Consider the following 226,418-nt stretch of genomic DNA (forward strand, 5'->3'; position numbering starts at 1 on the left):
CGCCTGCATCACCGCCACGAACGGGCTGACGTCCAGCACCGCCCCCAGCACCAGGGCCGTCAGCACCACGAAGAAGGCGACCTTGAGCGCCCGCGAGAGCCGGTACCTCGTCCAGTCGTCGAAGCGCCGGTGCGTCCAGCGCTCGAAGCCGCCGAACACCCGGTGGCTCCAGAAGCGGTGGTAGGCCGACCAGTGCTCGCTGACCAGGAAGTGGAGTTGCCGCGCGACCTCCACGCCGAGCAGCCAGAAGATCCACGGGTACTCGTACGCGATCCTCCGGGCCGCCTCGTCGAACTCGACGACGCCCTGCCAGTCGGCCATCACCTTCCACGTGAGGATGAGGTAGGCGACCACCAGGGCGATGAGGAATTTGCTCCGGTCCCAGAACTGCATCTTCTTTCTGGTGACGGATTCGGGGTCGGAGGGCCCGCTGCCGGGGGCACGCAGCCCTTCATGATGATTGGTCGTGGTCAATGGTGCTCCCTCATCCAGGCAGCCGGAGCAGCTTGAACGTACTCTCGATCTTGTCGAACTCGGCGGCGCGCTTGCGGAAACAGATCGATTGGCAGCCGATGAGCATGACGGAGACCGTGGCGCCCTTCTCGTCGAGGATGGCGGTCTGGTCGAACGTCTGGACGTCCTCGCCGATCTGGTATTCGAAGCGGACCCGGACCCCCCTGGCGCCGTTGTCCATCGTCATCACCTCGTCGTTGAGGAGGACGAAGTTCTTGAACATCGACGGCTGGCCCGTCGCCATGGCCTGCTGCGCGTAGAGCTCGCGCATCTGCGAAGTCACCGGCAGCACGAAGTCACGCAGCCGGTTCAGCGAGATCGCGTCCCGCTGCTCCTCCGTGAGCTGGTGCACGGTGGCGTAGACGAACGGCTCCGTCGAGCCGAGCAGATGGTTGACCGACGGCTCCGGGGACTGGTCGAAGGCCGTCGACCACACCCGCTGGGCCCGGAGGGCGGCCGCCGCCGAGTTCGGGTGGTCTCCGGACAGGTACAGCTCAATGGGATCGGCGCTGAGCTGCGTGAACGAGGACGGCACCTTGAAGTAGGTCGTGCCCGCCTTGTCGCGTACGTAATGGAATTCGGGCTGTCCGACGCACGCGGACAGCATCAGGATCGCGACCGTGACCGCGATCAAACCCCGTGCCTTTTTCACCAGGGCTTACCTCCGCTTTACGGACCAACGGAGTTGTTGTGCCCGCTTTCCGACACAATGAGCGCGCAGTGGAGGGAAAAATCTTGACCAAATCTTGGCCGTGCCTTGGCTTTACTTGTTACAGATCAATTAAGGCTCTGTGCATGACCCGTCGCAGTGCGTGGCGGGTCACCTCGGGGAGGGGTTCATGTGGCTACAACGTTCATGCAACCAGCCATTGGTTCATCTGGGGAAGTAGCTAAAGATATGAGGATCCCTTCCGACCGCCCCGGGAGCGCACAATGTCAGAACCCGCAATGGAGACCGTCGACTCCTTCGGCATGACGGCGGAACGTCAGTTCGCCGAGGTCTGGTCGAGGACGGTCCTGTCGGTGCGGGAGCGCCGCCTGCTCCTTCTCGGGCTGCTCGTCGGCCAGGGGCTGCACGAGCAGACGGACGTCCAGCTCGACACCGCGCTGCGCTCGGGCGAGCTCACCGAGACCGAGCTGCGCGAGGTGGTCGTCTTCCTCACCTTCTACGCGGGCTGGGCCCGGGGCAGCAAGCTGAACGACCAGGTCGAGGCGCTGATCGAGCGGGTCAGGCAGGCTCGATCCGGTAGATCGGACCACGCAGGCTGAGCGCGTACAGCTCGCCGTCGTGCCCCTGGCCGAACGACGAGAGCTGCTCGACCTTCCCCACCTCGACGCCGTCCCGGGGGCCATCGGCCGGCGCGGCCTTGATCCAGCCGGCGCAGAAGTCGCCGTACAGGAACCTGCCCCGCAGCCAGGGGATCTTCGCGCCGCGGTAGACGTATCCGGCGATGACGGAGCAGTTTCCGCCCTCCTCCAGGGGATACGTGATCACCGGGTCGACCATGTCGCGGCCCTTCGCGCCCCGGAAGCGGCTCTTGCCCTCGCGGGCGTTCCAGCCGTAGTTCTCGCCGCCCCGCGACCCGGCCGGCTGGTGGTCGACCTCCTCCCAGGCGTTCTGCCCGACGTCGCCGATCCACAGGTCTCCCGTGTCGCGGTCGAAGCCGAACCGCCAGGGATTGCGAAGCCCGTAAGCCCATATTTCGGGCTTTGCGCCTTTCTGGTCGGCGAACGGGTTGTCGTCCGGGATCTTGTACGGCCGGCCGCCGCGCGGGTCGATGCGCAGGATCTTGCCGAGCAGGGTCGTCAGGTCCTGGCCGTTGCCCTGGGGGTCGCCGGCGCTGCCGCCGTCGCCGAGCGCGATGTAGAGGTAGCCGTCGGGGCCGAAGGCGAGCTGGCCGCCGTTGTGGTTGGGGTAGGGCTGGTCCTGGGTGAGCACGTCGCGCCTGGCCGTGGCCCTGGAGCCGTCGAAGGCCCATTCGGTGACGTGGGTGTCGCCCCGCGCGTCGGTCCAGTCGAGGTAGACCCAGCGGCCGGAGGGGTGGAACGCGACGCCGAGCAGGCCCTGCTCGTTGCCGCCGCTCACCTCGCGGGACAGGTCGATCACGACGTCGCCGTCGGAGGTGCGCAGCCTGCCGGTCTGCTCGGCGACGTAGAGGCGGTCGTCGCCCTTGCGCACCGCGAACGCCACCGGCTGCTCCAGCTTGGCGATCTGCTTGAAGCGCAACTTCCCGGGCTTCGCGGGCTCCGTGGGCTCCGTGGCAGTGGGCTCCGGCGTCGGGGCGGCGCTCTCCACGGGGTCGCGCGGGGCCGGCGCCCGCTCCTGCGCGCACGCGGTGAGGGTCACGAGGACGAAGGCTGACAAGACCGCCACGAGTCGCACGAGGCCCATCCTCGCACGGCGTTAGGGTTCAGGTATGCCTACCGCATTGATCACCGGCGCGACCTCCGGCCTCGGCGCCGCCTTCGCCCGGCGCCTGGCCGCCGACGGCTTCTCGCTCGTCCTGGTGTCCCGCGACGAGCAGCGGCTCTCCGAGAGCGCCGACCAGCTCAAGCTCAGGTACGGCGTCGCCGCCGAGGTGCTGGCCGCCGACCTGGCCACCGAGGAGGGGCTGGCCAGGGTGGAGTCCAGGGTCGCCGGCGGCGTCGACCTGCTGGTCAACAACGCCGGGTTCGGCCACCCGGGCCGGTTCCTGGAGGTGCCGGTCGAGGACGAGGTCCGCATGCTCAAGGTGCACTGCGAGGCCGTTCTGAGGCTGACGTTGGCCGCGCTGCCCGGCATGCGGGAGCGCGACCGGGGCGCGATCGTGAACGTGGCCTCGGTGGCGGCGTTCTTCCCGCGGGGCACGTACAGCGCGTCCAAGGCGTGGGTGGTGAACTTCAGCGAGTCCGCCGCGAGCGACGTCGGCAACCCGCGCATCAAGATCATGGCGCTCTGCCCCGGTTTCGTGCGGACCGAGTTCCACGAGCGGGCCTCGATGGACGTCTCGGGGATCCCCGGGTTCCTGTGGCTGAAGGCCGACGACGTGGTGCGCGAGACCATGCGCGACCTGGCGCTGGGCAAGCGGGTGAGCGTGCCCGACCTGCGCTACAAGGCCATCGTCGCGATCGGCAGGCTCGTGCCGCGCGGCCTGCAGGCCCGCGTCTCGTCGAGCATCGGCCGCTGATCCCGTACCACGAGGGCCACACGAGGGCCAATGGAACGGGCCCCCGCCGCGGGAGGGGGTCGCGGTGGGGGCCCGAGCGGCCGTGAGCGGTGCTCACGGCCGGGAATGCAGGAGTCGGCTAGCGGTTGGCCTCGTGGCCGATCGACAGGCCGCTCTCGGGGTCGAAGAAGTGCAGGTTGTGCGTGTCGACGACCAGGTCGATGTTCTGGCCGGGACGGGCGTGGCTGCGGGCGTTGACGCGGGCGGTCCACAGGGACTTGTCGCCCGTCAGCGGCAGCGCGGCCTCTTCGTCGTCACCCGCGTCGGCGGCGGCGACGGTGTCCTTGTGCTCGACCGGCGGGGCATCGATCAGGAACAGGACGTTGATCTCGGAGCCCAGCTCCTCGGTGACCTCCGCCTTGACCGGCAGCGTGGCCCAGCCGTTGGCGTGGTTGCCGGCCGAGGCCGCGTCCTCGAAGTCGGAGGGGCGGATGCCGAGGATGATCTTCTTGCCGATGTACTGGTCGAGGCCCGGCTTGTCGGTGAAGGTCGAGTCGGGGATCGGCAGCTTGATGTCGGCGAAGGTGACGGCGGCGCCGCCGTCGCGGACGAGCTCGGCGGTGACGAAGTTCATCGAGGGCGAGCCCATGAAGCCGGCGACGAACAGGTTGACCGGCTTGTCGAACAGGTTCTGCGGGGTGTCGACCTGCTGGAGCAGGCCGTCGCGCAGGACGCAGACGCGGTCGCCGAGGGTCATGGCCTCGACCTGGTCGTGGGTGACGTACACCGTGGTGACGCCGAGGCGCTCGTGCATCTGGTTGAGCGAGGCGCGCATGGAGACGCGGAGCTTGGCGTCCAGGTTGGACAGCGGCTCGTCCATGAGGAAGGCCTGCGGCTCACGCACGATGGCGCGGCCCATGGCGACACGCTGGCGCTGACCACCGGAGAGGGCGGCCGGCTTGCGCTTGAGGTACGTCTCGAGGCCGAGCATCTTGGCGGCCTCGTTGACCCGCTTCTGGATCTCCGGCTTGGGCATCTTGCGGAGCTTGAGGCCGAAGGCGAGGTTCTCCTCGACCGTCATGTGGGGGTAGAGCGCGTAGTTCTGGAAGACCATCGCGATGTCGCGGTCCTTGGGCGGCAGGTGGTTGACCACCTTCTCACCGATGGCGATCTCGCCGCCGCTGATGTCCTCGAGGCCCGCGATCATCCGGAGCGCGGTCGACTTACCGCAACCGGATGGGCCTACCAGTACCATGAACTCGCCGTCCTTGATCTCAAGGTTGAGCCCGTTCACGGCCTTCACGCCACCGGCGTAGACCTTGTCGACGTTCGTCAGAACGATGGATGCCATGACATTCCTTCGCGCTCCAGGGCGGTGGCCCGGACGTTGTTACCGTGACCCACTCACGTGGATACGTTTTCAAGCATCTCACCCGAAACGGACATCGGTGTCAAGGGTTACCGTGTGACCAGCCGTTGTGGGAACGCGAGTCTTCCCGTTTTCCGGAAACCATGATGGAATCGTTTCCATGGAGAAGCGGGCGACGATCAAGGACGTGGCCGAGGCGGCCGGCGTGGGCGTCGCGACAGTGTCCAGGGTACTGTCGGGCGGCTCGGCCAGCGCGGCCACCAGAGAGCGCGTCCTGGCCGTCGCCGCCCAGCTCGACTACCGGCCCAGCGCCCTGGGCCGCAACCTGCGCCAACGCCGCACGGGCGGCATGGGCCTGCTCGTCCCCGACCTGACCGACACGTTCTACGGCCAGCTTTGCGAAGGCGTGCTCGCCTGCGCCCGCTCGGCCGGCGAGCCCGTCGTGATCGGCTCCACGGGCGGCGACCCCGAGCAGGAGGCCGACCTGATCGGCATGCTCCTGGAGCAGAGCGTGGACCGCCTGATCGCCGTGCCGTCGGGCGACGCCGACACCTGGTCCCCGGTGCTCCGCGCGGGCATGACGGTGGTCTTCGCCGACCGCCTCCCGCTCCAGTCGTCCCCCGAGGACGTGCGGGCGGCCGCCGTGGCCGACCTCATGGCCCTGGACGGCCTGTCCGCCGCCGCCCCTGCCCGCCCGCTGGACGTGCCCGCCGTGGTGGCCGACGACCGCGCCGGCATCCGCACGGCCGTACGCTACCTGCGCGGTCTGGGCCACAAGCGCATCGCCTTCCTCGGCGGCCCCGGCCAGGAACACCGGGTCAACGCCTTCAGGGAGGCCGTGGGGGCGCCGGTGGACGAGGAGCTCGTCGTGTCCGGCACCGGCAGCCGCGACTCCGCCTACGCCGCCGCCTCGGGCCTCTTCCAGAGCCGCCCCGACCTGTCGGCCGTGGTCGCCGGGGGCAACGTGCTGGGCGAGGCGGCGGTGCTCGCGGCCAGGGAGCTGGACCTGCGGGTGCCCAGGGACGTGTCACTGGTGATGTACGACGACGTGCCCTGGGCCGAACTGTGCGCCCCGCCCCTGACGGTGATCGCCCAGCCGGGCCGGGACATGGGCTACCGGGCGGCCGAACTCGTGCTCCGGGCGGGCGGCAGGAGGCCGCGCAGCGTGGTCCTGCCGACGGAGCTCATCATCCGGGGCAGCTGCGGCCCCCACCGCTAGCCGGCTCCTCCCCCTGTGTAGCGGCGGGGCAGGATCATGATCGGGTTGTCGTCGAGGATCACGTCCGGCGGGCCGAACCGCGCCGCGACCTGCCTGATCTCCGGCTCGTCGAGCATCAGCAGGCGCCCGTTCTCGATGAAGAGCTCCCCGTCCACCAGTACGGTGGGCCGGTCGACCTGGCAGTCGCAGTGCGCGAAACCCGGGCCGGTCGTGACCGGCTGCCCGTCGGTGAGGCCGTCGATGCCGCAGTAGAAGGCCCCGGCGTGCTTCTCGCGCTCGAACTGGTTGCCCCCGGCCACCCGCACCTTCGGGTTGAGCCCGATCAGGCCGTGGCGCATGTAGAAGCCGCCGGGCGCGTAACGCCGCAGCTGCTCGGCCGCGGCCCCGCCCTCGATCTTGCGTACGAGGTTGCCCTCCAGGGTGATGCGCAGAGACTCCTCCGGCACGCCGGTGACCGTACTGTCCTCGACCATGAGGACGCCCTCGGTGTCGGCCGGCCAGAAGTTGGCGCCCCCGTACGGGAAGGGCCGCCAGTCCCCCGGCCGCATCGCGCCGGGGTCCGGGTCGAACGTCAGCCCCGAGAACGTCACGTCCGTCCCCCGCGCGGACGTCACCCGGATCGAGCGGGCGCCCGACATCTGCCGCAGCGTCCGGCTCAGCAGCGCGTAGAAGACCTCGGCGGGCAGCCGCCCCCCGGTGAGAAGCGCCCCCGCGGTGGCCGTCATGTGCAGGGACAGGAAGCGGGAGGAGCGTGACTTGATCTGGTCGAAGAAGAGCGGCGCCGTGTGCACCTCGCCCCACCAGGTGCCGCTGATCACCAGGTCGGCCTCGCGGAAGGCGGCCGTCTCGATGTGCAGCGACGCCTCCCTGTCCCACCCGCCGGGGCTGAACGGCGGCACCGACAGGATGCGCACGTCGGCGTCCCGGTAGGCCGCTGCCGCCGCGATGGCCTGGACGACGACCGGGTCGACGGTGTGCTCCATGAGCAGCAGCACGCGCTCGCCCGCCTTGAGCCCGGTGTACTCCAGCAGGTTCCGGACGCCGGGCATCAGCTCCACGATCGAGTACGGCCCCACGGCCGGTTCGGTGGCATAGCTGAATGGTGAACCGGCGTACGGATTGATCGTCATCGCGTGCTCCCTGCGGGGACGTTCAGGCCAATGCCTGGACCCCTACCCGTCACGGAGAGGAATCACACGATTACGGAACCCAGCGGCGGAACCCGCCCTCGGCGTTGATCACCTGCCCGGTGATCCAGGCGGCCTCGTCCGAGGCCAGCCAGCGCACCACCCGGGCCACCTCCTCCGGCCGCCCCCAGCGCCCGGCCGGGAGCGAGCGGCCGACCCGCCGCGCGAGCTCGGGACCGGCCCAGCCCGTGTCGACCGGGCCCGGGTTGACGGTGTTGACGGTGATGCCCCGGTCCGCGAGCGCGTCGGCCAGGCTGAGCGTCATCTGCTGGATCGCGCCCTTGCTGATCGCGTACGGCAGCTCGTCCGGCATCGGGGCCAGATGCTGGCCCGAGGTGAACAGGATCACCCTGCCGCCGGCGCGCCGGTCGTCGTGCTGGGCCGCGAACGCCTGCGTCAGCAGCGCGCTGGCCCGGGCGTTCACCGCCCACGACAGGTCCAGCTCGGCGGCCGTCAGCTCCGCCAGCGACTGCCGGTTGCTGCGGGCGTGGTTGGCCACGAGCACGTCCACGTGCCCGAACCTGCCGACCGCCTGCTCCATCACCCACGCCGGCGCCGCGGGGTCCGCGAAATCGGCCTCCACGTGGTGCAGCCGGTCGCCGACGCCGCCCAGCGACTCCAGCACGCCGTCCATGCCCGCCGGATCGCTGCCCCACGGCTGCTCGGCGTCGTGCGGGGTCCACGACTGCACCAGCACCTTCGCGCCGGTCGCCAGCAGCTCCCGCGCGATGGCGTAGCCGATCCCGATCCGCCTGCTCACGCCGGTCACCACGGCGACCCTCGTCTCGGACGTCATCCGATCATCCTCGCCGACCGCTCGCGGCGCGTCGAAGGGTTTTCTCTCTGGACTGCCCTCAGAGCAGCTTCTCGATGGCGGACGTGACCGCGGGGTCGTCCGGGGTGGTGCGGGGGCGGAAGCGGGCCACGACACTGCCCTCCCGGTCCACCAGGAACTTCTCGAAGTTCCACTGCACGTCGCCCGCCTCGCCCTGCTCGTCGGCGGTCCGCGTCAGCTCCTCGTAGAGCGGGTGCCGGCCGGGGCCGTTGACGTCGGCCTTCTCCAGGAGCGGGAAGTCCACCCCGTACGTCGCCGAGCAGAACGCCTGGATCTCCTCGGCCGTGCCCGGCTCCTGGCCGGCGAACTGGTTGCAGGGCATGCCGACCACCGTGAAGCCGCGCGGGCCGTACTGCTCCTGGAGCTTGACCAGGGCGCCGTACTGCGGGGTGAGGCCGCAACGCGAGGCCACGTTGACGACGAGGACGGCCTTGCCCGCCGCCAGCTCTCCGAAGGTGGTGGGGGTGTCGTCGAGGGTGCGGAGCCGGATGTCAGTGAGGGTCATGTTCCGAACCCTACGCCTCCGGAACGCGATTCGGCCTCGGGCCCTCCCCGGCGCGGGCCTGCTAAGATCGCGGCGGCGCGAGAGGCGCCTGATCGCTCCGGGACGAAGGGGGTTGATGAATATGGCTGCCAGCAGCCGTCGTCAGCGTGCCCTTTCCCGGTCCGCGCGAGCCTAGAGCGCGGACCGGTCGTATCAAACGACCTGGAGTCACAAGTGTCTTCTTTCTTCTCGATGTCCGGCGCCGACCTGACCACCGACCGCCTCGTCCTGCGTCCCTGGACCGCCGGCGAGGTCGACGCCGTCCTGCACGGCACCCGGCCCGCGCACTGGGCCGCGGACTTCCCCGCCGAGGGCGACCACGTCATCGCCGGCCTGTTCGCCGAGCATCCGGCGTGGCTGGGCGAGTACGGCCACCGCCAGATCATCGAGCGCGACAGCGGTCTCGTGGTCGGCTCGATCGGCCTGTTCTGGCCGCCCGCCGACGGCACCCTGGAGCTCGGGTACGGGATCGTGGCCTCCCGCCGGGGCCGCGGCTACGCTCCCGAGGCGACGCGTGCGCTGACGGAGTTCGCCCTCAGGGCGCCGGGCGTGCACACGGTGTGCGCCGGCGTGGAGCTGTCGAACCCGGCTTCGATCAGGGTCCTGGAGAAAGCCGGCTTCCGGCGGTCGCACGCGGACGCCGAGGCGAACACGGCCCGGTACGTGACCACGTCACCGGACCGGCGGTAACGACCCGACGGGATCGGCGGCGGCAAGCCGCCGATCCCCCCGGTCGCTCACGAGTGATAGGTGAGCCTGTCCTCCGGGCGGATGAGCCCTGGGAGGTCGATCCGGACGTACTGCGGGAAACGCGCGAGCACTCCTTGCGACAATTGCGTGTCGACTTCTCTCAGGAAATTGCGGGCGGAATTGTCGTCGTCGTCCTGGAACAGGTCGGTGAACCAATTCTCGTCGGTAACCGCGTGATCGAAGCGGGCCTTGGCGGGTGCGATGATGTCATCGGCGCACGTGCGGGCGAGCGTGCTGAGCGAATTGTGCGCGTCGACCAGCGGGCCGAGGGCCTCGTAAATCTGCTTCAGCGCCCCCTGCGCCTTCTCCGCCGCGGCGCCGCCCCACTTGTAACTGACGGAATCCGCGTACGACCGCAGCTTGCCCTTCAATCCGTCCAGGTCGTCGGCGATCGCCTTCGTCACCGTGGAAAAATTGCGCATCCCGTTCTCGTCGCCGGTCATCAGCAGCGCCCTGATCTCCTCCTTGCTGAGGCCGTCGTAGTCGTGGCTGCCCTCGATGCCCTCCCAGTCGGCCGCGAAGCCTCCAGACGGGTAGTAACGGCTGAGCGCGTAGCCCTTCTCCACGTCGCTCCAGCTGCTTCTCGGCGTCGGGGCGTGGGGGCTCACTCCGGTGGTGGGGCTGTGGCCTCGGTTCCAGAACGACTGCCGCGTCAGCCAGCCGTGGTTCTCGGCGATGTCGTAGTTCTGACCGGCGGTGGCGACGCCGCAGGCGGCCGCCAGACACTCGACCACCGCGTCGCTGGCGACACAGAACAGGTCATCCGAGAATCTACGGAAAAGCACAGAAACGTCATTGGCCCGGCCCCAGTCGCCGGCGTTGAAACCCGGTTCACGCCACCAATAGGGGATGTCGACGTCGTTGAGGTCGACCACGATCCTTATGCCGGTCTCCCGCAACGCCGCGCGGTCCACCTCGAAACCGTCTCTGACCATGCCACCGAGTCCGGGCCATTCTTCCACCGGTCTGGGAAGAATGCCGCCGGTCACTCCATCGGTCTCGGGATCGGTTCTCAGGGCCACGCGACATCACCTTCGTTGATTTACTCGACCTGCGGCGGGCGACGCCGTCCAACGCTAGCCAACTCGATGAGAACTCCCGGCTGCGTGCGACCGAACTGACGATGAACGCTGAATGGGAAATGGGGCCTATCAGGTCCCTGCCGCGCGAGTCGCGGGTGTAGCGAGCGGCTCCTGCCAGGGAAGGCCGTTACCCGCAGGTCACGCCCGGCCAAACCCCATAGTTGGTCGCGGTTTGCGGCAAGGTCCGTTCAGCCGGACGGCGGGGCGGGCAAGGCCGGCCCTGCGAGAGGGACTTTTATCCGCAACGCTCGCGCAAACACCTCTCCAGCGCGTGTCGAGATGTACGACCCGCGGTGACCGAACGTAATAGGAATCGTGCTAGAGGACACGTCGCGGCGCCCTTCGGGCCGCCCAGCGGGATCGGGCGGTGCCGGATTCCCGGAGGGCCGCGCGGACCCTCCGCGTCCGAGCCACGGACGCGGATCGGCAGGGGCGCCCGATGCAAAGTGCGCCTGTCCGCACGCGACCCGACAGCAAGGATCGAATTGGACAGCAAACGCGCGCTCGTCACCGTCACCGCCTTCACCGCGTTCACCGCGATCGGGGCGCCCGCGGCCTGGGCCGAGCGCCCGCCCGTGGTGCGCTTCGGGACGTGGACGACGAAGGCACAGCCCAAGGTGGCGGTGGCGACGCCCAACAGGAACAAGAGGATCGCGCTGGGCCAGGTGGTCCAGCGGTCGTGGAACCTGCAGGAGTTCCGCTGCCTGGACAATCTCTGGACCAGGGAGAGCAACTGGAACCATCACGCACTCAACCGCTCGTCCGGCGCGTACGGCATCCCGCAGGCCCTGCCCGCGGGCAAGATGCGCGGCGCCGGCCGCGACTGGAAGTCCAACCCGGAGACGCAGATCCGGTGGGGACTGTCCTACATCAAGGGGAGGTACGGCAGGCCGTGCGGCGCCTGGGGACATTGGAGATCGCACAACTGGTACTAGCCGAAGGCGGGCGAGGGCACCCGGGGCTCACCGGGTGCCCTCCCTGCGCGCCACGTGCACCTCGATGGCCTGGATGAGCAGCTCCAGCCCGAACTCGAACTCCGCCTCGTGATCGCACTCGTCCAGCAGCGGCGCCAGTGAGTGGACCTCGGGGAACAGCGCTGGATCGACGCCCTCGGCCTTGACCAGCCGGTTGTGCACGGGCGCGAACGTGGGCGTCACCCCCACCTCCCGCAGCAGCGAGCCCACGATGTACGCGATGAACATCCGCAGCATCCTGACCGCGTCCGCCCCGTCGAACCCGGCACCGCGCAGCGTGGCCAGCGCCCGCTCGACCGGCAGCAGCCCGGCCGTGGAGTGGAGCTGGCGGCTGACGACCACCATGGTCGAGCGCGGGTGGTCGTGAGCGATCTGGCGGAACGCCCGAGCCTGCATGCGCACCCGCTCGGTCCAGTGCGCGCCAGGGTCGTCGGTGAACTCGATCTCGCTCAGCACCGCCTCGGCCACCCCGTTGAGCAGGGCGTCCTTGTTGGGCACGTGGTTGTAGAGGGACATCACACCGACGCCGAGCTCGGCCGCGATGCGCCGCATGGAGACCGCGTCGGCGCCCTCGCGCTCGATGAGGTCGATGGCCGTGGCGACGATGCGGCCTCGCGACAGGGGCTCCGTAGGCATACCTCATTCTATTGACGTACGTACGGTGTACGTGGAACTCTCGGAAGGCGGACGTACGTACGGTGTACGTAACCCCCCCGGGAGGTTCCATGTCGACCCACGATCTCTACACCATCCCCGCCGAGCTCTCCACGTGGAACGTCGAGATGGCCGGGGCGAGCCGATTCACCTGGGAGTACGACGACGGCCGGGACCGCATGCTGGCCCTGTACCAGAAGGGCAAGGACAAGCAGTGGGACTCGACCAAGCGCATCGACTGGGACCTCGAGGTCGATCCGTACGACGTCCTGGGCATCCCCGACCAGACCATCGCGATCCACGGCACCCCGCTCTGGGAGCGGATGAGCGAGCGGACCCGTAACGAGGTGCGGCGGCACGGCGCGGCGTGGCAGTTCTCCCAGTTCCTGCACGGCGAGCAGGGCGCGATGATCTGCTCGGCCAAGATCGTGGAGTCGGTCCCCGACCTCGACTCGAAGTTCTACGCGGCCACCCAGACGATGGACGAGGCGCGCCACGCCGAGACGTACGCGCGCTTCCTCCAGGAGAAGGTCGGCCTGGCGTACCCGATCAACGAGCACCTCAAGGCCCTGCTCGACAGCACGCTGAGCGACTCCCGCTGGGACATGCCCTATCTCGGCATGCAGGTGCTCATCGAGGGGCTGGCGCTGGCGGCGTTCGGGGTGATGCGCGACATCACGACCAAGCCGCTGCCCAAGCAGATCCTCGCGTACGTGATGCAGGACGAGGCCAGGCACGTGGCCTTCGGCCGGATGGCGCTGCGCGACTACTACCGGAACCTGTCGGAGACCGAGCTGCGCGAGCGCGAGGACTTCGTCATCGAGGGCTGCTACCTCATGCGCGACCGGCTGCGCGGCCGGGAGACCTGGGAGAACCTGGGCCTGTCGAAGGCCGAGGTCGACGAGGCCATGGAGGCCACCGACCACTCCGAGTACCTGCGGCTGTTCAGGTCGCTGCTGTTCAGCCGGATCGTGCCGTGCGTCAAGGACATCGGGCTGTGGAGCCCGCGGCTGCGGCAGGCGTACGCGGACATGGGCGTGCTGGAGATGGCGGGCCAGTCGCTGGACGCCCTGATGCGCCAGGACGAGGACATCGCCGAAAAGCTCGACGCGGAGCGGTTCGCCCAGGAGGAGGCCGAGCGGCACGCCGAGGTGGCGGAGACCGTCGAGCTCGGCAGGTCCTAGAAGCTCGGCAGGTCCTAGAAGCTCGGCAGGTCCTAGAGTCGCGTCGCGTCGGGTGCGGGCGGGCTCTGCGGCAGGCGCAGGATCATCCGGGCGCCGGGGCCGTCCCCGATCTCCAGCGTCCCGCCGTGGGCCTTGGCGATGTCGCGGGCGATCGGCAGCCCCAGACCGGTGCCCCCGGTGTCCCGGGACCGCGTGTGGTCGAGGCGGGTGAACCGCTCGAACACCCGGTCGCGCATCTCCGGCGGGATCCCCGGCCCGTCGTCCAGCACCTCCACCACGGCCTGGTCCGCCCACCCCCGCACGGAGATCCACACCCGGGAGTCCCCGTAGCGGTCGGCGTTGGACAGCAGGTTCGTCAGCAGCCGGGCCAGCCGGAGCCGGTTGCCGCGGACGTAGAGCCCCGGCTCCACGTCCATCGTCAGCGGCAGCCGGCAGGACTGGCGCGAGACCTCCTCCTCGACCAGCTTGCCCAGCTCGATCCGCTCCTGCTCGGGCTGCACCCCCGCGTCCAGCCGGGCCATCAGGAGCAGGTCGTGGACGATGTCCGACAGCCGCTCGGCGTCCTTGATCGCCGCCCGCCACTCGCTCTCGTTCGGGTCCGCGAGCCCCGCCTCCAGCCGTACCAGGAGCCCGGTGATCGGCGTCCGCAGCTCGTGGGAGGCGTCGGAGACGAAGCGCCGGTGCCGGGCCACGGCGTCCTCCAGCCGCTCCAGGGTCGCGTTGACCGTGGCGGCCAGCTCGGCGACCTCGTCCTGCGTGTCGGGCACGTCGACGCGCCGGCTCAGGTCGTGGGCGCTGATGCGGGCCAGCCCCGACCTGATCCGCTCCACGGGGGCCAGCACCCGGCCGACCCCGTACCAGGCGCCCCATCCCATCAGCGCCACCAGCACCGCCCCGAAGGCGGCCAGCACCAGGGGCAGGAACGGCGAGCTCAGCAGGAACGGCTCCCGCAGGGCCGCGTAGGCGACGACGGACCCGTACGCGCTGGCGGGGTTGCTCGTCCCCACGACGACCATGCACCTGCCGGGACACACCCGGGTCTGGACCCGCGAGTCGCCCCCCTCGGGCCAGGCCCGGGTGAGCGCCGGCTGGCCGGCGAGTCCGGCGCTGGCGGCCAGCACGTGGCCGTCGGTGTTCACGATCTGGAGGAGATAGACGCCCTTCAGCGGCGGGATGGGGCCGCTGAACCGGTGCTCGGTGATGCTCGTGGACAGGTGCCGGCTGGCGTCGTCAGCCGTCTGGACGAGGTCCGCCCGCGCCCGCACGGGATAGGTCAGGGAGATCGCCAGAACTCCCAGAAGGACGACGGCCCCGAAGACCACCACCGTCGCGATGGTCATCCGGGCCCTGATCGAGCGGCCGAACACCATGGCCGTACTCTGTCACGGAGAGTACAAATCCCAGGTAAAACGGCATATTTGCTCAGCCGTGGAAACGGCGGTGCAGCTCGTGGACCTCCTCGGCCAGCTCCGGCACCGGACCCTCGACCACCACCCCGGGCGCGACCTCGTTGATCGGGAGCGTGCGTACGGGCGGCTGCGGGACGCCGAGCTCCGACAGCCACGCGGCGAGCTGCTCCGACGACGACACGTACACGATGCGGCCCAGCCCGACCCACGCGTGGGCGGCGGCGCACATCGGGCAGTGCTCGCCGGAGGTGTAGACGGTGGCGGCCGCCCGCTCCTCGGGCGTCAGGTGCGCCGCCGACCAGCGGGCCAGCGCGAACTCCGGGTGCTGGGTGTTGTCGCCGGCGGCCACCCGGTTGTGGTCCTCGGCCAGCACGGTCCCGTCGCCGGAGACCAGCACCGACCCGAACGGCTCGTCGCCCACCTCCAGCGCCCGCGCGGCCAGCTCGACGCAGCGGCGCAGGTGCGGCATCTCCGATTCAGCGATCATGAGTCCCTCATCCTAGACGGCCGCCGAGCAGGGGGAAGAACATACCCCAACAGATCAGAACAAAAGTAACGGTCCGCCGAATGTGCAAGATCTTTCACTGTTTCCGCACGTCACGTACAAGAACCGCACTCTTCGGGCTACTGAAAATCGGTTGAACCCTCGTATTAGCCTAGAAGGGATGCCTCCCGATACGCACATACCTCAACGTCCCCTGCTCTCCTCCAACTCCCTGTGGCGGATGAAGTCCTACCTCCGCCCCTACGTCGTCAGATTGGTGTTCATCTGGCTGGCGGCGATCGTCGGCATCGCGGCCGGCATCGCGCTCCCGCTCATCAGCGAGAAGGTCATCGACGGTCCCGTGGCCCACGGGGACTCCGGCGCGCTGCTCCCCCTCGGGCTGCTCGCGATCGGCGTCGGCGTCGTCGAGGCGCTGCTGATCCTGCTGCGGCGGTGGGCCCAGGTGAAACCGGTGCTCGGCCTGGAGACCGCGATCCGCGACGACCTCTACGAGCACCTGCAGCGGCTGCCCATGGGCTTCCACGGCGACTGGCAGTCCGGCCAGCTGTTATCCCGGGCCACGACCGACCTGTCGACCATCCGGCGCTTCCTCGGCTTCGGCATGCTCTTCCTGGTCATGAACATCCTGCAGCTGATCACCGTGACCGTGCTGCTGCTGAACAAGTACTGGCCGCTCGGGCTGCTGGTGCTGGCCTCGGCCGTGCCGATCGTGTGGCTGTCGCTGCGGTTCGAGAAGCGCTACATCAAGACCTCCCGCCAGGTGCAGGACGAGCAGGGCGACCTCGCCACGCTCGTCGAGGAGTCCGCCCTCGGCATCCGCACGATCAAGGCCTTCGGCCGCCGCCACTACGTCTTCGACCGCTACGACGAGGGCGCGCTCAAGGTCTACGGCACCTCCATGGACAAGGCCCGGCTGCTGGCCAAGTTCTTCGCCTTCCTCGAGATCATCCCCAACATCACGCTGGCCCTGGTGCTGCTGCTGGGCGCGCTGGCCGTCGGCACGGGCGCGCTGACGCTGGGCGCGCTGGTCGCGTTCACCACGCTGATGCTCCAGCTCGTCTGGCCGATCGCGAGCCTGGGCTACATCCTCGCCATGGCCCAGGAGGCCATGACCTCCGCCGACCGCGTCATGGAGGTCATGGACACCGTGCCCGCCATCGAGGGCGGCACGCGGACCATCGACACGCCCCGCGGCCACCTGCGCTTCGAGGGCGTCGGGTTCCGCTTCCACGACTCCGAGGAGCCGGTGCTGCACGACGTCTGGCTGGACGTGCGCCCCGGCGAGACGGTGGCCGTCGTGGGCGCGACCGGCTCCGGCAAGACCACGCTGACCGCCCTGGTGCCGCGGCTGATCGACCCCACCGAGGGCCGCGTCACCATCGACGGGTACGACGTGCGCGACCTGGAGCTGACCAGCCTGCGCTCGGTGGTGGCCACGGCGTTCGAGGAGCCGACGCTGTTCTCGATGAGCGTGCGGGAGAACCTCACGCTCGGCCGGCTCGACGCCACCGAGGAGGAGCTGGCCGAGGCCATCCGGACCGCGCAGGCCATGTTCGTGTACGACCTGCCGTGGGGCCTGGACACCCGCATCGGCGAGCAGGGCCTGTCCCTGTCCGGCGGCCAGCGGCAGCGCCTGGCCCTGGCGCGGGCCGTGCTGAGCAAGCCGCGCATCCTCGTGCTCGACGACACCCTGTCCGCGCTCGACGTGGAGACCGAGGCGCTCGTGGAGGAGGCGCTGCGGCACGTGCTGCGTGACGCGACCGGCATCGTGGTCGCCCACCGCGCCTCGACCGTGCTGCTGGCCGACAAGGTGGCGCTGCTGCGGGGCGGCACGATCACGCACGTCGGGCAGCACCACGAGCTGCTGGCCGACGTGCCCGAATACCGCGAGCTGCTGGCCCAGGACGCCGACTTCGACGACGCCGCGGAAGGAGCCCTGCGATGACCACGACCACCACGACGTCCTGGCGGGGCGTGGCCTCCGAGGACCAGGACGAGCTGCCGGAGAAGGTCTCCGTCCTGCTCCGGGATCGCTCCCGGCGGCTGCTCGGCGCCCTGCTGAAGCCGTACCGGAAGAAGATCGGGCTGCTCGTCGCGATCATCGTCGTCTCCAACGCGGCCGGGCTCTCCATCCCCTTCCTGGTCTCCATCGGGATCGACGAGGGCATCCCGCCGATCACGCGCGGGGACGGCGCCGCCGTCCTGCTGACCGTGGTCGGGGTGATCCTGGCCGCGGCGATCACGCAGGCGCTCACGCGCCGCGCGTTCCTGATCCTGTCCGGCCGGATCGGCCAGGGCACCCTCCTCGAACTGCGCAGGCGGGTGTTCGACCACTTCCAGCGCCTGTCGCTGAGCTTCCACGAGCAGTACACCTCGGGGCGGGTCATCTCCCGGCTGACCTCGGACATCGAGGCCATCGCCGAGCTGCTCCAGTCGGGGTTCGACGCGCTGGTCAAGGCCGTGCTGACCATGGCGGGCACGGCCGTGCTGCTGCTGGTGCTGGACCTGCACCTGGGCCTGCTGGCGCTCGTCCCGCTGCCGTTCCTGCTGCTGTTCACGCGGTGGTTCCGGCGGCAGTCGGCGATCGTCTACCGCCGTACGCGGGAGACGGTGGCGCTGGTGATCGTGCACTTCGTGGAGTCGATGACCGGCATCCGCGCGGTGCAGGCCTTCCGCAGGGAGCCGCGCAACCAGGAGATCTTCGAGCAGCTCAACGACGACTACCGGGGCGCGAACGCGCGCAGCATGCAGCTCGGCGCGACGTTCATGACCGGGATCAAGCTGATCGGCAACCTGACGATCGGCGGCGTGCTGCTGTACGGCGGCTGGCTGGCGGTGGAGGGCGAGGTCAAGGTCGGCGTGCTGGCCGCCTTCCTGCTCTACCTGCGCCAGTTCTACGAGCCGATGCAGGAGGTCAGCCAGTTCTACAACACCCTGCAGTCGGCCGGCGCGGCACTGGAGAAGCTGTCGGGCGTGCTGGAGGAGGAGCCCTCCGTGCCCGAGCCGCGCGAGCCGGCCAGGCTGCCGGACGGCAGGGCGCGCGGCAAGGTGCGCTTCGAGGGCGTCAGGTTCGCCTACGTCGAGGAGATGCCGATCCTGCCCCGGCTCGACCTGACGGTTCCGGCCGGGCAGACCGTGGCGCTGGTCGGGGCGACGGGCGCGGGCAAGACGACGCTGGCCAAGCTGATCTCCCGCTTCTACGACCCCACCGACGGCCGCGTGCTGCTCGACGGCGTCGACCTGCGCACGCTGGACGAGCCGGCACTGCGCCAGGCCGTGGTCATGGTGACGCAGGAGAACTTCCTGTTCAGCGGTACGGTCGCCGACAACATCAGGTTCGGCCGGCCCGACGCCACCGACCGGGAGGTGCGCGAGGCGGCCAAGGCCATCGGGGCGCACGAGTTCGTCTCGAGCCTCCCCGACGGCTACGACACCGAGGTGGGCAAGCGCGGCGGCCGGATGTCGGCCGGGCAGCGCCAGCTCGTCGCCTTCGCCAGGGCGTTCCTGGCCGATCCCGCCGTGCTGATCCTCGACGAGGCCACCTCCAGCCTCGACGTGCCGAGCGAGCGGCTGGTGCAGCGCGCGCTGCGCACGATCCTGGCCGACCGGACGGCGCTGATCATCGCCCACCGGCTCTCGACGGTGGAGATCGCCGACCGGGTGCTGGTGATGGACCGCGGCGAGATCGTCGAGGACGGTCCGCCGGACCGGCTCATCGCGGCCTCGGGCCGGTACGCCGGGCTGCACCAGGCGTGGCTGGAGAGCCTCAGCTAGCTCCCTAGTGGTGGTGTGCCAGGGCCACGGCGTTCGCGTACAGCTCGTACCCGACGAACAGCGCCAGCGGCACGCCGAGAGCGATCAGCAGCCTGCCGGGCAGGTGGGTCCGCGGCGCGGACACCCTGCCCGGCTCCGGCGTCGCCGCGGCGAGGACCGGCTCGGGCTCCGGATCGGGGGCCGGCACGAGTTCGGGATGCCGCGCCAGATATCCCCTCGGGAACGAGGTCACGTGGTACGCGCCGCAGTGCGGGCAGCAGGTGCCCGACCAGGGCGGCGGCACGGTCACTCCCGCGCTGAGCCAGAGATCCACCTCGTTGCCGTGCACGTCTGTGAGATGCCTGACGACGAAGTTCTCTTCCCAGACGTGTAAGCAGCGGAGGCATTCGAAAGGCCACGTCTCGCGGGTGTCGAATCCTTCGGTCACAGGGACCACCCCCCGGGCTTTTGATCGCCGTCGCCCCTGAGTGTCCGCTTGACTTCGCGCTTCCGCAAGACGGGCCTTGTGCCACTTAAAGCTACGAAATGCTCACCATGTGTCAGGTTAGTCGTTCATGGCGTGGTCGGGGTTGTCCCCTGCCTGAGACGACGCGTTCGGCGGCATCGAGATAATGCGGGCTCGGGACCGGGCTGAGCAGCGGAGTCGCGTCCGGCACGGGGGGCTCCGCGGGCGGGATCAGCTCCGGATGTCGGGACAGGTAGCCGTCGGGGAAGGTCGTGGCCTGCTGACAGCCGCACCTCGGGCACATGACGGCCCCCGGTGACGGCGGCAGCACGGGGAGCCCGGCGCGCAGCCAGATCTCCCGCTCGTTTCCGTGACGGTCGTCGATGCGCCTGACGAGGTACTCCTCTTCCCAGACGTGCCAGCAACGGCGGCACTCGAAAGGCACGATCCTGTGTACTTCTTCCAACGAGGTCACCCCCTCACCTCCGAGTGTGTGCCTCCTTCTCCGGATCTGGCAACCGCGCTTACCGAATCGCCAGAACAAAGGTGATGGCGCCGGCCACCACGCACATGGTGCCGAGCCAGGCGAACAGGACGTCGAGCCCCGGGCTCAGCGGCTTGCCGCCGTGCAGGGCCTCCTGCACGCGGCGGAACCGCGCCCCGGTCCTGATCAGCAGCACGGCGCCGCAGAGCGCGGCCAGCGCGAACACCACCATCGCGAGGACCGGCAGGCCGTGCCTGAGCGACAGCCCAGCCGCGCCGAGCCCTCCGGCGGCCAGCGCCACGGCCGTGCGCACCCAGGCCAGCCGGGTGCGCTCGCTCTGCAGGCCCGCGTCCCAGATCTCCCTCTCCGGGGTCACCTCGTCCGGCCCCGGGCTCAGGCCGCCAGGATGATCAGCACGAGGGCGATCACCGCCACGGCCGCCACGCCGTACCCGAAGACCGCCGCGAGCGCGGGCGGCGGCAGCGGCGCCTGCTGGCGCAGGGCGCGCTGGATGTTGCGCCAGCGCGGATACGCCATCCCCGCCGCGAGCGCGGACAGCGTCACCAGCACCACGGCCAGCGCGGTACGGATCCACGGCACGAACACGTGCTCAGGCACCGCCGCCATCGCCACCCCACCCGCGCTGAGCGCCAGCGCCGTGCTCAGCCAGGTGAGGAAGGTTCGTTCATTGGCCAAGGTGAAACGCGGGTCGGGTTCCATGGGAAAAACGGTAATTCGTCCCCATTTCCCCTAGAGAAGTTGGGATTCAGCCAGTACAGGCCTTGGCCACCTTCTCGGCGTAGGCCGCGCTCTCGGTGAGGACCTTCTGGCTGGCGTCCACGGCGTCGTTGACGGTGGTGACGTTGATGCCGCTCAGCGTCTTGGCCAGGTCGTCGGAGGCTTCCTTGATCGTGGTGTTGGCGGCCTTGTCGGCCACGTCGTTGAGCTTGGTCGCGGCGTCGTCGAGGGCCTTGTCCATGGCCTTGGGATCGTCGGCGAGCGTCTTGAGCTGGGCACCCAGGTCGGCGACGATCTTCGGGGCTTCGAGGCACGCTTGAGCCTTGTCGATGGTGCTGTTGACCTCACCGCATCCCGCGGCGAAGACACAGACGGCGAAGGCGGCCAGGGGCACGAATCGGCTCTTGAGGAGTCGCATGCTTCGACCCTACCCAACGTATTCCAAAGGTTTCCTTGACATCTCCGGCGACGGCCGCCCAAGATTCCAAGCATGTCTTTGGAATCCTCGCGGCGGCGGCTCAGCGAGCCGGCCGCGATGCGGGCCTTCGCGCACCCGGTGCGGCTGGCGCTGCACGAGCTGCTGCTGAGGGCGGGCGCGACGACCGCCGCCGACGCCGCGCGGGAGGTGGGCATCAGCCAGGCGCTGGCCTCGTACCATCTGCGACAGCTGGCCAAGTACGGCTTCGTGGAGCAGGCGGCGGCGCGCGACGAGCGCGAGCGGCCGTGGAAGGCGACCGAGGCCGTCCAGGAGTGGGACGACGAGGCGGCCGGGCCGGAGCAGGCGGCCGCCCGGAGCCTGCTGGAGCAGGTGATCGCCGAGCGCGCGCTGTCCCGCCTGGCCGAGTGGCAGCAGCACCGCGAGGACGAGCCCAAGGCGTGGCGGGGGGTGGGGGGCGTGGGGAACCTGTACCTCTACGCCACGGCGGAGGAGGTGACGGCGCTGGGCACGGCGGTGGCGAAGCTGCTCGGACCGCTGATGGCCCGCGTCGACGACCCCACCGCCCGCCCCGCCGGCGCCCGGCCCGTGCTGGTGACGCAACTGGTCGTCCCGTTGCCACCCACGGGCTCCGGTGACTGACCCCCGGCCTGCTGATGGGGTCGACGCGTTAGGCGACGGGATCCGCGCGTTGCTGGGCGGTAACCGGGACTACCGGCGCCTGCTCCTGGCCGGGCTGATCTCGCAGACCGGCGACTGGGTGATCAGCACCGGGCTGGCGTTCCACGTCTACCGCCTCACCGGCTCCACGCTGTCCACCGCGATCATGCTGCTGGTCTCGCGGCTGCCCGACGTCCTGCTCGGGTCCGTGGCCGGGGTGCTGGCCGACCGGTGGGATCGCCGCCGGGTGCTGGTCACCACGGACATGCTGCTCGCGCTCGGCCTGCTGCCGCTGCTGGCCGTACGCGGGCCGGACCAGGTGTGGATCGTGTACGCCGTAGCGCTCTGGACCGGCGTTCTGAGCACCGTGCTCGCTCCCGCGCAGAAGGCCCTCGTGCCGCAGATCGTGGCGGAGTCACAGCTCGTACGGGCCAACGCCCTGCAGGGCCAGACCGGCCAGGTCGCCCGCCTGCTGGGCGCGATGCTGGGCGGGCTCGCCGTCGGCGCCGGAGGGCTCGCCGCGGTCATGCTGATCGACGTGGCCAGTTTCCTGGCCTCCGCCGCCCTGCAGGCCACCCTCCGGCCGCCCGGACGCCCGGCGAGGACGGCGACGATGGGCGGGCAGTGGGTCGCCGGGCTCCGCCTGGCCGTGGGGGACGCGGACGTCCGCCTGCTGGTGGCGTACATGATGATCACGGGGCTGGGCGAGGGGATCTTCGCCACGCTCGCCGCGCCCTTCGTGAGCGACGTGCTCGGCGGCGCGGGCGACGCCTTCGGGCTGTTCCTGTCGGTGCAGGCGGTCGGCGGGATCCTGGGCGGAATCGTCGTGGCGCTCCGTCCGGGGCGCGCCGCCCCGCGCGTGTTGCTGGGCGGGGCGACGGTCGTCTTCGGGCTGGTGGACCTGGCGCTGTTCACCTACCCGCTGGCCACGCCCGCGCTGTGGCCGGCGCTGGTGCTGATCGGGCTGGCGGGGGTGCCCGCGGCGGCGGCGACGGCGGGGCTCACCACGCTGGCCCAGAGGGCCGTCGGCGACGACCGGCGGGGAGGCGTGTTCGGCGTCCTGGGCAGCGCCCACGCGGCCACCGCGCTGGGCGGCATGGCGCTGGCGGGGGTGCTCGGCGGGGCGGCCGGGATCGTACCCGCGCTGTGCGTGCACGCGGCCGGGCTGATCGTCGCCGGGGTCATGGTTCTGACCTGCGCTCATGCGTGATTCGATATCGAATTCTTCGTGATATCGCTATTAGACATGTGGTGATCGCATCTGCTTTGCTCCTTGCCCATTGACGGACGACCGTAAGGACAAACCATGCGAAACCGCCGCTTCACGGCAGTTGCCACGTTGACCATCTCCTTCCTGGCGGGCGGCGCCCTCCCGGCGGGCGCGGCCTCGGCCACGAGCTCCGTGCAGGCGCTCTCGGGCGAGGCCCAGGCACGCAAGGAGCTGCGGGCGCTGGAGGCGTCGTTCAAGGGGCGCATCGGCGCGTACGCCATCGACACCGCCACCGGCAGAACGATCGGCTACCGGTCGAACGAGCGGTTCCCGCTGCTGTCCACGTTCAAGGCGATGGCCTGCGCGGCCGTGCTGCACAAGGCGCGCACCTCCGACCCCGGGCTGATGGAGAAGGTCGTGCGCTGGACCGCCGACGACCTCAAGCCGAACTCCCCCACCACCGAGAAGCATGTGGAGGACGGGCTGACCGTCAACCAGCTGTGCGAGGCGACCATCACCCTGAGCGACAACACCGCGGGCAACATGGTGCTCAAGCAGATCGGCGGGCCGGCCGGGCTGACGCGGTACTTCCGCACGCTCAAGGACCCGATCTCCCGCCTGGACCGCTGGGAGACCGAGCTGAACGACTGGACGCCCAAGGAGAAGCGCGACACCACGACGCCCGCGTCCATCGCCCGCGACCTGCGCGCGGTCACGACCGGGAACGCGCTCACCGCCAAGGACCGGGAGCAGCTCAACGCCTGGATGATCGCGACCAAGACGGGCGACGCCCGAATCCGCGCCGGCCTGCCGAAGACCTGGACGATCGGGGACAAGACCGGCACGAACGGGGCTTTCGGCGGGGGGAACGATATCGCGGTCATCTGGCCCAAGAAGGGCGTGTCTCCCATCATCATGGCCATCTACACCAACCGCGCCGCGGGCGAATCCGGCGACGACACGGCCATCGCCCGCACGGCCACCATCCTGGCCCGCGGGCTGGGCAAGCTCTGACTCGATTCCCCATTCACACCCGCGCGCAACCCGAAAACAATTCTTTCAAATTCGAGAGGATAATTCCGGACTTAAGGTGCTACCTGCCCGCTGACCAGGGGAATCTTCATTCGATTCCGCTTGTGATCCCCGATTGAAGGGGTATCCTCTTGGCAAAGACAGCGGGACCGGAGATCCCTAACATCCCCGGTCCCTTACCCCCAAGGTAAGGGAGATCAACATGAGCTTCAAGGAACTCTGCTGCAACCTCGGCACCGAGTTGGACAACGAGTTCATCCGGCTCCGGGCGGACCAGGCGGAGCTCGGGCAGCAGCTCACCGAGCGGATCAACGGCGTGGCCAACCACGTCAAGACCCTCGACGCCAAGGTCACCTCTCTGGACGCCAAGGTCACCGTCCTCGACGAGCGGGTCACGGCACTCGACGCCAAGATCGACACGAAGTTCGAGGAGATCGACGCCAGGTTCGAGACCATGGACGCCAGGTTCGAGACCATGGACGGCAAGATCAACAATCTGCAGGGTAACCAGAACGAGATGATGAACATCCTCATCGACATCCAGCGCAAGGTCAGCGCCAACTAGCGCCTGACCGACCGTGAAAGGGCGGACTCGTGGAACACACGAGTCCGCCCTTCGCGTTCGCTAGAGCTTGTCGTAGCAAGGTCCGTCGAACGTGTACCCCTGCGCCGTCGGCCCCGTGAAGAAGTCCTTGACGATCGTCACGCCCGTCGGCGCCTGCTCGTCGACCTTGTTGATCAGCGTCTGCCTGAACACCGCGGTGTTCGCCGCGTCCGCGTAGTTGCCCGCCTCCGGCGGCAGCATGCCCTCGTAGTCCACCGTCCTCAGCGTCTTGACGGCCGCCAGCAGCCCCTTGCGGCTCACGTCCCCGGCGGCCACCATCGCGTCCAGGGCCGCCTTCATCGGGTACGCCCAGGCCCATCCCGAGGTGTACCCGTCGTTGGGCGTCACGCCGGGCAGCGCGTCGCGCATCGCTCGGTGGCCCGGGGTGTCGGCGCCCCACGGCTTGCCCGGCGCCGACTGCTCGTACAGGGCCTTGAGGGCGGGGGCGGCGGGGGACTTGAGCAGGGCCGGGTTCCAGGTGGGGCCGGTGCCGATGAAGCGGCCCTTGTAGCCGGCCGCGGCCGCCTGGCCGATGATGGTGGCGGCGTCGGCCGGGCCGGTGGTGAGGATGACCAGGTCGGGCCTGTTCTTGGTGATCTCGGTGATGGCCCGGCCCTGCTCGGTGGCGCCCGAGGGGGTCTCGACGCTGGTGAACTTCAGGCCGTTGCGCTCGGCGGCGATCTTGGCGCCGGCGGCGGCGTCCGCGCCGTAGTCGCCCGCCAGGTGGACGGCCATGACCGACTTCGGCTTGTACGCGTCCATCGCGTAGTCCACCGAGTTCATGGCCTCGACGCAGTAGTTCGAGCCGCTCTCGATCATGACGTCCTCGAACTCCCAGGCCGAGGTCCACGAGGCGGGGGCGGCGACGATGCTGCCGGCCTTGAGGTCGCCGATGATGGCGGCGGTCGTGGGCGAGCCGAGCGTCTGGGCCAGCGCGAGCACGTGGTCCTTGATCTCGTTGTAGACCTGGCGGTGCACCTCCGGGTTGTACTTGTTGTCCCGTACGTACGTGGTGACGTCGACCTCGTACTTGCCGCCGATGCCGCCCGCCTTGTTGACGCGGGCCCAGAACGCCTTCTGGGCGTCGGTGATCGGCACGGCCAGCGCGGCGAAGGGCCCGGAGGTCAGGTCGGAGATCGTGCCGAGGTAGATGCAGCCCTTCTTGGTGTCGACCGCGGTGGGACAGGGTGCGGTGGTGACACCTGGAGCCTGGGCGCCGCCCTTGCTGCCCTCGTCGTCCCCCCGGAAGACGCCGCACGCGGACAGAAGGGCCACTATGGCGATAAATCCCGCTGCATAGCGACTCTTCATGAGAAATCACCTTCTAGTAGGAGAAAGGCCAGGACTTCCAGTAGTTGCGGACCCGAATCCACAGGCCGAACAGGCCCCGCGGCTCGAAGATCAGGAACACCACGATGAGCAGCCCGTACAGCACGGTCTCGACCTGGAACACGTTCGGCGTCCGCGTGGTGTCCGCGCTCACGAACGGCACCAGCGCCGGCAGCGACCTGGTCAGCGGCTGCAGCAGCGAGATGAACAGCGCCCCCGCGATCGACCCCGACACGGTGGCCACGCCGCCGATCAGTACCATCGCGATGAACTGCACCGACAGCAGCAGGCTGAACGACCCGGGCTCGACGTAGCCGGAGATCGTGTAGAGCAGACCCCCGGCGCAGCCCGCGTAGAACGACGAGACGCCGAACGCCAGGACCTTGTAGCGGGTGAGCGGCACCCCGATGACCTCGGCCGCGATGTCCCGGTCCCGGATGGCGGCGAAGGCGCGGCCGACGCGCGAGCGGGCCAGGTTGCGGGCCGCCAGGGCGAAGACGACGAGCAGCGCCAGCATGAGCACGTACAGGGACTGCTCCTTGGTGCCGAGCGGCCCGTCCTGGTCGAGGCGCACGCCGAAGAGCTGCGGGACCGCCGCCTCGCGCCCGACCCCGGGCCCGCCGGTGAGGTCCTGCCACTCCTTGAAGACGTGCTCGCCGAGGAAGACCAGCCCGAGCGTGACCACGGCCAGATAGAGGCCGCGCAGGCGGGTGGCCAGGGGCGCGACCAGCACCCCGGCCACCGCGGCGGCGAGTCCGGCCGCGGGCAGCCAGATCCAGATCTCCGCGAGGCCGAAGCCGATGCGCTCGCCGTCCACGGGCCCGGACAGGGCGGCGGCGGTGTAGGCGCCGATGGCGACGAAGAACGCGTGGCCGAGCGAGACCTGCCCGGCGTAGCCGGTGACGATGTTGAGGCCGATGGCGCCGATCGCCAGCGCGTACGCGCCCGCCAGCACCTCCAGCGACCGGTCCTGCAGCAGCACCGCCAGCCCGAACGCCAGCAGCACCAGCAGCCCCGTCCACACCCGCTTCGCCGGGGTGTCGAGCAGCGCCATGTCCTGGGCGTAGGAGGTGTAGAGCAGCGGCCGCCCGCGCATCCGGCGAGACCGTCCGGTCGGTATGTCAGGGGCGGCGGAGCGCGTGCCGGTCATACCCGCTCGACCTCCCGGGTCCCGAACAAGCCGTACGGCCTGACCAGCAGGACGATCAACATCACGATGTACGGCGAGACGACCGCCACGTTCTGCCCCAGCCAGGGCGCGAACTCCCCCTGGTACGACTGGAACAGCGACTCCACGACCCCCACCACCAGCCCGCCGACGACCGCGCCGCCGAGCGAGTCGAGCCCGCCCACGATGATCGCCGGCAGCGCCTTCAACGCGACCACCCAGGTCAGCTGTTCGATCCCCTGCCCGGTCCCGACGAACATGCCGGCCACCGCCGCCAGGAACCCGGCCAGCGCCCACGACAGCGCGAACACGGCGCCCACGGAGATCCCCTGCGCCAGGGCGGTCTCCTGGTCGAACGCCGCCGCCCGCATCGCCAGCCCGTACCTGGTGTAGCGGAAGAACGCGAACAGCAGCGCCACCAGCACCGCCGTGACCAGGAGCATGGCCAGCCAGCGCCGCTGCACGACCAGCGGCCCGAGCGACACCTGCGTGAACCCCCACGGGTCCCCGACCTGCCGCACGTCCCGGCCGATGAAGCCGTTCACCACCACCCGCACGACCACGTCGACGCCGAGCGTGATGATCGCCACGACGAACACCGGCCGCCCCACCATGGGCCTGATCGCGACCCGCTCGATGCCGAGCGCCACCAGGGCGATGAGCAGGGCCGACAGCAGGACGGCGGCGTAGAAGCCGGTCACCTCGGCCAGGTAGCTCACCGCGACGGCCCCGGCCAGCATCAGCGCGGGTTGCGCGAAGCTGATCACCCGCGTGGCCTTGTAGATGATCACGAACCCGAGCGCGAGCAGCGCGTACACCGAGCCGTTCCCCAGGCCCCTGATCACGGTCTCGAGCAGCCCCTTCACCGGGCGTACATCCCTTCCACCAGGTCCTCGAAGAGCTCGGCGACGGCGGCGCGCCTGACCTTCTGGGTGGCGGTCAGCTCGCCGTCCTCGTGGTCGAGCTCCTTGGGCAGGAACGCGAACCGCCGCACCTGCTCGACCGGGGCGAAGCGGGCGTTCACCTCGTCCACGATCCCCCGGACCAGCTCCCGCGTCTCCGGCTTCTCCGACAGATCCCGATAGGTCGTGTACGGCAGGCCGCGCCGCCGCGCCCACTCCCCCACCGTGTCCGGCTCGATCCCGATGAGCGCCACCAGGTAGGGCCGCCGGTCCCCGATCACGATCGCCTCCTTCAGGTACGGCGACGCCTTCAGCGCGTTCTCGATCTCGCTGGGCGCGACGTTCTTGCCGCCGGCCGTGATGATGATGTCCTTCATCCTGTCGGTGATCCGCACGTGCGTGCCCTCGACGAACTCGCCCACGTCCCCGGTGTGCAGCCACCCGTCCTCGTCCAGCACGTCGGCCGTGGCCCGCGGGTTGCGCCAGTACCCGGCGAAGTTTCCCGGATGCCGGGTCATGATCTCGCCGGTGGCCTCGTCGATCTTCAGCTCGATGCCGGGGTGCGGCTCGCCGACCGTGCCCAGGCGCACCCTGCCGGGCCGGTTGGCGGTGGCGATGGCGGTGTTCTCGCTCATCCCGTACACCTCGTGCATGGGGATGCCGATCCCCATGTAGAACTTGAGCACGCCGGGCGCGATCGGCGCGGCCCCCGAGGCCGCGTACCTGACCCGCCGCATCCCGAGCCGCTCGCGCAGCGAGCGGTAGCAGAACACCCAGCCCAGTCCGTACGCCAGCCGCGTCCCGAACGTGTGCCGGCCGCCCGTGCGCACCAGCACGTCGCCGATCCGCTCGGCCACCCGCAGCCAGAACCGGGCCACCGCCCGCTTGACCGGCGAGGCCGACTCCAGCCGGATGTCGACCTGCGCCAGGACCTTCTCCCAGATCCGCGGCACCCCGAACAGGATCGTCGGCTGCACCTCCCGCAGGTTGGCCGGCACGGTGTCGATGGACTCGGCGAAGTTCACCTGCACGCCGGCGGCCGAGTTGAACCACACGGTGAACGCCCGCTCGGCCACGTGGCACAGCGGCAGGTACGACAGCACCAGGTCGCGTTCGGAGGGCGGCGGGGAGGTGAAGCCGCCGCCCAGGACGAGCGTGCTGACGGCGAACTCCACGTTCCCGATCGTGAGCATGACGCCCTTGGGCGGGCCCGTGGTGCCCGAGGTGTAGATGAGCGTCATCACGTCGCCGGGCTCGGCCTCGGCCATGCGGCGCGCCACGGCGTCAGGGTGCCCGGCGCGGTGCCCGGCCCCGAGGGCGAGCAGTTCGGGCCAGGACATCAGGACGTCGTCGTCGTAGCGGCCGCGGATGCCGCGCGGTTCCAGGTAGACGATGCGCCGCAGTTCGGGGCACTCGCCGAGGACCTTGAGGGCCTTGTCCACCTGCTCCTGGTCCTCGGCGATGAGGATCTTCGCGCCGGAGTCCGCGAGGAGGTAGGCGACCTCGGCGGGCGGGTTCGTGGGGTAGAGGCCGACGGTGATGCCCCTGACGGCGACCGTGCCGAGGTCGCCGTAGAGCCATTCGGGGCGGTTCTCGGAGTGGATGGCGACGCGGTCGCCGGGCTCGACGCCGAGGGCGAGCAGGGCGTGGGCGACGAGCTCCACCTGCGTCCAGTACGCGGCCCAGGTGACCTCCCGCCAGATGCCCAGGTCCTTGTGCCGCATGGCGACCGCGCCGGGCGTGCCGCGGGCACGGTCGCGCACCCTGGTGACGATGCTCACGCGGCCCCTCCCAGGTATGCCTCGATGACCTTGGGGTCCCGCTGGACCTCGGCGGGGGTGCCGAGGGCGACCGGGCGGCCGAAGTCGAGCACGAGCACCCGGTCGGCCAGGTCCATCACCAGCGCCATGTCGTGGTCCACAAGGACGACCGGGATGCCCAGCTCGTCCCGGATGTCCAGCACGAACCTGGCCATGTCCTCGGTCTCCTCCAGGTTCATGCCGGCCACCGGCTCGTCCAGCAGGAGCAGCCGGGGCTCCATGGCCAGCGCCCGGCCCAGCTCGACCCGCTTCTGGATCCCGTACGGCAGCAGCCGCACGGGGTGGCGCCGCCAGGCCGCGAGTTCGAGGAAGTCGATGATGTCCTCGACCCGGGCGCGGGCGGCCAGCTCCGCGCGCCTGGCCCGCCCGTACCAGAGCAGCGCGGCCAGGGCGCCGTAGCGGAAGTGGTGGTGGCGGCCGAGCATGAGGTTGTCCAGGACGGTCAGGTTGTGGAACAGCTCGACGTTCTGGAACGTCCTGGCCAGGCCCATGGCGGCGATCTCGTGCGGCCGCTTCGGCAGCAGGTCCTCGCCCAGGAACGTGACCCGGCCGCGCTGGGGCCGGTAGACCCCCGAGAGCACGTTGAAGATCGAGGTCTTGCCCGCGCCGTTCGGCCCGATGATCGCCAGCAGCTCCGCCTGCCGGACCTCGAACGAGACGCCGTCGACGGCCTTGACGCCGGCGAAGCTCAGGTGCACGTCCTCGAACGTCAGGAGAGCCATCGTTTCCTCCGCTTGTAGTGCTTGACCTCGCGGAAGGACCTGACGGCCCCCAGGTAGAACTCCTTGATGTCCTCGTCGGCGAGAAGTTCGCCGGACGGCTTGTCCATCACGACCTTGCCGGTCTCCATGACGTAGCCGTGGGAGGCGATGGACAGGGCCATCGTGGCGTTCTGCTCGACCAGCAGGACCGTGGTGCCCTGGCGGTTGATCTCGACGATGAGGTCGCGCACCTGGGCGACCAGCGACGGCGCCAGGCCGAGGCTGGGCTCGTCCAGCAGCAGGTACTTCGGCCCGGCCATGAGGGCGCGGCCGACGGCCAGCAGCTGCTGCTCGCCGCCCGACAGGTAGCCGGACACGCTCCTGCGCCGCTCCCGCAGCACCGGGAACAGGCCGTAGACGCGATCCAGGTGGGACTCGGCCGCCGTGTGGCCGCCGACCTTGAGGTTCTCCTCGACGGTCAGCTCGGCGAGGATGCGGCGGCCCTCCATCACCTGGCTGATCCCGCGTCGCACGATCTGGGCGGGTCTGAGGTGGTGGATGGGCTCGCCCTCCAGCGTCACGCTCCCCTTGGTGATCTTGCCGTCGTGCACGTCGAGGAGCCCGGACACGGCACGGAGCAAGGTCGTCTTGCCCGCGCCGTTCGCGCCGAGCAGCGCCACGATCGCCCCGGGCGGGACGCTGAGGCTCACGCCGCGCAGCACGAGCATCACGTCGTCGTAGACGACTTCGAGGTTGCGCACCTCCAGCACGCCCGGCTCCTCGGGATGGTGTGGCCTATGTCACTCCCCGATGAGCACAATGTCCACGCTTGCCCGGCGGCCGACAAGAGGGGCGGGCGAAATTTGATCGTGCCGGTGGTCCTAGGATTTCTCCTATGGCAATTTGCGAGCATCTTTCCCAGGCGGACGATCCGGCCGCGAAGACGCCGGAGGGCTGCGAGGAGTGCCTCGCCGTCGGGGGCCGCTGGGTGCACCTGCGGCGCTGCCTGGAGTGCGGTCACATCGGGTGCTGCGACTCCTCGCCGGCCAAGCACGCCACCCAGCACTACCACGAGACGGGCCACCCGGTGATCCAGTCCTACGAACGCGGTGAGGACTGGCGCTGGTGCTTCGTCGACAGCGCGATGGGCTGAAGGCCTGGCTCTTCCCGGCTAGCGCTCCAGGATCGCCTCCTCGAAGTCGAGCTGCGCCATCACGTCGCGCATCACCTCGTCGTCGAGGCGGCGTTCGTCGCGCAGCCGTACGAAGACCTGGCGCTCGGCCTGGAGCATGTCGCGGCGCAGGCGGCGGTAGAGGGCGCTGGGGGTCTCCGCGCCACCCTGCCCCGTGCCGCCGCCCAGGCGCTCCCATGCGGTGAGCGAGCGGCGCCAGGACTTCTCCCTGAGCTGGTCGATGACCTGCTTCTGGATCTCGTCGGGCTCGCCCTGCTCGGCGACGAGCCGTTCGAGCTCCGCCACCCCGGCCTCCAGCGCCGCCTGCTGGGCCGCCGCCTCGGCCAGGCGGTCTTCGTACTCCTCCCGCTCGCTCGACACGCGCAGCCGCCTGATCAGCGCCGGGAACGTGGTGCCCTGGATGAGCAGCGTGCCGATCACGGTCGTGAACGTCAGGAACAGCAGCATCGCGCGGTCCCGCGCGGGGATGTCCGGCGGGATGGCGAAGGCCGCCGCCAGCGACACCACGCCGCGCATGCCCGCCCAGCCGAGGATCACCGCCTGCGCCGAGGTGGGCGCGCTGTTCCTGCTCACCAGCTTCGTCAGGTACGTCACCGTGAACACCCACACGAACCTGCTGACGATCGTCACCGCCAGCACGGCGGCGGCGTAGCCCGCGACCGCCCACGGGTCGTAGCCGGAGATCCCCTGGATGACGGTCGTGAGCTGGAGCCCGATCAGGGCGAACACGATCGTCTCCAGCAGGAAGTCGGTGACCCTCCACACCGCGCCCGACACCAGCCGGGTGCCGAATCCCTGCAGGTGCATGCGGTTGCCCAGATAGAGGCCGACGATCACGACCGCGATCACGCCCGAGGCGTGCACGCTCTCCGCCGCCAGGTAGGCGGCGAACGGGATCAGCAGCATCAGCGTGTTCTCGACCAGGGAGTCGCGCGTGTGCCGGAACAGCCAGGCCAGCGCGAACGCCAGCGCCAGCCCGATCACCACGCCGCCCGCCGCGGCGAGCGCGAAGTCGCCGAGGCCCTCCCACATGTCCAGGGTGCCGCCCAGCGCGGCCCCGACGGCGACCCGGTAGAGCGTCAGCGCCGTGGCGTCGTTGAACAGGCTCTCGCCGACCAGGATGGTCAGCGCCCTGCGCGGCAGGCCCAGCCGGCGGCCGACCGCGACGGCGGCCACGGCGTCGGGCGGCGCGATGATCGCGCCCAGCGCGAACGCCAGCGCGAGCGGGAGCTGCGGCAGCAGCAGGTGGACGACCAGCCCGACGGCGGCCGTGGTGAACAGCACGAGCCCGACCGACAGCAGGGCCACGGCCCGTTTGACGTCACGCAGGCGCAGGTAGGAGCTGTCGAAGGCGGCGGAGTAGAGCAGCGGCGGCAGGAACACGTACAGCACGAGCTGCGGCTGCAGCGGCACCGCCGGCACCAGCGGCGACACGAGCAGGCCGGCGGCCACCAGCAGGAGGGGGGCGGGCCAGCCCCTGCGCCGGGCGACGGCCGCGACGCCGATCGCGCCGCCCGCCACCAGCAGCAGTTGCAGGCCCATGGTCGGGTTCACGGGAGGAGCGTACCCGGCTCCCGGACCCGGCGTGTCACCACTCCCTGCGGTCGCTCCGCTCGTGGTAGTCCGGCTGCTCGCCTGGCCTCAGGCGCTCGCCCGTGGAGAACATGGGGTCCACGATGTACGGGCGGGACAGCGGGTCGGGCTGCTGGTGCTCCTGCCGGCCCATGTTCAGCAGCGGGTCCACCGGGTTCGGCGCGGGACTCTGCTGGTAGGCGGCGTAGTCGTCGCGGACGGGCTGCGGGACGGGACGGGGCCGGCCCGCGCCCGGGATGCCGTGCATGGGGGTCCCGAGGCCCGCGGCGGCCGGGGCCTGCTGCGGCGGCGGCGGTTGCTGCTGCTGGTAGGCGTCGGAGTGCCTGGCGTAGGGATCGGACGGGTAGGGGTCGTTCTGGTACAGGTCGGGCCGGTGCTGGGGCGGCTGCTGAGGGGCCTGCTGGTGGGGTGCGGCCGCCTGGGAGGGGAAGCCGAGCGGGTCGGTGCTCAGCGGCGCCGGGCGGCGCTGGTCGCCGGGCATTTGGTAGACGGGCTCGTTGTCGATGTACTGGGGGCCCGTGAAGGGGTCGGGCTGGGCGGCCGGGCCGGCGTACTGGTGCGGCTCGGCGCTGTACTGCGGGCCGCTGAAGGGGTCGCCGGTGTACTGCGGGCCGCTGAGGGGGTCCCCGGTGTACTGGGGCCCGCTGAAGGGGTCGCCCGTGTACTGGGGGCCGCTGAGCGGGTCGCCGGTGTAGCGCTGCTGCGGGGCCGTCGTCTCCACGTACTGGGGGCCGGTGAAGGGGGCCCGCTCGCCGTAGGCGTCCCTGGGAGCCTCGCCGTACGCCGGGGGCATGGTCGGGGGCATGGTGTCCCTGGGGGCCGTGGTCTCGCCGTAGGAGGCCACCAGCTTGTCCTGGTGGGCCGGAGGGGCGCCCCTGGCCACGAGGACGTCGTTGGGCGACAGGGCGGCCGTGGGCCGCTCCTCGGACTGGTGCTGCGCCTGCGGCGGCTGCTGGACGGGCGGGGTCGGCCGCTGGTACTGGCCGGTGCCGGGAATGACCTCCGTGCCGGGGTCGTGCGCGGGCACGGCGGGCTGCTCGCCCGTGGCCTCCGCGAAACCCTCGTCGAGAGTGTCGAGCAGGCGCCCGACGTCCTCCATCGGCATGCGGAAGCTCGCGGTGCACATCTCGCCGCGCCAGAGGCTCAGGACCAAGGTGCCCTCATGCCACGTGACGCGGAGACACCGCTCCTGACCTCGTGCATCGAAGAACACTTCGCCGAACGACGGCAACGGGACAACTTCCGACATGGCAGACATACTGCTTTAACCAGCCTTTTCCCGTCCACTCAACCCCGGAAAACCCTCTTGAACCGGCCTTCCCATCTACACCGGGAACCCCTTTGGTCACTCTGGGTGAAGACCCTCTCCTACCCGTCGGAGTCCCGATCGCCCAGTGTGCCACGGGTGCCGCCACGAGGATCCGGGAACGCCGGGATGCATCTGGCCGATCACAGCGCGTTCGGCACGGCGACCCCGGAATGCGGGTAGCGTTTACTGCCGTGCCGGACTCCCATCTCCCGTCTGCGGACGAACTTCTCAAGGTTGCGGTGAACGCTCTCGGAGGGAGCGAACGGCAGGGCCAGATGACCATGGTCCAGGCCGTGCAGCAGGCCATCGACGGCGAGCAACACCTGGCGGTCCAGGCCGGCACGGGCACCGGGAAGTCGCTGGCGTACCTGGTGCCGTCGATCCGCCACGCGATGGACAGCGACTCGCCCGTCGTGGTCTCCACGGCCACGATCGCGCTGCAGCGCCAGCTCGTCGACCGCGACCTGCCCCGGCTGGCCGAGACGCTGGGCAAGGAGCTGCCGCACGAGCCGACGTTCGCGATCCTGAAGGGCCGCCGCAACTACCTGTGCCGCTACAAGGCGACGGCGGGCTGGCCCGAGGAGGACGAGCAGGACCAGCTCTTCGACCCGCGCGAGGTGAGCGCGACCGGCCGCATGGTCCAGCGCATCCAGGAGTGGGCCGACGAGACCGAGACCGGCGACCGCGACGAGCTCGTGCCCGGGGTGAGCGAGCAGGCGTGGCGGCAGTTCTCCGTGAGCGCGCAGGAGTGCCTCGGGGCCAGCCGCTGCCCGAGCGGGGCCGAGTGCTTCGCCGAGCTGGCCAGGGCGCGGGCCGGCGAGGTGGACGTCGTGGTGACCAACCACGCGCTGCTGGCCATCGACGCCATGGGCGACCTGCCGGTGCTGCCCGAGCACGAGGTCGTGGTCGTGGACGAGGCCCACGAGCTGGTCGACCGGGTGACCTCGGTGGTGACCGGCGAGCTGTCGGAGCTGACCGTGGCGCTGGCGGTGCGCCGGGTGGGCAGGCTGATCGAGCAGGGGATCGCCGACCAGCTCATGGAGGCGGGCGAGGACCTCAAGGCGCTGCTGGCCGCCGCGCCGCCCGGGCGCATCGACGAGCTGCCGCAGGTGCTCGGGCTGACGCTGGCGCTGGTGCGCGACTCGGCCGCGCGGTGCGTCACGGCCATGGGGCCGCGCGGCGCCGACAAGGACGACCCCGACAAGGCGGGGCAGCGCAAGGCCGCGTTCTCGGCGCTGGACGAGGTGCACGACACGGCCGTGCGCATGCTGGAGGCGTACGGTCACGCCTCGGAGTCCGACCGCGCCGAGGTGGTCTGGCTCGACGCGGGCACCGACCGGCGCCCGCCCACGCTGCGGGTCGCGCCGCTGACGGTGAGCGGCATGCTGCGCGACAAGCTGTTCGGCGAGCGCACGGTGATCCTCACCTCCGCCACCCTGGCCCTGGGCGGCACGTTCGACGCGCTGGCCGCGCAGTGGGGGCTCGGCGACGGCAAGGGCTGGCAGGGCATCGACGTCGGCTCGCCGTTCGACCACCCCCGCGCGGGCATCCTGTACGTCGCCAAGCACCTCCCCCAGCCCGGCCGCGACGGGCTGCCGCAGCAGTACCTGGACGAGATCGCCGAGCTGATCGAGGCGGCCGGGGGGCGCACGCTGGGCCTGTTCTCCTCGATGCGCGCCGCCAAGGCCGCCACGGAGGCGCTGCGCGAGCGGCTGGACGTGCCGCTGCTGTGCCAGGGGGACGACTCGACGATGCTGCTGGTCAAGCAGTTCGCCGAGGACGAGCCCACCTGCCTGTTCGGCACGCTGTCGCTGTGGCAGGGCGTGGACGTGCCCGGGCCCTCGCTGCGGCTGGTCATCATCGACCGGGTGCCGTTCCCGCGCCCGGACGACCCGCTGACGTCGGCCCGGCAGCGCCACGTGGCGGCCAGGGGCGGCAACGGCTTCATGGCGGTCGCGGCCAACCACGCCGCCCTCCTGCTCGCCCAGGGCGCCGGCCGCCTCCTGCGCGCCCAGGACGACAAGGGCGTCATCGCCGTCCTGGACCCCCGGCTCGCCACGGCCCGCTACAGCGGCTTCCTCCTGGGCTCCCTCCCCCCGTTCTGGCGCACCACGGACCCCGCCATCCCCCGAGCGGCCCTGAAACGCCTGGCCTCCGAATCCCCCACCTGACCGACCCGGCCCTCTCGAACGCCGCCGCGGCGGGCGGGCATGCGACGGGCCCGGCATCACACCCGACACGCCCCAGCCCACGGCGCACGGCGGCACGGCGCACGGCGGCACGCCTGGCCGACTCGCGGCGCGGCGGCGCGGCGTCCACCATCCGCGCCGAACGCGAGCCCGAGCCACCGGGCGCCGGTCCGGCGAGAAGGCGTGCGGCGGGGCCCGGCGCAACGCGGGCGGCGGGAAAGGAAGGAAGCACGGACCCGGTCCGGCTTTTCACCACCCAGCCGGTCAAGCGTGCGCACCGTAACGGCGCTCAGCCGGTGAAGGGTCAGCGACCGTTTCCTGGAAGGCCACCAGCCGAAGTGCGGCGGGTGGCCTGCCCGTGCTCAGCCGTAAACCTAAAAGGCAGTAAGGTCAGGACGCTTGGGAGAGAGCCCGTCGCCGGAGGAGACGCCACGCAGCCGGCGGGACACCCACGGAACGAGGTGCTCGCGGATCCACTGGGCGTCCTCGCGCCGCCGCGCCCGCGGGTCGACGGTGCGGGACGGCCAGTCCTTGCGCCAGTCCTCGAACGGCACCCCCAGCACGTCCAGCACCCGCGCCGCCACCAGCCGGTGCCCGTCCTCGTTCATGTGCAGCCGGTCCGCGCTCCACGCCCGCCAGTCGCGCAGCCCCTGCATCGACCACTGATCCACCAGCCGGCACCCGTAGAGGTCGGCGATGGAGCGCACGTGCAGGTAGAAGACCGCGAAGCGGCCGCGCAGCCGCCGCATCAGCGGCGTGTCGCGCGGGTCCACCCCCGTGAACAGCAGCACGTCCGAGCCCCCGGAGCGCAGGTCGCGCACGGCGCGGGCGAGCTTCTTGGCCATCACGTCGGGGTCGCTGCCCGGCCTGAGCAGGTCGTTGCCCCCGGCGCAGAGGCTGACCAGGTCGGGGGCCATCTCGACGGCCACCGGCACCTGCTCGGCGACGATCTGGTCGAGCAGCTTCCCGCGCACGGCCAGGTTGGCGTAGCGGAAGCCGGGTTCGTCGGCGGCGAGCCGTTCGGCCACCCGGTCGGCCCAGCCACGGTAGTGACCGTTCTGACCGGGGTCGTTCAGTCCTTCTGTGAAGCTGTCGCCGAGGGCGACGAAGGACTTGTAGTGCCTCATGAGGTGGTGTTCATCTCCGCGATAGCGTGCAGCGCAAGGACGTACGACTGTAGTCCGAAGCCCGCGATGGTGCCCGTCGCCACCCCGGCGACGACGGAGTTGTGGCGAAACTCTTCCCTGGCGGCCGGGTTGGAGATGTGAACCTCGACGAGCGGTGCCGTGCGCATGGCGATCGCGTCGCGCAGGGCGTAGGAGTAGTGGGTGAAGGCGGCCGGGTTGAGCACGACCGGGATGCGGCCGTCGGCGGCCTCGTGGATCCAGCCGATCAGCTCGGCCTCGTCGTTGGTCTGGCGCACCTCGACGTGCTCGCCGAGCTTCCTGCCGGTGTCGCGGCAGAGCGTGGCGAGGTCCTCGAACGTCTCGGCGCCGTAGATGTCGGGCTCGCGGGTGCCGAGCCTGCCCAGGTTGGGCCCGTTGAGGACGAGGATCATGCGGAGATCTCCTTGTAGGCGGCTTCGAGCAGCTCTTCCGAGGGGCCTTCGAGCCGGCCCGGCTCGGCCAGGCCGTCGAGGACGACGAACCGCTGCTTGGCGCCGCGGTTCTTCTTGTCCAGCCGCATGTGGTCGCGCAGGGACTTCCAGGCGTCGGCGCGGTAGGCGGTGGGCAGGCCGACGCTCGTGAGGATGGATCTGGTGCGCTCGACCAGGTCGGCGCGGCCGGCGAGCTTCGACAGCTCGGCGGCGTAGACCATGCCGATGGCGACGGCCTCGCCGTGGCGGATGGCGTAGTGCTCCTCGCGTTCGATGGCGTGGGCGAGGGTGTGGCCGTAGTTGAGGATCTCGCGCAGGCCCGCCTCGCGCAGGTCGGCGCCCACGACGTCGGCCTTGACCTGGATCTTGCGCTCGATCAGCTCGCGGGTGTGGGGGCCGTCGGGCCTCGTGGCGGCCTCCGGGTCGGCCTCGACGAGCCTGAGGATCTCCGGGTCGGCGATGAACCCGCCCTTGATGATCTCGGCCAGCCCGGCCACGTAGTCGCGCTTCGGCATGCTCGCCAGCGTGGACAGCTCGCACAGCACCCCGGCGGGCGGCAGGAACGTGCCCACGAGGTTCTTGCCCTCGGGGGTGTCGATGCCGTTCTTGCCGCCGACGGCCGCGTCGACCATGGCGAGCAGCGTCGTGGGCACGAGCACGACCTGTACGCCGCGCAGCCACGTGCCCGCCACGAACCCCGCCAGGTCGGTCGTCGCGCCCCCGCCCACGCCCACCACGGCGTCGGAGCGGGTCACGCCGGCCCGGCCGAGCGCCGACCAGAGGCCGGCGGCCACCTCGACGGACTTGGCCTGCTCGCCGTCGGGCACGGGCAGCTCGACGACCTCGTAGCCGGCCGCGCGCAGCGCCTCGCCGACCGGGCCGGAGATCTCCGGCAGGGTCTCCGGGTGGATGACGGCGACCGTGCGCACGCCGGGCTTGAGCAGCGTGGTCAGCTCGGCCAGCACGCCGGTGCCGACCACCACGTCGTACGGGCTGTCGCCGCGTACGTGGATCCTCGTGGCACTCATGCGGGAAGCCCCTTGATGATCTCGTCGGCGAGCTCCTCGGGCTCCCGCTTGTCCGTGACCACGGTCGCCACCGCCAGCCGCTCGTAGACCGGCCGCCGCTCCTCCATCAGCTTCTTCAGCTGGCTGCGCGGGTTGAGCACGAGCAGCGGCCGGGCCGAGGCGAGCCCCACCCGCTGGACCGCGTCCGACAGCCCCACCTGCAGGTAGACGACGTGGTGGCCCGCCAGCAGGGCCTGCGTCTCCTCGTTGAGCACGGCGCCGCCGCCCAGCGACAGGATCCCGTCGTGCTCGGCCAGGGCGCGGCGCACGGCCTCGTGCTCCAGCTCGCGGAAGCGGGCCTCGCCGTCCTCGACGAAGATGTCGGAGACGGGCTTGCCGGCGACGGCCTCCACGTCGGCGTCGGTGTCGCGGAACCCGACGCCGAGCCGCTCGGCGAGCAACTGCCCGAGCGTCGTCTTACCGGACCCGGGGGGACCGATCAATACAATCCTGCTCACTTGATCACCATCGAAGACAGGTAGCCGGACAGGTTGCGGGCGACCTCCTCCACGGAGTCGCCACCGAACTTCTCGAGCGCCGCGTCGGCCAGCACCAGCGCGACCATGGCCTCGGCCACGATGCCGGCGGCCGGCACGGCGCACACGTCGGAGCGCTCGTGGTGGGCCTTGGCCGCCTCGCCGGTCTTGACGTCGATCGTGGCCAGCGCCCTGGGGACGGTGGAGATCGGCTTCATGGCGGCGCTGACGCGCAGGATCTCGCCGTTGGTCATGCCGCCCTCGACGCCGCCCGCGCGGTTGGTGATGCGGCGCACGCCGTCTTCCGCGGTGTACTCGATCTCGTCGTGGGCGCGGGAGCCGGGCCTGCGCGCGGTCTCGAAGCCGTCGCCGACCGCCACGCCCTTGATCGCCTGGATGCCCATGAGCGCGCCCGCGAGCCTGGAGTCGAGCCTGCGGTCCCAGTGGGTGTAGCTGCCCAGGCCGGGCGGCAGGCCGTAGGCGAGGACCTCGACGACGCCGCCGAGCGTGTCGCCGTCCTTGTGGGCCTTGTCGATCACGGCGATCATGGCGGCGCTGCCCTCGGCGTCGGAGCAGCGCACCGGGTCCTCGTCGATCCTGGCCAGGTCGCCGGGGCCGGGCAGGGTCTCCGCGGGGCTCTTCGCGCCGCCGATCTCGGTGACGTGGCTGACGATGTCGACGCCCAGCGCCTGCTTGAGGAAGCGCCTGGCGACCTCGCCGAGCGCGACGCGGGCGGCCGTCTCGCGGGCGCTGGCCCGGTCGAGCACCTGCCTGGCGTCGTCGAACCCGTACTTCTGCATGCCCGCCAGGTCGGCGTGGCCCGGACGCGGGCGGGACCGGGGCGCGTTGCGCGCGAGGCCCTCCAGCTCGGCCGGGTCGACCGGGTCGGCCGCCATGACCTTCTCCCACTTGGGCCACTCGGTGTTTCCGATGCGGATCGCGACCGGGCTGCCCATCGTGCGGCCGTGGCGGACGCCGCCCACGATCGTCACCTGGTCCTGCTCGAACTTCATCCGGGCACCCCGGCCATAACCGAGCCTGCGGCGGCGCAGGGCCTCGTCGATGGCGGCCGTGGTCACCTCCACCCCGGCCGGCAGGCCTTCAAGGATGGCGACGAGTTCGGGGCCGTGGGACTCTCCGGCGGTCAACCAGCGCAACATGCGTACAAGTCTTCCATGTGCTGCCTAGTGAGATGTCCCGCGTTCACCAGCCGAGACAGAGTGTCGTGAACGCGCCCAGCAGCATGAACGGCCCGAACGGGAACTGGGTGTCCCTCGTCCCGCGCCCGGACAGCAGGAGCGCCAGGCCGTAGAGGGCGCCGAGCAGCTGGCCGCAGAAGGCCGCGACGATCCACGCCTGCCAGCTCAGCGCCGCGGCGGCCATCCCGATGAGCCCGGCCAGCTTGACGTCCCCCAGGCCCATCGCCTCCGGCCTGATGAACCAGAGCAGCCCGTACACGGCTGTCAGCGCCACCCCTCCGGCCAGCGCCCTGGGCAGCTCTCCCGTCGGCGCCAGGGCCAGGGCCATGATCGGGTACGCCGGGAGCGTGATCGCGTCGGGCAGCAGGCTGGTACGCCAGTCGACGACCGCCAGCGCGGTGCCGATGAGGGCGAAAGGCACGTACGGCAGCCCGAACCGCCAGGCGACCAGCGCGGCCACGGCGGCGGTCACCAGCTCGACGCCCGCCCCCGGTCGCTGGATCACCGCGCCCTGGTCGTAGTGGGCCGGGCCCTCGTCGTAGGAGTCGGCCAGCCCGCGGATGTGGCGTCCGCAGATCAGCCCGGCGAGCGCCATGAGTGCGACCACGAGCCGACCTTAATGCGCCGCCCCCGCCCGCGTGGGGCCGTTCACTCCACCCGATCTCCCCGCCGCAGCGCCCCTCCCGGACGCGCCGTCTCCTGGGAGCTCCAGGACGCGTCATTTCCTGGAGAACCACCGGCGGCGCCGGACCGGCTCCACCTTGGCGACGGTCACGCCGTCGAGCCGATCGACGGTCCCCGACTCGACGGCCGCCAGGGCCTCCAGCACCGCCCCCTCGATCACGAACTGCACCGGTCCCGCCACGTCCACCACGACCGCCGCAGCCTTCTCCTGCACCGCCGCCTGGCACACCTGCAACGCCGTGGCCTGGATCGGCCGGGCGTCGGGCCGCCATCGGGCCAGCGCCTCGCTGCCGGTGAACGCGAGCACCGCCTGCCTGCCGTCCGCCCCGACGAGCTTGGGCAGCGCCATCTCGCTCTCCTTCTCCTGCCGCAGCCCGTGCGCGCCGACCTCGCTCTCGGTCAGCAGCGCCACGACGGGCACCAGCAGCCTGGCGCCGCTGAGGGCGTTCAGCACGTCGGCGGCGTCGGCGGCGCCCTCCTGATAGGAGGCCAGGGCGGCGGCCACGGCGGGCGCGGCGCCGCCGTCGTCATGGGGATCGAGAGGTCGCGGGATGCTCGGCACAACCCCCGAGACTACCCGCGCCCACCCCTGCCCCCGAGCCGCGCCTGTTCCGCGCCGTCCGCGGTGATCCGGTGGTAGCGGCGGCGCGGGCGGCCCGCCACCACCAGCGCCCTCGGCGTGGGCCGGGCGATGGCCCGAGCTCACCGCCCCCCTGGCCGTGACCTCACCCCTCGGGCCCCAGGTCGGAGATGGCCGCCACCGGGCCGCCACCCGAGGGGCCCTGGTGGACGGCCGCCACCGAGACGAACACCGCCGGGTCGCCCGTGACCGAGGCGGCCACCCCGCCCACCGTCGCCTTGATCTGCCGGTGCCAGTGCACGTCCGAGTCGTCCAGCATGATGTTGCGCCGTCCGCGAACCCGGCCGGACGGGTCGGCCTCGCACTTCATGAACACGTTCACCAGCCGCCCCCCGAGGTCCGACGGGTGCGGGCGCTCCGGCAGCGGCAGCCCCGAGTCCCTGATGGCCTCCCAGATGCCGTCGGCGTCCAGGGCGTCCTTCATGACGCTGTGGCCGATGCGGTAGCGGCCGCCGATCCCCCGTACGTTCCCCACCAGCACGATCTGCGCCCGGTCCAGCTCCACCCCGGACGAGCACGAGGCCACGGACGAGTACAGCGACAGGTCCTTGTGGATCTGGTCGGCGCGCGGCATGTCGATCTCGCCGAGGGCGACGGCGACGCCGAGGGCGGTGGTCGAGTTGGACAGGTCCATGGAGGGGCCGGTCTCCTCGATGGCGGTGTCCTGGCCGCGGCTCTTGGCGTCGGTGATGGTGGCCAGGGTGAGCAGAGGCGTCTTGGTCTGTACGTAGTGGACGTCGCGCGGGTCGTCGATGCCGGCGATCTTCATGGCCTCGCGTACGCCTGCCGCGACCTTCTCCACCATGGCGGGCCTGCCGATGTCCTCGGGCAGGATCACCTCGCTCATCGCCACGCCCACCGACAGCCGCGGCTCGTCGGACGGGAGCGCGTCGGCCGTGGTGGCGAAGATGGTGGCGTGCGGGCTGAGCACGCCGTCGGTGCCGCCCGACCACACCAGCGGCACGCTCTCCGGCGACGGATGCCCGTGCTCGGCCAGCACCTCGCGGAAGGCCCGGTCGGCGAGGATGCGCGTGTAGTCGTTCACGCCGCCGTTGCCCTCGGTCTTGCCGACGACGGCGAGCACCCGGCGCGCCTCGATCACCCCGTCGGCGATGAGCCGGGCGAGGCCGGAGGCGTCGGTGACGCTCTCGATCGGCACCTTGCGTACTTCAATCGGGTCCGGCATGTGACGCCCCTTCTCCGTTACCGGTCCTCCCCGCCCTCGCGACGCTATCCGAGCCGGTCAGCGGGGTTCATGGTCAATGTCTGCCCATGAAGGCCGCCGACGATGTCAAGGTGCGCTCAGCGCCACAGGCCGGGGAGGCCGGCGATAGGGTCGCCGGTGTGATTCGCGAAGCACACGTCAACGGGTTCAAGCTCGTGTACCGGGAGGAAGGCGACCCCACCGCTCCCCCGCTCCTGCTGATCCACGGCCGGACCGCCAACCACAACGACTGGAACGGCATCACCCAGCACTTCGCGGCGCGTTACCACGTCATCGCCCTCGACCTGCGCGGGCACGGGGCCAGTGACCACCGGGGCCCGTACGAGCTGCCGGAGATGGCCGGGGACGTCGTCGCGCTGCTCGACCACCTGGGCATCGGGCGCGCCACGCTGGTCGGGCACTCGCTCGGGGGCGTGGTGGCCTACCACGTGGCCATGAACCACCCGGACCGGGTCGAGCGGCTGGTGCTCGAGGACGCGCCACCGCCGCTCCCCTTCAAGAACCGCCCGCCGGTCGTCGAGGACGATTCGACCGGGTTCGACTGGCGCATGATCCACGACACCGAACGGCAGCTGGTCGGCCCCGATCCCGCCTGGCTGGAGGGGCTCGGCAGGATCACGGCGCCGACGCTGGTGCTGAGCGACGGGGAGGGGAGCCCCGTGAACGCCCGGGAGGTGGCGGCGCGGATCCCGGGGGCGCGGCTGGTCACGATCGACGTCGGGCATCTGATCCACACCACGGCCCGCGACCGGTTCCTGCAGGCGGTGGACACCTTCCTGGCCGGCTGACGGGCCGCGCCGCAGCTCATCACGCCGTAACCCTGGTGTCACGTATGCACGGCAGGGTAGGGGCGTGGTTGACATGCACGTACATCAGCGTCTGGGCAGACTGAGGCTGATGGCCCCCACGATCGGCCAGTGCGCGGCCGGAGCCGCGATCGCCTGGCTCGTGGCCAAGGACCTGCTGGGCCACAGCCGCCCGTTCTTCGCGCCCATCGCTGTCGTGGTCTGCATCGGCGTGGCGCTGGGCCAGCGGATGCGGCGGGTGGTGGAGCTGGTCGTCGGGGTCACCCTCGGCGTCGGCGTCGGCGACCTGCTGGTGTCGCGGATCGGCTCGGGCGCCTGGCAGATCGCGCTGGTGGTGGCGCTGGCCATGGCCGTGGCGGTGCTGCTCGACAGCGGCTCGCTGATCGTCCTCCAGGCGGGCTCCTCGGCCGTGCTCGTCGCCACGCTCCTGCCGCCGAGCGGCAGCGGCGGGCTCGACAGGATGGTCGACGCCCTGGTCGGCGGGCTCATGGGGCTCGCGGCCGTGGCTCTGCTGCCCACCAGCCCGGCGGCGCTGGCCAGGAGGCACGCGAAGGGGACGTTCGGCGCGCTGGCCGACGCGTTGCGGCAGATCGCCGAGGCGATCGAGAACCGCGACGCCCGCGTGGCCGCCGACGCGCTGGAGGAGGCGCGTGGCAGCCAGAAGAACGTGGAGGAGTTCAGGCAGGCGCTGGAGACGGGCAAGGAGATCGCCACCATCTCGCCGCTCCACCGCCACCGCCGCCCCTTCCTCGACGGGTACGAGCAGGCGGCCGTGCCGCTCGATCACGCGCTCAGGAACGCCAGAGTGCTGGCCAGGCGGGCCATCGTGGCGCTCGACGGCCCCGGCGCCCTGCCGCCCCGGCTGCCGCACGAGCTGCGCGACCTGGCCGACGCCACGCTCATGCTGCGCGACGACCTCGCCGCCGGACGCCCGCCGGAAAGGGCGGGCCGGGCGATCCTGTCGGTGGCCTCGCGGCAGGGGGCGGAGCGCTGGGGCTTCTCGGCGGACGTGATGACGGCCCAGCTCCGGTCCATCATCGTGGACCTTCTCCAGGCGACCGGGATCGATCGGGACGAGGCGGTCGCGACCCTGCCGCCGCTGGACGTCCACCCCGACGACCGATCGACCAAGTGACTCCCCAGGAAATCCACTCAACGCCCGACGAAAAGGACGTAGCTGGGGCAAATGTGACCTCAATGTCATATAGATCCGCCAAGGTAGAAGGGTGCGAACCAGGCTCAGCGATCATGTGAAGGAACGGCTGGGCACGTTCGGCCTCATGGCACCCTCCATCGCGCAGTGCGCGGTGGGCGCCGCACTGGCCTGGATCATCGCCATGGAGCTGCTCGGCCACCCCCGCCCGTTCTTCGCGCCGATCTCGGTGCTGATCTGCGTGGGCGTCGGGCTGGGGCAGCGGCTGCGCAGGGTGGCCGAGCTGGTGATCGGCGTCAGCCTCGGGGTGGGCATCGGCGACCTGCTGGTGTCCTGGATCGGCTCGGGCGCCTGGCAGCTCGCGCTCGTGGTGGCGCTGGCGATGACCGTCGCGGTGCTGCTGAACAGCGGGGCGCTGTTCGTCGCGCAGGCCGGGTCGTCGGCCGTGCTGGTGGCCACCCTGGTGCCCGGCGACGGGGCCGGCGGGCTGGACCGGATGGCCGACGCGCTCACCGGGGGCATCGTCGGGATCATGGCGGTCGCGCTGCTGCCCGCCAGCCCGTTCACGATTGCGGCCAAGCACCTGTCCGGGGTGCTCGACGCGCTGTCCACGGTGCTGGAACGAGCGGCGGAGGCGATCGAGAAGCGGGACGTGGAGCTGGCGGCGGAGTCGCTGGAGGAGGCGCGGAACACGCAGGAGGCGGTGGAGGAGTTCGAGCAGGCGCTGGAGACCGCCAAGGAGATCACGATGATCTCGCCGCTGCACTGGCACCGCAAGGCCAGGCTGGCGCGCTACGAGACGGCCGCCGTGCCGGTGGATCTGGCGATGCGCAACGCCCGGGTGCTGAGCAGGCGTACCCTCGCCTCGCTCGGGGAGGCCAGCCCGCCGCCCACCGCCCTGGCGGAGGCCCTGCGCGAGGTCTCGGAGGCGGCGCTGCTGCTCCAGCTGGAGCTCGGCGCCGGCCGGGAGCCGACGCTGGCCCGCCAGGCGCTGCTGGCGGTGGCGGCCCGGGAACGGCCCGACGGGCTCGGCTTCTCGGCGCACGTGATCATCGCGCAGCTGCGTTCGGTGGTGGTCGACCTGCTGCAGGCGACCGGGATGGAGCACGAGGCGGCCACCGAGACGCTCACCCCCTTGGACGAGCCCCGCGACGAGGCCGGCCGCCGCTGACCCGAGGCGGGGCGGTCGCCGGCGGCTCAGCGGGGGACGAGGTGGAAGAACGAGCCGTCCATGGGGCCGAGGTCGCGGTGGGAGATCTCGTCCAGCCGGGCCACCGCCTCCTCCGGGAGGTCCAGGTCGAACGCCGCCAGGTTCTCCCGGAGCTGCTCCACCGATCGCGGGCCGATCAGCACCGAGGTCACCCCGGGACGCCGCGCCACCCAGGCCAGAGCCACCGCCGCCGGTGCGGCGCCGAGTTCGGCCGCGACCTTGACGAGCTCGTCGGCGATGTCCAGGTTGCGGTCGTTGAGCAGCGATCGGCCCCAGCGGTTCGCGCCGGGGAGGGAGTGGCCGAGCAACCTGCCCATGCGGCTGTCGGGGTCGGGGGCCTGACCGTGCCGGTAGCGGCCGGTCAGCACGCCGCCGCCGAGCGTCCCGTACACGACGGCGCCGACTCCGTGCCGCTCGCACGCCGGCAGGATCTCCGCCTCGATCACCCGCTGGATGAGCGAGTACTGCGGCTGCAGGCTCACGAACGGCGTGCCGCCCACGCGGGCGGCGGCCCACTGCGACTCGACGAGCTGGGCCGCGGTGAAGTTGGAGCAGCCGAGGTAGCGGACCTTGCCCGCCTTGACGAACCCGTCCAGCGTGGCCATCGTCTCCTCGATCGGCGTCGCCGGGTCCCACTGGTGGCACTGGTAGAGGTCCACGTAGTCGGTGCCGAGGCGGCGCAGGCTGGCGTCGAGGGCTCTGGTGAGGTGGCGCCGCGACAGGCCGCGCCCTTCCGTGCCCACCGGCATGGCGCCCTTGGTGGCCAGCACGACCCACTCGCGCCTGCCCTTCAGGGCACGGCCGACGATCTCCTCCGTCTCGCCCCGGTGGTACAGGTCGGCGGTGTCGATGAAGTTGCCGCCCGCGTCGAGGAACGCGCCGATGATCCGGCCCGCCTCGGCCTCGTCGCTGGCGGCCAGGCCGTGCTCGGTGCCGAAGTTCATGGTGCCCAGGCAGGCCCGGGAGACGCGCAGGCCGGAACGGCCGAGATTCAGGTGGTCCAAGGGATTCCCCCTAGAATCGGAATGATTGTTCCGGATGTTGACCATACGGAACAGCGGTTCCGCTTGTCAATGAGGAAAGGGGCTCCCTGTGATGCGTGCGGACGCGCGGCGCAACCGCGCCCGGGTGCTGGAGGCCGCCGAAGTGGTGCTGGCCAGGGACGGGCTGTCCGCGTCGATGCGCGAGATCGCCTCGCTGGCGGGGGTGGGGGTCGGTACGATCTACCGCCAGTTCCCCGCCAAGGAGGACCTCTACCAGGCGATCGTGGTCGACCGGATGGCGCGGCTGGCCGCGCTGGCCGACGAGCTGGCCACGGCCCCGGACGCCGGGGAGGCGTTCTTCGAGTACTTCACGATGATCGTGGAGGATTCGACCGTCAAGAAAGTGCTCGTGGACGCCCTGGCGGCGGCGGGGATCGACGCCAAGGCCGGGACGCCGGACATCCGGGGGGCCATCGAGACGCTGCTGGTGCGGGCGCAGGGCGCCGGGGCGGTCCGGGGGGACGTGGGCATGGCGGAGCTGCTGGCGCTGCTGAGCGCCACCTGCCTGGCGGCGCAGCACCACGGGTGGGACGAGGACCTGCGGACGAGGACCCTCGCCATCGTCTTCGACGGCCTGCGCCCCTCGCCCGCGACGCCCGCCTGAACGCTGAAGGCGGTCAGGTCGAGAGGTGTTTGAGGCGGGTCACGGCCTCGTCGATGACCTCGTCCTTCTTGCAGAACGCGAACCGGACGAAGTGCCGCCCCCGGTCGGCGTGGTCGTAGAAGACCTGGGTCGGGATGGCCACCACGCCGGCGAGCTCCGGCAGGCGGCGGGTGAGTTCGAGGCCGTCGGTGAAGCCCAGGGGGCGGATGTCCGTCTGGACGAAGTACGTGCCGGAGGGCCGCAGGACGGAGAAGCCCGCGGCCGCGAGGCCCTCCATGAGGCGGTCGCGCTTGTCCTGGAGGCCGGCGCGTAGCGCGGACACCCATTCGAGCTCGTGCCGCAGCCCGTACGCCACCGCCAGCTGCCACGGCGCGCTCGAGGTGAACGTGAGGAACTGCTTGACCGTCTGCACCGCCGTGACCAGGGTGGGAGGGGCGCAGATCCACCCGGTCTTCCAGCCGGTGACCGAGAACGTCTTGCCCGCGGACGAGATCATCACCGTGCGCTCGCGCATGCCGGGCAGCGTGGCCAGCGGGATGTGCTCGACGCCGTCGAACGTCAGGTGCTCGTACACCTCGTCGGTCACCGCGATCAGCCCGCGCTCCTGGCACAGCTCGGCGATCGCTTCGAGCTCGGCGCGGGTGAAGACGGTGCCGGTGGGGTTGTGCGGCGAGTTGACGAGGATGACGCGGGTGCGCGGGGTGACGGCGGCGCGCAGCTCGTCGGGGTCGAACGTGAAGCGACCCTCCACCGGCCGCATCGTGACGGCGACCAGGCGGGCCTGGGCGAGCGCGATCGAGGCCGCGTACGAGTCGTAGTACGGCTCGAAGGCGATCACCTCGTCACCCGGCTCGCAGAGGGCGAGCACGGCCGACGCGATGGCCTCGGTGGCCCCCACCGTGACCAGGATCTCGCCCGCCGGATCGTAGGAGAGGTCGTAGTGGGCGGAGCGGTGTTCGGAGATCGCCCGGCGCAGCTCCAGGATCCCCGGACCCGGCGGGTACTGGTTGGCGCCCGCGGTGATCGCCTGGACCGCGCGGTCGAGCATGGCCGCGGGCCCGTCGGTGTCGGGGAAGCCCTGGCCGAGGTTGATGGAGCCGGTCTCGGCGGCGAGCGCGCTCATCTCCGCGAAAATGGTCGTGCCGAAGGCGCGCATCCTGGCAACAAGTGGTTCGGTCACGGCACTCAGGCTATGCCCGGCGGGAAAGCCGCTCATCATTCCGCCCCCTGATGTCCCCCTGATGTCCCCCCGATGTCGCGGACGGGCGCCCGGCGCGCCTTGTCGGTAGTCTCGTCTCGTGATCATTCGGGTCGTGCTAGCCCTCGCATTGACGACGCCCCCTGTCATGACCCCGCCGGACGCGGGCCCGAGCGCCTGCCCGGTCGCCATGCCGCCCCGTACGACGTGCGGTTTTCTCGAGGTTCCCGAGCGCAGGGACGCGCCGGAGCGGAAGATCAAGGTGGGGTACGCGGTCCACGCCTCCACCGCCAAGGACCGCAGGCCCGACCCCGTGGTGTACATGAGCGGGGGCCCCGGGTCGGCGTCCATGCAGCTGACGGGTTTCCTGAGCCAGATGTTCCCCGATCGCGACGTGGTGACGATCGAGCAGCGCGGCAGCAAGTACTCCGAGCCGGTCCTGGGGTGCCCCGAGACGGCCGAGGCGCTGCTCGGGCAGCTCAGGCGGCCGCCCGCCGACGTGGGCGCAGCGGCCGTCCGCTGCCGTAAGAGGCTCCAGGAGCAGGGCGTCGACCTGCGGGGATACAACACGAAGGAGATCGCGGCCGACGTCGTCGCGTTACGGGAGAAGCTGGGCTACGACTCCTGGAACCTGTTCGGCGTCAGCTACTCCACCAGGGTCATGACGGACGTGGCCGCCGCGGACCCGAAGGGCGTGCGGTCGGTGGTGCTGGACTCGTACCTGCCGGAGAGCGTCAACTGGTACGACGACGCCGACCGTAATCTGGCCGACACGGCGGCGCGGCTGAACATGAAGGACGCGTTCGAGGCCATGACGGCCCGGCTGAACGCCACGCCCGCGCGGGTGACGACGACCGACCCGCTGCTCGGCAAGGCGTTCGAGGCGCGGATCAGCGGTGACGACGTGGCCACGATCATGGCGGAGGCGCTGCACGAGGCGGACTTCGCGGCGGTCGCGCCCACCATGGTCGGCGCGCTCGCGAAGGGCCACGACGAGCTGCTGCGGGCGATGGCCGACGCGGTGGGCGGGGGGCTGGTGTCGCACGAGTTCGGGCTGTATCACGCGGTGCAGTGCCAGGACGAGGTCCCGTTCAACACCTACACCACCAAGTCCCGACTTTTCACCGTAAATGGGGACAAGGCGGTGTGTGATGCTTGGCAGCTCCCCAAGTCCAAGCCCGTCAACGCCACCGCCAAGGCCCCCACGTACGTCCTGGGCGGCCAGTACGACCCCACCACCCCCACCCGCACCACCAGGCCCGCGGCCGAGTCCCTCCCCGACGCCCGCTTCGAGGAGTTCCCCCGCGCCTCCCACGCCGTCTTCCTGACCAGCGCCTGCGCCCGCCGCAAGATCGTCGAATTCCTCGAAGACCCGAAGAACGACACGACCTCCCCCTGCGCCGACGACGACGCCGGGCAGCCGGGCGACCTGCACGTGACCGGCGCCCCGTACCAGATCTCGAAGTCGCCCTGGCTGGCCGCGCCCTTCGCGCTGTTCGCCCTCGTCTCCCTGATCCAGCTGGTCGCGGGCGCGCTGCGGGGCCGGGCGTTGGCGGCGTTCGGCGGGCTGACCGGCGTGGCCTTCGCCGGGCTGGTCGGGCAGTCCGTGTACGCCCTGGTCACCAGGAACGAGACCGCGCTCGCCGTCGGCGTGCCCGGCACGGCCGTCCTCTACACCTGGATCGCCGCCGCCTCGGCCGTCCTGACCGCCGCCGCGCTCCTGCGCGACCGGCGCTGGCCGCAGATCGCGGCGGCCGCCGTCGGCGCCGGATTCCTCGTATGGTGGTTGGCCTGGTTCCTGTGACGCGCATCCGTGAGCTCGACGCCCTCCGCGGTTTCGCGGTGGGCGGGATCATGCTGGTCAACACCTGGCAGCACAACGCCAAGGAAGCGCGCAACGGCGTCGACTGGGTCATCGAAGCGCTGTTCCAGAGCCGGTTCTACCCGATCTTCTCGCTGCTGTTCGGCATCAGCTTCATGCTGTTCCTGCGCGGGAACAGCCGCTGGGCGCTGCTGAGCAGGCTGTTCTGGCTGTTCTGCCTCGGGCTGGTCCAGCACACCTTCTACGAGGGCGAGGTGCTGACCGACTACGCCGTCTACGGCGCGGCGGTGCTGCTGCCGGCCTCGTTCCTGACCGGCGGCCTGCCGGTGCTGCTGCTCGGGCTGGGGGGGCTGGTCTGGGGGCTACAGGTGGGCGGCGGGGCGTTGCTGATCCCCGGCCTGTTCCTGATCGGCATGGGGCTGTGGCGGCTGAGCCCGTCCAGGTCGCTGCTGCTGCCGTCGTTCGCGGTCACCGCGCTGGCCGGCGCGCTGCTGACGGCCGCCTGGGCGAGCCAGGGCGGGTGGATCCTCTACAGCACGGCGGCGCTGGCGGGGGCGGCGGCGTACTCGCTGGGGCTGCTGCTGGCGCTGCGGCCGTGGTTGTCGGCGGTGCTGGAGCCGCTCGGCAGGATGGCGCTGACGAACTACGTCACGGGCACCGTCGTGATCGTCCTGGCCACCCCGCTGCTGAACACCGACCCGACGCGCTGGTCGGTGGTGGCGCTGGCGGCGGTGACCGTGGCGGCGCAGGTGCTGTTCAGCAGGTGGTGGCTGGCCAGGTTCAGGTACGGGCCTCTTGAGTGGATCTGGCGGTGCCTGACCTGGTTTCGAGTGGTGCCCAACCGGTTAGAGTCGGGCCGTGACCGAAATCGCCCTCTGCCAGATCCCGGTGTCTCCTGACCCGGCCACGAACCTGAAACGGGTCCAGGAGGCGCTCGCCCGGGCCGAGGGGGCCGACCTGGCGATCTTCCCCGAGGCCACGCTCACCCGCTACGGCCGGCGCATCACGGACCTGGCCGAGCCGCTGGACGGGCCGTTCGTGTCGGGCCTGGCGGAGACTGCCAGGAGGCACGGGCTGGCCGTGATCGCCGGGGTCTTCGAGCCGGGCGACGACCGCGTGCACAACACGGCCGTGGCCATCGACGCGCAGGGCGCGGTGCAGGCGGCGTACCGGAAGATCCACCTGTTCGACTCGTTCGGCGCGAAGGAGTCCGACCTGGTCGCGCCCGGCGCGGAGCCGACCGTGGTGGAGCTCGCGGGGCTCAAGGTCGGCCTCGTCACCTGCTACGACGTGCGTTTCCCCGAGCTGGCCAGGGCGCTCGTGGACAAGGGCGCCGAGCTGTTCGCGGTGATCGCCGCGTGGGGCTCCGGGCCGCTCAAGGAGGACCACTGGGTCACCCTGGTCAGGGCCCGGGCGCTGGAGAACACGATGTGGACGGCCGCCGTCGGCCAGGCGCCCAACCCGGCCGAGTCGTCCGACGGCTACGGCGTGGGCCGCAGCATGCTGGTCGATCCCCTGGGCGTGATCCGCGCCGACCTGGGCACCGCGCCCGGCGTGCAGACCGTGCGGGTGGATCACGAATGGACAACAGCGGCCAGGGCGACCCTGCCGTGCCTCCAACACCGGGTTCTCTGAGGTTCAACCGATCGTAAAGTAGTACCGTGAGCGGAACGCAGATGCAGAAGGTTGTCCCGCCGCGTCTGCTCGTGCCATACCTGTCGGGCAAACGCACGGTGATCTCGGGTTACGTCTACCGCGTGCAGGACTGCGTCAGGCTGACCACGCCTGAGTCGCTCTACCACGGGCTCGACCTGTCCTTCGACGGGTCGGAGCTGTTCGCCGAGGTGCCCGAGCTCTACGTGATGCGCTGGTACGCGCGCGACGTCGACACGTACGCGGTGCCGTACGGGCCCCACATGGGTGGCGACTGGAGCGACGCGCCGCCGTTCGCCGGCAACGGGTTCACGACCTCGTCGGACCACGTGGTGCCGCAGTTCCACACCGTTCCGATGCCGATCCCGGCGGGGGCGGAGATCGTCCACGTCACCGCCGACGGCGAGCGGCCCTTCGCCGAGTACGACGGCCTGACCTGGCGGCCCGCGGCATGAGCAACGAAGAGATCATGCCGGTGGCGTCCGGCTTCGTGGCACGCTTCGACGGTCGCACGCTGCCCGCCGCCCTGGGTCCCGACAACGACCAGGTGGTGCTGTTCAGCGAGGTCGAGCTGGACGGGTTCGATCCCGCGTCGGGCTACTGGCGCAGGGTGGTGGCCAGGTCGCAGGTGGAGTGGCTCGTGCTGATCCGCACGGTGGGGGCGTTCGGCGGCGAGCCGTGCATCGTGATCGACGAGGACGACGACGGGCTGCACATCGCCTACACGGGGCACAGCGGGATGAAGGCGGAGGCGCTGGGCTACTGGCTGGTCGACCACGGCGCCTACGAGGTCGTGGTGCCCCGCGAGGAGGTCTTCTCCATCCGCGTCGAACGGATTCCGGTCCCGTAGTCAACCTGACGCCGTTCCGGGTGTCTCTATGGCGTGACCGAAACAGCGACCATGGCGCAGCCGTCGTTCGCCGACCTGTTCGCGGCCCAGTACCACTCCCTGGTACGCCTGGCCGGGCTGCTCGGCGCGGACGATCCTGAGGACATCGCCCAGGAGGCGTTCGCCCGGCTGCACACCAGGCGGTTGCGCGACGACGGGGCCGCCGTGGCCTACCTGCGCGCGACCGTCTGCAACCTGACGCGCAACCGCCTGCGCCACCTCAGCCTCGTACGACTGCGCCGCCCCGACCCTCCTGAACCGGAGCGCAGCAGCGAGCACGCCGTGCTCACCTCCGAGGAGCACCGCGAGCTGCTGGCCGCCGTGGACCGGCTGCCGCGCCGCCAGCGCGAGGCCCTCGTCCTGCGCTACTGGCTGGACCTGTCGGAGCGCGAGATCGCCGACGCCATGGGCGTCTCGCCCGGATCGGTCAAGACGCACGCGAGCCGGGGCCTGGCGGCCCTGGGCAAGGCGCTGAAGGAGGAGGACGCGTGAACGACCTGGAAGAGCGCCTTCGAGCCGCGTTCGACGCCCGCGCCCGGGCCTACGAGCCCGACCCGCACGCGTGGGCGCGCATCATGGAGCGCCGGCCGCGGCGCCGACCGGCCCGGTGGCTGCTGGCCGCGCTGCCGGTGGCACTGCTGACGGTGTTCGTTCCTGTGCTGCTCAACGGGGGCCTGGGCAGGAACACCGCGATCGACCCGACCGGGATCTACCAGCACCTCATGAAGGAACGCACGCCTCTCGGCAAGGAGGCGTCCGTCGACAACCCCTCCGAGGGCAAGCCGCTGCGGATCTGGTTCGCCAGAGGGAAGCTGGGCTATCCCGAGGTCTGCTACATCGTCGAGCGGGCCGCCGGCGAGCCGTACGGGGCCTGCGTCGAAGCCGTCGAGTGGCGGAACGCGGACGCCTGGTACGTGGGCAGCACGCTGCGGGACGGCGCGGGGACCGCGATGGACTGGGGGCTGGCCCTCCAGGACGTGGGCGCGGTGGCCGGGGTGACGAAGGGCGGGCAGGAGTTCCAGGGCACGGTGCGGAGCCTGGACGGCGCGCCCTACCGGCTGTGGACCGTGACGTATCCGTCCCAGGAGCCCATGTCCAAGATCCGGATCTCGGACGTCCAGGGCAAGGGGCTCGGGTGGTGGTCCCGCGACGGCCTGTTCCTGCCGGACGGGCAGCCCATGAGCGCGCCCATGGAGCTGTCCCAGGGCATCTCCGTCCAGCCGTACCGGACGAAGGAGGGGACGCGGCTGACCTGGTCGCGGCACGGCGCCGAACTCGCCTCGCAGGTGCCCTCCGCGACGGACCAGGCAGTGACCATCAGCGGACGACGGGACATGATCATCGGCCTCGCCCGCAAGGACGTCGCCAGGATCGAGGTCTCGTTCGGCGGCGGGAGCACGGCGAGCGTCGTGACCAGGCCCGACCCCTGGAACCTGGGCGTCACGCTGTTCGCCGCCATGAGCCCGTCCGACGACCGGGCCGAGGGCCGCCGCGTCACCGCCTACGACGCGTCGGGCAAGCAGGTCTGGAGCCAGGACGAGCCGGCCAGGAAGGAGCCGTCCGAGCCCGACAAGGTCGCCGGCGAGGTGATGAACCTCCCGGGCACCGAAGGCTCCGGCCGCCCGGTGCGCATCTGGTTCACCCGGAGGTCCGACGGCGGGGACGGGTTCTGCTACACCGGCGGGCCCGGCCCGACCGACCAGGGCATGACCGGCTGCTTCATCAGCTTCGCGCAGAACTCCTACCCCTTCCAGCAGGCGACCACCTACCTGCCGGACCCCGGCGCCGACATCTACTTCGGCCCGGCCCTCGCGGACTGGGAGTCGGTCGAAGCGGTGCTCCTCGACGGGCGGCGGGTGCGCGCCTCGTTCCTGCGCGGCAAGGGCGCCCCGTACTCGGTCTGGCACGTCAGCGTCCCGCGCGGCACCGAGGTCGGGGGCTTCGTCGTGAAGGCGAAGGGCAGGCCGGACAAGCAGGTCCCGAACTACAGCAAGAGCTGCGCGAAGCAGGCCGCGAGGTCCGAGGCCTCCCCCCAGACCCTGCCGGCGGGCATCACGGCGCTGCTCGTGCCGGGCTGCGCGGCCTTCTGGGAGAACGGCGAGATAGTGCCGGCGCTGCCGGGGCCGCTGCCCGGCGCGCGGCTGAGCGACCTGCTCGACGCCGCGCGGCCGGTCCAGTGGATCAGCGGCGAAACGGCCTGGTACGGCTACGCGACCGCGGGCACGGCCAAGGTGGAGCTGCGCATGAAGGGCGGCGCCTCCGGGACGGCCGAGGCTGTCCCGGACACATGGGGGCAGAACGTGACGTTGTTCGCGGCCCCGACCCCCAAGGGAGCCCCCAAGAACCGCAGCGACATCGTCGCCCTCACGGGCTACGACGCCGGCGGCAAGGAGCTGTGGCGGTACGAGCTGCCCAAGCGGGGCGCCCCGAAGTTCTAGCCGAGGTTGCGGAAGCGGGCCCGGCGGGCCGCGAAACGGTCCGCCGGGCTCAGCTCCAGCAAGTTGGCGATCTCGTACTCCAGCGCCCGCCCCACCCGCTCGCAGAACTGGCGCGGCTCGTAGGCGGCGTCCGGCACCTCCGGGACGACCCGGTCCACGATGCCGTCGCGGCGCAGGTCGGTGGCGCGGATGCGCTGGGCCTGGGCGATCTCGGGCGCGAAGTCCACCGAACGGTAGAGGATGGCCGAGGCGCCCTCCGGCGGCAGCGGCGACAGCCAGGCGTGCTGGGCGCAGAGCACCCGGTCGGCGGGCAGCAGCGCCAGCGCCGCCCCGCCCGCCCCCTCCCCGAGCAGCAGGCACACGGTCGGCGCGTCGAGCATCACCAGCTCGGCCAGGCAGCGGGCGATCTCGGCGGCCAGCCCGCCCTCCTCGGCCGCCTTGGACAGGTCGGCCCCGGCCGTGTCGATCACCGTGATCAGCGGCAGGCCCAGCTCGGCCGCCAGCCGCATGCCGCGCCGGGCCACCCTGAGCCCGGCCGGGCCGAGGGGCGAGTTGGTCCGCTGGACCCGCCGGTCCTGGCCGAGCACCACCGCCGGCGCCGTGCCGAACCTGGCCAGCGCGAGCAGCAGCCCCGGCTCGTTCTCGCCCTCCCCGCTGCCGCTGAGCGGGGTCACGTCGGTGGCGGCGAGCTTGAGCAGCGTACGCACGCCGGGCCGGTCGTCGCGGCGCGAGCGGGTGATGGCCTCCCACGCCTCCACGGGCCGCAGGTCCTCCTCCGGAGGCGTGCCCGCCGCCACCCGGGACCTGTCGTCGGCGAGCACGCTGAGCGCCCTGATCGCGACCTCCCGCGCCTCCTCGGCCGGGACCACCGCGTCGATCAGGCCCTTGCGGTGGAGGTTCTCGGCGACCTGCACGCCGTCGGGGAACGGGTAGCCGTGCAGCGACTCGAACACCCGCGGCCCCATGAACCCGATCAGCGCCCCCGGCTCGGCCGCCGTGACGTGCCCGAGCGACCCCCACGAGGCGAACACCCCGCCCGTCGTCGGATGCCGCAGGTAGACCAGGTAGGGCAGGCCCTCGCCGCGGTGCAGCTGGATCGCGGTGGTGATCTTCACCATCTGGACGAACGCGAGCGCGCCCTCCTGCATGCGCGTGCCGCCCGACGCGGGCGCGGCCAGCACCGGCAGCCGCTCGCGGGTGGCCCGCTCGACGGCGGCCGTGAACCGCTCGGCCGCCGCCACCCCGATCGAGCCCGCCATGAACGAGAACTCGCAGGCCACCACGGCCACCCTGCGGCCGCCGAGCAGCCCTTCGCCGGTGATGACCGACTCGTCGTAGCCGGACTTGGCGCGGGCCGCGGCCAGCTCGTCGGCATAGGGGGAGCCGGGCTGCGCGGGGTCGGCGGGCGGCGCGTCCCACGACTTCCACGACCCCCGGTCGAGGATCGTTTCGATCAGTGTGCGCGCGTCCGGACGGCTCACTATCGCTCCCTAAATGTCGGCCAGCCTTGCAATGTTGACGCATGAAGCGATCGTCCGGTGCCGCGAAATGCGGATCATCGTTCACGCTCTTCGAGCCAGGCGAGCACGGCGTCGCCGTCCTGGCCGAGGGCGGGCGGCGCGGTGTGCTCGAACCCCTCCAGACCGTCGAAGCGCAGCGGCGGCCCGGGCAGCTCGATCGTGCCCAGCACCGGGTGCTCCACCTCGACGACCAGCCCCTGCGAGCGGGTCTGGTCCCAGGCGTAGACCTCGTCCAGCGTCCTGATCGCGCCCGCGGGCACGCCCTCCTCACCCAGCCTGGCCAGCCAGTGGGCGCGGTCGTGGGCCGCCAGGGCCTTCTCCATGTCCGCGATCAGCTCGTCCCGGTGCGCGAACCTGTCCCTGTTGGTGGCGTATTTCGCGGCGCCGGGGTCGATGCCGAGGAGCGCGGCGACCTTCTTCCACTGGCCGTCGTTGGCCGCGGCGATCTGCAGCATGCCGTCGGCGCAGCGGAAGGCGCCGTAGGGGGCGATGGAGGCGTGGTGGTTGCCGCCGGCCACCGGCACCTTGCCGCCGACCGTCCAGGCGGTGCCGTGGTAGGCGTGCACGCCGGTGATCGCGGCCAGCAGCGAGGTGCGCACGACGCGGCCCTTGCCGGTGCGCTCGCGCTCGTAGAGGGCGCCGGCGACGCCGTACGCGCCGTGGATGCCGGCCAGCAGGTCGGCGATGGAGGCGCCGACGCGGTAGGGCTCGTCGGGCGACGGCCCGGTCAGCGACATCAGGCCGGCCTCGCCCTGGGCAATCTGGTCGTAGCCGGGCCGCCCGCCCTCCGGGCCGTCGTGGCCGAAGCCGGTGATCGACAGGATGACCAGGCGGGGGTTGAGCTCGTGGAGGCGCTCGACGGAGAAGCCCAGGCGGTCGAGCACGCCGGTGCGGAAGTTCTCGATCAGGACGTCGCTCTGGCGGACGAGGCGCTCGATGAGCTGCTTGCCGCCGGCGGACTTGAGGTCGACGGCGATGGACTGCTTGTTGCGGTTGGCTGCCAGGAAATAAGTCGATATTTCGTGATCCGGCCCGACGAACGGCGGTCCCCACCCGCGCGACTCGTCGCCCCCGTCCGGATGCTCCACCTTGATCACCCGAGCGCCCAGGTCACCCAGCATCTGCGCCGCGTGCGGCCCGGCCAGGGCCCTGGACAGATCGAGCACGACGATGTCACCGAGGGGTCCGAGCAAGATCAACCTCCTGCTTGCAATCCGGGGCGAAAGAACATTCTCTCAGTAGCCCACACCCCGTCTTCTACCCTGGGTCCGGTGAACCACCTGGCCGATCGCATCATGACCCTGCGCCCCTCCTGCGGCCCCGTCCGGCTGGTGGCCGTGGACGGGCCGGCGGGGGCGGGCAAGACGACGTACGCGGGGCGGCTGGGGGCGGCGCTCGGGTGCCAGGTGATCCACAGCGACGACTTCCCCGTGCCGTGGGAGGACGGGCCCGGCGGCTGGTTCCACGCGCTGGAGTCGCAGGTGCTGGCCCCGCTCCGGGACGGCCTGCCTGGGGGTTTCCGCAGGTACGACTGGGTGCGCGGCGAGTACGCCGAGCACGTGGCGGTCCCGGTCGCGCCGGCCCTGGTCATCGAGGGCGTCGGCACCGCCCGCGCCTCGATCGCCCGCCTGCTGGCCTTCACCGTCTGGATGGACGCGCCGCGGGCGCTGCGTTTCGCGCGGGTCATGGAGCGGGACGGGGCCGAGCTGGAGCCGCGGTGGCTGGAGTGGTTCGCGGCCGAGGAGAAGTGGTTCGCCGATGACCGGACCCGCGACCGCGCCGACCTGATCGTCGAGACCGGCTAGACCGGCTAGACCGGCTAGACCGGCTGGGGACGGGCGACCTCGCCGAGACCGGCTGATCGGAGACGGGCGACGCCGCCGAGACCGGCTAGAGGTGGCCGATGTCGTTGAACCGGACGAGCCCGGAGTCGTCCCAGACGGAGACGGAGGCGTTCAGCACCGGCGCGAACTTCAGGACCGCGGCCAGGTCCGCGTCCGGGCCGCCCGCGAGGACGTGGCGCAGCCCCAGCACCACCGAGTCGTGGGCGACGATCAGCACCCGCCGCCCGGCAGCGCGTTCGCGCAGGTCGGCGAGCAGGTCACGCAGCCGCACCACGACGTCGGCCAGCGACTCGCCGCCGGGCGGCCGGAAGGCGTAGGCGCCCTCGGCCTCCCGCCGCGCCAGCTCCTCGGGGAAGCGCTCCCTGATCGCGGCAAGGTTGTAATGTGCGAACGCCCCCGCCTCCTGGTCCCTGAGCCGCCTGTCCACGGTGAGCGGGAGCGGGCCGGCGCCCCACGCCCGCAGGGCCACCCGCCACGTGTCGAGCGCCCGGAGGTAGGGCGAGCACCACACCACCTCGGGGACCTCGGCGGCGGGCAGGCCCGCCAGTGACCGCCCGAACGCGGCCGCCTGCGCCCGGCCCAGGTCCGTCAGCGTGACCTCGTCGTCCCCGCGCTCGTAGACCAGGGGCGCCGACCCGGCCTCCCGGTGCGCGAGGTTGGCCTCGCTCTCCCCGTGCCGCACCGCCATGATCCGCGTCGGTCCCATCCCGACATCGTGTCACGGGCCCCTCTGTCCGACTCCGCCCCGGTCCGGGCCGGATCCCGTCGCGCCGCCCACCGGGACGCGGGATCCGGCCGAGGAACTAGTCGGTGAGCACCTTCGCCAGGGCCTCGGCCACGTCGCCGGCCGCCTCCGGGGCGTCCATGAGCATGGCCTGGCGTAGCCACACCACGGTCCTGGCGGCCTCCTCGGCCCCCGGGCACGGCTCGACGCGGGCGCCCTCGGCGGTGAGGGCGGCCATCGTGCCGAGCGGCGGGTAGCCGGCGTCGAGCGGCACCCCCTCCGCGGCCATGGCGGCCAGCACGAAGTCCCGGTCCACCCCGGCGTCCAGGCGCAGCATGAGCAGGTGGCGCGAGTCGCGCGTCGTGCCCTCCGGCCGCGGCACCACGGTCACCTCGGGGACGTGCGCCAGCTCGCGCTCCAGGGCGGCGCAGAAGGCGTTCCTGCGCTCGATCTCCTCGTCGAGGCGGTCCAGCCAGGGCAGCAGGAGCGCCGCCTGGATCTCGGTGAGGCGCAGGTTCCAGCCGACGGACGGGTGGCCGTACCAGCGGCCGCCGGGCGCGCGGCCGACGTTGCAGGCCGACCAGACGCGGTCGTGCACGTCCTGGTCGCGGCAGACGATCAGGCCGCCCTCGCCGGCGGTCATCGCCTTGCTCGCCTGGAAGCTGTAGACCCCCGCGTCGCCCAGACCGCCCACGGGACGGTCCCGGTACGTGGCGCCGTGCGCCTGGGCGGCGTCCTCGACGACCCCGAGGCCGTGCCGGGCGGCCAGGTCGTTGAGCGGGCCCGTGACTCCGCCGCTCCCTCAGAGTCCCCCGAGGGAACCGTCGTCTTCAGGCGATGGGGGAATCGGGAGCGGGAGGGCCGCCAAGGCCCGAGCGTGCCTTGACCTGTCAGGTGCGCGGGTCACAGATGTCCTTCCGGGTTTGTCGGTGCCGGCCGATACCGTGGTGGTCTCGTTACCGAACGCGGGGGTGGGGTGTGCGCAGATCATTCACGTTCCTGCTGCGCCCCACCGCAAAGCAGGCCGCCGCGCTCGCCCAGTGCCTAGAAGATCACCGGGAGCTGTACAACGCCGCTCTCGAACACCGCCGTACGGCCTACCGCAAAGCCGGGGTGACGGTGCGTTACGGCGAGCAGTCGGCCGAGCTGAAGCACATCCGCACCGACGACCCGAACGGTCAGGGCCGATGGTCGTTCTCCTCCCAGCAGGCCACGCTGCGCAGGCTGGACAAGGCGTACCGGGCGTTCTTCGACCGCGTCAAAGCAGGCCGCACGCCAGGATTCCCGCGTTTCAAGGGCCGGGGCCGGTTCGACACGGTCGAGTGGCCCAAGGACGGCGACGGCTGCCGGTGGGACTCCCAACCCGAGCACCCGACAGCGACCTACGTGCGGTTGCAGGGCATCGGGCATGTCCGGGTCTACCAGCACCGCCGGGTGCTGGGCATCGTCAAGACGATCAGCGTCAAGCGGGAAGGCGCCCGCTGGTTCGTCGTGCTGTCGTGCGATGAGGTGCCCGCACACCCCCTTCCCGCCACGGGCGCGGTCGCGGGTGTTGACATGGGTGTCGCCTGGCTGGCCACGACCAGCGACGGTGACCATCTCGACAACCAGCGCCACCTCGCCACCTCCGCGAGCCGCCTGGCAGCGGCCCAGCGGGAGCTCGCCCGTAGGAAACGAGGATCGAAGCGGCGCCGGAAGGCCGTCGCACGGGTGGCGGCCCTGCACGCCAAGGTGCGGCGGCAACGCCTTGATGCGGCGCACAAGGCCGCGCTCGCGCTGGTTGGCGGCTACGACGTGATCGTGCACGAAACGCTGAACGTGGCGGGCATGACCCGGCGTGCCGCGCCGAAACCGGACGGCGAAGGCGGCTACCTGCCTAACAGGCAAGCGGCTAAATCCGGGCTGAACAAGAGCATTCTCGACGCGGGTTGGTCCGCGTTCTTGACGATCCTGTCGCACAAGGCTGAAAGCGCCGGTCGACAGCTGATCGCGGTGAACCCGGCCAACACCTCCCGTACGTGCTCGCGCTGCGGGCACTGCGCGAAGGACAACCGCGTCACCCAAGCCGTCTTCCGATGTACGGCGTGCGGGCACGAGGCGCACGCCGACGTGAACGCGGCGACCAACATCTTGAGGGCAGGGCTTGCCCTTCGCGAGGCTGCGCAAGCGGCTTAGCGAGAAGCCGCTCCCTTCAGGGAGCGGAGGAGTCACGGACGGGAACTTCACCGGCACCGCACCGGCACCGGCACCTCACAAGATACGATTGCGGTCTAGACCGAAAATAGCGAGGGGGAGGCGTGGGTGGGAATCGTCATCGGGGTCGTCGGCCCGCACGACCTGGTCGACGACGTCGCGGCGGTCTGCGAGGAGCAGCCGGGCGTCAGCACGCTGCGCCTCGACTACGACCACGAGTCTCAGGCGCCCGCGATCGTCGAGGCGCACGCCTCCTCCGTGGAGGGGTGGCTGTTCACCGGCATAGTGCCCTACATGCTCTCGCGTGACGCCGACGCGCTCACCCGCCCGGCGGCGTTCGTCGACTACTCGGGCGCGACGCTGCTCAGCGCCCTCGTACGCCTCCAGCACGAGGGCCAGGACATCACCCGGCTGTCGATCGACACGCTGTCGGCCGCCGACGTCCAGGCCACGTTCGCCGAGGCCGGGCTGCCCACCGCCGATCTGCGCACGCTGCCGTACCGGCCGGAGGTGACCTCCAAGAAGGCCGTCGCCTTCCACCGGAAGGGGCCCGCGCACGCGGTGATCACCTGCCTGAGCTCCGTGCACGAGGCCCTGCGCGACGAGCTCCACGTGCTGCGCCTGGTGCCCTCCGTCCATTCGGTACGGGTGGCGCTGCGCCAGCTCATGCTGACCGCCGAGGGGCAGGCGCAGGAGGACGCCCAGATCGCGATCGGGCTCGTCGAGGTGGCCAACGAGGAGGGCCTGCTGCGCGAGGCCACGGCGCTGGGCGGCACCCTGGCGGCCTTCCGCGGCGGCACGCACCTGCTGGTGACGACCCGCGGCCCGCTCCACGACGCCACGGGCGGCTTCACCGGGCTGCCCATGCTGGCGCGTCTGGCCGGCCAGAACGACGTCGTACGCGTCGGCTTCGGCCTGGGCCGCAGCGCGGCGGAGGCCGAGAGCCTGGCCCGCCGCGCCCTGGCCAGGGCCCGCCGGATCGGCGAGGTGGCCGCGGTCCTGTCGCTGCGGGCGGACACGGACATCGTCCTGGAGTCGGTCACCCCGGCGCCCACGGGGGCGCAGAACCTGTCGGTCCTCGCCCGCCGCGTCGGCCTGTCGGTGCCGACGCTGGAGAAGCTCCTGGAGGCGCGGGCGGCGGCGGGGGACGAGCCGCTGACGACCCGCGAGATCGCCGAACGGCTGGCGGTCCAGCAGCGCACGGCCCGGCGGATGCTCCATCGGCTGGAGCTCGCGGGCCTGGCGGAGCGCACCGGCAACCTCACCAGCGGCACCAGCGGCCGCCCCCTGACCCTCTACCGCCTGACCCTCTGACCCCAGCCCCTGGGGCGCCTGCGCGGCGGGCAGGCACCCCGCTCGTCGCCGCCCACCCCACCGCGCCCGCAAGCGCCCCGCGCACCGTCACCCCCGAAGGACCCGCACACCCGCACCTCCCGCACCCCCACCCGGCTGGTGGCCAGCCCGGCGAGGACAACACGCACGACGGCATCTCCCTAGAGCTCGTCCACCTCGGCGTACGCGCGTCCGCCCGACAGCTTCGCGTACCCGGGCCCGCGGTCGAAGAAGCGGTCGCCCGGAGGCCGCAGGCGGGCGCGCAGCTCGGCGGTGCCCTGCTCGTCGATGCGGTCGCCGTCGAGCACCACGCCGTAGTCGCCCAGCGCGCCCGCGATCGACACCTTGCCGTCCCGCACGTCGGCGGCCACCGCCCGGGGGTCGCGGTCGTACGGGGAGCCCCAGCCTCCGCCCCCGGTCGTACGGATCCGGATCAGCTCACCGGCCTGCACCGGATGGTCGTCGACCAGACCCTCCATCTCCTTGCCCGCGATCTCCACCCGGAACGGCCGCCCCGCGAGGCCGCCGTTGACGCCCCAGCAGGACAGGATCGAGCGGTCGGCGATCGACATGTAGGAGGCGTCCCTGAGCATCCTTATGTGCTTGTCGTAGCCCAGCCCGCCCCTGAACATGCCGGGCCCGCCGGAGTCGCAGGCCAGCGCCAGCCGCTCCACCCGGAACGGCCAGCGCGCCTCGGCGAACTCCACCGGGATGTTGCGCGAGTCGGGCACCACGTGGATGGTGTCCTCGCCGTCGGCGTACCAGCGCCCGCCCGAGCCGCCGCCCAGGACCTCGCGCATGAGGTACGGCTGGTCGTCGGCGTCCGTGCCGTACACGCCGGTGTAGCGGATGGTCTCCTGGTCGGCGGGCATGCGGCCGCCCGTGGCCTTGGCCAGCACGCCGGCGAGCACGCCGAGCAGGCGCAGGATGACGAACGTGCGGGCGTTCGTGGGGGCCGGGAAGACCGGGGTGAGCAGGGTGCCCTTCTCCGGGAAGATCATCTTGATGAGGGGCACGACGCCCTCGTTGACGTCCAGCTCGGCCATCCGCTCGGGCGTGTCGGCCAGGTTGCGCAGCACCGGGGCCAGCCACTTCTTCAGGAAGACGCCGTCGGCGTAGTCGCCCGCGTGGTTGATCGGCCCCTTGGCCTGCGGCGACGTGCCGGTGAAGTCGATGGTGAGCGGGGAGTCGGCGGCGTGGTCGACCGTCAGGGTGATCCGCTGGGCGTGCAGGCGGGGCTCGTCCACGCCGTCGTGCTCGGCGTAGTCCTCCCACACGTACGTCCCCTCGGGGATCTTGGACAGCAGCTCCCTGCGGAACGTCTCGGTGGTCTTGGAGATGATCGCGTCGAAGCACTCCTCGACGGCCTGCCTGCCGTACCGGTCGAACAGCTCGCCCAGCCGCCGCGCCCCCATCAGGCAGGCCGAGCACTCGGCGTCGAGGTCGCCGGCCAGCGAGTCGGGCATGCGGGAGTTGCGGGTCATGATGCGCAGCGCGGCCTCGTTCGGCACGCCCTGGTCCCACAGCTTGATCGGCGGCACCATCAGGCCCTCCTCGTACGCCGACCGGGCGTGCGAGGGCATGGAGCCGGGCACGGACCCGCCGATGTCGTCGTGGTGGCCGAACGCCTGCACGAACGCCACGACGGCGCCCTCGTGGAAGACGGGCACGGTCACGCACAGGTCGGGCAGGTGGCCGATGCCGCCCTCGGAGAGGTAGACGTCGTTGTGGAAGTACACGTCGCCGGGCTTCATCGTCTCGACCGGGAAGTCGCGCACCACCGGCTGGACGAGCGCGCTGTAGGAGCGGCCGGTGAGCTTGCGCAGCCGTACGTCGTGGATGCCCGCGCGGAAGTCGTGCGCGTCGCGGATCATCGGCGAGCGGGCCGTACGGGCGATGGCCGTCTCGACCTCCTTCTCGACGGACGCCAGCGTGCCCTCGACGATCTCCACCAAGATCGGATCAGTCACGACGCACCTCCACATTTCCGTACTCGTCCACCTTCGCGGTGAAGCCTGGGTGGATCGGGATCGTCGAGCCGTACTCCTCGATCACGGCCGGGCCGGTGACCGTGGCGCCGGGGCCGAGGGCGGAGCGCTGGTGGATCGCGGTGTCGCGGGTCTCGTCGAAATGCACCGGACGCACCGAGGTGGCGCCCTCGCCGGCCTTGTCCAAGCGGCGGATGGCCGGGCGGGTGATGGGGCCGATGCCGGAGACGCGCAGGTTCACCCATTCGACGCCGTGGCGGGGATCGTCCCGGTAGGCGTACCCGTACAGCTTCTCGTGGGCCGTGTGGAAGCGGTCGACCACCTCGGCCTGCCAGTCCTCGTCGATCTCGCCCGCCGGGGCCGGCACGCGCACCTCGTACGCCTGGCCGTAGTAGCGCAGGTCGGCGCTGCGCTGGTAGACCGGGTCGTCGAAGCCCTCGCGGTCGAGCGCCTCGCCCGCCTGATGCTCCAGGTCGTGGAAGATCTCGACGGCCTTGCCGAGCGAGAGGTCGCGGGTGACGTACGTACGGACGTAGTCGTTCTTGACGTCCACCGTCAGCAGGCCGAACGCCGAGACGTTCCCGGGGTCGCGCGGGACGATCACGGCCGGCAGGCCGAGGATGTCGATCAGCCGGCACGCCAGCAGCGGCCCCGACCCGCCGAACGTCACCAGCGGGAAGTCACGCACGTCCAGCCCGCGCTTGACGGTGAGCTGCCTGATCGCGTTGCTTTGGTTGAACGCGCTGATCTCCAGGATGCCCGTCGCCGTGCGCTCGGGGGTGAGGCCGAGCTTGTCGGCCAGCGCCTCGATGCCGCCGCGCGCCGCGTCGGCGTCCAGCGGGATCTCGCCGCCGAGCAGGTGGGGCGGGATCCGGCCGAGGAACACGTGCGCGTCGGTGACCGTCACCTCCGTCCCGCCCCTGCCGTAGCAGATGGGGCCGGGGTCGGCGCCCGCGGACCGGGGGCCGACCTTGAGCGTGCCCTCGGGCGAGATCCACGCGATCGAGCCGCCGCCCGCGCCGACGGTGATGATGTCGATCATCGGGATCTTGCACGGGTAGCGGCCCACGGAGCCCTCGGTGGTGATCGAGGGCTCGCCGTCGATCACCACGGCCACGTCGGTCGAGGTGCCGCCGCCGTCCAGCGTGATCACCGACGGGTGCCCCGCCGTGGAGGCGATGAGCGCCGCGCCGAGCGCGCCCGCTGCCGGGCCCGACAGGACGGTGGTGATCGGCTGGTTGACGACCTCGCGGGCCGACAGGATGCCGCCGTTGGACTTCATGACGGAGAACGGCTTGCCGAGGCGGTTGGACAGGCTCGCGAGGTAGCCGCGCATGGCGGGCTTGACGGCGGCGTCCACCAGCGTGGTCACCGAGCGCTCGTACTCGCGGTACTCGCGCAGCACGTCGCTCGACAGCGAGATCACCGCCTCCGGGTGCTCGCGCCAGAGCACCTCGCGCATGCGGCGCTCGTGCTCGGGGTTGGCGTAGGAGTGCAGGAAGCAGACGCCGATGGCGTTGATCCCCTTGGCCCGGAACCAGCGGGCCACCTCCACGGCCTGCTCCTCCGAGAACGGCCACACCTCCTGCCCCAGGTGGTCGAGCCGCCCCCCGACGGTCTTCACCAGGTGCACCGGAACGATCCTGGGCGGTTTGACCCAGAAGTAGGAGTTGCCGTAGCCGTCGGGCACGCTCTGCCTGGCGATCTCCAGGACGTACTCGAAGCCCTCGGTCGTGATGAAGCCGAGGTTGGAGATCCGGTCCTCGAGCAGCTGGTTCGTGGCCACCGTGGTGCCGTGGACGATCGACCCGATGTCGAGGGCACCGAGCTTCTCCATGCCCGCGACGAACCCGTCCGCCGGGTTGGCGGGCGTCGAGGGGGTCTTGGTGGTGAGGATCTCGCCGGTCTCCTCGTCCACCGCGACCACGTCGGTGAACGTTCCTCCGGTGTCCACTCCGATACGCACGCTACGCATGGCTCCTCAGCTCGGTGACCACAGTTCCTCCTGCGAACTCCAGAGGAGAAATGTCCCACGAGGTCATGGAACAAGCCAAGCCACTAAGCTGGCCCCCCGTGACTGAACTGTCTGCCTTGTCTGCCGTGCCGTCCGGCGCCCGGGATGCCGTGCTCAAGTTTTACTTCGGTCCCATGGACTGCGGGAAGTCCACGTTGGCGCTGCAGATGAACTACAACCACGGACGCCAGGGCAGGCGCGGGCTGGTGCTGACCAAGCACGACCGCTCCGGCGGCCCCAAGGTCACCAGCCGGATCGGCCTCGGCCTGGAGGCCATCGAGGTGGAGGACTCCCTCGACCTCGTACGGCTGGTCACCTCCCACGACCGTATCGACTACCTCATCTGCGACGAGGCCTGCTTCTACACCGTCCCGCAGATCGAGCAGCTCGCGGACCTGGTGGACGAGCACGGCGTGGACGTCTACGCGTTCGGGCTGGCCTCGGACTTCCGCTCGGTGATGTTCCCGGCGGCGCAGCGGCTGTTCGAGCTGGCGGACGAGGTGTGCCGGCTGCAGGTCGAGGTGCTGTGCTGGTGCGGCCGTCCCGGGCAGCTCAACGCCAGGGTGGTGGGCGGGGTCATGGCGCGTACGGGCGAGCAGGTCGTGATCGGCGACACCGACGCCTCGCCGGTGCGCTACCAGGTGCTCTGCCGCCGCCACCACCGCTCCGGCCGCCTCGGCGAGGGCGCGGACCGGAGCGTCCTCACACCAGGCGGTCCAGCAGGTCTCTGAACAGCCGCCGATCCTCCTCCGGCAGGCCGGCCAGGAACTCCTCCTCCGCCACGCCCACGGCGCGGGTGGCCGCCTCCAGTACCTCGCGCCCGTGGCCGGTCAGCTCCACCATGTTCTTGCGCCGGTCGGCGGGATGCGGCCGGCGCCCGACGAGCTTCTTGCGCTCCAGCCCGTCCAGCAGCGCGACCATCGTCGTCCGGTCGATGCCCAGCCGCTGGGCGGCCTCCAGCTGGGACAGCGGCTCCGGCGTGCGCAGCACCGACAGGACCCCGAACTCCCGCCCGTCGATCTCGTACGGCTCCAGCGCCGGCCCCGTCAGCTCCGTCAGGCGCAGGTTGGCGTGCTTGAGCAGGTAACCGAGGCGACGTCGCGACACGCCTCGATTGTCACACACCCCCTTGACCGGGGCGGCTATCCGGCGGCCAGCTCCTCCAGGCGGTAGGGAAGGTAGGCCGAGTCGTCCACGAGGGCCGAGGCGCCCCGCCACCACCCGAACCACTCCCCGCTGCGCCACATCCAGTCCACGCGCTCGATGGCGGCCACCACGTCGCCGACCGTCTCCCACCGCTCGCCGAGCTGCTCGCGGGTGGCGCCGTGGCGCACCGCCCAGGCCCGCAGCACGCCGCCGGCGGCGGACGGGACCTCGCGGGCGTACGGGTCGGGGTCCTCGCCGGGCAGCCGGTGCGGCCCCAGCCCGGCCGCCACCCCCCAGCTCCACTGTGCCTCGGCGGGCCGGGAGTAACGCAGGGAGTGGAAGTCGAGGTTGGACCCGAGATCGTCGTCGGGCCTGCGGGTGACGACCGCGTCGAGCCGCCCCCCGGCGTCGAAGTGAACGACCAGCCGCTGCCCGGGCCGCACCCCGGGCGGGAGCCGGAAGCGGTCCTCGGCGTGCCAGGAGTTGAGATCGACCTCGGCGACGGGCCGGCCCCACAGCTGGTCCGCGGCGTCGTCGGCGATCCAGGCGGCCAGCATCTCCAGCGCGGTCAGATCGGTCCAGGGCTCGATCGCGACCGCCGTGCGCACCACCTCGTCGGGGGCGGGCAGCTTGCCGCCCCTGGGCCGGCTCCACCACTCCTCGCCCAGCTCGCGGGTGCCCACGAGCAGCGCGGCGATGGCGGCCAGCTCGGCCGAGCGCCGGGTGAGCGAGGCCCCGAGCGCGAGTTCCAGCGTCCGCTCGGTCCGCTCGTCCCCGAGCACCGGGCGCACGTCGGCGATCAAGGTCTCGGCTGTGGGGCGCTCGTCGCCCAGCAGGTTGCGAACGACTCTCCTGGCTTCGGTCCTTGCGTCTTCCGCGTGTGCCTGCCGCATACCAGCCACGCTACGCCTGGAGATCCTTTTCCGCGAGAGCCCTCATGGTCGCCGGGAGGCTCGTCCGAACAGCCAGCCCACCGCGACGCCCGCGAGCGCGATGCCCGCCCCCATCCCGAACGACGCCAGCATCACCCACGGCCGCGTCTGCGTGTGCTGCTTGGGGGGCCGGTCATAGACAGGAGCGGACACCGGGCTCACCGCGCCCGCTTGAGTGCCGGCATCGGCGGGAGTGGCCGCCCCGCGCAGGTGTTCCTCGACGGCCGCGAAGAACTCCCCCGCCGTCCGCCTGGCCACCGACCCCAGCATGCGCTGCCCGACCCCGCCGATCATCCCGCCGATCACCGCGTCGGCGTCGTAGTCGACCCGGGTCCCGTCCTCGACCTCGCTCAGCCGCACCACGACGGTGGCGTCCACCGTGCCGGGCGCCCCCTGCCCGCGCGCCTTGAGCGTGAAGCTCTCGGGCGCCAGCGGGTCGGTGAGCGACACCTCCCCCTGGTAGACGCCCTTGATGGACGCCACGCCCGCGTTCACGGTCATCCGGTACGTGTCCGGCCCGGTCTCCTCAAGGCGCTCGCACCCCGGAATGGTGCTCACCAGCACCGCCGGATCCTGGAGCGCGGCCCACACCCGGTCCCTCTGAACGCCGATCACGGCACTGCCCGCCACCTTCATGCCGCCACTCTAAGCAGCCGGGACCACGCGGATAAGGGCAACACCTGCCAGAGGAAGACAAGACTTGGGGATCATGCCTGGCAAGATGGGGCCCCATGCGCGCGTTGAAGATCATGCCCCGTCCGGCCGCCGTCGCCTGCGTGCTGGCCCTCCTCGCCGCGTGCGCCCCCGCCGAGCCCGCGAGCGTCCGCCGGCCCGGCACCACCACCACCTCCTCCCCGAGCACTCCCGTAAAGCCCAAGGCCACCCGGCACGGCCCGCCGGGCGAGCAGCCGCGCGCGGGCGAGGTGCGCCCGGTCGAGCGCGCCGGCGGCCTGCCGCCCGTGATCAGCTCGATCCCCACCAGGCGCAAGGTGGTCTTCCTGACCATCGACGACGGCTGGGAGCAGGATCCGGGCTTCGTCGAGCAGGTACGCGACCGGCGCATCCCCATCACCGCCTTCGCCATGCGCGACGCCGTGGAGGCCAAGGGCACCCCGGACCCGGCCGGCGGCCCAGGGAAATACGTAGGTGCCGGTAAATGGGGATATTTCCGGCAGCTCCGCAGCGCCGGCGTCGCCATCGAGAACCACACCCTCACCCACCCCAACCTCCGCCTGCTCTCCCAGGACGCCCAGCGCCGCGAGATCTGCGGCTCCTCCCAGGTCATCAGGAAGGAGCTGGGCGCCAGGCCGACGCTGTTCAGGCCGCCGTTCGGCAACTACAACACCGGCACGCTCAGGGCCGCCAAGAGCTGCGGCATCGACGCGGTCCTCCTCTGGACGGCCACCGTCCAGCCGGGCGGCAAGATCGCCTACCAGGTGCCCGACAAGCGCCTGCGCCCGGGCGACATCCTGCTCCTCCACTTCCGCCCCAACCTGGCCAGGGACTTCCGCATCCTGGTCGACAAGATCGAGCGCCGCGGATTCGAGCTGGGCAACCTCCAGGCGTACCTGGCCGCCATGGCTGTCGACCGCTAGGCGTACCTCCGGATCACCCCGGCGGCGGACGCGCCGGGGCCCGCCCGCACGGGATCCTCGATGCGGCAACAACCAACGGGGAGCGGTGTGAGCAAGCTCGCATCGCATTGCTCTACGAGCTGTAGTACTACTTCAAGTAGATAAACTACAAGCTGTAGAGCTCAGGGAGTCGGCGGGGAGATGGACGCACTTGACCTGGCGCGGTGGCAGTTCGGGGTGACCACCGTGTACCACTTTCTGTTCGTGCCCTTGACCATCGGTCTGGGGATCTTCGTGGCGGGCCTGCAGACGGCCTGGCACCGGACAGGGAAAGAGCACTACCTGAAGCTCACGAAGTTCTTCGGGAAGCTGTTCCTGATCAACTTCGCCATGGGCGTGGTCACCGGCATCGTGCAGGAGTTCCAGTTCGGGATGAACTGGAGTGAATACTCCACGTTCGTCGGCGACGTCTTCGGGGCGCCGCTGGCCATGGAGGCGTTGCTGGCCTTCTTCATGGAGTCGACGTTCCTGGGGCTGTGGATCTTCGGATGGGACCGGCTGCCGAAGAAGGCGCACCTGGCGTGCATCTGGGCGGCCGCCATCGGGTCCAACCTGTCGGCGTACTTCATCCTCGCGGCCAACGCCTGGATGAAGCACCCCGTCGGCTACGAGGTCGTGGACGGCAGGGCCAGGATGACCGACCTGTGGGCCGTGCTGACCAACTCGACGGCGGTGGCCCAGGTGCCGCACGTGATCGGGGCGGCGTTCATCGTGGCGGGCGGTTTCGTGCTGGCCGTGAGCGGCTACTGGCTGCTCAGGACGCGCGCCCCGATGTGGCGCAGCGCCGCCCGCGCCGCCCTGGTCATGACGGCCCTCGCGGGCGCCGTCGTCGCGGGCACCGGCGACATGTCGGCCAGGCTGATGTACGAGCAGCAGCCCATGAAGCTGGCCTCCGCCGAGGGCCTGGAGCGCGACACGGCCGGCGCACCGTTCTCCCTGGTCCCCGGCATCGAGATCCCCAAGGTCCTCAGCTTCCTGTCCGCCCACGACCCGAACGCCACCGTCCAGGGCACCGAGGACCTGCAGCGCCGCTTCGAGCAGCAGTTCGGCCCGGGCGACTACCGGCCGGACCAGCAGGTCGTGTTCTGGTCGTTCCGGGTGATGATGGGGTTCGGGATGGCCACGGTGGGCCTGTCGGTGCTGGGTCTGTGGCTGACCCGGCGCAGGCGCGAGTTCCCGAGGTGGCTGTCGCGGGCGATGCTCCTGGCGGTGCCGCTGCCGCTGATCTCGGTGATCGCCGGGTGGCTGCTGAGCGAGATCGGCCGCCAGCCGTGGACGGTCGCGGGCGAGCTGCTCACCGCCTCCAGCGTGTCGCCGGGCGTGAGCCTGGCCGAGGTGGCCACGTCCCTGACGATCTTCACGCTCCTGTACGGCGCGCTCGCCGTGGCCGAGGTCGTCCTGCTGACCAGGCATGTCCGCAAGGGCGTCGAGGAGCAGGCGCCCACCCCCGCCGCCGCCGAGCGGCGCGAGCCGTCGCTGATGTACTGAGGGAGCAGACAATGATCGAGTTGTGGTTCGTCATCATCGCCTTCCTCTGGACGGGCTACTTCGTGCTGGAGGGTTTCGACTTCGGCGTCGGCCTGCTGGCCCCGCTCGTCAGCCGCAACCCCGGCGAGCAGCGGCAGAGCCTGCAGACCATCGGCCCGGTGTGGGACGGCAACGAGGTGTGGCTGATCACCGCCGTCGGCGCCATGTTCGCCGCGTTCCCCGCCTGGTACGCGGGCGTGTTCAGCTCGTTCTACCTGCCGGTGACGCTGGTCCTGGTCGGCCTGATCGTGCGCGGCGTCGGCCTGGAGTGGCGCGGCAAGGTGAACGACCCGCGCTGGTGCGACCTGGGCATCGTGGTGGGCAGCGCGCTCCCGGCGTTCCTGTGGGGGGCGGTCTTCGCCGACCTGCTGTTCGACAGCGTGCCGGCCGCCCTGCTCGGGGGCGCGTTCTCGCTGGCGGTCTGCGCCCTGCACGGCGCCGTCTTCCTGGCGCTCAAGACCACCGGCCCGGTACGCCGCCGCGCCCGCGTCGTGGCGATGGCCGCCAGCGGCGTGGCCGTCCCGGTGGCCGTGGCCGCCCTGTCGGGCCTGGGCACGTTCCCCGCGCTGGCCGCCATGGCGGCGCTGGCGGCGGCCACGGCGCTGATCTGGCGCCGCCGCGAGGGCTGGGCCTTCACGGCCACGGCGGGGGCGATCGTGCTGTCGACCCTGGCGGTCTTCATGGAGCTGCGCCTGCGCCCGTTCCCCGGCCTGACGCTGGCGGAGGCGGCCTCCGGGCCGTACACGCTGACGATGCTGAGCTGGATCGGGCTGATCACGCTCCCGTTCGTGCTGGTCTACCAGGGGTGGACGTACTGGGTGTTCAGGAAGCGCGTGCGGGTGGAGGGCACCGTCCTCACGCACGGCTAAGTGGCGGGGGCGCCGCCGAGGTAGAGGCGGCCGAGGCGGGGGTCGGCGGCCAGCTCGCGGGCGGGGCCGGAGATGTGGACGCGGCCGAGGTCGAGCACGCACCCGACGTCGGCCATCCCCAGCGCCCGGCGCGCGTTCTGCTCCACCAGCAGCACGGCGACGCCCGTGCGGCGCATCAGGTCGATCTGGTCGAAGACCACCTGGGTGTTGCGCGGGTCGAGCCCCATCGACGGCTCGTCCAGCAGCACCACGGACGGCTCCAGCATGAGCGCCCGCGCGAACTCCACCTGCTTCTGCTGCCCGCCCGACAGCAGCCCGGCCATGCTCCCCCACCGCTCGCCCACCACGGGGAACAGCTCCTTGACCGCCTCCATCCGGGCCTGGAGCTTCGCGGGGTCGCGCACGGTGAAGCCCCCGAGCCGCACGTTCTCGGCCACGGTCATCTCGCGGAACACGCTGTGCCCCTGCAGCACGTGGGCGAGCCCGAGCCCGAGCAGGCGCTGCGGCGACAGGCCCGTCACGTCCTGGCCGGCCAGCAGGACCCGCCCCGACCGGGGCGCCAGCAGCCCGCTGGCCACCTTGAGCGCGGTGGACTTGCCCGCGCCGTTCGGCCCCACCAGGCAGACGACCTCGTCGGCGCGCACGGTGACGGTCAGGCCGCGCAGCACCGGCGCCGCCCTGCCGTAGCCGGCCTCGACGTCCTCCAGCGCCAGGATGGTCTCAGACACCGAGGTACGCCTCCAGCACGCGAGGGTCGTCCCGCACCTGGGCGGGCGGGCCGGCCGCGATGGGCGCTCCCCGGTCGAAGACGATCACGTGGTCGCACATGCCCATCACCATGTCCATGTTGTGCTCGACGACGAGGAACGTACGGCCCTCCGCGTTGAGGTCGCGTACGAGCGAGACGATCCGGTCGATCAGCGCCGGGTTGACCCCGCCCGCCGGCTCGTCCAGCAGCACCAGCTCGGGCTCGGCCATGAGGACGGCGGCCAGCTCCAGCAGCTTCTGCTGGCCGTAGGACAGGTCGCGGGCCTCGGCGTCCTCCAGGTGCTCGATGCCCATGCGCCGCAGCCAGTGCCGGGCCCGCTCGACCTCGCCCTGGTCGCGCAGCCCGGCCAGCAGCTCGCGCAGGCGGGTGCGGCGGACGGCGACCAGCATGTTCTCCAGCACGGTCAGGCGCGGGAAGACGCGGCAGAGCTGGAAGGTGCGCCCGATGCCGGCGTGCGCGACGCGGTGCGGGGAGTGGCGGGTGATGTCGCGGTCGCGGTAGAGCACCCGGCCGGAGTCCGGCTTGATCATGCCGGTGACGATGTTGAAGAACGTGGTCTTGCCGGAGCCGTTGGGCCCGATCAGGCCGTTGATCCGGCCTTCCTGCAGCTCGACGCCGGCCCCGTCCACGGCCAGCACCCCGCCGAACGCCTTGGTCAGCCCTTCGGTACGCAGTGACGTCATCGGGCCGCCCCCTGGAGCCGCTGTTCGGCCGTCTCGTCCGGGATGGAGGGCCCGGCGCGCCTCCTGGTGAGCCGGGCGAGGATGCCGTCCGGCATGAACAGCACGACCAGCACGAGCACCAGGCCCGTCGCGGTCAGGTGGATCTGCGTCTCGCCCAGCGCGATCAGGAAGTACTCGCCCGCCGGGGCCACGATGAGCGCCCCGAGCAGCGGCCCGAACAGGTGCCTGACCCCGCCGAGCAGGCTCATCAGCACCATGTACGAGCTGATGAGGATGGAGAAGACGAAGATCGGGTCGAGGCTGCCGAACCAGACCGCGTAGAGCCCTCCGGCCAGCGACACGAACAGGGCCGACAGGGCGAAGGCCGTCACCTTGTACGCCCCCGTCGGCACCCCCAGGGACTCGGCCTTGTCCTCGTCCTCCCTGATCGCCCGCAGGCCGGCGCCGAACCGGGAGCGCGAGACGTACCACCAGGACAGCAGCGCGAGCCCGAGCAGCGCCAGGAACAGGTAGAAGAACACGATGTGCGTCTGCCCCCGGTGCAGGTCGGGGAAGGGCGAGGGGACCTGCAGCCCGGTGGAGCCGCCGGTGAGCGAGCGCCAGCCCTGCACGACGAGGTTCATCATCGACACGAGCGCGATCGACACGATCACGAACGACGCGCCGCGCACCCGCACGGCCGCGACGCCGACGAACACGGCGAACACCGTCACGGCGACGGCCGACACCAGCAGGGCCGCGACCCACGGCACGCCCAGGCGCACGACCAGCAGGCCGGTCCCGTACGCGCCGAGGCCGAAGAACGCCGAGTGGCCGAGGGAGACGTATCCGGTGAAACCGCCCAGCAGGTTCCAGGAGGTGGACATGGCCGCGTACATGACGGTCAGCGCGCCCGCGTACACGAGGTAGTAGTTGGGGACCAGCCACGGGTAGGCCAGCGCCAGGCAGGCGACCAGCAGCGGGATCCCTCTAGAAGCGATGCGCAAGCCGGCCTCCGAAGAACCCCTGGGGGCGCGCGAGCAGCGTCAGGAAGAGGAAGACGTAGAACATCGTCGTGGCCCAGGTGGCGTCCACGGTCACCAGCACGAGGCCCTCGACCACGCCGAGCAGGACGGCCGCCAGCGCCGCGCCGATCACGCTCCCCAGCCCCCCGACCACGATGATGGCCATGAGCTTGCCGATCCACACCCAGTGCGAGGCCGGGAAGAACGGGGTGATGAGCGCGAGCACGGTCCCGCCGACGGCCGCGGTGGCCAGGCCGACGCCGAAGCCGTACCCGGCGACCCGCTCGGTCCGGATGCCGACCAGCCGGGCCGCCTCCCGGTGCTGGATGGTGGCCCGCAGCGCCTGCCCGAACCGGCTCTTGACCAGCACCGCGAAGAGCACCGCGAGGGTGAGCGCCGCGACGAGGAAGGCGATGATCTTGTCGTACGGGAGGTGCACGCCGCCGATCGTCAGCGACTGGGTCGCGTACCCCATGCTGACCGACTTGTAGGACCCGGTGTAGATCGTCCCGAGCAGCCCCTCGATCGCCAGCGCGATCCCGAACGTCAGCAGCACCGACATCATCGCCAGGTTGTCCGGCCCCAGCCGCGCGATGAGCAGCCGCTGCACCGCCACCCCCACCGCGAAGAAGAGCGGCACGGTGACGGGCAGCGCCAGGAACGGGTCCACCCCGAGCGTCGTGTGCACGGTGTAGGTCAGGTAGGCGGCCAGGAACAGGAACGCCGGATGGGCGACCATGACCACCCGCATCACCCCGAAGTACAGCGACAGGCCGGAGGCCAGCAGCGCGTAGAGGCCGCCGGTCAGCACGCCCAGGGCCAGCCCCTGCAGGAGCAGGCTCACCATGGCTTCTTCGGGTAGACGAGGTCGGCCGTCTTGGCCTGCTCGGGGAGCACGATCTCGACCTTTCCGCCGATGTACTGCTGGATCATGTGCGCCTGCTCGGGCCTGCCCTGGTCGTCGAAGGAGAGCTTGCCCACGACCGTGTCGAACGTGCCCTGCCTGATGTGGTCGGCCAGCTTGTCCTGGCACTCCTTGGTGGCGTCGACGCACTTGACGGCGTTCACGGCGGCCTCGACGACCTGGCCGACGGTGAAGCCGTTGGCGGTGTCCTCGTTCGCCTCGCCGTTGAACATCTCCTTGTGGCGTTTGATCATCTCCTGGTTGCCGGTGAAGGTGGCCGTGGCCGACCAGCCGACGGGCGAGATGATGCTCTCGGCCGCCCCCTTCACCGCGGCGGGGAACTCCGGCTCCGTCGGCCCCGTCGAGAACGCCGCCAGCTTGGGCTGCACCTTCAGCTCCTGCAGCGCCCGCACCAGGCCCACGGAGTCCTCGAACTGCGTGCCGCCCACCACGATGTCCGGCTTGGCCGCGGCGATCTTGGCGGCGATGGGCGAGAAGTCGGTGGTCTCGGGCGGGTAGACCTCGTCCACGACCGTCTTGATCCCGGCCGCGGCCAGCTTGTCCCGCAGCCCGTACGCGGTGCCCTGGGCGAACGGGTCGTCCAGGCTCGCGTACGCCGCCGTCTTCGGCCGTTTGTCGGCCGGCAGCTTGATGATGTAGTCGGCCAGGTAGTTGTAGTGGTCGCCGGCGATCGCGGGCGCCGCGTAGAACAGCCGCTTGAAGCCCTGCTCGAAGACCTCCTTGGCGGCCCCGGCCGGCTCCACGAACAGCATGTTGTACGACTCCGCGACCTTCGCCGCGGGGATCACCAGCCGCGACGAGAACGGCCCGAAGACCAGGTTGACCTTGTCCTGGGTGATGAGTGACTCGTAGTCGGAGCTGACCCGGTTGGGGTCGGAGGCGTCGTCGCGGAAGATCAGCTCGACCTTCCTGCCCAGCAGGCCGCCCTTGGCGTTCACCCGGTCGGCCCAGACCTGGTAGCCGTCCTTGATGCCGTTGCCGGGCTCGGCGAAGTCACCCGTGAGCGGCAGGGAGATGCCGATCTTGACCGGGCCCTGCTGTCCCGATGCCGAGGCGGCCCCGGGCTCGTCGGTCTTGGCGCAGGCGGTCAGGGCCAGAGCGCACATCGAAGTGATCGTCAGACTCTTGAGAACTCTTGCCATCGAGGAGACCCCCGTCAGAAGAGAAAGCGCTTACGTAAGCGCTTTCGGTTACGATTACACGGGATCCAGCCCCGGACAAGGGGGGTTCGCAGCGCATGACCGAGCGATCTCATCCACCCCGCCTCGTCGACGTGGCCAAGGCCGCCGGGGTCTCCCTGGCCACGGCCTCCCGGGCCCTGACGGGCAGCACCGGCGTGAGCGCCGAGGTCGCCGCCCACGTCCAGGCGGTCGCGTCCCAGGTGGGCTACGTGCCCAACAGCCACGCGCGAGCCCTGGCCGGCGGGCAGGCGTCCATGGTCGGGCTGATCGTCCACGACGTCGGCGACCCCTACTTCGGCGAGATCGCCAGGGGCGTGCTGCGCGAGACCGAGAGCCGCGGCTACATGGCGCTCATCAGCCAGACCGAGCGCGACCCCCGGGCCGAGCTGGCCAGGCTCCGGGCGCTGCGCGCCCACCGCGTGACCTCGATCGTGCTGGCCGGGTCCGGCTACGTCGAGGCGGCGACCGAGGCCGACATCGCCACCGAGGTGCGCTCGTTCACGGCGGCGGGCGGCCGGGTGGCCGTCATCGGCCGCCACCATCTGCCGGTGGACGCCGTGCTGCCCGACAACGCGGCCGGCGGCTCCACGCTCATGCACCACCTGCTCGACCTGGGCCACCGCCGCCTCGGCGTGCTCGGCGGCCCGGCCAACCTGACCACGGTCGAAGACCGGCTGGCCGGGCTGCGGGCGGCGCTGGCCGCGGCCGGGCTCGACTGGCGCTCGTTCCCCGTCGTGCATGGCGACTTCACCAGGGAGGGCGGCGCGGCCGCCACGGCCCGGCTGATGCGGGCGCACCCCGACCTGACGGCCGTGGTCGCGCTCAACGACCCGATGGCGGTGGGCGCGCTGTCGTGGCTGCTCAACAGCGGGCGCAGGGTCCCCGGGGAGATCTCGGTGGCCGGGTTCGACGACGTGCCGGTGGCGCGCGACGTCTATCCGGCGCTCACCACGATCAGGCTGCCCATGGTCGAGATGGGCAAGCAAGCGCTTGAGCTAGTTCTCAAACCGCCCGCCTCGCGCCCGCGCCGCCGCCGCACCGCGCACGAGCTGGTCGTACGCGCCTCCACGGCCCCACCGCCGCCTTGACGCCGGCTCACCGGACCCCTTGACAGCCTGATCCCCCGGGTTACGATCCGCTCGACGTTGAAAAGAAAGCGCTTTCGGAAGCGCTTACGAGAGCGCACCCGGCGAGAGGATCCCGGATGTCAGCCTTTCGCACCCTCCTCCTGACGGCCGTGCTCGCGCTGGCCGTACCGATCCCCGCGCAAGCCGCCGCGGCCGCGCCTGACTGCGGCCCCGGCCACGCCAGGGTGAAGCACGTCAACGACGGGCGCAACTGGGCGCCCGTGACGCCCGCCAAATGGCAGTTCCCCGGCGACCAGGTGATCCTCGCCGAGGCCGGCGTCGCCCGCCCGGGCCCCCGGCGGCCCTTCGAGTACGCGGTGCTGAAGACGGGCCCCGAGTTCGGCTCGGTGCGGATCGACGCGCAGGTCCGCCTGGACACCCCGACCAGCGTCAGCAACCGCGACGTGATCATCGTGTTCGGCTACCGGTCGGACACGGAGTTCTACTACGTCCACCTCTCGCAGGACAACACCATCTACCCGCACAACGGGATCTTCGTCGTCAACAACGCGGACCGCCTGCGCATCGACGACCAGTGGAACGGCCAGGTGGGCGCGCCGCCCGCGGTCACCGACGCGGAGTGGCACCGCGTCCGCGTCACCCACTGCGCCGAGACCGGCCGCATCGCGGTCTACCTGGACGGCGCCACGACGCCGCTGATCACGGCCACCGACCGCACGTTCGCGTCGGGCCGGGTCGGCTTCGGCTCTTTCGACAACATCGGCAGGATGCGCGACATGACCGTCAAGGGCACCCCGGCCTGCGACAGCGCCGCTCAATAGCCCCCGACTCCCCTGGTGGTGAACAGGTATGCCGAAAACCCTCCGGTGCCTGATCGCCGCGGTGCTGGTGACCGCGTTATGCGCGCCGCCGGCAGCCGCGCAGGCCGACCCGACCCCCGTCGACGACCCCATCCCCGAGAAGCCCACCGCCTCGGGACTGACGCTGACGCTGGAGGAGTTTGCCTCGTTCCCGAAGACGGAGACGACTCCCGAACCAACCGACACCCGCCTGGTCCGCTGGGCCAGGATCAACTACCTGGGCGAGCTCCCCGACGGCTCGCGCCGCCTGTTCGTCAACGACCTCAACGGCAAGCTCTACTTCCTCGACCAGGGCCGGCCGCGCGAATACCTGGACGTCGGCGCCGCCTTCGCGCCCGACTTCGTCTCCGGGCGCGGCCTGGGCAGCGGGTTCGGCTTCGCGGCCTTCCACCCCGAGTTCGCCAGGAACGGCAAGTTCTACACCGTCCACACCGAGTGGGGCGCCGCGCTGACCACGAAGACCCCCGACCTGACGCCGCAGCCCGGCACCAGGTTCCACGGCGTCATCACCGAGTGGACGGCCACCGACCCGAAGGCGAACGTCTTCTCCGGCACCCGCAGGGAGGTGCTGCGGCTCGGCTTCAACGGCCAGATCCACGGCATCCAGCAGATCGACTTCAACCCCACGGCCCGCAGGGGCGACAAGGACTACGGCCTGCTGTACGTCGCCGCCGGTGACGGCGGCCGCGGCTCGTCCAGCGACGACCCGCAGAACCTGGCCATCCCGCAGGGCAAGATCCTCAGGATCGACCCGGCCGGCACGAACGGCGCCAACGGCAGGTACGGCATCCCGGCCGCCAACCCGTTCGCCGGCCAGGCCGGCAAGCTCAGCGAGATCTACGCGTACGGCATGCGCGACCCGCACCGCTTCAGCTGGGACCCGCAGGCCGGCAACCGGCTGTTCCTCGGCCACATCGGCGAGCACGCCATCGAGGCCATCTATGACGTCGGCGCCGGCGACAACCTGGGCTGGAGCGAGCGCGAGGGCTCGTTCGTGTTCAACAAGGCCGACCGCTGCCACCTCTACACGCTGCCGGACGACGACGCCCAGTACGGCTACACCTACCCGGTGGCCGCCTACGACCACGACCCGCCGCCCGGGCACTCCTGCACCTCCGACAGCGGCCACGCCGTCACCGGCGGGTTCGTCTACCGCGGCCAGAAGCTGCCCCTGCTGTACGGCAAGTACCTGTTCGGCGACATCGTGGACGGCCAGGTCTTCTTCACCGTCGCCGCCGAGATGGACGAGCGCAGCGGCCGCCGGGCCACGATCCACAAGCCGCGGCTGGTGGACACGTCCGGCAGGCAGCTGACCATGGCCGACCTGGCCGGCAGCACCCGCGTGGACCTGCGCTTCGGCCGGGACGGCGCCGGCGAGCTCTACGTGATGTCCAAGGCGAACGGGAAGATCTGGAAGATCACCAAGGCCGGCTGGACCCCGCCGGACGTGCTGCCGACCCTGCGCAAGGACCTGGTGGCCGCCTACGACTTCGAGCACCCGCTGCCCGCCGACCCGGCCCAGGAGCAGGACCAGGGCCTGTCCGGCACGAACATCACGCTGGTCAACGGCGGCGCCGCCATGCGCGTGGCCGACCAGGCCTACCGGGGCAGCACGTACGCGCTGCAGACCCGCCAGGTCGACCCGGCCACGGCCGGCAACGACGACTGGAAGGCCGGCGTCTACGGCGCGGACGGCGTGCCGACGCTGCGCGCGTTCAACGGCGTCAAGGGCGCGACCGTCATGGGCTGGTTCAAGATGCTGGGCGACGGGCCGGCGCCCAACTCCAACACCGAGGACCCCGCCGACTTCTTCAACGCGATCGGCCTGGCCGGGGTGCTCAGCGGCAACTCCCAGGGGCACGACGTCCGTGCCCTGCTGGAGCTCATCACCGTGAACGGCGAGCTGCGGGTCGTGGCGCTGGCCCGGCGCGTGGACGGCGGCGCCTCCCAGACGTTCGCCGCGAACAAGCCCTGGCGGGAGGTGCTGCCCCGGGACCAGTGGGTGTTCCTGGCCGCGACGTTCGACTTCGACACGGGAACGATGAAGCTCTACAGGAACGGCCGCCCGCTCGACGGGTTCTACTCGGTCACCGGCGACCCGTGGGGCGTCGAAGGGGACCCCGAGCCGGACGTCACCTCGGCGACGGACCCGAGGGGCATCAAGATCGGCGGGAGCTATCCGCAGAACACCAGGGAGCAGAACCCCTGCGACTGCCGGATGGACGGCCTGATGTTCCTGGACCGGGTCGCGGCCCCTGCCGAGGTCTGGGCCCAGTACGAGCTGCTGAGACTTCGCTAGCCGATGGTCTTCATCTGCTTCGTACGGTGATCGGTGAGGTGGAGGTCGCCGCCGAGCCGCTCCTTCAGCAGGTCGAGCACCTTGCGACTGGACAGCACGGTCCAGAGGTTGCCGACCAGGTGGGGGTTGTACTCGGGGGCGGCGTCCATCCAGGCGTCCTTGCCCGCCTGCGTCTTGAACGTCGTGACGAAGAACTCGCCATCGGGGGTCTTGCAGTAGCCGGTGCGGATCTCGGCGGCGTTGACCTGCATCTTCGGTGTGCAGCCGACTTTGGCCGAGAGCTGCTCGACGGTGAGGGGGGCGGCGTGGCCCTGCTTTCCGGCTGCTGCGACATAGCCGCCTCCGCTCCCTGAGGAGCATCCGGCGACCAGTCCGGCCAGCAGCGCGAAAGCGGCCAGACGTGGAAGTGTCGTCATGTGCGAAGGTACGCGGGCCCACCGGCCCCGGTTCACTCCATACCGATTGGTTACTTCGGTGGCGTCGGCGTCTGGGAGACCCTGTGGTCCATCAGGTGCAGATCGCCGCTCAGCGGCTCCTTCAGCTGCTCCAGCACCTCCAGCGGGCCCAGGACGGTCCACTGCGGGCCGACCAGGTGCGGGTTGTACTCCGGCGCCCGGTCCATCCACTCGTCCTTGAGCTTCTCACTGGCGAACGTGTTGACGAAGAACTGGCCCGCCTTGGTCTTGCAGTAGCCGGTACGGAGGTCGGAGGCCTCGACCTGCATCTTCGGCTTGCAGCCGACCTTGGCGGAGAGTTGCTCGACGGTGAGGATTGCCGCTGGCTTCTGCGTTTCGCCCGCTGCGACGTAGTCGCCCCAGCCCGCTGAGGAGCATCCGGCGACCAGTCCGGCCAGCAGCGCGAAAGCGGCCAGACGTGGAAATGTCGTCATGTGCGGAGGTACGCACCCCCGATCACCCCGGTTCACCCTGAATCAGCCCAAAACCGGAGCGATTCCATCAGCGCAGGATGACGCAGCCCCGATCGCGGAGCCGGCGCAGCACCTCCGGCTCGCCGTCGAGCTTGTTCCACCGCAGGTCGAGCTTCTCCAGCGGGGGCAGGCTCGCGGGCAGCTCGCGCAGCCGGTTGTTGCGCAGGTCGAGGTGCCTGAGCCCGGGCGGCAGGCGGTCCGGCAGCTCGCGGAGCTGGTTGTTGCGCAGGTCGAGCACGCGCAGCTCGCCCAGCTCGGCGACGGAGGCGGGCAGCCGGGTCAGCCGGTTGCCCTGCGCGTGCAGCTCACGCAGGCTGGCCAGGCCGCCGATGGCCTCGGGCAGCGACTCCAGCCGGTTGTTGTAGAGCCGCAGCTCCACCAGCGCGGCCATCCGCCCCAGCGACTCGGGCAGCCGGGTGAGCCGGTTGTCGGTGAGGTTGAGGTAGGCGAGCCGGTCCAGCCGCCCGATCGCCTCCGGCACCTCGGTGAACCGGTTGTCGCTCAGGTAGAGGTAGTCGGTCAGGTCCAGGTCGCCCAGCTCGGGCGGGACGGAGTCGAGCCGGTTGTGCCCGAGGTCCAGCATGCGCAGCCGGGTCAGCCCGCCGATCGCGGCCGGGACCTCGGTGAGCTCGTTCTCGGCGAGGTTGAGGGATTCGAGGCCGGTCAGCTTCCAGAGCGAGCCGGGCACGCCGGTCAGCCCGTTGCCGCCCGCCGCGAGGTGCCGCAGGGCGGGGCTCAGCCGGTCGGGGATCGCGCCGACGCGGTTGCCGTACAGGAAGAGCACCTCCAGGCCCGGCGGGCAGCCGGGGAAGGACGCCAGCTCGTTGCCGTCCAGGTGCAGCGCGCGCAGCGCGGTGAGGCCCGACAGGTCGGGCAGCGAGCGCAGCCGGTTGCCGTCGAGCCTGAGCTCCTCCAGCGCGGTGAGCCCGGCCACCCAGGCGGGCACCTCGGCGATGTCGTTCCAGGCCAGGTCGATCAGGCGGACGTCGGCGGGGACGGCGGGGAATTCGGTCAGACCGGAAGCGGGCGCACGCATGGCGCCGATCATCCCACGGGGCGGGTCATCGTTCGGCGGCGCGCAGGTCGAAGAGTTCGGACGGGGAGATGGGCATGCGGTCGATCTGGATGCCCTCGGCGTCCTCGACCGCCGAGGCGATGACCGCGGAGACGGGGATCACGCCGGCCTCGCCCGCGCCCTTGACGCCGAGCGGGTTGAGCGGCGACGGCGTCTCCAGGTGGGCGGTCTCGACGTGCGGGATCTCCGTGGCGTACGGCATGAGGAAGTCCATGAAGGAGGCGTTGACGAGCTGGCCGTGCGAGTCGTACACCATGCGCTCGTAGAGCGCCCCGCCGATGCCCTGCGCCACTCCGCCGTGGATCTGGCCCTCCACGATCATCGGGTTGATCAGCCGGCCGCAGTCGTGCACGACCGCGTAGCGCACCACCCTGATCTCGGCCGTGTCCGGGTCGGTCTCGACGATCGCCGCGTGCATGCCCGACGCGAACGTGGACCTGATCGGCGAGTAGTAGTCGCGCCCCTCCAGCCCCGGCTCCTCGCCCTCGGCGATCGGCGGCCGGTCGGGCGACGCGGTGCCGGAGAACTGGGTGGCCTTGGCCGTCTCGTCGTCGAAGGCGTACCGCAGCGGGTTGGCCAGCACCGCCACCGTGGACAGCGGGATGGACGCGCTCGGCGTGCCGGCCACGTGCACCATCCCGTCGCTGATCTCCAGGTCGGCCGGGTCGGCCTCCAGCGCGTCGGCGGCGATCCGCAGCGCCTTCTCGCGTACTTTCCTGCAGGCCAGCGCGATGGCGTTGCCGCTGACGACGGCCGCCCGCGAGGCGAACGTGCCCACGGCGTAGCCGAACCTGCGGGTGTCGCCGGTGACCACGCTCACCCGCTCGATGGGCACGCCCAGCTCGGTGGCCGCGATCTGCGCGAAGGCCGTCTCGTGCCCCTGCCCCTGCGAGGTGAGGCCGGTGGACACGTGCACCCGCCCGTCGGAGGTCACCTGCACGTGCCCGCCCTCGTACGGCCCCACGCCGGTGCCCTCGACGTAGCACCCGACGCCGATGCCCCTGCCGGGGCGCGCCTCGAAGGAGTCCCAGCCGATCAGCTCCTTGATCATGCGGAGCATCTCCGGGTAGTCGCCGCTGTCGTAGATCAGCGGCCGGCCGTCCTGGAACGTCATCCCCTGGTCGTACGGGAACTCGTCGGGCCGGATGAAGTTGACCTCCCGCACCTCGGTGCGGTCCTTGCCCAGGTACCGGGCGATCTTGTCCATGGTCCGCTCCATGCAGAACACGCCCTGCGGCCTGCCGGCCCCCCGGTAGGGCGTGACCTGCACGGTGTTGGTGTAGACGGCGGTGAACTCGACCCGGTACGCCCCGATCTTGTACGGCCCCAGGAGCTGCGTGGAGGTGACGATCGGGACGATGATCCCGTAGGGCGTGTAGGCGCCGTGGTCGTGCAGGATCGTCACGTCCAGGCCGAGCACGCGGCCGTCGTCGTCGAAGCCGACCCGTACGTACTGGACCTGGCCGCGCTCGTGGGCCGAGGAGATGAAGTGCTCCCTGCGGTCCTCGGTCCACTTGATCTCGCGCCCGAGCGTCATGGCGGCCCACGGCACCAGCACCTCCTCGGGCCACGGGTGCACGATCTTCACCCCGAAGCCGCCGCCCACGTCCGGCGCGATCACCTCGACCTGCGGCAGCGGCAGCTCCAGGGCGGCGGCGACGGCCATGCGGACGCTGGTGGAGGTCTGGGTGCTGGAGTAGACGCGCAGGTCCCGGCCGTCCCACCGGGCGTACACGCCGCGCCCCTCCAGCGGCATGCTGGCGCTGCGCTCGATGTCGAGCCGGAAGGCCAACGTGTGCGGCGCGGTCTCGATCGCCTCCCGGGCGCCGCGCCCGTCCGTCCCCGCGACCTCCTGGACGAGGTGCGCCCCGACGTTGCCCGGCACGTCCTCGTGGACGAGCTGGGCGCCCTGCGCGGCCTCCTCCAGGCCGACGACCGGCTTGAGGAGCTCGTAGTCGACCTCGATGAGCGCGCACGCGTCCTCGGCGGCGTACCTGTCCGCCGCCACGACCATGACCACCGGCTCGCCGACGTGCCTGACGACGTCCCTGGCCAGCGGGTAGGCGGTGCGCCCGTGGGTGAGCGCCGGGTGCGGGATCAGCAGCGGCAGCGGCCGGCCGACCCGTCCGGGCAGGTCCTCCCAGGTGTAGATGGCGACGAGCCCTTCGACGTCGAGGGCGGGGCCCACGTCGATGTCGCGGATGCGGGCGTGCGCGTGCGGCGAGCGCACGAACGCGGCGGCCAGCGCGTCGGGGCCGAGGTCGTCGAGGTAGCGGCCCCGGCCGGTGAGCAGCCTGGGGTCCTCCCGCCGCGGTACGGGCTCCCCGAACAGCCTCGTCGTCATGCTTCCTCCGCCAGCAGCTCGGCGGCCCGGTGGACGGCCTTGACGATGTTCTGGTAGCCGGTGCACCGGCACAGGTTGCCCGAGATGCCCTCCAGCACCTCGTCGTCCGTGGGGGTGGGGTTGTCCCGCAGCAGGGCGGTCACCGTGCACAGGAACCCCGGCGTGCAGAACCCGCACTGCAGCCCGTGACACTCGGCGAAAGCCTTCTGCACTGCGCTCATGGCCTCACTTCGTGAGGCGGGCTCGGTCGCCCTGGAGCCGTCGCCTTCCCTCGTCGCTCCGGTCGCTGCGCTCCCTGCGCTCCTCAGTCCAGGCGACGGCGCTCCCTCGCCGCCCAGCCCCTCGACGGTGGTGATCTCGGACCCGTCCACGCTGACCGCGAACGTCAGGCACGACCGGATCGGCTCCCCGTCGAGCAGCACGGTGCAGCAGCCGCAGACGCCGTGCTCGCAGCCGACGTGGGTGCCGGTCAGGCCGAGGTCGTGGCGCAGGCAGTCGGACAGCAGGCGTCTGGCGGGCACGCCGACCCGCCTGGCCGTGCCGTTCACGACGAGCGTGATCTCATGCTCCACGGTCCTGCGCCTCCCTGGTCGCGTTCCGCACGGCGCGCTCGGCCAGCACGCCCACGAGGTGGCGGCGGTAGGCGGCCGAGGCGTGGATGTCGCCCTCGGGCTCGACCCGGTCGCGTACGATCCGCGCCGCGTCCGCGGGGCTCTCCGTCACGTCCACGACGACCGGCACGGGGCCGACGCCGATGCAGGCGAGCCTGGCGGCCTCGACCCGGCCGTCCTCGCCGAACGTGACGACGGCGCAGACGCCGGCCAGGGCGTAGTCGCCGTGCCGCCGGGCCACCTCCTCGAAGGCTGCCCCGGTACGCGGCCCCAATGCCGGGAAATATGCCGACACGGCCAGCTCGCCCGGCCGGACCGCCGACTCCATGGGCCCGACGAAGAACTCCTCGGCCCTCACGTCGCGTACTTCCCCCTGCCAGCGGGCCACCCGTACGGAGCCGCCCAGGACGGCCAGCACGGCGGGCAGCTCGGCGGCCGGGTCGGCGTGCACAAGGCTGCCCACCACGGTCCCCCGGTTGCGGATCACCGGATGGGCGACCAGCCGCAGCGCCCGGCTCAGCAGCGGGTGCGCCCCGAACCGCTCCGCCCGCGAGTGCCGCACCGTCGCCCCCACCCGGACGCCGTCCCGCTCCGCCTCCATGGCCGCCAGCCCCTGGACGCGGTTGATGTCGACGAGATGCTCCGGGGCGGCCAGCCGCATGTTGAGCATGGGGATCAGGCTCTGCCCGCCGGCCAGCACCTTCCCGCTCACCTCAGCGAGGGTCCGGAGCGCCTCGTCGAGGTCGCGGGGGGCGTGGTACTCGAACGGAGGCGGTTTCACCCGGCCTCGCTCCGCGCCGGCCGGGCGGGCCGTCCGGCGATGGCCCGCAGCAGGTGGTAGCCGCCCAGCACCACGATGGTGCCGAGCGCGATCCCCTCAAGGGTGAAGTCGCCGCCGATGAAGTGGCTCACAGGTCCGATGGCCAGGATGATGCCCGCGCCGATCGGAACCATGTTGACCGGGTCGGAGAAGTCGACGCGGTTCTCGATCCAGATCTTGGCGCCGAGCAGGCCGATCATCCCGTACAGGATGACGGTGACCCCGCCGAGCACGCCGCCCGGGGTCGCGGCGACCAGCGCGCCGAACTTGGGGCAGAGGCCGAACAGGATCGCGATGATCGCGGCGATGTAGTAGGCGGCGGTCGAGTAGACCTTGGTGGCCGCCATGACGCCGATGTTCTCGGCGTACGTGGTGGTGGGCGAGCCGCCGACCGCGCTGGCGACCATGGTGCCCACCCCGTCGGCCACCACCGCCCGGCCCACGTACGGGTCCACGTCCGTCCCGGTCATCTCGCCGACGGCCTTGACGTGCCCGATGTTCTCGGCGATGAGCGCGATGACGGCCGGCAGCACCAGCAGCACGGCGGAGGTCTTGAAGTCGGGGGCGTGGAAGTCCGGCACCCCGAACCAGGGCGCCGACGCCACGGAGTCGAAGTTCACCCGGTCGTGCGGGAAGGCCGTGGCCACGCAGTACGTCCCCTCGGCCGGGCAGCTCGCGCCCGCCGCGTCCCGCAGGTTGGCGCCGGGCAGCACGGAGGTGATGGGCCCCGCCGCCTTGTCCAGCACCCACGACAGCACGAACCCCGCGATCAGCCCGACCAGCACCCCGATCCGGCCGACGAACCCCTTGAACAGCACGATCACCAGGAACGTGACCAGCATGGTGACGAGCGCGACCCAGTGGTCCTGCGGCCAGTAGACGTCGGCCACCACGTACGCCAGCCCGAACCCGATCAGCATGACGACCGCCCCCGTGACCACGGGCGGGAAGACGCGGTGGATGATCTGCACCCCGAGAAAGTGGATGGCCAGCCCCGCCAGCGCCAGCACGAACCCGGCGACCAGGATCGCGCCGGTCACGATCGCGTCCGCGCCCGCCGTGTCACCGCCGTAGGCGGCCCTGATGGCCAGCACCCCGCCGACGAAGGACGCGCTGGTGCCGAGGTAGCTGGGCACCTTCCCCTTCACGATCAGCAGGAACAGGATCGTCGCGACGCCTGACATCATCACGGCGACGTTCGGGTCCAGCCCCATCACCAGGGGGAAGACGAACGTCGCGCCGAACATCGCGATCACGTGCTGCGCCCCGAAGCCCACCATCCTGGGCCAGCTCAACCGCTCGTCGGGCCTGACCACCTCGCCGGGCGCCAGGTGCTTGCCGTCACCGTGTCTGGTCCATCCCAAAACCATGAGCGCCCCTCTTGTACTGGGCCGGCGACACGTTCCGTTGCGGGCACATTAGGCCCGCCGTAACGCTCTTACACGGGCATGATCTGCCAAATCTACGCGCAGGGCCAGTGAAAACCTCGCGCACACGCGATCAGTTTCGCTGTGAGGTCAGTTCCAGTGGTGCGGGCGGTGATAGACGCACCCGTCGGGCGCGCGGACGACGCTGGGCAGCTGCGACTGGCGGATCACGGCATCGCCCAGCGGGAACCACGCGTCACTGACGCGCTGCAGACTCTCGGAGCGCCTTCGGGGCGGAAACACGGTGATCACCCGCGTCTTGGTCCCAAGCTCGTCATTCAGCCGCCTGATCGCATGAACCGCCGCGCAGAGGTCGGAGTCGGCCGACACGAGCATGACCGCGTCCACCTGGTGTGTCGCGACATCCGCCACCATGGCCGCGCCGAGCGCCACATCGGACTGCTTCTCGGCGTAGGTCCGGCGCGTCGCTCCGCAAGAGTGGCACTGCACCGACTGCTGCTGGTATCTCCCCAGGACGACCTGCACGCCGAGGCTCGCCGTCGCGGCCAGATACGTCTCCTGCCGTGCCACGGCCGGGGGATCGTTGCGGATCGCCGCGGTGAAGTAGCTGACACCCACGAGGCGCTGGTGCGGCCGCAGCAGGCGCGTCGCCATGGCGTGCAGATCGAGCCAGAGGTGCCGCCGTCTCCCGAGCTCCCTCAGACCGTAGTACAGGTTGAACCCGTCGACATAGACACCGACGCGCTCGATTCCGGGATTCGACTTGTCGCTCACCGCTATCACGTCCTAACATGGAGTCACCCGCCCGGGGGTACGTTCCCGGGTATGACGGCCCCCGCAAGGGGGCCGTTTCTTTTTGCCGGCGCGCCCGATGTTAGTAAACCGTGAGTAATTGTGCGGTGACTTTTCGTCAACAGGTTCCCACTACTCCACGTGGATGGAGAACCCCTCCCCGCTGACCACCTGCCCCGAGCGGATCTTGGCGCGCTTGCGCAGCTCCACCTCGCCGTCCACCAGCACCATCCCCTCGGCGATCAGCACCTTGGCCATGCCGCCCGTCTCCGTGATCCCGCAGTACTTCAGCAGGTCGCACAGCGGGATGTACTCGGAGCGCAGTTCGAAATCCACAACCCCCAACCCTAGATGCCGCGCATCCGCAGCACGTGCAGGGCCAGGGTCAGGTTGAGGCGCAGGTGGGGGTCGTCGGTGAAGTTGCCGAGCAGGCGCTCCAGCTTCCCGATCCGGTAGCGGAGGGTGTTGTAGTGGAAGTGGAGGCGCCGCGCCGTCTCGGCCACGTTCAGGTTGGTCTCCAGGAGGACCTGCAGGGTGCGGCGCAGGTCGGCGTTCTCGGCGTCGGCGTCGGCGGCCAGCGGGCCGAGCGTCTCGCGTACGAAGGCGTGCAGCTCGTCCGTGTCGTTGACCAGGGACAGCAGCCGGTAGACGCCGAGCTGGTCGAAGTGGGCGACGGCGCCGGGCCCGTGCAGCTGGCGGCCCACCCGGGCCGCCTTCAGCGCCTGCGAGTACGCCTCCGGCAGCGTCTCCGCCCCCGGGCTCGGCCGGGAGCTGCCGGTCGAGAAGGTGGCGGGCGGCACGTCGGCGAAGGCCGAGGCCGCGTCCTTGGCGACCCGGGTCGCGTCGATCGAGGCGTCCACCACGGCCACCACCTCGTGCGAGAACCCCGCCACCGCCCCGCGCGGGTCGTGCCGGCGCATCGCCGCCGTCCAGCACGCCACCAGCCGGTCCTGCGCGCTGCGCTCGTCGCCGTCCGGGTCCAGCTCGGCCACCAGTACGGTCACCGGCCGCGCCAGGTCCCACCCGAACGCCCGCGCCCTGGCCGTGACCCGCTCCGCCGTGCCCGCCCGGCCGGTGAGCACGTCGCGCAGGAAGTCGGCGCGGTACTTGCTCTCGACGGCGTTGACCGCCTCCTGCCGGGTGACGACCAGCGCGGCCACGGTGGCGGCGCGTTCGAGGATGCCGACGTCGCTGTCGCGGATCGCCCCGGACGGGCTGTAGGCGACGATCCTCCCGTGGTGGTGGCCCCCGGCCAGCACCGGCACCGAGGCGAACGAGCGCGCCCGCCCCGAGGCCGGCGTACGGGGCGGGCCCTCCTGGGCGATCGACTCGCGCAGGACGGCCACGTGCTCGGCGGGCCCCGCGGTGGCCAGCACGCGGCCCGAGCCGTCCACGGCCGCCACCGACACGTCGAGCAGCTGGGCCACCTCCGCGGCCACCTCGTTGAGCCCGCCGCCGGCCAGCACGACCTGCACCAGCGCCCGGTGCGCCTCCTCGGCGCGGGCGAGCACGGCGGCCTGGCGGTTGAGGATGTCGGTCAGCACCTGGTTGAGGATGTCGTCGAACCCGACGTCGTTCGGCAGCAGGATGAGCGGGAAGCCGAGCCGGTCGGCCTGCTCGACCATCTCGTCGGGCAGCTCGTCCACGTACCGGCCGAGCTTGATCGCCAGTGCCGACAGCCCGCGTTCGTCCAGGTCGGCGACCAGCCGGCCGAGCGACTGCGGCGTGTTGCGCAGCGGGTAGCCGGTGGTCAGCAGCAGCTCGTGCGGCTTGACCCAGGCCAGGATGTCGGGGACCTCCATGACGTTCAGCCGCTGCACGATGCGGCCCAGCCCGCTCTCCCCCGCGATCAGCCTGGCCTCGGCGAGGGTGGAGACGCCGAGCACCTCTCCGACGGACACACCGTGAATGATCGTCCCGGTGCTGGCGAGACGGACGGGGGGCTCCATGGGGAGATTGTGACCCCAGAAACCGTCTGTCAGGAAGAGCCAACCTTCCCGCTGACTGTTGGCAAATTTACCCGTACGGAGGGTTCCCCGGCCGTTTTACGGTCAGGTCCAAGGTCGGTTGGGAGGTTCGGTGACCGTAAGCACTCATGCGCGGCGTACCCGCGTCCATGTCACGGGCGCCGCCAGCACGGCGGTACGCCCCGTCCTGGAGTCGCCGCGCCGGCCCGCCCGGGTGCTCGCCGCGTTCCCGGCGGGGGTCTATCTCGAGGTCAGGACCGACCTGGAGCCTTCGGTGATCGCCGTCATCACGGGCGCGGCCACCCGGCTGCCCAACTCCGTGCTGCTGGCCGGCCCGCTGCCGGGCGTCACCGTGGGTGACGAAGCCTCGGTGGGCGACCGCAGCATCGAGCTGGGCCCGCTGAGCCTGGGCGTGCGCCGCTGGTGGGACCCCGCCCCGCCGCTGGGCCGGATCGATCGGGCCCGGCTCGAACAGGCCGCCGCCCGCCTCGGCGATCCGCCGCGACCGGGGCTGGCCGGGAACGGCGCCGTCGAGCTGCTGGCCGGCAGCTGCGCGAAGGGCCGGCTGCTGGGGGCCGTGACGGCGGCCGAGCAGCTCATGGGCCTGGGGCCGGGCCTGACGCCGAGCGGCGACGACGTCCTGGCGGGCCTGCTGGTGACGCTGCGGCACCTGGGCGCGGCGGCCGGGGCGGACCGGGCGGTCTGGCTGGCCGACTGGCTGGCGGCGACCGTGACGTTCGACGCGAGGACGCGTACGACACCCCTTTCGGCCACGCTCCTGCACTGCGCGGCCAGGGGCGAGAGCAGCCCCGAGGTGAGCGCGGTGCTGCGCGGCCTCACGGGCGGGCAGGCCCTCGAACCGGCCCTGCGCCGCCTCCACGGCCTCGGCCACACCTCGGGCTCCGACCTGGCCCAGGGCGTCGCCATCGGCGTGACCGCCGTCCTCGCGCTGAGCGGGCCCCGATGAGCGCCGACACGGTGCTGGTACGGAAGGGCGCGTACGCCGACTCCATCTCCCTGATGCGCATAAGTCGGGCGCTGACCGAAATGTCGGGTGTGGAGGCCGCCATGGTCGCCATGGCCACCGACCTGAACCTCGCCATCCTCCGCGACCTGGGCTTCACCGTCCCGCCGGCCGCCCCCGGCGACCTCGTGATCGCCGTACGCGCCCGCGACCCCGGCGCGGCCGTCGAGGAGGCCGACCGGCAGCTCGCGAGCTTCCGCCGCCCGGAAGAGAGCACGGCCGACCAGCCCCCGCTGACCACCCGCTCGGCCATCGGCACCCCGGCCGACCTGGTGCTGGTCTCCACCCCGGGCGAGCACGCCTTCGCCGAGGCGCTGGACGCCGTCCAGGCCGGGCTCCCCGTCATGATCTTCAGCGACGGCGTCCCCGTGGCCCAGGAACGGCGGCTCAAGGAGCTCGCGGAGGCCGCGGACGTCCTCGTGATGGGCCCCGACTGCGGGACCGCCGTGCTCGGCGGCGTCGGGCTGGGCTTCGCGAACGTCCTCACCCCCGGCCCCGTCGGCGTGGTGGCCGCGTCCGGCACCGGGGCCCAGCAGGTGACGTCCCTGCTCGACTGGGCCGGCACCGGCGTCAGCCACGTGCTCGGCGTGGGCGGCAGGGACCTGTCGGCCGAGGTGGGCGGCCTGTCCACGCTGCGCGCCCTGCGCCTGCTGGACGAGGATCCGGCCACCGAGCTGATCGTGCTGATCTCCAAGCCGCCGTCCCCCGAGGTGGCGCGGACCGTACGGGAGGCCGTGGGCGGCCTGAGCACGCCGGTGGTGCCCGCGCTGCTCCCCGAGTCCGACCTGACGGAGGCGGCCGAGCGGGCCCTGCGCGCGCTCGGCCGGCCGGTGCCCGAGTGGCCCTCCTGGCCCGCGTGGTCGGGCAAGCAGAGCCGGGCCAAGGCCATCAAAGGCGTCTATTCCGGCGGGACGCTCAGCACCGAGGCCGCGCTGGTGGCCGGCAAGGGCGAGTTCGTCGACTACGGGGACGACGCCTACACCAGGGGCCGGGCGCATCCCATGATCGACCCGACCCTGCGCGTCGAGGCGCTGGCCCGCGCCCAGGAGACGGACCTGGTGCTCATGGACGTCGTACTCGGCCACGGCGCCGACCCCGACCCGGCCGCCTCGCTCGCGCACGCCGTCGCCCGCACCCCCGCCACCGTCGTGATCGCGCTCATCGGCACCGAAGGCGACCCCCAGGACCTGCACCGCCAGGCCGCCGCCTTCCGCGAGGCGGGCGCGGCCGTCTTCACCTCCAACGCCCAGGCCGCCCGGCACGCCAGGAGCCTTGTATGAGCCCGCTGTCCGCCCCGTCCCGCGTCGTCACGGTGGGCGCGGGGCTGCTCGACGAGGCGCTCAGGGCGCAGGCCGTCGAGACGACGCCGGTGTCGTGGCGCCCGCCGCTGCCCGGCACCGCCGAGGCCCTGGCCGCGGTGCTCGCCGACCCGCGCCGGCAGGCCGCGAACGAGTTGGCCGTGAGCAGGCTGACCTCCGCCCGCCCGCACCTGGTGGGGGTGCGCCGGGCATCGGAGGTGCTGGCGGCGGGCACGTTCCTGCACGCGGGCCCGCCCATCACGTGGGAGCGCGCCTCGGGCCCGATGCGCGGCGCGCTGATCGGCGCGATGCTGCTGGAGGGCCTGGCGGGCGACGAGCACGAGGCCGGGCGCAGGCTGGCGGCGGGCGAGATCGCGCTGCGGCCGTGCCACGAGCACGCCGCCGTGGGTCCGATGGCGGGCGTGGTGAGCCCGTCCATGTGGCTGTTCGAGGTGCGCGACGACGAGCACGGCGGCACCGCGTACTGCTCGCTGAACGAGGGCCTGGGCAAGGTGCTCCGGTACGGCGCCTACGGGCCCGAGGTGCTGGAGCGGCTGCGCTGGATGGACGCGGTGCTCGGCCCCGCCCTGGCGGCGACGCTGGAGCGCACGGGGCCGATCGACCTGCGCTCGCTGACGGCGCAGGCCCTGCAGATGGGCGACGAGCTGCACAACCGCAACCGCGCCGCCACCTCGCTCCTGCTGCGCGAGCTGGCCCCGGCCGTGGTCGAGGCCGCGCCGGGCGCCGCCGCGGAGGTGCTGCGCTTCATCAACGGCAACGACCACTTCTTCCTGAACGCCGCCATGGCCGCCGCCAAGGTCAGCACCGACGCCGCCCGCGACGTGCCCGGCTCGTCCATGGTCGTCGCCATGGCCAGGAACGGCACCGACTTCGGCGTCCAGCTCTCGGGGCTGGGCGGGCGGTGGTTCACGGGGCCGGCCGGCGTGCCCGACGGGCTCTATCTCGGCTCGTACGGGCCGGACGACGCGAACCCGGACATCGGCGACTCCACGATCACGGAGACCTCGGGGCTGGGCGGGTTCGCGATGGCGGCGGCGCCGGCCATCGTGCGGTTCGTGGGCGGCGAGGTGTCCGACGCGATCCGGGCCACCCGCTCCATGTACGAGATCACGCTCGCCGAGCACCCGGCGTACCAGATTCCGGGGCTCGGCTTCCGCGGCACGCCGGTCGGCATCGATGTAGCTCTCGTCGCGAGAACGGGTCTGCTGCCCGTGGTCAACACCGGCATCGCGGGCCGCGTCGCAGGAACCGGTCAAGTAGGAGCAGGCCTGGTCAAACCACCTGTAGAGGCATTCACTACTGCATTGATCGCATTGGCGGAACAAGCCATCTGAATGGCGACATTTCCGCAGGTCAAAGCTCCCGTAAGGACGCTCCAGCTTCCCTTGCGCATGCCCCGCCGATATCGTAACGAACCACTTTAAATTGCTCGCAGCGCGGGATGGGGGCGGATCATGGCAGCCGACCGCTTGGTCAGCGGCCCCGGCGCGGAGGGAGGCGCCCCGAGCGGCGCCCCGCAGAGCCAGGGCCGCCTGATCGGCCGGCGTTACCGGCTCATGTCACCTGTCGGCAGGGGCGGCATGGGCATGGTGTGGCACGCCCACGACGTCCTGCTCGACCGGGACGTGGCGGTCAAGGAGCTGATCCTCCCGTACGGGCTCGACCACGCGGGCATGCAGGGGGCCCACCGGCGCGTCCTGCGCGAGGCCAGGTCGGCCGCGCGGCTGACGCATCCCGGCATCGTCACCGTTCACGACGTGGTCGAGGAGGACGGCCGCCCGTGGATCGTGATGGAGCTGGTCCGCGCGTGGTCCCTGGAGCAGGCCGTACGCCAGAGCGGGCCGCTGCCGGTGCTGCAGGCGGCCGAGATCGGCATCCGGGTGCTCGACGCGCTCAGGCACGCGCACTCCGCGGGGATCCTGCACCGCGACATCAAGCCCGGCAACGTGCTGCTGACCCAGGACCGGGTGGTGCTGACCGACTTCGGCATCGCGGCCATCGAGGGCGACGTGACGATCACGCAGACCGGCCTGCTCATGGGGTCGCCCGCGTACATCCCGCCGGAGCGCCTGTCCGGGCAGCCGATCACGCAGGCCGCCGACCTGTGGTCGTTCGGCGCGACGCTGTACGCCGCCCTGGAGGGGCGGCCGCCGTACGAGGGGCCCGACCCGGTGGCGGTGCTCGGCGCGGTGCTCACGCAGGAACCGATCGCGCCCCAGCGGGCCGGCTCGCTGATGCCGGTGATCGAGGGCCTGCTGCGCAAGGACCCGGCCCAGCGCCTGACCTCCGACCAGGTCATCGAGATGCTGGAGGCGGTGCTGCGCGCGCACGGCTCCGTCCGGCCGCGCCCGGCCGAGACGCTGCCCCCCGCCGGTCCCGCCCCGGGGGACACGCCGGCCTCCGGGCTGCTGGAGTCCCCGTCGGGGCCCCAGTTGGCGAACATGCCGTCGCGGATCGTGGAGACGCCCTCGGGTCCGATACGCGTGCCGTACGACCCGCTGACCAGCCCGTCCGGCGGTCACGCGATGCCGTACGACGGCCTGACGAGCCCCTCCGGCAGCCACCGGACCGACCAGCTGGTGCCGCCGCCGCCCGAGTTCGGCGGCCCCTCGGGAGCCCAGTCCGCCTTCGGCATGCCCTCGGGCCCGCACCGGGTCCCCAGGGGCGACGACTCCGGCCCGCAGCCGGCGCCGATCCTGCCTCTGACCACGGACAGCCGTACGTCGTCCACCGCCACGCCGTGGCCGCTGGCCTCGGCCGAGGACCTGCGTGAGCAGTCGCGCGACCTGTCCCGCGACCTCGGCCACAACCGCCTGGCCACGCTGCCCAGCGCGGCGCCGCGCACCGGCAAGAGCCGGCGCAGGCCCGAGGACGACGACGGGATATGGGTGCGCCGCGGGCGGCCGACGCCGCTCACGATCATCAGCGCGATCGTGGCCGTGGCCGTCGTCGTGGGCGCCGTCATGCTCCTCATGCCGGGCGGGTCGCCGCCCCAGCAGACGGCCACGCCGCAGACCGCGACGTCCTCGCCCGCCAAGCCCGGCAACACCGAGCCCTCGCCGATACCGTCGGGCTACACCGAGCACGGCACGGCCGGGTTCGCCGCCGCCGTGCCCGCCGGCTGGAAGCCGGGGACGTCGGGCGGGGTGACCACGTTCAGCGGGCCGAAGGACTCCGGCATGCGGATCATGGTGCAGAAGGTGAGCCCGCAGACCGACGGCGGGCTGTCCGAGCTGGGCCGGCAGGAGGCCAAGGGCGGCGTGGAGGGCTACATCCAGGTGCAGCTCCAGGGCGTCGACTACCGCGGCTGGCAGGCAGCCGACTGGGAGTACACCTACACGACGGCCAGCGGCGTCCCCATGCACGCCCTCACCCGGTACGTCACGATCGACGACATCACCGCGTACAAGATCACGTTCGACCTGCCGGAGCTCAAGTGGGACGACCAGGCGGAGACCCGCAAGGTGTTCCTGGACACGTTCCGGCGGGATGGCTGACGTATTGCACCATCCATTCCAAAATGGGTAATGTGCGGGATATGGGGAGGCCGAGGAAGTTCGAGGAGGAACGCGCCATCGAGGCCGCGATGCGCGCGTTCTGGTCCGCGGGCTTCGAGGCCACCTCGACGGCGGACCTGTGCGCGGCCACCGGGCTCGGGCGCAGCAGCATCTACAACACCTTCGCCAGCAAGCACGACCTGTTCGTGAAGGCCCTGAACCGCTACATGGACCAGCGCAACGCCACGCTCGCCGAGACGCTGGACGCCGACCTGCCGCTCAAGGAGAAGATCAGGACCGTCCTGTGGTGGGCCGTCGACCCCGAGCCCGGCGAGCCGCCCGGCTGCCTGGTGGTCAACTCGATGACCGAGCTGGCCCCGCACGACCCCGAGATCGCCGAGCTGCTGCGGCGCGACAACGACAGGCGCCGGCAGATGGTGCGGGCCGCCATCGAGACCGGCCGCTCGCGGGGCGAGATCGCCCCGGACAGGGACCCGCTCGCGCTGGCGCACTTCGTCTTCGCCACCGTCAGCGGCCTGCGCGTGGCCGCGCGGGGCGGGACGGACCGGGACGGGCTCGAGTCCATCGCGGAAACCGCCCTGGGCGTCTTCTGATCTTTTTTACGCCCTCGTTTTGAACCGATCAATCCAAAAGGAGAACCACCATGCCCTTGGCCATCTACATATTGGGGCTTTCGATCTTCGCCCAGGGCACTTCGGAGCTCATGCTGGCCGGGCTGATCCCGGAGATGGCCGCCGACCTGCGCGTGTCCGTGCCCGAGGCGGGGCTGCTGATCTCGGCGTTCGCCATGGGGATGCTGGTGGGCGCGCCGGTGCTGGCCGTCCTCACCCTGCGCTGGCCACGGCGTACGGCGCTGCTGACGTTCATCGCGGTCTTCGCCCTGTCGCACGTCGCGGGGGCGCTGACGTCGAGCTACACCGTGGTGTTCGCCACCCGCGTCGTGGGCGCGTTCGTGTACGCGGGCTTCTGGGCCGTGGCGGCGAGCACGGCGGTCGGCCTGGTGCCCGCGAACGCCCGCGGCAAGGCGATGAGCGTGCTGGCCGGCGGCCTGACGGTCGCCACCATCATCGGGCTGTCCCTGGGCACGGTCATCGGCCAGCACCTCGGCTGGCGGGCCGCGTTCTGGGCGGTCGCGGCGCTGTCGGTGCTGGCCGGGGCGGGCGTGCTCGCCACCATCCCGGGCGGCCGCCCGGAGGCGGGCGCGACCCCGCGCGTCTCCGTCGAGCTGCGCTCCATGGTCAACCCCAGGCTCTGGCTCGCGTACGGCACGACCGCGCTGGCCACGGGAGCCCTGCTGGCCTCCTTCAGCTACCTGAGCGTGCTGCTGGTCGACACCACGGGCCTGGCGCCCGCCTGGGTGCCCGCGGTCCTGGCGCTCTACGGCGTCGGCTCGCTGATCGGGATCACCATCGGCGGCCGGACCGCCGACGCGCGGCCGTTCCCGTCCCTGTACATCGGCGCCGCCGGCCTGATCGTCTGCTCGGCGGCGCTGGCCCTGACCGCCTCCGTCCCCGTGGCGGCCATCACGCTGATCCTGCTGCTCGGCGCGTTCGGCTTCGGCATGAACCCCGCCCTGAACACCCGCGTCTTCTCCCTGGCCAAGGACGCCCCCACCCTGGCGGCCGCGGTGAACGTCTCCTCCTTCAACGTCGGCATCACCGTCGGCCCCTGGCTCGGCGGGCTGGCCATCGGCGCGGGCCTCGGCTACCCGTCCGTCGCCTGGATCGGGGCGGCGATCGGCGTGCTCGCCCTGGCCACCGTGGCCCTGGCGGGCGCCCTGCACCGGTCGCCGGCACCGGAGAGTGAGGTACTTTCTGCCCTATGAAGCTGGCGAGCATCCATATCTACCCCGTCAAGTCCACCGCGGGGCACCAGGTTCACGAGGCCGAGGTGCAGCCGTGGGGGCTCGCCGACGACCGTCGTTACCTGATCACCGACGAGCGCGGCGAGCTCCTGACGGCCCGTCAGGAGCCCCGCCTGCTGGCCTGCGTGGCCCAGGTGGACGGTGGCTCGCTCACGCTGACCGGCCCGCACGCCGCCCCGCTGCGGGTCACGCCGACCGCCGCCATGTCCACGGTCGCCGTGGGGCGCACCCCCGTGGAGCTCACCGACTGCGGCGACGACGCGGCGGACTGGCTGTCCGGGCTGGTGGGCCGGCCCCTCCGGCTCAAGTGGCTCGACGACCCGACCCGCCGGCCGGTCAATCCGGAGTACGGGCGGCCGGACGACCGGGTGAGCCTGGCCGACGGCTATCCGCTGCTGCTCACGTCCAGCGCCTCGCTCGCCCTGCTCAATGACTGGATCGTGGAGACCGCGCTGGAGCGCGGCGAGGAGGCGCCGCAGCCGCTGCCCATGCACCGGTTCCGGCCGAACGTGGTGATCGACGGCGTGGACACGCCGTTCGCCGAGGACGAGTGGAAGCGGGTCCGCATCGGCGCGGTCGACTTCCGGGTGAGCAAGCGGTGCGACCGGTGCGTGCTGACCACGATCGACACGTCCACGTACACCAAGGGCAAGGAGCCCATCAGGACGCTTTCGCGGCATCGCAGGTGGGACGGCAAGGTGTGGTTCGGCATCAATTTGATCCCGGACGTGCCCGGACGCATCGCCCAGGGAGATTCAGTCACCATTCTCTGAAATATCGCCCTTTGGGGTGATGTCAGGGGCTATGGGAGACTTCACGAGTGTCCAGTGCCCCCACGACGCCCACTGTCTCGCCCTCTGACCGGATTCGCGGCGTCCAGCGCCGCACCTTGGCCGTCCTGTCCGCGACGCAGATCGTGAGCGGGGTGGGGGTCGCCGTCGGGCTCGCGCTGAGCTCGGTGGTCGTGGACGAGCTCTCGGGCTCCACGGTGATCAGCGGCTTCGCGGGCACGGCGACCGTGCTCGGCGCGGCGCTGCTGGCCCTGCCCACGGCCAAGGCGTCGGGCAAGGGCGGCCGCCGGGCGGGCCTGTCGCTGGCGTACGCGGCGGCGCTGGCGGGGTGCCTGATCTCGGCGCTCGCGATCAGCCTGCGGACGTGGCCGCTGCTGCTGGCGGGCCTGGTGCTCGTGGGCGGCGGCAGCGCGGGCAGCCTGGCCGCGCGTTACTCGGCCACGGACCTGTCGCCCAAGGGCCGCTCGGCCAGGCACCTGTCACTGGTGGTCTGGGCCTCCACGATCGGCTCCGTGGCCGGCCCGAACCTGGCCAAGCCCGCCGACCAGATCGGCATGCGGCTGGGGCTGGTGGAGAAGGCTGGGCCGTTCGTGTTCGCGGCGCTGGCCTTCGCGGTGGCGATGGCCCTCATCTTCTGCCTGCTGCGCCCCGACCCGCTCACGCTGGCCCGCTCCCTGAACGACGGCCCGGCCACCGCCCGCGGCCCCAAGGGGACGATCCGCACCGCCTGGCAGACCCTGCGCACCACGCCGATGGCCCGCCGCGCCCTCGTCATGATCGCGGTGAGCCACACGGCGATGGTGTCCGTCATGTCCATGACCCCGGTCAAACTCCACCACGACGGCTCGAACCTGGACGTCATCGGCCTCGTGATCAGCCTGCACATCGCGGGCATGTACGTGCTGTCGCCGGTGGTGGGCTGGCTGGCCGACAAGGCGGGCAAGGTGCCGGTGCTCGTGCTCGGCATGGCCCTGCTGCTGAGCGCCGCCACGCTCGCCGGCACGGCCGGGCACGGGGTCTGGCAGGTGACGGCCGCGCTGGTGCTGCTCGGCCTCGGCTGGTCGTGCGGCCTGGTGGCGGGCTCCGCCCTGGTCACGGAGTCCGTACCGCTCGAACGCCGTCCCGCCGTCCAGGGGCTCTCGGACCTGCTGATGAACGTCTGCGGCGCCACGGGCACGATCGTCGCGGGCGCCATCGTGGGGACGCTCGGCTACGGCGTGCTCGGGCTGGTGGTGGGCGTCATGGCGGCGCTCGCGGGCGTCTGGCTGACCCTCGTCTGGCGCGCCGACCGCCCTTGAACCCGGCGACGCCGACCGGGCTTCGGCGTCGCACTCGGCTTCGGGGTCGGACTCGGCTTCGGGGTCGACTCCGACGCCGTACGAGACCGTTACCGCGGGATGGTCGTCACTTCGCGTCGGCGTAGGACGACACCGCCACCGCCTCCATGGGAAAGCGCACCGGCGTCGCCCCGAACAGCAGCCGGGTGGCCTCGACCGCGGCCGACGCCACCGCCGCGATCACCTCCTCCGCCTGCTCCGCCGGGCAGTGCACCATCACCTCGTCGTGCTGGAAGAACACCAGCCGCGCCGGCTCCGGCAGCAGCCCGCGCAGCACCGCCATCAGCGCCAGCGCCCACTCGGCCGCCGTGGCCTGCACCACGAAGTTGCGCGTGAACCGCCCCCGGTCCCGGGCCGCCCGCGCGCCCTCCGGCCCCGACACCAGCTCCTTCCACCGCGGCGAGGGCGGCGGGCTGGTGCGCCCGAGCCAGGAGCGCACGAGCCGCCCCTCCTCCCCCGCCTTGGCCGCGTCCTCCACGAACTGGTACGCCTTGGGGAAGCGCTGCCGCATCACCGCCAGCAGCTTGGGCGCGTCACCGCTGGTGCCGCCGTACATGGCGGACAGCATCGCGATCTTGGCGTGGTCACGCTCGCCGCCGAACGACTGCGCCAGCGCCGAGTACAGGTCGATCTCCCCGGCGGCCCTGGCCAGCCCCACGTCGCCGGCCATCGCCGCCAGCACCCGCGGCTCCAGCTGGGCGGCGTCGGCGACGACCAGCGCCCATCCCTCGTCGGCCACCACCACGCGCCGCATCACCTTGGGGATCTGCAGCGCCCCGCCGCCGCTGGTGGCCCACCGCCCGGACACCACGCCGCCGACCACGTACTCGGGCCGGAACCGCCCGCCCCGCACCCACTGGTCGGCCCACGCCCATCCGTGGAAGCTGTACAGCCGGGCCAGCTCCTTGTAGGCCAGCAGCGGCTTCACGGCGGGGTGGTCGATCTGCTTGAGCTCCCACGACCGGGTGGTCTTCAGCGCCACCCCCGCCCCCTTGAACGCCTTGACGAGCTGCTGCACCGAGTCGGGGTTGACCTGCTGGCCGAGGGCCGCGGTCACCTCGTCGGCCAGCGCCTGCAGCTTGGCCGGGCGCATGCCGTGGACGGGTCGCGGCCCGAGCAGCTCGGTCAGCAGCTCGTCGTGCACATCGCGCCGCCAGGGCATGCCGTCGTACGACATCTCGGCCGCGATGAGCGCGCCCGCCGACTCGGCCGCCACCAGCAGCCGGAACCTGCCCGGCTCGGGCAGCGCCTCGATCCGGCGCAGCTGGTCGGCCAGCACCTCCGCCACGGCCTCGGCCGCGAGCGGCTCGGGCGCGAACAGCGTGCCGGGCGCGCTCGGCTGCTCCTCCGGCACCGGCTGCCCGTGCAACCGGGCGTGGGCGGCCCGGGCCGAGCGGCTCTCGCCGTAGCGGCCCTCGTACGCGAGCAGCAGCCCCTCGGTGAGCGCGATGTCGTGGCAGCGCGAGACCCGCGCGCCCGCGCTCAGCAGGTCGGGATAGACCTCCCGCGCGTCGGCCCACACCCACCGGGGGCGCTCGGCCTCCTCCAGCTCGCGCACGGCCCCCGCCAGGTCGGCGGGACGCCGCGCCGAGCCGCCCACGGGCAGCAGCGCCTCTCCGGCGACCACGACATACACGTGGTCAAGGGTGCCAAACAGCTACGACAAAGCGATGCGCACCTCGTCCTCCAGCGGCGGATCGTCCTCCTGGGCCCGGCATCCGGTGGCGGCGAAGCACCGCACGGTCAGCTCCTCGGGCGTGACCGACAGGTGCAGGAACTGCTTGAAGAACGGCGGCGTGTCCCAGTCGGACAGCTCCGACAGGTAGCGGTGGAACACCTTGTCGACCGGCAGCCTGAACGGCCACGGCCACGCCCCGAGCAGCCGCGCCGCCCACCGCATCCTGCGGGTGATCGTGACCGGGCCCTCGGGGCTCCTGACCGGCTGGTTCTTGATCTGGCCGGACATGATGCACAGGGCCTCGGAGGGCGTCAGGTAGATCCACTTCATCCGCAGGCGGTTCGCGTACAGCTGGCTGTAGAAGGACAGGGAGTCGCCGCGCAGCGGGTAGCACCTGAAGTCGTCCTCGTGGACGCCCTTGACGTCGACCCGCTGGATGGTGTGCGTGGCGTGCATGAAGGCGCCGCCGCCGCCGGACACGATGTACTGGATCACGCGGTCGCCCACTTTGACCGGGTAGCGCTGGTAGTTGTGGACGTCTCCGCCGATGGCGGCGACGTAACGGTTCGCCGGGTCGCGCACGATGTCGTCGATCGTGCCGCCTTCCTCCAGCGGTGAGGGCTTGTAGACGTTCCCGGTGTAGATGGGCTTGCCCGTCACGAGGATCTTCGGCCGCGGATCGCGCGAGACGCGCCGCAGCCACGCGGTCTGTCCCTTGTCGATGACGTTCTTGATGCCGGTGTCGACGCCGACGATCAGCAGGCTGTCGCTCTCGATCACCCAGTACGGCCCCGGCTGCGTGACCTGCTGGGACGGCTTGCCCCTGAGCTCGCGCGCCTGGGCCAGCCGCGCCTCGTCGATGGCCTCCGGCTTGCGCCACAACAGGCCGCGCAGCCAGCGGTCCGGCTTCGGCTTGAGCGCCGGCGCGTCGCAGAAGACCCGCATGAATCCGCCGAGCCCGTCGTACCAGTCGTGGTTGCCGGGGATGGCGTAGATCGGGGCGTCATAGTCCTTGTACGGACGGAAGAACTTGTCCCCGTACTCGTTTCCCGATCCCGTCGGATAGATGACATCACTCGCAATGACGGCGAACGACGTTCCTTCCCCCACTTTCAACATCCCCGGAACAACGGCGTACTGGGACGCGTCTCCCTCCCCTGTATCACCAAGCAGGAGGAAACTGAAATTTCCCCCGACAGGGGGTTTGATACGAAATTCCGGATCAATCCCCCGCGCTTCCTGGGCCGCCACCCACCGCGCCCGAACCTCCCCCGACGGATCCCCGAACAACCCCGCCAGGATGTCGTTACGCGATCTCCACAACGTCGCCAAATTCAGCCAGGAAAACCCGTGATCGTTGGGTCTGAGCTGCGCGAACGCCCCCGTTTGTGTGCAGGCCCATCCTGCTCCCTCCTCTGACACCCTTGAGGAAAGCTGCTTTCCTCGCTCGGCCGCGACTTCCACCATGACCACATACTTACCGCGATCACCCATTCGCGCACCCGGAACTCTCCGTACCGCGAGGAACACAGAAGGTTCGCAATGGTGTACCCTCAACCCCCCAAGCAAGCGGTAGGGACCGTCGAGGGGAGTGCCCATGACCCGTAACGGCCCGGACGACACGACCCGGAGCGGCACTTCTGACGTGGAGGTCATCGAGGGTCTGCTGGCCTACGCGCAGACCCGGTCATCCCGCTGGGGCGGGGCGGCCCTCAAAAGGGTCAGCGAAGCCGTCGCGCGCAGCCGCGCCCTCGACGCCCGCGCTCCCGGCACCCACACGACCCTGCTGGCCCGCAGCCTGCTCGCCAAGGCGAAACTCCTGCTCAAACGGGACCGGGCAGCCGAGGCGCTACCCCTGGCCCAGGAGGCGGTGTCACTCACCCGCCCGACGGGCGGCGCCCCGCTGGCGGTGGCACTCTACTGCCTGGCCACCACCCTGGAGTCCCTCCACCGCTACAGCGAAGCCGCCGCCGCGATCGCGGAAGCCGACCAGATCCTCCCCCCAGACGAACCCTGACCCACCGAGCCGACACCGACAAAGGGCCACCCCTCGGCCGGGCGAATTCGAGGGGTCTTCGCAACGCCGGCCTATGCGGCTGGAGGTGGGATGAGGGTGCCGGGGTTGAGGATTCCGGCGGGGTCGAGCCGGTCCTTGACCGCCTGCAGAATGCTCACCCCCACCGGCCCCACCTCGGCCGCATAAGCCTCCCGATGGTCGCGCCCGACCCCGTGATGGTGGCTGATGGTGCCGCCGGTCGCCACGATGGCCGCGTTCACCGCCTCCTTGGCGCGCTCCCACTGCGCCACCGGATCCCCCTCCTGCGCGACGACGACCGTGAAGTACAGCGAGGCGCCGGTCTCGTACACGTGGGAGATGTGGCACATGACGAGCGGCGAGCCGAGCGCGCCCGCCAGGGCGAGCCGCACCGCGTCGTAGAGCCGCGGCAGGTTCGCCCAGAACCCGGCCGTCTCCAGGGTCTCGACGGTGGCCCCGGCCGCGAGGAGCGAGTCGCGGAGGTACGGCGCGGAGAAGCGCCCGCGCTCCCACGCCTCCCCCGGCTCGGCGCCCAGCGGCTCGCCCCCCATCCGGGTCAGCACGGCCGCGGCCCCGGCCTGCCGGGCCGCCACCGATCCCCCTTCAAGAACTCCCCCCGACTCGTGGCCGGCGATCAGGAGGCAGCCTGAGCCGCCCGATCCGATGGCGTCCGGCTTCGCGAGGCCGATCATGGTCTCGGTCTCGTCCGAGAGCCGGAGCACGGTCGGGAGCTGCCCCTCCTGGGCGAGCGCCCGCACCGCCGCCGTCCCCTCCGCGAACGTCCCGAACCGCCACCCCTCGTACCGCCGCTCGTCAGGAGCCCGCCGGACCCTCAGCCGCAGGGACGTGATGACCCCGAAGGCGCCCTCGGAGCCCAGTACGAGCTGGCGCAGGTCGGGTCCGGCCGCCGACTTGGGGGCGCGGCCGAGGTCCAGGGTGCCGGTGGGGGTGGCCACCGTGAGGCCCACGACCATGTCGTCGAAGCGCCCGTACCCGGCGGAGGCCTGGCCGCTGGAGCGGGCCGCCGCGAAGCCGCCGAGGGTGGCGTACTCGAAGGATTGGGGGAAGTGGCCCAGCGTGAGGCCGTGCGCGGCGAGCAGCCGCTCGGCCTCGGGGGCGCGTACGCCGGGCTCGAAGGAGGCCACGAGGGACTCCGCGTCCACGGAGAGGAGGCGGTCGAGCCGGCCCAGGTCGAGAGCGATCACCCCTGTGAAGCCCGAGCCGGAGGCGGTGAGGCCGCCCACCACGGAGGTGCCGCCGCCGAAGGGGATCACCGCGACGCGTTCGGCGGAGCAGAGCCGCAGCAGCTCGGCCACCTCCTCGTGCGAGCCGGGCAGCACCACCGCGTCGGGCGCGGCCGAGCCGTCCCCCGCGCGCATCCGCAGCAGGTCGGGGGTGGACTTGCCGCGGGTGTGGCGGACGCGGGCCTCGTGCGAGGTCAGCACGTACGCGGAGCCGACCACCTCGGCCAGCAAGCCGAGCAGCGGCTCGGGGAGGGCGACCGGGGGCAGGCGTACGGACTCGAGGCCGACGGCGGGGACGTCCGGAGCGCGCACGCCGAGGAAGTCGCGCAGAAGCACGCGGACCTCGGGGGGCAGCTCGCGGGCGAGGGCCGGGTCGCCCCAGCCGGACCACAGCATCGGTTCTCCAGTCATGTTTTACACTGTGACATATGACGTCGATTCGTCACAACGATGGGGTGCTGGACGCGGCCCGGGACTGCGTGCTGGCCTACGGCGTGCGCAGGACGACGCTCACGGACGTGGCGCGCCGGGCGGGGGTGTCGCGGATGACGATCTACCGCCGCTGGCCCGACGTGCGCACGCTCGTCGCGGACCTGATGACCAGGGAATGGGTGCGGGTGGTCGAGGAGCTCGACCTGGCCGACCCCGTGCGCGCGGTCGTCGAGGGGGTCGGAGGGCTGCGCGCCCACCCGCTGTGGCGGAAGATCGTGGAAGCGGATCCGGAGCTGCTGCTGCCGTACCTGCTCGACCGGCGCGGCGCCAGCCACGAGGCGATACTCGAGGTCCTGGAGCGCGCCGTCGGGGATGCGGCCAGGGCGCGGGCGGTGCTGCTGGTGGCGCAGTCGTTCCTGCTGTCGGCGCCCACGATGCTCGGCCCGGTGACCATGGACGAGCTCGACGGCGAGCTCACCGCCCTGCTGGAGGCCTATCTTGGATAGCTCGCACGGAGGCACCTTGGACGAGAGCTCGCTGAACGCCCGCAGAAGATCCCGTGAGCTGCGCCGGGTCGCGGAGGAACGGCTCGACGTGCTGGTGGTCGGGCTCGGCGCGACCGGCGCCGGCGCCGCGCTGGACGCCGCGTCCCGTGGGCTCAGGGTAGCGGCGATCGACGCGCACGACCTGGCTTTCGGGACGTCCAGGTGGAGCTCCAAGATGATCCACGGCGGCCTGCGCTACCTGGCCAAGGGGCAGGTGGACGTCGCCTACGAGAGCGCGGTCGAGCGCGGCATCCTGCTCCGCACGACGGCTCCGCACCTGGTCGCGGCCCACCCGTACCTGCTGCCGCTGACGAAGGCGGTCTCGCGGCGGCAGGCGGCGCTCGTGATGAGCGGCTACCGGCTCGGCGACGCCCTGCGGGCCGCCGCGCGCACGCCGCGCCGGCTGCTGCCCGGCCCGACGCGGCTGAGCGCGGCCCGCACGCGCACGCTGGCGCCGGTGCTCGACGGCGACGGCCTGCGCGGCGCGCTGCTGTCGTGGGACGGCCGGCTGCTGGACGACGCCCGCCTGGTCGTGGCGATCGCCAGGACCGCCGCCGCGCACGGCGCCCGCGTGCTGACCCGCTGCCGCGCGCTGCGGCTCACGGACGGGCCCACGGGCCGGGGCGCGCTGGTACGCGACGAGCTGACGGGCGAGGAGTTCGACGTCCGCGCCAGAGTCGTGATCAACGCGGCCGGGGTGTGGGCGGGCGGGCTGGATCCCGAGGTGAAGCTGCGTCCCTCGCGCGGCACCCACCTCGTGCTGGCCCAGGGGACGCTGCCCGGGCTCATCGCCGGCATGCACGTGCCCATTCCCGGAGAGACCAACCGATTCGCGCTCGTACTCCCCCAGCGCGACGGCCGCGTGTACGTCGGCCTCACCGACGAACCGGTGGACGGGCCCGTCCCCGACGTTCCTGAAGTGCCCGAGGAGGACGTCAGAACGCTCCTGGAGGTGCTGAACGGGGTTCTTGAGACTCAGGTGACCCGAGAGGCGGTCGCGGGCGCGTACGCGGGCCTCAGGCCCCTTCTGGCGGCCGACGGCCATACGGCCGACATCTCGCGCAGACACGCCGTTCTATCGCATGACGGGATCGTCACGGTCGTCGGCGGCAAGCTCACGACATATCGGCGGATGGCCGAGGACGCGGTGGATGAGGCGGTCTCGTCCGCGAAACTCCCAGCACGCCGGAGCCGTACCAGAAAGATCCCGCTCGTCGGGGCGGGGCCGCGGCCGTCCGGGGTGCCGCCCCGGCTGGCCGAGCGGTACGGCAGCGAGGCCGAGGCCGTGTACAAGCTCGTCAAGGCGCACCCGGAGGAGGTCGGGCTCGGCATCACCGAGGGCGAGCTGCTCTGGTCGGTCCGGCACGAGGGCGCGCTCGACGAGGGCGACCTGCTGGACAGGCGGACCCGGATCGGCCTGGTCAAGCAGGACAGGGACCGCGCACTGCCCGCGACACGGGACGTGTTGCGCCGAACCCCCCGCGACTGACCCCACCAATCCGTTAGGTTAGTCTTACCTAAATTCGGATGGGGAGGGAGAACAGGCGTTGGCGAGGGGCTGCGAGCATCCGACCGGGTGCCATACCGGAGGGATTCCGACGTTGGCCAGTGCCACCGTGGGAGCCCGGCTGTGGCTGCTCGTCGAATACACCGGCGCCTGGCCCTCGCACCTGGAAAGCTTCGAACTTCCTGAAAAAATCTCCGAACTGGTCCGCCGGGCGCTCGATCGCGGTATCAGGCCCCAGCTGATCCGCCGGCCGGGAAAGCGGACCCGCCCTCAGGAGCAGGGGATCCGTGTGCTACTCGCGTACGCGGTAGGAGACCGCCCCTGGCTGGCGAGCGGTGTCGTCGCAGGTCCCGACGATCTTGACCTGGACGCGCTCGTGGCCGGAGTGGTCCCGGAGTCCTGCATACTTGAAGACGAGCCGGTATTTCTGGTCTGCACGCACGCCAAGCGCAATGCGTGCTGCGCCCGCATTGGACTACCCCTCGCTCGCACGCTGGCCGATTCTTTGCCGGACAGAGTGTGGGAAACGTCACACGTTGGCGGCGATCGCTACGCCGCCAACCTGGTGTGCTTGCCACACGGAATTTTCTACGGCAGCATGTCTCAGGCTGCTGCACTGGCAGCGGCTAACGCGTACCGGTCGGGCGAGATCATTCTCGACCGCTACCGGGGACGCGCAGGCATCCCTGAGCCATTGCAAGCCGTGGAGCACTTCGCCCGAGCCCATACGGGAGAGTGTTCCGTCGGCGCGGTGGCCGTGGAATCCTCCAGGTCGGACGGTGACGTCACCGAAGCGCTCGTACGCTGCGGCGACGTCCGGTTCCAGGTTGTGGTTGAGCCATCGGCGTTCACAGCGCCGTGTGGTACGGCTTGCGCCGAGACGATCACCACCTACCGGCTGGTTTCGCTGGACAGGCTCACGCCTGTGCGGTACGCCACGCCCGCTCTCGCCTGAACAGGGAACATCGCGGCCCAACGTTGCGTTGGAACAGTGACGCCATAAGCGTCCAATGCGGCCCAATTACCGAAATACCTCTCACGAAGGTGGTTTTCTCATGTCTCAGGTACGTCGGCAGCTCGCCCGCCCGCGCCCCAGCTGGGGTTGGCAGGATGATGCCGCGTGCCGGGGTGAGGACCTCGTGCTCTTCTTCGGCCCCGACGGGGAGCGGCAGCCCGAGCGTGACGTACGTGAGCGGAAGGCCAAGGCGATCTGCGCCCAGTGCCCTGTCCGCAACGAGTGCCTTGACTACGCGCTGTCCCGTCCCGAGAAGTACGGCACGTGGGGCGGTCTCAACGAAGACGAGCGCGCCTCCGAGCGTCGTCGTCGCATGCGCCGCGCGGCCAGCGCCGGCATCTCCGCCGCCTGACACACCCGGCAGCGTCACCATCATCGCGTGATCAAGCAGTTGTCCCGATGAACCGGAGCCTGGCCCTCCACGCACAGGCTCCGGCGAACCCGGTCGGGACAACTGCCTGATCAGGCAGCACCTCCGAGGGCACCGGCCCGCACGAGCAGCGGCACCACGTGGTCGCGCACGGCAGGCGCCAGACGCGGCACGTACGCGTCCCGCCCGTCCGTCCACCCCAGCGCCGCCAGCTCCGCGGCCGGCCTCGGATCCCCCGAAACCCCGGCGGTGAAGACCGTCATGCGCATGGGCACGCCCTCCAGCGCCGCCACGTCCTCCACGTGGTCGAGCAGGGCCAGGTCGTGCGGCGTCACCCCGAGCTCCTCGGCCAGCTCGCGCGCGAGCGTCTCCTCCGGCTCCTCCCCCGCCTCGGGCTTGCCCCCCGGCAGGTAGAAGACGTCCGGAGCGGCCTGCTTGCTCACGACCAGCAGCCGCCCCCGGTCGACGACCGCCGCGGCGACCACGCGCAACACATCCATGCCGACAGCATCCCACGCGCCACCGACAAACCGGGATCTCCGGAGATTGTCGCACCCCGCCGATAGGGTGCCGGGCATGACTGAATCCCAGCCCTCCCCCGTGACCGCCGACGACCTCGACGAGGCCGTCCGGCTGGCTGTCGCCACCCTCCGCGCGGCCCCCGAGACCGCGTGGGAGCGCAAGGCCGGCACGCTGGAGTGGACGTGCTGGGAGACGGTCGAGCACCTGGCCGACGACCTGTTCGCCTATGCCGCCCAGCTCGGGCTCAGGATGCCGCCGCTGGACACCTACGTCCCGTTCGTCCTGGAAAGCCGCAGGCCGGAAGGCCCCGCCAACACCATCCACGCCGACCCCAAGGCCGGTCCCGTGGGGCTGCTGCAGGTGCTGGAGGCGTGCGGCGCGATGCTGTCCGCCATGGTGCGGACCACGCCGCCGGAGGTCCGCGCCCACCACGGCTTCGGCGCGGCCGATCCCGAGGGCTCGGCGGCGATGGGCATCGTGGAGACGCTCGTCCACACCCACGACCTGGCCGAAGGGCTCGGGCTCGGGTGGGCGCCGCCGGCCGGGATGTGCGCCCGGGTGCTGGCGCGGCTGTTCCCCGACGCGCCGCGCGACACCGATCCGTGGACGACCCTGCTGTGGGTCACCGGGCGCGCCGACCTGCCCGGCCGCGAGCGCCCGGTGAAGTGGCGCTGGTACAGCGCGCCGCGGTCCTAGCGGCGCGCGCTCCTGCAGACGTCAGACCTCAGACGATCAGATCGTCGAATTCGCCGTCCTTGGCCCCCAGGACGAACGCGGTGATCTCCGCCTGGGTGTAGACCAGCGCGGGACCTTCGGGAAAACGTGAGTTACGCATGGCTATCTCCCCCGTGGGCAGGTTCGCGACTTCGACGCAGTTGCCGTTGGGGTTGCTCCGCTTGCTCTTGCGCCAGACGACGGGAAGGCGACCGGCGGGCGTTCCGTTCCGGAACTCATGCATGGGGGCAGCTCCTCGCGATCTTACGGATGCACGTGCATCCGCGTTTGCGAGGAGACAATACGGTAACGCGTCGGTCTCCATATAGCGGACGACCAAAAAACCCGATATGGGGTGGGTCACAGGGTCTCAGCAGCTCATCGGGAAAGCAGGCGTTCCAGGAAGCGCCTGGTCTCCTTGGGCTCCTCGGCCTGGATGCTGAGCCGGTCCATGACTTCCATGTAGTGGTCGGAGTCGGCGGGTTTGTCCAGGTAGAGGGCGCTGGTGAGCTGCTCCATGTAGACGACGTCGGGCAGCTCGGGCTCGGGGAAGCGCAGGATGCTGAACGAGCCCCCGGCCGCCGCGTGCCCGCCGCGGTCGAACGGCATGATCTGCAGGATGACGTTGCGCTCGGCCGTGAGGTCGAGGAGATGGGCGAGCTGCGCGCGCATGATCTCGGAGCTGCCGATCGTACGGCGCACGACGGCCTCGTCGATCACCGCCCAGACCGTCAGCCCGCTCTCCAGCCGCCCCTGCCGCATGGTGCGCACCGCCACGCGCCGGTCGAGCTCCCCCCTCGGGGCCTTCTCGTGGCCCAGCTCGATCACGGCCCTGGCGTAGTCGGGGGTCTGGAGAAGGCCGGGCACGAACTGGTTCTCGTACGTACGGATGCTGGAGGCCGCGCCTTCGAGCCCGATGTAGACCTCGAACCAGGGCGGCAGCACGTCGCCGTACTTGTGCCACCAGCCGGGGGCGTTGGCCTGCTTGGCCAGGGCGAGCAGCGGCTCGCGCTCGGCGGGGTCGGTGACGCCGTACAGGGTCAGCAGGTCGGCCACGTCGCGCTGCTTGAAGCTGACCTGGCCGAGCTCCAGCCGGCTGATCTTGGCGTGAGATGCGCGAATCGAGTACCCGGCGTCCTCGCGCGAGATACCCTTCTCCGTGCGGAGCCTGCGCAGCTGAGTGCCCAGCAGGATCCGCAGCACCGTCGGGCTTCCCGGCGAATGATGAAGAAGCTTCCCTTCCGCGCTCTCTGCGCTCACCCTGCCGCTCCTAGATCATCTGCACGTGCAGATGCGATTCGCATCCGTAAACGACGAAAAGTCTTGCATCGCTTAGCACTCCCCGTAAAGATGGGCATTGGATCACCAGACCGCGCTTCGGGGGCCAGAATGACGACTTTCGACGCTCGGCCGCAAGCCGCCATCGGTTCCCGGCCACCAGGATGGCTTTCCTCCATTCTGGTGGAGGGGCATGCCTGGGAGTGCGATGCGGTGTTCCCCTTCCATCAGCGGGTCGCGCTCGAGCCGGCCTGCGTGGCGACGGCGCGGCGGTTCGTCGATCAGACGCTGGCCACGTGGGGGGTTTCGGGGCCGGCCTTCGAGGCCCAGCTGGTGGTGTCGGAGCTGGTGACCAACGCGATGCGGCACGGCGGCGGGGCCGCGCAGCTCCGGCTGCTGTCGCACGGGGCGGAGCTGGCGTGCGTGGTGACCGACCACAGCCGGACCGTGCCGGTGGCGACGGCCCCCGACGTGTTCTCGGAGTTCGGGCGGGGGTTGCGGCTGATCGACGCCCTCTGCACCGCCTGGGGCTGGCTGTCGCCCGGCGGCTCCCGCAAGCTCGTCTGGGCCGTGCTCGCCGCCTGACACCCAGTTTCCGTACGTCCTCATCGCCGTGCCCGGTCGAGCAGTTCGAGCACGTCGGCGTCGGTGAGCTGGTCGAAGTGCTCGTACCACTGGCCGACCGCCCTGAAGTCGATCGGCGTCCGCAGGACCACCACCTCGTCGGCCTCCTGCCGCAGCGAGCCGACGGTCTCGCGGGCCCCGACCGGCACGGCCAGCGTCACCCTGGCGGGCTTGGCCGCCGCGACCGCCCTGAGCGCGGCCCGCGCGGTGCCGCCGGTGGCCAGGCCGTCGTCCACCACGATGACCTCCCGCCCCTCCAGCGCGGGCAGCGGGCGGTCGCCGCGATAGGCGAGCACCCTGCGCGCCAGCTCGCGCCGCTCCTTGTCCACCACGTCCGCCACCGACTCGGGCGTCATGCCGAGGCGGCGCAGCAGCGTGTGGTCGAACACGGGCTCGCCGCCCTCGGCTATCGCGCCCACCCCCAGCTCCGGGGTGGGCGGATAGCCGATCTTCCTCGTCACGAGGACGTCGAGGGGGGCGCCGAGCCTGCGGGCGATCGGCAGGGCCACCGCCACGCCGCCGCGGGGCAGGGCGAGCACGACGGGGTCGCGCACGTCCTCCAAGCGCTCGGCCAGCAGCTCCCCGGCCTGGGCACGGTCTGCGAAGAGCTCCATGACCAGTGCCCTACCCGCTCAGACGCGCTCCTCGCACCCGCGGCGGCCCGGCCGCTAGGGCCGGCTGCGGCCCGAGCGGCGCATCTCCTTGGTGATGAGCTTCCACTTGTTCTGCTGCTCCTTGCGCAGGCGGGCGTCGGTCCTGGAGGCCATCCAGGCCGCCTCCCGCTGCAGCTTGCGCCAGCTGTCCAGCCGCCGCTCCGGCAGCTCACCGGTCTCCAACGCGGCCAGCACCGCGCAGCCCGGCTCGCCGGAGTGCCCGCAGTCGCCGAAGCGGCACCGGCCGGCCAGCGCCTCGATGTCGGAGAAGACCAGGTCGACGCCGTCGGCGATGTCGTACAGGCCGATCCGCCGGATCCCCGGCGTGTCGATGACCAGCCCGCCCCCGGACAGCGGGATGAGCTCCCTGTGCACGGTGGTGTGCCGGCCCCGCCCGTCGGCGGCGCGCACCTGCTGGGTCTCCATGACGTGCTCCCCGGCCAGCGCGTTGACCAGGGTGGACTTGCCGGCTCCCGACGGGCCGAGGATCACGGCCGTACGGGATCCCTCCAGGTAGCCGGCGACCAGCGAGACCCCGTCGCCGTGCAGGGACGAGACCGCGTGCACGTCCACACCGGGCGCGGCCACCCGGACGTCGTCGAGCAACTGGTCGAGACCGTCCTCGAACAGGTCGGACTTGGTGATGAGCACCACGGGCGCGGCGCCGGACTCCCAGGCCAGCGCGACGAGGCGCTCGATGCGGCCGAGGTCGGCGAAGTCCGTGGAGTGCATGGACGGCTCGGCCACGAAGACGACGTCGACGTTCGCGGCGAGCACCTGGCCCTGGCCGTCGCCGGACAGGCCGCCCACCGAGTCGCGGCTCACGCCGCCCCTGATGAACGCGGTCGTGCGCGGCAGGACCTCGTCGAGCTCGTAGCGGCCCTCCGGGAGCAGCCGGAGCGCGACCCAGTCGCCCACGCACGGCAGCGCGACCGGGTCGGTGGCCGACGCCCGGCGGACGCGGGCGCCGTACTTGACGTGAAGCTGACCCTCCGCCGCGATCACCTCGGCGGCGCCGCGGTCGACGCGGGCCACGCGGGCGGGGACGGTGTCAGCGGGCAGCTCGGCGGCGCGGAGACCGGTCCAGCCGAGCAGGGAAAGATCGTTTGACAACGCAGTGAACCTTTGATCGAGAAGGGAAACCCGGCAGCTCAGCGGAGCCCGGGGAGGTGGACGAAGGGCACACGGAACAGGACGACCCGCATAGTCCTCACCTCCTCGATCAGTTGCCGCAGACTCTACGCACCTCTTCCGCACGGATGCAATCGGATTAAGTATGGCGATCTGTTGAACCCTGCCTGGGCGGCTGGCCGTACCACCTGCCGACGGACCCGAGAAAGGGGAATGATGCACACCAGCACTTATCCCCCGCCCTCGGCCGAGGGAGCCGCCCCCATGGGGAAGCCGCGTTTTCGACACTGGATCCGCCGCGTACGGCCGGATGACGGGGTGCCAAATGACGGGGTTAATGACGAGGCGGCAGTGTCCGCGCTCTACCGGGAGTATCACAGGCCGCTGCTGGCCTTCGTGATCAGGTTGACGGCGGGCGATCGGCAGTGGGCGGAAGACGTGGTGCAGGAGACCATGATCCGGGCTTGGCGCAGTGCGGAGCAGCTGGATCCCGAGTCGGTCTCGCTGATGCCCTGGCTGGCGACGGTCGCCAGACGTATCGTGATCGATGACCGGCGGCGCCGGGACGCCCGCCCTCACGAGTCGGGTGACGGGCCGCTGGAGACGATGCCCGTGCCTGACGAGATGGAGGGCCTGCTGCACCAGGTGGTCGTGTCAGAGGCGCTGAAGGCGTTGTCGCCGGCCCATCGCGAGATCCTCAACGAGACGATCCTGCGAGACCGGTCGGTCAACGACGCCGCCGAGGCGCTGGGCATCCCGGTCGGCACCGTGAAGTCCCGGGTCTACTACGCCGTTCGCGCGCTGCGGATCGCACTTGAGGAGAGGGGGGTGACGGCGTGACTTCGAGAGTCGAGCACACGGACGTGGGCGCGTACGCGCTCGGTCTGCTGGAGGAGGACGACAGGCACGCCTTCGAGGCCCACCTCCTGGGCTGCGCGCCCTGTCGCGCCGAGCTGTCCGATCTGTCCGGCATGGCCAGCGTGCTGAGCGGGATCGGCCCGGTGGAGGACTACGGGGCGCCGTCCCCCGAGCCGGTGATCGACCTGCTCCAGCGCAAGAAGAGGACGGACAGGAAGACCCGGAGAGGGACGTTCGTGATCGGGATGGCGGCGGCGGTCACGCTGGTGGCCGGCGGGCTGACGATCGGCACGCAGCTCTCCGCCGACGACGTCCCCCAGATGGCCCAGGCGCACGGCAGCCACATGGGCCCGGCCGAGCAGTTCTACGCCGACGGCAAGCCCATCGAGGGGACGGGCGTCGACGGGGTCACCGGCGGGCTGGTGGTCGAGTCGAAGGCCTGGGGCACGCACGCCGCGCTCAAGCTGGCCGGGGTGAAGGGGCCGCTCGAATGCGAGCTGGTCTCGGTCGGCAAGTCGGGCGATCGCCGGGTGATGACCGGGTGGTCCGTACCTCCAGCCGGGTACGGAGTGCCGGGTTCGCCCGACCCGCTCTACATGCACGGCGGCAGCGCGACGCCCCTCAAGGACATCGACCATTTCGAGGTGGTCACCTCGGCAGGCAAGAAGCTGCTCAACATCCACGCCTGACCCGACAGGCGCTCCAAGCCCTCCCACCGCTGGTGGGAGGGCTTTTTCAGGTCTTCTGGCTTGTGTGCAGAATTACGCATTCGCGGGTTGAACCTCCTCCGGTGCCGGGCGCGTACTGCCTGCCGTACCAACCGGAATATCCAACCGTTTAAGAGGTTTAGCCATGTTCATCCGAAAGTTCGCGATTCCTGGCACGCTGCTCGCCGCCGCCCTGCTCGCCTCCCCCGCCTCGCCGGCGAACGCCTCCGGCGACGACGTCTATCTCGCCGCCGGCCTGCGCGGCGGCAACGAGGTGGGCGTCAAGGGCGACGCCGACGGGCGTTCGACGGTCGTGATCAGGATCAGCGGGAACGAGGTCACGTTCGCGGCCCGCTGGAACAAGCTCGGCACGCCCACCGCCGGCCACGTCCACCTGGGCGCGAAGGGCGTCAACGGGGACGTCAGGCTCGAGTTCTTCACCAAGCCGCTGCCCGCCGGGGTGCTCGGCGTCACCGGCACCGTCAAGGCCGACAACGAGCTGGTCAAGGCGCTCATCGACAACCCCGGCGGCTTCTACGCCAACCTGCACGACGCCAAGCACCCCAAGGGCGCGGTCCGCGGCCAGTTCCACCGGCTGAACAAGCCGATCGACCTCAACGGCGTGCTGCAGGGCAGCAACCAGGCCACGCTCTCCTCGCGCGCCGACGGGGCGCAGGAGGTGCCGGAGAACGACGGCAAGAAGCGCGGCGACCAGGACGGCCAGGGCGTCTGGTGGCTGCGTCCCAGCGGCTCGTCCATCGCGTACACGGCCTTCTGGTCGGGCCTCGGCGCGGTCACCAACGGCCACCTGCACAGGGGATCAGCAGGCGGGAACGGTCCAGTGGTCGCCGACCTGTTCGCCGGCGCCCTGCCGGAGAACCTCACCGGCGTCGCGGGTGAGGCCCCGGTCGCCGCAGGCGTCGTCAAGCGCATCGCCGCCCACCCCGACCGCTACTACGCGAACCTGCACACCTCCGACTTCGACGGCGGCGCCGTGCGCGGCCAGCTGTCCGACCGGCCCTTCACCCACCCGCGCGCGCTCACCGCCGACGTGCTGCGCGGCGCGCAGATCTACTCCTGCACGGCGCAGCCGAACGGCGGGTACGCCTTCACCCAGCTCGGCGTCTCGGCCAGGCTGCGGCGCGGGATCGACCACTCGTTCGTGACGCCCGCCGCCGGACCGCCGCAGTGGATCGCTCCAGACGGCAGCGCGGTGCGCGGTGCGGTCGTCACCAAGACGCCCAACGGCGACGGCAACATCCCGGAACTCGTGCTGGACGCCACCCAGGCGGGCAAGGACAGCGGGCTGCTCGCGCACGCCACGCAGATCCTGCGCCTGAACACCAGTGGCGGCGTCGCACCGTCCGGCGCCTGCACCCCGGGCTCCGAGGCGCGCGTCCCGTACGGCGCCGACTATCTCTTCCTGGGCTGACCCTTCCTGCTGAGGCCTTCCGGGGACGATTCGGTCCCGTCCCTGGGAGGCCTTCCCCGAGCGGGGCACTCCGGCCCGCCCCGCTCACCCCGCCGCACGGGACATTCGCCGTCCGCGTCGCTCCGTCTTCACGGTGAAAACCGCCATCTTGTACGGCGGAGCACGGGCGGCACCACCCGCCGCACGGGGCTGGTGACCTCCAGGGAGACGCCCGCTGACCCGCACGGGGCCGGCCGCCGTTACGGCGCGACGTCAGGCCGGGGGCGCACGGGGGACCTTGGTGGGAAGCCGTGAATGCGGGGACCGAGAAGCGGGCAGGGACAGCCGGACCTCGGCTGTCCCTTCGGCACGTCACGACGGCAGAGCACGGTGTCGCCGGGCCGACGGCCCCGCAGGCCCTGTGCCGGGCCGGCGACGACCCTCGGAGACGGTGCGCCGGGTCGGCGGCGTCAGCCCGGAGGCCGTGTGCTGGGCCGAGGGCGACCCGTGGAAGCCGCAGGCCCGACCGGCGGTGTCGCCCCCGAGGACGACACCGGGGTGGGCGTGGCCGGTGGGGCGGACGGTGCGGGGTGGTTACAGGCCCGGGGCCGGGAACTGGGCGGTGAGGTCGCTGACCTCGTGGTGTACGCGGGTGATGACGTCCTCCGCGTCCCCCTTGGCCAGGGCCGTGACGACCTCGTCCATCCAGGCGCCGATCTGGCGCATCTCGGCCTCGCCCATGCCCCGGGAGGTGACGGACGGGGTGCCGATGCGGATGCCCGACGGGTCGAACGGCTTGCGGGGGTCGAACGGGACCGTGTTGTAGTTGGTCTCCAGCCCCGCCCGGTCGAGCGCCTGGGCGGCGGGCTTGCCGCCGATGCCCTTGGGCGTGAGGTCGAGCAGGATGAGGTGGTTGTCGGTGCCGCCGGAGACCAGGTCGAACCCGCGGGAGGCGAGCTCGTCGGCCAGGGTCTTGGCGTTGGCGACGACCTGGTGGGCGTAGTCGCGGAACGACGGCTGGGCGGCCTCGTGGAGCGCGACGGCGATGGCGGCGGTGGTGTGGTTGTGGGGGCCGCCCTGCAGGCCGGGGAAGACGGCCTTGTTGAGCGCCGTGGCGTGCTCGTCGGACGTGGCCATCAGCATGGCGCCGCGCGGGCCGCGCAGCGTCTTGTGCGTGGTCGTGGAGATCACGTCGGCGTGGCCCACCGGGGACGGGTGCGCGCCGCCCGCCACCAGGCCCGCGATGTGGGCGATGTCGGCGGCCAGCACGGCCCCGACCTCGCGGGCGATCGAGGCGAAGCCCTCGAAGTCGATGGTGCGCGGGATCGCGGTGCCGCCGCAGAAGATCAGCTTCGGCCGGTGCTCGAGGGCGAGCCGGCGGACCTCGTCGAGGTCGATGCGGCCGGTGTCCTTGCGTACGCCGTAGCGGACCGGGTTGAACCACTTGCCGGTCGCCGAGACGGACCAGCCGTGGGTGAGGTGGCCGCCGAACGGCAGGCCCATGCCCATCACGGTGTCGCCCGGCTGCAGGAACGCCATGTAGATGGCGAGGTTGGCGGGCGAGCCGGAGTAGGGCTGGACGTTGGCGTGGTTGACGCCGAACAGCGACTTGGCCCGCTCGATGGCCACGGTCTCGATCTGGTCGATGACCTGCTGGCCCTCGTAGTAGCGCTTGCCCGCGTAGCCCTCGGAGTATTTGTTGGTGAGGACGGTGCCGGTGGCCTCGAGCACGGCCTTGGACACGTAGTTTTCGGACGCGATGAGCTTGACGGTGTCGGCCTGGCGGCGCTCTTCCGCCTTGATGAGCTCGGCGATCTGCGGGTCGACGCTCGCGAGAGAACTCATGATTCTCCTGTCATCGTTGACAATTGCGAAGACCCAGGCGCACGGCCTCCGCTCCTTTCGCTCCCCGGTGGTCGATCCCACCAAATGCGCCAGTCGCGTCTCCTCCTAGACGATAGCGGATGTCACAGGGCCCATCCGTCGGGTCACGACGAGGTGACGGCCACGTTCCTGATGACGCCGAGCAGCGCCAGATCGACGTCGACCCGCTCGACGTCCTGCGGCACGCCCTCGAAGATCGCGTACATCCGTAATTGCGCGCCCGCGTCGAACGGCGCCACCGGCAGGTCCGTGCACGCGCAGGTCTTGTCCTTCCAGGCGGGGTAGATCGGCCGGCCGACGCCGGGCGGGATGAGGTTCACCCGCGAGACGGTGGTGTCGAGGGCGCCGCCGCCGAGTTTGCCTGCCAGGGGGGCGTTCTCGGTGCCGACGTTCTTGACCGTCCACTGCAGGCGCACCGTGCCGCCCTGGCGGGTCAGGGAGTCGATCTGGACGCTCAGCGTGCTGCCCGCGGCCTGGACGGTGCTGCGGACGGCCGGGGTCCCGCCCTCGTTGCCCGGCGACTCCCAGGGGCGTACCACGGCGAGCGTGACGGCCGCGCCCAGCACGGCGGCGAGCAGGCCCACGGCGATCGGCGTCCACAACCGGCGCTTCGTCGGGGACGGCGCCGTGACCGGCGGCGTCACGGGCGGCGGCGCCGCAGGCGGTGGCGTCACGGGCGGCGTCACAAGCGGCGGCGTCACGAGCGGCGGCGTCACGAGCGGTGTCCAGGTGTCCGAGACCACTCTGGTGGCCGTGTCCACCGCCACCTCGGCGCGGCCGAGCATCCGGTCCATGAGCTGCTGGGCGGTGGGGCGGCGGGCCGGGTCCTTGTCCAGTGCCCGCTCCACCAGCGGCCTGATCCGCTCGTCGAGCCCGTCGAGCACGGGCGCGTGGTTGATCACCCGGTAGACGACCTCCGCGACCCCGCCGGTGCCGAACGGCGGCCGGCCCGTGCCCGCGTAGGCCACCAGCGCGCCCCAGGAGAAGATGTCGCCGGCCGGCGTCGCCGGCTCGCCCTTGGCCTGCTCGGGCGACATGTACGCGGGCGTGCCCATGCTCTGCGCGAGCGTGGGCAGCGCCCCGGCGGTGTCGGCGAGCTGGGCGATGCCGAAGTCGATGACGCGCGGCCCGACGGGGCTGAGCAGCACGTTCGACGGCTTGAGATCGCGGTGCACGACCCCGGCCTGGTGGATGGCGGCCAGCGCGGTGGCCACGCCGACGGCCAGCGCCTCCAGGGTGGCGCCGGTCAGCGGGGCCTGCCTGACCACGGCGGCCAGGTCGGGGCCCTCGACGTATTCGGTGACCAGGTACGCGGTGCCGCCGTCGAACCCGGCGTCCAGCACGGGCGCGGTGCAGAACCTGGCGACCCGCCCGGCGGCCTCGGCTTCCTTGCCGAACCTGCGCCGGAACTCCTCCCGCGCGGCCAGCTCGGGCCGCATCGTCTTGACGGCGACCCACCGCCCCTCGGGGTCCTCGGCCAGGTAGACGACGCCCATGCCGCCTTCGCCCAGCTTGCGCACGAGGGTGTACGGCCCGACTCTCCGCTGCGCCTCCATATCGCGAGGACTCTATTTGGTACGGCTGACTCCCGGCCAGAGCCGGTCCACCTCGGCGTTCAGGATGGCCCCGATGAGCACGGCCAGGGCGGTGATGTAGAGCCACAGGAGCACGGCGATGGGCGCGGCCAGCGACCCGTAGACGGAGACCGGCGAGAACCAGGCGGCCAGCACGGCCCGCAGCACCGCCGCGCACACGATCCACAGGAACAGCGCCAGGATCGCGCCCGGCAGCTCCCGGTACCACTTGGTCCGCACCGGCACGCTGACGTGGTAGAGCACGGTCAGGAACAGGACCGAGCCGATGATCACGACCGGCCAGTAGAGGATGTCGATGAGGACGCCGTACTGGGCGGGCAGGGCGTCCCTGAGCAGGGTCGGCCCGATGACCAGGATCGGCATGACGATGATGCCGATGATCAGGCCGACGACGTAGAGGCCGAACGACATCAGCCTGGTGCGGATGATGCCGCGCTCCTCGCCGAGCCCGTAGGCCACGGAGATGAGGTCGACGTACACGTAAAGGGCTCTGGAGCCGGACCAGAGCGACAGCAGGAAGCCGACCGAGATGATCGACACCTTGCTGGCGTCGTCGCTGAGGACGTCGGTGAGGAGCGGGTTGATCACCTTGTTCACGGCCTCTTCCGTGAACAGCACCCCCGCCTGCTCGATCACCCACGCCTTGACCTGGGCGACCACGCTGGAACCCAGCCAGGTGCCGAGCTTGGCCAGCACGCCGATCAGGCCCAGCACGAACGGCGGGAGCGACAGCAGCGCGAAGAACGCCGCCTCACCCGCCAGGCCGGTGACCCGGTAGGTGACGCCGGCGTTGGTGGCCGCGCGGACGATCGCCCACGACTTCGTGTCGAGCACCCAGCTCAGCCTGGCCCTGGCGTTGGAGACGAGTCCTCTCTTCGGCCGGGGAGGCGCATCGGTGGACGTCATGGCACCCAACGGTATTCGCAGTGACTCTTCGGGACAGCTTACGTCCCGGAGACTGCCCTAGTCGTTGTCGACGATGCGTGCGCCCAGCGGGAGCAGGGAAACGGGGACGAGTTTGAGGTTCGCGACGCCCATCGGGATGCCGATGATCGACAGGAACAGCGGGATCGACGTCACGACGTGCCCGATGGCCAGCCAGACGCCGGCGACCACGCACCAGATGACGTTGCCGATCAAGGAGAAGGCGCCCGCGTCGGGGTCGCGCACCACCGTCCTGCCGAACGGCCACAGCGCGTACGCCGCGATCCGGAAGGACGCGATGCCGAACGGGATCGTGACGATCAGGATGCAGCAGATGATCCCGGCCAGCGCGTAGCCGGCGGCCAGCCAGAGTCCCGCGAAGATCAACCAGATGACGTTCAGAATCGTGCGCATACTCGCAGGATGACACCGGCCGGTCGGCCCGCGTCATCCGGCAAGACCCTGACTTCACCCTGACCTGGGCGCCCGCCCCTTGCCAGGGGGCCCGGCGAATGCCTGCGCGATCTCCATCCAGGCCCGCGCGGGCTCGCCGGCCAGCTCCAGGGCGGTGTCGGACAGGTGGACGCGCTGGGTGACGGCCAGGCAGAAGTCGAGGACGGTGCCGCGGACGAGGCCGTCCGCGCCCTCGGGCCCCGCCGTCCACGTGGTCCCGTCCGGCATGGCCAGCTCGGCGCGTACGGTCTGCTCGGGCACCGGCAGGCCGCGCACGGCGAAGCTGTAGGGCCGGGCGCGGAAGCCCATCATGGCGACGTGGCGCAGCCGGGCCGTCGGCTCCCGGGTGACGCCGAGCGCGTCGGCCACGTCCTGGCCGTGCGCCCACGTCTCCATCAGCCGCGCGGTCACGAAGGAGGCGGCCGACATGGCGGGGCCGAACCACGGCACCCGCTCGCGCGCGTCCAGCGCCGCGAACACCTCCAGGCTGCGCGAGCGGGCCGCGCGGAACCACGCGCGCAGCTCGGCCGGCGGCATCCCGCGCGCCTCGATGGCGAGGTCGTCCACGGACGTGAAGCCCGCCAGCGAGGCCTGGAAGCCGCCGGGGTCGGTGGCCGCGCGCACGGCGGCGTCGTCGAACCAGGCCAGATGGCTCACCTGGTCGCGGATCGCCCAGCCCTCGGCGGGCGTGGGCCGCTCCCAGTCCTCGTCCGTCAGGGGGTCCAGCAGGGCTTCGAGGGACGCGGTCTCGGCACGCAGGTCGTCCAGCAGCTCGGCCATGAGATCCACGCCCGCCAGCCTAACCCGAACAACGTTCTAGGAGAATAATCGTCATGTGATCTGCGAGAGCTGCAAGGACAAACGCCACGAGGACTGCCGCGGCGGCTCCTGGTGCGACTGCCAGCACCTCCAGCAGAAGCCCCACGAGCCCGACCTCAGCTGGAAGAGCCAGGGCTGAGCTAGCTGGACAGTCCCATACTCTGGACCCTGTCTTGGACAAACGGGACGGCCAGAGTATCTTCTAGGTATGCCAGCGGACCCCATGCTCGTCGGTCGACGCCACGTCGACCTCCAGCGTGTCCGCAGTGCCATCTGTTGCGACGCCCGCCTGTAACCCCATCCTTTTCTACCGCTGAGCGCGTCGCACACCTCCTCTCCACCCCTGCCCTCGATGACGAGGCAGGAGGAACCCTGCGCGCGCCCATGAACCGAAGGACGCGCAATGAGCACCCCTGCCAGCCGCACTCCTGCCAGCCGGCACCACAAGCGCCCGCGCGGCGAAGGCCAGTGGGCTCTCGGTTACCGTGAGCCGCTCAACAAGAACGAAGAGAACAAGAAGAACGACGACGGCCTCAACGTCCGCCAGCGCATCATCGACATCTACTCCAAGCGGGGCTTCGACTCGATCGACCCGGCCGACCTGCGTGGCCGCATGCGCTGGTACGGCCTCTACACCCAGCGCAAGCCCGGCATCGACGGCGGCAAGACCGCCGTCCTGGAGCCGGAGGAGCTCGACGACCGCTACTTCATGCTGCGGGTGCGCATCGACGGCGGCCAGCTCGACCTCGCCCAGCTGCGCACGATCGCGGACATCTCCAACGAGTACGGCCGCGGCACCGCCGACCTGACCGACCGCCAGAACATCCAGCTCCACTGGATCGAGATCGAGTCGGTGCCGGACATCTGGGAGCGCCTGGAGGCCGTGGGCCTGTCCACCACCGAGGCGTGCGGCGACACCCCGCGCGTGATCCTGGGCTGTCCGCTGGCCGGGATCGACGCCGACGAGGTGCTCGACGCGACCGAGCAGATCCACGAGCTGCAGGAGCGGATCGTGGGCAACCCGGCTTACTCCAACCTGCCCCGCAAGTTCAAGTCGGCGCTGAGCGGCTGCACCGCCCACTGCACGGTGCACGAGATCAACGACGTGGCGTTCGTCGGCGTGGTCAACGAGCAGGGCGAGATCGGCTACGACCTGTGGGTGGGCGGCGGCCTGTCGACCAACCCGATGCTGGGCAAGCGGATCGGCGTGTTCGTCCGGCCGGAGAAGGTGGGCGACGTCTTCGAGGGCGTGGTCGGGATCTTCCGCGACTACGGCTACCGGCGGCTGCGGCACCGCGCCCGCATCAAGTTCCTGGTCAATGACTGGGGAGTCGAGAAGTTCCGCGAGGTTCTCGAACAGGAATACCTCAAGGAGCCGCTGCCCGACGGCCCCGCCCCCGCGCTGCCGCGCGGCAGCCGCCGCGACCACGTGGGCGTCTTCCCGCAGAAGGACGGCAACTTCTACGTCGGCTTCGCGCCCAAGGTGGGCCGGCTCGACGGCGACAGGCTGCACCTGATCGCCGACATCGCCGAGCGGCACGGCTCCGGCCGGGTCCGCACGACCGTCGAGCAGAAGATGGTCATCCTCGACGTCGCGCCCGACCAGGTCGACTCGATCGTGGCCGAGCTGGAGGCCAACGACCTGCGGGTCCGGCCGTCCACGTTCCGCCGCCAGACCATGGCCTGCACCGGCATCGAGTACTGCAAGCTGGCCATCGTCGAGACCAAGGCCGCGGCCGCCGACCTGATCGACGAGCTGGAGCGGCGGCTGCCGGCGTTCGACGAGCCGCTGACGATCAACGTCAACGGCTGCCCCAACTCCTGCGCCCGCATCCAGGTCGCCGACATCGGCCTGAAGGGCCAGCTCGTGGTGGACGAGAACGGCGACCAGGTCGAGGGCTTCCAGATCCACCTGGGCGGCTCCCTCGGCGTCAACGCCGGCTTCGGGCGCAAGGTCCGCGGCCTCAAGACCACCGCCAAGGCGCTGCCCGACTACGTGGAGCGGGTCGTCAAGCACTACGACGCCCAGAAGAAGGAAGGCGAGTCGTTCGCCGACTGGGTGCAGCGGGCCGACGAGGCGGACCTCAAATGAGCGAGCGAGCGGTCCCGTTCCACTGCCCTTACTGCGGCGACGAGGACCTGGAGCCCTACGAAGGGGACGGCGGCTGGTACTGCCGCGCCTGCGCCCGCGCTTTCAAGCTCAAGTTTCTCGGGATCGGAGTGAAGATATGACGCTCGTGGACATCGAGGTCGGCCTGAAACAGCAGCGCGGCACTCTTGACCTGCAGGACATCGTCGAGTCCGCCGCGACGTTCCTCGAGGGCGCCCCCGCCCGCGAGATCATCCGCTGGGCGGCGGCGACGTTCGGCGACCGGCTGTGCCTGACCTCCTCGATGAGCGACGCCCTCCTGATCGACCTGGTGAGCCGGGTCAAGCCCGGCGTGGACGTGCTGTTCATCGACACCGGCTACCACTTCGCCGAGACGATCGGCACGCGTGACGCGGTGCGCCAGGTCTATGACGTCAACGTGATCGACATCAAGCCGTCGCGGACGGTCGAGGAGCAGGATCGCGACCTCGGCCCGCGCCTGTTCGGCCGCAACCCCGACCTGTGCTGCTTCCTGCGCAAGGTCGAGCCGCTCAACCGGGCGCTGGAGCCGTACCTGGCGTGGATCTCCGGCATCCGCCGCGACGAGTCCCCCAGCCGCGCCGGCTCCAAGGTCGTCGAGTGGGACGCCAAGCGGCAGATGGTCAAGGTCAACCCGATCGCGGCCTGGACCCAGGAGGACGTCGACAACTACATCGCCGACAACGGGGTGCTGATCAACCCGTTGCACTACGACAACTACCCCTCGATCGGCTGCGCGCCGTGCACGCGGCAGGTCGCGGAGGGAGAGGATCCGCGCAGCGGACGCTGGGCGGGCCTGGGGAAGGTCGAATGCGGCATTCACCTGTGATCCCCAGCAGGGGATCCGTCCCGTTGGCAGGCGGGACGGCCCCCGGCCGCGTGCCACTGGTGGCGGTGGCGCACGGGTCGCGAGATCCGCGTGCCGCCGCCACCGTGGCCGCGCTGCTCGACCGGGTACGCCTGGCGCGCCCTGAGGTGCCCGTACGGGTGGCCTACCTCGACCACTGCACCCCGGCACTGGGACAGGCGCTGAGCGGCCTCCAGGAGGCCGTTGTGCTGCCGCTGCTGCTCACCGAGGCCTACCACAGCCGGGTGGACCTGCCAGCGGCGCTGAACGAGGTCCGGGCGCGCGAGCCGCGCCTGCGGGTGCACTACGGCACCACGCTGGGGCCGCACCCGCTGCTGCTGACGGCGCTGGAGCGGCGCCTGGCCGAGGCGGGCGTGCGGGCCGGGGACCCGCGGACCGCGGTCGTGCTGGTGTCGGCGGGTTCGAGCGACGCCAGGGCCAACGCGGTGATCGCGCGGCAGGCGCGGGCGTGGCGGCGTTCCGGCTGGTGGACGGTGTCACCGGCGTACGCCTCGGCCGCCGGTCCGTCGCCCGCCGAGGCCGTGGCCGAGCTCAGGCGGGCGGGCGCGCCGAAGGTCGTCGTCGCGCCGTACCTGCTGGCGCCCGGCTACTTCGCGGACAAGGTGCGGCAGACGAGCCTGGAGGCCGGGGCCGCCGTCGTGTCGGACGTGCTCGGCCCGGCGCCGGAGCTGGTGGACGTGCTCCTGGAACGTTACGAGGCGGCCCGGCGGCAGCCGGTGCCCTCCCTGGTCGGCTGAGCCGGGGTCAGCAGTCCCACCGGTTCCCTGGTCGGCTGAGCCTGAGTCAGTAGCCCCACCGGTTGCCGCGGCCCTCCCCGCGCGTCTGCCGGCCCAGCTCGCGGGCCTGCCTGCCCAGTTCGCGGGTCTCCCGCAGCACCTGCCGGTTCAGCGCCCGCCAGTCCTCGCCGTGCAGCCGCCGCCAGTGCTCCCGCCAGGCCGCGAACCCGCGCTGCACCGGCTGCGCCTGCGAGTCGCCGATGACCTTGACGTCCCCCATCACGGCGTACGCGCGCACGCGCACCACCGGGACGTTCATGCCGGGGGCCGCCTGGATGACGTCCACGCGCTTGTCGCCCATGACGGCCATGCCGTCGAGGTCCACGTTCACGCCGTCGGGGACGATGATCTTGATGTCGCCCATCACGGAGACGGCCATGATGTCCACCATGTCCGTGCGCACCTCGGCCTCGCGGAGGTCGAGCACCACGTCGCCCATGACGGCGACCGCGCCGAGCTCCTGGTCGATCCGCCAGGTCCCGCGCCGCTTGGAGTCGCCCATGACGCCCACGAACCACCGCCGCTTCCTGCCCGCGGGCCCAGGGGCGGCCGGGGCCGGCGCGGGCGTGGCTCCCGCCGGCAGGTCCTGGGTGAGCAGGGCCAGCTCGGCGTGCGTGGTCGCGGAGTAGGCCGCCTCCGTCCGGTCGGTCAGCTCGGCGAGCGTCAGCCTGCCCTCGACCGATGCGACACGGAGCTGCTCGACGACGGCCTCGCGCTCCGCGTCCGAGGCGCGGAGCCCACCGGGATCAGTCATACTCGCAACATATCGCGTCTTGCCGGGAATGGGACTCCTCCCCGAGAAGGAAAACATGTCATCCCTTGTAGGTGTTTGAACCTAGAAGCCGCTTTGGCGCGTACCAAGCGATGACACGGGGCTCTGGCTTGGCCCGGGGCGCGGCCGGACCAGGCTAGGGTCCCTGTCATGCATGAGGAACAGCTCTACCGCGCGGCGTTGAACGGCGAGACCGAGGCCGTGGGCAAACTGCTCGCCGGCGGCGCCGATCCCAACACCCCAGGTGAGGACGGGTTGCCGCTGTGCGCGGCCGCCGCCTGGGACCGCGTGGAGGTGGCCGGCGCGCTCCTGACGGCCGGCGCCGACGTGAACGGCCGGGAGGAGGGCGGCTGGACGGCGCTGCACTGGGCCGCCTCCAACGGCCACGCCGCCACCGCCAAGGCGCTGATCGAGGCCGGCGCGGAGGTCGACGCGGCCAACGAGTCCGGCGACACCCCGCTCACGCTGGCCGCCCGGCGCGGCGCGCTGGGCGTGGTGCAGGTGCTGCTCGAAGCGGGCGCCGACGCCGAGAAGTACGACGGCGACGGCGACACGCCGCTCGAGATCGCCGCCTCCTGGGTGGGCGTGCACCTGGAGAGCGCGCTGCTCGACCAGATCGAGAAGGAGGGCTGGGAGTACGTCGTGGCCCGCCAGTACGCCAAGGACGGCACCGAGCTGGTCACGGTGGCCGGGCGCTCGGCCGACGGCTCGGAGAGCGAGCAGGTGCAGGCCCAGCGCGGCCACGCCGCCGTCGCGACCCTGCTGGAGGACGCGACGGGCACGTACACGCCGGTGGAGCAGCTCGTGGCGCGGGCCGTCGCGCACCGCGACATCGACGAGGACGCCGAGACCTGGTGGATCGTGGCCGACTCGCTGGGCAGGCGGGCGGACGACGAGACGTACGAGGCGCTGGTCCGGCTGTGCGGGAGCGAGGACGCCAGGGAGCGGGAGTTCGGGGTCGACGCGATCGCCCAGTTCGGGTTCGCCGAGGGGGAGAAGCCCTACCTCGACACGACGCTGGCGCTGCTGCAGAAGATGGTCACCACGGAGGGCAACCCGCAGGTCCTGCGGTCGGTCCTGGCCGCGCTCGGGCACCAGGGCGACGCCCGCGCGCTGCCGCACGTGCTGGACATCATCCGGCGTCCCGGGCACAAGCGCACGATGACGGACGCGATCGCGCTGGCCGACGTGCTGCCGCCGGGCCACGAGGAGGGGCTGGCCCTGCTCATCGCGATGACGGAGGACGAGGACACGGAGGTGCGCGACTGGGCCACCGCCGGGCTCGCCGGGCTGTCCGAGGACACGCCCCGCATCCGCGAGGCCCTGGCCGCCCGCCTGGCCGACGCCGACCTCCGCACGGTGGCCGAGGCCACGCGCGGGCTGCTGACGCGGGGCGACGAGCGGGCCTCGCAGGGGGTGGCGCGGGTGCTGGCCGAGAGCGACGACGAGTACGAGCGGGACCTCGTCACCGAGCCCGTCACCGGCTGACCCGCACCCGCCCGCCCGGGCCCAGGAGTGCTCAGTCGCCGTTGAGCACGCGCGTCACCCATTCCAGGGTGCCGGTGCGCAGGGCCTCCTCGGCCAGCCGTTTCCCGGTCGGGGTCGTCAGGGCGTCCAGGGAGCTGTCGATCCAGCCCTGGACGTTCTGGTGTCCCTGCTCCCGGTATTCGACCGCCTGGATGAGGCATTCCAGCTTGTCCGCGTCCCGGGCGCAGACGGCTTCGAGGCTGGCCTTCTCCTCGTACTCCCCCACCGCGTCGCCGACCATGTCCGCCACCTCCGCGGGCAGGCCGCGCATCTGGTCGGCGGTGACGTCCTCGTTGGAGGCCGCCTTGAGGTAGCGCTTGCCGATGTACGGGATGTCGGTGATGCGGGTCTCCTGGGTGTCGTGGAAGAGGCTCATGAACGCGGCCCGTTCCGGATTCGCGCCTTCGAGCCGCGCGATCACGCCGGCTATGACGGCCGCGCGGAACGAGTGCTCGGCGATGCTCTCCGGATCCCGTACGCCCGCCACCAGCCACCCGGTCCGCTTGTAACGCTTGAGCAGTCCGAACTCGTACAGAAGCCCCGCCAGTCCCGTCACGTCGTCCATCACGGGGACCCTCCTCTCCTACGGCAAATGCCGTGGCCGTTTCGCCGGCCACGGCATTTGTCATCGACCGTTCTCCGAAAACGGGAGCCGTTTCAGCTCACCGGTTAATTCCAGGACCCGAAGATATCCCGCCAGTCGTCCCCGTCGGGCCACCAGCTGTCGTTGTCCTGGCCCTTCTCGTCCGGGCCCGACTCCTCACGGCCTGTCCACTGGTCGTCGTCCTTGACCGGCTCCTCCTTGACCGGCTCCTCCTTGACCCGCGGCTTCTGCACCGTCGGCTCCTGGTGGTGCACCGGGCGGTGGCGCTCGACGCGCGGCGTACGGATGCGGATGATCTCGTCGTCGTGGCGGCGGTGGTGGCGGTGGCCCCAGCCACCCCAGCCCCACGGGCCACACCAGGGGCGCCAGCATCCTCCCCATCCGCGACGACCGCAGTGCTTTCCACAGAGCGGCGGCTTCTCGTTCGAGATGACCCCGACGCCCGCCGGGACGGCGGCGCTGCTGGGCACCGCGCTCGCCGCGGCCGCCAGACCCGTGGGAAGGAGCAGGGAGCCGACGATGGCGCCGGCCAGCGTTAGTGTCGCGGCCCGCCCATGGCGTGGCGTCCGCGATTGCCGACTTTCAGTGTTCACGTGCATTCGTTTCCGTTCATGGGTAGATCGGCCCGAAATCCAGCGCCCACTATCTCCGCAGGCACTCAGACAGGGGCAGACGTACCCATGCGAATATTCTCGCCTAACTCCGTAAACCCAAATAACCTGTCAAAACCTGGCGCGGTCTTTAAACGCTGGTTTTGCGGTTACTTAAAGGGCCTCGCGCTATATCCCAGGGCATTTCCCGACCAATTCCCCCAGAATGGACAGCGCGGCCGGTCAGGGGCCGGAGAGGGCCGGGGCCGCGGCCAGGACGTCCCTGGCCAGCGGTAGGTCGCCGGCCAGCTCGGCCGGGAACTCGGCGGGCTCTCCCCTGCCGCCCAGCAGGAAGCAGAACGCGACCACGTCCGCCGTGATGTGGGCGTCCGGCGTGCCCGGCCGGGTGTCCTCCACGCCCAGCGGCACCTGCCACTCCCCCCCGCCCGCGCCCGTCAGCGTGAGGTGGAGGGTGCGGCCGGAGCCGTCCATGCCCGACAGGAGCATCGTCCAGGGCAGCAGGCGCGCGCACAGGTCGGCGGTCGGGTGGATGTGGTCGGCGATGGGGTCGGGCAGGCGCAGCCGGGCGGTCCGGGCGGCGTCGGCCGTGTGGATCCAGGTCTCCAGGCACCGTGCCAGCAGGTGGTCGCGCACCGGGACCTCCATGCCGTCCATGGTGGCCGGGGTCGTGGGCGGCAGGTCGGCCAGGTGGCGGCAGAGCGCGTCGGCCTGGGCCCGCCAGTCCCTTCGCGTCTGCTCGGGGCTGCGGGCGCGCTCGTACGCCTGCACGTCGCTCGTACGCCCCATCGAGTCGGTCGCGCCCATGGGCGGCCCCAGCACGGGGGCGCCGACGGCGGCGGCCAGGAGGCCGTCCTTGGCGGCCAGGTGGGCGACCAGCTCCTGGAGGGTCCAGCCCTCGACGATCACGCGCGACCAGTCGTCGTCCACGGCCGAGGTCAGCAGCGCGTCCATTGCGGCCACCCGGCCCGCGTACGGCTCCGCCCAGGCCGCGGTGGGGGCCGCCGGCCTGCGCCGGGCCCTGGCCCCGGCCAGCAGCTGGGGCCGCAACGAGCGGGCCGGCGCCTCCGGGTCCTCCATCATCGCGTCCAGATAGAGGCGCTCGATGGGGTCCATTACACCTCTTCCTCCGCAAGCGCGTCCGCCAGGCGTCTCAGCGCCAGCCGGATGCGCGATTTGGCCGTGCCCTCGGGCACGCCCAGCTCCTCGCTCACCTGCCGATAGGTCCTGCCGCCGAAATAGGCGAGCTCCACCGCCTCCCGGAGGCCGTCGGGCAGCGAGGTCACCGCCTGCCGCACCCGTTTGGCCTCGTCCGAGGCCAGGACCGTGTCCTCCAGTCTGTCAGGTTCGCGCTCGAACAGCCTGGGTCCGAGGGCCGACACGCGCCGCCGCTCCTCGGCGCGCACGTGGTCGACCGCGCGGCGGTGCGCGATCGTGGCGAGCCAGGCGCGTAAGGTGCCGCGTTCCGGGTCGTAGGCCAGGGGGCGCTCCCAGAAGACCAGGAACACCTCCTGAGTGATGTCCTCGGCGATCACCCGGTCCCTGGTGACCCGCAGCGCGAGCCCGAAGATCAGCGAGGAGAGCCGATCGTAGACCTCGCCCAGCGCGGACTCGTCGCCGCCGACCACCCGCTGGTGCAGCAGGCGGTCGTCGTACGGTGCCTCCACTGGCCCCACACTCCCGTGTAATCCGGACCAAGGCGGCGGGTGCGCCGCGACCCGAGCATGTCATTATTCGCCGGAAAAGTAGAGCCGGATGACCGGAGGCGGGGACTTTGCCGGCTCGCGATAAGGTCGGAGGACCAATACGGAGGGAGCACGTCATGGCCACCACTCGCACCGCCACCACCCAGTGGAGGGGCGCCCTGATCAACGGTTCGGGCACCGTGTCGCTCGACACCTCGGGTGTGGGCACGTTCGAGGTCACCTGGGCGTCCAGGTCCCAGGAGGCCGACGGCAGGACGTCCCCGGAGGAGCTCATCGCCGCCGCCCACTCCTCCTGCTTCTCGATGGCGCTCTCGCACGGACTGGCAGGCGCGGGCACCCCGCCGGAGTCGCTGGAGACCAGCGCCGACGTGACGTTCCAGCCGGGTGAGGGCATCACCGGCATCGTGCTCACGGTGAAGGGCCGCGTTCCCGGCATCTCGGCCGAGCAGTTCGCGGAGGCCGCCGAGACGGCCAAGGCCAACTGCCCGGTCAGCAAGGCCCTGACGGGCACCCTGATCACGCTCGACGCCGAGCTGCTCTGACGGCCGCCCCGACCTGCCCGGCATCGGGGCCGGGCATCCGGAGACCCCGTTACGGAGGGCGATCGGCGCATTGAGAGACCAAGAACGTGTTCGCGTGCGACAATTGGGCCACATGCGCGAGGTCTGGCCGGGCGAACCCTATCCACTCGGCGGCACCTGGGATGGCGTTGGCACCAGCTTTGCGGTGTTCTCCGAGGTCGCCGAGCGGGTCGAGCTGTGCCTTTTTCATGACGACGACACCGAGGAGCGCGTCGACCTGCCCGAGGTCGACGGGTTCGTCTGGCACGGCTACCTGCCGGGCATCCAGCCGGGCCAGCGCTACGGCTACCGCGTCCACGGCCCGCACGACCCGTCGCAGGGCCACCGGTGCAACCCCGCCAAGCTGCTCCTCGACCCCTACGCCAAGGCCATCGACGGCGAGCTGACCTGGAACCAGGCGCTGTTCCCCTACTACTTCACCGACCCCACCCGGCGCAACACCGAGGACAGCGCGCCCTACATGCCGAAGAACGTGGTCGTCAACCCGTTCTTCGAGTGGGGCAACGACCGGCCGCCGCGCATCCCGTACCACCAGACCGTGATCTACGAGGCCCACGTGCGCGGGCTCACCATGCGCCACCCCGACGTGCCGCCCGACCTGCGCGGCACGTACGCGGGCGTGGGGCATCCGGCGATCATCGATCACCTGCTGTCGCTGGGGGTGACGGCGGTCGAGCTGATGCCGGTCCACCACTACATCCCCGAGCACTTCCTGGTCGCCCGCGGGCTGACGAACTACTGGGGCTACAACACCATGGCCTACCTGGCGCCCCACGGCGGCTACTCCAGCGCGGGCACGCGGGGGCAGCAGGTGCTGGAGTTCAAGGCGATGGTGCGGGCGCTGCACGAGGCGGGCATCGAGGTCATCCTCGACGTCGTCTACAACCACACGGCCGAGGGCGACCACATGGGGCCCACGCTGGGGTTCCGGGGGATCGACAACGCCGCCTACTACCGGCTGCACGACGGTGACCGGCGCTACTACCTCGACTACACCGGGTGCGGAAACTCCCTCAACGTACGCTCGCCGCACGCGCTGCAGCTGATCATGGACTCGCTGCGTTACTGGGTCCTCGAGATGCACGTGGACGGGTTCCGGTTCGACCTGGCCTCGGCGCTGGCCAGGGAGCTGCACGACGTCGACCGGCTGAGCGCGTTCTTCGACCTGATCCAGCAGGATCCGGTGATCTCGCAGGTCAAGCTGATCGCCGAGCCGTGGGACGTGGGGCCCGGCGGCTACCAGGTCGGAAATTTCCCGCCTTTGTGGACGGAGTGGAACGGCAAATATCGCGACATCGTGCGCGATTTCTGGAGAGGCACGCATTCCGCGCTCCCCGAGTTCGCCTCCCGCCTGACCGGCTCCGCCGACCTGTACGAGTCCTCCGGCCGCCGCCCGGTCGCCTCGATCAACTTCGTGACCTGCCACGACGGTTTCACCCTCAACGACCTGGTCTCCTACGACCACAAGCACAACGAGGCCAACGGCGAGGACAACCGCGACGGCACCAACGACAACCGCTCCTGGAACTGCGGCGCCGAGGGCCCCGTCGAGGACCCCGGCGTCGTCCGGCTCCGCCACCGCCAGCGCCGCAACTTCCTGGCCACCCTGTTCCTGTCGCAGGGCGTGCCCATGCTCTCCCACGGCGACGAGCTCGGCCGCACCCAGCGCGGCAACAACAACGCCTACTGCCAGGACAACGAGCTGGCCTGGGTCGACTGGTCGTTGCTGCACACCGAGCCGGAGCTGCTGGAGTTCGTCAGGGCGCTGTCGAAGCTGCGCCGCGAGCACCCGGTCTTCCAGCGCCGCCGCTTCTTCCACGGCCGCCATCCCGACGACGGCAAGCGCGACCTGGTCTGGCTCACCCCGGGCGGCACGGAGATGACGGCGGCCGACTGGCACATCGGCTACGCCAAGTCGCTCATGGTCTACCTCAACGGCGAGGCCATCACCGAGCCGGGGCCGCGCGGCGAGCGGATCGTGGACGACTCGTTCCTGCTGCTCATCAACGCCCACCACGAGAACATGTCGTTCACGCTGCCGGGCGAGGAGTGCGGCACCGGATGGGTGCCCGTGCTCGACACCAGCCACGAGACGATGGAAGAGGCGTTCCCGGACGAGGGCTGGCAGGCCGGCGACCTGGTCGCCGTCACGGCCCGTTCCCTCCAGGTCCTGCGCCAGCCGCGCTCGCGGTGAGCAGCATCAGCGCGAACGTCGCCACCCCCGCCAGGCCGTGCAGCGTCACCGCCAGCACCGGGAACCCGCGCCCGCCCGTCTTGTGCCGCCCGGCCCCCAGCCAGCGCGTGGACATCGTGAACCCCAGCAGCGCGGCCACCGCCAGCCCTCCGAACGCGGCCCACGCCAGCGCCCTGCTCCCCGTGACCAGCCCGGCCACCCAGCACACCAGCGCCGACACGGCCAGCGTCGGGTGGGAGAACACCAGCGCGGCCGGGAAGCGGGTGACCTTGGCCCGGCGCAGCCCGTCGCCCGAGAGCCAGAAGTAGAGCAGGTACACCCCGGCCAGCGCGGCGACCGCCCATGCGACAGCGGTGATCAGACCCACAGGGCCTCCCCTCCCCGATCCCCTTCCGCCACGTAAGCACGTGACCGCCTGCGTGTCCTTGGATACACAAAAGTGCTATACGCCCCATATCCCGAAATGCCCGCTCGCGTCTGCTAGCTTTACCTTTCCGGCCGGATTTGATCCCGGCCGGAAGGTGTTTGTATGACCATTTCTCCGGCAACCGTGCGGCCCGTGAGCGCCGCGGACCGCCCCACCGTCGAACGCCTCTGGCTCATGTTCCGCCACGACATGGCGGAGTTCCAGGGCGGGCTGCCCAGCCCTGATGCCACCTATCACAGCGACCGGCTGCGCGCGGCGTTCGAGGACGACGACTGGGCGGCCTACCTGTTCACCAGCGGCGACCGGCCCGTCGGGTTCTCGTTCGTACGCGCGCTGTCCGGCCCGGCGCGCGTGCTGAACAGCTTCTTCGTGGTACGCGGCGCGCGCCGGTCCGGGATCGGGATGGAGGTCGTACGGGAGGTGATCTCCCGGCACCCCGGCCCCTGGAAGATCGCCTTCCAGGACTCGAACGCGGCGGCCGTCGCGTTCTGGCGGCGCGTCGCCACCGAGATCGCCGGTGAGGCGTGGACGGAGGAACGCCTGCCCGTGCCGAACCGGCCCGACGTCCCCCCGGACGTGTGGATCTCCTTCACCACCGCCTGACCAGCCCGGCAACCGGGCGGGGCGCGTGGCGAACGCGTCCCGCCCGCGTGGGCCAACTGTCGGTGGGGTGTGCCAAGGTAGAGGAGTGCGGCGCATCTATCCCGACATACAAGACAATCCGGACATCGTGCAGGCGTACGCCTACCCCGAGGGGCGGCCTTGGCTGCGGCTCAACATGGTGGCCAGCGCCGATGGCGCGGCGTGGCTGAAGGGCCGCTCGGGCGGGCTGTCGAGCGCGGGCGACAAGCGGATCTTCCAGACCCTGCGCGGCCTGGCCGACGTCGTCCTCGCGGGCGCCGCGACCGTGCGCAAGGAGGGGTACGGTCCCGTCCCCCCGCGTGACTCGTGGGACGAGCTCCGCGTGGGCAGGCCGAAGGTGCCGCCCATCGCGGTCATCACCCGCAGCCTGGACTTCGACCTCGACGGCGAGTTGTTCACCGACGCCCCGAGCCGGACGATCGTGATCACCTGCGAGGCCGCCCCGCACGAGCGGCGCAAGGCGGCGGCCAGGCACGCCGACGTCATCGTGGCCGGGGGCGAGAGCGTCGACCTGGCGCCGGCCGTCGCGGAGCTGCACGCGCGCGGGCTGACCAGGATCCTGTGCGAGGGCGGCCCCAGGATCAACGCCCAGCTCTCGGCGCAGGACCTGGTCGACGAGATGTGCCTGTCCATCAGCCCGCTGCTGGTGGGGGGCGGCGCGGCGCGCATACTCAACGGCGAGCCCGCCGAGGTCTCGCTGCGCCTCAGCCAGGTGCTGGAAGAGGAGGGGGTCCTCTTCTGCAAATACGACAGGGAGCAGAGCCATGACCGAGCCGACTGAGCCCACGGAGCCGACTGCGCCCACCGAGCCCACGGAGGCGACTGCGCTCGCGGAGCCCGCCGAAGAGCAGCCGGTGCCCAATCTGCCGGTGCGCCCGCCGGTGCCGCCCATGCTGGCCAAGCCGGTCAAGGCCATGCCCAAGCAGAACGGCTCGCTGTTCTACGAGCCGAAGTGGGACGGCTTCCGGTGCATCGTGTTCCGCGACGGCGACGAGGTCTATCTGGGCAGCCGCAACGAGCGGCCGTTCACGCGCTACTTCCCGGAGCTGGTCGAGGCGGTCAGGGCGGAGCTGCCGGACAGGTGCGTGGTGGACGGCGAGATCGTGCTGCCGAGGGGGTCGCAGCTCGACTTCGACGCGCTGCAGCAGCGCATCCATCCGGCCGCCTCGCGGGTGAAGCTGCTGTCGGAGCAGACGCCGGCCCAGTTCGTCGCGTTCGACCTGCTGGCGCTGGGCGACGAGTCGCTGATGGAGACGCCGTTCTCGGAGCGCCGGGCGCGACTTGAGGGGATATTTCCGGAAAAGGGAGGGTCCATTCGGCTGACGCCGGTCACGACCAGCGACGAGCAGGCGGCCGAGTGGTTCGACACGTTCGAGGGCGCGGGGCTCGACGGCATCATCGTCAAGCCGGGCGACCAGCCGTACATCCCCGACAAGCGCACGATGTTCAAGGTCAAGCACGAGCGCACGGCCGACGTGGTGATCTGCGGCTACCGCGAGCACAAGTCGGGCCCGATCGTGGGGTCGCTGCTGCTCGGCCTCTACGGCCAGGACGGCCGGCTGCACCACGTGGGCGTGGCGGCCTCGTTCCCCATGGCGCGCAGGGCCGAGCTGGTCGAGGAGATCAAGCCGTACCTCGCGGAGCTGAGCGAGCACCCCTGGGGCCACTGGGCCGAGCAGGCGGCGGCCAACCTCGGCCAGCCCGCCGCCGGGCCCGCGACGGGCGGGCAGCGGGTGCCCGGGGCGGTGTCGCGGTGGAACGCCAAGAAGGACCTGTCGTTCATCCCGCTCAGGCCGGAGCTGGTGATCGAGGTGGCCTACGACCAGATGGAGGGCGACCGGTTCCGGCACACGGCGCAGTGGCGGCGGTGGCGGCCCGACCGCACGCCGGAGTCATGCACGTACGAGCAGCTCGAACGTCCCGTCAGTTACAACCTCGACGACATCCTTGCCCGGTAGCCGCGCATCCCGTTATATCTCGACATATGAGTACAGGGGATGAGTTAAAGGCAGCCGTGTCCGCCCGCCGCGACCTCGGGCCGGAGTTCGAGGACGCCCTGGTCGAGTCCTTCCTCGACAAGATGGGGCAAGAGGTCGACCGGCGGGTGGACGAGCGCATCGCCCAGCGGGCGTCGAAGGCGCCCGCACGCGACCGGGCGCCCGACGGGCAGCGGCTCGCCCTGGCGATCGTCTCGGTCTGCCTCGGCACCGTCTCCACCCTCCTGCTGGTCCTGCTGGGGGACAAGGCCGCCTATCTGGTGCCGATCTGGGGCGGGCTGATCATCATCAACGCCATCTTCAACTCGGGGAGGTCGGGCAAGAGCGGCTGACCCGGCAGCCCACGTTCAGGGGACGCCGGCGGGCCCGCGGAAGGCGGCGCTGCCGGAAGGGCGGGCCCTATGCGAGCCAGATGAGCCCGGCGAAACGGCCGCCCGGCTGCTCCCTGCGGTGCGAGTAGAGCTCCGCCGACTCGATCGTGCAGCGGGCGTCATGGCGTACGTCCTGGATCCCGGCGGCACGCAGCTGGGCCTCGATCCCGGCCCGCAGGTCGAGCGCGGGCGTCTGCCACGACGTCGTGGACCACGTCTCGGGGACGCGGGCGGCCACCCGCTCGCGCAGCTCGGCGGGCACCTCGTAGCAGCGGCCGCACGCGCCGGGACCGACCAGCGCGACCATCCGGCCCGGCGCCGCGCCCTTGGCCGCCATGGCCGCCACCAGGGCGGTCGCGATGCCGGCCTCGGTGCCGGGGCGGCCGGAGTGCGCGGCGCCCACCATGCGCGCCACCGGGTCGGCCACCAGCACCGCCGGGCAGTCGGCCCCGAGCGAGGCCAGCGCCAGCCCTGGCTCGGTGGTGAACACGCCGTCGAGCGCCGGCGGATCGTCCCCGAAGGGCTCGCTCACGTACGCGACATCCGCGCTGTGGACCTGGCGCATGAACACGATGCCCCGCACGCCCAGCTCGGCGGCCACCCCCGCCCGGTTGGCCCGCACGGCCTCCGGGTCGTCGCCGACCATCCCGCCGAGGTTGCGCGACCCGTACGGCGGGACGCTGATCCCTCCGTGGCGATCGGTGACGGCGACACGCACTCCAGGGGCCAGCTCCATGGCTCGATCTTAGAGCGCGAGGCTCGTCGGCAGCGGCGCAGGGGATAGCCGCGAGGAGTTCAGCGGCTGAGGCGGTGGACGGTGAGCGGGCCGCCGCCCCAGCGGCCGATCGCCTCGTCGTCGGCGAAGGCCAGCACGCGCATCATGTTGCCGCCGTCGCTGAGGTCCACGGCGCGGCGCAGCCTCCGCCGCAGCGGGCGGGGCAGGGCGGTGGTGCCGGCCTCGACCGTGTCGCCGTAGTGCGGGGCGAAGGCGACGCCCGCGAAGCCGGTACGGCTCAGCAGCCTGCGCACGGTCCACGAGGAGTAGAACATCAGGTGGTTCCTGGTGAAGCCGCTCCACGCCCGCCCGTGCGCCTTGAGCAGCAGCGACTGGGCGTTCACGGTCAGGATGAGCAGCACGCCGCCGGGCGCCAGCAGCCGCCGGAACGTGCGGAAGTCGTCCAGCGGCCTGGGCAGGTGGGCGAGCACCGACCAGAGCGTGATCACGTCGAACCCGCCCGCGGCGATCTCCGGGACGTCCTCGGGGGCGCCGAGAAACGCGCGCGCCCTGCTCAGCCGCTCGTTGGCCTGGACGACGGACTCCGGCGACAGGTCCACCCCCCAGGCGTCGAACCCGCGCCGCTCGGCCAGCTCCAGGAACAGCCCCGCCCCCGAGCCGAAGTCGAGCAGCCGGCGCTCCTTGCCCTCGTCGAACACCGGCGAGAAGGCGTCCATGGTCAGCTCGTGGCGGCGCTGCCGGTTGGCGGCGTACGAGCCGGTCAGGAAGGTGTTGTAGCCGGTGGCGTACAGGTCGCCGAGGCGTTCGGGCAGGATGTTGGGGTTGCGGTAGAGGAAACCGCACGAGGGGCAGCGGACGACGTGATAGTGCCAGCCGTTGCCGGAGGGCTCGAACATCGGCTGCTGGCGCGACTCCCCGCACATCATGCAGGCCAGGAACTCCTCGTTCGCCTTCAGCGGCCGGAGCCTGCGGTAGTCCGTCAGCTCCATGACCGGGGCCCGCGTGGTCAGCAGCTGCCACTGCGCCTCGCGTACCAGGCGCTCCCCCGGACGGACGTACACGCGCTGCGCCCAGGGAATGCGGTCGTATCGGGAGCCATACACCAACCGGCTCAACAGTCGATATGCCATGCGAAGCGTCTTCCCCGACGCCAACGAGCGCTATGCGTGAAGATCCGGGCACTTTACGTGATCTTAGGGCTTCATGGCGAATGGTGACAAGCAAGCATATGCTTGGTCCGTGCCTGACTATCGCAATCTCATCGGCGGCGAGCTGGTCCCCGCAAGCGACGGCAGAACCCTCGACTCGGTCAACCCGGCCACCGGGGAGGTGTGGGCGCGGATCCCGGCGAGCGGGGCACCCGACGCCGAGGCGGCCGTGGCGGCGGCCCGGCGCGCCTTCCCCGCCTGGTCGGCGCTGCCCGCCCTGGCCAGGGCGGGTTACCTGCGCAAGGTGTCGGAGGTGTTCGCCCGCAACGCCGAGGAACTGGCCAGGCTGGAGACGCGCGACAACGGCCGGATCCTGCGCGACACGCTGAAGAAGGACCTGCCCGGGATGGCGTACCTGTGGCAGCTGGCCGCCGGGCAGTGCCTGGACGCGGCCAAGGGCGACACGGTCATCCTCGGGCCGGACACGCTCGGGCTGACGCGGCGGGAGCCGTACGGGGTGGCGGTCTGCATCATCCCGTGGAACTCGCCCATCTCCACGTTCTCGGCCAAGGCGGCGTACGCGCTGGCGGCCGGGAACACGGTGATCGTCAAGCCGGCCGAGCAGGCGAGCGCGTCGGTGCTGCGGCTGGGCGAGCTGCTGGCGGAGGTGTTCCCGCCCGGGGTGCTGAACATCGTCAGCGGCCTGGGCGAGGAGGTGGGCGACGCGCTGGTACGGCACCGCGACGTCGCCAAGATCAGCCTCACCGGCTCGACCGCCACCGGCCAGGCCATCACCCGGGCGTCGGCGGACGCGCTGAAGCCGCTGACGTTCGAGCTCGGGGGCAAGTCCCCGAACATCGTCTTCCCCGACGCCGACCTGGACGCGGCCGCCCAGGGCGTCACCGTGAACTCCGTCTACACCGGCAACGCCGGGCAGGTCTGCGTGGCCGGCTCCCGCATCCTCATCCACCACTCGATCTGGGACGAGCTGCTGGACCGCATCACGCGCATCTGCGCCGAACTGGTCCTGGACGACCCGCTCGACCTGCGCACGACCATGGGGCCGATCGTCTCCTCGGCCCAGTACGAGCACGTGCGGTCGTACCTGGAGCTGGCCGAGAAGGAGGGCGCGAGCCTGCTCTTCGGCGGGCGGACGGGGGCGGAGGTGGTGCCCGGCCTCCCGGGCGGCTACTGGGTCTCCCCCACCCTCTACACGACCACGGACAACTCGCTGCGGCTCTGCCAGGAGGAGATCTTCGGCCCCGTGGCGGTGGCCATGCCGTTCTCCTCCGACGAGGAGGCCCTGGCGATCGCGAACGACTCCCGCTACGGCCTGGCGGCCGGCGTCTGGACGCGCGACCTGGGGCGGGCGCACCGTTTCGTGCGGGATCTGCAGAGCGGGACGGTGTGGGTGAACACGTTCCGGCAGATGCCGCCCGGACTGCCGTTCGGGGGCGTCAAGGACAGCGGGTACGGGCACGATTCGGTCCTCGAGTACACCCGCGAAAAGGCGGCCATAATCCAGATTTAGTCGGATAGATTTACGCCTCATGAGCGAGGGGATCAAGGACGCAGCCGAGCTGCCCGACGCAGCCGCGCAGTCCCGTGCGTCCGTGCTACGCAGTCGTGCCGAATCGTACATCGCCCTGTCGAGGTACGACGCCGCGATCGCGGATCTGACGGAATCGATCGCGTTAGTGCCGGACAACGCGCGTGCCTGGCGGCTGCGCGGCGAGAGCCATCGTGTCATCGAACGCTACGAGGCCGCCCTGGAGGACTTCGACGAGGCGCTCAAGCTGGAGCCGGACAGCGCGTACGCGCTGGGCTCCCGGGGCCAGACGTACGCCGCGATGGGCCGCCTGGACGAGGCCATGACCGACTTCGAGCACGCCCTCACCCTCTCCCCCGACTCCCTGTGGATCCTGGAGGCCAAGGCCGACGTCCTGGTGGACCTGGACCGCCTGGACGAGGCCCTGGAGGAACACGCCAAGATCATCGCTCTGAACGAGGACCTGCCCTACTCCTGGGCCGCCCGCGGCGACCTGTACCAGCGCATGCACCTCTACGCCGAGGCCATCGAGGACTACACGAAGGCGCTGGAGGCGAACCCGGCGTACGTGCGCGCGCTGAGCCGGCGGGGCGAGGCGTACCGCATGATCGACCGGTACGAGGAGGCGCTGGCGGACCTGAGCCGCGCGGTGGAGCTGGACCCCGAGAACGACCGGGCCTATGGCAGCCGGGGGGCGGTGCTGAGCGAGCTGGGCGACAACGAGGCGGCGCTGAGCGACCTGAACCGGGCGATCGAGCTGGACCCCGAGTACATCTGGGCGTTCCGGGTGCGCGGGGAGATCCTGCAGGAGATGGACCGCCACGAGGAGGCGATCTCCGACTTCACCCGGGCCCTGCACCTGGAGTTCGGCGACTGACCGTCGCGGGCGGGAGTGGCGGCCAGGCGCGTGACCTGGCCGCGCCCCCGTCTATACGTTGCGGGCCGTCAGCAACCGGTCGATCCTGCGGCCGAGGTCGACCATGTCGTGCCGCAGGGAGTCGAACACTCCGAGGATCTCCGCGCGAGCGGAGATGAATTGATCGTTGGTCTGCCGTCGAAGACCTGTCAGTTCGTCGCCCAGGGCCGCGAAGTCCTGGGCGATCTCCATCTGAGCATCCGCGATCTCGGCCCGCATCTCGGCGACGGCGATCTCCGCCGCGGTGATCTTCGAGCCTTTCGCCCGTGTACGTCTTCTCCCCGTTCGCAGGTGGGCATGGCTGTTGTCGTCAGAATCTGCGTAACTGGAACGCAGGATCGCTTCGAACGCGTCGATGCGGAGCTTCAATGCGCGGATCTCCGCCTCAATGTCCACGTACTCCTGCCTTTGCATGTACTCGGAAGGGATCCCGTGCCCCGATGACGCGGATCTCCGCTTCCTCTGAGCACATCGTCGCAGGTAGTTCGAGGTTGCGATGCTCGGCGAGAACGCTCTGGGTGTGGTTTTCTCTGTCTCGGGAGTGCCAGAGATCTCTGCGGGGATGACGTATGTTAGCCGCGCGGTCACAGGAAATGACCAACCATCCGATGACTCTCCAAGGGGCCGAAATGCGGATGGATTCATGCATGATGGTCGGCATGATTGACAAGATCGCGTGGATCCACCTGGCGGACGGCAAGATCCTCAGCACCAGGTCACGGGGCAAGAGCGTCTACTACCTCCCCGGCGGCAAGCGCGAACCCGGCGAGAGCGACCTCGACACCCTCGTCCGCGAGATCGACGAGGAACTGTCCGTCGCCATCGTCCCCGCCACCGCCGCCCACCTGGGCACGTACCAGGCCCAGGCGGACGGCCACGCCGACGGCGTGGTCGTGAAGATGACCTGCTACACCGCCGACCACCGGGGGACGCCGACGCCCAGCAGCGAGATCGAGGAGGTCGTCTGGCTCACCTACGCCGACCGCGACCGCGTGGCGCCCGTGGACCAGATCATCTTCGACGACCTCCACCGGGACGGCCGACTCCGCTGACCCCGACGCCCATCCTGAGGTCACCAGGACGGGCCCCGCTGACCCCGACGCCCGCCCGGGAGTCACCAGGACGGGCCCCGCTGACCCGGCGCCCATCCGGGAATCACCAGGACGGGCGCCGGGGGCGCCTACCCCGCCCAGGCGGGCAGCGGCAGGCGGGGCGCGGACAGGGGGCGCATGGCGATGCGAAGCAGGGCCAGCGCGTTGTCGTCGCCCGCGATGCGGTTGGCGCTGAGCTCGTCGCAGGACTGGCAGTGGTGGATGAGCAGCCACTCCCCGTCCGGCCGTACGGTGATGCTCAGCGCCGCCATCCTGCCCCGGCAGGCCGCGCGCCGGTCCCCCGGGATCCGGTGGTCGACGTGGAGGCTCGTCAGGCAGTGCGGGCAGTGGTTGCGGTGGGCGGTGCCCGGCGCGATCATCGGGACGTCCAGCCTGCAGGAGACGCAGCGGAACGCGTCCGGGTGATGCGCTTTCTTGCGTTGCGGGGCCCGCTCCCGGGCCGGATTCCTCCTGGGCATGTCACAGACCGCCGAACGCCTCGAGCGGGAACGGCGGCTGCGCCAGCGGCCGTACGGCCATGCGCATGAGGATGAGCTGGTTGTCGTCCCCGCAGATGGGGTTGGACGTCAGCTCACCGCACCGGGTGCAGCGATGGATGAGCATCCAGTCGCCGGTGCGCAGGACCGCGATCGAGATCGGGATCATCCGCGCTCTGCACTCCGAGGGGCCGCCTTCCGCACGGTCGAGCACGTGCTGCGAGTGCAGGCAGCTCGGACAGTGGTTGCGGCGGGTGCCGTCCGGCGCGGCCGCGGTCACGGTCAGGCCGCAGCGCACGCACGGGAAGGTTTCGGTGTTCACGATGGAACGGGGTTTGCCGTTGGTGGACAACCTGGGTACTCCTTGCCGGAATGACTTTGTCGAAAGGCAGCAAGAGAGCGCCGAGCGAACCTCGCGGCGTACGCGGGCATGCTGGTACGGCAGGCGGTCCGGCCTGTCAGAGGTGAGGTTTCAGAGGCAGGATCCGCCCACGGCACGACGAGGCGCGCAAGGCGCGGTGCCAGGCATCAATCCACCCCTTTCCAGATCATGAGCTCCATCGTCAGGACATCAGGGAGGGTAGCGGGGCCGGTTCCGTGACCGCCAATGGTTTTCCTGGCCATCGACCGAATGATCTTCTAGGTTCGGACGTATGGGCATCGGGACCACCGAGGAACACCAGGCGCTGGCCGACTCCGTCCGGGGGCTCGCCACACGTACGACCGAGCACGCGGCCCTGGCCGGGCAGGGGATTCTGGGGTTGCATCTGCCCGAGGAGTGCGGCGGGCAGGGGTACGGGCTGCTGGAGCTGTGCGTCGCGCTGGAGGCGCTGGGTGAGCGTCGGGTCCCGGGTGCGTACCTCCCGACCGTCCTGACCTCAGCCGCCCTCACCTGGCCGGCCGCCCATCCCACCGACCCCCAGCCGAAGACGGACCACCCAGAAGGGGACCTCGCCGCCGCCGAGCCGGCGACGGACCGCCCAAGCAGGGGCGCCTCGATCGCCGCGCCGGAGACAGGCGGCCCAGACGGGATCCCCGCGGCCGCCGGGCCGGAGACGGGCCGTCCGGGCAGAGGCGCCGCAGTCACCAGGCCGGAGGCAGGCCGCCCAGACGGGATCCCCGCGGCCGCCGGGCCGGAGACGGGCCGTCCTTGCGTGGCCAACGCGCCGCTGATCGCCGGGCTCGCCGACGGGTCCATGACCGCCGCCGTCGCGTTCCCAGTCGAGGGTGGCGATCGGGGACGGTTCCTGGCGCTGGGCTCGCCGGAGGCCGACCTCTTCCTCGTGCCGGTGGACGGCCGGGGGTGGGCGGTGCTCGACCGCGCCGACGTCGTCGCCGAGCCCGCCGACGGCGTCGACCTCGACCGGCCGCTCTGCTCCGTCACCGCGCGCACAGTACCCGCCGACCGGGTGCTCGGCGAGGTGCCGGTACGGGAGCTCGCCGCCGTACTCCTGGGGGCGGACGCGTGCGGCGTGGCGGCGTGGGCCGTGCGGACGGCAGCCGAGTACGCCAAGGTGCGCGAGCAGTTCGGGCGGCCGATCGGGCAGTTCCAAGGGGTCAAGCACCGGGTGGCCGCCGCACTCGTGACCCTCGAACAGGCACGCGCCGCCGTATGGGACGCCGCCCGAGCCCTGGACGCCGCACCCAGGGGCGGGCTTGGGAGTGAGGTCCGACCGACGGCCCAGGATGCCACCGGAGATGGGCTCACGGCCGAGACCAGACCGGCGACGGACGCCACCAAAAGCGGCCCTGGAGGCGAGACCAGACCGGCGGCGGACATCGCCGGAGGTGGGCTCGGGGGTGAGGTCGGGCTGGCGGTGGCGGTGGTCGGGGTGTTGGGGAGCGAGGCGGCCGTGCGGTGTGCGGCGGATGCGATCCAGGTGCTCGGCGGCATCGGCTACACCTTCGAGCACGACGCCCACCGCTACTACCGCCGGGCGCTGTCCGACCGCATGCTGGCCGGCGACCCGGGACCGTGGGCCGAGGAGGTGGCCGGGCTGGCGGTGGCCGGGGTGCGGCGGGCCATGGAGCCGGACCTGCCCGAGGAGGCCGCCGCCGTCAGGGATGCCATCCGGGCGGAGGCCGAATCGCTGCGGGCCGAGGAGCCGCCGGCCCGTCTGGGCAGGTTCGCGAGGGAGGGGTGGATCATGCCGTACCTGCCCCGGCCCTGGGGCAGGGACGCCTCGCCGCTGGAGCAAGTGATCATCCACCAGGAGTTCCGCGACCTGAAGCGGCCGAACCTGGGCATCGCGGCCTGGGCCGTCCCCTCCATCGTCCGGTACGGCACGCGGGAGCAGCAGGAGCGGTTCCTGCCGAAGACGTTCACCGGGGAGATCGTGTGGTGCCAGCTGTTCAGCGAGCCCGGCGCCGGGTCCGATCTGGCCGGGCTGGCGACGAAGGCCACGAGGGTGGAGGGCGGCTGGTCGCTGACGGGTCAGAAGATCTGGACGTCCCTCGCCCAGTACGCCCACTGGGGCATCTGCCTCGCCCGGACTTCTCCCGAAAAAGCGAAACATAACGGGATCACGTACTTCCTGGTGGACATGGCGTCTCCGGGGGTCACCGTCAGGCCGCTCAAGGAGATCAACGGGGACGAGGTGTTCAACGAGGTCTTCCTCGACGACGTCTTCGTACCGGACGACCTGGTCGTCGGCGCGGTGGACGAGGGCTGGCGGGTGGCCCGCGACACGCTCTCCCACGAACGCGTCGCGCTCGGCGACTCCTGGGGCCCCGGCTCGCAGCACACCGACATGGCCGAGCTGATCGCGAAGCTGCCCCCGCTGCGGCAGTCGCAACGCGAGCAGGCCGGTCGGCTGTGGGCCGAGGGCCAGGCCATCTCGGCCCTCGGCCTGCGCGTGACACTCTCCAAGCTGTCCGACCCCCGGCCGTCCGACCCCCGGCCGTCCGGCTCCCGGCCGTCCGGCTCCCGGCCGTCCGGCTCCCGACCGTCCGACTCCCGACCGTCCGACTCCAGGCCGTCTGACTCGAGGCTGCCCGGCTCCAGGCCATCCGGCGAGGGTTTGGGTGGCTCCGGACGGCCCGGCTCTGGCGCCGCGGTAAGGCCGGGCGCCGATGGCGCGACCGCGTCCAGCGTGCGGAAGCTGCTCGGCATGCGGCACGCTCAGGCGATCTCGGAGTTCTGCTGGTCGCTGGCCCCGGCGAGCCGCCACTGGAACCGTATGATCCTCGCGACGCGGGCGTTCACGATCGGCGGCGGCACCACGGAGGTGCAGCTCAACATCATCGCCGAACGCGCCCTCGGCCTGCCGCGCGACCCGTGATCAGCTCTTTGGGTAGTACGGCGCCGCCAGGTGCGCGTACACGATCGTGTTGTCCCGGTAGCTGTGCGCCTGCCGGTCGAACGTCCCCCCGCAGGTCACCAGCCGCAGCCCGGGATAGGCGAGCTTGCCGTACACCTTCTTGACGGGGAAGCTGCGCTTCGGCGTGTGCTCGACCTTGTCGACGACGAACACGGCCACCGAGCGGTCGGCACGCAGCACCTGCACCTGGTCGCCGCGCTTGACGTTCTTGAGGTTGGCGAAGACGGCGGGGCCGGACCTCGTGTCCAGGTGGCCGGTGATCACGGCGGCGCCGCGCTGACCGGGGACGGGGCCGTAGCGGTACCAGCCGGCCAGGTCCGGGGGGTCGAACGGCGGGTTCTCGATGGCGCCCTCCGCGTCCAGGCCCAGCTCCATGAGCCGGGCGGCCACGCCGATGGACGGGATGTAGACGGCGGTCGGCTTGGCGGCCCGCATGGGCGCGGCCACCTTGCCGAGCGGCAGGCCGGTGACCGGGGCCGCGCCCTCGACGGGTCCGCGCCGCGTGGCGGCGACGGGCTCCGGTACGGGCTCGCCGCCCACGATGCCGCTCAGCCCGAGCCCGATCAGCAACGCCCCGGCCAACGACACCGCACCGGCCACGACCAGCATCCCCCGCTGCCCGGACCTTCGGCCACCGCTCGACTCCGGCCCCTCACCAGGCTCCCGACCGATGTGCGGCTCAGGGCTCACGGCAGACACCGGCCCGCGACCGGACCTCGCCCCACGGTCGCCTCCCGCTCATAGGCAACTCCCGACCCTCACCAACGACCCGCTCCCGGCCTGTGCCCGCCTCCGAGACCACAGCAGCCACCCGGCCCGCCTCCTGCTCCCGGCCTCTGCGCGACACGTAGCCCTCAGCCGAGCCCCGACGCGCGGATGGGTCCCGGCGCTCGGTTGGACCCTGACGAGCGGATGAGCCCCGACGGTCGCCTGAATCCCGGCACTCGGCCGGACCCCGAGGCTCGACCGGGCTTCGGCGCTCGGCCGGACCCCGACGGTCGGCCGAGATCCGGCGCGCGGCTGGACCCCGACGGTCGGCCGAGATCCGGCGCGCGGCCGGACCCCGACGGTCGGCCGGGATCCGGCGCGCGGCCGGATCCCGATGCTCCGCCAGGACCCCACGTTCGGCCAGGGCCCGGCGCTTGGCCAGGATCCGACCTGGCGTTTGCGTTCCGGCCAAGCTAGGCGACACCTCTGCGGCGTCGTACCGCGACTCCCGCCAGCCCCGCGCCCGTCAGCAGCGCCACCCCGCCCAGCGCGAACGGCCACGTCGGGTCGTCCGGGGCGAGCCCGCCGCCGCCGGTCTCCGGGTGCCCCCTCGGCACCCGGTGCTCGTCCTCGGCCGCGGGTCGCCACGGCCGGGCGGACTCCACCGGCCCGGGCCAGGAGTCGCCGGGGCCGGGTTCGGCGGAGGGCGGCGGGCTCGGCTCCTCAGGCTCGGGTTCGGGCTGCTCGTTACAGAGCAGCGGCAGCGGAAGCAGGCAGGTGGGCAGGTCGACGGGTAGGTCGACCGGCAGGTCGGGACCGGTCCGGGCGGAGGCGTAGGACGGGCCCGCCGCCAGGGTCGCTCCTCCGACCGCGAAGACGGCCGCCAGCGCCGCGAGATGTCGCGCTTTTGCCATGAGAGAAGGCTCCAGAATCGGTTGTCGCCCCCGATACACAAGAGAGCCTTGCGAATTATTAGATAACGAGTCAAGTAATGTGACCGAAGTGAAATCAGCCAGACACGGAGGGTTTAAGCGCGTCCCAATGTGGCAGGAAATAACGGCATAAAGGGGGACAAATGCCATGAGCAATCCACAGCAGCCTGAGATTCGCAGATCAGGCAAATCGCCCACCGAGTTCAAGTCCACCCACCTCGTTCCCGACAAGCAGCGCGGCGCCAGGCGCGCCGAACACCCGCACGCCACGGACAAGGGCAACAAAGGGGGCGGCAAGGGCGGCGGCGTGCCTCCCGGCCAGCGCTCGCCGTACCCGGGGTGAGCCGACGTGAAAGGCAGCCTGCAGTTCATCGGGAACGCGACCACCCTGATCCGCTACAACGGCCTCACGCTGCTGACCGATCCCAACTTCCTGCACCGGGGCCAGCGGGCGTACCTGGGCTACGGCCTGTCCTCACGCCGTCTCACCGACCCGGCCGTGGAGATCGAGGACCTGCCGCCGCTCGACGGGGTGGTGCTGTCGCACCTGCACGGTGACCACTGGGACCGGGTCGCCCGCAGGAAACTGGACAAGGACACGGTGATCGTCACGACGACCGCGGCGGCCCGCAGACTCCGGCTCCAGGGCTTCCGCCGCAGCGTGGGGCTGGAGGAATGGCACACGCACGAGCTACGCGGCCCGCACGGCACGGTCAGGATCACCGCGCTGCCCGCCAAGCACGCGCCGGGCCCGGCCGAGGCGCTGCTGCCGCCGGTGATCGGCACGATGCTGGAGTTCCGCAACCTGGACGAACGGGTGGAGCTGACCGTGCACGTCAGCGGCGACACGCTGCTCGACCGCCGCCTGGACGCGATCCCGCGCCGCTTCCCCGACATCGACCTGGGCATCGTGCACCTGGGCGGCACCCGGCTGCTCGGCCTGCTGCTCGTCACGATGGACGGCGAGCAGGGCGCGTCGTGGTGCGACCTGATCAACCCGCACGCGGTCGTACCGGTGCACTACGACGACTACGCCGCCTTCACCTCGCCGCTGGACGACTTCCGCCACCACATCGAGCAGAACGGCCTGGCCGACCGCGTGGTCTACATGCGGCGGGGCGAGATCCGCGAACTCGCCCCGCACCACCTCGTCCGCTAGCTAGTCGGCGTTCCGGGCCCGGCTGGGCTGGACGCGCATGGGCTCGCCCGGCATTTTCGGGTAGTTGGGCGGGTACGGCATGTCGCCCCGGTCGTCCTTGGCGTAGAGCTCCAGCAGCGGTTCGATCGAGTACGCCACGTCGTCGATGGCCGCGTGCACGTCGCCCACCTCGGCGAACCGGGCCGGCACCGTACGGATGTCGAAGTCACGCGGATCGGCGTCGACCAGCTCGTCCCAGGTCAGCGGGGCCGAGACGGGGGCGTGCGGCTGGGCCCTGACGGAGTAGGCGCTGGCGACCGTACGGTCCCGGGCGTTCTGGTTGAAGTCGATGAACACCCGCTCCCCGCGCTCCTCCTTCCACCACGCCGTGGTCACCAGCCCGGGGTCCCGGTCCTCGACGGCCCTGGCCAGGGCGATGCCGGCGTGGCGTACCTGGATGAAGTCCCAGCGCGGCTCGATGCGTACGGCGATGTGCACGCCCCGGTTGCCCGACGTCTTCACGAACCCGGTCAGTCCCAGCTCCCCCAGCACCTCCCTGGTGAGCAGCGCCGCCTTGCGGGCGGCGGCGAAGTCCAGGCCCGGCTGCGGGTCCAGGTCGACGCGCAGCTCGTCGGGGTGCTCGACGTCGGAGGCCCGCACCTGCCAGGGGTGGAAGTCGAGGGTGCCGAGGTTCGCGCCGTAGGCGATGGCCGCCACCTCGGTGACCCGCAACGAATGCGCCGTACGGCCGCTCGGGAACCGCACCGTCACCGACTCGAGCCAGTCGGGGTGCTTGGGCGGCATCCGCTTCTGGTAGATCGCCTCCGTCTGGACGCCGTCGGGGTGGCGCTTGAGGTTGGTGGGCCGGTCCTTGAGCGCGCGCAGGGCGCCCTCCCCGACACTCACGTAGTACTCGACCAGCTCCCGCTTGGTGGCGCCGATCTCCGGGAAGTAGACCTTGTCGGGGTTGGTGACCTTGACGGTCCGCTCCCCCACCTGCAGCTCGATGTACGGCGATGCCATGCACCGAACCTACTCTCTGCTTATGGCCTCTGCTCCGCAGAGGCGGGCTCGGTCGCCTTGGAGCCGTTGCCTTCCCTCGTCGCTCCAGTCGCTACGCTCCTTGCGCTCCTCAGTCCAGGCAACGGCGCTCCCTCGCGCGCCATAGACGAGGTGGGCCCGTCCCGGAGCCGCCTCGGTGGCGGGACCGAGGGCTCGACGGGACGGGCCGCTAGATCACCCGCCGCCGTTCCGGGCGCTGGCGCGCCACCCGGCCGGCCGTGGCGATCCCCGGCGGCTCCAGCACGGGCGTGGGCTGTGCCGCTTGGCGGGATCTGCGGATGATCTCACCCCTGACAGGAGGCGATGACACCCCCTTGCCTACAAAGACGCGAATTCACCCCAGAACAGATGCTTCAGCCTGCGAAGATCTCTTTTTGCCTGATCTCTCATCGCCGCCGATCTCGTACGCTGGACGCATGGAGAAGGTGGTCAAAAGCGATGCCGAGTGGCGGGTCCAGCTCTCGCCCGAGGAGTTCCACGTCCTCAGGGAGGCCGGGACGGAGCGCCCGTTCACGGGCGAATACGTCGACACCAAGACGGAGGGCGTCTACTCGTGCCGCGCGTGCGGGGCGGAGCTGTTCCGGTCGGAGACGAAGTTCGAGTCGCACTGCGGCTGGCCGAGCTTCTTCGCGCCGAACGACTCCGACGCGGTCCGGCTGATCGAGGATCACAGCCATGGAATGGTCCGTACGGAGGTGCGCTGCGCGCGGTGCGACTCGCACCTGGGGCACGTGTTCCACGGCGAGGGATATCCCACTCCGACCGACGATCGTTACTGCATCAACTCGATCTCCCTGAAGCTGCTCCCCGTGGAATAGCCGGGCCGTGGTGGTGCTGCTTGAACCCAAGGGGTGATTAACTGGCGACAGGGCGTACCGATCGCATGCCTCGGGTAGGAGATTCGTGTGCGCTTTGTCCATCTGCGCCATCGCTGGGTGACGATTGAGACCATCGGGCGGGTCGTGACGCAACGGTGTCAGCTGTGCGCCAAGACCCGCGTCCGGGTCCGCTAGTCAGGGGCGGGGTGGGTGACGCGGCAGCTGGTGTCGGACGGGCCGAGGATGTTGGCGAGCACGGGATTGCCGTTCTCGCCGAACTCCGCCTGTACGAACACGACCGGATGGGCCACTCCCCGCGCGCGCAGGTACGCCAGCCCGCGCTCGCACAGCGTGATCGCTTGGGACGAGTTCCCCGCCGTTTCCGGTAAATCCGTATAAATGCGCAAATATCCGCCGACGGTGCGGATGTCCTTGAGGCGTTTCAGGGCCTTGTCGTCCGGGCTCCAGTGCGTACGGAAATACTCGGCCGCCTGCTGATCGGTGTGCCGCGACGGGCCGTTCGCCTTGTACCCCTCAGCCTCGCCGGGGTCGGGACCGCCCGCCAACAGGTCTTCCGCGTCCGTGGTGCCCGGCACCAGCCCCTCCTGGACCCCGCCGGGAGAAACCGCCGCAGGAGAGTCCGGCGCGGCCGTGCTCGCAGCGGCCTGGGACGGCGGCTCGGACTTCGGCAGCTCACGCGCCCTGGCCTCCGCGCTCACCCTCGCCCTGGTGGTGGTGCCGTCCTTCCCCGGCAGCGCCGCGGAGCCGTTCTCCGGCTCGGCCCGAGCCTGCGGCGCCGGTCGCGCCCGCTGGGACGAGGCGGCGGTCAGCGCCCCGCCGAAGGTCCCGTTCGCGCCGAGCACCGCGGCCACTCCGCCGGCCAGCACCACGGCCCCGACCGCCCCGACCGCCCACCGCCGGCTCGGACCGCGCCGCCGCGCGTGCCGCGAGCGCGCCGCCACGTGACGTCCGGCCCCGCGCCGCCGGCTCCCCCGTTTTCCCGATCCACCCATCACCCCGCCCTCCCCACCACCGTGGGACGCCGCCCCCCGACGCCGCCCCGGACCTCGCCTTGGAACGTGCCACCGCAAGCCGCCCGCACGAACAGAGGATTTCCCTGATTGTGACAAAGCGGATAGATCAAGTCGCCTGGATCGCCAACTTCGGCCTCGCTCTTTCTGCCGTTATCCGCACGGCCCCTGGGGCAGCGAGGAGAGCAGGGGGCAGTGGCCGGTTCCACGAGCCGGGGGTGGGCCGGCCCGCGGAGATGGGCAGGGGGTGGGCCCATGACTGAGGCAACCGGCAGGGTGGCGTTGGTGACGGGGGCCAGCAGCGGAATCGGCGCGGCCACCGCACGCCTGCTGGCCGCGCGAGGGATGCGCGTGGTGGTCAACTACCTGCGCAGCGCCCCGGCGGCCGAGGAGGTCGTGGCCGGCATCGAGGCCGCGGGGGGCCGGGCCATGGCCGCGCAGGCCGACGTACGCGGGGCGACAGCGGTCGAGCGCATGGTCCGGCAGGTCGAGGCGGCGTGGGGCGGCATCGACGTGCTCGTGCACAACGCGCTCACCCCGTACGTGATCAAGCCGTTCCACGACATGACCTGGGAGGAGCTGGGCGGCAAGCTCGATGACGAGATGCGCGCAGCGTTCACGGTCACCAAGGCCGTCCTGCCCGCCATGACCGAACAGGGCTGGGGACGCATCATCTATCTCGGCACCGGCCTCAGCCGCCGCCCCCGGGAGGGCATGATCGCGCTGGGCACGGCCAAGGCGGCGCTGGCGCAGTTCGCCCGGTATCTCGCCCAGGAACTGGGGCCGCGGGGCATCACGGTCAACGTCGTCGAGCCGGGCCCGGTCGCGGACACCCGGATGGCGAACGCCCTCGACGAGGAGCTCGTACGGCGGCAGGTGGCCGCCACCCCGCTGGGCCGCCTGGCCCACCCGGGCGACGTCGCCCAGGTGGTCGCCTTCTACGCCGACGAGGACAACGCCTTCATGACCGGCACCACGGCCGCCGTCAACGGCGGGATGGCCATGTACTGATGCACACGATCGATCTCGCCTACGTCGGGCGTGGCCTGCACGAGGAGCTGGTCGCCTACATCGCCGACCAGCAGGGCTACTACGCCGACGAGGGCGTCCACGTCGCGCTGCGCGACGGCTGCGCCTGGGACGAGGAGCGGCTGCGCCACGTCGCCACCATCGGGCTCGGCCGGGCCGGCCTCGACCCGGACCTCGACATCCGCGCCGTCGTCCGCCCGCCCGGCGACTACGGCATGGACCTGCGCCGGCTGAGCGAGGGCAGGATCGACGCCGCCCTGGTCGGCAGCACCATGGCGCCGGAGGCGGTGGCCGCCGAGCACGGCTGGCGGGTGCTGGCCTGGGTCGGCGACCACTTCCAGGTCCCCACCGTGGGGGTGGCCGTCGATCCCACCTACCTCCGCCCGGACGACCCCTCGGTCCAGGCCGTCGTACGGGCTCACCGGCGTGCCCTTCGGGTGATCCACGACGAACCCGGCACCGCGGTGCGGCACCTCCGGACGTTCCTCGGCCGGCACACCGCGGAGGAGGCCCGAGCCCACTACGAGACGTTCATCGCGCCGTACTTCACCACCGAAGGCCAGGCCGACCTCGCCGTCGGCGCCGCCGCGATCACCGCGGTGGCCGCCGAACTCGGCGTCCCCGCCACCGTCACCGCGGCCGAGTTCTACCGCACCGGGACGGCGCCCGCCCGCTAGGGCAGGGCCGCGATCAGCTCGCGCACCGGCTTGCGGGCGCCCGTGTAGAACGGGATCTCCACGCGCGTGTGGCGGCGGGCCTGGGCGCCCCGCAGCGTACGCATCAGGTCGACGATCCGGTGCAGCTCGTCGGCCTCGAACGCCAGCATCCACTCGTAGTCGTTGAGCGAGAAGCACGCCACCGTGTTGGCCCGCACGTCGGGATAGTCGCGCGCCATCCTGCCGTGCTCGGCGAGCATGGCCCGCCGCTCGGAGTCCTCGAGCAGGTACCACTCGTACGACCGCACGAACGGATAGACGCTCACGTAGGCCCGCGGCTCCTCCTCCGCGAGGAAGGCCGGGATGTGCGACTTGTTGAACTCGGCCGGCCGGTGCAGCGCCATGGCCGACCAGACGGGCCTGCTGTGGCGGCCCAGCTCGGTGCGCCGGAACCTGGAGTAGACGTCCTGCAGGTCCTCGGGCGTGGGCGCGTGCCACCAGAACATGAAGTCGGCGTCGGCCCGCAGCCCGGCCACGTCGTAGACCCCCCTGGTCACGACGCCCTTGCCGGCGGCCTGGTCCAGCAGCTCCTCGACCTCACCCGCCAGGCCGTCTCGGTCGACGGGACACGGCTCGGTCACCTGGAAGACCGACCACATCGTGTAACGGATCACCTGGTTGAGATCGCGGGCCTTGGGCCGCGGGGCTGCCTCTGTCATGGCCTCTATTGTCCTCTCAAGGACAGGTGGTCCAGAATCCGGGCCGCGGCCGTACGCGCCGTGCCGATGCAGGCCGGAATGCCGATGCCGTCGTACGCGGCGCCGCAGACGGCCAGCGCGGGCTCCATGGCCACCGCCGCGCGCACCCTGGCCACCCGGTCGAGGTGACCCACGTTGTACTGCGGCAGCGCGCCGCCCCAGCGCGTGACCCTGGTGTCCAGCGGCAGCCCGCTGGTGCCCATCACGTCGGCCATCTCGGCGGCGGCCAGCGACACCAGCTCGGTGTCGTCCCGCTGCAGCAGGTGCTCCTCGCCGACCCGGCCGATCGAGCAGCGCAGGATCACCATGTCCTTGGCCAGGTGCGGCCACTTGACCGAGCTGAACGTAACCGCCTTGACCGGCCGCCTCTCCACGGGCGGCACCAGGTAGCCGCTGGAGGTGGGCGGCTCGGGGAAGGCGTCGAGCGGGTACGCGAGCGTGACGATGGCCATGCTGGCGTAGTCGATCCTGGCCAGCTCGCTCGCCGCCTTGGGCACCTCGGCCTTGAGCAGCCGGGAGGCCGCCGGCCCCGGCGTGGCCACGATCACCGCGTCCGCCTCGACGACCTCGGGCCTCGGGACCGGGCCGGTGACGAGCTGCCAGCCGTCGGCGGTCCTGCGCAGTTCGCGTACGGTGACGCCGGTCCTGATGTCCGCGCCCGACGCCTTGGCGACCGCCTCAGCCAGGCTGCCGACGCCGTTCCTGAGCGTCGTGAAGACCGGCCCGGCGTCCTTCGGCGCCTCCTCGACGAGCTGCCTGGCCCCGGTCAGCAGCGAGCGCTCGGAGCGGGCCACCGCCGCCACGCGCGGCATCGTGGCCTCCAGCGACAACCTGTCGGATCGGCCCGCGTAGACGCCGCCGAGCAGCGGATCGACCAGCCGCTCCACCACCTCGGCGCCCATCCTGGCCCGGATGTAGGCGGCCACGGACACGTCGGTGCGGACGAGCGTCGCCGGCAGGATCTGGTCGAGCGGCACGCGCAGCAGGCCGCCGGGCGAGACGATGCCTGACTTGGCCAGCTCGGTCAGGTCGGCGGGCACGCCCATGACCTGGCCCTTCGGCATCGGCCGCAGCGTGCCCCTGCTGTAGATGGCCGAGCTGGTCGTGCCGGGGGAGACCAGGTCGTCGCCGAGCCCCACGGCCCCGGCCAGTTCCTTGCCCTCGGGCCGCCTGGCCAGCATGGCCTCCGCGCCCGCGTCCACGCTCACCCCGGCGACCTCGGAGGCGTACAGCTTGCCGCCGATGCGCGAGGCGCCCTCCAGCACGGTCACCCTGACCCGCTTGCCCCCGCTCTGGCGGAGATACCACGCGGCGGCGAGACCGGAGATCCCTCCGCCGATGACGACCACGTGGGCCCGATTCCCTTCCACGCCTCCTGACGCTACCGCCTCAGCGCCCTGCCTCCCCCCTTGGGTGCGAGGGAGCGCCGTTGCCTGGACTGAGGAGCGTCGCAGTGACCTTAACGTGATTCATCCCTTCAAACCCGGGCGATCCGGCGTCCGTCTTATGGGCATGAGGAGAATCCGGTACGGAATCGCACTCGCGACCGCCTGCTCAGCCCTGCTCCTGGCCGGCTGCGGCGGGGGCGGCAGCCGCTCAGATGTCCTCACCAGCGACGCGGGCAGCGGGGCGGCCGCACCGGCCGTGGCCTCGGCGGCGTCGGCTGAGGCACAGGAGCAGGACGCCAGCAAGCAGCCGAGACCCGAGCGCCAGGACAGCGGCGGGCTGGTCTCGAACGTCAAGCTCGCCCAGCAGGACCGCCAGGTCATCTACACCGGCAGCATGACCGTACGGGCCAAGCAGGTCACCGCCGCCGTGCAGCAGGCCAAGCAGATCGTGACGTCGGCGGGCGGCTACCTGTCCAAGGAGGAGACCAGCTCGGCCAGCGACACCGAGGACACGGCCATGCTGGAGTTCAAGGTCCCGCCGGACAAGTACGCCGAGGTGCTCGCCCGGCTCGGCAAGGACCTGGGCAAGCAGCTGTCCATGAACCAGGGCACCCAGGACGTCACCATGCGGATGGCCGACGTCAACAGCCGGCTCAAGTCGGCGCAGCAGTCGCTGGACTCGCTGCGTACGCTGCTGAAGAAGGCCGACACGATCGGGCAGGTCCTGCAGGTGGAACGGGAGATCTCCACGCGCGAGGCGGACCTGGAGTCGCTGCAGGCGCAGCAGAAGGAGCTGGCCACGCAGGTCGCCATGGCCACGCTGACGCTCCGGCTGGTCGGGCCGGTCACCGAGGTCCAGGATCCCGAGGAGGAGCCCGCGGGCTTCCTGGGCGGGCTGAAGGCGGGCTGGACGGCACTGGTGTCGTTCACGAAGGTCGCGCTGACGGTGCTCGGCGCGCTGGTGCCGTGGCTGGTCGCGTCGCTGCCGCTGATCGCGCTGATCATCTACCTGGCGCGGCGCAATCGCGTCAGGCGCCCCCGCGTCCCCGCGCCCCCGCCGGGCCCCGGCCCCGGCCCCGGCCCCGAGGCGGCCTGACCGCCGCGAGGCCGGGTACGCCGTCCGGGCCGGCCCCGGCGTGGGCCGACCCGGACGTCGATCATCAGACCAGGTCGAACCGGTCGAGGTTCATGACCTTGTCCCACGCCGCGACGAAGTCCGTCACGAACTTCTCCTTCGCGTCGTCGCTCGCGTAGACCTCCGCGAGCGCGCGCAGCTCGGAGTTGGACCCGAAGACGAGGTCGGCCCGGCTGCCGGTCCACTTGACCTCGCCGGTGGCGTCGTCCCTGCCCTCGAACGTGTTCGCGTCCTCCGAAGTCGCCGTCCACGTCGTGCCCAGGTCGAGCAGGTTGACGAAGAAGTCGTTGGTCAGCGCCCCGGGGGTCTCGGTGAGGACGCCGAGCTGCGACTGCTGGTAGTTCGCGCCCAGGACGCGCAGGCCGCCGACGAGGACCGTCATCTCGGGGGCGCTCAGGGTCAGCAGGTTGGCCCGGTCGATGAGCAGGTATTCGGCCGGCAGCCGGTTGCCCTTGCCGAGGTAGTTGCGGAACCCGTCGGCGACCGGCTCGAGCGCGGCGAACGACTCGACGTCGGTCTGCTCCTGCGAGGCGTCCACGCGGCCCGGCGTGAAGGGCACCTGGACGTCGAAGCCGGCGTCCTTGGCGGCCTTCTCCACGGCCGCGGCACCCGCGAGCACGATCACGTCGGCCAGCGAGACCTGCTTGCCGCCGGTCTGGGCGCCGTTGAACGCCTTCTGGATCCCCTCAAGGGTGCCCAGCACGATCGCCAGCTGGTCGGGGTTGTTGACCTCCCACCCGCTCTGCGGCTGCAGGCGGATGCGCGCGCCGTTGGCGCCGCCGCGCTTGTCGCTGCCGCGGAAGGACGAGGCCGACGCCCACGCGGTGGAGACGAGCTGCGACACCGTCAGGCCCGAGGCCAGGATCTGGCCCTTGAGGGTGGCGATGTCCTCGGCGTCGATGAGCTCGTGCGTCACCGGGGGCAGCGGGTCCTGCCACAGCAGCGTCTCGGACGGGACCTCCGGGCCGAGGTAGCGGGCGACCGGGCCCATGTCGCGGTGGGTCAGCTTGAACCACGCGCGGGCGAAGGCGTCGGCGAACTCGTCGGGGTTCTCCAGGAAGCGCCGCGAGATCTGCTCGTAGACCGGGTCGAACCGGAGCGACAGGTCGGTGGTCAGCATCGTCGGAGCGTGGCTCTTCGACGGGTCGTGGGCGTCGGGGACGGTGCCCGCGCCCGCGCCGTCCTTCGGCCGCCACTGGTTGGCGCCGGCGGGGCTCTGGAACAGCTCCCACTCGTAGCCGAACAGGATCTCGAAGAAGCTGTTGTCCCAGGTGGTCGGGGTGTTCGTCCAGATGCCCTCGAGACCGCTGGTGATCGTGTCGCCGCCCTTGCCGGTGCCGAAGCTGTTCTTCCAGCCCAGGCCCTGCGCCTCGATCGGGGCGGCCTCGGGGTCGGGGCCGACGTTGTCGGCCGGGCCGGCGCCGTGGGTCTTGCCGAAGGTGTGACCGCCGGCGATCAGGGCGACCGTCTCCTCGTCGTTCATCGCCATCCGGCGGAACGTCTCGCGGATGTCGCGGGCCGCGGCCAGCGGGTCGGGGTTGCCGTTCGGGCCCTCGGGGTTGACGTAGATGAGGCCCATCTGGACCGCGCCCAGCGGGCTCTCCAGCTCGCGGTCGCCGGTGTAGCGCTCGTCGCCGAGCCAGGTGGTCTCGGGGCCCCAGTAGACGTCCTCGTCGGGCTCCCAGACGTCCGCGCGGCCGCCGGCGAAGCCGAAGGTCTTGAAGCCCATCGACTCCAGGGCGACGTTGCCGGCGAGGATCATGAGGTCGGCCCACGAGAGCTTCTGGCCGTACTTCTTCTTGACCGGCCAGAGCAGGCGGCGGGCCTTGTCGAGGTTTCCGTTGTCGGGCCAGCTGTTGAGCGGGGCGAAGCGCTGCTGCCCGGCCCCGGCGCCGCCGCGGCCGTCACTGATCCGGTACGTGCCCGCGCTGTGCCAGGCCATCCGGATGATGAACGGGCCGTAGTGGCCGAAGTCGGCCGGCCACCAGTCCTGCGAGGTCGTCAGCACCTCCGCGATGTCGCGCTTGACGGCCGGCAGGTCGAGGCTCTTGAACGCCTCGGCGTAGTCGAACTCCTGGCCGAGGGGGTTGGTCTCGGCGGGGTTCTTGGCGAGGATCCTCAGGTTGAGCCGCTCCGGCCACCACTGGCGGTTGCCGCCGCCCTGAGTCGGATGCGGGGCGCGCTGGTGCGCGACCGGGCAGCCCGCGCCTTCCGCCTTCGCGTCAGTGACGATTGCATCATGGTTCTCGGACATGCAAATCCTTCCGGATCAGTTCACGGTGCTCAGGAACCGCTGGCGGTGGAACAGTCGGGGCACAGGCCCCAGTAGATGACCTCGGCCTCGTCGATCGTGAAGCCGTGGGCGTCGGACGCGGTCAGGCAGGGCACCTCGCCCACCGCGCAGTCGACGTCGGCGACGACACCGCACGAGCGGCACACGACGTGGTGGTGGTTGTCGCCGATGCGTCCCTCGAACCGGGCCGGGCTGCCGGCCGGTTCGATGCGACGTACGAGCCCCGCCGCGGTGAGCGCGTGCAGGGCCTCGTACACGGCTTGAAGGGAGACATGGCCGACACGGTCGCGCACCCGGGACGCGATCGCCTCGACATCGAGGTGGTCACCCTCCCGGACGGTCTCGAGAAGTGCGACGCGGGCGGCCGTCACTCTCAGGCCTACACCGCGCAGCTCCTCGGCGGTGGTCTTCATAAACACGAACTATACAAGATAGTGAACCCTTCAAGTCTAGTGACGCGCCGGGAAAACATTGCGTGGACATGCGAAAAGGCCTGCCCCGCGCTGCGGGACAGGCCTCGGGGCCGCGGCCGGGCGTCAGCCGGTGACGCTCGCCTCGTGGACCAGGTCGGTGAGGCGCTTGAGCTGATCGGGGTCGGTCGAGGGCAGCACGCCGTGCCCCAGGTTGAACACGTGCCCCTCGGCCGCCCGGCCCTGGCGCAGCACCTCGCGCGCCTTGCGCTCGACGACCTCCCATGGCGCCAGGAGCACGGCCGGGTCGAGGTTGCCCTGGAGCGCCCTGCCGGGGCCGACCCGGCGGGCCGCCTCGTCGAGCGGCACCCGCCAGTCCACGCCCACCACGTCGGCCCCGGCCTCGCCGAGCACGCCGAGCAGCTCGCCCGTGCCGACGCCGAAGTGGATGCGCGGCACGCCCGTCACGCCCTCGAAGATCCGCCGCGTGTACGGCAGGACGAACTCCCGGTAGTCGGCCGGCGCCACCGCCCCCACCCAGGAGTCGAAGAGCTGCACGGCCGAGGCACCGGCCGCGACCTGGAGGCGCAGGTGCTCCAGGACGATCGTGGACAGCCGCTCCATGAGTGCGTGCCACAGCTGCGGCTCGCCGTACATCATGGCCTTGGTGCGGTCGTGGTTCTTGGACGGGCCGCCCTCGATGAGGTAGGAGCCGAGCGTGAACGGCGCCCCGGCGAAGCCGATCAGCGGCGTGCCGCCCAGCTCGCCGGTCAGCGCGCGGATGGCCTCGGTGACGTACGGCACGTCGTCCGGCTCCAGCGGGCGCAGCGCGTCGATGCCCCTGGCGTCGCGGATCGGGTCGGCCACGACGGGGCCGACACCCGGCTTGATGTCGAGGTCGACGCCGATGGCCTTGAGCGGGACGACGATGTCGCTGAAGAAGATGGCCGCGTCCACGCCGTAGCGGCGCACGGGCTGCATGGTGATCTCGACGATCATGTCGGGCGTCGCGCAGGCGGTGAGCATCGGCACGCCCCCGCGGACCTTGTGGTATTCCGGCAGCGCCCGACCGGCCTGGCGCATGTACCAGACCGGGGTGTGCGGGACGGGCTGGCGGCGGCAGGCACGCAGGAACGCTGAGTCGGCGAGGTTCACCCCACAAGGGTGCCACGTCCGGGCGGCGGTCCCGACACTGGTGCGAGGTGTCGGAAAAACATCGATCGAACACCCCAAGTCATGATCAGATAGCCAGATGAAGGTTTACCGGTCTGCTCGGCATCGGCGACGCACGAGGGTCGAACACACCCCATGCCCGGCCAGAGTGCCGGTCTCGACTGGGCCAAATGTTCACCAACCCCCCGCGCGGCATCGATTCAGAGACCACTTTCGGGACACGCCGAGCGCGTTGCGGGGAAATGTCAGCGGCTCGTGCCAACGTCGGAGCCACGACCCGAAGAAAGGCCCCGGTTCGATGACTCGTGCGACTACCGCGTTGTGGACTTCCCCAGAGCGCCGCAATGAGCGCTGCCTGTCCTGTGCCGGTGAGCGGCTGTTCGAGCAACCGCCGTGCCTCGACGGGCACGAGCCCGGCCACTGCCCGGAGTGGGCCTGCGTCGAGTGCGGTCACGCGATCGTCATCGGCACCGCCGAGTCCGTCCGACAGGTTCGCCGGCTGGTTACGGCAGCGGCTTGATCACGAAGGATGAGCACCCCTGTGGTCCCCTTCCGTCCGACTTCGACCTACGCTTCCGCTATGACACTCAGTGACCCGCCTCCTCCCCCCGCGGCGTTCACGCACGCGGCGGAGAGCATGCGGTTGACCGAGGTCAGGTCCGAGATCGAGCTGGAGGACCTGCCCGCGCCGCAGCGGCTGGCCCCCTACTCCTCGGCCATCGGCGCGTCGGTCTACCGCGACGACGACGAGCTCGCGGTGGGCAGGCTGATCCTGCTCTACGACCCCGACGGCCAGCGCGGATGGGAGGGCCCGTTCCGGCTGGTGGCCTACGTCAGGGCCGACATGGAGCCGGAGATCACCTCCGACCCGCTGCTCGGACCGGTCGTCTGGAGCTGGCTGACCGAGGCTCTGGAGGCCCACCAAGCCGACTACTCAGCCGCTGGCGGTACCGTGACAAGAGCCGTGTCAGAGGGGTTCGGCAACAAGGCCGAAGACCCGGTCACGACCGAGCTGGAGCTACGGGCGTCCTGGTCACCCGCGCAGGAGGATCTCTCCGGCCACGTCGCCGCCTGGTGCGACCTGATGTGCCTGGCGGCGGGGATCCCGCCGCTCCCGCCGGACGTGGCCGCCTTTCCCCGCCGCCGTGATGATCCGGAGAGTGACCGTACGAAGTGAGGGCACCAGTCAAGACAGCACCAGCGTCATGAGGTCGGTGAACTCGTGACAGAAGAACGTACCGTCGTGCCGCTCCTGGAGCCGCGCGAGGGCATTCCACCGGTCATCGCGGACGCCGACGCGCTGACTGAAATCGTTTCGCGTTTCGCGGCGGGCAAGGGTCCCGTGGCGGTCGACGCCGAACGCGCCTCCGGCTATCGCTACGGCAACCGCGCCTACCTCGTCCAGCTGCGCCGGGCCGGGGCCGGGACCGCGTTGATCGACCCGATCGCCTGCCCCGACCTGTCCGCGCTCGACGCGGCCGTGACCGACGCGGAGATCGTGCTGCACGCCGCCTCCCAGGACCTGCCGTGCCTTCTGGAGGTCGGGTTCAGGCCGCGGGAGATGTTCGACACCGAGCTGGCGGGGCGGCTGCTCGGCTACGAGCGGGTCGGGCTCGGCACGATGGTCGAGACCGTGCTCGGGCTGCGGCTGGAGAAGGGACACTCGGCCGCCGACTGGTCCACCCGGCCGCTGCCGGAAGACTGGCTGCGGTACGCGGCTCTCGACGTGGAGGTGCTGGTCGAGCTCCGCGACGTGCTCCACCAGGAGCTGGCCGACAGCGGGAAGCTGGAGTGGGCGCGCGAGGAGTTCGCCGCCGTGCTCAACACGCCGCCGCCGGTGCCGCGCTCCGATCCCTGGCGGCGTACGTCGGGCATCCACAAGGTCCGCAACGTTCGCGCGCTGGCGATCGTGCGGGAGTTGTGGACCATGCGCGACAGGATCGCCCGGGAGGCCGACCTGGCGCCGGGGCGGGTGTTGCCCGACGCGGCCATCGTCACCGCCGCGCTGGAGGGGCCCCGCACCAAGAAGGCCTTGACCGAAATATCAGCATTCACCGGGCGTAGCGCACGCCGCCACATGAGCGACTGGCTCGCCGCCGTCACCCGGGCCCGCGGACTGCCGGACAACCAGCTCCCGCAGCCGAGCACCCCGGGCGACGGGCCGCCACCGCCCAACCGCTGGGCCGACCGCGACCCGGCCGCCGCCAAACGCCTCGCCGCCGCGCGAGCGGTGGTGGCCGGGCTGGCCGAGCAGCACCACATGCCGACCGAGAACCTGCTCCAGCCGGACGCGGTGCGGCGGCTCACCTGGGAGCCGCCGGAGGAGATCACGGAGGAGACGGTGACGGAGCGGCTGCGCGAGCTCGGGGCCCGCGAGTGGCAGCTCTCCCTGACGGCCCAGCCCATCACCAAGGCCCTGGCCCGCCTGGAAACCCGCGGCGACCACTAACGCCCGGCCCTCCACCCCAACGCGCCCCACCCACCCGTAACGGGGAGGGTGGGGCGCATTGCATCGGACGCTCGAACGCCGGGCCGGTCGGCACACCCCCGCGCCGCACCCGAGCGCCACACCTCGGCACCTCGACCGAGCATCGCCTTCAATACCCTGAGCGTCCTTGCGTTCGGGCGGGCGCGTGGGTTCGCAGGGTGGGTTTTCGGGGGTGTGGGGGTTGGGGCTACTTGACGGGGTTGGTGGGGCGGCCGTACGGTTCGGGAAAGCGCTTTCCCCATGTTGTCCTGAAGGGATCCTCAATGAGCGTGCGCACCATTGGCGTCGTGATGAACGGCGTCACCGGGCGGATGGGCTACCGTCAGCACCTGGTCCGTTCCGTCCTGGCCATCAACGAGCAGGGCGGGGTCACGCTCTCGGACGGCGGCAGGGTGAAGATCAAGCCAGTACTTGTCGGCAGAAATGCCGATAAATTGGCAGATATCGCGGCGAAGCATGGGATTTCGGATTTCACTACGGAGCTCGACTCCGCCCTCGCCGACGACGACAACCTGATCTACTTCGACGCCCAGGTCACCAGTGCCCGCGTCAAGGCCGTCTTGAAGGCCATCGAGGCAGGTAAGCACATCTACGCCGAGAAGCCCACCGCCGAGTCGACGCAGGAGGCGATGGCGCTGGCCGAGGCCGCCGCGGCCAAGGGCGTCAAGAACGGCGTCGTGCAGGACAAGCTCTTCCTGCCCGGCCTGCTCAAGCTGAAGCGGCTGATCGACGGCGGCTTCTTCGGCCGCATCCTGTCGGTGCGCGGGGAGTTCGGCTACTGGGTGTTCGAGGGCGACTGGCAGGAGGCGCAGCGCCCGTCGTGGAACTACCGGGCCGAGGACGGCGGCGGCATCGTGCTCGACATGTTCCCGCACTGGCACTACGTGATGGAGAACCTGTTCGGCCGCGTCCAGTCCGTCTACGCCCGCGCCGTGACGCACGTCCCCTCCCGGGTGGACGAGCAGGGCAACACCTACCAGGCCACCGCGGACGACGCCGCGTACGGGATCTTCGAGCTCGAAGGCGGCATCGTCGCCCAGATCAACTCCTCCTGGACCGTCCGCGTGAACCGCGACGAGCTGGTCGAGTTCCAGGTGGACGGCACGCACGGCAGCGCCGTGGCGGGCCTGCGCAACTGCCGCGTGCAGCACCGCTCCGCCACCCCCAAGCCCGTCTGGAATCCCGACCTGCCCGCCACCGCCCGCTTCCGCGACGGCTGGCAGGAGGTGCCGGACAACGCCGAGTTCGACAACGGGTTCAAGGTGCAGTGGGAGGCATTCATCAAGCACGTGCTGGAGGACGCGCCCTTCCCGAACGACTTCGCCTCCGGCGCGCGCGGCGTGCAGCTCGCCGAGCTGGGGCTGCGTTCGTCCGCCGAGGGCCGCAGGATCGAGGTGCCGCAGCTGTGACGACGATCGACCTGCCCGGGATCGGCGCCTACACCCTGCGCGAGCCCGTCACGTGGGAGGTGCCCGGCGGGCCGCCCGCCGGCCGCGTCGTGTACGCGGCCGCGCACGTGGTGGCCGACCCGCTCGGCGACAACACGCCCGGCTCCCCCGCCGCCGTCGACTGGGACGCGACCCTGCGCTTCCGCCGCCACCTGTGGTCGCACGGCCTGCGCGTCGCGGACGCCATGGACACCGCCCAGCGCAACATGGGCCTGGACTGGGCGGCGACCAAGGAGCTCATCCGGCGCAGCGCCGCCGAGGCCCGCTCGTACGGCGACCCGGCGACGCTGGTGGCCTGCGGCGCGGGCACCGACCACGCGCCCCAGGCCGCCGACCTCAACACGATCACGGCCGCGTACGCCGAGCAGATCGAGACCGTCCAGTCGGCCGGCGCCGGGGTGATCGTCATGGCCTCCCGCCAGCTCGCCAGGGTGGCGGCCGGCCCGCAGGACTACCACCAGGTGTACGGCAAGCTGTTCGGCCTGGCGGACCGGCCGGTGATCCTGCACTGGCTGGGCGAGATGTTCGACCCGCAGCTGGCCGGCTACTGGGGTTCGGGCGACGTGGCGGCGGCCACCGAGTCGTTCCTGGAGCTGATCCACGCGCACGCCGCGATGGTGGACGGCGTCAAGGTGTCGCTGCTGGACGAGGAGCACGAGGTACGGCTGCGCGCCGCGCTCCCCGAGGGCGTCCGGCTCTACACGGGCGACGACTTCAACTACCCGTCGCTGATCAAGTCGGGCTCGCACGCGCTGCTGGGCATCTTCGACGCCATCGCCCCTGCGGCGACGGCTGCGCTCCAGGCCCTGGACGCGGCCGAGGCGGCGCAGGACGCGGACGAGGCCGCCCGGCAGCTCGCCCGCTACGACGAGATCTTCGCCCCGACCGTCCCTCTGTCCAGGAAGATCTTCGAGACGCCGACGTACAACTACAAGACCGGCATCGTCTTCCTGGCCTGGCTGAACGGCCACCAGGACGCGTTCGCCATGGTGAACGGCGCCCAGTCGGCCCGCTCGCTGCGGCACCTGGCGGAGGTGTTCCGCCTGGCCGACCAGGCCGGGCTCCTGTCCGACCAGGAGCTGGCCGTGAGGCGGATGAAGGCGCTGCTGGCGGTGAACGGACTGTGACTCTGTCCCTCAACCAGTGGACGACCCGGCGGTGGTCCGTCGCCGAGGCCGTGGACGGGTGCGTGCGGCACGGCCTGGAGGCCGTCGGGCTGTGGCGGGAGAAGGTCGCCGAGCAGGGCCTCGCGGAGAGCGTGAAGCTGGTGCGCGAGGCCGGCCTGCGGGTGTCCTCGCTGTGCCGGGGCGGCTTCCTCACGGCGGGCGGGCTGCCCGGCGAGGAGGGCCGGCGGGCCTTCGCGCAGGCGCTGGAGGACAACCGGCGGGCCATCGACGAGGCGGCCGAGCTGTCGGCGGCCTGCCTGGTGATGGTGGTCGGCGGCCTGCCCGGGGTGAAGCCGGGCGAGGCGCTGCCCGCGAGCGGGTTCTCGCGGGACGTGGCCGGGGCGCGCGGGCGCGTGGCGGAGGCGCTGGCCGAGCTGGCGCCGTACGCCGGGGAGCGCGGGGTCAAGCTGGCCCTGGAGCCGCTGCACCCGATCTACTGCCCCGACCGCGCCGTCCTGTCCACCCTGGGCCAGGCGCTGGACCTGAGCCTGGACCACCCGGAGGAGCAGGTCGGCGTGGTGGTCGACACGTTCCACGTGTGGTGGGACCCGAGGGTGTTCGAGGACATCGCGCGGGCCGGCCGCAGGATCGCCTCCTACCAGGTGTGCGACTACCTGCACCCGCTGCCGCAGGACATCCTGCTCGGCCGGGGCATGATGGGCGACGGCGTGATCGACTTCCGGCCGATCACGCAGGCCGTCCTGGACGCCGGTTACGCGGGCGACGTCGAGGTGGAGATCTTCAACGCCGACATCTGGGCCGCCGACCCCGACGAGGTGGTGGCCACGATGAAGGCCCGCTACGAGGACGTGGTGCTCCCCGTACGGTGACGCCGGGCGCTACCTCGGCTTGTCCCAGACCAGCAGGTAGCGCCGCAGGAGGAGGCGGCGGAAGCGGCAGCCGGCGGGCCGCCCGCCCCACCTCGCCCCACGACATGACGGGGTCCATGGCCGGCACGCCGGGACCGTGCTTGCCTCCGTGGAACAGCTTGAGCACGGGGGAGACCGCCTGGCCCGAGAGCCGGACGACCGCGTCCAGGAGCGTGCGGTCCCTGGCGTTGCCGACGATCACCAGCCGGCCGCCCGGCGCCGGCAGCCGCACCAGCGCGTCCATGGCCTCGCCGAAGCCCGCGTGGTGGACGACCGCGACGGCGGTGACGAGATCGTACTTGCCCTCGGGGAGCTCGCCGTCGAGGTAGTCACCCGCCACGAAGGACACGTTGCCGGGACGGCGCTCGCGGGCCATGGCGATCGCCTCGGCGGAGCGGTCGTCTCGGGCATTTGATCACGACAGCGTCACGGTGCCGGCGGCGCCGTTCACTTCGATCTCCTGGCCCGTCGTGATGCGGTGGGTGGCGTCGGGAACGCCGACGACGGCCGGGATGCCGTACTCCCTGGCCACCACGGCGCCGTGCGACATCGCGCCGCCCATCTCCATCACCAGCCCGCCCGCCGTCAGGAACAGCGGCGTCCAGCCGGGATCGGTCGACGGGCAGACCAGGATCTCCCCCGGCTCCAGGTGCGCGCCGACCGGGTCGAGCACCACTCTGGCCACGCCCGTGACAGTGCCGGCCGAGGCGGCGGTGCCCGTCAGCGCGCCGTCAGCGGCTCGGGTCGCGAGCGCCTCGGGCTCGGTGCCGTCGGACAGCAGGATTCTCGGGACGTGCCTGCGGCGCGACTCCCGCTCGTACGCCTCCCGCCGCTCCGCCACGAGCGCGCGCAGGTCGCCCCCGCCCAGGGCGGCCCTGGCCTCGTCGAAGCCGAGGAAGTACACGTCCTGCGCCGCGTCCAGGACACCGAGGCCCACCAGGTGCTCCCCCACCACGAGCATGCTCCGCCGCACCCCGGCGAGGGTCTTGACCAGATAGAACTTGGGCAGCTCGCGCAGCCCCGCGAACTCCCTGGTGCGCCGGAGCCCGAACCGCACGACCGCGGCCCGCCAGCGGCCCTTGCGACGGGCCTCGGACGCCACGTGGGCGATGGCGGAGCGCGCCGCCTCGGCGCCCTTGGCGAACAGCGCGGAGGGCACCAGGTCGGCGCCGCCGTCCATACGGAGGTAGTTGGCCAGCACGCCGAGGAGGTGGGCGGGCTCCTCCGACCAGCGGGGCACGCCGAGGTCGATCTCGGCGACGCCGCGGTGGCCGTACTCGTCCAGGAACGCGGTGATCTCGCGCTGGGCGACCGGCGGGAGCTCGCCGGCCTCGAAGAGGCGGACCAGCTCGGCCACCGGCTCCTTCCTGAACGGCTCCGGCTCGATGCGGGTGGCCAGGTGCCACAGCTCCAGGTCCATCTCCGTGGTCGGGTTGTGCGGGACGCTGCGCAGGACGTCCTGCATGTCGGCGATCGGCACGCCGGAGAGCCTGGAGGCCAGCGCGAACAGGCCGTAGCCGGTGAGCACCATGGGCATGATCGAGAGGATGGCCGGGAAGGTGGCGGCGAGCAGGCGTTCGGCGTGGTCCAGGCGCTGGACGGGGGTGGCCGGGTCGGGGAGCCGCAGGCGCCGGTCCAGCTGCTCGCCGATGCGGGCGGCGTACGCGAGGCCCTCCTTCGGCCGCGTCAGGGCGAGCACGACCCGGGACGGCGCGTGGATGCGGCGGGCGAACCTGCGCAGGCCGCGCAGGACCGGGCGCGGGGACGTGTGCACCACCGAGAGCCTCGGGTCCTGCGCCAGCCGCTCGAAGACGGGGACGGTGCGCGCCTCGCCCAGCGCGAGCATGCGCGGCAGGACCGCGCGGCCGAAGCGGCTGCGTACGGCCGTGGTCAGGTCCAGCCACATGCGCTGGCCCGACACGGCCATGAACGGCGCGCCGTCGCGCGGGTCGGCCGGCCCGTAGCCGGACACGCCCGCCGCTCCGGCGGAGATCAGCCGGAACGCCGACAGGCCCATCGGGGTGAGCGGCCCCATGACGCCCTGGACGACGTTGACCGAGAAGTACACCCGCAGGCCCGGCCGGGTCGGCTCGGGCAGCGGGTAGAGCGTGGTGATCGGTCTCGCCTGGGTGAGCCAGAGCCGGCCGTCGCCGTCGATGGCCCACTCGGTGTCCTGGGGCGCGCCGTAGTGGTCCTCCACGCGGGCGCCCAGCTCGGCCAGCGCGCGCACCTGGTCGTCGGTCAGGCAGAGACCGTCGTACGGGGTCTCGACGCGTTCCGTGCCGCCGCCGGGCACGGAACGGATGGTCAGGCGCTTGTCGCCGGCCTGGCGTTCGAGGATCTCGCCGCCGTGCACGACGAACCGGTCGGGGTTCACGGCGCCGGAGACGACGGCCTCGCCGAGCCCGGGGTTGGCGTCGATGACGGCCTCGTGCCGCCGCCCGGTCACGGGGTTGGCGGTGAACATCACGCCCGCCACCCGCGCGTCCACCATCTCCTGCACGACCACCGCCAGCCGGACGGTGGCGTGGTCGATGCCGTTGGACTCGCGGTAGGCGACCGCGCGGTCGGTCCAGAGCGAGGCCCAGCAGCGGCGCACGGCCGCCACCACCGCCTCGGCGCCGACGACGTTGAGGTAGGTGTCCTGCTGCCCGGCGAAGCTGGCGAACGGCAGGTCCTCGGCCGTGGCGGACGAGCGCACCGCCACGGGCACGTCGTCACCGAGCTCGGCGTAGGACGTCACGATCGTCTCGCGCACGTCCTCCGGCACCGGCGCCTCCAGCAGGTGCCGCCTGGCCCGCTCGGCGAGCCCGTCACCGCTCGTGTCCAGGCCCTCCGCGACCCGCCGGTACGCCTCCGTGGTCAGCACCCATCCCGGCGGGACGGGAAGGCCGGCCCTGGCCAGCTCGCCGAGGTTCGCGGCCTTGCCGCCCACCTCGGCGAGCATCCCGGCGTCGATCTCGGAGAAGGCCAGTGCCGTCTTCATCGTCTGCTCCCCTGACGTTCAGTGTCCTGTCACCCAGTCTGGCTCTTCGGGGAGAGAAATTCAACAGTTGATGAAAAGATCCGTGCCGTCCAGGTCCCAGGCGGGGTCGACCTCGACGCCCAGGACGCCCAGCGCCGTCGGCCCCACGTCGACCAGCCGCGGCTCGGCGAGCGAGCGGCCGCCCAGGTCCTCCTCCAGCCGGTTCGCGATCACGAACACCGTGCGCTCCTCGTCCGACGTCCCGCCGTGGCCGCCCTGGTCCACGTGCCCGTGGTCGGTCGTGATCAGCACCGTCCAGCGCTCGCCGGGGTACGAGGGCCGCCCCCGGACCGTGTCGAGCAGCCGCCCCAGGTAGGCGTCCTGGGTCTGGAGCGCCTCGAAGTACTCGGGGCAATGGGGGCCGAGGTCGTGGGCCACCTCGTCGGTGTCGCCCAGATACACGAAGACGGCGTCGGGATCGGCCGCCGCCAGGTGCCGCTCGGCGGCCTCGGCGACCCGCCTGTCGGCCTCGGCCCAGGAGCCGAACTCGTAGCCTTCCAGGACGAACCGGTGGTCGATGGCCCGGCCGAACGCGCCGTGCTCCTCCAGCGCCCTCCAGGAGAAGAACGCGGCGGTGCTGAGCTCCGGCCGCGCATGCTTCGCACGAGTCAAGAAGTCCGGATATTTCGTGAAACGGGGGTTGGCGAAGGCGTTGTCCACCACGCCATGCTTGTCCGGCCAGACTCCGGTGGCGATCGACGACCAGCCGGGGCCCGAGTCCGTCCGCGAGGCGATGACGCGCCCGCCCGGCTCGGGAGACTTGGGGACGACCTGGCCGGGCGACTCCGTACGCGGCGTCCCCGCCTCGCCGTAGGGGAGCATGCTGGTGCCGTACGCGCCGGAGGACATCAGCGAGCCCAGCACGGGCGCGCCCAGAGCCTGGAGGCGGTCGAACCGCAGGCCGTCCATCCCGACGACCAGCACCTTGTTCCGCTTAGATAGGGGCATCCCCCTATCTAAGCGGCGAAAGGTATCTAAAGGGCGAAACGCCGCACCCAGTCAGCCGCGCCCGGGAGGATCTCCTCGACCGGGGCGACCTGCGGATACCAGGTGCGCTCCCACTCCAGCGACACCCATCCGTCGTAACCGGCCGCGCGCAGCAGCTCACCCGACTCCTCCAGCGGCACCGAGCCCGTCCACATGGGCACCGGCGTGGTGTCCTCGGCCGAGACCGCGTCCTTGACCTGCACGTAGGAGAGGTACGGGCCCAGCGCGGCCAGCGTCTCGGCTGGGGGCTCTCCGTGGCGCCACGGGTGCAGCAGGTCCCAGATCGCGCCGGTGGCGTCGGGGCAGCCCGCCTCGGCCAGCAGCCCGGCCACGGCGGCGCCGGTGGCCATGTGGTCGTGCGTCTCGACGAGGACGCGGGTGCCGAGCGCGGAGGCCGTACCGGAGACCGCCTTGAGCCGGCGGGCGCCGACGGCGGGATCGTCGCCGCCCGGGAACACCCGCACCGCGGGGGCGCCCAGGTCGGCGGCGAGCCGGAGGTCGGTGAGGAGCGCCTCGACGACCGGCTCGTCCGGTCCGGGCGCGCAGACCTTGGCATATCCGGCGAGCGCGGCGATCTCCAGGCCCGCCCGCTCGACCCGCGCCCGCACCGAGCGCCGCTCGGCAGCGTCGAGGCCACCGTGGACCCCGGTGTCGGGGTGCAGGCGCAGCTCGAGGCCCTGGCAGCCGCCGCCGGCCGCGATCTCGATCGCCCTGTCCAGCCCTTCGCCGGGCATCCCCAGGGTGCTGACGGCCAGCTTCACGCCATCCTCCGTACGCTCTCTCGCAGCACGACCTCGCCCGCGACCTGCTCGACCACGATCTCGTCCGTCTCGCCCAGCGCGAGCTCCAGCGCCCGCGCGCCCATGTCCGTCAGCGGCAGCCGCACGGTCGTCAGCGCGGGCACGTGGTCCCGCAGGGTCACGATGTCGTCGAACCCGGCCACCGAGACGTCCTCCGGCACCCGGACCCCGCGCTCCCTGTAGGCCGCGAGCGCCCCGACCGCCATCACGTCGTTGACCGCGAACACGCAGGTCGCGTCCTTGACCTGCTGGGCCGCCGTGTAGCCGCCGTCGCGGTCGAACGGCCCGTGGATGACGTGCGGCGCGGGCAGCCCCAGCTCCTCCAGCGCCCCGGCGAACCCGGCGCACCGGTCGGCCGCCGTCACCAGGTGCGGCGGCCCGGCCAGCACCGCGAACCGCGTGTGCCCGAGCCCGGCCAGCGCGCGGGCCAGCTCGGCCGCGCCCTGCCTGTTGGCGGGCGCGACGGTGTCGACGCCGAGCAGGTCCTGGCCCACGCAGGCGGCGCGGCCGCCGCCCGACTGGTAGCGGGCGAGCTCGTCGCGCAGGCGCCCCGTGACGGCGTGGTCGGCGACGCGCGAGCCGACCAGCAGCACCGCCCGGACGCGCTGGGCGTTCAGCGTGGCCACGTAGGCGATCTCCTGCTCGGGGTCGCGATGCGTGGTGCCCACCATGACCAGCAGGCCCTCGGTGGCGGCCGCCCGCATCGCCCCGTCGGCCAGGGCCGCGAAGTAGGGGTCGGTCAGGTCGTGGACGACGATGCCGATGACGTTGCTGGCCCCGCGGGCCAGCGTCTGGGCGGCGATGTTGGCGCGGTAGCCCAGCTCGTCCGCGGCCTGCTCGACGCGCGCCCGCAGAGTCGCGCCCACCTGACGGGTGCTGCCGTTGAGCACCCGCGAGGCTGTCGCGAGCGAGACGCCCGCCTGCTTGGCGACGTCTTCCAGCGTGACCACGAGACCTCCCCGGAAAGCGGTTTCCAAGTCTGCCAGATCAGCACCCGGATCCGCATCCTCGCATGTCTCAGGCCCAGGGGAACAGGATGTCCAGAAGTCCCTTGCTCTCCTTGGTGGGCGTGGGGGCGGGCGCCTGGGTCTGCGGCGGCGCCTGCGTGGACGGAGCCTGGGTGGACTTCGACTCCGGCGCCTTGGTCGACACCGTGTTGTCCCTGTTGTCCCGGTTGTCCGTGTCGCTCGTCGTGCGCGGGCTGTCGTCGCCGCCGTTCGTCTGGTTCTGCGGGGCGCGGGTGGGCCTGGCACTCGCCTTCGCCGTCGGCTCGCCGATGCGCGTGTTCGTCGGACGGGCCGAGGGCTCGCGCGTGGGCCGGGCCGCCCGCGTGGGCGCGGTCGTCTCCGGGGTGTCGGACTCGGACTCGGTCGGCTCCGGGGCGTCCGTGTCCTCGGTCTCGGGAGTCTCCTCCTCCGAGGCCGTGTCCTCGGGGACCGCGCTCTCGGAGGGGCTCGTCACCTCGCCCGCGCTGGCGCACTGACCGCCCTTGCAGGGGTCGTCGGAGGAGTTGCCCGTGAGCATGAAACCGGCGCCCACGCCGACCAGCACGACCGCGGCCGCGACCACCAGCAGCTTCCTGGTGCGCCGGCGCACCTCGCCGTCGTCGTCGCCATTGCCGCCGCCGCTGGAACGGCCGCCCGAACGCCTGTCCTCCGGGCGCTTGTCGTCCGAATCCTCCGTCCAGCCCGAGCCGAGGAAGCCGCGCTTGGGCCGGTCGTCGTCGCGGTCGTCGTCGAGCCCGCCGTCGTAGCCGCGGTCGAGCGGGAGGTACGGGTTGTCGTCCTCGATGCGGTGGGAGCCGCTGGGTCCGCCCAGGTCGTTGGCGTCCAGGACGTCGTGGGGGCCGCTGGCCCCGCCGTACACGTCGCGGTGGCTCCCGTCGAGCGGGTCGCCGGCCACGTAGACGTCGCGACTGCCGCCGTCGAGCGGGTCACCGGCCACGTACATGTCACGCTGGCCCCCCACGTCGAGCGGGTCGCCGTACACGTCGCGCCGGTCCGCGTCGAGCGGGTCGCCCTGACCGCCGAGGACGTCGTGCGGGCTGTCGTCGAGCAGGTCACGGCCCCCGATGAGCTGGGGCTCGCTCTTGTCGAGGGGGAGGATGTAGGTCTCGTTGCCGACGACCTGGATGGCGGGCTGCTCGTCGGTGTCATCGGTGCTCCACCGTGGGGAAAGCACGTCGCCCGTCAGATCCGGGTTTAACGACCTCCCCTGCCCATCCTCGTAAGGCCTGTCGTTCTCGTCGCGCGCCACGATGAACCTCTCTAGTACGAATTCGGACCGCGCCCTTCTTAACAGACCCGACCATCACTTGTCCGGAAATTTCACATGTTTCCCTAAAAACACTCTCTGTAACTTTCGTCACTCTGGGAGATCGAGGGCACGCTGTTGGTGAGCCGATCAGCCCTCCGGCACCCCCTTTGACCACGGAGTTCACCCGCGCGGGCACGCTCCGGCGTCGCGGGGCGCGACAGGTCACAGGCCGCCCGGAGGGGGGTCGCGGGCGGCCTGTCAGGGAGCACGGTCAAGGGGTCACAGGCAGGGGTTGGTGCTGGAGTCGACGACCTTGTCCTTGAGGGAGTCGGGGATCGCCGACACGACGCGCACGCCCGGCCAGTCCGCCCCGATGACGAGCTGGATGATCGGCCCGTCGGGGACCTCGACGCCGGCCTTGGACTTGTACGGCTGCGTGGTGACCGGCCTGACCTTGCCGGCCACGGGCGTCCTCTTCTCCTTCGACAGCCGCGCCGCCACCGCGTCCCCGTAGGCGGGCCCGTCGGCGGCGTCCTTCTTGGCGTACCGCAGGGCGGTCTTCGGGGTGGCGGCGACGTTGCCGACCTCCGTGATCACGAACCCCTGGGCGGCCAGCGCGTCGGCCACCTTGAGCGCCTTGCCCTGCTCCCCCGTGCCGTTGAGCACCTGGACGCGCACCTGCTTGTTCTCGATCTTGGGCCCGGCGGACTTGCCGGGCGCCGGGGCGGCGGTGACCTCGACGTCGTTGCGCACGCTCTCGAAGAAGTCGCGGGCGGCGGGTTGGCTGAACTGGACCCGGTTCTTGTCGGCCGGGTAGGGCTCGGTGGGCACCGTGATGCCCTTGAGCTCCTTGGCCGTCAGGCCCTTGACGCTGAAGGCGATCTCCACCATGCGGTCGAGCGTGAGCTGGTCGTCCAGCGTGACGGCCTTGGTGGCGGCCAGCAGGAACGAGTTCAGCTTGGCCGGGTCGGTGAGCAGGCCGCCGTCGGTGACCGCCTGCAGCACCTTGGTGAGGAAGACCTGCTGGCGCTGGATCCTGCTCAGGTCGCTGCCGTCGCCCAGCGAGTAGCGGGCGCGCACGTACCCCAGCGCCTGCTCGCCGGTGACCACGTGCCGGCCCGCGCTGAGCACCAGCTTCGCCTTGGGGTCGTTGACGGCCTTGGGCAGGCAGATCTCGATGCCGCCGATGGCGTCGATGATGCCCTTGAACCCGGTGAAGTCGACCTTCACGAAGTGGTCGATCCTGATGGCGGTGAGCGACTCGAGGGTCTTGATCGTGCAGTTGATGCCGCCCTCGTTGAAGGCGGCGTTGATCTGGCGCAGGCCCCCGGGGATCACGGCGCCGGTACGGCTCTTGCACTCCGGGATCATGACCATGGAGTCGCGCGGGAAGCTGATCATGGTGGCCTTGTCCCGGTTCGGGGAGATGTGCAGCAGCATGATCGTGTCGGTGCGCTCGCCGAGCTCCTTGAGGTGGGGGCCGTACTTCTTGTTGTCGCCCTCACGGGAGTCGGAGCCGACGAGCAGGACGTTGAGCGCGCCGGTGTCCGGCGGACGGCTCGGGCCGACGTCAACGGGCTCGCGGGGGATCTCGCCCTCGACGTACCGGTAGTACGCGTACGCCCCGACCGAGACGAACACCAGCACCAGGGTCAGCCCGATGCCGACCCACCCCAGCATGGAGACCCGCCATCGCGGGCCGCGCTCGCGCCGCCTCCTGCGCCGCGGCGGAGCATCCCCCACGTGTTCCGGACTCTGCCTCACGCGCCCCCCTTCACCCACCCCACACGACAGACGCGTACCGCCAGGTGGCGGCGCGCGGCTCCCCGAGTTACCGATGATTCCAGGACTGTCGCGCCTTGCAGATAAAAGTGGCAATCCTCGGGGCTGCCACTGTTGCGTGCCGGGCGAGGAGCTCCATCCAAAGCACGAGAATCCAGGGCGTCACCACGCAGAGTGACGCCATGATGACATTCATGCTGTTGACCGAGATGGCGCCCCCTCCAGGCGCCCAGGAGCTGGCCGGGCTGCGGGCCAGGGCCAGGACCGCCCGCCGCCGGGCCTTCGTCGCGCTCTCCGCCTCGATCGCGCTGCTGGCCACCGCGCAGCTGCTCGCCGACCGGGCGCAGACCAGGGAGCAGACGCTGCCGCTGGCCGTGCTGTCGCTGGTGGTCTTCGCGGCCGCGGTGCCCGCCCTGGCGATCACCCAGTACGTCTGGGGCACCCACGCCCGGCACGTCCACCGCAAAGAACGCGAGCTGTACGCCGCCCCCCGCACCGGCCGCGTGCGCCCCCTCAGCCGGCTGGCCGTGGCCTGCTGCTGGGCGGTGACGCTGCTGCTCGGCTGGACCGCGCCGCGCCTGTTCCGGGAGGCCGCCCTGTACGGCTTCGCCGACTCCCTGGGCCGGGCCACCGAGGCGCTGGCGCTGATGAGTCTGGCGACAGGGGTGTTGTTCGTCCTCTGGTGGGCACGTGACGCGTTGGGGACACTGGCGCGCGCCCTGCGGTCGGGCGGGTCACCTGGCGATCCGTGGGACCCCGGCCGAGGCGCGCGCCGGAGAGAGGGCGCGGCGCTCTGGACGGGCGCGGCCGTGGCGGTCGCGGCCCTGGTCGGGGCCCGCGCCCATCTCTGGGAGCCGGCCACGGTGGTCGTTTACACATTGCTGACCGCCGCCCTCGTCTGCGGAGTAGTTACTGACGAGTAGCATAGGCACGGAACCCTAACAACGAGGAGCGAATCCGTGCCTTCCTCTCGTGACGTCGTGTTCGTCGACGGCGTGCGCACGCCCTTCGGCAGGTCGGGACCGAAAGGGCTGTACGCGGAGACCCGCGCCGACGACCTGGTCGTCCGCGTCATCCGCGAGCTCGTCCGGCGCAATCCCAACCTGCCCCCGGAGCGAGTGGACGAGGTCGCCATCGCCGCGACCACGCAGATCGGCGACCAGGGCCTGACCATCGGCCGGGCGGCGGCGGTGCTGGCCGGGCTGCCCAAGAGCGTGCCCGGCTACGCCATCGACCGCATGTGCGCGGGCGCGATGACCGCGGTCACCACGGTCGCGGGCGGCATCGCGTTCGGCGCGTACGACGTGGCCATCGCCGGCGGCGTCGAGCACATGGGCCGCCACCCGATGGGCGAGGGCGTCGACCCGAACCCGCGTTTCCTGTCGGAGAAGCTGGTCGACCCGAGCGCGCTGGTCATGGGCATGACGGCGGAGAACCTGCACGACCGCTACCCGCACATCACCAAGGGCCGCGCGGACGCGTACGCGGTGCTGTCGCAGGAGCGGGCCGCCAAGGCGTACGCCGACGGCAAGATCCAGCCCGACCTGGTGCCGACCGCGATCAGGACGGCCGAGAAGGGCTGGGGCCTGGCGGTCGAGGACGAGGCGCCGCGGCCCGGCACCACGGTGGAGGGGCTGAGCGCGCTCAAGACGCCGTTCCGGCCGCACGGCAACGTCACGGCGGGCAACTCCTCAGGCATCAACGACGGCGCCACCGGGTGCGTCGTGGCCGCCAGGGAGGTCGCCGACGAGCTGGGGCTGGGCGCGAAGATGCGGCTCGTCTCCTACGCGTTCGCGGGCGTGGACCCCGAGGTCATGGGCGTCGGGCCGATCCCGTCCACGGAGCGGGCGCTCCGGCTGGCCGGCCTCGACATTTCCGACATCGGGCTGTTCGAGATCAACGAGGCGTTCGCCGTCCAGGTGCTGGCGTTCCTCGACCACTTCGGGATCGCCGACGACGATCCCCGCGTGAACCAGTACGGCGGCGCGATCGCCTACGGACACCCGCTCGCCTCCTCGGGCGTGCGGCTGATGACGCAGCTCGCGCGGCAGTTCGGCGAGCGTCCCGACGTGCGGTACGGCATCACCACCATGTGCGTCGGCATGGGCATGGGCGGCACTGTGATCTGGGAGAACCTCGCATGAGCAAGGTCGAGAACTGGCGGGCGCTGCTGGGCGGGCGCAGCACCGACGAAGTCGTCACCAAGGCGCTCGTGCGCGACGTCCAGCTCCCCTACGGCGCCGGCACGATGGCGCTGATCACGCTGGACAACGGCTTCGACCACACCAAGCCCAACACCTTCGGCCCGAACGGCCTGTTCGCGCTCAACGGCGCGCTGTCGGAGATCGCCGAGCGCACCGACCTGGCCGCGGTGGGCGTGACCGGCAAGCCGTTCATCTTCGCCGTCGGCGCCGACCTCAAGGGCGCGGCCGCGCTGGCCACGCGGGAGGAGGCCCTGGCCATCGGCGCGCTGGGCCACCACGTGTTCCGCCGGCTGGGCGAGCTGGCGATCCCGTCGTTCGCGTTCGTGAACGGCGCCGCGATGGGCGGCGGGCTGGAAGTGGCGCTGCACTGCACGTACCGGACCATCTCCTCGGGCGTGCCCGCGGTGGCGCTGCCGGAGTGCTTCCTCGGCCTGGTGCCAGGCTGGGGCGGCACGCAGCTCCTGCCCCGCCTGATCGGCCCGGCGAAGGCGATCAAGCTCGTCATCGAGAACCCGCTCTCGCAGAACCGCATGGTCAAGGGCAAGGAGGCGTACGAGCTGGGCGTCGCGGACGCGATGTTCGAGCCGGCCGACTTCCTGGAGGAGTCGCTGCGCTGGGCCGCCCGCGTGGTCAAGGGCGAGCTGGCCGTGGAGCGGCCCGCCCATGAGGAGGACTGGGACAAGACGGTCGCCGACGCGCGCTTCCTGGTGGACATGAAGCTGCGCGGCGCCTCGCCCGCCCCCTACCGCGCGCTCGACCTGATCGCCCAGGCCCGCACGGCCTCCCGCGACGAGGGCTTCGCCGCCGAGGACGAGGCGCTGGCCGACCTGCTGATGGGCGACGAGCTGCGGGCCGGGCTCTACTCGTTCGACCTGGTGCAGCGCCGCGCCAAGCGGCCCGCGGGCGCGCCCGACCGGTCGCTGGCCCGCAAGGTCACCAAGGTCGGCGTGGTGGGTGCGGGGCTGATGGCCTCGCAGATGGCGCTGCTGTTCGCGCGCCGCCTGGAGGTGCCGGTCGTGCTGACCGACCTCGACCAGGCCCGCCTCGACAAGGGCGTCGGGTACGTGCACGCCGAGGTCGACAAGCTCCTCGGCAAGGGCCGCGTCTCGGCCGACCAGGCCAACCGGCTCAAGGCCCTGGTGACCGGGTCGCTGACGAAGGACGCCTTCGCCGACGCCGACTTCGTGATCGAGGCCGTGTTCGAGGACATGGCGGTCAAGAAGCAGGTGTTCGCCGAGGTGGAGGCCGTGGTCTCGGCCGAGTGCGTGCTGGCCACGAACACCTCCTCCCTCTCCCTGACCGAGATGGGCGCCGGGCTGGCGCACCCCGAGCGGCTGGTCGGCTTCCACTTCTTCAACCCCGTCGCCGTCATGCCGCTGCTGGAGATCATCCGCGGCGCCGCGACGGACGACGCCACGCTGGCCACGGCGTTCGCGGTGGGCAAGTCGCTGAAGAAGTCGTCGGTCCTGGTCAAGGACGCCCCGGCGTTCGTGGTCAACCGGCTGCTGACCTGCTTCATGGGCGAGGTCGTGTCGGCCGTGGACGAGGGCACGCCGCTGGAGGTGGCCGAGCACGCGCTGGACGGGCTCGGGCTGCCGATGTCGCCGTTCGCGCTGCTGCAGCTCGTCGGCCCGGCCGTCGGCCTGCACGTCGCAGAGACGCTGCACGAGGCCTTCCCCGACCGCTTCGGCGTCTCGGAGAACATGGCCAAGCTGGTCGCCGCGGGCAAGCCGGGCGTCTACCGGCCCGACTTCACGCTCGACCCGGAGGCGGTCGCCCTCTTCTCCGGCGGCACGTCGCCGTCCACCGCCGAGCAGGTGCGCGAGCGCGTCCTGGCGGCGCTGGCCAGGGAGGTCCGCATCATGCTGGACGAGGGCGTGGTCGCCGCGCCGCAGGACATCGACCTGTGCATGATCCTCGGGGCCGGCTGGCCGTTCCACCTGGGCGGGATCACCCCGTACCTGGACAGGACGGGCGTCGCCCAGCCGCGGTTCCTGCCGCCCGGCGTGGCCTCGCTGCCTGCCTGAATCCGTTGAAGGAGGCCCGCCCCGGCGGGCCTCCTTCAACCCTTACCGCTCTCCGTCGTAGCGTTGAGTACCGTTCTACGAACGGAGAGTATTCATGATGAGAGCACTCGGCGCCATCGCGCTCTGCGGAGCCTTCCTGCTGGGCGGGTCGTCGCCCGCCGTGGCCGCGCCGCCCCCGAAGGCGCAGCTCAAGATCGTCGACGCCGCCAAGGACGGCGAGACGAGGACGGCCTGGCTCAACTGCGGGCCCGCGGGAGGCACCCACCCCAACGCGCGGGCGGCCTGCCGGCTGCTGGAGAAGGTCGACGGGCACCCCGAACGGCTCAACGTCACGCCGGACGCCATCTGCACGAAGGAACTGCAGCCGCACGCCGTCGTGGTGGCCGGCCGGTGGCAGGGCAGGGCGGTGCAGTGGGCCAAGGTCTTCGGCAACGGCTGCACGATGAAGGCCGCGGTGGGAGCCGTCGTCGCGATCTGACCGGCCCCGAGGGTGGGGCGCGCGCCGCCCGGCGCGCGCCCGCCCCCTCAGCCGCCGCTCTTGACGCGGGCCTGCACCGTCCTGCTGTGGCGGTAGCCGTAGAGGAAGTAGATGACGACGCCGATGGCCATCCAGATCAGGAACCTCAGCCACGTCTGCACCGGCAGGTTGAGCATGAGGTAGAGGCAGGCCAGCACCGACAGGACCGGCAGCACGGGCACGAGCGGCGCGCGGAAGGCCCTCGGCAGGTCGGGCCGGGTGCGCCGGAGGATGACCACCCCGATCGAGACCACCACGAACGCGAAGAGCGTGCCGATGTTGACCAGCTCGGCCAGCTCGCCGAACGACACGAACCCGGCCAGCGCCATCGTCACCACGCCGATGATGATCGTGAGCCGGGCCGGCGTGCCGTAGCGGGGGTGGACCTTGGCCAGCGGGCGCGGCAGCAGCCCGTCGCGGCACATCGCGAAGAGCACCCGGGTCTGGCCCAGCAGCAGGACGAGCACCACGGTCGTCAGGCCGGCGATGGCGCCGACGCTGATGATCGTGGCCAGCCAGCCGTAGCCGACCGAGATGAACGCGTCGGACAGCGGCGCCGAGGTGCTGAGCCGGTCGTAGCGCTGCATGCCGACCACGACGAGCGAGACGGCCACGTACAGGGCCGTGCAGATGGCCAGCGAGCCGAGGATGCCGCGCGGCACGTCGCGCTGCGGGTGGATGGTCTCCTCGGCGGCGGTGGCCACGATGTCGAAGCCGATGAAGGCGAAGAACACGATCGCCGCGGCGGAGAAGATGCCCATCACGCCGAAGGCGACCGGCGTGACGCCGAACAGCACCTGGACCAGCGGCGCCTTCAGCCCTTCCACCCGCGGCGTGGACACCGCCTCGGGGATGAACGGCGTGTAGTTGGCCCCCTTGACGAAGAACAGCCCGGCCACGATCACCAGCAGCACGACCGTGATCTTCGTGATCACGAGGATGAGGTTGACCCGCGAGGAGACCTTGATCCCGATCACCAGAATCACGGTGAGGAGGAGGACGATGAGGATGGCGGGCACGTTCACCACGGGGTTCTCGCCCGCGAGCGAGGCGGGCAGATGGATGCCGACGGAGGCCAGCATCGAGGCGAAGTAGCCCGACCAGCCGACCGCCACCACGGCCGCGGCCAGCGCCAGTTCCAGGGTCAGGTCCCAGCCGATCACCCAGGCGGGGAACTCGCCCAGGGTGGCGAAGGCGAAGGTGTAGGCCGAACCGGCGACCGGGATCGTGGAGGCGAACTCGGCGTAGCACAGGGCCGCCAGCCCGCAGACGATGCCCGCGACGACGAACGACAGCGCCACCGCCGGGCCCGCCACCTCCTTGGCGACCTGTCCCGTGAGCACGAAGATCCCGGTGCCGACGATCACCCCGATGCCGAAGACCGTCAGGTCGGTGGCCGTCAGGCGTTTGCGCAGCTGGTGCTCCGGATCCTCGGTGTCACGGATCGACTGCTCGACACTCTTCGTGCGAAAGATGTCCACGCCCGGTGATCCTTCCCCCGCCCTGAGTGATCATGCGTGGCCGGGATCCAGTCTCACCGTCGGGACAGGAACATGAAGCGGCGGCGATCACCGTGCCGGTGATCACCGCCGCGCCGTGCCGGGTGCTCAGTGGCGGGCGGGCACCTCGTGGGAGGTCCGCTTGGCGACCGCCTCGGTGATCTGCCGGGCGAGGTCCTGCCCGGTCAGGCCGATCCTGGCGAGGATCGCGGCGCGCTTGGCGTGGTCGAGGAACTCCTGCGGGATGCCGTACGTGCGCACGGGCACGTCGACGTCGGCGTCGCGCAGCAGGCGGGCCACGGCGTCGCCCACGGCGCCCACGCGGCCGTTGTCCTCGACGACGGCCACCAGCTTGTGGGCGCTCGCGGCCAGCACGAGCGCCTCGTCGAGCGGCTTGACCCAGCGGGGGTCGACCACGGTGGCCCCGATCCCCTGTGCGTCGAGCAGGACGGCGGCGTCCATGCAGACCTGCGCCATCGGGCCCACGCCGACCAGCAGCACGTCGGGGTCGCCCTTGGGGGTGCGCAGCAGGTCCATCTCGCCCAGCTTGCCCACCGGCTCGACCGGCTCGGCGACCGGGCCCTTGGGGAAGCGCAGCACGGTCGGGCCGTCGGTGACCTGGACGGCCTCGCGCAGCAGCTCGGTCAGCCGGTCGCCGTCGCGCGGCACCGCGACCCGCAGCCCGGGGACGACCTGCAGGATCGACAGGTCCCACATGCCGTTGTGGCTGGCGCCGTCGTCGCCGGTGACGCCGGCCCGGTCGAGCACCACCGTGACGGGCAGCCGGTGCAGCGCGACGTCCATGAGGAGCTGGTCGAAGGCCCGGTTGAGGAAGGTGGCGTAGACGGCCACGACCGGGTGCATGCCGCCGAGGGCGAGGCCGGCGGCGCTGGTCAGCGCGTGCTGCTCGGCGATGCCGACGTCGTAGATGCGGTCGGGGTAGGCGTCGGCGAAGGCGTTGAGACCCGTCGGGTGGAGCATGGCCGCGGTGATCGCGACGAGGTCCTCGCGCTCCTTGCCGAGCCGGACGAGCTCCTCGCTGAAGACGTTGGTCCAGATGCGCGGCTTGGGCTTCTCCGCGCCGGTGGCCCGGTCGAAGGCGCCGGGCGAGTGGAACTGGTCCTCGTCGTGGTTCTCCGCGGGCGTGTAGCCGCGGCCCTTCTGGGTGAGGGCGTGGACGATGACGGGGCCGCGGAAGTCGCGGGCCTTGCGCAGCGCCGCCTCCATGGCCTGCTCGTCGTGGCCGTCGATGGGGCCGACGTATTTGAGCCCGAGGTCCTCGAACATCACCTGCGGGGCCAGGACGTCCTTGACGCCCTTCTTGAAGCCGTGCAGGGCGTCGTAGAGCACGGGAACGTTCCCCAACTTGTCCTTGACGTAGTCGAGGAAGTCCTCGTATCTGCGGTTGACCCGCAGGGAGGACAGGTGGGAGGCCAGGCCGCCGATGGTGGGCGAGTAGGAGCGGCCGTTGTCGTTGACCACGATCACGAGCCGGAGGTCCTTGGCGGCGGCGATGTTGTTGAGCGCCTCCCAGGCCATGCCGCCGGTCAGCGCGCCGTCGCCGATCACCGCCACGACCGTGCGGTCCTGCTCGCCGCGCAGCTTGAACGCCTTGGCCAGGCCGTCGGCGTAGGACAGCGCGGTCGAGGCGTGGGAGTTCTCCACGAAGTCGTGCTCGGACTCGGCCTGGCTCGGGTAGCCCGACAGGCCGCCCTCCTGCTTGAGCGCCTCGAAGCCGGCGGCCCGTCCGGTGAGGACCTTGTGCACGTAGGACTGGTGGCCGGTGTCCCAGACGACGGGGTCGTTCGGGGAGTCGAAGACCCGGTGGATGGCGATGGTGAGCTCGACCACGCCGAGGTTGGGGCCCAGGTGGCCGCCGAACCTGGCGCACGAGTCGACCAGCAGGTCGCGGATCTCCCCCGCAAGCCGCGGCAGCTCCTCGACAGTGAGCCGTTTGACGTCATGCGGTCCCTCTATCGAGCCCAGCAACCCGCTCACGGATCCGACTCCCCTCTGCCTTTGTGCGCCGTTGACCCGAGTCTAGTTCGCTCCCGCCTCACTGACTCCATCGAGTCAAATCCACCCACATATGTCTGATCTTGGGATAGTTTTTCGGAGCATATGAACTCTGCCCCCAAAAGCAAACTCGTGGCGCTGGCGGTCGCCATGCTGGCACTTGCCCTGGCAGCGGCCGGTTTGGTGGTCGTGCTGGCCGGCGTGGCCACCCCCTCGTCGGAGTCGCGGAACGGGGCGGCCCGGCAGCTCTCGTCCCCGCCGGCCAAGGGGTCCAGCGAGTCGAAGAAGGGGCCTTCGATCGGCCGGGCGCTGGCGACGGCGAACCCGCTGTACCGGACCGGGCGCCTGGCCGACGTCAACTGCGCACCCGGCGACCTGCCGGCCGGGAGCATGACCGCGTACCGGCGCTTCCTGACCCGCGTGACCAACTGCCTCAACAAGGCGTGGGGCGCCCAGTTCCGCAAGGCCGGGCTGCCCTTCGCCAAGCCGCGGCTGCGCATCATCACCGCCAAGGTCAGGACGCCCTGCGGCACGTGGAACACCGGCGCCGACGGCGTCTACTGCTCCACCGACCGCACGATGTACCTGATGATCAGCAAGGACCAGCTGCGCAACCCGTTCCCGCTGGGCATCACCCGCCTGATCGCCCACGAGTACGGGCACCACGTCCAGCAGATCTCCGGCATCTGGAACTACTACTGGACCGCCAGGAACGTCGCCGGCAAGGCGAAGCGGCTGCAGCTCTCGCGCAATTCGGAGCTGCAGGCGGAGTGCTTCTCCTCGGTCTTCATGAGCACGATGAAGGGAACGGCACTGGTCACCGACGCCGACTGGGCGTACACGGTCGACTGGTTCAGGAAGAACGGCGCCAAGGGCTGGCCCCAGAACGACCACGGCAAAGGCCCGACGCAGGCGGCCTGGATGACGCGGGGCTTCAACCGCGGCGGTCCGGGCGCGTGCAACACCTGGGCCGCCGCGGCCCGCAACACGCTTTAATCTTCCTTTACCTGGAACCCCACATTCAATAGGGTGCCTTCTCATGCGTATCCCCCGATTGGCGCTTATGGCAGGCGCTATGGCGAGCCTGCTCTTCGCCGGAACGGCCCACGCGGCCACCGCTGCGCCGGCGTACAAGCCCGTACTGGCGAAAAGCCCGATCTACAAGACCGGCAAGCTCGGCTTCGACACGTGCAAGGAGCCGAAGGTGCAGTCCGGCACCCTGGACGAGGTCAAGGGCTACCTGGAGGTCGTGCTCGACTGCCTCAACGCCGCCTGGGAGCCCAAGGTGAAGAAGGCGGGCTTCAAATTCACCAAGCCCACCATGCAGGTGATCAGCAAGCCCGGCGCACAGACCGGATGCGGCAAATTCCCCGAGGGCGGCGTGCAGGCCCTGTACTGCTCGACCAACAAGAAGATCACCTATTTCGCCAGCTCCAACCTTGTCGAAGAGCCGAACGACCTGATGCTGATGCTGGTCCTGGCCCACGAGTACGGCCACCACATCCAGCAGCTCACGGGCATGTTCAAGGCCTTCACGCCGTACAACGGCAAGAACCAGGCCCGGGTGCTCGACGAGAGCCGGCGGATCGAACTGCAGGCGGAGTGCCTGTCCGGCGTGTTCACCGGCAGCGTCTGGCACTCGCTCGGCCGCCAGGAGACCGACTTCACCTACTGGGTCAGGAACGGCGGCACCGGCCTCAACCTGTCCGCCCTCGGCGTGAAGGTCGAGAACTGGGGCGAGAAGACGCACGGCAACGCCAAGAACACCGGCACCTGGCTCAAGCGCGGCTTCGACACCGAGTCGGCCGGCGGCTGCAACACCTGGAAGGCTCCGAAGTCCCAAGTGTCGTAAAAGTCCTCTAAGATCCGCGATCGTGCGCATATCGCTCTTAGCGGGCATGGTCGCGGGTCTGCTGCTTTTCTCAGCGGCTTTCTCCGGGCCTTTCGCCGGGCTTTTCTCCGGGCCGGCCCGGGCGGCGTCGCGCATCGCGCAGGCCGGCCTTCTGGAAGACATGGGCGGGGACGTGGTCGCGCAGACCTGCGAGGTCCCGGACATCCGTCCGGGCAGCGTCGCCTCGCTCAAGACGTTCTACCGGGCGATGGCCGGATGCGCCGACCGCTTCTGGGCCGGGCGGTTCGCGCGGGCCCGCCTGCCGTACGCGCCGCCCGAGGTCACGATCACGACCGGGAGCGACTCCGTCTGCGGGGAGATCACCAGCAACGGCGCGCAGTACTGCCCCGAGCAGCGCACGATCGCCATCCGGATCATGAAGCACGACCTGCGCGACCCCTTCAGGATGAACATCGCGCACTCCGTCGCCCACGAGTGGGGACACCACGTGCAGCAGCTCATCGGGGTGCTGGACGCGCAGAACGCGCTGTCCTGGCAGGCGTCCGACAGCGCGCGGGCCCTGCTGAGCCACCGGCTGGAGATGCAGGCCGAGTGCTTCGCCGGCGTCCTGTACAGCGCCACGCTGGAGTCGATCAGACCGGGGATCGAGTGGGACGACTGGATCGACGCGGTACGCAGGGCCGACGAGAGCGAGATCCACGGCAAGCCCCGCAACCTCGCCTTCTGGCAGGAGCGCGGCTACCGCGGCGGGGCCACGGGCTTCTGCAACACCTGGACGGCCGCCACGTCGAAGGTCCGCTGACGAGGGTCTAGGCGTTGGCCCGGGCGAGGACCTCCAGAGGGTCGGCGAGGACGTTGGCGAAGGCCAGCTCGGCCGCGCCCACCAGCGGGGCGGCGTCGCCGAGCGACGCCGTGCGCAGCCGCAGCCGCTCCCGCTGCGGCGCCATCGCGTGCAGGGCGAGCTGGGAACGCACCCGCGCGGCGGACCCCAGGTAGATCTCCCGGAGGATGCCCCCGAAGATGACCATCTCGGGGTTGAAGATGTTGACCAGGTTCGCCACGCCGAGGCCGAGCCAGTCGCCGACCTTCTTCAGCGCGTCCTGCGCGCCGATGTCGCCCCGGTCGGCGGCCTCCACCACGGCGCGCACCGCGTCGCGCCCGTGCTGCCCGGGGCCGATGCGGCCCGCCGCCTCCAGCAGCGCCCGCTCCCCCACCTCCGCCTCCAGGCACCCGTGGGACCCGCAGCCGCAGGCGCGCCCGCCGGGGTTGACGACCATGTGGCCGACCTCGCCGCCGTAGCCGTCGTGGCCGCCGAGCAGGTGGCCGCCCGCGATGATGCCGCCGCCGATGCCCACGTCGCCGTGCAGGTAGATGAGGTCCCTGACGGCGGCGCCGACGCCCCGGCTGTGCTCGGCGAGGGCGCCCAGGTTGGCGTCGTTGCCCACGCTGACCGGCAGCCCGAGGCCGAGCCGGCGGCCCAGCTCCTCGCCGAACGGGATCTCCTCGGCCAGCAGGTTGGGTGAGAACCGCACCACGCCGTCGGCCTTGCGCACGCCGCCGGACACCGCCGCCGCCGCGCCCACGCAGACGGTGTCGTCCCTGGTCTTGCGCCGCATCTGCCGGGCGAAGCCGGACAGCGCCCCGGTCAGCTCGTCCAGCACGAACTTCCCGCGCTCGCGGGTCGTCTCACGGCGGTCGAGGATCACCCCGCCCAGCCCCACGCGGGCCACCGCCAGCCGGTCGGGGCCCACGTCGAACGCGAACACGTAGACCCGGGCCGACTCCGGCCGCACCACGAGCGAGGGCCGCCCCGCGCGGCCCGTCTCGCGGGGCAGCTCCTCGCGCACCAGCCCGGCCGCGGTGAGGTCCGAGGTCAGCGCCATGATCGTGCTGCGGTTGAGCCCCATCCTCGAGGTCAGCTCGGCGCGCGAGATCGGCCCGCCCAGATGGACATGGCGAAGCAGCGCGCCGAGATTGTGGCGCCTGATGTCCTCTTGGGAAGGGCCGGCACGCATCGTCTGGTATTCCTTCGGGGGCTGAGAGTCGCTGATCACCTTAGACCAGCGGCCGACGCCCGTTTGCGGGCCAGGGCGTCCACGCCCGCGGCCAGCAGCAGGACGGACCCCGTGACCAGGTACTTCACGCTGGCCCCATACCCCATCAGACCCATGCCGTTCTCGATGACCGCCACCACGGCGCCGCCGAGCACGGCGTCCAGCACCCTGCCCTTGCCGCCGAACAGGCTCGTGCCGCCGATGACCGCCGCGCCGACCGCGTACAGCAGGACGGAGCTGCCGCCCGTGTTCGGGTCGACCGAGCTGGCCCTGGAGGCGGCCACGATCCCGCCGACCGCGGCCATCGAGGAGCAGATCACGAACGCGCTGATCTTGATCCGGTCCACGGGGATGCCGGCCCGGCGGGCGGCCTCGGTGTTGCCGCCGACCGCGTAGAGGTGGCGTCCGAACGCGGTACGGCGCAGCACCAGAGTCCACGCGACCAGCAGCACCAGGATGATCGGCACCACGATCGGCACGCCGGTGAGCGAGACCAGCGCCGGGTTGCGGCTGCGCTCCAGGTTGAGCACGTAGACCGCGAGCCCGGCCAGCACCGCCAGCGCGCCCACGCGGGCGGCGATCAGCGACATCGGGTCGGCCGTCAGCCCGCGCTTGGTGCGCTTCCTGGCCCGCAGGAGCTGGACGGCCGCGAAGACCGCCACGCAGGCCGCGTAGAGCGCCCAGCCCAGCCAGGGCGGCAGGTTCTTGTTGGCGATGGCGACGATCACGCTGTCGCGGATGGAGATGTTCGTGCCCTCCTGGACCAGCACCAGGACCAGGCCCTGGAAGGCCAGGAAGGCGGCCAGCGTGACCACGAACGACGGGATCCCGACCTTGGCGACGAGCGTGCCGAGCACCGTGCCGATGATCACGCCGGTGACGATGGCGGCCAGCACGCACACGTACCAGGGCAGGCCCAGGCTGGTGAGCGTGACGGCGAGCACCGCCGCGCACACGCCGCTGGCGAAGCCGGCGGACAGGTCGATCTCGCCGAGCAGCAGCACGAACACCAGGCCCATCGCGATCAGGGTGATCGCGGCGCCCTGGGTGAACAGGTTGGCGAAGTTGATCGAGGTGACGAAGGCGGGGCGGGCGACGGCGAAGACCGTGCAGAGCACGACCAGCCCCAGCACCGCGGGCAGCGCGCCCATGTCGCCGCCGCGCACGCGCTCGACGTAGGCGAGGAAGCTGTTGCCGATCGACGGCGACTGCGTCGCGGCGGCGATGGCCTCGCCGGGCAGTTCTTTGACCTTGCTCATGGGGTGACCCCGTTCTTGAGGCCGAGTTCCCCGCTGCGGCCTGAGGTGATCAGTTCGACGACCTGGGCGTGGGTCACGTCGGCGGTCTTGACCTGGGCGGCCATCCTGCCGAGGTAGAGGGCCGCGATCCGGTCGGAGACGGCGAAGACGTCGTTCATGTTGTGCGAGATGAGCACGACGGCCAGGCCGGTGTCGGCCAGCCGGCGCACCAGCTCCAGCACCTGCGCGGTCTGGGCCACGCCCAGCGCCGCGGTCGGCTCGTCGAGGATGACGACCTTGCTGTTCCACAGCACGGCCTTGGCGATGGCCACGGTCTGCCGCTGCCCGCCGGACAGGCTGGAGACCTGCTGCCTGATGGACTTCACCGTGCGTACGGACAGGCCGCTGAGGGTCTTCTCGGCCAGCTCCTCCATGCTGTCCTCGTCGAGCAGGAACCCGTTCTTGCGCTCCCTGCCGAGGAACATGTTCTGGACGATGTCGAGGTTGTCGCACAGGGCCAGGTCCTGGTACACGATCTCGATCCCGAGCTCGCCCGCGTCACGGGGGCTGTGGACGTGAACCTGCCGGCCGTCGAACAGGATCTCGCCGGCGTCGATCGGGTAGATGCCGCCGATGCACTTGACCAGGGTCGACTTGCCGGCGCCGTTGTCTCCGACCAGGGCCGTCACCTCGCCGGCGTACGCCTCGAACTCGACCTCGTGCAGCACCTTCACCGGGCCGAAGCTCTTGTCGATCCCGCGCACTTCAAGGAGGGGGGTCATGGGGCTCCCTAAAAGGGGGCACGACCGGTCGGGCCGCGCCCCCTCTGGTGTTATTGAATGCCTGCCTCGGTGCACTTCTTGGCGAAGTCACCCGTGCACAGTTCCTCCTTGGTCACGTAGCCGTCGGTCACCACGTCCTTGACGTTGTCGAGGTAGATGGCCTGCGGCTCGAGCAGCTCGGAGGGGACGTCCTGACCGCTCTCGGGGTCCTTGACGCTGCCGCTCGCCGTGGGCTTCTCGCCCTTGGCCAGCGCCACCGCGAGCTTGGCCGCCGCGTCGGCCTCCTTCTTGACGGCCTTGTAGACGGTCATGCACTGGTCGCCGGCGAGGATGTTCTGCAGGCCCTGGACGGTGGCGTCCTGGCCGGTGACCGGCACCTTGCCGTTGAGGTTCTGCTTCTTCAGCACGGTGATGGCGGCGTTGCCGAGGCCGTCGTTGGCGGCCAGCACGCCGGCGATCTTCGGCTGCTGGGTGAGCATCTGCTCGAAGATCGTGCCGGCCTGGGTGTTGTCCCAGTCGGGCACGGCCTGGTCGGGGCCCTTGACGTACTCGCCGGAGTCGAACTTGGGCTTGAGCACACCGTCGTACCCCTGCTTGAACAGGGTGGCGTTGTTGTCCGTCGGCGAGCCGTTGAGGTAGGCCACGATGGGCTTGCTGGCCTTCTTGTCGGTCAGGCACTTGCTCAGGCCCTCGCCCTGCAGGGTGCCGACCTTGGTGTTGTCGAAGCTGACGTAGTAGGCGGCGCCGCCGCCGAGCGTCAGCCGGTCGTAGTCGATCGTGGCCACGCCCTGGGACTTGGCCTTCTCGATGACCGCCTTGCCGCTGCCGCTGTCCAGGTTCACGATCATCAGGACGGTGGCGCCGTTGGTGATCATCTGGTCGGCGATGGTCTGGAACGCCGTCTTGTCGTTCTGGGCGTTCTGGATGTCGTACTGAACGCCGGCGGCCTTGAACGCCTCTTCGAGGTACTTGCGGTCCGCCGTCTCCCACCGGGCCGAGGACTTGCTGTCCGGCAGGATGACGCCGATCTTCCCGGCCTTCGCCGCCGGGGCTGACGCTGAGGCCGACGAGGTCGACGCGTTGGTCTGACCGCTGTTCCCCCCGCAGGCGGTGAGACCGAGGGCGAGCGTGGCTGCCGCGGCGGTCAGGCTGAGGATCCCCTTGCGCATGGTGCAGGGTCCTTTCTTCCGGAGGGGCCCGGATGAATGTTGTTTGCGGCAACGTATTCCGGGATGGCCTGCTTTGGAAGACCCTGTAGGCCGGGAGTTTGTTGTTTCGGGTAACAATCCAGAAACGTCACCTCAATCTTCCTGGCTCCGGTCTCAGCTGAGCTGTGCGATCACGTTCTGTACGACCAGCGCCACGGCGGAGGCGGCGGCCACCACGAGCACGGCCACCCGCACCTTGCCGCCGTCCAGGTAGCGCCGCAGCGGCCCCGAGACCAGGAACCCGAGCACCATCGGCACGATCAGCACCGCCCCCGTCGCCAGCGCCCGGGCCGGGAGCTCGTCCACGACCGCGAGGATGACCAGCGACTGGGCGGCGCTCAGGAAGAAGAACATCGCCAGCGTCGCCCGGATCTGCGGGCCCTTGGCGTGCTGGTACACCAGCCCCATGGGCGGCCCGCCGATGCCGGTCGCCGTTCCGGTGATCCCGGAGACGAACCCGGCCGAGGCGAGCGTCACCCCGTTGCGCGGCACGCTCAGCGCCCTGGCCGTCAGGGCCACCGCGACGAGCACCATGACGGCGACGAAGACGCCTCTGCTGTACGGGGAGACGTAGACGACGATGACCGCGCCGATGACGCTGCCGGGCAGCCTCCCCAGCACCGCGAACCCGAGCCCGCGCCAGTCCACCGTCCGCCATTCGGCGGCCAGCGTGAACAGCGGGAGCGTCACGTTGACGACCTGGATGGCGCCCGGCATGAGGTCGGGGCCGAGCATGGTGAGCGCGGGAGCGGCGACCAGCGCGAGGCCGAAACCCACCCCGCCCTGGACGATCGCCCCGACGAATACCGCCAAACCGCCAACAATCAGAATTAATGCCGCATCAGTCATGGGCGAGAGTCAATCACCTTCACTATCTGTCACCGTTACCCCTGCGAGAGTGGCCCCGCTGATCGTTAAGCTGCCCTCTGTGCAGTTCCTCCCGTTCAAGCGCGCTCTCGCCCTCGTCTCGGTCCTCGCGACCGTCTGCGTACCCGCCCAGGCCGCCCACGCCGCCCCAGTCACGAGCCCGTTCACCAAGAAGGCCGGGAAGCTGCCCGACGCCGCCTGCCCCGAGACGGCGATCACGTACGGAGGGATTCCGCGGACCCGGCAGTACCTCGCAGCAGTCGTGAAATGTCTGGACAAGTCGTGGGCCGCTTACTTCGAGCGGGCCGGACGGGCGTTCAGCAAGCCCGTCGTGCGGTACTACGAGGAGCCTGAGAGCACCGTGTGCGGGGTGCCCTGGCCCGAGCAGGCGGCGGCCTTCTACTGCATGGAGCGCGGCACCCTGGTCTTCCCCCTCACCGGCCGGTGGATCGAGGACAGGACCGATCTCTATCCGTTCAAGGTGGCCGCCCACGAGTACGGGCACCACCTGCAGAGCCGGCTCGGCGTCTGGCGGCAGTACAAGGCGAGGATCCGCACCGACCGCCAGGGCGAGCTGAAGCGGCGCTTCGAGCTGCAGGCCGACTGCCTGTCCGGGGTGTTCCTCGGCAGCGTGTGGGCGTCGCTGCGGCGTGGCGAGGACGACTGGGCGGCGCTGCTCGACGCCACCAGGGCCAGTGGCGACGAGGACGGCTACCGCAGCCACGGCAGGGGCGCCACCCGCGTCTACTGGCTCCAGCGCGGCTACCGCGCCGTCTCCCCCTCCTCCTGCGACACCTGGTCCGCCCCCGCCGCCAGGGTGTCCTGAGCCTTCAGGCGCAGCCCCATCCCGTCGAGGATCAGCTGCAGCCCGCCCTCGAACGACAGGTCGCCCTGCGGGTCGCCCACCTCCGCCAGCCCCGCCATCAGCCGGGGATAGGCCGCCCGGAACTCCTCCATGTCCGGCATGCCGTCCTCGCCGTCCGTACGCGTCCGGTCGGCCTGCTCCTCCAGCACGAAGCCGGCCACGTAGGCGCTCACCGTGAACAGCCCCCGCGCCGCGTCCCCGGCGCTGAACCCCGCCGCCTCCAGCCCCGCCATCGCCCGCTCCACCACGGCGAACAGGTCGGACGACGGCCGCGTGCCCGCCACCAGCTTGGCCCCGTCGCGGTAGGAGTTGAGCAGCGCGCGGTCGGCGTGCGCGTAACCGGCGATCCACTCCCGCCACTTGCCCGGCTCCGTCAGCGTGGGGCGGGACGTGTGCGCGGACATCATCGCCGCCGCCATCGCGTCCAGCAGCTCCTGCTTGTTCTTGAAGTGCCAGTAGAGGGCGGGGGCCTGCACGCCCAGCTCGCCCGCAAGCCGGCGCAGCGTCAGCCCGTCGAGCCCGACCTCGTCGAGGAGCCGTAGCGCGGTAGCGACGATGGTGCCTTTTTCGAGTGCCACGGTTGACAGCTTAACAACGTTCAATGCACCCTTAACGCTGTTAGATTTAACAGCGTTAAGGAGGGTCTTCATGATCCACGCTGAGGGATTACGCAAACGGTACGGGGACACCGAGGCGCTCAAGGGCATCGACTTGGACGTCCCGGCCGGCACCGTCTGCGGCCTGCTGGGGCCGAACGGCGCGGGCAAGACCACCGCCGTACGCATCCTCACCACGCTCCTGCGCCCCGACGCCGGCCGCGCCGAGGTCGCCGGGCTGGACGTCGTGCGCGACGCGGCCCGGCTGCGCTTCCGCATCGGCCTGGCCGGGCAGCACGCGGCGGTCGACGAGCTGCTGACCGGGCGGCGCAACCTGGAGCTGTTCGGGCGGCTCTACCACCTGAGCAGGGCCGAGGCGCGGCGCAGGGCGGTCGAGCTGCTGGAGCGGTTCGAGCTGGCCGAGGCGGGACAGCGGCCGGTCAAGGAGTATTCGGGGGGCATGCGGCGCCGGCTCGACCTGGCGGCGAGCCTGATCGTGTCGCCGCCGGTGCTGTTCATGGACGAGCCGACCGCCGGGCTCGACCCGCGCAGCCGGATGCGGCTCTGGGAGCTGCTGCTCGACCTGGTGAAGGAGGGCACGACGCTGCTGCTGACCACCCAGTACCTGGACGAGGCCGACCGGCTCGCGGACCAGATCGTGGTGCTGAGGGAGGGCGTGGTGGCCGCCGCGGGGTCACCGGCCGCGCTGAAGAGGCAGGTCGGCGGCGATCGGGTGCAGGTCGTCTTCCGGGAGCCGGGGGACGTGGAGGCGGGGCTGCGGCTGCTGCGCGGCGCCGGCTCCCCGGCGATCGAGAGCGCCGAGGGGCGGCAGGTGACCGTGCCCGCCGCCGACGGCGCGCAGTCGCTCGTCCGCATCGCCGGCGCGCTGGACGCGGCCGGCATCCCCGTGGAGGACCTGGCGCTGCGGCGGCCCACCCTCGACGAGGTCTTCCTCCACCTGACGGCCTGAGAAGGAGCCGGAGAGATGTACGAGACGCTGCGCTGGACTTTGAACGACTCCCTCACCATCGCCGGCCGCACCTACTCGCGGCTGAGGGCCCAGCCGGGCGAGATCGCGGGATTCCTGGTGTTCCCGGTGATCATGACCGTGCTGTTCGGCTACGTCTTCGGCAGCGCGATCACCCTGCCGGGCGGCGGCGACTACCGCGACTACCTCATGCCCGGCATCTTCATGCAGGTCATGGCCATGACGGCGACCTCGGCCGCCACCACCGTGGGCGAGGACATGGCCCGCGGGATCATCGACAGGTTCCGCGCCCAGCCCATCGCCCGCAGCGCCGTGCTGGTCGGGCGGAGCGTGGCCGACCTGTCGATGCACCTGCTGTCGCTGTCGGCCATGGTGCTGACAGGAGTGCTGCTGGCCGGGTGGCGGGCGCACGGCAGCCTGGGGGCGACGGCGGCGGGGTTCGGGCTGCTGGCGCTCTTCGGGTTCGCGATGATCTGGGTGGGCACGTACATCGGCCTGTGGATCCGGAGCGGGGCGCAGGCGGACGCGGCCACCTTCGGCTGGCTGTTCCCGATGACGTTCCTGGCCAACACGTTCGTCCCCATCGAGGGGCTGCCGGCCTGGCTCAAGCCCGTCGCCGACTGGAACCCCATGAGCGCCGTCGTGGCCGCCGCCCGCACCCTGTTCGGCAACCCCACCTCGGTCTCCTCGGCCTGGCCGCTCCGGCACCCGGTGGCCGCCAGCCTGATCTGGTCGGTGGCGATCCTCGCGGTGTTCCTGCCGCTGGCCGTCCACCGCTACCGGACGTTGTCCCGATGACGAAGAGCCGCCCGGCGGGGGTTGTCCCGCCGGGCGGCTCTTCTCTGTGTCGGGTGGTTCCCCCGATACGGGCGCGTGAGGATCGCACCCCACCCCCGGCTTCAACGAGCGGCCAAGGGTTCCCGGCCCCCGCGCGGCTCATGACCGCGCGCGAGCCCGGGAAGTCACTTCGCGAGCAACGAGCGAAGAACGTACTGCATGATCCCGCCGTGCCGGTAGTAGTCGGCCTCGCCCGGCGTGTCGATGCGCACCACCGCGTCGAACTCGACACCAGCTCCGTGCGCGGACGACGCCGTGGCCTTGACGTGGACCGTGCTCGGGATGCCGCCGGAGTTGAGCTCCTCGACACCCGTGATGTCGAAGGTCTCCTCGCCGGTCAGCCCGAGCGACTGCGCCGAGGCGCCCTCGGGGAACTGCAGCGGGAGCACGCCCATGCCGATCAGGTTGGAGCGGTGGATGCGCTCGTACGACTCGGCGATGACCGCGCGCACGCCCAGCAGCGCCGTGCCCTTGGCCGCCCAGTCGCGCGAGGAGCCGGAGCCGTACTCCTTGCCCGCCAGCACCACCAGCGGCGTCCCGGCCGCGGCGTAGTTGACCGAGGCGTCGTAGATGAACGACACCGGCCCGTCGGGCTGGGTGAAGTCGCGGGTGTAGCCGCCCTCGGTGCCCGGCGCGATCTGGTTGCGCAGGCGGATGTTGGCGAACGTGCCCCGGATCATCACCTCGTGGTTGCCGCGCCGCGAGCCGTAGGAGTTGAAGTCCTTCACCTCGACCCCGTTGGCCTGCAGGTATTGCGCGGCCGGGGTGCCGGCCTTGATGGAGCCGGCCGGCGAGATGTGGTCGGTGGTGACCGAGTCGCCGACCTTGACCAGCACGCGGGCGCCGGCGATGTCGGTGACGGGCTCCGGCTTGGACGGCATGCCGTCGAAGTAGGGGGCCTTGCGGACGTAGGTCGAGGACGGGTCCCACTCGAACGTGTCGCCGGTCGGGATCGGCAGCGAGCGCCAGTGGTCGTCGCCCTTGAACACGTCGGCGTAGTCGCGCTCGAACATGTCACGGCCGATGGAGGAGTTGACCACCGCGGAGATCTCCTCCGGCGACGGCCAGATGTCCCTCAGGTAGACCGGCTTGCCGTCGTTGCCGAGGCCCAGCGGCTCGGTGTCGAGGTCGACGTCCATGGTCCCGGCCAGCGCGTACGCCACCACGAGCGGCGGCGAGGCCAGGTAGTTCATCTTGACGTCGGGGTTGATGCGGCCCTCGAAGTTGCGGTTGCCCGACAGCACGGCCGTGACCGCGAGGTCGTTGGCCTGCACGGCCTCGGAGATCTCCGGCGGCAGCGGGCCCGAGTTGCCGATGCAGGTGGTGCAGCCGTAGCCGACGAGGTTGAAGCCGATCTTGTCGAGGTACGGCTGGAGGCCCGAGCGCTCGAAGTAGCCGGTGACGACCTGCGAGCCCGGGGCCAGCGAGGTCTTGACCCACGGCTTGCGGGTCAGGCCCTTCTCGACGGCGTTGCGGGCCAGCAGCGCCGCGCCGAGCATGACGTACGGGTTGGAGGTGTTGGTGCACGAGGTGATCGCGGCGATCGAGACGATGCCGTGGTCGATCTCGAACGAGGTGCCGTCGGCCAGCGTGACGGCCACCGGCTTGTGCGGCCGGCCGCCGTTGGCGCGGGCGTTGGAGGCGGGCGCGTCGGAGGCCGGGAAGGTCTCCTCACCCTCCTCGTCGAGGTCGTCGCTCACGTAGTTCTGGACGTCGTGGCGCCAGGTGGCCTTGGCGGCCGACAGCGCGATGCGGTCCTGCGGGCGCTTGGGGCCGGCGATGGACGGCACGACGGTGCCGAGGTCGAGCTCGATGTACTCGGAGAAGACCGGCTCGGGCGCGGACGGGTCGAGCCAGAGGCCCTGGGTCTTGGCGTACGCCTCGACGAGCGCGATCTGCTCCTCGGAGCGGCCGGTCAGGCGCAGGTAGTCGACGGTCTGGCCGTCGATCGGGAAGATCGCGCAGGTGGAGCCGAACTCGGGACTCATGTTGCCGATCGTGGCCCGGTCGGCCAGCGGCACGGACGAGACGCCCTCGCCGTAGAACTCCACGAACTTGCCGACGACGCCGTGCTTGCGCAGGATCTCGGTGATCGTGAGCACCAGGTCGGTGGCGGTGGCCCCGGCGGGCAGCTTGCCGTTGAGCTTGAAGCCGACCACGCGCGGGATGAGCATGGAGATCGGCTGGCCGAGCATCGCGGCCTCGGCCTCGATGCCGCCGACGCCCCAGCCCAGGACGCCGATGCCGTTCTCCATGGTGGTGTGGGAGTCGGTGCCGACGCAGGTGTCGGGGTAGGCCCTGTTGATGTCGCCGTCGGAGCGGATCATCACCACGCGGGCCAGGTGCTCGATGTTGACCTGGTGGACGATGCCGGTGCCGGGCGGGACGACCTTGAACTCGTCGAAGGCCGTCTGGCCCCAGCGCAGGAACTGGTAGCGCTCGCGGTTACGCTCGTACTCGCGCTCGACGTTGCGCTGGAAGGCGTCGGGGTGGCCGAAGTAGTCGACGATGACCGAGTGGTCGATGACCATCTCGGCCGGCGCCAGCGGGTTGATGCGGGCCGGGTCGCCACCGAGGTCACGCACGGCCTCGCGCATGGTGGCCAGGTCGACCACGCAGGGGACGCCGGTGAAGTCCTGCATGATGACGCGGGCGGGCGTGAACTGGATCTCCACGCTCGGCGCCGCCTCCGGGTCCCAGCCACCCAGCGCCCGGATGTGGTCGGCGGTGATGTTCGCGCCGTCCTCGGTGCGGAGGAGGTTCTCCAGAAGGATCTTCAGGCTGTACGGGAGGCGTGCGGCGCCCTCGACGGCGTCCAGCCGGAAAATCTCGTACGACGCGTCGCCGACGCGTAGCGTGTCACGGCTGCCGAAGCTGTTCGCGGACACGGTGATTCGCCTCCTCCATCAGACATTTGCTCAGACCAAATCCTGCCGCACTCTTCGCACGACCAGCACGTTAGGTGACCCTAACTGGCGAGCTCCGCGGCGGATGTCTCGACGTCAAGATATCCCTAGGTTATCTCGACATCAAGTTAAGTGGGTGCCAGCCGCCAGAACAGCAGGCCGACGATGGCCACCGACAGGATCGGCGCGAGGATCTTCTGCTCGAACTTCTTGCCGGTCTTGATGCCGATCTTCCACGGCAGCAGGAACTTGACCCCCAGCGGCCACAGCACCGGACAGCCCCGTTCGGTCATGCAGTCGCCGACGACATGGATGAGGCAGCCGATCGCCACCGCGAGCCCCAGCCAGGCGTAGCCCACGCCGAGCGAGAGGAAGACGGCGTAGAGGCCGGCGGTCAGCCCGATGTTGACCATCGCGGAGCCCGCCTTGTTGCCGGGGATGCCGACGCCGATCGCCCGCAGGGCCAGGCCGATGAGCAGCACGACCATGATGTCGCGCCCGATGGGATAGGTGTTGGCCAGCCAGTGGGCCCCGAATCCGAGCGCCACCGCGAACGCCAGCGAGTGGGTCGCCCCGCGGTGGCCGCCGCTGATCCAGCACACGGCCTTGCTGATCAACCACGTGATCGGCCCGAACGTCTGCGCGATCGTCGCGCTCGGGTGGTCGAGGTCGGGCAGCATCGCGGCGCCCGCGCAGATGATGGCTCCGGCGATCAGCTCCGCCGGGCTGAGCGCGGTGGCCATGATTCCCGTCTCGACGAACCGGGACGACTCGTTCAGCAACGGAAGTGCGGCGAGAGGCGGCGCCAGCCCCAGCCAGGCGATGGCCCCGGTCATCGCATGCGTGTGCCCCATCATGATCCGGACTGTACGGCAAAGAATCTCTTTACGCGCCGAGACCCGCCTGGCGACAGCCCCGCAAACGCAGACGAGGCCGTCTCCGCGGCGACAGCACCCCCCAGCCCTGCCGACGCGGAACGACCTCGTCTGCTCTAGATAACGAGGCTTTCCTCAATCCTGTTCCCGGATTCCGCAACTTTTTCGTGATCTGGCTCACTCCGGCACCGGGCTTGCGAACGACATACTGTCGATATATCTTTGACACATCGAGAACCGATCACGATATAGGGGGAGAAATGGATTCCGCACAGGCAGCAGGCGGGCACTGGCCCGGCGCGCACGAGTACCGGCAGGCGGCCCGCGAGGCCAAGCAGGCCGCCCGCGAGGCGTTCAGGGCCGTTTCCGAGGCCTTCGACGAAATGGGCGGCCGCCGCCACCGCCATCACGAGCACCACCATCACGAGCACCGCCAGCGCGGCAGGCGCGGCCCCGGGCCCTTCCCGTTCGACTGGGGGCGCGGCCCCTGGGGCGGCCCCGGCGGGCCGTGGGGCGGCCAGCGGGGCTGGGGCGGCCGGGGCCGCAAGGCCAAGCGGGGCGACGTACGCGCCGCGATCCTGGCCCTGCTCCAGGAGGAGCCGCGCAACGGCTACCAGATCATCCAGGAGATCGCCGAGCGCAGCGAGGGCGGCTGGAAGCCCAGCCCGGGCGCCGTCTACCCGGCGCTGCAGCAGCTCACCGACGAGGGCCTGGTGATCTCGGAGGAGAGCGAGGGCCGCAAGACCTTCCGCCTCACCGAGGCGGGGCGCAACTACATCGAGGCGCACGCGGACGAGGTCCGGGCCCCGTGGGACGAGATGCGTCCGGACATCGACGACAACACCGCCGATCTCTGGCACATCGCCCGGCAGTCGGCCTTCGCCATGATGCAGGTTTTGCAGACCGGGAACGACGCACAAATCCGAGAAGCGCGTAAGACTCTTATAGAGACCCGGCGCAAGCTCTACCAGATCCTGGCGGACGACGAACCGGGCGAGGAGTGAGCGCGAGCTTCCGGAAGGATTCGGGATCAGGTATGGACTCGCACGACCTTCGCATCGGCGACGCCGAGCGTGAGCAGACGATGGCCGTCCTGCGCGAGCACTTCGCGCAGGGCCGCCTGACCCACGAAGAGCTGGACGAGCGACTCGACCAGACGCTGGCCTCGAAGACGGCCCGTGACCTGGCCAAGGTGACGGCCGACCTGCCGGGCGCCCACCAGCAGGTGCCCGGCTACCGCGATCCCCTTCCCCAGTACGGCATGGGCGACTGGAAGGACGCGATGGCCGCGCACCGGCACCAGGTGCAGTCGATGCACCAGGCCCAGCGCGACATGCGGCACTCCATGCACCAGGCTCACCGGGAGATGCGCCGTCAGTGGCGCGAGCAGCGCGGCAACCAGCCGTGGCGGCACCACCATCGCGGGCCGCACCCGTTCCTGGGCGTGCTGTTCGTGTTCATGGTGCTGGGGCTGATCTTCGGCGGGTTCGGGATCTTCAAGGTGCTCCTCGTGGTGTGGCTGGGAGCCATGCTGTTCGGCCTCGTCCACCGGCGCTTCCACCACCGGCGCTGACGGTCCGCCCAGATCGTTTTGGGCCTTGACCCTGTCAGGGGCTCATTTCATGATCGGGGCGGATCTTCAGAGTCGAAGGGACGCCGCATGACCCAGCAGGGCGCTCCGGCCCGCCGCACGAACCCGTTCGCCGCCGTCGCCCCAGCCGACGGCCTTGCCCTGGACGTGCCGGAGTACCAAGCCGGTTTCGACCGCGACCACGCGATCTGCCCCGAACCGATGTGGAAGCTGGAGCGGGCCCAGCACTTCTACGAGCCCGACGTGGCGAGCTGGCGGGCCATGATGGACGGCGACTGGGAGCGCTCCCTGGCCCTGACCGCGCGCATGGCGGCGACCGTGGCCGACTATTTCCGGCACCGCGTCCCGGTCAGGCGGGTGCGGGTCGTCGAGTTCCCGATCACCTCGTACCTGCAGTGGGAGATGCACGTGCTGGCCCTGCGCGCCAGGGCCGGCTCCCCGTGCCGGGTGGTGCCGGCGGAGCGGGTGGCCGGCCTCGACCCGATGCCGGAGCTGGTGATCTTCTCTCCGTCCCTGATGTACGAGGTGCTGTACGACCGGTACGGCGGGGGCATGGGCGGGCGGCGGATCACCGATCCCGCGGTCGTGGGGCCGTGCCTGCGGACGGTCCAGGAGCTGTTCGCCGAGGGGGAGAACGTGCTCGACTTCTACGAGCGGGAGATCGTGCCGCTGCCGCCGCCGCAGGTCACCGACGAGATGCGGGCCGCGCTGCCCGCCTACGCGCACCGTACCGAGGAGTTCCGGGTCTGACCGCCCCCTTCTCTCCGCTCAGCAGGCCGGGAGCCGGGCGCACGCCACGAGGTGGCCGGGTTCGGCCTCCAGCAGCGCTCCCGTGCCGCCGCGCTCGTGGTAGAGGCAGGTCTCCACGGGCGTGGCGTCGTCCCAGGCCCGGTTCAGGCGCGGCACGGCCGACAGCAGCTCGCGGGTGTACGGGTGCAGCGGATCGCCGAAGACCTTGTCCGTCAGCCCCATCTCGACCACGCTCCCCCGGCGCAGCACCACCGTGCGTTCGGCGAGGTAGTTGCCGAGCGAGAGGTCGTGCGTGATGTAGAGCACGCCGAGGCCCCGGGTCTTCAGCTCGGCGAGCAGGTTGAGCACGTCGATGCGGGTGGAGGCGTCCAGCATGCTGGTGATCTCGTCGGCCACCAGCAGCTTGATGTCCAGCAGCAGCGCTCGGGCGATGAGCAGGCGCTGGAGCTGGCCGCCGCTGAGCTGGTGCGGATACTTGCCGAGCACCTGGTCGGGATTGAGCCGCACGTCGCGCAGGGACGCCGCGACCCGGCCGGCCCACTCGGCCGCCGGGACGGACGGGTAGTACGACTCCTTGATCAGGTCGAACACCCGGTCGGCCTTGAACACCGGGTTGAACGAGCTGAACGGGTCCTGGAAGATGCCCTGGATGTGGCGGTAGTACTGCTTGCCGCCGCGCACGGGCCGCCCGTCGAAGGTGATCGTGCCGCTGGTGACCGGGTTCAGGCCGAGGATCATCCGGCCGATCGTGCTCTTGCCGCTGCCGCTCTCCCCGATGAGGGAGACGACCTCGCCGGGCACGACCTCGAAGCTCACGTTCCGTACGGCCGCGACGCTCCTGCCGCCGAACGCGCCGATCCTGAATTCCTTGGTGACCTCGTCGAGTTTCAGCATCAGGCCTTCCAGCAGGCGACGTGATGGTCGGGGGCGAGCTCGACCACGGGCGGTTCCTCGGCGCACTCGTCCCCCGCGATCGGGCAGCGGTCGCGGAAGCGGCAGCCGGCGGGCGGGTCCAGCAGCGACGGCGGGCTGCCGGCGATGCCCTCCAGCCTGCGGTCGGCGTAGCGGACGCCGACCTCGGGCAGGGAGTCGAGGAGCAGCTTCGTGTACGGGTGGCGGGGCGCCTTGACGATCACGTCGGCGGGCGCCTTCTCGGCGAGCTTGCCCGCGTACATGACCATGATCGTGTCGGCGATGTGGTGGGTGAGCGCGAGGTCGTGGGTGACGAAGATCATGCTCTTGACGTAGCCGCTCTCGCGGAAGCCGAGCAGCGCGCGGGCGACGGCCTTCTGGGTGGAGACGTCGAGCGCGGAGGTGACCTCGTCGGCGATCAGCAGGGACGGGTCGAGCAGCGTGGAGATGACCATCACCATGCGCTGCTTCATGCCGCCGGACAGCTCGATCGGGTAGCGGTCGAGCACCTCGCGGGGCAGGCCGACCTGGTCCATCCGGCGTTCCAGCTCGGCGGCGTCCACCTCCGCGCCCCTCGACCTGAGCAGCTCGCCGACCATCCTGCGGATCTTTCGGGTGGGGTTGAGCGCGCTCATGGCGTACTGCGGGATGAGGGAGACCTCCTTGAAGCGGAAGTCGTTCATCGCGCGGTCGTCGGCGATGGGCAGCTCGCGGCCGTCGAGCACGACCCGGCCGCCGACGTGGCGCATGCGGCCGTCCATGCGGATGAGGCTCTTGCCCAGCGTGCTCTTGCCGCAGCCGGACTCGCCGACCAGGCCGAGGATCTCGCCGTCCGACAGCTCGAAGGACATGCCGTCCAGGGCGCGGACCTCCCCCCTGAGCGTGCGGTAGTACACCCTCAGCTCGCTGACCTGCAGGCTCATGTCTCCCTCAGTTTCGGGTTGAAGACCTCGTCGAGGCCGACGTTGGCCACGTACAGGGCGCCCACGATGGCGGTGATGGCCGCGCCCGGCGGCACGAACCACCACCACATGCCGAGCTGGAGCGCGCTCCACTGGTTGGCGTTCTGCAGCATCAGGCCGAGCGAGACCCCCTCGGTCGGGCCGAGGCCGATGAAGTCGAGCGAGGAGGCGATGAGGATCGAGCCGCCGAACAGCAGGATGAACGTCATGAACAGGTAGGAGCTCATGTTCGGCGCGATCTCCCTGGTGATGATCTTCCAGGTGCTCGCGCCGCTCATCCTGGCCAGGTCCACGAACTCCCTCGTACGCAGCGAGAACGTCTGCGCCCTGATCGCCCGCGCCGCCCACGGCCACTGCGTCAGGCCGATGAACAGGCCCTGCACGGCCACGCTCCTGATCCCCAGGTACGCGTTGATGATCAGCAGGACGGCCAGGGTCGGGATGACGAGGATGACGTTGGTCAGCATGTTGAGCACCTCGTCGACGATGCCGCCGCGGTAGCCGGCCACGAAGCCGACGAGCATGCCGATGGCCGCCGCGATGCCGCCGCCGACCACGCCCACGGCGAAGGTGCTGCGCAGGCCGTGCACGAACTGCAGGAAGATGTCCTGGCCGAACGTGGTGGTGCCGAGCCAGTGGCCGGCCGAGGGCGGGCTCATGGGCTGGGGGCCGTACTCGTTGGGCGTGCCGCCGGTCAGCACCGGCCCGATCAGGCCGAGCAGGAGCAGCGCCAGCACGAGGCCGAAGCCGAACATCAGCTTGCCGTTGCGCACCGCGAAGTAGAGCGCCTCGCGCCGGACCCCGGCCCGCTCGCGCGGGGCGACTTCCTGGAGTGCCGTCATGCCTGCGCACCCGCCATTCCCGCCCTGGTACGCGGATCGACCACGACGTAGACGATGTCGATGATGAAGTTGGCGATCAGCACGCCGAGGACGATGAACAGGAACGTGCCCTGGAGCAGGAAGAAGTCCTTGTTCTTGATGGCGTTGAGAATCAGGCTGCCCAGGCCCGGGTAGGCGAAGACGATCTCGGTGACCAGGGCTCCGGCCACGATCACGCCCAGTTGCAGGGCCAGGCCGGTGATCTGGGGCAGGACGGCGTTGCGGAAGGCGTACCTGCGGATGAGCCTGGCCGGCGCGCCGAGCGCGGCCAGGTAGTTGGAGTAGTCGGACTCCAGCTCATAGATGATCATGTTGCGCATGCCGATGGCCCAGCCGCCCAGCGCCACCAGGAACAGCGACAGGAACGGCAGCGTCCAGTGGTGCAGCAGGTCGAGCAGGAACGGCCACGACCAGTTGGGCCGCATCGAGAAGCTGTAGCCGCCGGCCACCGGGAACAGGCCGGCGATCACGCCGAGCGCCCAGGCCAGGAGCACGGCCAGCCACATGTACGGCATCGCGGTCAGGACGTACCCGACCGGGAGCACGGTGTTGTCGAGCAGCTTGCGCCGGGCCGCGTACGCGCCGAACCGGTTGCCCACCACCCAGCTCAGCAGCACCGACGGGATGATCAGCGCCAGCGTGTACGGCACCGCGGTCATGATCACGGAGCTGACGGGGGAAGGGAACAGCCAGATGCTGATCCCGAAGTCGCCCCTGAACAGCGCGGCCCAGAAGTTGAGGTACTGCGTGATCAACGGCTGGTCGAAGCCGAAGAGGTTGCTGTAGTAGACCCGCATCGCCTCCGCGGCGGCGGGCTGGGTGACGTTGGCCCTGGCCACCATGCTCGCGACCGGGTCGCCGGGCATGAAACGCGGGATCAGCCAGTTGACGGTGACAGCGACGAAGAAGGTCAGCCCGTAAATGAGCAGTTTTCTGCCGAAATATCGACGCACGTGATGCTTTCTCCGTGAGAGCCGTGAAAGTCCCCCGCTCCGGCCGGAGCGGGGGACGATGGGGTCAGGAGCCGGAGGGCTGGAGCTGCGTGAGGGTCTCGAAACCACCCAGTTCGAGCCAGTTGTGCCACATCACGGCCGGGGTCTTGGGCGCGCTGCCCGCCGCGGCCGGCCAGTTCTTCCACACCTGGTTGCTCGACTGCGCCCACAGGCCGTTGTACCAGAGCGGGATCACCGGCAGGTCGTCCAGGTGGATCTGCTGGAGCTGGGAGATGATCTTCTTCATGCCCTCGACGTCGTCGGTCTTGACCTGGTCGAGCTGCTTGGTCAGGTCCCAGGCCCGCTTGTTCTCGTAGCGGGCGAAGTTGACGGTGTTCTGCTGTTTCTGGACCGGGAGCTGGAAGAGGTACTCGTAGTAGGTGTACGGCGAGTTGGACAGCTGCCGCTCGTTGTTGATCAGCAGGTCGAAGTCGCCCTTGGCGCGCTTCTCCACCAGGGCGTTGAAGTCGGGGAAGTCCGGGGTGATCTGGATCCCGGCGGTCTTGGCGCTGGCGGCGATGGACCTGGCCGACTCCATCCAGTCCGTCCAGCCGGACGGCACGATGATGGTCAGGCTGATCTTGGAGCCGTCCTTGTTCTCGACGTACCCGTCGCCGTCGGTGTCCTTGTAACCGGCGTCGGCCAGCGCCTTCTTCGCCTTGGCCGCGTCGAAGGCGAACCCCGACTTCGCCACCACGCTCTGGTCGACGTACTGCTCCCACTGCGGCAGCAGGCCGGTCGGGCTGGCGGCCTTGACGAGGTTGCCGTACACGCCTTCGACGATCTTCTTGACGTCGATCGAGGAGGCGAGCGCCTTGCGGAAGGCGGGGTCGTCCATCGGCTTCTTGGTGGTGTTGGGCACCAGCCAGGCGGTGTTGGCCGACAGCATGTACGGCGGCTCGCCGTAGTAGGTCGTCAGGCCGAAATTGCCCTTCACCAGGTTGGCCACGCCGGGCAGGAAGTTGTTGCTCAGGTCCATGCCCTTCTGCAGCAGCAGGCCCATCGCGACCTCGTTACTCGGGGTGGCGATGTCGACGATGTAGCGCGGCTTGGGCTCCATGTTCAGCGCGCTCTTGCCCCACCAGTCGTCGCGCCGCCGCAGCACGACGCGGTCCTGGTCCTTGGCCATGAACGTGTACGCACCCGTGCCCACCGGGTTCTCGTTGATCCCGTCGAGGACCTCCTTCTCCGAGCGGCCCTTCCAGATGTGCTCGGGGACGATCGACCGGCTGTACAGGTTGAAGTCCCACTGCTGGTAGTTGGCCGTGGAGAAGCTGAACTTCACCGTCTGGTCGTCGGCGGCCTCGACGCTCTTCAGCCAGGTCCACAGGTTGTGGTACGGGATCGTCTCCATCTTGCCGAGCTCGAAGGAGTACACCACGTCCTTGGCCGTCAGAGGCTGCCCGTCGGCCCACTTGACGCCCTGGCGGAGCTTGACCTGGTACGTCTTGTCGTCGGCCCACGAGCCGCTCTCGGCCAGCCAGGGGGTCAGCTTGCCGGCGGTCGCGTCGTAGTGGAACAGCGTCTCGTAGACCAGGCCCTTGGTCCCCGTGGCGTGGTCCCATTCCCTGATGGGGTTGAAGTTGACGGGCGGCCCCCACTGGGTGCCGGTCGTGTAGAGCGTCTCGTTGCGCGGCAGCGAGTCGGGGTTGGCGCCGGCCGCCGTGCCCTGGCTCTGCGGCTGGGAGGCCGGTGGGGTCGGCGTGGCTCCGCCGCCGGTGCAGGCCGCGGCGAGCAGGCCCGCCGCCACGAGCGGAATCATGATCCGAGCCCGGTTTCGCATCGCTTCTCTCCTTCCTCCGCGCGGGGCGCGAAGGTTCGCACGTCTTCCATCGACCCCCGATGGGCCGGCTTGCTCTCTGGGAGCGCTCCCAGGAGAAACGCGGAACGCGCTCCCGCCCTGGAGACCGGTGAGCGATCACATTGGAGTAGTCACAGGCCGCAGGGGCCTGCTGAACCGGATAAGTACCGCGAACGTAAGTTCAGGATGTCCGCGCCGTCAATACCCGTGACGTTTTCGAGACGCGCCCCGCAAACGCTCTCAGCGGTTCGATCCGGTTGACCTCGACCGCGCTTGAGGTTGCACGGTGGAGCGCATGGAGAGCTTCACGATCGGCGTCATCCTGCCGGGCGTCGCCGTGCAGCGGCGCGACGGCATCGACCTGCCGGCGGCCGCGCGGCACGCCGAGGACGCCGGGCTGGACGGCGTGTGGCACGGCGACCACCTGGCCATCGGCGGGCCGACGCTGGACGGGCCCATCGCCCTGGCCGCCGCGGCGGCGGGCACCCGGAGGATCAAGGTGGGGATGAGCGTGTTCGTCCCCGCCATCCGGCCCCTCGCGTGGGCCGCCAAGCAGATCGCGACCCTGCAGTACGTCACCCACGACCGCCTCGTCCTCGGAGTGGGCTCGGGCGGCGGTCCCGGGCAGTGGGCCGCGGCGGGGGCGCCCTACCGCTCGCGCGGCCGGCGTACCGACACGGCCCTGGAACTGCTGCCCCGGCTGCTGTCGGGCGAGGAGACGCGGCTGCCGGACGAGCCCGGCGAGCCGCCCGTGCGGCTGGCGCCCGCCGCCACGATGCCGCCGGTGTGGGTCGGCAACGCGTCCGGCGCGGCGATCCGGCGGGCGGCGCTGCTCGGCGACGGGTGGTTCCCGTCGCTGGTCCCGCCCCGGGAGGTGGCCGAAGGCCGGGCCCGGCTCGCGGAGCTGGCCGAGAGCCGGGGCCGTCCCGTGCCGGTCGTCGCGATCGGCGGCACGGCGGCCCTGGGCAGCGGCGACGGCGTCCCGTCCCGGGAGGAGATCGCGTCGGGCGTCGCCGCCGCCTACGGCCGCCCCTTGGCGGAGGTCCTGCCGATCCCGCTCACCGGCCCGCCGGAGCGGGCCGCCGAGGCGCTCGCCGCCTACCGTGACGCCGGGGCGGGCCACGCGGTCATCGGCGTGGCGGGCGGCGACTGGCGCGCCCAGGTGGACCTGCTGGCGAAGGTGCGCGACCTGCTGCGGTGACGCCCCCGGCCGTTCAGAGCCAGCCCATGCGCTGGGCCGTGCGGATGGCCTCCAGGCGGTTCTGGGCGTTGAGCTTGGTCATCGCGCTCGACAGGTAGTTGCGTACGGTGCCCTCGGTCAGGTGCAGCTCGGCCGCGATCCGCGAGATCGTGGCCCCGTCGCCGGCCAGCCGCAGCGCGTCGCGCTCGCGCTCGGTCAGCGGGCTGTCGCCGGCAGCCATCGCGGCGGCGGCCAGCTCGGCGTCGAGGTAGCGGCCGCCCGCCTGGACCTTCCGGATCGCCATGGCCAGCTCCTCCGCCGAGGCGTCCTTGCCGAGGAAGCCGCTCACCCCCGCCGCCATGGCCCTGCGCAGGTAGCCGGGGCGGCCCAGGCTCGTCAGGATGACGATCTTGCACTGGGCGCTGATCTGCTCGGCCGCGCTGAGGCCGTCCATGCCGGGCATCTCGATGTCGAGCACGGCCACGTCCGGCCGGTGCTCGGCCACGGCGGCCACGACCTCGTCGCCCCTGCCCACCTGGGCGACGACCTCGATGCCGTCCTCCAGGTCCAGCAGGGCCGCGATGGCGCCCCGGATCAGGTGCTCGTCGTCGGCCAGCAACACCCTGGTCGTCATGCCGGCACCGCCGCGCGCAGCAGGTAGCCGCCCTCGTGCGTCGGCGCGGCCTCCAGGGTGCCGCCGACCGCGCGTACGCGCTGGGCCAGCCCCGCCAGGCCGTTCGGCGCGTGCTCGCCCGCCGGCCCGCTCACCCCGTCGTTGGACATCTCCAGCACCCCATCCTCGATCGTGATCGTGCAGCGTTCGGCCCTGCTGTGCTTGAGCACGTTGGTGGCGCCCTCGCGCACGACCGTGGCCAGCAGCGTGCGGGTCTCCGGCGCCAGGGAGCCCGTCTCGGCGCGCACGGTGCATCGTACGTCCGCCGCCTCCAGCACGGCCCGCACGCTGGCGAGCATCTCGTCCAGGTCGACGGCCCGGTAGCCCTGCACGACGGAGCGCACCTCGCGCAGCGACCGCCGGGCCAGGTCGCGCACCGCGAACATCTCCTCGGCCGCCGCCGCCGGGTCGGCGGGCAGCGTGCGCGAGGCGCCCTCGGCGCGGGCGGCGATGTCGGTGAGGCTCTGCCCGAGCAGGGCGTTCAGGTCGCGGGCGAAGCGCAGGCGCTCCTCCGAGACCGCCAGCCTGGACTGCGCCTCCTGCCCCTCGTACGCCTCCTTTGCCACCCCCCAGATCCACAGGTTCGTCAGCACGCCGCCCACGCTCACGCCGGTGAACACCGACTGCACCAGGAGCGTCCCCCATGGGGGCGCGCCCAGCAGCGTCACGTAGAGGTTGAAGAGCACGACGGACAGGACCGACAGGATCACGATGGTGCGCCTGCGGACGAAGAGCCCCAGCATGCCCAGCCACGCCGGGATGGCCCACATGAGCCCGTTGACGGCCAGGACCAGGACGATCACGCCGGTCACCGCGAGGATCGCGGTGGGCCGCCTGCCGCCCCTCATGGCCACCCGGTGCGGCCGCGTCGCCAGCACGTTGAAGACCAGCAGCAGGACGGCGCCGGTCAGGACCACCGGCCACGGCACCCCGAAGTCCCGCCAGCGGACATAGAGGTCGTAGTAGCCGAAGAACGAGAGCACGTTGACGAAGTCGGTCGAGAAGGCGACCACCCAGCGGATCTTGTCCAGCTTCGTCGCACGGCGGATCACGCGGGCACCGCCGCTCGCAGCAGGAACTCCCCCGTGGGGGTCGGCCGGGCGGAGAAGGAGCCGCCCGCCGTGGCCAGCCGCTCCGACAGCCCCCGCAGGCCGCTGCCGGGGGAGGCGGGGCGCCCGTCCAGACCGTCGTTGAGCATCTCGAGCACGCCGCCGTCGATCGTGATCGTGCAGCGGGTGGCCGCGCTGTGCTTGAGCACGTTGGTGGTGCCCTCGCGGACCGCCCAGGCCAGCAGCGTCCTGGCGGCCGGCGACAGCCCGTCGGCCCTGGCGTCGATCAGGCAGCGCGCGCCGGCCGCCTCCAACGCCACCCGCGCGCCGGCCAGCTCCTCGTCGAGGTCGAGCGTCTGATATCCGTGCACCGCCTGCTGCACCTCGGCCAGCGACTCGCCGGCCAGCCGGTGCACCTGGGCCATCTCGGCGGCCGCCCGCCCGGCGTCCTTGGTCGCCAGCTTGGCGGCCAGCTCGCTCTTCAGCGTGATGACCGACAGGCTGTGCCCGAGCAGGTCGTGCAGGTCACGGGCGAAGCGCAGCCGCTCCTCCGACACCGCCAGCCGGGCCTTGGCCTCCTTGCCGTCGTGGGCGTCCCGGATCGTCCACCAGATCCAGCGCCAGAGCAGCATGGCCCCCGTCAGCGCGACCGCGCTCAACGTCTCGGGGAGGACCACCTCGAACCATTGCCCGCCGGTCACGGCCACGAAATAGCCGCTGGCCAGGCCGATCACGGTCACGTTGAGACAGAGGGTCACGGCCGGCGGCACGTAGAGGGCGGCGGTCGACGCCCACAGGACGCCGACCTCCAGCCAGGTGGGCACGCCCTCCACCGGGTGGCGCGGCACCAGCAGCACCGCGACCGCGGCGAACAGCCCCGCGATCACCAGCTTCGGCGTGGGCCGTGGCTTGACGTCGTAGGCGTCCCTGAGCAGGAAGGGGAAGAGGCTGAAGTATCCCAGCAGGCAGATGATGACGACCGCGGCGTGGAGCGTGGAGATCGTGCCGCTCATCAGATAGGTGACGGTGACCGCCACGAACATGACGCCCAGGAACATGACCGTGGCGTCCATCCAGTAGAGCAGGATCTTCCGCGCCGTCTCCGGACGCGCCGCCATCACGTCATCCCCCTGCCGCTGGAAACCTCGCCCGTCGCGGAAATCCTATAGTCAGGGAGAGGTCTGCCAAAGAATCCGCGACACGTCCGGCTTGGGGGCGACTCCGCGCAGCGACAGCCAGGCCAGGCCGTGGCGGGCGGCGTAGGCGGCCAGGGTCCGGGCGTCGACCTCGTTCAGGTCGCCCTCGCCCGCCAGCACCGGGCTGAGCGCGATGCGCGGCCACGCCTCCTCGGGGTCGTCCAGGCCCTGGGCCTGCGCGATCTGGTCCCTGGCCGCCAGCACGGCCTCCGCCACCCGGCGCAGCCGGCCGTCCGGGGCGCCGCGCGGCTCGATGTCGGCCAGCAGGTTGACGGTGCCGATCTCGGCGCCCGCCTGGCGGGTGGCCCGCAGCATCGCCACGTCGCCGGAGCCCAGCCCTTCCGGCTTCAGCGACAGCGTGAAGCTGACCTGGAGCGGCCGCTCGCGCTGCATGGCGTAGATGGCCCGCGCCCGGCGCAGCACGGCGGCCTCGTCCTTGCTGTCGCTGACCTCGAAGTCGATGGTGTCGGCGTCGAACGCCCCGACCACCCTGCGGTAGGCGGCCGCGAGCCCGCCGGGCCTGGTGCAGGTGTCGGCCAGCTCCTGCCCCTCCGGGCCGCCGAACACGGGCGCGGCGTCGCCGCCCAGCGCCCTGAGGCGGCCGATCCGGTTGGCGACGGGGTTCTGGCCGGGATCGAGCGGGTCGGACTGGGACGGACCATTCCATTTGGGCGCGCAGCCGTCGTCGCCCGCGACGAGGTGGCCGAGCGCGTAGCGGCGCACACCGGTGCGCCGGGTCTCCTTGGGCAGGTCGAACTCGGGCTCGCGAGCGGTGTCGACGAACTCCACGAACGCCGCCTGCGGCTCCACCGCCACCGGTGGCGAGGCGGCAGGGGTGTGCCTCACCACCGGCGGTCGCGGCGCGAGCGTGGCGCCCGCGGGAAGCAGGCGCACGATCGCTCCGGTGGCGCCGGTGAGCGCGAGGGCCGCGAGGATCGCGAGCGGGCGCGGGAGCGTGCCCGGCTCCCTCTTGTGCCGCGGCATAGGCCACCCCACGTGGTCATTCGGCTACGTACCGGCGCTGACTCGAACGGTAGCAAGCGCGCGAGCCGCTGGGCGGCCCTTTTCCGGCACGCGTCCGTTGTGTGCGGATAATGTCGTCATGAAGCTGCGGATCTTCACCGAGCCCCAGCAGGGCGCGACATATGACGACCTGCTCACCGTCGCCCAGGCCACCGAACGACTGGGTTTTGACGCCTTCTTCCGTTCCGACCACTACATGCGCATCGGCCCCGGCGACCCGGGCGTCGGCTCGACCGACGCGTGGATCACGCTGGCCGGCCTGGCCAGGGAGACCTCGCGGATCCGGCTGGGCACCCTGGTGACGCCGGCCACGTTCCGGCTGCCCGGGCCGCTGGCGATCAGCGTCGCGCAGATCGACCAGATGAGCGGCGGCCGGGTCGAGCTGGGCTTCGGCACGGGCTGGTTCGACACCGAGCACGCGGCGTACGGCATCCCGTTCCCGCCGCAGAACGAGCGGTTCGGGCGGTTCGAGGAGCAGCTCGAGATCATCACGGGCCTGTGGACCGCGGAGAAGAGCTTCTCGTTCGAGGGCAGCTACTACCGGGTGGCCGACTCCCCCGCGCTGCCCAAGCCGGTCCAGCGGCCCAGGCCGCCGATCATCATCGGCGGGTTCGGCGCCAAGCGCACGCCGCGGCTGGCGGCCACGTACGCCGACGAGTACAACCTCCCGTTCCACACCCTGGCCGACACGGAGCAGGCGTTCGCGCGGGTGCGCGCGGCCTGCGAGACGACCGGGCGCAGCCTGACCTACTCGGTGGCGCAGACCACCGTCGTGGGCGCGGACCGGGCGGAGGTCGAGCGGCGCGCGGCCGCCATCGGCGAGAACCCCGAGACCCTGCCCGCGGGCGGCCTGTGCGGCACCCCGGCCGAGATCGTGGAGAAGATCGGCAAGTTCGCCGAGCTGGGCGCCGAGACGGTCTACCTCCAGATCATGGACCTGAACGACCTCGAGCACCTGGAGCTGATCGCCGCTGAGGTGCTTCCGCACGTGTAAGTAATCATTGGCGGCGCTTCGTGGCGGTACGGCAGACTTGGGACGTGCTGCTGACGATCACGACCACCGCGAGGCCCGCCACTGACCTGGGTTTCCTCCTGCACAAGCATCCCGGGCGGGTGCAGGAGTTCGGCCAGTCGTTCGGCACGGCGACGGTGTTCTACCCCGAGGCCGAGGAGGAGCGCTGCACGGCGGCTCTCCTCCTCGAAGTCGATCCGATCGCGCTGGTCAGGTCGCGCGGCAAGAGCTCGCCCGACTTCAGCCTGTCGCAGTACGTCAACGACCGCCCCTACGCGGCCTCCTCGCTGCTGGCCGTGGCGCTGGCCGACGTGTTCCGCACGGCGCGGGCGGGCCGGTGCAACGCCAGGCCCGCGCTGCCGGGCACGCCGCTGCCGCTGGAGCTGCGGCTGCCCGCGCTGCCCTGCCGGGGCGGCCCCGAGCTGGCCGCCAGGCTCTTCGAGCCGCTCGGGTGGGAGGTGGACGCGCAGGCCGTGCCGCTCGACGAGGGCTTCCCCGAATGGGGTGATTCGCGCTACGTCGGGCTCACCCTCCGCGGCACGGCGCGCCTCGCCGACGCGCTCAACCACCTGTACGTGCTGCTGCCGGTGCTCGACGACGGCAAGCACTACTGGATCGCGCCCGACGAGGTCGACAAGCTGATCAGGGCGGGGGCGGGCTGGCTGTCGGGGCACCCGGAGCGCGGCCTGATCACCCGGCGCTACCTGGGGCGGCGCTGGGCGCTGGCCCGCACCGCGCTGGCGCGCCTGGCCGAGCTGGGCGACGAGACCGAGGAGCAGCTGGAGCCCGCGGTCGAGGAGGACGCGCCCGCCGACGAGGCCGCCGCCGCCGAAGCCGAGGCCGCCGAAGCCGAGGCCCAGGGTGACGCTTCTCAGGAGGAGGCCGCCCAGGAGGCGGCTCCCAAGGCGAAGCCGCTGAACCTCCGGCGGCGCGAGGCGGTGCTGGCCAAGCTGGAGGAGCTCGGCGCGGTCAGCGTGATCGACCTGGGCTGCGGCCAGGGCGAGCTGGTCGGCGCGCTGCTGGCCAGGCCCAGGTTCGCCCGGGTCGGCGGCATGGACGTCTCGTCGATGGCGCTCACCATCGCCGCCCGCAAGCTGCGCCTGGAGCGCATGCCCGACAGCAAGCGCGCCAGGCTCACCCTGTTCCAGGGCGCGCTCACGTACACCGACAAGCGGCTGTCCGGCTACGACGCCGCGGTGCTCATGGAGGTGATCGAGCACGTCGACCCGCCGCGCCTGACCGCGCTCGAACGCGTCGTGTTCGGCCGCGCCCGTCCCCAGCACGTGCTCGTCACCACCCCCAACGTCGAGCACAACGTCCGCTACGAGTTCCTGACCGGCCTGCGCCACCCCGACCACCGCTTCGAGTGGACCCGCGCCGAGTTCGCCGCCTGGGCCACCAGGGTCGCCGGCGAGTACGGCTACCAGGTCGCCTTCGAGCCGGTCGGCGACGACGACCCCGAGGTCGGCCCGCCGACCCAGATGGGAGTGTTCACCCGTGATCAGCGTTCCTGAGCTCTCGCTGGTGGTGCTCGTCGGCGTCTCGGGCAGCGGCAAGTCGACGTTCGCCAGGAAGCACTTCAAGCCCACGCAGGTCATCTCCTCCGACTTCTGCCGCGGCCTGGTCTCCGACGACGAGAACGACCAGTCGGCCACGCCCGCGGCATTCGACCTGCTGCACCACATCGTCGGCGTGCGGCTGGCCAGGGGCCTGTTCACCGTGGTCGACGCCACCAACGTCCAGTACGCGGCCCGCCGGAGCCTCCTCGACCTGGCCAGGAAGCACGACGTGCTGTGCGACGCGATCGTGCTCGACGTGCCCGAGGAGGTGGCCATCGAGCGCAACGCCACCCGGCCCGACCGCGACTTCGGCCCCGGCGTGGTGATCCGCCAGCGCAAGGAGCTGCGCCGCTCGCTGAGCAGGATCTCCAACGACGGGTTCCGGCGGGTCCACGTGCTGCGCGGCCTCGACGAGATCGACGCCGCGGAGATCACGTACGAGCGGGCCTGGTCCGACCGGACCGAGCTGACCGGCCCCTTCGACATCATCGGCGACGTCCACGGCTGCCGCGCCGAACTGGAGGCGCTGCTGCGCAGGCTCGGCTGGGAGGGGCTCACGCACCCGGAGGGCCGCACGGCCGTGTTCGTCGGCGACCTGGTCGACCGCGGCCCCGACACCCCCGGCGTGCTGCGCCTGGTGATGGACATGGTCGAGGCCGGCACCGCGATCTGCGTGGCCGGCAACCACGAGCAGAAGCTCGTGCGCGCCCTCAACGGCCGCAAGGTCACGGTCGCGCACGGCCTGCGGGAGTCGCTCGACCAGCTCGCGGCGCAGGAGCCGGAGTTCGTGGAGCGGGCCAGGACGTTCATGGACGGCCTGCTCAGCCACTACCGCCTCGACGGCGGCCGGCTCGTGGTCGCGCACGCGGGCCTGAAGGAGGCCTACCACGGCCGCGCCTCGGGCCGGGTGCGCGCGTTCGCCCTGTACGGCGACACGACCGGCGAGACCGACGAGTACGGCCTGCCCGTCCGCTACCCGTGGGCCGACGAGTACCGCGGCCGGGCGATGGTCGTCTACGGCCACACCCCCACGGTCCGCCCCGAGTGGGTGAACAACACGATCTGCCTCGACACCGGCTGCGTCTTCGGCGGCCACCTGACCGCGCTGCGCTACCCGGAGCGGCAGATCGTCCAGGTCCCGGCGGAGAAGGTCTGGTACGAGCCGGCCAAGCCCCTCGGCACCGGCTCGGCCCGCGATCCCGGCATGCTGGACATCAACGACGTGATCGGCACCCGGCACGTCGAGACCAGATTCGGCACCAGGGTCAAGGTCCTGGAGGAGAACGCGGCCGCGGCCCTGGAGGTCATGAGCCGGTTCGCGGTGGACCCGCGCTGGCTGGTCTACCTGCCGCCCACCATGGCGCCGCCGGAGACGTCCAAGCTCGACGGCTACCTGGAGCACCCGCACGAGGCGTTCGAGGAGTTCGCCGCCGCCGGGGTGCGCGAGGTCGTGTGCGAGGAGAAGCACATGGGCTCGCGGGCCGTCGCCGTGCTGGCCAGGACGCCGGAGGTGGCGGCGGCCAGGTTCGGCGTGACGGACGGCAGCACGGGCGCCGTCTACACGCGCACCGGGCGGCCGTTCTTCGCCGACACCGCGCCGCTGGTCGAGCGGTTGCGCGAGGCGTGCGAGCCGCTCTGGGCGGAGCTGGACTCCGACTGGGTGGCGCTCGACTGCGAGCTGCTGCCCTGGTCGGCGAAGGCCGGCGACCTGATCAGGTCGCAGTACGCCTCCGTCGGCGCGGCCGCCCGCGCCGCGCTGCCCGAGGCGGTCGCGGCCCTGGAAGCGGCGGCCGGGCGGGGAATGGACGTGGGCGGACTGCTGACCCGCGCCCGGCGCCGCTCCCACAACGCTGCCCTGTTCCGCGACGCTTATGCGCGCTACTGCTGGCCCGTCGACGGTCTGGAGGGCATCCGGCTGGCGCCGTTCCAGATCCTCGCCTGCGAGGGGCGGGCCACGGCGCTGGAGCCGCACGCCTGGCACCTGTCCACGCTGGCGCTGCTCGACTCGCCGCTGATCGCCCCCACCAGGCACGTCTTCGTCACGCTCGACTCGCCCGGGTCGAGGGCGTCGGCGACCGAGTGGTGGGAGTCCCTGACGGCGGCGGGCGGCGAGGGCATGGTGGTCAAGCCCGCGGCGTACGCCCCCGGCCGGGTGCAGCCCGGGGTGAAGGTGCGCGGGCGCGAATACCTGCGCATCATCTACGGCCCCGACTACACCGAGTCGCTCGACGTGCTGCGCCGGCGCTTCCTCGGCAAGAAGCGCTCGATGGCGCTGCGCGAGTACGCGCTGGGGCTGGAGGCGCTGTCGCGGCTGGCGGAGGGCGAGGCGGCCTGGCGGGTGCACGAGCCGGTCTTCGCGGTGCTGGCCCTGGAGTCGGAGCCCGTGGACCCCCGGCTCTGACTAACGCCATGACCTGCGGGTATGTCCTCCCACCACGGGAAGGACCTGCATGGCAACGAAGTTCGCGCACCACGAGCACCTCGGCCACGTCGTCTTCATCACGGCGGCCGCGGCCATCGGGGGGTTCCTGTTCGGCTACGACAGCGCCGTCATCAACGGCGCCGTCGTCGGCATCCAGAAGTACTTCCACGTGGGGCCGGTCGAGATCGGGTTCGTGGTGGCCATCGCCCTGCTCGGGTCCGCCGTGGGGGCGTGGGCGGGCGGCGGGCTGGCCGACCGGCTGGGGCGCACCAGGACGATGCAGGTGGCGGCGCTGCTGTTCGCGGTCAGCTCGATCGGGCAGATGCTGCCGTTCGCCATCTGGGATCTCGCGTTCTGGCGCGTGATCGCGGGCTTCGCGATCGGCATGGCCTCGGTGATCGGGCCCGCGTACATCGCCGAGGTGGCCCCGCCCGCCTACCGGGGCCGGCTGGGCTCGTTCCAGCAGCTGGCGATCGTGCTGGGCATCGCGGTCTCGCAGCTCGTCGACTTCCTGATCGTCCAGCTGGCCGGCGGCAACGTGAACAACCCCCTCTGGGGCCTGCAGGCGTGGCAGTGGATGCTGGGCGCCTGCGTCGTGCCCGCCCTGTTCTACCTGACGTTCGCGCTGATCATCCCCGAGTCGCCGCGCTACCTGATCATGTCGGGGCGCACCAGGAGGGCCCGCGAGGTGCTGGCCGAGATCGAGCCCGAGGACGTGGACATCGAGGCCCACATCGCGGAGATCCAGCACGTGCTGCGCACCCAGCGGGTGCCGGGGCTGAAGGACCTGCGCGGGCCCGCGCTCGGGCTGCTGCCGATCGTCTGGATCGGGATCGGCCTGTCGGTCTTCCAGCAGTTCGTCGGCATCAACGTGATCTTCTACTACTCGTCCGTGCTGTGGCAGTCGGTCGGCATCAACCAGAGCGCCTCGCTGCTGATCAGCTTCTCCAGCTCGATGATCAACATCGTGGGCACGTTCATCGCGATCTCGCTCGTGGACAGGATCGGGCGCAAGCCGCTGCTCCTGATCGGCTCCGCCGGCATGGCGGTGTCGCTGGCCACCGCGGCGTGGGCGTTCAGCGCGGCCCGGACGGTGGGCACGACGGTCACGCTGCCCGACCCGCAGGGGCTGGTCGCGCTCGTGGCGGCCAACGTGTTCGTGCTGTTCTTCGCCCTGTCCTGGGGCGTGGTGGTCTGGGTGCTGCTGGGGGAGATGTTCCCCAACCGCATCCGCGCCGCCGCCCTGGGCGTCTCCGCCGGGGCCCAGTGGATCGCGAACTGGGCGGTCACGGTGACGTTCCCGGCGATGGCGGCCTGGAACCTGCCGCTCACCTACACCATGTACGCGTTCTTCGCGGTGCTGTCGTTCCTGTTCGTCGTCAGGTGGGTGCGCGAGACCAAGGGCCGCAAACTCGAAGACATGGGCTAATCTCCGGCACGTGATTGACGACGTCCTCGCCCCCGAGCTCGACGTGCTGTTCTGCGGCATCAACCCCGGCCTCATGTCCGAGGCCACCGGCCACCACTTCGCCCGCCCCGGCAACCGCTTCTGGCCCGCGCTGCACCTGTCCGGCTTCACCCCGCGCCTGCTGGCCCCGGCCGAGCAGCACCTCCTGCCCTCGTACGGCCTGGGCATCACGAACATCGTCGCCCGCCCGAGCGCCAAGGCGTCGGAGCTGACCAAGGAGGAGCTGGTCGAGGGCGGCCTGGCCCTGGCCGCGAAGGTGGCGGCCGCGACGCCGACGGTCCTGGCGGTGCTGGGGATCTCGGCGTACCGCACGGCCTTCGCCCGTCCCAAGGCCCGCATCGGCCTCCAGGCCGAGCCCGTCGGTGGGGCCAGGGTGTGGGTGCTGCCCAACCCGAGCGGGTTGAACGCGCACTGGACCCTGGCCACCATCGCCGACGAGATGGGACGGCTACGCGGTTACGCGGCCTACTTGGCCGCGAAGTCCTGGGTCCAGTAGATCCGGCCCTGGGAGTTCTTGGCCACGCCGACGCCGATCAGGTTGTACCGGCAGTTCATGATGTTGGCCCGGTGGCCCGCGCTGTTCATCCAGCCCTGGACCACGGAGGCCGGGGAGGGCTGGCCGAAGGCGATGTTCTCGGCGAAGGCGTTGCCTCCGCTGAAGCCGGCGGCCCGGATGCGGTCCATGAAGCTGCGGCCGTCCTTGGAGGTGTGGTCGAAGTAGCCCTGCTTCGCCATGTCGTCGGAGTGGCCGAACGCGGCGGCGCGGAGCTGCGGGTCGTGCTTGAGCGGCTGGCAGCCGCCCTTGGCCCGCTCGGCGTTGGTCAGCCTGAGGACCTCGTTCTCCTCGGCCGTGCCGACCGTCCCTCCGGACGACGGGGGCGGCGCGGTGGGCGTGCCCGTGGGAGTGCCAGTGGGAGTGCCCGTTGGGGTGGGCGTCGGCGTGCTGTCAGGGGTGCAGGTCAGCCGGACGGCCCGGGACTTGGCGGTGCCGCCGCGGTAGTCGGTCGCGACCGCGTAGTAGGTGCCCGGTTTGCAGGCGAGTGTCAGGGTGATGCGGCCGTCCTTGGAGGCCCCGCTCTTGACGACGGGGTCGGGGCCCGGGACGGCGCGCTTGATGCGGATGCGCAGGAGTGCGCTGTCGTCGCAGTTACGGCGGGTGGCGAACGACTTGATCTTCAATGCGTTGGTGAGGCTGGGCTTGGCCACGTTCACGCGGCACGAAGCCTGCGCCTCAGCCGAGCTCTGCGCCGCGGCCTCGGCCGCACCGATCGGCGCGCAGAGCGCCGCCAGGCCGATGAGCCCGGCAAATACCCCAATGGGTCTACGCATAGGGGGTTCCCTCCAGTTGCCATAGACGCTGGATGGCAAGGCATTCTGTCGGGAACGAGACCGACTTGTCACTTAATTGCGACATAAATCTCGAAACTCAGGTAAACCAGAGTGCCATTTGAGGCGTCCGTGCCCCCGCTGCCGCAGGCCCGAAACTCCTGTCTCACGGGGCTTTGCGCGCTCATGGGCCCCGTGAAAACCACCTGGAGGTACGCGGGAGATCGCTTGGGGGTTCACGAAGAAGCCCGCGGATCGTCAGAGATCCTCTTCGTGGAGGGAGGTCAACCACGCCGCTGCCTGCTCGACATGCAGTTCTCGCAGCCCTTTGCGTGGCCCGACGTCAATGATGCGGAAGCGGTCCACGTTCTCGTGGTGCTTCAGATACAGGCGGTCGGCGCGTTCGAGGTCGTCGTCGAACCAGACGAACGGCCTGCGGTTGACGTAGGCGGCGACCGGAGGCGTCTTTGGGTGGACGTGCGGCGCTTTCGTCCCGGAGTTGACCGGGATCACCGGGAGTTCGGGTAACCCGACCAGCGGCCCGATCTCACGGTTGGCGTGCTCTGCCCACGTGGTCGCCCACACCAGCTCGGCGCCGGTCTCGTGGGCGAGCTGCAGCAGCAACGGCCCGTGCTCGGGGTTGAGGACCACCGGATAGGCCACCCCGTCACAGACGGCCGTCACGCTCAGCCAGTCGGGGCCCTGCCTGTGCCACGGGTTCAGGACGCCGTCCACGTCCAGCAGGATCAGCGGGCGCATGGCAGCCAAGGTAGCTTGGCCGGCCGTGCCGACAACCGGGTACGGGCTCCCGAACGCCCGCCAGGCGCCGCCACATGACGGCCGAGCCCTGAGAGCGCGGCTCAAGCCACGTGGATGCGCCCCGTCACCTGGTCCGGCGGCGGGGCGCTCCGTGATCGTGCGTCACCGGCGCGTCATGATCCCGCTCTGGTCAGCAGGGCCACGCACTCCACGTGATGGGTCATCGGGAAGGCGTCGAAGGCCCGCAGGTCGGAGAGGGGGTAACCGAGCTCCGCCAGCCAGGCCAGGTCCCGCGCCAGCGTGGCCGGGTCGCAGGAGACGTACACGATCCGCTGGGCCTCCAGCGAGGCGATCCGCTCCACCACCTCGCGCCCCAGCCCGGAGCGGGGCGGGTCGACGACCACGAGGTCGGCGCGTTCGATCTGGAAGCGGTCCAGCGCCTCCTCGACCCGTCCCCGCTCGATCCGGGCCTGCGGCAGGTCGCGGAGGTTGGCGCGGGCGTCGCGGACGGCGGCCGCCTCCGACTCCAGCCCGAACACCGCCCCCTCGGCCCCCACGGCCTCCGCCAGACCCGCCGCGAACAGCCCCACCCCGCAGTAGAGGTCGAGCGCCCACTCCCCCGGCTCCGGCGCCGCGTAGGCCAGCACCGCGTCCAGCAGCGTCTCGGCGGCACCCGGGTGGACCTGCCAGAAGCCGCTGCCCGCGACCCGGAACCCGCGGTCGCCGACCTGCTCGTGCAGCACCCCCGAGCCGCGGCGCGGCACCGTACGGCCCTTGCCCTGGTCGAGGAGGATCGAGGCGGACGCTTCGAGCTCGGGCACGGTGACGCTGCGGCGCGGCCTGGGCGAGACGACCACGGCCCGGTCGCCGGCCGAGGACGCGATGACCTCGACGCCGGCCGCGCCCGGCCAGGAGTGCTGCTCGGCGCCGACCGCCTCCACCTCCGGGTGGGCGATCAGGCAGGCGTCCACGACCTCGATGTCGTGCGAACGGTGCCGGCGAAAGCCCAGCTCACCGCCGGGCCGGGCGGCGAACTGGACGCGGGTGCGCCAGCCGAGCCCGTCCTTGGCGCCCGGCACCTCCTCCACCACGACCTCGCGCGACAGGCCCGCGAGCCGCTTGAGCTGCTCGGCCACGACCTGCGCCTTGAGCCGCCGCTGCGCCTCCAGCGTGGCGTGCTGCCAGTCGCACCCGCCGCACCGCCCGGGGCCGGCGTACGGGCAGGGCGGGACGACGCGGTCGGGCGAGGGCTCCAGGATCTCCACGGCGTCGGCACGCAGGAACCTGGTGGTCTCCTCGGTGACGTCGGCGATCACCCGCTCGCCTGGCAAGGCGTGGCGTACGAACACCACGCGCCCTTCGTGGCGCGCCACACACCAGCCGCCGTGGGCGACCGGACCTACCGTCAGCTCGAGAGATGCCTGTTCCACAGGGACACCCTATGCCCGAGCCTGCTCCCCGTCCTTGACGGTCTGGTCCCAGGGACGCCGCACCGCGCCCGGCGCGAACGGCTCCGGCCTGCCCTTGAGGCGGTCGGAGGAGTGCAGCTGCCAGGGCACGCTCGTCACCATGACCCCCGGCTTGAACAGCAGCCGTGCCTTCAGCCTGAGCGCGCTCTGGTTGTGCAGCGCGTGCTCCCACCAGTGGCCGACCACGTACTCGGGGATGAAGACGGTCACCACGTCACGCGGCGAGCGCCGCCGCAGGGTCTTGACGTAGTCGAGGATGGGCTGCGTGATCTCGCGGTACGGCGAGTCGAGCATCTTGAGCGGCACCGGGATGCCCCGGCGCTCCCACTCCTCCTGCAGCTTGCGCGCGTCCTCGCCCTCGACGCCCACCGTGACGGCCTCCAGCGTGGACGGCCTGGTGGCGCGGGCGTAGGCCAGCGCGCGCATGGTCGGCTTGTGCAGCTTGGAGACGAGCACGATCGCGTGGTTGCGCGCGGGCAGCATGGCCGGCTCGTACTCCTCGCTGATCTCCAGCTCGGCCGCCACGTTGTCGTAGTGGCGCCTGATGCCCTTCATCATGAGGAACAGGATCGGCATCGCGATGCACACGATCCACGCCCCGACCAGGAACTTCGTCAGCAGCACGACCACCAGCACGAGCCCCGTCATGATCCCGCCGAAGAAGTTGATCACGCGGGAGCGGTGCATCTGGTGGCGCACCTTGGGGTCGGTCTCGGTCTTCAGGTGGCGGGTCCAGTGGATGACCATGCCGATCTGGCTGAGCGTGAACGAGACGAAGACGCCGACGATGTAGAGGTTCAGCAGGCGGCTGACGTCGGCCTGGAACCCCCACAGCAGCAGGCACGCGCCGAGCGCGAGGATGATGATGCCGTTGGAGAAGGC

At 71.2% G+C, this 226,418-nt stretch carries 220 protein-coding genes, 1 pseudogene and 1 riboswitch (2 of these 222 running past the window's edge); of the genes and pseudogenes, 100 read left to right on the plus strand and 121 right to left on the minus strand.

Annotated features, from left to right (window positions below):
* On the minus strand, positions 1–474 hold the 5' end (the start) of the coding sequence (locus tag HD596_RS56850; protein WP_221520081.1) for an AAA family ATPase. The gene continues 2,493 nt to the left of window position 1, outside the view; only the first 474 of its 2,967 coding nucleotides appear in the window; it begins with the start codon at positions 472–474; the stop codon falls past the left edge of the window.
* Positions 475–484: 10 nt separating this feature from the next.
* Entirely contained in the window at positions 485–1,165 is a 681-nt protein-coding gene (locus HD596_RS56855) for a hypothetical protein (protein ID WP_185077654.1), read from the minus strand.
* A 281-nt stretch (positions 1,166–1,446) separates the two neighbouring features.
* On the opposite strand from HD596_RS56855, the gene HD596_RS56860 reads away from it, so the two are divergent.
* Positions 1,447–1,782, plus strand: a complete 336-nt coding sequence (locus HD596_RS56860) for a carboxymuconolactone decarboxylase family protein (protein ID WP_185077655.1) — start codon at positions 1,447–1,449, stop codon at positions 1,780–1,782.
* On the opposite strand, the gene HD596_RS56865 is transcribed toward HD596_RS56860, so the two are convergent.
* Complete coding sequence (locus HD596_RS56865; RefSeq protein WP_185077656.1) at positions 1,742–2,905, minus strand: PQQ-dependent sugar dehydrogenase; 1,164 nt, start codon at positions 2,903–2,905, stop codon at positions 1,742–1,744. The genes HD596_RS56860 and HD596_RS56865 overlap by 41 nt on opposite strands.
* Before the next feature lie 25 nt (positions 2,906–2,930).
* Here HD596_RS56865 and HD596_RS56870 point away from each other — a divergent pair, with 25 nt between their 5' ends.
* Positions 2,931–3,680 (plus strand): SDR family NAD(P)-dependent oxidoreductase, encoded by a 750-nt coding sequence (locus HD596_RS56870; protein ID WP_185077657.1) that lies wholly within the window; start codon positions 2,931–2,933, stop codon positions 3,678–3,680.
* Between the two features lie 118 nt (positions 3,681–3,798).
* Here HD596_RS56870 and HD596_RS56875 read toward each other — a convergent pair whose 3' ends face one another.
* Positions 3,799–5,010, minus strand: coding sequence for an ABC transporter ATP-binding protein (locus HD596_RS56875; RefSeq protein ID WP_185077658.1), 1,212 nt, complete (start codon positions 5,008–5,010; stop codon positions 3,799–3,801).
* A 178-nt stretch (positions 5,011–5,188) separates the two neighbouring features.
* Between HD596_RS56875 and HD596_RS56880 the strand changes: the two genes are divergently transcribed.
* Positions 5,189–6,247 carry a LacI family DNA-binding transcriptional regulator gene (locus HD596_RS56880; RefSeq protein WP_185077659.1) on the plus strand — a complete coding sequence of 353 codons (1,059 nt, stop codon included), beginning with the start codon at positions 5,189–5,191 and terminating at the stop codon, positions 6,245–6,247.
* Here HD596_RS56880 and HD596_RS56885 read toward each other — a convergent pair.
* The 3 genes from HD596_RS56885 to HD596_RS56895 form a co-directional block, all read right to left on the minus strand.
* Entirely contained in the window at positions 6,244–7,377 is a 1,134-nt protein-coding gene (locus HD596_RS56885; protein ID WP_185077660.1) for a 2,5-dihydroxypyridine 5,6-dioxygenase NicX family protein, read from the minus strand. The two genes, HD596_RS56880 and HD596_RS56885, sit on opposite strands and share 4 nt — an antisense overlap.
* Before the next feature lie 70 nt (positions 7,378–7,447).
* A complete protein-coding gene (locus HD596_RS56890; RefSeq protein WP_185077661.1) occupies positions 7,448–8,230 on the minus strand; it encodes an SDR family oxidoreductase in 783 nt (260 codons plus the stop codon).
* Between the two features lie 58 nt (positions 8,231–8,288).
* Positions 8,289–8,774, minus strand: a complete 486-nt coding sequence (locus HD596_RS56895) for a glutathione peroxidase (protein WP_185077662.1) — start codon at positions 8,772–8,774, stop codon at positions 8,289–8,291.
* Between the two features lie 213 nt (positions 8,775–8,987).
* On the opposite strand from HD596_RS56895, the gene HD596_RS56900 reads away from it, so the two are divergent.
* On the plus strand, positions 8,988–9,503 hold the full coding sequence (locus HD596_RS56900; protein WP_313047361.1) for a GNAT family N-acetyltransferase: 516 nt from the start codon (positions 8,988–8,990) through the stop codon (positions 9,501–9,503).
* Positions 9,504–9,550: 47 nt separating this feature from the next.
* Here the strand turns inward: HD596_RS56900 and HD596_RS56905 are convergent, their stop codons facing one another.
* A complete protein-coding gene (locus tag HD596_RS56905; protein ID WP_185077663.1) occupies positions 9,551–10,585 on the minus strand; it encodes a WXG100 family type VII secretion target in 1,035 nt (344 codons plus the stop codon).
* 545 nt (positions 10,586–11,130) lie between these two features.
* Here HD596_RS56905 and HD596_RS61105 point away from each other — a divergent pair.
* Entirely contained in the window at positions 11,131–11,580 is a 450-nt protein-coding gene (locus tag HD596_RS61105; RefSeq protein WP_221520082.1) for an aggregation-promoting factor C-terminal-like domain-containing protein, read from the plus strand.
* 27 nt (positions 11,581–11,607) lie between these two features.
* Here the strand turns inward: HD596_RS61105 and HD596_RS56915 are convergent, their stop codons facing one another.
* Positions 11,608–12,255, minus strand: coding sequence for a TetR/AcrR family transcriptional regulator (locus HD596_RS56915; protein ID WP_185077664.1), 648 nt, complete (start codon positions 12,253–12,255; stop codon positions 11,608–11,610).
* Positions 12,256–12,344: 89 nt separating this feature from the next.
* Here HD596_RS56915 and HD596_RS56920 point away from each other — a divergent pair, with 89 nt between their 5' ends.
* Positions 12,345–13,457, plus strand: a complete 1,113-nt coding sequence (locus HD596_RS56920) for a ferritin-like domain-containing protein (protein WP_185077665.1) — start codon at positions 12,345–12,347, stop codon at positions 13,455–13,457.
* Positions 13,458–13,489: 32 nt separating this feature from the next.
* Here the strand turns inward: HD596_RS56920 and HD596_RS56925 are convergent, their stop codons facing one another.
* Positions 13,490–14,827: a sensor histidine kinase gene (locus HD596_RS56925; RefSeq protein WP_185077666.1), complete on the minus strand. Its 1,338-nt coding sequence runs from the start codon at positions 14,825–14,827 to the stop codon at positions 13,490–13,492.
* A 52-nt stretch (positions 14,828–14,879) separates the two neighbouring features.
* A complete protein-coding gene (locus HD596_RS56930) occupies positions 14,880–15,353 on the minus strand; it encodes a nucleoside deaminase (RefSeq protein WP_185077667.1) in 474 nt (157 codons plus the stop codon).
* 178 nt (positions 15,354–15,531) lie between these two features.
* Between HD596_RS56930 and HD596_RS56935 the strand changes: the two genes are divergently transcribed.
* Both HD596_RS56935 and HD596_RS56940 read left to right on the plus strand, forming a co-directional pair.
* Positions 15,532–17,316, plus strand: coding sequence for an ABC transporter ATP-binding protein (locus HD596_RS56935; protein WP_246555501.1), 1,785 nt, complete (start codon positions 15,532–15,534; stop codon positions 17,314–17,316).
* Positions 17,313–19,145 carry an ABC transporter ATP-binding protein gene (locus tag HD596_RS56940; RefSeq protein WP_185077668.1) on the plus strand — a complete coding sequence of 611 codons (1,833 nt, stop codon included), beginning with the start codon at positions 17,313–17,315 and terminating at the stop codon, positions 19,143–19,145. The genes HD596_RS56935 and HD596_RS56940 overlap by 4 nt, the downstream gene beginning before the upstream one ends.
* Positions 19,146–19,149: 4 nt before the next feature.
* Here the strand turns inward: HD596_RS56940 and HD596_RS56945 are convergent, their stop codons facing one another.
* The 5 genes from HD596_RS56945 to HD596_RS56965 all read right to left on the minus strand — a co-directional run bounded on the left by HD596_RS56945 (position 19,150) and on the right by HD596_RS56965 (position 21,230).
* A complete protein-coding gene (locus tag HD596_RS56945) occupies positions 19,150–19,572 on the minus strand; it encodes a hypothetical protein (protein WP_185077669.1) in 423 nt (140 codons plus the stop codon).
* 112 nt (positions 19,573–19,684) lie between these two features.
* Positions 19,685–20,035 carry a hypothetical protein gene (locus HD596_RS56950; RefSeq protein WP_185077670.1) on the minus strand — a complete coding sequence of 117 codons (351 nt, stop codon included), beginning with the start codon at positions 20,033–20,035 and terminating at the stop codon, positions 19,685–19,687.
* 79 nt (positions 20,036–20,114) lie between these two features.
* Entirely contained in the window at positions 20,115–20,450 is a 336-nt protein-coding gene (locus HD596_RS56955) for a DUF202 domain-containing protein (RefSeq protein ID WP_185077671.1), read from the minus strand.
* A 17-nt stretch (positions 20,451–20,467) separates the two neighbouring features.
* Complete coding sequence (locus HD596_RS56960; protein WP_185077672.1) at positions 20,468–20,794, minus strand: YidH family protein; 327 nt, start codon at positions 20,792–20,794, stop codon at positions 20,468–20,470.
* 46 nt (positions 20,795–20,840) lie between these two features.
* On the minus strand, positions 20,841–21,230 hold the full coding sequence (locus tag HD596_RS56965) for a DUF8711 family protein (RefSeq protein ID WP_185077673.1): 390 nt from the start codon (positions 21,228–21,230) through the stop codon (positions 20,841–20,843).
* Positions 21,231–21,302: 72 nt separating this feature from the next.
* Here HD596_RS56965 and HD596_RS64505 point away from each other — a divergent pair, with 72 nt between their 5' ends.
* The 4 genes from HD596_RS64505 to HD596_RS56985 all read left to right on the plus strand — a co-directional run bounded on the left by HD596_RS64505 (position 21,303) and on the right by HD596_RS56985 (position 24,715).
* A complete protein-coding gene (locus HD596_RS64505; RefSeq protein ID WP_185077674.1) occupies positions 21,303–21,890 on the plus strand; it encodes a helix-turn-helix domain-containing protein in 588 nt (195 codons plus the stop codon).
* A 49-nt stretch (positions 21,891–21,939) separates the two neighbouring features.
* A complete protein-coding gene (locus HD596_RS56975) occupies positions 21,940–23,118 on the plus strand; it encodes an MFS transporter (protein WP_185077675.1) in 1,179 nt (392 codons plus the stop codon).
* 96 nt (positions 23,119–23,214) lie between these two features.
* Positions 23,215–24,132: a class A beta-lactamase gene (gene bla / locus HD596_RS56980; RefSeq protein ID WP_185077676.1), complete on the plus strand. Its 918-nt coding sequence runs from the start codon at positions 23,215–23,217 to the stop codon at positions 24,130–24,132.
* A gap of 220 nt (positions 24,133–24,352) precedes the next feature.
* Positions 24,353–24,715, plus strand: coding sequence for a coiled-coil domain-containing protein (locus tag HD596_RS56985; protein ID WP_185077677.1), 363 nt, complete (start codon positions 24,353–24,355; stop codon positions 24,713–24,715).
* Positions 24,716–24,775: 60 nt separating this feature from the next.
* Here HD596_RS56985 and HD596_RS56990 read toward each other — a convergent pair whose 3' ends face one another.
* The 6 genes from HD596_RS56990 to HD596_RS57015 are packed head-to-tail and all read right to left on the minus strand — an operon-like array spanning position 24,776 to position 31,444.
* Positions 24,776–26,065, minus strand: a complete 1,290-nt coding sequence (locus HD596_RS56990) for an ABC transporter substrate-binding protein (protein WP_185077678.1) — start codon at positions 26,063–26,065, stop codon at positions 24,776–24,778.
* 13 nt (positions 26,066–26,078) lie between these two features.
* A complete protein-coding gene (locus HD596_RS56995; RefSeq protein ID WP_185077679.1) occupies positions 26,079–27,179 on the minus strand; it encodes a branched-chain amino acid ABC transporter permease in 1,101 nt (366 codons plus the stop codon).
* Positions 27,180–27,229: 50 nt separating this feature from the next.
* Positions 27,230–28,117, minus strand: coding sequence for a branched-chain amino acid ABC transporter permease (locus tag HD596_RS57000; protein ID WP_185077680.1), 888 nt, complete (start codon positions 28,115–28,117; stop codon positions 27,230–27,232).
* On the minus strand, positions 28,114–29,934 hold the full coding sequence (locus HD596_RS57005) for an AMP-dependent synthetase/ligase (protein WP_221520083.1): 1,821 nt from the start codon (positions 29,932–29,934) through the stop codon (positions 28,114–28,116). The genes HD596_RS57000 and HD596_RS57005 overlap by 4 nt, the downstream gene beginning before the upstream one ends.
* On the minus strand, positions 29,931–30,695 hold the full coding sequence (locus HD596_RS57010) for an ABC transporter ATP-binding protein (RefSeq protein ID WP_185077681.1): 765 nt from the start codon (positions 30,693–30,695) through the stop codon (positions 29,931–29,933). The genes HD596_RS57005 and HD596_RS57010 overlap by 4 nt, the downstream gene beginning before the upstream one ends.
* Positions 30,683–31,444: an ABC transporter ATP-binding protein gene (locus HD596_RS57015; RefSeq protein WP_185077682.1), complete on the minus strand. Its 762-nt coding sequence runs from the start codon at positions 31,442–31,444 to the stop codon at positions 30,683–30,685. The genes HD596_RS57010 and HD596_RS57015 overlap by 13 nt, the downstream gene beginning before the upstream one ends.
* Positions 31,445–31,569: 125 nt before the next feature.
* On the opposite strand from HD596_RS57015, the gene HD596_RS57020 reads away from it, so the two are divergent.
* On the plus strand, positions 31,570–31,827 hold the full coding sequence (locus tag HD596_RS57020) for a UBP-type zinc finger domain-containing protein (protein WP_185077683.1): 258 nt from the start codon (positions 31,570–31,572) through the stop codon (positions 31,825–31,827).
* Positions 31,828–31,845: 18 nt separating this feature from the next.
* Here the strand turns inward: HD596_RS57020 and HD596_RS57025 are convergent, their stop codons facing one another.
* The gene (locus tag HD596_RS57025) at positions 31,846–33,420 is read right to left on the minus strand and encodes a Na+/H+ antiporter (RefSeq protein WP_313047376.1); all 1,575 of its coding nucleotides are present in this window, start codon (positions 33,418–33,420) and stop codon (positions 31,846–31,848) included.
* A 34-nt stretch (positions 33,421–33,454) separates the two neighbouring features.
* Positions 33,455–34,708, minus strand: coding sequence for a hypothetical protein (locus HD596_RS57030; protein ID WP_185077684.1), 1,254 nt, complete (start codon positions 34,706–34,708; stop codon positions 33,455–33,457).
* 230 nt (positions 34,709–34,938) lie between these two features.
* On the opposite strand from HD596_RS57030, the gene HD596_RS57035 reads away from it, so the two are divergent.
* Positions 34,939–36,939: an ATP-dependent DNA helicase gene (locus tag HD596_RS57035; protein WP_185077685.1), complete on the plus strand. Its 2,001-nt coding sequence runs from the start codon at positions 34,939–34,941 to the stop codon at positions 36,937–36,939.
* Positions 36,940–37,331: 392 nt separating this feature from the next.
* Here the strand turns inward: HD596_RS57035 and HD596_RS57040 are convergent, their stop codons facing one another.
* The 8 genes from HD596_RS57040 to bar form a co-directional block, all read right to left on the minus strand.
* Positions 37,332–38,084, minus strand: coding sequence for an SGNH/GDSL hydrolase family protein (locus HD596_RS57040; protein WP_185077686.1), 753 nt, complete (start codon positions 38,082–38,084; stop codon positions 37,332–37,334).
* Positions 38,081–38,515: a type II 3-dehydroquinate dehydratase gene (aroQ, locus tag HD596_RS57045; protein ID WP_185077687.1), complete on the minus strand. Its 435-nt coding sequence runs from the start codon at positions 38,513–38,515 to the stop codon at positions 38,081–38,083. Before aroQ ends, HD596_RS57040 begins: the two co-directional genes overlap by 4 nt.
* Positions 38,512–39,582, minus strand: a complete 1,071-nt coding sequence (gene aroB, locus HD596_RS57050) for a 3-dehydroquinate synthase (RefSeq protein WP_185077688.1) — start codon at positions 39,580–39,582, stop codon at positions 38,512–38,514. Before aroB ends, aroQ begins: the two co-directional genes overlap by 4 nt.
* Complete coding sequence (locus HD596_RS57055) at positions 39,579–40,079, minus strand: shikimate kinase (protein WP_185077689.1); 501 nt, start codon at positions 40,077–40,079, stop codon at positions 39,579–39,581. Before HD596_RS57055 ends, aroB begins: the two co-directional genes overlap by 4 nt.
* A complete protein-coding gene (gene aroC, locus HD596_RS57060; RefSeq protein WP_185077690.1) occupies positions 40,076–41,257 on the minus strand; it encodes a chorismate synthase in 1,182 nt (393 codons plus the stop codon). Before aroC ends, HD596_RS57055 begins: the two co-directional genes overlap by 4 nt.
* 43 nt (positions 41,258–41,300) lie before the next feature.
* Positions 41,301–41,903, minus strand: a complete 603-nt coding sequence (locus HD596_RS57065; protein ID WP_221520084.1) for a prepilin peptidase — start codon at positions 41,901–41,903, stop codon at positions 41,301–41,303.
* Between the two features lie 111 nt (positions 41,904–42,014).
* Positions 42,015–42,542, minus strand: coding sequence for an SseB family protein (locus HD596_RS57070; protein WP_185077691.1), 528 nt, complete (start codon positions 42,540–42,542; stop codon positions 42,015–42,017).
* Between the two features lie 163 nt (positions 42,543–42,705).
* A complete protein-coding gene (gene bar / locus HD596_RS57075; protein WP_185077692.1) occupies positions 42,706–43,806 on the minus strand; it encodes a barbiturase in 1,101 nt (366 codons plus the stop codon).
* A 158-nt stretch (positions 43,807–43,964) separates the two neighbouring features.
* Between bar and HD596_RS57080 the strand changes: the two genes are divergently transcribed.
* The 3 genes from HD596_RS57080 (at position 43,965) to HD596_RS57090 (ending at position 46,975) form a co-directional block, all read left to right on the plus strand.
* Positions 43,965–44,633, plus strand: a complete 669-nt coding sequence (locus HD596_RS57080) for an alpha/beta fold hydrolase (protein ID WP_185077693.1) — start codon at positions 43,965–43,967, stop codon at positions 44,631–44,633.
* Between the two features lie 109 nt (positions 44,634–44,742).
* Positions 44,743–45,786: an FUSC family protein gene (locus HD596_RS57085; protein ID WP_246555503.1), complete on the plus strand. Its 1,044-nt coding sequence runs from the start codon at positions 44,743–44,745 to the stop codon at positions 45,784–45,786.
* A gap of 91 nt (positions 45,787–45,877) precedes the next feature.
* Positions 45,878–46,975: an FUSC family protein gene (locus HD596_RS57090; protein ID WP_185077695.1), complete on the plus strand. Its 1,098-nt coding sequence runs from the start codon at positions 45,878–45,880 to the stop codon at positions 46,973–46,975.
* 26 nt (positions 46,976–47,001) lie between these two features.
* Here HD596_RS57090 and HD596_RS57095 read toward each other — a convergent pair whose 3' ends face one another.
* Positions 47,002–48,018 (minus strand): aldo/keto reductase, encoded by a 1,017-nt coding sequence (locus HD596_RS57095; protein ID WP_185077696.1) that lies wholly within the window; start codon positions 48,016–48,018, stop codon positions 47,002–47,004.
* A 91-nt stretch (positions 48,019–48,109) separates the two neighbouring features.
* On the opposite strand from HD596_RS57095, the gene HD596_RS57100 reads away from it, so the two are divergent.
* Entirely contained in the window at positions 48,110–48,661 is a 552-nt protein-coding gene (locus HD596_RS57100; protein WP_185079391.1) for a TetR/AcrR family transcriptional regulator, read from the plus strand.
* A 13-nt stretch (positions 48,662–48,674) separates the two neighbouring features.
* Here HD596_RS57100 and HD596_RS57105 read toward each other — a convergent pair whose 3' ends face one another.
* Positions 48,675–49,841, minus strand: a complete 1,167-nt coding sequence (locus tag HD596_RS57105; protein ID WP_185077697.1) for a pyridoxal phosphate-dependent aminotransferase — start codon at positions 49,839–49,841, stop codon at positions 48,675–48,677.
* A 118-nt stretch (positions 49,842–49,959) separates the two neighbouring features.
* Here HD596_RS57105 and HD596_RS57110 point away from each other — a divergent pair, with 118 nt between their 5' ends.
* From HD596_RS57110 to HD596_RS57140, 7 genes are read left to right on the plus strand one after another with little or no spacing between them, the layout of a single operon-like run.
* Positions 49,960–51,663 (plus strand): alpha/beta hydrolase, encoded by a 1,704-nt coding sequence (locus HD596_RS57110; protein WP_185077698.1) that lies wholly within the window; start codon positions 49,960–49,962, stop codon positions 51,661–51,663.
* On the plus strand, positions 51,660–52,580 hold the full coding sequence (locus HD596_RS65425; RefSeq protein ID WP_185077699.1) for a DUF418 domain-containing protein: 921 nt from the start codon (positions 51,660–51,662) through the stop codon (positions 52,578–52,580). The genes HD596_RS57110 and HD596_RS65425 overlap by 4 nt, the downstream gene beginning before the upstream one ends.
* Entirely contained in the window at positions 52,540–53,316 is a 777-nt protein-coding gene (locus HD596_RS57120) for a carbon-nitrogen hydrolase family protein (RefSeq protein WP_185077700.1), read from the plus strand. Before HD596_RS65425 ends, HD596_RS57120 begins: the two co-directional genes overlap by 41 nt.
* A 26-nt stretch (positions 53,317–53,342) precedes the next feature.
* Positions 53,343–53,789, plus strand: a complete 447-nt coding sequence (locus HD596_RS57125; protein WP_313047394.1) for a hypothetical protein — start codon at positions 53,343–53,345, stop codon at positions 53,787–53,789.
* Positions 53,786–54,184: a hypothetical protein gene (locus HD596_RS57130; protein ID WP_185077701.1), complete on the plus strand. Its 399-nt coding sequence runs from the start codon at positions 53,786–53,788 to the stop codon at positions 54,182–54,184. Before HD596_RS57125 ends, HD596_RS57130 begins: the two co-directional genes overlap by 4 nt.
* 33 nt (positions 54,185–54,217) lie before the next feature.
* A complete protein-coding gene (locus tag HD596_RS57135; protein ID WP_313047397.1) occupies positions 54,218–54,715 on the plus strand; it encodes a SigE family RNA polymerase sigma factor in 498 nt (165 codons plus the stop codon).
* A complete protein-coding gene (locus tag HD596_RS57140; protein ID WP_185077702.1) occupies positions 54,712–56,661 on the plus strand; it encodes a hypothetical protein in 1,950 nt (649 codons plus the stop codon). The genes HD596_RS57135 and HD596_RS57140 overlap by 4 nt, the downstream gene beginning before the upstream one ends.
* Here HD596_RS57140 and HD596_RS57145 read toward each other — a convergent pair.
* Complete coding sequence (locus HD596_RS57145; RefSeq protein WP_185077703.1) at positions 56,658–58,142, minus strand: carboxyl transferase domain-containing protein; 1,485 nt, start codon at positions 58,140–58,142, stop codon at positions 56,658–56,660. The two genes, HD596_RS57140 and HD596_RS57145, sit on opposite strands and share 4 nt — an antisense overlap.
* Positions 58,143–58,216: 74 nt before the next feature.
* On the minus strand, positions 58,217–59,374 hold the full coding sequence (locus HD596_RS57150; RefSeq protein ID WP_185077704.1) for a CaiB/BaiF CoA transferase family protein: 1,158 nt from the start codon (positions 59,372–59,374) through the stop codon (positions 58,217–58,219).
* Positions 59,375–59,452: 78 nt separating this feature from the next.
* On the opposite strand from HD596_RS57150, the gene HD596_RS57155 reads away from it, so the two are divergent.
* Positions 59,453–59,986 carry a uridine kinase family protein gene (locus HD596_RS57155; protein WP_185077705.1) on the plus strand — a complete coding sequence of 178 codons (534 nt, stop codon included), beginning with the start codon at positions 59,453–59,455 and terminating at the stop codon, positions 59,984–59,986.
* A gap of 85 nt (positions 59,987–60,071) precedes the next feature.
* On the opposite strand, the gene HD596_RS57160 is transcribed toward HD596_RS57155, so the two are convergent.
* Positions 60,072–60,731, minus strand: a complete 660-nt coding sequence (locus HD596_RS57160) for a histidine phosphatase family protein (RefSeq protein ID WP_185077706.1) — start codon at positions 60,729–60,731, stop codon at positions 60,072–60,074.
* 97 nt (positions 60,732–60,828) lie between these two features.
* Positions 60,829–61,518, minus strand: coding sequence for a DegT/DnrJ/EryC1/StrS family aminotransferase (locus HD596_RS57165; RefSeq protein ID WP_185079394.1), 690 nt, complete (start codon positions 61,516–61,518; stop codon positions 60,829–60,831).
* Between the two features lie 209 nt (positions 61,519–61,727).
* Here HD596_RS57165 and HD596_RS57170 point away from each other — a divergent pair, with 209 nt between their 5' ends.
* On the plus strand, positions 61,728–62,924 hold the full coding sequence (locus HD596_RS57170) for an RNA-guided endonuclease InsQ/TnpB family protein (protein ID WP_185077707.1): 1,197 nt from the start codon (positions 61,728–61,730) through the stop codon (positions 62,922–62,924).
* A gap of 126 nt (positions 62,925–63,050) precedes the next feature.
* Positions 63,051–64,256: a hypothetical protein gene (locus HD596_RS57175; RefSeq protein ID WP_313047400.1), complete on the plus strand. Its 1,206-nt coding sequence runs from the start codon at positions 63,051–63,053 to the stop codon at positions 64,254–64,256.
* A 179-nt stretch (positions 64,257–64,435) separates the two neighbouring features.
* Here HD596_RS57175 and HD596_RS57180 read toward each other — a convergent pair whose 3' ends face one another.
* Complete coding sequence (locus HD596_RS57180) at positions 64,436–66,244, minus strand: hydantoinase B/oxoprolinase family protein (protein WP_313047403.1); 1,809 nt, start codon at positions 66,242–66,244, stop codon at positions 64,436–64,438.
* A complete protein-coding gene (locus HD596_RS57185) occupies positions 66,237–68,237 on the minus strand; it encodes a hydantoinase/oxoprolinase family protein (protein ID WP_185077709.1) in 2,001 nt (666 codons plus the stop codon). Before HD596_RS57185 ends, HD596_RS57180 begins: the two co-directional genes overlap by 8 nt.
* Before the next feature lie 98 nt (positions 68,238–68,335).
* On the opposite strand from HD596_RS57185, the gene HD596_RS57190 reads away from it, so the two are divergent.
* Positions 68,336–69,007 carry a thymidine kinase gene (locus HD596_RS57190; RefSeq protein ID WP_313047405.1) on the plus strand — a complete coding sequence of 224 codons (672 nt, stop codon included), beginning with the start codon at positions 68,336–68,338 and terminating at the stop codon, positions 69,005–69,007.
* On the opposite strand, the gene HD596_RS57195 is transcribed toward HD596_RS57190, so the two are convergent.
* The 3 genes from HD596_RS57195 to HD596_RS57205 are packed head-to-tail and all read right to left on the minus strand — an operon-like array spanning position 68,979 to position 70,990.
* The gene (locus HD596_RS57195) at positions 68,979–69,383 is read right to left on the minus strand and encodes a MarR family winged helix-turn-helix transcriptional regulator (RefSeq protein WP_313047407.1); all 405 of its coding nucleotides are present in this window, start codon (positions 69,381–69,383) and stop codon (positions 68,979–68,981) included. The genes HD596_RS57190 and HD596_RS57195 overlap by 29 nt on opposite strands.
* 35 nt (positions 69,384–69,418) lie before the next feature.
* Complete coding sequence (locus tag HD596_RS57200) at positions 69,419–70,315, minus strand: hypothetical protein (protein ID WP_185077711.1); 897 nt, start codon at positions 70,313–70,315, stop codon at positions 69,419–69,421.
* 42 nt (positions 70,316–70,357) lie between these two features.
* On the minus strand, positions 70,358–70,990 hold the full coding sequence (locus HD596_RS57205; protein WP_185077712.1) for an SRPBCC family protein: 633 nt from the start codon (positions 70,988–70,990) through the stop codon (positions 70,358–70,360).
* 95 nt (positions 70,991–71,085) lie between these two features.
* On the opposite strand from HD596_RS57205, the gene HD596_RS57210 reads away from it, so the two are divergent.
* The 3 genes from HD596_RS57210 (at position 71,086) to cydB (ending at position 74,384) form a co-directional block, all read left to right on the plus strand.
* Complete coding sequence (locus HD596_RS57210) at positions 71,086–71,949, plus strand: polysaccharide deacetylase family protein (protein WP_246555504.1); 864 nt, start codon at positions 71,086–71,088, stop codon at positions 71,947–71,949.
* 180 nt (positions 71,950–72,129) lie between these two features.
* Positions 72,130–73,476, plus strand: coding sequence for a cytochrome ubiquinol oxidase subunit I (locus HD596_RS57215; RefSeq protein WP_185077713.1), 1,347 nt, complete (start codon positions 72,130–72,132; stop codon positions 73,474–73,476).
* A gap of 11 nt (positions 73,477–73,487) precedes the next feature.
* Positions 73,488–74,384, plus strand: coding sequence for a cytochrome d ubiquinol oxidase subunit II (cydB, locus tag HD596_RS57220; RefSeq protein ID WP_185077714.1), 897 nt, complete (start codon positions 73,488–73,490; stop codon positions 74,382–74,384).
* Here cydB and HD596_RS57225 read toward each other — a convergent pair.
* From HD596_RS57225 to HD596_RS57245, 5 genes are read right to left on the minus strand one after another with little or no spacing between them, the layout of a single operon-like run.
* Positions 74,381–75,112: an ABC transporter ATP-binding protein gene (locus HD596_RS57225; RefSeq protein WP_221520086.1), complete on the minus strand. Its 732-nt coding sequence runs from the start codon at positions 75,110–75,112 to the stop codon at positions 74,381–74,383. The two genes, cydB and HD596_RS57225, sit on opposite strands and share 4 nt — an antisense overlap.
* Complete coding sequence (locus HD596_RS57230; RefSeq protein WP_185077715.1) at positions 75,105–75,836, minus strand: ABC transporter ATP-binding protein; 732 nt, start codon at positions 75,834–75,836, stop codon at positions 75,105–75,107. The genes HD596_RS57225 and HD596_RS57230 overlap by 8 nt, the downstream gene beginning before the upstream one ends.
* On the minus strand, positions 75,833–76,822 hold the full coding sequence (locus HD596_RS57235) for a branched-chain amino acid ABC transporter permease (RefSeq protein ID WP_221520087.1): 990 nt from the start codon (positions 76,820–76,822) through the stop codon (positions 75,833–75,835). The genes HD596_RS57230 and HD596_RS57235 overlap by 4 nt, the downstream gene beginning before the upstream one ends.
* Positions 76,806–77,687, minus strand: coding sequence for a branched-chain amino acid ABC transporter permease (locus HD596_RS57240; protein WP_185077716.1), 882 nt, complete (start codon positions 77,685–77,687; stop codon positions 76,806–76,808). The genes HD596_RS57235 and HD596_RS57240 overlap by 17 nt, the downstream gene beginning before the upstream one ends.
* On the minus strand, positions 77,681–78,871 hold the full coding sequence (locus HD596_RS57245; RefSeq protein WP_185077717.1) for an amino acid ABC transporter substrate-binding protein: 1,191 nt from the start codon (positions 78,869–78,871) through the stop codon (positions 77,681–77,683). The genes HD596_RS57240 and HD596_RS57245 overlap by 7 nt, the downstream gene beginning before the upstream one ends.
* A 131-nt stretch (positions 78,872–79,002) precedes the next feature.
* Here HD596_RS57245 and HD596_RS57250 point away from each other — a divergent pair, with 131 nt between their 5' ends.
* From HD596_RS57250 to HD596_RS63365, 3 genes are all read left to right on the plus strand, one after another.
* Positions 79,003–80,034, plus strand: a complete 1,032-nt coding sequence (locus HD596_RS57250) for a LacI family DNA-binding transcriptional regulator (RefSeq protein WP_185077718.1) — start codon at positions 79,003–79,005, stop codon at positions 80,032–80,034.
* 116 nt (positions 80,035–80,150) lie between these two features.
* A complete protein-coding gene (locus tag HD596_RS57255; protein WP_185077719.1) occupies positions 80,151–80,855 on the plus strand; it encodes a LamG-like jellyroll fold domain-containing protein in 705 nt (234 codons plus the stop codon).
* 28 nt (positions 80,856–80,883) lie between these two features.
* Entirely contained in the window at positions 80,884–83,193 is a 2,310-nt protein-coding gene (locus HD596_RS63365; RefSeq protein WP_185077720.1) for a PQQ-dependent sugar dehydrogenase, read from the plus strand.
* Here the strand turns inward: HD596_RS63365 and HD596_RS57265 are convergent.
* From HD596_RS57265 to HD596_RS57310, 10 genes are all read right to left on the minus strand, one after another.
* Positions 83,190–83,609: a hypothetical protein gene (locus HD596_RS57265; RefSeq protein WP_185077721.1), complete on the minus strand. Its 420-nt coding sequence runs from the start codon at positions 83,607–83,609 to the stop codon at positions 83,190–83,192. The two genes, HD596_RS63365 and HD596_RS57265, sit on opposite strands and share 4 nt — an antisense overlap.
* 50 nt (positions 83,610–83,659) lie before the next feature.
* Positions 83,660–84,082: a hypothetical protein gene (locus tag HD596_RS57270; RefSeq protein WP_185077722.1), complete on the minus strand. Its 423-nt coding sequence runs from the start codon at positions 84,080–84,082 to the stop codon at positions 83,660–83,662.
* 67 nt (positions 84,083–84,149) lie between these two features.
* Positions 84,150–85,157 (minus strand): leucine-rich repeat domain-containing protein, encoded by a 1,008-nt coding sequence (locus tag HD596_RS57275; RefSeq protein WP_185077723.1) that lies wholly within the window; start codon positions 85,155–85,157, stop codon positions 84,150–84,152.
* A gap of 25 nt (positions 85,158–85,182) precedes the next feature.
* A complete protein-coding gene (gene cutA, locus HD596_RS57280) occupies positions 85,183–87,540 on the minus strand; it encodes an aerobic carbon-monoxide dehydrogenase large subunit (RefSeq protein WP_185077724.1) in 2,358 nt (785 codons plus the stop codon).
* A complete protein-coding gene (locus HD596_RS57285) occupies positions 87,537–88,112 on the minus strand; it encodes a (2Fe-2S)-binding protein (protein WP_185077725.1) in 576 nt (191 codons plus the stop codon). Before HD596_RS57285 ends, cutA begins: the two co-directional genes overlap by 4 nt.
* A complete protein-coding gene (locus HD596_RS65430; protein WP_185077726.1) occupies positions 88,102–88,932 on the minus strand; it encodes an FAD binding domain-containing protein in 831 nt (276 codons plus the stop codon). Before HD596_RS65430 ends, HD596_RS57285 begins: the two co-directional genes overlap by 11 nt.
* Entirely contained in the window at positions 88,929–90,341 is a 1,413-nt protein-coding gene (locus HD596_RS57295) for a uracil-xanthine permease family protein (RefSeq protein WP_185077727.1), read from the minus strand. The genes HD596_RS65430 and HD596_RS57295 overlap by 4 nt, the downstream gene beginning before the upstream one ends.
* Before the next feature lie 147 nt (positions 90,342–90,488).
* Positions 90,489–91,133 carry an NYN domain-containing protein gene (locus HD596_RS57300; RefSeq protein WP_185077728.1) on the minus strand — a complete coding sequence of 215 codons (645 nt, stop codon included), beginning with the start codon at positions 91,131–91,133 and terminating at the stop codon, positions 90,489–90,491.
* Between the two features lie 150 nt (positions 91,134–91,283).
* The gene (locus tag HD596_RS57305) at positions 91,284–91,487 is read right to left on the minus strand and encodes an RNA-binding S4 domain-containing protein (RefSeq protein WP_313047417.1); all 204 of its coding nucleotides are present in this window, start codon (positions 91,485–91,487) and stop codon (positions 91,284–91,286) included.
* A gap of 11 nt (positions 91,488–91,498) precedes the next feature.
* The gene (locus HD596_RS57310; RefSeq protein ID WP_185077730.1) at positions 91,499–93,100 is read right to left on the minus strand and encodes a PucR family transcriptional regulator; all 1,602 of its coding nucleotides are present in this window, start codon (positions 93,098–93,100) and stop codon (positions 91,499–91,501) included.
* A gap of 130 nt (positions 93,101–93,230) precedes the next feature.
* Here HD596_RS57310 and HD596_RS65435 point away from each other — a divergent pair, with 130 nt between their 5' ends.
* From HD596_RS65435 to HD596_RS57350, 8 genes are all read left to right on the plus strand, one after another.
* On the plus strand, positions 93,231–94,085 hold the full coding sequence (locus HD596_RS65435) for an oxamate carbamoyltransferase subunit AllH family protein (RefSeq protein WP_313047419.1): 855 nt from the start codon (positions 93,231–93,233) through the stop codon (positions 94,083–94,085).
* Positions 94,082–95,422, plus strand: coding sequence for an AllF/FdrA family protein (locus tag HD596_RS57320; RefSeq protein WP_185077732.1), 1,341 nt, complete (start codon positions 94,082–94,084; stop codon positions 95,420–95,422). The genes HD596_RS65435 and HD596_RS57320 overlap by 4 nt, the downstream gene beginning before the upstream one ends.
* Positions 95,419–96,795, plus strand: coding sequence for a YlbE family protein (locus HD596_RS57325; protein WP_185077733.1), 1,377 nt, complete (start codon positions 95,419–95,421; stop codon positions 96,793–96,795). Before HD596_RS57320 ends, HD596_RS57325 begins: the two co-directional genes overlap by 4 nt.
* 120 nt (positions 96,796–96,915) lie before the next feature.
* Complete coding sequence (locus HD596_RS57330) at positions 96,916–98,958, plus strand: serine/threonine-protein kinase (RefSeq protein ID WP_185077734.1); 2,043 nt, start codon at positions 96,916–96,918, stop codon at positions 98,956–98,958.
* A 41-nt stretch (positions 98,959–98,999) separates the two neighbouring features.
* The gene (locus tag HD596_RS57335) at positions 99,000–99,572 is read left to right on the plus strand and encodes a TetR/AcrR family transcriptional regulator (RefSeq protein ID WP_185077735.1); all 573 of its coding nucleotides are present in this window, start codon (positions 99,000–99,002) and stop codon (positions 99,570–99,572) included.
* A 50-nt stretch (positions 99,573–99,622) separates the two neighbouring features.
* The gene (locus HD596_RS57340) at positions 99,623–100,804 is read left to right on the plus strand and encodes a Cmx/CmrA family chloramphenicol efflux MFS transporter (protein ID WP_185077736.1); all 1,182 of its coding nucleotides are present in this window, start codon (positions 99,623–99,625) and stop codon (positions 100,802–100,804) included.
* The gene (locus HD596_RS57345; protein ID WP_185077737.1) at positions 100,801–101,616 is read left to right on the plus strand and encodes an MOSC domain-containing protein; all 816 of its coding nucleotides are present in this window, start codon (positions 100,801–100,803) and stop codon (positions 101,614–101,616) included. The genes HD596_RS57340 and HD596_RS57345 overlap by 4 nt, the downstream gene beginning before the upstream one ends.
* Before the next feature lie 47 nt (positions 101,617–101,663).
* Complete coding sequence (locus HD596_RS57350; RefSeq protein WP_313047424.1) at positions 101,664–102,932, plus strand: MFS transporter; 1,269 nt, start codon at positions 101,664–101,666, stop codon at positions 102,930–102,932.
* A gap of 106 nt (positions 102,933–103,038) precedes the next feature.
* Here HD596_RS57350 and HD596_RS57355 read toward each other — a convergent pair whose 3' ends face one another.
* The gene (locus tag HD596_RS57355; protein WP_185077738.1) at positions 103,039–104,607 is read right to left on the minus strand and encodes a bifunctional 3'-5' exonuclease/DNA polymerase; all 1,569 of its coding nucleotides are present in this window, start codon (positions 104,605–104,607) and stop codon (positions 103,039–103,041) included.
* 21 nt (positions 104,608–104,628) lie between these two features.
* Positions 104,629–106,071 carry a metallophosphoesterase family protein gene (locus tag HD596_RS57360; RefSeq protein ID WP_376776131.1) on the minus strand — a complete coding sequence of 481 codons (1,443 nt, stop codon included), beginning with the start codon at positions 106,069–106,071 and terminating at the stop codon, positions 104,629–104,631.
* 175 nt (positions 106,072–106,246) lie between these two features.
* Between HD596_RS57360 and HD596_RS57365 the strand changes: the two genes are divergently transcribed.
* Positions 106,247–106,666: a hypothetical protein gene (locus HD596_RS57365; RefSeq protein ID WP_185077740.1), complete on the plus strand. Its 420-nt coding sequence runs from the start codon at positions 106,247–106,249 to the stop codon at positions 106,664–106,666.
* 71 nt (positions 106,667–106,737) lie between these two features.
* Here HD596_RS57365 and HD596_RS57370 read toward each other — a convergent pair whose 3' ends face one another.
* The gene (locus tag HD596_RS57370) at positions 106,738–108,339 is read right to left on the minus strand and encodes an FAD-binding oxidoreductase (RefSeq protein WP_246555506.1); all 1,602 of its coding nucleotides are present in this window, start codon (positions 108,337–108,339) and stop codon (positions 106,738–106,740) included.
* 17 nt (positions 108,340–108,356) lie between these two features.
* Here HD596_RS57370 and HD596_RS57375 point away from each other — a divergent pair, with 17 nt between their 5' ends.
* The 4 genes from HD596_RS57375 (at position 108,357) to HD596_RS57390 (ending at position 111,779) form a co-directional block, all read left to right on the plus strand.
* Entirely contained in the window at positions 108,357–108,866 is a 510-nt protein-coding gene (locus HD596_RS57375) for a TetR/AcrR family transcriptional regulator (RefSeq protein WP_185077741.1), read from the plus strand.
* A gap of 16 nt (positions 108,867–108,882) precedes the next feature.
* Complete coding sequence (locus HD596_RS57380) at positions 108,883–110,394, plus strand: glycerol-3-phosphate dehydrogenase/oxidase (protein WP_185077742.1); 1,512 nt, start codon at positions 108,883–108,885, stop codon at positions 110,392–110,394.
* 112 nt (positions 110,395–110,506) lie between these two features.
* A complete protein-coding gene (locus HD596_RS57385; RefSeq protein WP_246555507.1) occupies positions 110,507–111,367 on the plus strand; it encodes a sucrase ferredoxin in 861 nt (286 codons plus the stop codon).
* 100 nt (positions 111,368–111,467) lie between these two features.
* On the plus strand, positions 111,468–111,779 hold the full coding sequence (locus HD596_RS57390) for a WhiB family transcriptional regulator (protein WP_080036407.1): 312 nt from the start codon (positions 111,468–111,470) through the stop codon (positions 111,777–111,779).
* Positions 111,780–111,889: 110 nt separating this feature from the next.
* Here the strand turns inward: HD596_RS57390 and HD596_RS57395 are convergent, their stop codons facing one another.
* Positions 111,890–112,297, minus strand: a complete 408-nt coding sequence (locus tag HD596_RS57395; RefSeq protein WP_185077744.1) for an NUDIX hydrolase — start codon at positions 112,295–112,297, stop codon at positions 111,890–111,892.
* Positions 112,298–112,373: 76 nt separating this feature from the next.
* Here HD596_RS57395 and HD596_RS57400 point away from each other — a divergent pair, with 76 nt between their 5' ends.
* Entirely contained in the window at positions 112,374–113,015 is a 642-nt protein-coding gene (locus HD596_RS57400) for a DinB family protein (protein ID WP_221520088.1), read from the plus strand.
* Positions 113,016–113,043: 28 nt separating this feature from the next.
* On the opposite strand, the gene HD596_RS57405 is transcribed toward HD596_RS57400, so the two are convergent.
* Both HD596_RS57405 and HD596_RS57410 read right to left on the minus strand, forming a co-directional pair.
* Entirely contained in the window at positions 113,044–113,277 is a 234-nt protein-coding gene (locus HD596_RS57405) for a DUF397 domain-containing protein (protein ID WP_127935054.1), read from the minus strand.
* Between the two features lie 134 nt (positions 113,278–113,411).
* Complete coding sequence (locus HD596_RS57410; protein WP_313047430.1) at positions 113,412–114,293, minus strand: Sco1979 family transcriptional regulator; 882 nt, start codon at positions 114,291–114,293, stop codon at positions 113,412–113,414.
* Between the two features lie 231 nt (positions 114,294–114,524).
* On the opposite strand from HD596_RS57410, the gene HD596_RS57415 reads away from it, so the two are divergent.
* Positions 114,525–114,896, plus strand: coding sequence for an ATP-binding protein (locus HD596_RS57415; RefSeq protein WP_185077746.1), 372 nt, complete (start codon positions 114,525–114,527; stop codon positions 114,894–114,896).
* Between the two features lie 20 nt (positions 114,897–114,916).
* On the opposite strand, the gene HD596_RS57420 is transcribed toward HD596_RS57415, so the two are convergent.
* Entirely contained in the window at positions 114,917–115,549 is a 633-nt protein-coding gene (locus tag HD596_RS57420) for a phosphoribosyltransferase (protein ID WP_185077747.1), read from the minus strand.
* A gap of 54 nt (positions 115,550–115,603) precedes the next feature.
* Positions 115,604–116,701 (minus strand): ribosome small subunit-dependent GTPase A, encoded by a 1,098-nt coding sequence (gene rsgA / locus HD596_RS57425; RefSeq protein WP_185077748.1) that lies wholly within the window; start codon positions 116,699–116,701, stop codon positions 115,604–115,606.
* Between the two features lie 282 nt (positions 116,702–116,983).
* Here rsgA and HD596_RS57430 point away from each other — a divergent pair, with 282 nt between their 5' ends.
* The 3 genes from HD596_RS57430 to HD596_RS57440 all read left to right on the plus strand — a co-directional run bounded on the left by HD596_RS57430 (position 116,984) and on the right by HD596_RS57440 (position 119,716).
* Positions 116,984–117,559 (plus strand): sigma-70 family RNA polymerase sigma factor, encoded by a 576-nt coding sequence (locus tag HD596_RS57430; protein WP_246555509.1) that lies wholly within the window; start codon positions 116,984–116,986, stop codon positions 117,557–117,559.
* On the plus strand, positions 117,556–118,266 hold the full coding sequence (locus HD596_RS57435) for an anti-sigma factor family protein (RefSeq protein WP_185077750.1): 711 nt from the start codon (positions 117,556–117,558) through the stop codon (positions 118,264–118,266). The genes HD596_RS57430 and HD596_RS57435 overlap by 4 nt, the downstream gene beginning before the upstream one ends.
* Before the next feature lie 163 nt (positions 118,267–118,429).
* A complete protein-coding gene (locus HD596_RS57440; RefSeq protein WP_185077751.1) occupies positions 118,430–119,716 on the plus strand; it encodes a CHRD domain-containing protein in 1,287 nt (428 codons plus the stop codon).
* Between the two features lie 573 nt (positions 119,717–120,289).
* Here the strand turns inward: HD596_RS57440 and glyA are convergent.
* The 5 genes from glyA to HD596_RS57465 form a co-directional block, all read right to left on the minus strand.
* Positions 120,290–121,564, minus strand: coding sequence for a serine hydroxymethyltransferase (gene glyA, locus HD596_RS57445; protein WP_435875617.1), 1,275 nt, complete (start codon positions 121,562–121,564; stop codon positions 120,290–120,292).
* A riboswitch (ZMP/ZTP riboswitch) is annotated at positions 121,565–121,641 on the minus strand.
* Positions 121,642–121,683: 42 nt separating this feature from the next.
* On the minus strand, positions 121,684–123,135 hold the full coding sequence (locus tag HD596_RS57450) for a serine/threonine-protein kinase (RefSeq protein ID WP_185077753.1): 1,452 nt from the start codon (positions 123,133–123,135) through the stop codon (positions 121,684–121,686).
* 12 nt (positions 123,136–123,147) lie between these two features.
* Complete coding sequence (locus HD596_RS57455; protein ID WP_221520089.1) at positions 123,148–124,080, minus strand: YihY/virulence factor BrkB family protein; 933 nt, start codon at positions 124,078–124,080, stop codon at positions 123,148–123,150.
* A 57-nt stretch (positions 124,081–124,137) separates the two neighbouring features.
* Positions 124,138–124,512 (minus strand): YccF domain-containing protein, encoded by a 375-nt coding sequence (locus HD596_RS57460; protein WP_185077754.1) that lies wholly within the window; start codon positions 124,510–124,512, stop codon positions 124,138–124,140.
* A gap of 54 nt (positions 124,513–124,566) precedes the next feature.
* Complete coding sequence (locus HD596_RS57465; protein ID WP_185079404.1) at positions 124,567–125,331, minus strand: TIGR03084 family metal-binding protein; 765 nt, start codon at positions 125,329–125,331, stop codon at positions 124,567–124,569.
* A gap of 55 nt (positions 125,332–125,386) precedes the next feature.
* Here HD596_RS57465 and HD596_RS64510 point away from each other — a divergent pair, with 55 nt between their 5' ends.
* From HD596_RS64510 to HD596_RS57485, 6 genes are all read left to right on the plus strand, one after another.
* On the plus strand, positions 125,387–125,509 hold the full coding sequence (locus tag HD596_RS64510; protein WP_281398371.1) for a hypothetical protein: 123 nt from the start codon (positions 125,387–125,389) through the stop codon (positions 125,507–125,509).
* Positions 125,510–125,578: 69 nt separating this feature from the next.
* The gene (locus HD596_RS66090) at positions 125,579–125,665 is read left to right on the plus strand and encodes a putative leader peptide (protein ID WP_350723228.1); all 87 of its coding nucleotides are present in this window, start codon (positions 125,579–125,581) and stop codon (positions 125,663–125,665) included.
* 108 nt (positions 125,666–125,773) lie between these two features.
* Positions 125,774–127,462 carry a nitrite/sulfite reductase gene (locus HD596_RS57470; RefSeq protein ID WP_185077755.1) on the plus strand — a complete coding sequence of 563 codons (1,689 nt, stop codon included), beginning with the start codon at positions 125,774–125,776 and terminating at the stop codon, positions 127,460–127,462.
* Entirely contained in the window at positions 127,459–127,602 is a 144-nt protein-coding gene (locus HD596_RS57475) for an Insertion element protein (protein WP_185077756.1), read from the plus strand. Before HD596_RS57470 ends, HD596_RS57475 begins: the two co-directional genes overlap by 4 nt.
* A complete protein-coding gene (locus HD596_RS57480; protein WP_185077757.1) occupies positions 127,599–128,327 on the plus strand; it encodes a phosphoadenylyl-sulfate reductase in 729 nt (242 codons plus the stop codon). The genes HD596_RS57475 and HD596_RS57480 overlap by 4 nt, the downstream gene beginning before the upstream one ends.
* Entirely contained in the window at positions 128,309–129,103 is a 795-nt protein-coding gene (locus HD596_RS57485; RefSeq protein ID WP_185077758.1) for a sirohydrochlorin chelatase, read from the plus strand. The genes HD596_RS57480 and HD596_RS57485 overlap by 19 nt, the downstream gene beginning before the upstream one ends.
* 46 nt (positions 129,104–129,149) lie before the next feature.
* Here the strand turns inward: HD596_RS57485 and HD596_RS57490 are convergent, their stop codons facing one another.
* Positions 129,150–129,896, minus strand: coding sequence for a DUF1707 SHOCT-like domain-containing protein (locus HD596_RS57490; protein ID WP_185077759.1), 747 nt, complete (start codon positions 129,894–129,896; stop codon positions 129,150–129,152).
* A gap of 168 nt (positions 129,897–130,064) precedes the next feature.
* Between HD596_RS57490 and HD596_RS57495 the strand changes: the two genes are divergently transcribed.
* Complete coding sequence (locus HD596_RS57495) at positions 130,065–131,402, plus strand: ankyrin repeat domain-containing protein (protein WP_246555511.1); 1,338 nt, start codon at positions 130,065–130,067, stop codon at positions 131,400–131,402.
* A gap of 31 nt (positions 131,403–131,433) precedes the next feature.
* Here the strand turns inward: HD596_RS57495 and HD596_RS57500 are convergent, their stop codons facing one another.
* The 4 genes from HD596_RS57500 to HD596_RS57515 form a co-directional block, all read right to left on the minus strand.
* On the minus strand, positions 131,434–132,006 hold the full coding sequence (locus HD596_RS57500) for an HD domain-containing protein (protein ID WP_185079406.1): 573 nt from the start codon (positions 132,004–132,006) through the stop codon (positions 131,434–131,436).
* 104 nt (positions 132,007–132,110) lie between these two features.
* Positions 132,111–132,638: a hypothetical protein gene (locus HD596_RS57505; protein ID WP_185077760.1), complete on the minus strand. Its 528-nt coding sequence runs from the start codon at positions 132,636–132,638 to the stop codon at positions 132,111–132,113.
* Between the two features lie 240 nt (positions 132,639–132,878).
* Positions 132,879–133,769, minus strand: a complete 891-nt coding sequence (locus HD596_RS57510; protein WP_185077761.1) for a maleylpyruvate isomerase family mycothiol-dependent enzyme — start codon at positions 133,767–133,769, stop codon at positions 132,879–132,881.
* The gene (locus HD596_RS57515) at positions 133,769–134,320 is read right to left on the minus strand and encodes a sigma-70 family RNA polymerase sigma factor (RefSeq protein WP_221520090.1); all 552 of its coding nucleotides are present in this window, start codon (positions 134,318–134,320) and stop codon (positions 133,769–133,771) included. The genes HD596_RS57510 and HD596_RS57515 overlap by 1 nt, the downstream gene beginning before the upstream one ends.
* A 155-nt stretch (positions 134,321–134,475) precedes the next feature.
* On the opposite strand from HD596_RS57515, the gene HD596_RS57520 reads away from it, so the two are divergent.
* Positions 134,476–134,901, plus strand: coding sequence for an OsmC family protein (locus HD596_RS57520; protein ID WP_185077763.1), 426 nt, complete (start codon positions 134,476–134,478; stop codon positions 134,899–134,901).
* A gap of 112 nt (positions 134,902–135,013) precedes the next feature.
* Positions 135,014–137,134, plus strand: coding sequence for a glycogen debranching protein GlgX (gene glgX / locus HD596_RS57525; protein ID WP_185077764.1), 2,121 nt, complete (start codon positions 135,014–135,016; stop codon positions 137,132–137,134).
* Here glgX and HD596_RS57530 read toward each other — a convergent pair.
* Positions 137,088–137,501, minus strand: a complete 414-nt coding sequence (locus HD596_RS57530) for a hypothetical protein (RefSeq protein WP_185077765.1) — start codon at positions 137,499–137,501, stop codon at positions 137,088–137,090. The genes glgX and HD596_RS57530 overlap by 47 nt on opposite strands.
* Before the next feature lie 162 nt (positions 137,502–137,663).
* Here HD596_RS57530 and HD596_RS57535 point away from each other — a divergent pair, with 162 nt between their 5' ends.
* The 4 genes from HD596_RS57535 (at position 137,664) to HD596_RS57550 (ending at position 140,532) form a co-directional block, all read left to right on the plus strand.
* Entirely contained in the window at positions 137,664–138,164 is a 501-nt protein-coding gene (locus HD596_RS57535; protein WP_185077766.1) for a GNAT family N-acetyltransferase, read from the plus strand.
* Positions 138,165–138,249: 85 nt separating this feature from the next.
* Positions 138,250–138,984, plus strand: a complete 735-nt coding sequence (locus HD596_RS57540; RefSeq protein ID WP_185077767.1) for a pyrimidine reductase family protein — start codon at positions 138,250–138,252, stop codon at positions 138,982–138,984.
* The gene (locus tag HD596_RS57545; protein ID WP_185077768.1) at positions 138,968–140,161 is read left to right on the plus strand and encodes an ATP-dependent DNA ligase; all 1,194 of its coding nucleotides are present in this window, start codon (positions 138,968–138,970) and stop codon (positions 140,159–140,161) included. The genes HD596_RS57540 and HD596_RS57545 overlap by 17 nt, the downstream gene beginning before the upstream one ends.
* A gap of 56 nt (positions 140,162–140,217) precedes the next feature.
* Entirely contained in the window at positions 140,218–140,532 is a 315-nt protein-coding gene (locus tag HD596_RS57550; RefSeq protein ID WP_313047440.1) for a hypothetical protein, read from the plus strand.
* Between the two features lie 67 nt (positions 140,533–140,599).
* Here the strand turns inward: HD596_RS57550 and pgeF are convergent, their stop codons facing one another.
* Both pgeF and HD596_RS63385 read right to left on the minus strand, forming a co-directional pair.
* Positions 140,600–141,307 (minus strand): peptidoglycan editing factor PgeF, encoded by a 708-nt coding sequence (pgeF, locus tag HD596_RS57555; RefSeq protein ID WP_185077770.1) that lies wholly within the window; start codon positions 141,305–141,307, stop codon positions 140,600–140,602.
* Between the two features lie 59 nt (positions 141,308–141,366).
* The gene (locus HD596_RS63385) at positions 141,367–142,410 is read right to left on the minus strand and encodes a class I SAM-dependent methyltransferase (RefSeq protein WP_185077771.1); all 1,044 of its coding nucleotides are present in this window, start codon (positions 142,408–142,410) and stop codon (positions 141,367–141,369) included.
* A gap of 136 nt (positions 142,411–142,546) precedes the next feature.
* On the opposite strand from HD596_RS63385, the gene HD596_RS57565 reads away from it, so the two are divergent.
* Together HD596_RS57565 and HD596_RS57570 are read left to right on the plus strand one after the other, a co-directional pair.
* Complete coding sequence (locus HD596_RS57565; protein WP_313047443.1) at positions 142,547–143,986, plus strand: aldehyde dehydrogenase family protein; 1,440 nt, start codon at positions 142,547–142,549, stop codon at positions 143,984–143,986.
* A 19-nt stretch (positions 143,987–144,005) separates the two neighbouring features.
* On the plus strand, positions 144,006–144,881 hold the full coding sequence (locus HD596_RS57570; RefSeq protein ID WP_185077773.1) for a tetratricopeptide repeat protein: 876 nt from the start codon (positions 144,006–144,008) through the stop codon (positions 144,879–144,881).
* 51 nt (positions 144,882–144,932) lie between these two features.
* Here HD596_RS57570 and HD596_RS57575 read toward each other — a convergent pair whose 3' ends face one another.
* The gene (locus HD596_RS57575; RefSeq protein WP_185077774.1) at positions 144,933–145,316 is read right to left on the minus strand and encodes a hypothetical protein; all 384 of its coding nucleotides are present in this window, start codon (positions 145,314–145,316) and stop codon (positions 144,933–144,935) included.
* 263 nt (positions 145,317–145,579) lie between these two features.
* Here HD596_RS57575 and HD596_RS57580 point away from each other — a divergent pair, with 263 nt between their 5' ends.
* Positions 145,580–145,972: an NUDIX hydrolase gene (locus HD596_RS57580; RefSeq protein ID WP_185077775.1), complete on the plus strand. Its 393-nt coding sequence runs from the start codon at positions 145,580–145,582 to the stop codon at positions 145,970–145,972.
* A 128-nt stretch (positions 145,973–146,100) separates the two neighbouring features.
* On the opposite strand, the gene HD596_RS57585 is transcribed toward HD596_RS57580, so the two are convergent.
* Both HD596_RS57585 and HD596_RS57590 read right to left on the minus strand, forming a co-directional pair.
* Positions 146,101–146,490 (minus strand): RNHCP domain-containing protein, encoded by a 390-nt coding sequence (locus HD596_RS57585; RefSeq protein WP_185077776.1) that lies wholly within the window; start codon positions 146,488–146,490, stop codon positions 146,101–146,103.
* Position 146,491: 1 nt separating this feature from the next.
* Complete coding sequence (locus HD596_RS57590; RefSeq protein WP_376776175.1) at positions 146,492–146,833, minus strand: RNHCP domain-containing protein; 342 nt, start codon at positions 146,831–146,833, stop codon at positions 146,492–146,494.
* Positions 146,834–147,161: 328 nt separating this feature from the next.
* Here HD596_RS57590 and HD596_RS63390 point away from each other — a divergent pair, with 328 nt between their 5' ends.
* Positions 147,162–149,789 carry an acyl-CoA dehydrogenase family protein gene (locus HD596_RS63390; RefSeq protein WP_246555512.1) on the plus strand — a complete coding sequence of 876 codons (2,628 nt, stop codon included), beginning with the start codon at positions 147,162–147,164 and terminating at the stop codon, positions 149,787–149,789.
* On the opposite strand, the gene HD596_RS57610 is transcribed toward HD596_RS63390, so the two are convergent.
* Positions 149,790–150,437 carry a class F sortase gene (locus tag HD596_RS57610; RefSeq protein WP_185077778.1) on the minus strand — a complete coding sequence of 216 codons (648 nt, stop codon included), beginning with the start codon at positions 150,435–150,437 and terminating at the stop codon, positions 149,790–149,792. It abuts the gene before it with no gap.
* A gap of 572 nt (positions 150,438–151,009) precedes the next feature.
* On the minus strand, positions 151,010–151,450 hold the full coding sequence (locus HD596_RS57615) for a hypothetical protein (RefSeq protein ID WP_185077779.1): 441 nt from the start codon (positions 151,448–151,450) through the stop codon (positions 151,010–151,012).
* Positions 151,451–151,616: 166 nt separating this feature from the next.
* Between HD596_RS57615 and HD596_RS57620 the strand changes: the two genes are divergently transcribed.
* Positions 151,617–151,811, plus strand: coding sequence for a hypothetical protein (locus HD596_RS57620; protein ID WP_185077780.1), 195 nt, complete (start codon positions 151,617–151,619; stop codon positions 151,809–151,811).
* Positions 151,812–151,817: 6 nt separating this feature from the next.
* Positions 151,818–152,627 (plus strand): MBL fold metallo-hydrolase, encoded by an 810-nt coding sequence (locus tag HD596_RS57625; RefSeq protein ID WP_185077781.1) that lies wholly within the window; start codon positions 151,818–151,820, stop codon positions 152,625–152,627.
* Here the strand turns inward: HD596_RS57625 and ligD are convergent, their stop codons facing one another.
* The gene (ligD, locus tag HD596_RS57630; RefSeq protein ID WP_185077782.1) at positions 152,628–153,629 is read right to left on the minus strand and encodes a non-homologous end-joining DNA ligase; all 1,002 of its coding nucleotides are present in this window, start codon (positions 153,627–153,629) and stop codon (positions 152,628–152,630) included.
* 455 nt (positions 153,630–154,084) lie between these two features.
* On the opposite strand from ligD, the gene msrB reads away from it, so the two are divergent.
* On the plus strand, positions 154,085–154,486 hold the full coding sequence (msrB, locus tag HD596_RS57635; RefSeq protein ID WP_185077783.1) for a peptide-methionine (R)-S-oxide reductase MsrB: 402 nt from the start codon (positions 154,085–154,087) through the stop codon (positions 154,484–154,486).
* A 191-nt stretch (positions 154,487–154,677) separates the two neighbouring features.
* Here the strand turns inward: msrB and HD596_RS57640 are convergent, their stop codons facing one another.
* A complete protein-coding gene (locus HD596_RS57640; RefSeq protein WP_185077784.1) occupies positions 154,678–155,448 on the minus strand; it encodes a hypothetical protein in 771 nt (256 codons plus the stop codon).
* A gap of 324 nt (positions 155,449–155,772) precedes the next feature.
* Here HD596_RS57640 and HD596_RS57645 point away from each other — a divergent pair, with 324 nt between their 5' ends.
* Together HD596_RS57645 and HD596_RS57650 are read left to right on the plus strand one after the other, a co-directional pair.
* Positions 155,773–156,528, plus strand: a complete 756-nt coding sequence (locus tag HD596_RS57645; protein ID WP_185077785.1) for an SDR family NAD(P)-dependent oxidoreductase — start codon at positions 155,773–155,775, stop codon at positions 156,526–156,528.
* Positions 156,528–157,223 (plus strand): substrate-binding domain-containing protein, encoded by a 696-nt coding sequence (locus HD596_RS57650; RefSeq protein WP_185077786.1) that lies wholly within the window; start codon positions 156,528–156,530, stop codon positions 157,221–157,223. Before HD596_RS57645 ends, HD596_RS57650 begins: the two co-directional genes overlap by 1 nt.
* On the opposite strand, the gene hemQ is transcribed toward HD596_RS57650, so the two are convergent.
* Both hemQ and hemG read right to left on the minus strand, forming a co-directional pair.
* Complete coding sequence (gene hemQ / locus HD596_RS57655; protein ID WP_185077787.1) at positions 157,220–157,921, minus strand: hydrogen peroxide-dependent heme synthase; 702 nt, start codon at positions 157,919–157,921, stop codon at positions 157,220–157,222. The genes HD596_RS57650 and hemQ overlap by 4 nt on opposite strands.
* A gap of 5 nt (positions 157,922–157,926) precedes the next feature.
* Entirely contained in the window at positions 157,927–159,330 is a 1,404-nt protein-coding gene (gene hemG / locus HD596_RS57660; protein WP_185077788.1) for a protoporphyrinogen oxidase, read from the minus strand.
* A 142-nt stretch (positions 159,331–159,472) separates the two neighbouring features.
* On the opposite strand from hemG, the gene HD596_RS57665 reads away from it, so the two are divergent.
* Positions 159,473–160,444 carry a DUF4349 domain-containing protein gene (locus tag HD596_RS57665; protein WP_185077789.1) on the plus strand — a complete coding sequence of 324 codons (972 nt, stop codon included), beginning with the start codon at positions 159,473–159,475 and terminating at the stop codon, positions 160,442–160,444.
* A gap of 64 nt (positions 160,445–160,508) precedes the next feature.
* Here the strand turns inward: HD596_RS57665 and katG are convergent, their stop codons facing one another.
* From katG to hemE, 3 genes are all read right to left on the minus strand, one after another.
* Positions 160,509–162,737: a catalase/peroxidase HPI gene (gene katG, locus HD596_RS57670; RefSeq protein WP_185077790.1), complete on the minus strand. Its 2,229-nt coding sequence runs from the start codon at positions 162,735–162,737 to the stop codon at positions 160,509–160,511.
* Between the two features lie 29 nt (positions 162,738–162,766).
* The gene (locus HD596_RS57675; RefSeq protein WP_185077791.1) at positions 162,767–163,189 is read right to left on the minus strand and encodes a Fur family transcriptional regulator; all 423 of its coding nucleotides are present in this window, start codon (positions 163,187–163,189) and stop codon (positions 162,767–162,769) included.
* Between the two features lie 123 nt (positions 163,190–163,312).
* A complete protein-coding gene (hemE, locus tag HD596_RS57680) occupies positions 163,313–164,317 on the minus strand; it encodes a uroporphyrinogen decarboxylase (RefSeq protein ID WP_221521349.1) in 1,005 nt (334 codons plus the stop codon).
* Between the two features lie 622 nt (positions 164,318–164,939).
* Here hemE and HD596_RS57685 point away from each other — a divergent pair.
* The 5 genes from HD596_RS57685 to HD596_RS57705 all read left to right on the plus strand — a co-directional run bounded on the left by HD596_RS57685 (position 164,940) and on the right by HD596_RS57705 (position 170,291).
* Positions 164,940–165,536 (plus strand): DUF3000 domain-containing protein, encoded by a 597-nt coding sequence (locus HD596_RS57685; RefSeq protein WP_185077793.1) that lies wholly within the window; start codon positions 164,940–164,942, stop codon positions 165,534–165,536.
* Positions 165,537–165,581: 45 nt separating this feature from the next.
* A complete protein-coding gene (locus HD596_RS57690) occupies positions 165,582–166,808 on the plus strand; it encodes a ribonuclease D (protein ID WP_185077794.1) in 1,227 nt (408 codons plus the stop codon).
* A gap of 302 nt (positions 166,809–167,110) precedes the next feature.
* Positions 167,111–168,256 carry a Gfo/Idh/MocA family protein gene (locus tag HD596_RS57695; RefSeq protein ID WP_185077795.1) on the plus strand — a complete coding sequence of 382 codons (1,146 nt, stop codon included), beginning with the start codon at positions 167,111–167,113 and terminating at the stop codon, positions 168,254–168,256.
* A complete protein-coding gene (locus HD596_RS57700; RefSeq protein ID WP_185077796.1) occupies positions 168,253–169,422 on the plus strand; it encodes a dihydrodipicolinate synthase family protein in 1,170 nt (389 codons plus the stop codon). Before HD596_RS57695 ends, HD596_RS57700 begins: the two co-directional genes overlap by 4 nt.
* Positions 169,419–170,291: a sugar phosphate isomerase/epimerase family protein gene (locus HD596_RS57705; RefSeq protein WP_185077797.1), complete on the plus strand. Its 873-nt coding sequence runs from the start codon at positions 169,419–169,421 to the stop codon at positions 170,289–170,291. Before HD596_RS57700 ends, HD596_RS57705 begins: the two co-directional genes overlap by 4 nt.
* Here HD596_RS57705 and HD596_RS57710 read toward each other — a convergent pair.
* From HD596_RS57710 to HD596_RS57740, 7 genes and pseudogenes are all read right to left on the minus strand, one after another.
* Positions 170,203–170,718: pseudogene (locus HD596_RS57710) on the minus strand (class I SAM-dependent methyltransferase); the annotation flags it as partial. The gene HD596_RS57705 and the pseudogene HD596_RS57710 sit on opposite strands and share 89 nt — an antisense overlap.
* Before the next feature lie 27 nt (positions 170,719–170,745).
* On the minus strand, positions 170,746–173,316 hold the full coding sequence (locus HD596_RS57715) for a PEP/pyruvate-binding domain-containing protein (RefSeq protein ID WP_185077799.1): 2,571 nt from the start codon (positions 173,314–173,316) through the stop codon (positions 170,746–170,748).
* Positions 173,317–173,376: 60 nt separating this feature from the next.
* Positions 173,377–174,303, minus strand: a complete 927-nt coding sequence (locus tag HD596_RS57720; protein WP_185077800.1) for an alkaline phosphatase family protein — start codon at positions 174,301–174,303, stop codon at positions 173,377–173,379.
* Positions 174,304–174,329: 26 nt separating this feature from the next.
* Positions 174,330–175,103 carry a sugar phosphate isomerase/epimerase family protein gene (locus HD596_RS57725; protein WP_185077801.1) on the minus strand — a complete coding sequence of 258 codons (774 nt, stop codon included), beginning with the start codon at positions 175,101–175,103 and terminating at the stop codon, positions 174,330–174,332.
* Entirely contained in the window at positions 175,100–176,092 is a 993-nt protein-coding gene (locus tag HD596_RS57730) for a LacI family DNA-binding transcriptional regulator (protein ID WP_185077802.1), read from the minus strand. Before HD596_RS57730 ends, HD596_RS57725 begins: the two co-directional genes overlap by 4 nt.
* Positions 176,093–176,159: 67 nt before the next feature.
* On the minus strand, positions 176,160–177,323 hold the full coding sequence (locus tag HD596_RS57735; protein WP_185077803.1) for a hypothetical protein: 1,164 nt from the start codon (positions 177,321–177,323) through the stop codon (positions 176,160–176,162).
* A 354-nt stretch (positions 177,324–177,677) separates the two neighbouring features.
* The gene (locus HD596_RS57740; protein ID WP_313047461.1) at positions 177,678–179,162 is read right to left on the minus strand and encodes an LCP family protein; all 1,485 of its coding nucleotides are present in this window, start codon (positions 179,160–179,162) and stop codon (positions 177,678–177,680) included.
* A gap of 212 nt (positions 179,163–179,374) precedes the next feature.
* Between HD596_RS57740 and HD596_RS57745 the strand changes: the two genes are divergently transcribed.
* The 4 genes from HD596_RS57745 (at position 179,375) to HD596_RS57760 (ending at position 183,889) form a co-directional block, all read left to right on the plus strand.
* Complete coding sequence (locus tag HD596_RS57745) at positions 179,375–180,103, plus strand: hypothetical protein (RefSeq protein ID WP_185077804.1); 729 nt, start codon at positions 179,375–179,377, stop codon at positions 180,101–180,103.
* Positions 180,104–180,160: 57 nt separating this feature from the next.
* A complete protein-coding gene (locus HD596_RS57750; protein WP_376776176.1) occupies positions 180,161–181,324 on the plus strand; it encodes a thiolase family protein in 1,164 nt (387 codons plus the stop codon).
* Complete coding sequence (locus HD596_RS57755; RefSeq protein ID WP_185077806.1) at positions 181,321–183,411, plus strand: 3-hydroxyacyl-CoA dehydrogenase NAD-binding domain-containing protein; 2,091 nt, start codon at positions 181,321–181,323, stop codon at positions 183,409–183,411. The genes HD596_RS57750 and HD596_RS57755 overlap by 4 nt, the downstream gene beginning before the upstream one ends.
* 94 nt (positions 183,412–183,505) lie before the next feature.
* Positions 183,506–183,889 carry an SSI family serine proteinase inhibitor gene (locus tag HD596_RS57760; RefSeq protein ID WP_185077807.1) on the plus strand — a complete coding sequence of 128 codons (384 nt, stop codon included), beginning with the start codon at positions 183,506–183,508 and terminating at the stop codon, positions 183,887–183,889.
* Between the two features lie 47 nt (positions 183,890–183,936).
* On the opposite strand, the gene HD596_RS57765 is transcribed toward HD596_RS57760, so the two are convergent.
* Together HD596_RS57765 and dxs are read right to left on the minus strand one after the other, a co-directional pair.
* Entirely contained in the window at positions 183,937–185,409 is a 1,473-nt protein-coding gene (locus HD596_RS57765) for an amino acid permease (protein ID WP_185077808.1), read from the minus strand.
* Positions 185,410–185,535: 126 nt separating this feature from the next.
* A complete protein-coding gene (dxs, locus tag HD596_RS57770) occupies positions 185,536–187,416 on the minus strand; it encodes a 1-deoxy-D-xylulose-5-phosphate synthase (protein WP_185079408.1) in 1,881 nt (626 codons plus the stop codon).
* Positions 187,417–187,548: 132 nt separating this feature from the next.
* Here dxs and HD596_RS57775 point away from each other — a divergent pair, with 132 nt between their 5' ends.
* From HD596_RS57775 to HD596_RS57785, 3 genes are all read left to right on the plus strand, one after another.
* The gene (locus HD596_RS57775; RefSeq protein WP_246555513.1) at positions 187,549–188,439 is read left to right on the plus strand and encodes a neutral zinc metallopeptidase; all 891 of its coding nucleotides are present in this window, start codon (positions 187,549–187,551) and stop codon (positions 188,437–188,439) included.
* Between the two features lie 79 nt (positions 188,440–188,518).
* Positions 188,519–189,295: a neutral zinc metallopeptidase gene (locus HD596_RS57780; protein ID WP_185077809.1), complete on the plus strand. Its 777-nt coding sequence runs from the start codon at positions 188,519–188,521 to the stop codon at positions 189,293–189,295.
* A gap of 160 nt (positions 189,296–189,455) precedes the next feature.
* Positions 189,456–190,097 carry a neutral zinc metallopeptidase gene (locus HD596_RS57785; protein WP_185077810.1) on the plus strand — a complete coding sequence of 214 codons (642 nt, stop codon included), beginning with the start codon at positions 189,456–189,458 and terminating at the stop codon, positions 190,095–190,097.
* 7 nt (positions 190,098–190,104) lie between these two features.
* Here the strand turns inward: HD596_RS57785 and HD596_RS57790 are convergent, their stop codons facing one another.
* From HD596_RS57790 to HD596_RS57810, 5 genes are all read right to left on the minus strand, one after another.
* Positions 190,105–191,310, minus strand: coding sequence for an ROK family transcriptional regulator (locus HD596_RS57790; RefSeq protein ID WP_185077811.1), 1,206 nt, complete (start codon positions 191,308–191,310; stop codon positions 190,105–190,107).
* A 35-nt stretch (positions 191,311–191,345) separates the two neighbouring features.
* The gene (locus HD596_RS57795) at positions 191,346–192,608 is read right to left on the minus strand and encodes a sugar ABC transporter permease (RefSeq protein ID WP_185077812.1); all 1,263 of its coding nucleotides are present in this window, start codon (positions 192,606–192,608) and stop codon (positions 191,346–191,348) included.
* Positions 192,605–193,369, minus strand: coding sequence for an ATP-binding cassette domain-containing protein (locus tag HD596_RS57800; RefSeq protein ID WP_185077813.1), 765 nt, complete (start codon positions 193,367–193,369; stop codon positions 192,605–192,607). The genes HD596_RS57795 and HD596_RS57800 overlap by 4 nt, the downstream gene beginning before the upstream one ends.
* Positions 193,370–193,419: 50 nt before the next feature.
* Complete coding sequence (locus HD596_RS57805; RefSeq protein WP_185077814.1) at positions 193,420–194,538, minus strand: sugar ABC transporter substrate-binding protein; 1,119 nt, start codon at positions 194,536–194,538, stop codon at positions 193,420–193,422.
* Positions 194,539–194,691: 153 nt separating this feature from the next.
* Entirely contained in the window at positions 194,692–195,390 is a 699-nt protein-coding gene (locus tag HD596_RS57810; RefSeq protein WP_246555514.1) for a sulfite exporter TauE/SafE family protein, read from the minus strand.
* Positions 195,391–195,505: 115 nt separating this feature from the next.
* Between HD596_RS57810 and HD596_RS57815 the strand changes: the two genes are divergently transcribed.
* Positions 195,506–196,270 carry a neutral zinc metallopeptidase gene (locus tag HD596_RS57815; RefSeq protein WP_185077816.1) on the plus strand — a complete coding sequence of 255 codons (765 nt, stop codon included), beginning with the start codon at positions 195,506–195,508 and terminating at the stop codon, positions 196,268–196,270.
* Here the strand turns inward: HD596_RS57815 and HD596_RS57820 are convergent.
* Positions 196,207–196,887 carry a TetR/AcrR family transcriptional regulator C-terminal domain-containing protein gene (locus HD596_RS57820; protein ID WP_185077817.1) on the minus strand — a complete coding sequence of 227 codons (681 nt, stop codon included), beginning with the start codon at positions 196,885–196,887 and terminating at the stop codon, positions 196,207–196,209. The two genes, HD596_RS57815 and HD596_RS57820, sit on opposite strands and share 64 nt — an antisense overlap.
* A 70-nt stretch (positions 196,888–196,957) precedes the next feature.
* Here HD596_RS57820 and HD596_RS57825 point away from each other — a divergent pair, with 70 nt between their 5' ends.
* Complete coding sequence (locus HD596_RS57825; RefSeq protein ID WP_185077818.1) at positions 196,958–197,875, plus strand: ATP-binding cassette domain-containing protein; 918 nt, start codon at positions 196,958–196,960, stop codon at positions 197,873–197,875.
* A gap of 15 nt (positions 197,876–197,890) precedes the next feature.
* Complete coding sequence (locus tag HD596_RS57830; protein WP_185077819.1) at positions 197,891–198,691, plus strand: ABC transporter permease; 801 nt, start codon at positions 197,891–197,893, stop codon at positions 198,689–198,691.
* A 164-nt stretch (positions 198,692–198,855) separates the two neighbouring features.
* Here HD596_RS57830 and acnA read toward each other — a convergent pair whose 3' ends face one another.
* Both acnA and HD596_RS57840 read right to left on the minus strand, forming a co-directional pair.
* The gene (acnA, locus tag HD596_RS57835) at positions 198,856–201,618 is read right to left on the minus strand and encodes an aconitate hydratase AcnA (RefSeq protein ID WP_185077820.1); all 2,763 of its coding nucleotides are present in this window, start codon (positions 201,616–201,618) and stop codon (positions 198,856–198,858) included.
* 146 nt (positions 201,619–201,764) lie between these two features.
* The gene (locus tag HD596_RS57840) at positions 201,765–202,493 is read right to left on the minus strand and encodes a metal-dependent hydrolase (RefSeq protein WP_185077821.1); all 729 of its coding nucleotides are present in this window, start codon (positions 202,491–202,493) and stop codon (positions 201,765–201,767) included.
* Positions 202,494–202,771: 278 nt separating this feature from the next.
* On the opposite strand from HD596_RS57840, the gene HD596_RS57845 reads away from it, so the two are divergent.
* The 3 genes from HD596_RS57845 to HD596_RS57855 all read left to right on the plus strand — a co-directional run bounded on the left by HD596_RS57845 (position 202,772) and on the right by HD596_RS57855 (position 204,852).
* Complete coding sequence (locus tag HD596_RS57845) at positions 202,772–203,515, plus strand: PadR family transcriptional regulator (protein WP_185077822.1); 744 nt, start codon at positions 202,772–202,774, stop codon at positions 203,513–203,515.
* A 32-nt stretch (positions 203,516–203,547) separates the two neighbouring features.
* Positions 203,548–204,084: a DUF1707 SHOCT-like domain-containing protein gene (locus HD596_RS57850; RefSeq protein ID WP_185077823.1), complete on the plus strand. Its 537-nt coding sequence runs from the start codon at positions 203,548–203,550 to the stop codon at positions 204,082–204,084.
* Between the two features lie 87 nt (positions 204,085–204,171).
* Entirely contained in the window at positions 204,172–204,852 is a 681-nt protein-coding gene (locus HD596_RS57855) for a DUF6879 family protein (protein ID WP_185077824.1), read from the plus strand.
* An 18-nt stretch (positions 204,853–204,870) separates the two neighbouring features.
* Here the strand turns inward: HD596_RS57855 and HD596_RS57860 are convergent, their stop codons facing one another.
* From HD596_RS57860 to HD596_RS57880, 5 genes are all read right to left on the minus strand, one after another.
* Positions 204,871–205,746: an ATP-binding cassette domain-containing protein gene (locus tag HD596_RS57860; protein WP_185077825.1), complete on the minus strand. Its 876-nt coding sequence runs from the start codon at positions 205,744–205,746 to the stop codon at positions 204,871–204,873.
* The gene (locus HD596_RS57865; protein WP_185077826.1) at positions 205,746–206,687 is read right to left on the minus strand and encodes an ABC transporter ATP-binding protein; all 942 of its coding nucleotides are present in this window, start codon (positions 206,685–206,687) and stop codon (positions 205,746–205,748) included. The genes HD596_RS57860 and HD596_RS57865 overlap by 1 nt, the downstream gene beginning before the upstream one ends.
* Positions 206,684–207,568, minus strand: coding sequence for an ABC transporter permease (locus HD596_RS57870; RefSeq protein ID WP_185077827.1), 885 nt, complete (start codon positions 207,566–207,568; stop codon positions 206,684–206,686). The genes HD596_RS57865 and HD596_RS57870 overlap by 4 nt, the downstream gene beginning before the upstream one ends.
* Complete coding sequence (locus HD596_RS57875; protein WP_185077828.1) at positions 207,565–208,560, minus strand: ABC transporter permease; 996 nt, start codon at positions 208,558–208,560, stop codon at positions 207,565–207,567. Before HD596_RS57875 ends, HD596_RS57870 begins: the two co-directional genes overlap by 4 nt.
* A 64-nt stretch (positions 208,561–208,624) precedes the next feature.
* Positions 208,625–210,382, minus strand: a complete 1,758-nt coding sequence (locus HD596_RS57880) for an ABC transporter substrate-binding protein (protein ID WP_185077829.1) — start codon at positions 210,380–210,382, stop codon at positions 208,625–208,627.
* A gap of 313 nt (positions 210,383–210,695) precedes the next feature.
* On the opposite strand from HD596_RS57880, the gene HD596_RS57885 reads away from it, so the two are divergent.
* Positions 210,696–211,601, plus strand: a complete 906-nt coding sequence (locus HD596_RS57885) for an LLM class flavin-dependent oxidoreductase (protein WP_185077830.1) — start codon at positions 210,696–210,698, stop codon at positions 211,599–211,601.
* A gap of 13 nt (positions 211,602–211,614) precedes the next feature.
* Here the strand turns inward: HD596_RS57885 and HD596_RS57890 are convergent, their stop codons facing one another.
* Genes HD596_RS57890 through HD596_RS57905 form a run of 4 tightly spaced genes read right to left on the minus strand, consistent with a single transcriptional unit; the run spans position 211,615 to position 215,482 of the window.
* Positions 211,615–212,214, minus strand: coding sequence for a response regulator transcription factor (locus tag HD596_RS57890; protein WP_138695434.1), 600 nt, complete (start codon positions 212,212–212,214; stop codon positions 211,615–211,617).
* A complete protein-coding gene (locus HD596_RS57895; RefSeq protein WP_185077831.1) occupies positions 212,211–213,305 on the minus strand; it encodes a sensor histidine kinase in 1,095 nt (364 codons plus the stop codon). The genes HD596_RS57890 and HD596_RS57895 overlap by 4 nt, the downstream gene beginning before the upstream one ends.
* Positions 213,302–214,420, minus strand: coding sequence for a sensor histidine kinase (locus HD596_RS57900; RefSeq protein WP_185077832.1), 1,119 nt, complete (start codon positions 214,418–214,420; stop codon positions 213,302–213,304). The genes HD596_RS57895 and HD596_RS57900 overlap by 4 nt, the downstream gene beginning before the upstream one ends.
* Positions 214,421–214,471: 51 nt before the next feature.
* Positions 214,472–215,482 carry a glycoside hydrolase family 18 protein gene (locus HD596_RS57905; protein WP_185077833.1) on the minus strand — a complete coding sequence of 337 codons (1,011 nt, stop codon included), beginning with the start codon at positions 215,480–215,482 and terminating at the stop codon, positions 214,472–214,474.
* 118 nt (positions 215,483–215,600) lie between these two features.
* Between HD596_RS57905 and HD596_RS57910 the strand changes: the two genes are divergently transcribed.
* Genes HD596_RS57910 through mug form a run of 5 tightly spaced genes read left to right on the plus strand, consistent with a single transcriptional unit; the run spans position 215,601 to position 222,478 of the window.
* Positions 215,601–216,515: an LLM class F420-dependent oxidoreductase gene (locus HD596_RS57910; RefSeq protein ID WP_185077834.1), complete on the plus strand. Its 915-nt coding sequence runs from the start codon at positions 215,601–215,603 to the stop codon at positions 216,513–216,515.
* Between the two features lie 44 nt (positions 216,516–216,559).
* On the plus strand, positions 216,560–218,047 hold the full coding sequence (locus tag HD596_RS57915; protein ID WP_185077835.1) for a 3' terminal RNA ribose 2'-O-methyltransferase Hen1: 1,488 nt from the start codon (positions 216,560–216,562) through the stop codon (positions 218,045–218,047).
* Positions 218,031–220,493: a polynucleotide kinase-phosphatase gene (locus HD596_RS57920; protein WP_185077836.1), complete on the plus strand. Its 2,463-nt coding sequence runs from the start codon at positions 218,031–218,033 to the stop codon at positions 220,491–220,493. Before HD596_RS57915 ends, HD596_RS57920 begins: the two co-directional genes overlap by 17 nt.
* 49 nt (positions 220,494–220,542) lie before the next feature.
* Complete coding sequence (locus HD596_RS57925; protein WP_185077837.1) at positions 220,543–221,943, plus strand: sugar porter family MFS transporter; 1,401 nt, start codon at positions 220,543–220,545, stop codon at positions 221,941–221,943.
* Positions 221,944–221,953: 10 nt separating this feature from the next.
* Entirely contained in the window at positions 221,954–222,478 is a 525-nt protein-coding gene (gene mug / locus HD596_RS57930) for a G/U mismatch-specific DNA glycosylase (protein ID WP_185077838.1), read from the plus strand.
* On the opposite strand, the gene HD596_RS57935 is transcribed toward mug, so the two are convergent.
* The 4 genes from HD596_RS57935 to HD596_RS57950 all read right to left on the minus strand — a co-directional run.
* Complete coding sequence (locus HD596_RS57935; protein ID WP_185077839.1) at positions 222,448–223,311, minus strand: CAP domain-containing protein; 864 nt, start codon at positions 223,309–223,311, stop codon at positions 222,448–222,450. The two genes, mug and HD596_RS57935, sit on opposite strands and share 31 nt — an antisense overlap.
* A gap of 255 nt (positions 223,312–223,566) precedes the next feature.
* Positions 223,567–224,067, minus strand: coding sequence for an HAD domain-containing protein (locus HD596_RS57940; protein ID WP_185077840.1), 501 nt, complete (start codon positions 224,065–224,067; stop codon positions 223,567–223,569).
* Positions 224,068–224,240: 173 nt separating this feature from the next.
* On the minus strand, positions 224,241–225,497 hold the full coding sequence (locus tag HD596_RS57945) for a class I SAM-dependent RNA methyltransferase (RefSeq protein WP_313047471.1): 1,257 nt from the start codon (positions 225,495–225,497) through the stop codon (positions 224,241–224,243).
* Between the two features lie 9 nt (positions 225,498–225,506).
* Positions 225,507–226,418 carry the end of an APC family permease gene (locus HD596_RS57950; RefSeq protein WP_446685871.1) on the minus strand. Its footprint extends 963 nt past the window's final position, so 912 of the gene's 1,875 nt are visible here — the last part of the coding sequence; the start codon falls outside the window, past its right edge — the gene reads right to left on this strand; the stop codon is at positions 225,507–225,509.

This window comes from Nonomuraea jabiensis (assembly GCF_014204795.1).
GTDB lineage: Bacteria > Actinomycetota > Actinomycetes > Streptosporangiales > Streptosporangiaceae > Nonomuraea > Nonomuraea jabiensis.

Coding starts and splice junctions, on each gene's coding strand:
- HD596_RS57905 (WP_185077833.1), bottom strand. CDS start 215,482: ATGCCGCGGCACAAGAGGGAGCCGGGCACGCTCCCGCGCCCGCTCGCG.
- HD596_RS56995 (WP_185077679.1), bottom strand. CDS start 27,179: ATGCGCGGGCGGCCGCTGCTCTACACCTCCTACGCCCAGGACATGGCG.
- HD596_RS57580 (WP_185077775.1), top strand. CDS start 145,580: ATGATTGACAAGATCGCGTGGATCCACCTGGCGGACGGCAAGATCCTC.
- HD596_RS57345 (WP_185077737.1), top strand. CDS start 100,801: ATGAAGCTGGCGAGCATCCATATCTACCCCGTCAAGTCCACCGCGGGG.
- HD596_RS57370 (WP_246555506.1), bottom strand. CDS start 108,339: ATGACTGGAGAACCGATGCTGTGGTCCGGCTGGGGCGACCCGGCCCTC.
- HD596_RS57035 (WP_185077685.1), top strand. CDS start 34,939: ATGCGGGTAGCGTTTACTGCCGTGCCGGACTCCCATCTCCCGTCTGCG.
- HD596_RS57940 (WP_185077840.1), bottom strand. CDS start 224,067: ATGCGCCCGCTGATCCTGCTGGACGTGGACGGCGTCCTGAACCCGTGG.
- HD596_RS57755 (WP_185077806.1), top strand. CDS start 181,321: ATGAGCAAGGTCGAGAACTGGCGGGCGCTGCTGGGCGGGCGCAGCACC.
- HD596_RS56930 (WP_185077667.1), bottom strand. CDS start 15,353: ATGATCGCTGAATCGGAGATGCCGCACCTGCGCCGCTGCGTCGAGCTG.
- HD596_RS57210 (WP_246555504.1), top strand. CDS start 71,086: ATGCGCGCGTTGAAGATCATGCCCCGTCCGGCCGCCGTCGCCTGCGTG.
- bla (WP_185077676.1), top strand. CDS start 23,215: ATGCGAAACCGCCGCTTCACGGCAGTTGCCACGTTGACCATCTCCTTC.
- HD596_RS57460 (WP_185077754.1), bottom strand. CDS start 124,512: ATGCGCACGATTCTGAACGTCATCTGGTTGATCTTCGCGGGACTCTGG.
- HD596_RS57430 (WP_246555509.1), top strand. CDS start 116,984: ATGGGGAAGCCGCGTTTTCGACACTGGATCCGCCGCGTACGGCCGGAT.
- HD596_RS57340 (WP_185077736.1), top strand. CDS start 99,623: ATGCCCTTGGCCATCTACATATTGGGGCTTTCGATCTTCGCCCAGGGC.
- hemQ (WP_185077787.1), bottom strand. CDS start 157,921: ATGACAGAGGCAGCCCCGCGGCCCAAGGCCCGCGATCTCAACCAGGTG.
- HD596_RS56960 (WP_185077672.1), bottom strand. CDS start 20,794: ATGGAACCCGACCCGCGTTTCACCTTGGCCAATGAACGAACCTTCCTC.
- HD596_RS57310 (WP_185077730.1), bottom strand. CDS start 93,100: ATGGAGCCCCCCGTCCGTCTCGCCAGCACCGGGACGATCATTCACGGT.
- HD596_RS57860 (WP_185077825.1), bottom strand. CDS start 205,746: ATGCTGAAACTCGACGAGGTCACCAAGGAATTCAGGATCGGCGCGTTC.
- HD596_RS57650 (WP_185077786.1), top strand. CDS start 156,528: ATGCACACGATCGATCTCGCCTACGTCGGGCGTGGCCTGCACGAGGAG.
- HD596_RS57775 (WP_246555513.1), top strand. CDS start 187,549: ATGAACTCTGCCCCCAAAAGCAAACTCGTGGCGCTGGCGGTCGCCATG.
- HD596_RS57495 (WP_246555511.1), top strand. CDS start 130,065: ATGCATGAGGAACAGCTCTACCGCGCGGCGTTGAACGGCGAGACCGAG.
- HD596_RS57925 (WP_185077837.1), top strand. CDS start 220,543: ATGGCAACGAAGTTCGCGCACCACGAGCACCTCGGCCACGTCGTCTTC.
- HD596_RS57230 (WP_185077715.1), bottom strand. CDS start 75,836: ATGACGTCACTGCGTACCGAAGGGCTGACCAAGGCGTTCGGCGGGGTG.
- HD596_RS56940 (WP_185077668.1), top strand. CDS start 17,313: ATGACCACGACCACCACGACGTCCTGGCGGGGCGTGGCCTCCGAGGAC.
- HD596_RS57440 (WP_185077751.1), top strand. CDS start 118,430: ATGTTCATCCGAAAGTTCGCGATTCCTGGCACGCTGCTCGCCGCCGCC.
- ligD (WP_185077782.1), bottom strand. CDS start 153,629: ATGGCATCGCCGTACATCGAGCTGCAGGTGGGGGAGCGGACCGTCAAG.
- HD596_RS57020 (WP_185077683.1), top strand. CDS start 31,570: ATGGCAATTTGCGAGCATCTTTCCCAGGCGGACGATCCGGCCGCGAAG.
- HD596_RS64505 (WP_185077674.1), top strand. CDS start 21,303: ATGTCTTTGGAATCCTCGCGGCGGCGGCTCAGCGAGCCGGCCGCGATG.
- HD596_RS57570 (WP_185077773.1), top strand. CDS start 144,006: ATGAGCGAGGGGATCAAGGACGCAGCCGAGCTGCCCGACGCAGCCGCG.
- HD596_RS57130 (WP_185077701.1), top strand. CDS start 53,786: ATGAGCAACGAAGAGATCATGCCGGTGGCGTCCGGCTTCGTGGCACGC.
- HD596_RS57245 (WP_185077717.1), bottom strand. CDS start 78,871: ATGTGCGCTCTGGCCCTGACCGCCTGCGCCAAGACCGACGAGCCCGGG.
- HD596_RS57790 (WP_185077811.1), bottom strand. CDS start 191,310: ATGCGTGCCGGCCCTTCCCAAGAGGACATCAGGCGCCACAATCTCGGC.
- HD596_RS57085 (WP_246555503.1), top strand. CDS start 44,743: ATGGCCCCCACGATCGGCCAGTGCGCGGCCGGAGCCGCGATCGCCTGG.
- HD596_RS66090 (WP_350723228.1), top strand. CDS start 125,579: ATGCCAGCGGACCCCATGCTCGTCGGTCGACGCCACGTCGACCTCCAG.
- HD596_RS57240 (WP_185077716.1), bottom strand. CDS start 77,687: ATGGTGAGCCTGCTCCTGCAGGGGCTGGCCCTGGGCGTGCTGACCGGC.
- HD596_RS57270 (WP_185077722.1), bottom strand. CDS start 84,082: ATGACGACATTTCCACGTCTGGCCGCTTTCGCGCTGCTGGCCGGACTG.
- HD596_RS57900 (WP_185077832.1), bottom strand. CDS start 214,420: ATGGCGGCGCGTCCGGAGACGGCGCGGAAGATCCTGCTCTACTGGATG.
- HD596_RS57500 (WP_185079406.1), bottom strand. CDS start 132,006: ATGGACGACGTGACGGGACTGGCGGGGCTTCTGTACGAGTTCGGACTG.
- HD596_RS57800 (WP_185077813.1), bottom strand. CDS start 193,369: ATGACCCCCCTCCTTGAAGTGCGCGGGATCGACAAGAGCTTCGGCCCG.
- HD596_RS57255 (WP_185077719.1), top strand. CDS start 80,151: ATGTCAGCCTTTCGCACCCTCCTCCTGACGGCCGTGCTCGCGCTGGCC.
- HD596_RS57545 (WP_185077768.1), top strand. CDS start 138,968: ATGACCGAGCCGACTGAGCCCACGGAGCCGACTGCGCCCACCGAGCCC.
- HD596_RS57405 (WP_127935054.1), bottom strand. CDS start 113,277: ATGCATGAGTTCCGGAACGGAACGCCCGCCGGTCGCCTTCCCGTCGTC.
- HD596_RS57200 (WP_185077711.1), bottom strand. CDS start 70,315: ATGCGGCAGGCACACGCGGAAGACGCAAGGACCGAAGCCAGGAGAGTC.
- HD596_RS57325 (WP_185077733.1), top strand. CDS start 95,419: ATGAGCCCGCTGTCCGCCCCGTCCCGCGTCGTCACGGTGGGCGCGGGG.
- HD596_RS57855 (WP_185077824.1), top strand. CDS start 204,172: ATGACCCAGCAGGGCGCTCCGGCCCGCCGCACGAACCCGTTCGCCGCC.
- HD596_RS63390 (WP_246555512.1), top strand. CDS start 147,162: ATGGGCATCGGGACCACCGAGGAACACCAGGCGCTGGCCGACTCCGTC.
- HD596_RS57375 (WP_185077741.1), top strand. CDS start 108,357: ATGACGTCGATTCGTCACAACGATGGGGTGCTGGACGCGGCCCGGGAC.
- HD596_RS57850 (WP_185077823.1), top strand. CDS start 203,548: ATGGACTCGCACGACCTTCGCATCGGCGACGCCGAGCGTGAGCAGACG.
- HD596_RS57455 (WP_221520089.1), bottom strand. CDS start 124,080: ATGACGTCCACCGATGCGCCTCCCCGGCCGAAGAGAGGACTCGTCTCC.
- HD596_RS57610 (WP_185077778.1), bottom strand. CDS start 150,437: ATGCTGGTCGTGGCCGGTGCGGTGTCGTTGGCCGGGGCGTTGCTGATC.
- HD596_RS57745 (WP_185077804.1), top strand. CDS start 179,375: ATGCTGTTGACCGAGATGGCGCCCCCTCCAGGCGCCCAGGAGCTGGCC.
- HD596_RS57720 (WP_185077800.1), bottom strand. CDS start 174,303: ATGCCCCTATCTAAGCGGAACAAGGTGCTGGTCGTCGGGATGGACGGC.
- HD596_RS57510 (WP_185077761.1), bottom strand. CDS start 133,769: ATGGACCCCATCGAGCGCCTCTATCTGGACGCGATGATGGAGGACCCG.
- HD596_RS57250 (WP_185077718.1), top strand. CDS start 79,003: ATGACCGAGCGATCTCATCCACCCCGCCTCGTCGACGTGGCCAAGGCC.
- HD596_RS56895 (WP_185077662.1), bottom strand. CDS start 8,774: ATGACCCTCACTGACATCCGGCTCCGCACCCTCGACGACACCCCCACC.
- HD596_RS57535 (WP_185077766.1), top strand. CDS start 137,664: ATGACCATTTCTCCGGCAACCGTGCGGCCCGTGAGCGCCGCGGACCGC.
- HD596_RS57885 (WP_185077830.1), top strand. CDS start 210,696: ATGGAGAGCTTCACGATCGGCGTCATCCTGCCGGGCGTCGCCGTGCAG.
- HD596_RS57320 (WP_185077732.1), top strand. CDS start 94,082: ATGAGCGCCGACACGGTGCTGGTACGGAAGGGCGCGTACGCCGACTCC.
- HD596_RS57935 (WP_185077839.1), bottom strand. CDS start 223,311: ATGCGTAGACCCATTGGGGTATTTGCCGGGCTCATCGGCCTGGCGGCG.
- HD596_RS57185 (WP_185077709.1), bottom strand. CDS start 68,237: ATGCGTAGCGTGCGTATCGGAGTGGACACCGGAGGAACGTTCACCGAC.
- HD596_RS56880 (WP_185077659.1), top strand. CDS start 5,189: ATGGAGAAGCGGGCGACGATCAAGGACGTGGCCGAGGCGGCCGGCGTG.
- HD596_RS57470 (WP_185077755.1), top strand. CDS start 125,774: ATGAGCACCCCTGCCAGCCGCACTCCTGCCAGCCGGCACCACAAGCGC.
- HD596_RS56870 (WP_185077657.1), top strand. CDS start 2,931: ATGCCTACCGCATTGATCACCGGCGCGACCTCCGGCCTCGGCGCCGCC.
- HD596_RS57475 (WP_185077756.1), top strand. CDS start 127,459: ATGAGCGAGCGAGCGGTCCCGTTCCACTGCCCTTACTGCGGCGACGAG.
- cydB (WP_185077714.1), top strand. CDS start 73,488: ATGATCGAGTTGTGGTTCGTCATCATCGCCTTCCTCTGGACGGGCTAC.
- HD596_RS57585 (WP_185077776.1), bottom strand. CDS start 146,490: ATGCCCAGGAGGAATCCGGCCCGGGAGCGGGCCCCGCAACGCAAGAAA.
- HD596_RS57830 (WP_185077819.1), top strand. CDS start 197,891: ATGTACGAGACGCTGCGCTGGACTTTGAACGACTCCCTCACCATCGCC.
- HD596_RS57845 (WP_185077822.1), top strand. CDS start 202,772: ATGGATTCCGCACAGGCAGCAGGCGGGCACTGGCCCGGCGCGCACGAG.
- HD596_RS56890 (WP_185077661.1), bottom strand. CDS start 8,230: ATGACGTCCGAGACGAGGGTCGCCGTGGTGACCGGCGTGAGCAGGCGG.
- HD596_RS57390 (WP_080036407.1), top strand. CDS start 111,468: ATGTCTCAGGTACGTCGGCAGCTCGCCCGCCCGCGCCCCAGCTGGGGT.
- aroC (WP_185077690.1), bottom strand. CDS start 41,257: ATGTTGCGCTGGTTGACCGCCGGAGAGTCCCACGGCCCCGAACTCGTC.
- HD596_RS57805 (WP_185077814.1), bottom strand. CDS start 194,538: ATGCGCAAGGGGATCCTCAGCCTGACCGCCGCGGCAGCCACGCTCGCC.
- HD596_RS57645 (WP_185077785.1), top strand. CDS start 155,773: ATGACTGAGGCAACCGGCAGGGTGGCGTTGGTGACGGGGGCCAGCAGC.
- HD596_RS57480 (WP_185077757.1), top strand. CDS start 127,599: ATGACGCTCGTGGACATCGAGGTCGGCCTGAAACAGCAGCGCGGCACT.
- aroQ (WP_185077687.1), bottom strand. CDS start 38,515: ATGATCCTCGTCCTCAACGGGCCCAACCTGGGCAGGCTCGGCACCCGC.
- HD596_RS57695 (WP_185077795.1), top strand. CDS start 167,111: ATGAGCGTGCGCACCATTGGCGTCGTGATGAACGGCGTCACCGGGCGG.
- HD596_RS57465 (WP_185079404.1), bottom strand. CDS start 125,331: ATGGCCGAGCTGCTGGACGACCTGCGTGCCGAGACCGCGTCCCTCGAA.
- HD596_RS57490 (WP_185077759.1), bottom strand. CDS start 129,896: ATGACTGATCCCGGTGGGCTCCGCGCCTCGGACGCGGAGCGCGAGGCC.
- HD596_RS57715 (WP_185077799.1), bottom strand. CDS start 173,316: ATGAAGACGGCACTGGCCTTCTCCGAGATCGACGCCGGGATGCTCGCC.
- HD596_RS57275 (WP_185077723.1), bottom strand. CDS start 85,157: ATGCGTGCGCCCGCTTCCGGTCTGACCGAATTCCCCGCCGTCCCCGCC.
- HD596_RS57450 (WP_185077753.1), bottom strand. CDS start 123,135: ATGGAGGCGCAGCGGAGAGTCGGGCCGTACACCCTCGTGCGCAAGCTG.
- HD596_RS56875 (WP_185077658.1), bottom strand. CDS start 5,010: ATGGCATCCATCGTTCTGACGAACGTCGACAAGGTCTACGCCGGTGGC.
- cutA (WP_185077724.1), bottom strand. CDS start 87,540: ATGACGACGAGGCTGTTCGGGGAGCCCGTACCGCGGCGGGAGGACCCC.
- bar (WP_185077692.1), bottom strand. CDS start 43,806: ATGCCGGACCCGATTGAAGTACGCAAGGTGCCGATCGAGAGCGTCACC.
- HD596_RS57795 (WP_185077812.1), bottom strand. CDS start 192,608: ATGAGCAAGGTCAAAGAACTGCCCGGCGAGGCCATCGCCGCCGCGACG.
- HD596_RS56965 (WP_185077673.1), bottom strand. CDS start 21,230: ATGCGACTCCTCAAGAGCCGATTCGTGCCCCTGGCCGCCTTCGCCGTC.
- HD596_RS56920 (WP_185077665.1), top strand. CDS start 12,345: ATGTCGACCCACGATCTCTACACCATCCCCGCCGAGCTCTCCACGTGG.
- HD596_RS57890 (WP_138695434.1), bottom strand. CDS start 212,214: ATGACGACCAGGGTGTTGCTGGCCGACGACGAGCACCTGATCCGGGGC.
- HD596_RS57675 (WP_185077791.1), bottom strand. CDS start 163,189: ATGAAGACCACCGCCGAGGAGCTGCGCGGTGTAGGCCTGAGAGTGACG.
- HD596_RS57665 (WP_185077789.1), top strand. CDS start 159,473: ATGAGGAGAATCCGGTACGGAATCGCACTCGCGACCGCCTGCTCAGCC.
- HD596_RS57265 (WP_185077721.1), bottom strand. CDS start 83,609: ATGACGACACTTCCACGTCTGGCCGCTTTCGCGCTGCTGGCCGGACTG.
- HD596_RS57400 (WP_221520088.1), top strand. CDS start 112,374: ATGACTGAATCCCAGCCCTCCCCCGTGACCGCCGACGACCTCGACGAG.
- HD596_RS57615 (WP_185077779.1), bottom strand. CDS start 151,450: ATGGCAAAAGCGCGACATCTCGCGGCGCTGGCGGCCGTCTTCGCGGTC.
- HD596_RS56860 (WP_185077655.1), top strand. CDS start 1,447: ATGTCAGAACCCGCAATGGAGACCGTCGACTCCTTCGGCATGACGGCG.
- HD596_RS57840 (WP_185077821.1), bottom strand. CDS start 202,493: ATGATGGGGCACACGCATGCGATGACCGGGGCCATCGCCTGGCTGGGG.
- HD596_RS57215 (WP_185077713.1), top strand. CDS start 72,130: ATGGACGCACTTGACCTGGCGCGGTGGCAGTTCGGGGTGACCACCGTG.
- HD596_RS57760 (WP_185077807.1), top strand. CDS start 183,506: ATGATGAGAGCACTCGGCGCCATCGCGCTCTGCGGAGCCTTCCTGCTG.
- HD596_RS57780 (WP_185077809.1), top strand. CDS start 188,519: ATGGCGAGCCTGCTCTTCGCCGGAACGGCCCACGCGGCCACCGCTGCG.
- HD596_RS56990 (WP_185077678.1), bottom strand. CDS start 26,065: ATGAAGAGTCGCTATGCAGCGGGATTTATCGCCATAGTGGCCCTTCTG.
- HD596_RS57205 (WP_185077712.1), bottom strand. CDS start 70,990: ATGAAGGTGGCGGGCAGTGCCGTGATCGGCGTTCAGAGGGACCGGGTG.
- pgeF (WP_185077770.1), bottom strand. CDS start 141,307: ATGGAGCTGGCCCCTGGAGTGCGTGTCGCCGTCACCGATCGCCACGGA.
- HD596_RS56935 (WP_246555501.1), top strand. CDS start 15,532: ATGCCTCCCGATACGCACATACCTCAACGTCCCCTGCTCTCCTCCAAC.
- katG (WP_185077790.1), bottom strand. CDS start 162,737: ATGTCCGAGAACCATGATGCAATCGTCACTGACGCGAAGGCGGAAGGC.
- HD596_RS57785 (WP_185077810.1), top strand. CDS start 189,456: ATGGGCGGGGACGTGGTCGCGCAGACCTGCGAGGTCCCGGACATCCGT.
- HD596_RS57335 (WP_185077735.1), top strand. CDS start 99,000: ATGGGGAGGCCGAGGAAGTTCGAGGAGGAACGCGCCATCGAGGCCGCG.
- HD596_RS57825 (WP_185077818.1), top strand. CDS start 196,958: ATGATCCACGCTGAGGGATTACGCAAACGGTACGGGGACACCGAGGCG.
- HD596_RS57365 (WP_185077740.1), top strand. CDS start 106,247: ATGACCCGTAACGGCCCGGACGACACGACCCGGAGCGGCACTTCTGAC.
- HD596_RS57100 (WP_185079391.1), top strand. CDS start 48,110: ATGCGTGCGGACGCGCGGCGCAACCGCGCCCGGGTGCTGGAGGCCGCC.
- HD596_RS56915 (WP_185077664.1), bottom strand. CDS start 12,255: ATGCCTACGGAGCCCCTGTCGCGAGGCCGCATCGTCGCCACGGCCATC.
- HD596_RS57865 (WP_185077826.1), bottom strand. CDS start 206,687: ATGAGCCTGCAGGTCAGCGAGCTGAGGGTGTACTACCGCACGCTCAGG.
- HD596_RS63365 (WP_185077720.1), top strand. CDS start 80,884: ATGCCGAAAACCCTCCGGTGCCTGATCGCCGCGGTGCTGGTGACCGCG.
- HD596_RS56865 (WP_185077656.1), bottom strand. CDS start 2,905: ATGGGCCTCGTGCGACTCGTGGCGGTCTTGTCAGCCTTCGTCCTCGTG.
- HD596_RS57420 (WP_185077747.1), bottom strand. CDS start 115,549: ATGGAGCTCTTCGCAGACCGTGCCCAGGCCGGGGAGCTGCTGGCCGAG.
- HD596_RS57620 (WP_185077780.1), top strand. CDS start 151,617: ATGAGCAATCCACAGCAGCCTGAGATTCGCAGATCAGGCAAATCGCCC.
- glgX (WP_185077764.1), top strand. CDS start 135,014: ATGCGCGAGGTCTGGCCGGGCGAACCCTATCCACTCGGCGGCACCTGG.
- HD596_RS57880 (WP_185077829.1), bottom strand. CDS start 210,382: ATGCGAAACCGGGCTCGGATCATGATTCCGCTCGTGGCGGCGGGCCTG.
- HD596_RS56885 (WP_185077660.1), bottom strand. CDS start 7,377: ATGACGATCAATCCGTACGCCGGTTCACCATTCAGCTATGCCACCGAA.
- HD596_RS57910 (WP_185077834.1), top strand. CDS start 215,601: ATGAAGCTGCGGATCTTCACCGAGCCCCAGCAGGGCGCGACATATGAC.
- HD596_RS57010 (WP_185077681.1), bottom strand. CDS start 30,695: ATGGCTCTCCTGACGTTCGAGGACGTGCACCTGAGCTTCGCCGGCGTC.
- msrB (WP_185077783.1), top strand. CDS start 154,085: ATGGAGAAGGTGGTCAAAAGCGATGCCGAGTGGCGGGTCCAGCTCTCG.
- HD596_RS57330 (WP_185077734.1), top strand. CDS start 96,916: ATGGCAGCCGACCGCTTGGTCAGCGGCCCCGGCGCGGAGGGAGGCGCC.
- HD596_RS56985 (WP_185077677.1), top strand. CDS start 24,353: ATGAGCTTCAAGGAACTCTGCTGCAACCTCGGCACCGAGTTGGACAAC.
- HD596_RS57030 (WP_185077684.1), bottom strand. CDS start 34,708: ATGTCGGAAGTTGTCCCGTTGCCGTCGTTCGGCGAAGTGTTCTTCGAT.
- HD596_RS57870 (WP_185077827.1), bottom strand. CDS start 207,568: ATGACGGCACTCCAGGAAGTCGCCCCGCGCGAGCGGGCCGGGGTCCGG.
- HD596_RS57395 (WP_185077744.1), bottom strand. CDS start 112,297: ATGGATGTGTTGCGCGTGGTCGCCGCGGCGGTCGTCGACCGGGGGCGG.
- HD596_RS57520 (WP_185077763.1), top strand. CDS start 134,476: ATGGCCACCACTCGCACCGCCACCACCCAGTGGAGGGGCGCCCTGATC.
- HD596_RS57160 (WP_185077706.1), bottom strand. CDS start 60,731: ATGGGACCGACGCGGATCATGGCGGTGCGGCACGGGGAGAGCGAGGCC.
- HD596_RS57295 (WP_185077727.1), bottom strand. CDS start 90,341: ATGGTTTTGGGATGGACCAGACACGGTGACGGCAAGCACCTGGCGCCC.
- HD596_RS56925 (WP_185077666.1), bottom strand. CDS start 14,827: ATGGTGTTCGGCCGCTCGATCAGGGCCCGGATGACCATCGCGACGGTG.
- HD596_RS57685 (WP_185077793.1), top strand. CDS start 164,940: ATGACACTCAGTGACCCGCCTCCTCCCCCCGCGGCGTTCACGCACGCG.
- aroB (WP_185077688.1), bottom strand. CDS start 39,582: ATGAGTGCCACGAGGATCCACGTACGCGGCGACAGCCCGTACGACGTG.
- HD596_RS57485 (WP_185077758.1), top strand. CDS start 128,309: ATGCGGCATTCACCTGTGATCCCCAGCAGGGGATCCGTCCCGTTGGCA.
- HD596_RS57040 (WP_185077686.1), bottom strand. CDS start 38,084: ATGAGGCACTACAAGTCCTTCGTCGCCCTCGGCGACAGCTTCACAGAA.